At 66.6% G+C, this 225,234-nt stretch carries 211 protein-coding genes, 4 tRNA genes and 2 pseudogenes (1 of these 217 only partly in view); 86 read left to right on the top strand and 131 right to left on the bottom strand.

Annotated elements, in window-relative coordinates:
* From LX81_RS05925 to LX81_RS21860, 3 genes and pseudogenes are all read right to left on the bottom strand, one after another.
* Positions 1 to 248: pseudogene (locus tag LX81_RS05925) on the bottom strand (IS110 family transposase); the annotation flags it as partial.
* Positions 249 to 319: 71 nt separating this feature from the next.
* Entirely contained in the window at positions 320 to 727 is a 408-nt protein-coding gene (locus LX81_RS05930) for a hypothetical protein (RefSeq protein ID WP_111536396.1), read from the bottom strand.
* A 1,023-nt stretch (positions 728 to 1,750) separates the two neighbouring features.
* Complete coding sequence (locus tag LX81_RS21860) at positions 1,751 to 2,374, bottom strand: hypothetical protein (RefSeq protein ID WP_146259395.1); 624 nt, start codon at positions 2,372 to 2,374, stop codon at positions 1,751 to 1,753.
* Between LX81_RS21860 and LX81_RS21865 the strand changes: the two genes are divergently transcribed.
* The 9 genes from LX81_RS21865 (at position 2,361) to LX81_RS05970 (ending at position 15,918) form a co-directional block, all read left to right on the top strand.
* Positions 2,361 to 2,858 (top strand): hypothetical protein, encoded by a 498-nt coding sequence (locus tag LX81_RS21865; protein ID WP_146259396.1) that lies wholly within the window; start codon positions 2,361 to 2,363, stop codon positions 2,856 to 2,858. The two genes, LX81_RS21860 and LX81_RS21865, sit on opposite strands and share 14 nt — an antisense overlap.
* A gap of 352 nt (positions 2,859 to 3,210) precedes the next feature.
* On the top strand, positions 3,211 to 4,062 hold the full coding sequence (locus LX81_RS05940; protein WP_146259397.1) for a helix-turn-helix transcriptional regulator: 852 nt from the start codon (positions 3,211 to 3,213) through the stop codon (positions 4,060 to 4,062).
* A gap of 142 nt (positions 4,063 to 4,204) precedes the next feature.
* Positions 4,205 to 5,335 carry a metallophosphoesterase family protein gene (locus tag LX81_RS05945; protein WP_111536399.1) on the top strand — a complete coding sequence of 377 codons (1,131 nt, stop codon included), beginning with the start codon at positions 4,205 to 4,207 and terminating at the stop codon, positions 5,333 to 5,335.
* Entirely contained in the window at positions 5,332 to 7,947 is a 2,616-nt protein-coding gene (locus LX81_RS05950) for an AAA family ATPase (protein WP_111536400.1), read from the top strand. Before LX81_RS05945 ends, LX81_RS05950 begins: the two co-directional genes overlap by 4 nt.
* Positions 7,944 to 11,267: a TM0106 family RecB-like putative nuclease gene (locus LX81_RS05955; RefSeq protein WP_170133855.1), complete on the top strand. Its 3,324-nt coding sequence runs from the start codon at positions 7,944 to 7,946 to the stop codon at positions 11,265 to 11,267. Before LX81_RS05950 ends, LX81_RS05955 begins: the two co-directional genes overlap by 4 nt.
* Positions 11,264 to 11,437, top strand: coding sequence for a hypothetical protein (locus LX81_RS22480; RefSeq protein ID WP_211322714.1), 174 nt, complete (start codon positions 11,264 to 11,266; stop codon positions 11,435 to 11,437). The genes LX81_RS05955 and LX81_RS22480 overlap by 4 nt, the downstream gene beginning before the upstream one ends.
* A gap of 78 nt (positions 11,438 to 11,515) precedes the next feature.
* Positions 11,516 to 11,932, top strand: a complete 417-nt coding sequence (locus LX81_RS22485) for a hypothetical protein (protein ID WP_211322715.1) — start codon at positions 11,516 to 11,518, stop codon at positions 11,930 to 11,932.
* A gap of 51 nt (positions 11,933 to 11,983) precedes the next feature.
* Positions 11,984 to 14,602 carry a DUF8426 domain-containing protein gene (locus tag LX81_RS05965; protein WP_234822506.1) on the top strand — a complete coding sequence of 873 codons (2,619 nt, stop codon included), beginning with the start codon at positions 11,984 to 11,986 and terminating at the stop codon, positions 14,600 to 14,602.
* The gene (locus LX81_RS05970; RefSeq protein ID WP_211322716.1) at positions 14,551 to 15,918 is read left to right on the top strand and encodes an McrC family protein; all 1,368 of its coding nucleotides are present in this window, start codon (positions 14,551 to 14,553) and stop codon (positions 15,916 to 15,918) included. The genes LX81_RS05965 and LX81_RS05970 overlap by 52 nt, the downstream gene beginning before the upstream one ends.
* 402 nt (positions 15,919 to 16,320) lie before the next feature.
* Here the strand turns inward: LX81_RS05970 and LX81_RS05975 are convergent, their stop codons facing one another.
* Genes LX81_RS05975 through LX81_RS05990 form a run of 4 tightly spaced genes read right to left on the bottom strand, consistent with a single transcriptional unit; the run spans position 16,321 to position 20,593 of the window.
* Positions 16,321 to 17,109, bottom strand: a complete 789-nt coding sequence (locus tag LX81_RS05975) for an FAD binding domain-containing protein (protein ID WP_111536402.1) — start codon at positions 17,107 to 17,109, stop codon at positions 16,321 to 16,323.
* Positions 17,110 to 17,122: 13 nt separating this feature from the next.
* Positions 17,123 to 19,504: a xanthine dehydrogenase family protein molybdopterin-binding subunit gene (locus tag LX81_RS05980; RefSeq protein WP_111536403.1), complete on the bottom strand. Its 2,382-nt coding sequence runs from the start codon at positions 19,502 to 19,504 to the stop codon at positions 17,123 to 17,125.
* A 57-nt stretch (positions 19,505 to 19,561) separates the two neighbouring features.
* Positions 19,562 to 20,053 (bottom strand): (2Fe-2S)-binding protein, encoded by a 492-nt coding sequence (locus tag LX81_RS05985; RefSeq protein ID WP_111536404.1) that lies wholly within the window; start codon positions 20,051 to 20,053, stop codon positions 19,562 to 19,564.
* Between the two features lie 24 nt (positions 20,054 to 20,077).
* Positions 20,078 to 20,593 (bottom strand): SRPBCC family protein, encoded by a 516-nt coding sequence (locus LX81_RS05990; RefSeq protein WP_111536405.1) that lies wholly within the window; start codon positions 20,591 to 20,593, stop codon positions 20,078 to 20,080.
* Between the two features lie 668 nt (positions 20,594 to 21,261).
* Here LX81_RS05990 and LX81_RS06000 point away from each other — a divergent pair.
* Complete coding sequence (locus tag LX81_RS06000; protein ID WP_111536407.1) at positions 21,262 to 21,666, top strand: DUF4112 domain-containing protein; 405 nt, start codon at positions 21,262 to 21,264, stop codon at positions 21,664 to 21,666.
* Between the two features lie 11 nt (positions 21,667 to 21,677).
* On the opposite strand, the gene ndk is transcribed toward LX81_RS06000, so the two are convergent.
* Positions 21,678 to 22,100, bottom strand: coding sequence for a nucleoside-diphosphate kinase (ndk, locus tag LX81_RS06005; RefSeq protein WP_111536408.1), 423 nt, complete (start codon positions 22,098 to 22,100; stop codon positions 21,678 to 21,680).
* Positions 22,101 to 22,347: 247 nt separating this feature from the next.
* On the opposite strand from ndk, the gene LX81_RS06010 reads away from it, so the two are divergent.
* The 4 genes from LX81_RS06010 to LX81_RS06025 are packed head-to-tail and all read left to right on the top strand — an operon-like array spanning position 22,348 to position 26,042.
* A complete protein-coding gene (locus tag LX81_RS06010) occupies positions 22,348 to 22,821 on the top strand; it encodes a BLUF domain-containing protein (protein WP_170133856.1) in 474 nt (157 codons plus the stop codon).
* 60 nt (positions 22,822 to 22,881) lie between these two features.
* Positions 22,882 to 24,729, top strand: coding sequence for an ABC-F family ATP-binding cassette domain-containing protein (locus LX81_RS06015; RefSeq protein ID WP_111536410.1), 1,848 nt, complete (start codon positions 22,882 to 22,884; stop codon positions 24,727 to 24,729).
* 49 nt (positions 24,730 to 24,778) lie between these two features.
* The gene (locus tag LX81_RS06020) at positions 24,779 to 25,411 is read left to right on the top strand and encodes a MarC family protein (RefSeq protein ID WP_111536411.1); all 633 of its coding nucleotides are present in this window, start codon (positions 24,779 to 24,781) and stop codon (positions 25,409 to 25,411) included.
* Positions 25,412 to 25,463: 52 nt separating this feature from the next.
* Positions 25,464 to 26,042 carry a retropepsin-like aspartic protease family protein gene (locus LX81_RS06025; RefSeq protein WP_111536412.1) on the top strand — a complete coding sequence of 193 codons (579 nt, stop codon included), beginning with the start codon at positions 25,464 to 25,466 and terminating at the stop codon, positions 26,040 to 26,042.
* Positions 26,043 to 26,048: 6 nt separating this feature from the next.
* On the opposite strand, the gene LX81_RS06030 is transcribed toward LX81_RS06025, so the two are convergent.
* On the bottom strand, positions 26,049 to 26,507 hold the full coding sequence (locus LX81_RS06030) for a DNA polymerase III subunit chi (RefSeq protein WP_111536413.1): 459 nt from the start codon (positions 26,505 to 26,507) through the stop codon (positions 26,049 to 26,051).
* Complete coding sequence (locus LX81_RS06035) at positions 26,507 to 27,976, bottom strand: leucyl aminopeptidase (protein WP_111536414.1); 1,470 nt, start codon at positions 27,974 to 27,976, stop codon at positions 26,507 to 26,509. The genes LX81_RS06030 and LX81_RS06035 overlap by 1 nt, the downstream gene beginning before the upstream one ends.
* Before the next feature lie 128 nt (positions 27,977 to 28,104).
* Here LX81_RS06035 and lptF point away from each other — a divergent pair, with 128 nt between their 5' ends.
* From lptF to rsmA, 6 genes are read left to right on the top strand one after another with little or no spacing between them, the layout of a single operon-like run.
* Complete coding sequence (gene lptF, locus LX81_RS06040) at positions 28,105 to 29,232, top strand: LPS export ABC transporter permease LptF (protein ID WP_234822507.1); 1,128 nt, start codon at positions 28,105 to 28,107, stop codon at positions 29,230 to 29,232.
* On the top strand, positions 29,229 to 30,323 hold the full coding sequence (lptG, locus tag LX81_RS06045; protein ID WP_111536415.1) for an LPS export ABC transporter permease LptG: 1,095 nt from the start codon (positions 29,229 to 29,231) through the stop codon (positions 30,321 to 30,323). The genes lptF and lptG overlap by 4 nt, the downstream gene beginning before the upstream one ends.
* Entirely contained in the window at positions 30,323 to 32,431 is a 2,109-nt protein-coding gene (locus LX81_RS06050) for an LPS-assembly protein LptD (RefSeq protein ID WP_111536416.1), read from the top strand. Before lptG ends, LX81_RS06050 begins: the two co-directional genes overlap by 1 nt.
* Positions 32,432 to 32,473: 42 nt before the next feature.
* Positions 32,474 to 33,682 carry a peptidylprolyl isomerase gene (locus LX81_RS06055; protein ID WP_111536417.1) on the top strand — a complete coding sequence of 403 codons (1,209 nt, stop codon included), beginning with the start codon at positions 32,474 to 32,476 and terminating at the stop codon, positions 33,680 to 33,682.
* A complete protein-coding gene (gene pdxA, locus LX81_RS06060) occupies positions 33,679 to 34,650 on the top strand; it encodes a 4-hydroxythreonine-4-phosphate dehydrogenase PdxA (protein WP_111536418.1) in 972 nt (323 codons plus the stop codon). The genes LX81_RS06055 and pdxA overlap by 4 nt, the downstream gene beginning before the upstream one ends.
* A gap of 15 nt (positions 34,651 to 34,665) precedes the next feature.
* Entirely contained in the window at positions 34,666 to 35,508 is an 843-nt protein-coding gene (gene rsmA / locus LX81_RS06065; RefSeq protein ID WP_111536419.1) for a 16S rRNA (adenine(1518)-N(6)/adenine(1519)-N(6))-dimethyltransferase RsmA, read from the top strand.
* Positions 35,509 to 35,514: 6 nt separating this feature from the next.
* Here rsmA and LX81_RS06070 read toward each other — a convergent pair whose 3' ends face one another.
* The 5 genes from LX81_RS06070 to LX81_RS06090 all read right to left on the bottom strand — a co-directional run bounded on the left by LX81_RS06070 (position 35,515) and on the right by LX81_RS06090 (position 40,014).
* On the bottom strand, positions 35,515 to 36,264 hold the full coding sequence (locus tag LX81_RS06070; protein ID WP_111536420.1) for a DUF4167 domain-containing protein: 750 nt from the start codon (positions 36,262 to 36,264) through the stop codon (positions 35,515 to 35,517).
* Between the two features lie 203 nt (positions 36,265 to 36,467).
* Entirely contained in the window at positions 36,468 to 37,310 is an 843-nt protein-coding gene (gene prmC / locus LX81_RS06075; protein WP_234822508.1) for a peptide chain release factor N(5)-glutamine methyltransferase, read from the bottom strand.
* On the bottom strand, positions 37,307 to 38,356 hold the full coding sequence (prfA, locus tag LX81_RS22490; protein ID WP_111536421.1) for a peptide chain release factor 1: 1,050 nt from the start codon (positions 38,354 to 38,356) through the stop codon (positions 37,307 to 37,309). The genes prmC and prfA overlap by 4 nt, the downstream gene beginning before the upstream one ends.
* A gap of 49 nt (positions 38,357 to 38,405) precedes the next feature.
* On the bottom strand, positions 38,406 to 38,840 hold the full coding sequence (locus LX81_RS06085) for a DUF1499 domain-containing protein (RefSeq protein ID WP_170133857.1): 435 nt from the start codon (positions 38,838 to 38,840) through the stop codon (positions 38,406 to 38,408).
* Between the two features lie 13 nt (positions 38,841 to 38,853).
* On the bottom strand, positions 38,854 to 40,014 hold the full coding sequence (locus LX81_RS06090; RefSeq protein ID WP_111536423.1) for a M20 aminoacylase family protein: 1,161 nt from the start codon (positions 40,012 to 40,014) through the stop codon (positions 38,854 to 38,856).
* 61 nt (positions 40,015 to 40,075) lie between these two features.
* Here LX81_RS06090 and mazG point away from each other — a divergent pair, with 61 nt between their 5' ends.
* Positions 40,076 to 40,900, top strand: coding sequence for a nucleoside triphosphate pyrophosphohydrolase (gene mazG / locus LX81_RS06095; RefSeq protein WP_111536424.1), 825 nt, complete (start codon positions 40,076 to 40,078; stop codon positions 40,898 to 40,900).
* Between the two features lie 58 nt (positions 40,901 to 40,958).
* Positions 40,959 to 41,960 carry a Fe(3+) ABC transporter substrate-binding protein gene (locus LX81_RS06100; protein ID WP_111536699.1) on the top strand — a complete coding sequence of 334 codons (1,002 nt, stop codon included), beginning with the start codon at positions 40,959 to 40,961 and terminating at the stop codon, positions 41,958 to 41,960.
* 81 nt (positions 41,961 to 42,041) lie between these two features.
* Here the strand turns inward: LX81_RS06100 and LX81_RS06105 are convergent.
* From LX81_RS06105 to LX81_RS06165, 13 genes are all read right to left on the bottom strand, one after another.
* Positions 42,042 to 42,118, bottom strand: a tRNA-Asp gene (locus LX81_RS06105).
* Positions 42,119 to 42,151: 33 nt separating this feature from the next.
* Positions 42,152 to 42,228, bottom strand: a tRNA-Asp gene (locus LX81_RS06110).
* Between the two features lie 55 nt (positions 42,229 to 42,283).
* Positions 42,284 to 42,805, bottom strand: a complete 522-nt coding sequence (locus LX81_RS06115; RefSeq protein WP_111536425.1) for a GNAT family N-acetyltransferase — start codon at positions 42,803 to 42,805, stop codon at positions 42,284 to 42,286.
* A gap of 52 nt (positions 42,806 to 42,857) precedes the next feature.
* The gene (locus LX81_RS06120; protein WP_111536426.1) at positions 42,858 to 43,112 is read right to left on the bottom strand and encodes a hypothetical protein; all 255 of its coding nucleotides are present in this window, start codon (positions 43,110 to 43,112) and stop codon (positions 42,858 to 42,860) included.
* Positions 43,113 to 43,479: 367 nt separating this feature from the next.
* Positions 43,480 to 44,634 carry a CaiB/BaiF CoA transferase family protein gene (locus tag LX81_RS06125; RefSeq protein ID WP_111536427.1) on the bottom strand — a complete coding sequence of 385 codons (1,155 nt, stop codon included), beginning with the start codon at positions 44,632 to 44,634 and terminating at the stop codon, positions 43,480 to 43,482.
* A 5-nt stretch (positions 44,635 to 44,639) separates the two neighbouring features.
* On the bottom strand, positions 44,640 to 45,839 hold the full coding sequence (locus LX81_RS06130; protein WP_111536428.1) for an acyl-CoA dehydrogenase: 1,200 nt from the start codon (positions 45,837 to 45,839) through the stop codon (positions 44,640 to 44,642).
* Between the two features lie 93 nt (positions 45,840 to 45,932).
* The gene (guaB, locus tag LX81_RS06135) at positions 45,933 to 47,381 is read right to left on the bottom strand and encodes an IMP dehydrogenase (protein ID WP_111536429.1); all 1,449 of its coding nucleotides are present in this window, start codon (positions 47,379 to 47,381) and stop codon (positions 45,933 to 45,935) included.
* 35 nt (positions 47,382 to 47,416) lie between these two features.
* Positions 47,417 to 48,364, bottom strand: a complete 948-nt coding sequence (locus tag LX81_RS06140) for a GNAT family N-acetyltransferase (RefSeq protein ID WP_111536430.1) — start codon at positions 48,362 to 48,364, stop codon at positions 47,417 to 47,419.
* A gap of 40 nt (positions 48,365 to 48,404) precedes the next feature.
* The gene (locus LX81_RS06145) at positions 48,405 to 49,517 is read right to left on the bottom strand and encodes an ABC transporter ATP-binding protein (protein ID WP_111536431.1); all 1,113 of its coding nucleotides are present in this window, start codon (positions 49,515 to 49,517) and stop codon (positions 48,405 to 48,407) included.
* Positions 49,518 to 49,529: 12 nt separating this feature from the next.
* Complete coding sequence (locus LX81_RS06150) at positions 49,530 to 51,191, bottom strand: alpha-glucosidase (RefSeq protein ID WP_111536432.1); 1,662 nt, start codon at positions 51,189 to 51,191, stop codon at positions 49,530 to 49,532.
* Between the two features lie 3 nt (positions 51,192 to 51,194).
* On the bottom strand, positions 51,195 to 52,346 hold the full coding sequence (locus tag LX81_RS06155) for a carbohydrate ABC transporter permease (protein ID WP_111536433.1): 1,152 nt from the start codon (positions 52,344 to 52,346) through the stop codon (positions 51,195 to 51,197).
* Position 52,347: 1 nt separating this feature from the next.
* The gene (locus LX81_RS06160) at positions 52,348 to 53,328 is read right to left on the bottom strand and encodes a carbohydrate ABC transporter permease (protein ID WP_111536434.1); all 981 of its coding nucleotides are present in this window, start codon (positions 53,326 to 53,328) and stop codon (positions 52,348 to 52,350) included.
* 101 nt (positions 53,329 to 53,429) lie between these two features.
* Positions 53,430 to 54,779 (bottom strand): ABC transporter substrate-binding protein, encoded by a 1,350-nt coding sequence (locus LX81_RS06165; protein ID WP_111536435.1) that lies wholly within the window; start codon positions 54,777 to 54,779, stop codon positions 53,430 to 53,432.
* A 251-nt stretch (positions 54,780 to 55,030) separates the two neighbouring features.
* Here LX81_RS06165 and LX81_RS06170 point away from each other — a divergent pair, with 251 nt between their 5' ends.
* Genes LX81_RS06170 through LX81_RS06180 form a run of 3 tightly spaced genes read left to right on the top strand, consistent with a single transcriptional unit; the run spans position 55,031 to position 58,410 of the window.
* On the top strand, positions 55,031 to 56,080 hold the full coding sequence (locus LX81_RS06170) for a LacI family DNA-binding transcriptional regulator (RefSeq protein ID WP_111536436.1): 1,050 nt from the start codon (positions 55,031 to 55,033) through the stop codon (positions 56,078 to 56,080).
* A gap of 1 nt (position 56,081) precedes the next feature.
* Positions 56,082 to 57,404 carry a GH1 family beta-glucosidase gene (locus LX81_RS06175; RefSeq protein WP_111536437.1) on the top strand — a complete coding sequence of 441 codons (1,323 nt, stop codon included), beginning with the start codon at positions 56,082 to 56,084 and terminating at the stop codon, positions 57,402 to 57,404.
* A 25-nt stretch (positions 57,405 to 57,429) separates the two neighbouring features.
* Positions 57,430 to 58,410 carry a glucokinase gene (locus LX81_RS06180; RefSeq protein WP_111536438.1) on the top strand — a complete coding sequence of 327 codons (981 nt, stop codon included), beginning with the start codon at positions 57,430 to 57,432 and terminating at the stop codon, positions 58,408 to 58,410.
* 12 nt (positions 58,411 to 58,422) lie between these two features.
* Here LX81_RS06180 and LX81_RS06185 read toward each other — a convergent pair whose 3' ends face one another.
* The 13 genes from LX81_RS06185 to LX81_RS06245 form a co-directional block, all read right to left on the bottom strand.
* Positions 58,423 to 60,078 (bottom strand): FMN-binding glutamate synthase family protein, encoded by a 1,656-nt coding sequence (locus LX81_RS06185; RefSeq protein ID WP_170133858.1) that lies wholly within the window; start codon positions 60,076 to 60,078, stop codon positions 58,423 to 58,425.
* 31 nt (positions 60,079 to 60,109) lie between these two features.
* Positions 60,110 to 62,476, bottom strand: a complete 2,367-nt coding sequence (gghA, locus tag LX81_RS06190) for a glucosylglycerol hydrolase (protein WP_111536440.1) — start codon at positions 62,474 to 62,476, stop codon at positions 60,110 to 60,112.
* A 16-nt stretch (positions 62,477 to 62,492) separates the two neighbouring features.
* On the bottom strand, positions 62,493 to 64,124 hold the full coding sequence (locus LX81_RS06195; protein ID WP_111536441.1) for an alpha-D-glucose phosphate-specific phosphoglucomutase: 1,632 nt from the start codon (positions 64,122 to 64,124) through the stop codon (positions 62,493 to 62,495).
* A 10-nt stretch (positions 64,125 to 64,134) separates the two neighbouring features.
* Complete coding sequence (malQ, locus tag LX81_RS06200; protein ID WP_111536442.1) at positions 64,135 to 66,018, bottom strand: 4-alpha-glucanotransferase; 1,884 nt, start codon at positions 66,016 to 66,018, stop codon at positions 64,135 to 64,137.
* Positions 66,015 to 68,108: a glycogen debranching protein GlgX gene (glgX, locus tag LX81_RS06205; RefSeq protein ID WP_111536443.1), complete on the bottom strand. Its 2,094-nt coding sequence runs from the start codon at positions 68,106 to 68,108 to the stop codon at positions 66,015 to 66,017. Before glgX ends, malQ begins: the two co-directional genes overlap by 4 nt.
* Complete coding sequence (glgA, locus tag LX81_RS06210) at positions 68,105 to 69,532, bottom strand: glycogen synthase GlgA (protein WP_111536444.1); 1,428 nt, start codon at positions 69,530 to 69,532, stop codon at positions 68,105 to 68,107. The genes glgX and glgA overlap by 4 nt, the downstream gene beginning before the upstream one ends.
* The gene (gene glgC / locus LX81_RS06215; RefSeq protein ID WP_111536445.1) at positions 69,529 to 70,794 is read right to left on the bottom strand and encodes a glucose-1-phosphate adenylyltransferase; all 1,266 of its coding nucleotides are present in this window, start codon (positions 70,792 to 70,794) and stop codon (positions 69,529 to 69,531) included. The genes glgA and glgC overlap by 4 nt, the downstream gene beginning before the upstream one ends.
* A 49-nt stretch (positions 70,795 to 70,843) precedes the next feature.
* Positions 70,844 to 73,048, bottom strand: a complete 2,205-nt coding sequence (glgB, locus tag LX81_RS06220) for a 1,4-alpha-glucan branching protein GlgB (RefSeq protein WP_111536446.1) — start codon at positions 73,046 to 73,048, stop codon at positions 70,844 to 70,846.
* 61 nt (positions 73,049 to 73,109) lie between these two features.
* The gene (locus LX81_RS06225; protein ID WP_111536447.1) at positions 73,110 to 75,476 is read right to left on the bottom strand and encodes a glycogen/starch/alpha-glucan phosphorylase; all 2,367 of its coding nucleotides are present in this window, start codon (positions 75,474 to 75,476) and stop codon (positions 73,110 to 73,112) included.
* Between the two features lie 154 nt (positions 75,477 to 75,630).
* Positions 75,631 to 76,299 (bottom strand): alpha/beta hydrolase, encoded by a 669-nt coding sequence (locus LX81_RS06230; protein ID WP_111536448.1) that lies wholly within the window; start codon positions 76,297 to 76,299, stop codon positions 75,631 to 75,633.
* Entirely contained in the window at positions 76,296 to 76,892 is a 597-nt protein-coding gene (locus LX81_RS06235; RefSeq protein ID WP_373280271.1) for a DNA-3-methyladenine glycosylase family protein, read from the bottom strand. Before LX81_RS06235 ends, LX81_RS06230 begins: the two co-directional genes overlap by 4 nt.
* Positions 76,893 to 76,917: 25 nt before the next feature.
* Positions 76,918 to 77,652, bottom strand: coding sequence for a cobalt-precorrin-6A reductase (locus LX81_RS06240; protein ID WP_111536450.1), 735 nt, complete (start codon positions 77,650 to 77,652; stop codon positions 76,918 to 76,920).
* A 5-nt stretch (positions 77,653 to 77,657) separates the two neighbouring features.
* Positions 77,658 to 78,704, bottom strand: coding sequence for a cobalt-precorrin-5B (C(1))-methyltransferase (locus tag LX81_RS06245; RefSeq protein ID WP_111536451.1), 1,047 nt, complete (start codon positions 78,702 to 78,704; stop codon positions 77,658 to 77,660).
* 95 nt (positions 78,705 to 78,799) lie between these two features.
* Here LX81_RS06245 and cobA point away from each other — a divergent pair, with 95 nt between their 5' ends.
* From cobA to LX81_RS06260, 3 genes are read left to right on the top strand one after another with little or no spacing between them, the layout of a single operon-like run.
* Positions 78,800 to 79,651 carry a uroporphyrinogen-III C-methyltransferase gene (gene cobA, locus LX81_RS06250; protein WP_111536700.1) on the top strand — a complete coding sequence of 284 codons (852 nt, stop codon included), beginning with the start codon at positions 78,800 to 78,802 and terminating at the stop codon, positions 79,649 to 79,651.
* A 7-nt stretch (positions 79,652 to 79,658) separates the two neighbouring features.
* Complete coding sequence (locus LX81_RS06255; protein WP_111536452.1) at positions 79,659 to 80,951, top strand: cobyrinic acid a,c-diamide synthase CobB; 1,293 nt, start codon at positions 79,659 to 79,661, stop codon at positions 80,949 to 80,951.
* Positions 80,952 to 80,960: 9 nt separating this feature from the next.
* Positions 80,961 to 82,163: an MFS transporter gene (locus LX81_RS06260; RefSeq protein ID WP_111536453.1), complete on the top strand. Its 1,203-nt coding sequence runs from the start codon at positions 80,961 to 80,963 to the stop codon at positions 82,161 to 82,163.
* A 4-nt stretch (positions 82,164 to 82,167) separates the two neighbouring features.
* On the opposite strand, the gene LX81_RS06265 is transcribed toward LX81_RS06260, so the two are convergent.
* From LX81_RS06265 to LX81_RS06285, 5 genes are all read right to left on the bottom strand, one after another.
* Entirely contained in the window at positions 82,168 to 82,860 is a 693-nt protein-coding gene (locus LX81_RS06265; protein ID WP_111536454.1) for a dimethylsulfonioproprionate lyase family protein, read from the bottom strand.
* Between the two features lie 75 nt (positions 82,861 to 82,935).
* Positions 82,936 to 83,673 carry a squalene/phytoene synthase family protein gene (locus LX81_RS06270; protein WP_111536455.1) on the bottom strand — a complete coding sequence of 246 codons (738 nt, stop codon included), beginning with the start codon at positions 83,671 to 83,673 and terminating at the stop codon, positions 82,936 to 82,938.
* Positions 83,670 to 84,380, bottom strand: coding sequence for a class I SAM-dependent methyltransferase (locus tag LX81_RS06275; protein WP_111536701.1), 711 nt, complete (start codon positions 84,378 to 84,380; stop codon positions 83,670 to 83,672). Before LX81_RS06275 ends, LX81_RS06270 begins: the two co-directional genes overlap by 4 nt.
* Positions 84,381 to 84,708: 328 nt before the next feature.
* Positions 84,709 to 86,544: an ABC-F family ATP-binding cassette domain-containing protein gene (locus LX81_RS06280; protein ID WP_111536456.1), complete on the bottom strand. Its 1,836-nt coding sequence runs from the start codon at positions 86,542 to 86,544 to the stop codon at positions 84,709 to 84,711.
* Between the two features lie 9 nt (positions 86,545 to 86,553).
* Positions 86,554 to 87,339 carry a GNAT family N-acetyltransferase gene (locus LX81_RS06285; RefSeq protein ID WP_111536457.1) on the bottom strand — a complete coding sequence of 262 codons (786 nt, stop codon included), beginning with the start codon at positions 87,337 to 87,339 and terminating at the stop codon, positions 86,554 to 86,556.
* Positions 87,340 to 87,415: 76 nt separating this feature from the next.
* Between LX81_RS06285 and msrB the strand changes: the two genes are divergently transcribed.
* Positions 87,416 to 87,811: a peptide-methionine (R)-S-oxide reductase MsrB gene (msrB, locus tag LX81_RS06290; protein WP_111536458.1), complete on the top strand. Its 396-nt coding sequence runs from the start codon at positions 87,416 to 87,418 to the stop codon at positions 87,809 to 87,811.
* 10 nt (positions 87,812 to 87,821) lie between these two features.
* Here the strand turns inward: msrB and LX81_RS06295 are convergent, their stop codons facing one another.
* On the bottom strand, positions 87,822 to 88,268 hold the full coding sequence (locus LX81_RS06295) for an outer membrane protein assembly factor BamE (RefSeq protein WP_234822509.1): 447 nt from the start codon (positions 88,266 to 88,268) through the stop codon (positions 87,822 to 87,824).
* Positions 88,269 to 88,354: 86 nt separating this feature from the next.
* Between LX81_RS06295 and LX81_RS06300 the strand changes: the two genes are divergently transcribed.
* Positions 88,355 to 88,894 (top strand): YceD family protein, encoded by a 540-nt coding sequence (locus tag LX81_RS06300; RefSeq protein ID WP_111536460.1) that lies wholly within the window; start codon positions 88,355 to 88,357, stop codon positions 88,892 to 88,894.
* Between the two features lie 211 nt (positions 88,895 to 89,105).
* Here LX81_RS06300 and phoB read toward each other — a convergent pair whose 3' ends face one another.
* From phoB to LX81_RS06350, 10 genes are all read right to left on the bottom strand, one after another.
* On the bottom strand, positions 89,106 to 89,792 hold the full coding sequence (phoB, locus tag LX81_RS06305; protein WP_111536461.1) for a phosphate regulon transcriptional regulator PhoB: 687 nt from the start codon (positions 89,790 to 89,792) through the stop codon (positions 89,106 to 89,108).
* 4 nt (positions 89,793 to 89,796) lie between these two features.
* Entirely contained in the window at positions 89,797 to 90,507 is a 711-nt protein-coding gene (gene phoU, locus LX81_RS06310) for a phosphate signaling complex protein PhoU (protein ID WP_111536462.1), read from the bottom strand.
* A gap of 11 nt (positions 90,508 to 90,518) precedes the next feature.
* Positions 90,519 to 91,316, bottom strand: a complete 798-nt coding sequence (gene pstB / locus LX81_RS06315) for a phosphate ABC transporter ATP-binding protein PstB (protein ID WP_111536463.1) — start codon at positions 91,314 to 91,316, stop codon at positions 90,519 to 90,521.
* A gap of 10 nt (positions 91,317 to 91,326) precedes the next feature.
* The gene (gene pstA / locus LX81_RS06320) at positions 91,327 to 92,670 is read right to left on the bottom strand and encodes a phosphate ABC transporter permease PstA (RefSeq protein WP_111536464.1); all 1,344 of its coding nucleotides are present in this window, start codon (positions 92,668 to 92,670) and stop codon (positions 91,327 to 91,329) included.
* On the bottom strand, positions 92,667 to 94,127 hold the full coding sequence (gene pstC, locus LX81_RS06325) for a phosphate ABC transporter permease subunit PstC (RefSeq protein ID WP_111536465.1): 1,461 nt from the start codon (positions 94,125 to 94,127) through the stop codon (positions 92,667 to 92,669). Before pstC ends, pstA begins: the two co-directional genes overlap by 4 nt.
* 83 nt (positions 94,128 to 94,210) lie before the next feature.
* Positions 94,211 to 95,248 (bottom strand): PstS family phosphate ABC transporter substrate-binding protein, encoded by a 1,038-nt coding sequence (locus LX81_RS06330; protein ID WP_111536466.1) that lies wholly within the window; start codon positions 95,246 to 95,248, stop codon positions 94,211 to 94,213.
* A 130-nt stretch (positions 95,249 to 95,378) separates the two neighbouring features.
* Positions 95,379 to 96,407: a sensor histidine kinase gene (locus LX81_RS06335; RefSeq protein WP_111536467.1), complete on the bottom strand. Its 1,029-nt coding sequence runs from the start codon at positions 96,405 to 96,407 to the stop codon at positions 95,379 to 95,381.
* Positions 96,408 to 96,412: 5 nt separating this feature from the next.
* A complete protein-coding gene (locus LX81_RS06340; RefSeq protein WP_111536702.1) occupies positions 96,413 to 97,588 on the bottom strand; it encodes a trans-sulfuration enzyme family protein in 1,176 nt (391 codons plus the stop codon).
* A gap of 28 nt (positions 97,589 to 97,616) precedes the next feature.
* Positions 97,617 to 98,276 (bottom strand): guanylate kinase, encoded by a 660-nt coding sequence (gmk, locus tag LX81_RS06345; RefSeq protein WP_111536468.1) that lies wholly within the window; start codon positions 98,274 to 98,276, stop codon positions 97,617 to 97,619.
* Positions 98,273 to 99,145, bottom strand: coding sequence for a YicC/YloC family endoribonuclease (locus LX81_RS06350; RefSeq protein ID WP_111536703.1), 873 nt, complete (start codon positions 99,143 to 99,145; stop codon positions 98,273 to 98,275). Before LX81_RS06350 ends, gmk begins: the two co-directional genes overlap by 4 nt.
* Before the next feature lie 164 nt (positions 99,146 to 99,309).
* Here LX81_RS06350 and LX81_RS06355 point away from each other — a divergent pair, with 164 nt between their 5' ends.
* Positions 99,310 to 99,990 carry a PAS domain-containing protein gene (locus LX81_RS06355; RefSeq protein ID WP_111536469.1) on the top strand — a complete coding sequence of 227 codons (681 nt, stop codon included), beginning with the start codon at positions 99,310 to 99,312 and terminating at the stop codon, positions 99,988 to 99,990.
* 119 nt (positions 99,991 to 100,109) lie between these two features.
* Here LX81_RS06355 and LX81_RS06360 read toward each other — a convergent pair whose 3' ends face one another.
* Entirely contained in the window at positions 100,110 to 101,480 is a 1,371-nt protein-coding gene (locus tag LX81_RS06360; protein WP_111536470.1) for a class II 3-deoxy-7-phosphoheptulonate synthase, read from the bottom strand.
* A 147-nt stretch (positions 101,481 to 101,627) separates the two neighbouring features.
* Here LX81_RS06360 and LX81_RS06365 point away from each other — a divergent pair, with 147 nt between their 5' ends.
* On the top strand, positions 101,628 to 102,632 hold the full coding sequence (locus LX81_RS06365; RefSeq protein ID WP_111536471.1) for a GlxA family transcriptional regulator: 1,005 nt from the start codon (positions 101,628 to 101,630) through the stop codon (positions 102,630 to 102,632).
* A gap of 6 nt (positions 102,633 to 102,638) precedes the next feature.
* Positions 102,639 to 103,247, top strand: a complete 609-nt coding sequence (locus tag LX81_RS06370; protein ID WP_272939473.1) for a nucleotidyltransferase family protein — start codon at positions 102,639 to 102,641, stop codon at positions 103,245 to 103,247.
* Here the strand turns inward: LX81_RS06370 and LX81_RS06375 are convergent.
* Positions 103,237 to 103,665: a hypothetical protein gene (locus tag LX81_RS06375; protein ID WP_146259398.1), complete on the bottom strand. Its 429-nt coding sequence runs from the start codon at positions 103,663 to 103,665 to the stop codon at positions 103,237 to 103,239. The two genes, LX81_RS06370 and LX81_RS06375, sit on opposite strands and share 11 nt — an antisense overlap.
* A 167-nt stretch (positions 103,666 to 103,832) precedes the next feature.
* Between LX81_RS06375 and LX81_RS06380 the strand changes: the two genes are divergently transcribed.
* The 3 genes from LX81_RS06380 to LX81_RS22110 all read left to right on the top strand — a co-directional run bounded on the left by LX81_RS06380 (position 103,833) and on the right by LX81_RS22110 (position 105,852).
* Positions 103,833 to 104,282, top strand: a complete 450-nt coding sequence (locus LX81_RS06380; protein ID WP_111536473.1) for a globin domain-containing protein — start codon at positions 103,833 to 103,835, stop codon at positions 104,280 to 104,282.
* Positions 104,283 to 104,437: 155 nt separating this feature from the next.
* Positions 104,438 to 105,436, top strand: a complete 999-nt coding sequence (gene gap, locus LX81_RS06385; protein WP_111536474.1) for a type I glyceraldehyde-3-phosphate dehydrogenase — start codon at positions 104,438 to 104,440, stop codon at positions 105,434 to 105,436.
* A gap of 254 nt (positions 105,437 to 105,690) precedes the next feature.
* A complete protein-coding gene (locus tag LX81_RS22110) occupies positions 105,691 to 105,852 on the top strand; it encodes a hypothetical protein (protein ID WP_170133859.1) in 162 nt (53 codons plus the stop codon).
* Positions 105,853 to 105,932: 80 nt separating this feature from the next.
* Here LX81_RS22110 and LX81_RS06390 read toward each other — a convergent pair whose 3' ends face one another.
* Positions 105,933 to 106,538 (bottom strand): biotin transporter BioY, encoded by a 606-nt coding sequence (locus LX81_RS06390; protein WP_111536475.1) that lies wholly within the window; start codon positions 106,536 to 106,538, stop codon positions 105,933 to 105,935.
* Positions 106,539 to 106,605: 67 nt separating this feature from the next.
* Positions 106,606 to 107,040 carry a DUF6314 family protein gene (locus LX81_RS06395; RefSeq protein ID WP_234822510.1) on the bottom strand — a complete coding sequence of 145 codons (435 nt, stop codon included), beginning with the start codon at positions 107,038 to 107,040 and terminating at the stop codon, positions 106,606 to 106,608.
* Between the two features lie 54 nt (positions 107,041 to 107,094).
* On the opposite strand from LX81_RS06395, the gene purB reads away from it, so the two are divergent.
* The 9 genes from purB to LX81_RS06430 all read left to right on the top strand — a co-directional run bounded on the left by purB (position 107,095) and on the right by LX81_RS06430 (position 113,105).
* A complete protein-coding gene (gene purB, locus LX81_RS06400) occupies positions 107,095 to 108,402 on the top strand; it encodes an adenylosuccinate lyase (protein WP_111536476.1) in 1,308 nt (435 codons plus the stop codon).
* Entirely contained in the window at positions 108,399 to 108,551 is a 153-nt protein-coding gene (locus LX81_RS22115) for a hypothetical protein (protein ID WP_170133860.1), read from the top strand. The genes purB and LX81_RS22115 overlap by 4 nt, the downstream gene beginning before the upstream one ends.
* Before the next feature lie 79 nt (positions 108,552 to 108,630).
* Positions 108,631 to 108,789, top strand: coding sequence for a hypothetical protein (locus LX81_RS22120; RefSeq protein WP_170133861.1), 159 nt, complete (start codon positions 108,631 to 108,633; stop codon positions 108,787 to 108,789).
* A gap of 126 nt (positions 108,790 to 108,915) precedes the next feature.
* Complete coding sequence (locus LX81_RS06405; protein ID WP_234822511.1) at positions 108,916 to 110,016, top strand: flagellar motor switch protein FliG; 1,101 nt, start codon at positions 108,916 to 108,918, stop codon at positions 110,014 to 110,016.
* A 72-nt stretch (positions 110,017 to 110,088) separates the two neighbouring features.
* The gene (locus LX81_RS23300) at positions 110,089 to 110,394 is read left to right on the top strand and encodes an SH3-like domain-containing protein (RefSeq protein WP_111536707.1); all 306 of its coding nucleotides are present in this window, start codon (positions 110,089 to 110,091) and stop codon (positions 110,392 to 110,394) included.
* On the top strand, positions 110,378 to 110,674 hold the full coding sequence (locus tag LX81_RS23305; protein ID WP_373280272.1) for an SH3-like domain-containing protein: 297 nt from the start codon (positions 110,378 to 110,380) through the stop codon (positions 110,672 to 110,674). Before LX81_RS23300 ends, LX81_RS23305 begins: the two co-directional genes overlap by 17 nt.
* Positions 110,664 to 111,302 (top strand): nitrile hydratase subunit alpha, encoded by a 639-nt coding sequence (gene nthA / locus LX81_RS06420; protein ID WP_111536477.1) that lies wholly within the window; start codon positions 110,664 to 110,666, stop codon positions 111,300 to 111,302. The genes LX81_RS23305 and nthA overlap by 11 nt, the downstream gene beginning before the upstream one ends.
* On the top strand, positions 111,299 to 112,213 hold the full coding sequence (locus LX81_RS06425; protein ID WP_234822512.1) for a DMT family transporter: 915 nt from the start codon (positions 111,299 to 111,301) through the stop codon (positions 112,211 to 112,213). The genes nthA and LX81_RS06425 overlap by 4 nt, the downstream gene beginning before the upstream one ends.
* Positions 112,197 to 113,105 (top strand): lysophospholipid acyltransferase family protein, encoded by a 909-nt coding sequence (locus tag LX81_RS06430; RefSeq protein ID WP_111536478.1) that lies wholly within the window; start codon positions 112,197 to 112,199, stop codon positions 113,103 to 113,105. Before LX81_RS06425 ends, LX81_RS06430 begins: the two co-directional genes overlap by 17 nt.
* An 8-nt stretch (positions 113,106 to 113,113) precedes the next feature.
* Here LX81_RS06430 and LX81_RS06435 read toward each other — a convergent pair whose 3' ends face one another.
* Complete coding sequence (locus LX81_RS06435; RefSeq protein WP_111536479.1) at positions 113,114 to 113,809, bottom strand: DUF1223 domain-containing protein; 696 nt, start codon at positions 113,807 to 113,809, stop codon at positions 113,114 to 113,116.
* A 197-nt stretch (positions 113,810 to 114,006) separates the two neighbouring features.
* On the opposite strand from LX81_RS06435, the gene acnA reads away from it, so the two are divergent.
* On the top strand, positions 114,007 to 116,808 hold the full coding sequence (gene acnA, locus LX81_RS06440) for an aconitate hydratase AcnA (protein ID WP_111536480.1): 2,802 nt from the start codon (positions 114,007 to 114,009) through the stop codon (positions 116,806 to 116,808).
* 58 nt (positions 116,809 to 116,866) lie between these two features.
* Here acnA and LX81_RS06445 read toward each other — a convergent pair whose 3' ends face one another.
* The 10 genes from LX81_RS06445 to yajC form a co-directional block, all read right to left on the bottom strand.
* Complete coding sequence (locus tag LX81_RS06445) at positions 116,867 to 117,214, bottom strand: NINE protein (protein WP_111536481.1); 348 nt, start codon at positions 117,212 to 117,214, stop codon at positions 116,867 to 116,869.
* Positions 117,215 to 117,323: 109 nt separating this feature from the next.
* Positions 117,324 to 117,863, bottom strand: a complete 540-nt coding sequence (locus tag LX81_RS06450; RefSeq protein WP_111536482.1) for a DsbE family thiol:disulfide interchange protein — start codon at positions 117,861 to 117,863, stop codon at positions 117,324 to 117,326.
* Entirely contained in the window at positions 117,856 to 118,008 is a 153-nt protein-coding gene (ccmD, locus tag LX81_RS06455; protein ID WP_111536483.1) for a heme exporter protein CcmD, read from the bottom strand. The genes LX81_RS06450 and ccmD overlap by 8 nt, the downstream gene beginning before the upstream one ends.
* On the bottom strand, positions 118,005 to 118,733 hold the full coding sequence (locus tag LX81_RS06460; RefSeq protein ID WP_111536484.1) for a heme ABC transporter permease: 729 nt from the start codon (positions 118,731 to 118,733) through the stop codon (positions 118,005 to 118,007). The genes ccmD and LX81_RS06460 overlap by 4 nt, the downstream gene beginning before the upstream one ends.
* A gap of 75 nt (positions 118,734 to 118,808) precedes the next feature.
* The gene (gene ccmB, locus LX81_RS06465) at positions 118,809 to 119,465 is read right to left on the bottom strand and encodes a heme exporter protein CcmB (protein ID WP_111536485.1); all 657 of its coding nucleotides are present in this window, start codon (positions 119,463 to 119,465) and stop codon (positions 118,809 to 118,811) included.
* The gene (gene ccmA, locus LX81_RS06470; protein ID WP_111536486.1) at positions 119,453 to 120,076 is read right to left on the bottom strand and encodes a heme ABC exporter ATP-binding protein CcmA; all 624 of its coding nucleotides are present in this window, start codon (positions 120,074 to 120,076) and stop codon (positions 119,453 to 119,455) included. Before ccmA ends, ccmB begins: the two co-directional genes overlap by 13 nt.
* The gene (locus tag LX81_RS06475) at positions 120,073 to 120,429 is read right to left on the bottom strand and encodes an Mth938-like domain-containing protein (protein WP_111536487.1); all 357 of its coding nucleotides are present in this window, start codon (positions 120,427 to 120,429) and stop codon (positions 120,073 to 120,075) included. Before LX81_RS06475 ends, ccmA begins: the two co-directional genes overlap by 4 nt.
* 72 nt (positions 120,430 to 120,501) lie before the next feature.
* Positions 120,502 to 121,470, bottom strand: a complete 969-nt coding sequence (secF, locus tag LX81_RS06480) for a protein translocase subunit SecF (RefSeq protein WP_111536488.1) — start codon at positions 121,468 to 121,470, stop codon at positions 120,502 to 120,504.
* A gap of 1 nt (position 121,471) precedes the next feature.
* Complete coding sequence (secD, locus tag LX81_RS06485) at positions 121,472 to 123,133, bottom strand: protein translocase subunit SecD (protein WP_111536489.1); 1,662 nt, start codon at positions 123,131 to 123,133, stop codon at positions 121,472 to 121,474.
* Between the two features lie 42 nt (positions 123,134 to 123,175).
* Positions 123,176 to 123,499: a preprotein translocase subunit YajC gene (yajC, locus tag LX81_RS06490; RefSeq protein ID WP_111536490.1), complete on the bottom strand. Its 324-nt coding sequence runs from the start codon at positions 123,497 to 123,499 to the stop codon at positions 123,176 to 123,178.
* A gap of 299 nt (positions 123,500 to 123,798) precedes the next feature.
* Between yajC and LX81_RS06495 the strand changes: the two genes are divergently transcribed.
* The 5 genes from LX81_RS06495 (at position 123,799) to LX81_RS06510 (ending at position 129,121) form a co-directional block, all read left to right on the top strand.
* Positions 123,799 to 124,404, top strand: coding sequence for a trypsin-like serine peptidase (locus tag LX81_RS06495; protein ID WP_146259399.1), 606 nt, complete (start codon positions 123,799 to 123,801; stop codon positions 124,402 to 124,404).
* Between the two features lie 57 nt (positions 124,405 to 124,461).
* Positions 124,462 to 125,733 (top strand): serine--tRNA ligase, encoded by a 1,272-nt coding sequence (gene serS / locus LX81_RS06500; RefSeq protein ID WP_111536492.1) that lies wholly within the window; start codon positions 124,462 to 124,464, stop codon positions 125,731 to 125,733.
* A gap of 308 nt (positions 125,734 to 126,041) precedes the next feature.
* Positions 126,042 to 126,806 carry a hypothetical protein gene (locus LX81_RS21870; protein ID WP_211322717.1) on the top strand — a complete coding sequence of 255 codons (765 nt, stop codon included), beginning with the start codon at positions 126,042 to 126,044 and terminating at the stop codon, positions 126,804 to 126,806.
* 428 nt (positions 126,807 to 127,234) lie between these two features.
* Complete coding sequence (locus tag LX81_RS06505) at positions 127,235 to 128,371, top strand: mechanosensitive ion channel family protein (RefSeq protein ID WP_111536493.1); 1,137 nt, start codon at positions 127,235 to 127,237, stop codon at positions 128,369 to 128,371.
* A 63-nt stretch (positions 128,372 to 128,434) separates the two neighbouring features.
* Positions 128,435 to 129,121 carry a TspO-related membrane protein gene (locus LX81_RS06510; RefSeq protein WP_111536494.1) on the top strand — a complete coding sequence of 229 codons (687 nt, stop codon included), beginning with the start codon at positions 128,435 to 128,437 and terminating at the stop codon, positions 129,119 to 129,121.
* A 7-nt stretch (positions 129,122 to 129,128) separates the two neighbouring features.
* Here the strand turns inward: LX81_RS06510 and der are convergent, their stop codons facing one another.
* Genes der through LX81_RS06525 form a run of 3 tightly spaced genes read right to left on the bottom strand, consistent with a single transcriptional unit; the run spans position 129,129 to position 132,620 of the window.
* On the bottom strand, positions 129,129 to 130,601 hold the full coding sequence (der, locus tag LX81_RS06515) for a ribosome biogenesis GTPase Der (RefSeq protein WP_111536495.1): 1,473 nt from the start codon (positions 130,599 to 130,601) through the stop codon (positions 129,129 to 129,131).
* Positions 130,602 to 130,647: 46 nt separating this feature from the next.
* Positions 130,648 to 131,970, bottom strand: a complete 1,323-nt coding sequence (locus LX81_RS06520) for an outer membrane protein assembly factor BamB family protein (protein WP_111536496.1) — start codon at positions 131,968 to 131,970, stop codon at positions 130,648 to 130,650.
* Entirely contained in the window at positions 131,967 to 132,620 is a 654-nt protein-coding gene (locus LX81_RS06525; protein ID WP_111536497.1) for a tetratricopeptide repeat protein, read from the bottom strand. The genes LX81_RS06520 and LX81_RS06525 overlap by 4 nt, the downstream gene beginning before the upstream one ends.
* A 215-nt stretch (positions 132,621 to 132,835) precedes the next feature.
* Here LX81_RS06525 and LX81_RS06530 point away from each other — a divergent pair, with 215 nt between their 5' ends.
* Together LX81_RS06530 and LX81_RS06535 are read left to right on the top strand one after the other, a co-directional pair.
* Positions 132,836 to 134,062, top strand: a complete 1,227-nt coding sequence (locus LX81_RS06530) for an efflux RND transporter periplasmic adaptor subunit (protein ID WP_111536498.1) — start codon at positions 132,836 to 132,838, stop codon at positions 134,060 to 134,062.
* Positions 134,059 to 137,784, top strand: coding sequence for an efflux RND transporter permease subunit (locus LX81_RS06535; protein ID WP_111536499.1), 3,726 nt, complete (start codon positions 134,059 to 134,061; stop codon positions 137,782 to 137,784). The genes LX81_RS06530 and LX81_RS06535 overlap by 4 nt, the downstream gene beginning before the upstream one ends.
* Positions 137,785 to 137,800: 16 nt before the next feature.
* Here LX81_RS06535 and LX81_RS06540 read toward each other — a convergent pair whose 3' ends face one another.
* From LX81_RS06540 to LX81_RS06550, 3 genes are read right to left on the bottom strand one after another with little or no spacing between them, the layout of a single operon-like run.
* Positions 137,801 to 139,612 carry an ABCB family ABC transporter ATP-binding protein/permease gene (locus LX81_RS06540; RefSeq protein WP_111536500.1) on the bottom strand — a complete coding sequence of 604 codons (1,812 nt, stop codon included), beginning with the start codon at positions 139,610 to 139,612 and terminating at the stop codon, positions 137,801 to 137,803.
* Between the two features lie 31 nt (positions 139,613 to 139,643).
* On the bottom strand, positions 139,644 to 140,681 hold the full coding sequence (rarD, locus tag LX81_RS06545; RefSeq protein WP_234822513.1) for an EamA family transporter RarD: 1,038 nt from the start codon (positions 140,679 to 140,681) through the stop codon (positions 139,644 to 139,646).
* The gene (locus LX81_RS06550) at positions 140,606 to 142,189 is read right to left on the bottom strand and encodes a divergent polysaccharide deacetylase family protein (RefSeq protein WP_111536501.1); all 1,584 of its coding nucleotides are present in this window, start codon (positions 142,187 to 142,189) and stop codon (positions 140,606 to 140,608) included. The genes rarD and LX81_RS06550 overlap by 76 nt, the downstream gene beginning before the upstream one ends.
* Before the next feature lie 126 nt (positions 142,190 to 142,315).
* Between LX81_RS06550 and LX81_RS06555 the strand changes: the two genes are divergently transcribed.
* Complete coding sequence (locus LX81_RS06555; RefSeq protein WP_111536710.1) at positions 142,316 to 142,897, top strand: anthranilate synthase component II; 582 nt, start codon at positions 142,316 to 142,318, stop codon at positions 142,895 to 142,897.
* The gene (gene trpD, locus LX81_RS06560) at positions 142,894 to 143,919 is read left to right on the top strand and encodes an anthranilate phosphoribosyltransferase (RefSeq protein WP_111536502.1); all 1,026 of its coding nucleotides are present in this window, start codon (positions 142,894 to 142,896) and stop codon (positions 143,917 to 143,919) included. Before LX81_RS06555 ends, trpD begins: the two co-directional genes overlap by 4 nt.
* A gap of 6 nt (positions 143,920 to 143,925) precedes the next feature.
* On the opposite strand, the gene LX81_RS06565 is transcribed toward trpD, so the two are convergent.
* Positions 143,926 to 145,545: an NAD(P)H-hydrate dehydratase gene (locus LX81_RS06565; RefSeq protein ID WP_234822514.1), complete on the bottom strand. Its 1,620-nt coding sequence runs from the start codon at positions 145,543 to 145,545 to the stop codon at positions 143,926 to 143,928.
* Positions 145,546 to 145,802: 257 nt separating this feature from the next.
* On the opposite strand from LX81_RS06565, the gene LX81_RS06570 reads away from it, so the two are divergent.
* From LX81_RS06570 to LX81_RS06580, 3 genes are all read left to right on the top strand, one after another.
* A complete protein-coding gene (locus LX81_RS06570) occupies positions 145,803 to 146,141 on the top strand; it encodes a P-II family nitrogen regulator (RefSeq protein WP_111536503.1) in 339 nt (112 codons plus the stop codon).
* A gap of 42 nt (positions 146,142 to 146,183) precedes the next feature.
* Positions 146,184 to 147,590, top strand: coding sequence for a type I glutamate--ammonia ligase (glnA, locus tag LX81_RS06575; RefSeq protein WP_111536504.1), 1,407 nt, complete (start codon positions 146,184 to 146,186; stop codon positions 147,588 to 147,590).
* Between the two features lie 271 nt (positions 147,591 to 147,861).
* Positions 147,862 to 148,296: a hypothetical protein gene (locus LX81_RS06580; protein WP_111536505.1), complete on the top strand. Its 435-nt coding sequence runs from the start codon at positions 147,862 to 147,864 to the stop codon at positions 148,294 to 148,296.
* A 27-nt stretch (positions 148,297 to 148,323) separates the two neighbouring features.
* On the opposite strand, the gene LX81_RS06585 is transcribed toward LX81_RS06580, so the two are convergent.
* The 3 genes from LX81_RS06585 to LX81_RS06595 all read right to left on the bottom strand — a co-directional run bounded on the left by LX81_RS06585 (position 148,324) and on the right by LX81_RS06595 (position 151,061).
* Positions 148,324 to 149,061: a heme-dependent oxidative N-demethylase family protein gene (locus tag LX81_RS06585; protein WP_111536506.1), complete on the bottom strand. Its 738-nt coding sequence runs from the start codon at positions 149,059 to 149,061 to the stop codon at positions 148,324 to 148,326.
* Between the two features lie 75 nt (positions 149,062 to 149,136).
* The gene (locus tag LX81_RS06590) at positions 149,137 to 150,255 is read right to left on the bottom strand and encodes an ABC transporter ATP-binding protein (RefSeq protein WP_111536507.1); all 1,119 of its coding nucleotides are present in this window, start codon (positions 150,253 to 150,255) and stop codon (positions 149,137 to 149,139) included.
* Positions 150,256 to 150,281: 26 nt separating this feature from the next.
* Positions 150,282 to 151,061, bottom strand: a complete 780-nt coding sequence (locus tag LX81_RS06595; RefSeq protein WP_111536508.1) for an SDR family oxidoreductase — start codon at positions 151,059 to 151,061, stop codon at positions 150,282 to 150,284.
* A gap of 111 nt (positions 151,062 to 151,172) precedes the next feature.
* Between LX81_RS06595 and LX81_RS06600 the strand changes: the two genes are divergently transcribed.
* From LX81_RS06600 to LX81_RS06610, 3 genes are all read left to right on the top strand, one after another.
* Positions 151,173 to 152,780 carry a peptide chain release factor 3 gene (locus LX81_RS06600; protein WP_111536509.1) on the top strand — a complete coding sequence of 536 codons (1,608 nt, stop codon included), beginning with the start codon at positions 151,173 to 151,175 and terminating at the stop codon, positions 152,778 to 152,780.
* 267 nt (positions 152,781 to 153,047) lie between these two features.
* Positions 153,048 to 154,505, top strand: a complete 1,458-nt coding sequence (locus LX81_RS06605; RefSeq protein ID WP_111536712.1) for a DEAD/DEAH box helicase — start codon at positions 153,048 to 153,050, stop codon at positions 154,503 to 154,505.
* A gap of 54 nt (positions 154,506 to 154,559) precedes the next feature.
* Positions 154,560 to 155,201, top strand: a complete 642-nt coding sequence (locus LX81_RS06610; RefSeq protein ID WP_146259402.1) for a hypothetical protein — start codon at positions 154,560 to 154,562, stop codon at positions 155,199 to 155,201.
* Between the two features lie 9 nt (positions 155,202 to 155,210).
* On the opposite strand, the gene LX81_RS06615 is transcribed toward LX81_RS06610, so the two are convergent.
* The 28 genes from LX81_RS06615 to LX81_RS06750 form a co-directional block, all read right to left on the bottom strand.
* Entirely contained in the window at positions 155,211 to 156,878 is a 1,668-nt protein-coding gene (locus LX81_RS06615) for a ribonuclease J (protein ID WP_111536511.1), read from the bottom strand.
* A 1-nt stretch (position 156,879) separates the two neighbouring features.
* On the bottom strand, positions 156,880 to 157,659 hold the full coding sequence (locus LX81_RS06620; protein WP_111536512.1) for a type III pantothenate kinase: 780 nt from the start codon (positions 157,657 to 157,659) through the stop codon (positions 156,880 to 156,882).
* A 12-nt stretch (positions 157,660 to 157,671) separates the two neighbouring features.
* Entirely contained in the window at positions 157,672 to 158,409 is a 738-nt protein-coding gene (locus tag LX81_RS06625) for a biotin--[acetyl-CoA-carboxylase] ligase (RefSeq protein WP_111536513.1), read from the bottom strand.
* Positions 158,399 to 159,838: an NADH-quinone oxidoreductase subunit NuoN gene (gene nuoN / locus LX81_RS06630; RefSeq protein ID WP_111536514.1), complete on the bottom strand. Its 1,440-nt coding sequence runs from the start codon at positions 159,836 to 159,838 to the stop codon at positions 158,399 to 158,401. Before nuoN ends, LX81_RS06625 begins: the two co-directional genes overlap by 11 nt.
* 9 nt (positions 159,839 to 159,847) lie before the next feature.
* A complete protein-coding gene (locus tag LX81_RS06635) occupies positions 159,848 to 161,386 on the bottom strand; it encodes an NADH-quinone oxidoreductase subunit M (RefSeq protein WP_111536515.1) in 1,539 nt (512 codons plus the stop codon).
* Between the two features lie 4 nt (positions 161,387 to 161,390).
* The gene (gene nuoL / locus LX81_RS06640) at positions 161,391 to 163,529 is read right to left on the bottom strand and encodes an NADH-quinone oxidoreductase subunit L (protein ID WP_111536516.1); all 2,139 of its coding nucleotides are present in this window, start codon (positions 163,527 to 163,529) and stop codon (positions 161,391 to 161,393) included.
* 6 nt (positions 163,530 to 163,535) lie between these two features.
* Positions 163,536 to 163,841: an NADH-quinone oxidoreductase subunit NuoK gene (gene nuoK / locus LX81_RS06645; protein WP_111536517.1), complete on the bottom strand. Its 306-nt coding sequence runs from the start codon at positions 163,839 to 163,841 to the stop codon at positions 163,536 to 163,538.
* Positions 163,842 to 164,050: 209 nt separating this feature from the next.
* The gene (locus tag LX81_RS06650) at positions 164,051 to 164,665 is read right to left on the bottom strand and encodes an NADH-quinone oxidoreductase subunit J (RefSeq protein ID WP_111536518.1); all 615 of its coding nucleotides are present in this window, start codon (positions 164,663 to 164,665) and stop codon (positions 164,051 to 164,053) included.
* Between the two features lie 28 nt (positions 164,666 to 164,693).
* Positions 164,694 to 165,194, bottom strand: coding sequence for an NADH-quinone oxidoreductase subunit NuoI (nuoI, locus tag LX81_RS06655; protein WP_111536519.1), 501 nt, complete (start codon positions 165,192 to 165,194; stop codon positions 164,694 to 164,696).
* Between the two features lie 3 nt (positions 165,195 to 165,197).
* Positions 165,198 to 166,235, bottom strand: a complete 1,038-nt coding sequence (gene nuoH / locus LX81_RS06660; protein ID WP_111536520.1) for an NADH-quinone oxidoreductase subunit NuoH — start codon at positions 166,233 to 166,235, stop codon at positions 165,198 to 165,200.
* A gap of 201 nt (positions 166,236 to 166,436) precedes the next feature.
* On the bottom strand, positions 166,437 to 168,443 hold the full coding sequence (gene nuoG, locus LX81_RS06665; RefSeq protein ID WP_111536713.1) for an NADH-quinone oxidoreductase subunit NuoG: 2,007 nt from the start codon (positions 168,441 to 168,443) through the stop codon (positions 166,437 to 166,439).
* Between the two features lie 124 nt (positions 168,444 to 168,567).
* Entirely contained in the window at positions 168,568 to 169,020 is a 453-nt protein-coding gene (locus LX81_RS06670; protein ID WP_111536521.1) for a hypothetical protein, read from the bottom strand.
* On the bottom strand, positions 169,020 to 169,424 hold the full coding sequence (locus tag LX81_RS06675; protein ID WP_111536522.1) for a DUF5333 domain-containing protein: 405 nt from the start codon (positions 169,422 to 169,424) through the stop codon (positions 169,020 to 169,022). Before LX81_RS06675 ends, LX81_RS06670 begins: the two co-directional genes overlap by 1 nt.
* 102 nt (positions 169,425 to 169,526) lie before the next feature.
* Positions 169,527 to 169,883, bottom strand: coding sequence for a hypothetical protein (locus tag LX81_RS06680; RefSeq protein ID WP_111536523.1), 357 nt, complete (start codon positions 169,881 to 169,883; stop codon positions 169,527 to 169,529).
* 77 nt (positions 169,884 to 169,960) lie between these two features.
* Entirely contained in the window at positions 169,961 to 171,250 is a 1,290-nt protein-coding gene (gene nuoF / locus LX81_RS06685; protein ID WP_111536524.1) for an NADH-quinone oxidoreductase subunit NuoF, read from the bottom strand.
* A gap of 56 nt (positions 171,251 to 171,306) precedes the next feature.
* Positions 171,307 to 171,522, bottom strand: coding sequence for a DUF5337 family protein (locus LX81_RS06690; RefSeq protein ID WP_111536525.1), 216 nt, complete (start codon positions 171,520 to 171,522; stop codon positions 171,307 to 171,309).
* A gap of 21 nt (positions 171,523 to 171,543) precedes the next feature.
* Positions 171,544 to 172,668: a helix-hairpin-helix domain-containing protein gene (locus LX81_RS22495; protein ID WP_211322718.1), complete on the bottom strand. Its 1,125-nt coding sequence runs from the start codon at positions 172,666 to 172,668 to the stop codon at positions 171,544 to 171,546.
* Between the two features lie 177 nt (positions 172,669 to 172,845).
* On the bottom strand, positions 172,846 to 173,886 hold the full coding sequence (nuoE, locus tag LX81_RS06700; RefSeq protein WP_111536526.1) for an NADH-quinone oxidoreductase subunit NuoE: 1,041 nt from the start codon (positions 173,884 to 173,886) through the stop codon (positions 172,846 to 172,848).
* Between the two features lie 3 nt (positions 173,887 to 173,889).
* Positions 173,890 to 174,216 carry a hypothetical protein gene (locus LX81_RS06705; protein WP_111536527.1) on the bottom strand — a complete coding sequence of 109 codons (327 nt, stop codon included), beginning with the start codon at positions 174,214 to 174,216 and terminating at the stop codon, positions 173,890 to 173,892.
* A 2-nt stretch (positions 174,217 to 174,218) separates the two neighbouring features.
* The gene (locus LX81_RS06710; protein ID WP_111536528.1) at positions 174,219 to 175,430 is read right to left on the bottom strand and encodes an NADH-quinone oxidoreductase subunit D; all 1,212 of its coding nucleotides are present in this window, start codon (positions 175,428 to 175,430) and stop codon (positions 174,219 to 174,221) included.
* Between the two features lie 91 nt (positions 175,431 to 175,521).
* The gene (locus LX81_RS06715; RefSeq protein ID WP_234822515.1) at positions 175,522 to 175,722 is read right to left on the bottom strand and encodes a hypothetical protein; all 201 of its coding nucleotides are present in this window, start codon (positions 175,720 to 175,722) and stop codon (positions 175,522 to 175,524) included.
* The gene (locus LX81_RS06720) at positions 175,719 to 176,333 is read right to left on the bottom strand and encodes an NADH-quinone oxidoreductase subunit C (RefSeq protein ID WP_111536529.1); all 615 of its coding nucleotides are present in this window, start codon (positions 176,331 to 176,333) and stop codon (positions 175,719 to 175,721) included. Before LX81_RS06720 ends, LX81_RS06715 begins: the two co-directional genes overlap by 4 nt.
* A gap of 10 nt (positions 176,334 to 176,343) precedes the next feature.
* Positions 176,344 to 176,877, bottom strand: a complete 534-nt coding sequence (locus LX81_RS06725) for a NuoB/complex I 20 kDa subunit family protein (protein ID WP_111536530.1) — start codon at positions 176,875 to 176,877, stop codon at positions 176,344 to 176,346.
* Positions 176,868 to 177,236: an NADH-quinone oxidoreductase subunit A gene (locus LX81_RS06730; protein ID WP_111536531.1), complete on the bottom strand. Its 369-nt coding sequence runs from the start codon at positions 177,234 to 177,236 to the stop codon at positions 176,868 to 176,870. The genes LX81_RS06725 and LX81_RS06730 overlap by 10 nt, the downstream gene beginning before the upstream one ends.
* A gap of 91 nt (positions 177,237 to 177,327) precedes the next feature.
* Positions 177,328 to 177,996: a glutathione S-transferase family protein gene (locus LX81_RS06735; RefSeq protein ID WP_111536532.1), complete on the bottom strand. Its 669-nt coding sequence runs from the start codon at positions 177,994 to 177,996 to the stop codon at positions 177,328 to 177,330.
* Between the two features lie 96 nt (positions 177,997 to 178,092).
* Positions 178,093 to 178,383, bottom strand: coding sequence for a hypothetical protein (locus LX81_RS06740; RefSeq protein ID WP_146259403.1), 291 nt, complete (start codon positions 178,381 to 178,383; stop codon positions 178,093 to 178,095).
* A 28-nt stretch (positions 178,384 to 178,411) separates the two neighbouring features.
* Positions 178,412 to 178,906 carry a lysozyme inhibitor LprI family protein gene (locus LX81_RS06745; protein WP_111536534.1) on the bottom strand — a complete coding sequence of 165 codons (495 nt, stop codon included), beginning with the start codon at positions 178,904 to 178,906 and terminating at the stop codon, positions 178,412 to 178,414.
* Between the two features lie 84 nt (positions 178,907 to 178,990).
* On the bottom strand, positions 178,991 to 179,653 hold the full coding sequence (locus tag LX81_RS06750; protein ID WP_111536535.1) for an HAD-IA family hydrolase: 663 nt from the start codon (positions 179,651 to 179,653) through the stop codon (positions 178,991 to 178,993).
* A gap of 113 nt (positions 179,654 to 179,766) precedes the next feature.
* Between LX81_RS06750 and glmU the strand changes: the two genes are divergently transcribed.
* The 3 genes from glmU to LX81_RS06765 all read left to right on the top strand — a co-directional run bounded on the left by glmU (position 179,767) and on the right by LX81_RS06765 (position 184,358).
* Positions 179,767 to 181,125 (top strand): bifunctional UDP-N-acetylglucosamine diphosphorylase/glucosamine-1-phosphate N-acetyltransferase GlmU, encoded by a 1,359-nt coding sequence (gene glmU, locus LX81_RS06755; protein WP_111536536.1) that lies wholly within the window; start codon positions 179,767 to 179,769, stop codon positions 181,123 to 181,125.
* Positions 181,125 to 182,927: a glutamine--fructose-6-phosphate transaminase (isomerizing) gene (gene glmS / locus LX81_RS06760; protein WP_111536537.1), complete on the top strand. Its 1,803-nt coding sequence runs from the start codon at positions 181,125 to 181,127 to the stop codon at positions 182,925 to 182,927. The genes glmU and glmS overlap by 1 nt, the downstream gene beginning before the upstream one ends.
* 156 nt (positions 182,928 to 183,083) lie before the next feature.
* Positions 183,084 to 184,358: a multidrug effflux MFS transporter gene (locus LX81_RS06765; protein ID WP_111536538.1), complete on the top strand. Its 1,275-nt coding sequence runs from the start codon at positions 183,084 to 183,086 to the stop codon at positions 184,356 to 184,358.
* Between the two features lie 7 nt (positions 184,359 to 184,365).
* Here the strand turns inward: LX81_RS06765 and LX81_RS22125 are convergent, their stop codons facing one another.
* Positions 184,366 to 184,860, bottom strand: a complete 495-nt coding sequence (locus LX81_RS22125) for a hypothetical protein (protein ID WP_170133864.1) — start codon at positions 184,858 to 184,860, stop codon at positions 184,366 to 184,368.
* 81 nt (positions 184,861 to 184,941) lie between these two features.
* On the opposite strand from LX81_RS22125, the gene moaA reads away from it, so the two are divergent.
* From moaA to LX81_RS22720, 3 genes and pseudogenes are all read left to right on the top strand, one after another.
* On the top strand, positions 184,942 to 185,946 hold the full coding sequence (gene moaA, locus LX81_RS06775) for a GTP 3',8-cyclase MoaA (RefSeq protein ID WP_111536540.1): 1,005 nt from the start codon (positions 184,942 to 184,944) through the stop codon (positions 185,944 to 185,946).
* Positions 185,943 to 186,569: pseudogene (locus tag LX81_RS22715) on the top strand (3-deoxy-D-manno-octulosonic acid transferase); the annotation flags it as partial. The gene moaA and the pseudogene LX81_RS22715, both read left to right, overlap by 4 nt.
* 642 nt (positions 186,570 to 187,211) lie before the next feature.
* Positions 187,212 to 188,240: a glycosyltransferase family 4 protein gene (locus LX81_RS22720; protein WP_373280273.1), complete on the top strand. Its 1,029-nt coding sequence runs from the start codon at positions 187,212 to 187,214 to the stop codon at positions 188,238 to 188,240.
* Between the two features lie 27 nt (positions 188,241 to 188,267).
* Here the strand turns inward: LX81_RS22720 and LX81_RS06785 are convergent, their stop codons facing one another.
* The 3 genes from LX81_RS06785 to argE all read right to left on the bottom strand — a co-directional run bounded on the left by LX81_RS06785 (position 188,268) and on the right by argE (position 191,446).
* Complete coding sequence (locus LX81_RS06785; RefSeq protein WP_111536542.1) at positions 188,268 to 189,008, bottom strand: glutamine amidotransferase; 741 nt, start codon at positions 189,006 to 189,008, stop codon at positions 188,268 to 188,270.
* The gene (locus LX81_RS06790; protein WP_111536543.1) at positions 189,005 to 190,168 is read right to left on the bottom strand and encodes a M20 aminoacylase family protein; all 1,164 of its coding nucleotides are present in this window, start codon (positions 190,166 to 190,168) and stop codon (positions 189,005 to 189,007) included. Before LX81_RS06790 ends, LX81_RS06785 begins: the two co-directional genes overlap by 4 nt.
* A gap of 114 nt (positions 190,169 to 190,282) precedes the next feature.
* The gene (argE, locus tag LX81_RS06795) at positions 190,283 to 191,446 is read right to left on the bottom strand and encodes an acetylornithine deacetylase (protein ID WP_111536544.1); all 1,164 of its coding nucleotides are present in this window, start codon (positions 191,444 to 191,446) and stop codon (positions 190,283 to 190,285) included.
* Positions 191,447 to 191,656: 210 nt separating this feature from the next.
* Between argE and LX81_RS06800 the strand changes: the two genes are divergently transcribed.
* The 5 genes from LX81_RS06800 to LX81_RS06820 all read left to right on the top strand — a co-directional run bounded on the left by LX81_RS06800 (position 191,657) and on the right by LX81_RS06820 (position 197,625).
* Positions 191,657 to 192,688 (top strand): ABC transporter ATP-binding protein, encoded by a 1,032-nt coding sequence (locus LX81_RS06800; protein WP_111536545.1) that lies wholly within the window; start codon positions 191,657 to 191,659, stop codon positions 192,686 to 192,688.
* Positions 192,681 to 193,736, top strand: a complete 1,056-nt coding sequence (locus LX81_RS06805) for an ABC transporter ATP-binding protein (protein WP_111536546.1) — start codon at positions 192,681 to 192,683, stop codon at positions 193,734 to 193,736. The genes LX81_RS06800 and LX81_RS06805 overlap by 8 nt, the downstream gene beginning before the upstream one ends.
* Complete coding sequence (locus tag LX81_RS06810; RefSeq protein WP_111536547.1) at positions 193,733 to 195,454, top strand: peptide ABC transporter substrate-binding protein; 1,722 nt, start codon at positions 193,733 to 193,735, stop codon at positions 195,452 to 195,454. The genes LX81_RS06805 and LX81_RS06810 overlap by 4 nt, the downstream gene beginning before the upstream one ends.
* 193 nt (positions 195,455 to 195,647) lie before the next feature.
* A complete protein-coding gene (locus LX81_RS06815; RefSeq protein ID WP_111536548.1) occupies positions 195,648 to 196,655 on the top strand; it encodes an ABC transporter permease in 1,008 nt (335 codons plus the stop codon).
* Positions 196,648 to 197,625, top strand: coding sequence for an ABC transporter permease (locus LX81_RS06820; RefSeq protein WP_111536549.1), 978 nt, complete (start codon positions 196,648 to 196,650; stop codon positions 197,623 to 197,625). Before LX81_RS06815 ends, LX81_RS06820 begins: the two co-directional genes overlap by 8 nt.
* Positions 197,626 to 197,629: 4 nt before the next feature.
* Here LX81_RS06820 and LX81_RS06825 read toward each other — a convergent pair whose 3' ends face one another.
* From LX81_RS06825 to aceE, 5 genes are all read right to left on the bottom strand, one after another.
* On the bottom strand, positions 197,630 to 198,913 hold the full coding sequence (locus tag LX81_RS06825) for a DUF3422 family protein (protein WP_111536550.1): 1,284 nt from the start codon (positions 198,911 to 198,913) through the stop codon (positions 197,630 to 197,632).
* Between the two features lie 69 nt (positions 198,914 to 198,982).
* A complete protein-coding gene (locus tag LX81_RS06830) occupies positions 198,983 to 199,477 on the bottom strand; it encodes a hypothetical protein (protein ID WP_111536551.1) in 495 nt (164 codons plus the stop codon).
* Positions 199,478 to 199,493: 16 nt separating this feature from the next.
* A complete protein-coding gene (gene lpdA / locus LX81_RS06835) occupies positions 199,494 to 201,254 on the bottom strand; it encodes a dihydrolipoyl dehydrogenase (protein ID WP_111536552.1) in 1,761 nt (586 codons plus the stop codon).
* A gap of 10 nt (positions 201,255 to 201,264) precedes the next feature.
* Positions 201,265 to 202,614, bottom strand: coding sequence for a 2-oxo acid dehydrogenase subunit E2 (locus tag LX81_RS06840; protein WP_111536553.1), 1,350 nt, complete (start codon positions 202,612 to 202,614; stop codon positions 201,265 to 201,267).
* A gap of 31 nt (positions 202,615 to 202,645) precedes the next feature.
* Positions 202,646 to 205,300 (bottom strand): pyruvate dehydrogenase (acetyl-transferring), homodimeric type, encoded by a 2,655-nt coding sequence (gene aceE / locus LX81_RS06845; protein ID WP_111536554.1) that lies wholly within the window; start codon positions 205,298 to 205,300, stop codon positions 202,646 to 202,648.
* Positions 205,301 to 205,696: 396 nt separating this feature from the next.
* On the opposite strand from aceE, the gene hisB reads away from it, so the two are divergent.
* Both hisB and hisH read left to right on the top strand, forming a co-directional pair.
* Positions 205,697 to 206,284 (top strand): imidazoleglycerol-phosphate dehydratase HisB, encoded by a 588-nt coding sequence (gene hisB, locus LX81_RS06850; protein ID WP_111536555.1) that lies wholly within the window; start codon positions 205,697 to 205,699, stop codon positions 206,282 to 206,284.
* Positions 206,285 to 206,465: 181 nt separating this feature from the next.
* Entirely contained in the window at positions 206,466 to 207,107 is a 642-nt protein-coding gene (gene hisH, locus LX81_RS06855) for an imidazole glycerol phosphate synthase subunit HisH (protein ID WP_111536556.1), read from the top strand.
* A 13-nt stretch (positions 207,108 to 207,120) separates the two neighbouring features.
* On the opposite strand, the gene LX81_RS06860 is transcribed toward hisH, so the two are convergent.
* The 3 genes from LX81_RS06860 to LX81_RS06870 all read right to left on the bottom strand — a co-directional run bounded on the left by LX81_RS06860 (position 207,121) and on the right by LX81_RS06870 (position 208,728).
* On the bottom strand, positions 207,121 to 207,393 hold the full coding sequence (locus LX81_RS06860; protein WP_111536557.1) for a hypothetical protein: 273 nt from the start codon (positions 207,391 to 207,393) through the stop codon (positions 207,121 to 207,123).
* A gap of 70 nt (positions 207,394 to 207,463) precedes the next feature.
* Positions 207,464 to 208,285: an alpha/beta fold hydrolase gene (locus LX81_RS06865; RefSeq protein WP_111536558.1), complete on the bottom strand. Its 822-nt coding sequence runs from the start codon at positions 208,283 to 208,285 to the stop codon at positions 207,464 to 207,466.
* Positions 208,286 to 208,341: 56 nt separating this feature from the next.
* The gene (locus LX81_RS06870) at positions 208,342 to 208,728 is read right to left on the bottom strand and encodes a DUF2147 domain-containing protein (RefSeq protein ID WP_111536559.1); all 387 of its coding nucleotides are present in this window, start codon (positions 208,726 to 208,728) and stop codon (positions 208,342 to 208,344) included.
* 133 nt (positions 208,729 to 208,861) lie between these two features.
* Between LX81_RS06870 and hisA the strand changes: the two genes are divergently transcribed.
* Complete coding sequence (gene hisA / locus LX81_RS06875) at positions 208,862 to 209,590, top strand: 1-(5-phosphoribosyl)-5-[(5-phosphoribosylamino)methylideneamino]imidazole-4-carboxamide isomerase (protein ID WP_111536560.1); 729 nt, start codon at positions 208,862 to 208,864, stop codon at positions 209,588 to 209,590.
* Between the two features lie 10 nt (positions 209,591 to 209,600).
* Here the strand turns inward: hisA and LX81_RS06880 are convergent, their stop codons facing one another.
* Positions 209,601 to 210,044, bottom strand: coding sequence for a DUF302 domain-containing protein (locus LX81_RS06880; RefSeq protein ID WP_111536561.1), 444 nt, complete (start codon positions 210,042 to 210,044; stop codon positions 209,601 to 209,603).
* A 90-nt stretch (positions 210,045 to 210,134) separates the two neighbouring features.
* Between LX81_RS06880 and hisF the strand changes: the two genes are divergently transcribed.
* From hisF to LX81_RS06895, 3 genes are read left to right on the top strand one after another with little or no spacing between them, the layout of a single operon-like run.
* Positions 210,135 to 210,896, top strand: a complete 762-nt coding sequence (hisF, locus tag LX81_RS06885; RefSeq protein WP_111536562.1) for an imidazole glycerol phosphate synthase subunit HisF — start codon at positions 210,135 to 210,137, stop codon at positions 210,894 to 210,896.
* Complete coding sequence (locus tag LX81_RS06890) at positions 210,893 to 211,201, top strand: phosphoribosyl-ATP diphosphatase (protein ID WP_111536563.1); 309 nt, start codon at positions 210,893 to 210,895, stop codon at positions 211,199 to 211,201. The genes hisF and LX81_RS06890 overlap by 4 nt, the downstream gene beginning before the upstream one ends.
* Positions 211,198 to 211,554: a DMT family protein gene (locus LX81_RS06895; protein ID WP_111536564.1), complete on the top strand. Its 357-nt coding sequence runs from the start codon at positions 211,198 to 211,200 to the stop codon at positions 211,552 to 211,554. The genes LX81_RS06890 and LX81_RS06895 overlap by 4 nt, the downstream gene beginning before the upstream one ends.
* On the opposite strand, the gene LX81_RS06900 is transcribed toward LX81_RS06895, so the two are convergent.
* Together LX81_RS06900 and rlmB are read right to left on the bottom strand one after the other, a co-directional pair.
* Positions 211,551 to 211,967, bottom strand: coding sequence for a CoA-binding protein (locus tag LX81_RS06900; protein WP_111536565.1), 417 nt, complete (start codon positions 211,965 to 211,967; stop codon positions 211,551 to 211,553). The genes LX81_RS06895 and LX81_RS06900 overlap by 4 nt on opposite strands.
* A gap of 169 nt (positions 211,968 to 212,136) precedes the next feature.
* A complete protein-coding gene (gene rlmB / locus LX81_RS06905; RefSeq protein ID WP_111536566.1) occupies positions 212,137 to 212,922 on the bottom strand; it encodes a 23S rRNA (guanosine(2251)-2'-O)-methyltransferase RlmB in 786 nt (261 codons plus the stop codon).
* Positions 212,923 to 213,029: 107 nt separating this feature from the next.
* Here rlmB and LX81_RS22130 point away from each other — a divergent pair.
* Together LX81_RS22130 and LX81_RS06910 are read left to right on the top strand one after the other, a co-directional pair.
* Positions 213,030 to 213,113, top strand: a tRNA-Tyr gene (locus LX81_RS22130).
* 259 nt (positions 213,114 to 213,372) lie between these two features.
* Positions 213,373 to 214,428 (top strand): dipeptidase, encoded by a 1,056-nt coding sequence (locus tag LX81_RS06910; protein ID WP_111536567.1) that lies wholly within the window; start codon positions 213,373 to 213,375, stop codon positions 214,426 to 214,428.
* Between the two features lie 88 nt (positions 214,429 to 214,516).
* On the opposite strand, the gene LX81_RS06915 is transcribed toward LX81_RS06910, so the two are convergent.
* Positions 214,517 to 214,591, bottom strand: a tRNA-Val gene (locus LX81_RS06915).
* A 130-nt stretch (positions 214,592 to 214,721) separates the two neighbouring features.
* Here LX81_RS06915 and LX81_RS06920 point away from each other — a divergent pair.
* Positions 214,722 to 215,615 carry a 5'-methylthioadenosine/S-adenosylhomocysteine nucleosidase gene (locus tag LX81_RS06920; RefSeq protein ID WP_111536568.1) on the top strand — a complete coding sequence of 298 codons (894 nt, stop codon included), beginning with the start codon at positions 214,722 to 214,724 and terminating at the stop codon, positions 215,613 to 215,615.
* 64 nt (positions 215,616 to 215,679) lie between these two features.
* Here LX81_RS06920 and lon read toward each other — a convergent pair whose 3' ends face one another.
* The 3 genes from lon to tgt form a co-directional block, all read right to left on the bottom strand.
* A complete protein-coding gene (gene lon, locus LX81_RS06925; RefSeq protein WP_111536569.1) occupies positions 215,680 to 218,085 on the bottom strand; it encodes an endopeptidase La in 2,406 nt (801 codons plus the stop codon).
* A 261-nt stretch (positions 218,086 to 218,346) separates the two neighbouring features.
* Positions 218,347 to 218,901 (bottom strand): hypothetical protein, encoded by a 555-nt coding sequence (locus LX81_RS06930; protein WP_111536570.1) that lies wholly within the window; start codon positions 218,899 to 218,901, stop codon positions 218,347 to 218,349.
* The gene (tgt, locus tag LX81_RS06935; RefSeq protein ID WP_111536571.1) at positions 218,898 to 220,025 is read right to left on the bottom strand and encodes a tRNA guanosine(34) transglycosylase Tgt; all 1,128 of its coding nucleotides are present in this window, start codon (positions 220,023 to 220,025) and stop codon (positions 218,898 to 218,900) included. The genes LX81_RS06930 and tgt overlap by 4 nt, the downstream gene beginning before the upstream one ends.
* A 64-nt stretch (positions 220,026 to 220,089) precedes the next feature.
* On the opposite strand from tgt, the gene rimK reads away from it, so the two are divergent.
* The 5 genes from rimK to LX81_RS06960 all read left to right on the top strand — a co-directional run bounded on the left by rimK (position 220,090) and on the right by LX81_RS06960 (position 223,406).
* Complete coding sequence (rimK, locus tag LX81_RS06940; RefSeq protein ID WP_111536572.1) at positions 220,090 to 221,502, top strand: 30S ribosomal protein S6--L-glutamate ligase; 1,413 nt, start codon at positions 220,090 to 220,092, stop codon at positions 221,500 to 221,502.
* Positions 221,503 to 221,552: 50 nt separating this feature from the next.
* A complete protein-coding gene (locus LX81_RS06945) occupies positions 221,553 to 221,750 on the top strand; it encodes a hypothetical protein (RefSeq protein WP_111536573.1) in 198 nt (65 codons plus the stop codon).
* 132 nt (positions 221,751 to 221,882) lie between these two features.
* The gene (locus tag LX81_RS06950; protein WP_111536574.1) at positions 221,883 to 222,251 is read left to right on the top strand and encodes an SUF system Fe-S cluster assembly protein; all 369 of its coding nucleotides are present in this window, start codon (positions 221,883 to 221,885) and stop codon (positions 222,249 to 222,251) included.
* Between the two features lie 44 nt (positions 222,252 to 222,295).
* A complete protein-coding gene (locus tag LX81_RS06955; protein ID WP_111536575.1) occupies positions 222,296 to 222,673 on the top strand; it encodes a HesB/IscA family protein in 378 nt (125 codons plus the stop codon).
* Between the two features lie 409 nt (positions 222,674 to 223,082).
* On the top strand, positions 223,083 to 223,406 hold the full coding sequence (locus LX81_RS06960) for a hypothetical protein (RefSeq protein ID WP_111536576.1): 324 nt from the start codon (positions 223,083 to 223,085) through the stop codon (positions 223,404 to 223,406).
* A gap of 10 nt (positions 223,407 to 223,416) precedes the next feature.
* Here the strand turns inward: LX81_RS06960 and ispG are convergent, their stop codons facing one another.
* Together ispG and LX81_RS06970 are read right to left on the bottom strand one after the other, a co-directional pair.
* Positions 223,417 to 224,553 carry a flavodoxin-dependent (E)-4-hydroxy-3-methylbut-2-enyl-diphosphate synthase gene (gene ispG / locus LX81_RS06965; RefSeq protein ID WP_111536577.1) on the bottom strand — a complete coding sequence of 379 codons (1,137 nt, stop codon included), beginning with the start codon at positions 224,551 to 224,553 and terminating at the stop codon, positions 223,417 to 223,419.
* An 85-nt stretch (positions 224,554 to 224,638) separates the two neighbouring features.
* Positions 224,639 to 225,234 carry the 3' portion of a helix-turn-helix domain-containing protein gene (locus LX81_RS06970; RefSeq protein ID WP_111536578.1) on the bottom strand. Its footprint extends 688 nt past the window's final position, so the window shows 596 of its 1,284 coding nt (coding positions 689-1,284); the start codon falls outside the window, past its right edge; the stop codon is at positions 224,639 to 224,641.

Below are 225,234 nucleotides of genomic sequence, written 5' to 3' on the forward strand. Positions count from 1 at the left end.
AACGGCTTTACGTAGGCGGGCGGGATGAGCCTGACGTCATGGCCGAGCCGTGTCAGCTCCCGCCCCCAGAAATGCGCGCCACCGCAGGCTTCCATCGCCACGAGGCAGGGCGGCAGCTTGCCGAAGAACTCGAGCACCGCGGCCCTTCTGAGCTTCTTGCGAAAGACCACGCCACCTCTGGCGTCAGCGCCATGGACCTGAAACACATTCTTCGCGAGATCCAATCCGACCGTGGTAATCTCCGACATGACCGCCTCCCAAAATGGATTGTTGCGATCCCACCCTGGCACGTCGATGCCGTCGGGGGGCGGTTACAGCATCAAGGCCCATCCGCGGCCCGCGCGCGAATTGCCGCGTCGATCAATGGAATGAAGAAGCAGAGCGACTTGCCTGATCCCGTACCTGTTGTGACGACAAAGCCTTTTCCGGATTGCGCCATGCCGAGCGCCATGTCCTGGTGCACATAGAGCTCGATCGGGGCTCCATCATTGCGGCGGAAGACTTTTGCCGTGTCCGCAAGAATTGTTCCATCGATGGCCCGCTCATCAACCGAGGCTCCGGGTCTGAACCGGGGGTTAAGACTGATAAGCGGTTCGCGGACATATCGGCGCTCATTGTAGGCCCGATCGATTGCGAATTGAAGATCTTCGGAGCGAATGTTGGCGAAGGAGCGAGAGAAATTCTCATATCGCTCGATCGACTTCTGATTCAGGGAAAATACGTCCATTGTTTTTTATCATGCCTCCGCCTCATCGCTTCATAATCCAACCGTTGCAGGCATTTGTAGTCTTTTCGTGACCTTGGCACGCCGTCAACTTTGGCTCAGCCTCAAGCGACAGCTTGGTGCCGCAATCGGGAGGGCTGGGAGACGTTTGAAATGCTACGCCGCCGCCTCGTCGCTGATGGCAACCGAGAGTTTGCCCAGATAGGCCCGGAAGCCTGCAACCGAGGTTAAGCAGCGAAATCCGGCCGCGCTTGCCAGCGAGATGAGCTCTGCGCTCTCGTCCACGTTGCATCGCCGACCACGCTCCCAGATCGAGGATCGTGCACATCACGGAGACCCGGGCGACCAAGCCGAAGTTGCGCGACAGCAAAAAGAATCCCGACAGCGTGCTGCGCAACAAGGAAATCCACACGATCGCGTTGGCGCTCGTCGCGCGCGCCACCCGGTGTGTACCTCTTGATCCCGCGCACAGAGTACGCCACACTTCAGGACCCACCGCCGGAATCCGGCCGGACTCTCAGGGAATTTTCTGTGATTTCAAGGGTGTTTGCGCTGGCGTTTCGGCCCCTACCGCCGGAGCGATTAGAACTAACCAGAACCAGATTGACATCGCTTCACTGACCCACGCTCGTCGAGCAAACGTGTTGATTGTGCTACAAGCGTGCTACACAGCCAACCACACGCCCGCAAGTTACTAAAAATTTAAAGAGGATTTTATTGTCGCCACGATCCACAATCAGAGCCACTTTGAAAGATCGCCGATCGAGGAGTTCCGGGATTGGGTAGACTCCCTTGAGATCGACATCTCGCGCATTCAGTGCCCCTGTAGGGACATCCCCAATGCCAGCGCGAACGTTGTCGCGATGACGCGGCGCGGCTGACCTACCTTGGGCAGCGTATCAAGTGGCGTGTCGTCGGGCAGCAGCAAAAGGGATAATTAACGACACACCGGCGGCCGGTGATCCGGCCGACCGCCCGGGCCTGCCGGCCCTCAAGCGGCGGCGCCCCGGGAGGCGCCGCCTTGGATCACGGCTGAAAGATTTCTTCCGCCAAGCGGAAGCCTTTTGCAAGATCGAGCACCCGCATGATCCCGTCGCGAAACTCGCGCATACGCCCGATCGACGGCGCAAGTCGCGTAATCCCGGCGTCGCGGGAGATGATCTCGTATCCCCCGCGGATGTGATTGCCATCTGCCTGCCAGCCGACACGAGTTTCGTTCGAGACGTGCCGCTCGAGATCGTCGATCAGCGCATCGAGATCGCGGACGAAGGCCTCGTCGAAAATCCTGCCGCCGGCGACCCGCCGCGCCACGTGCTGCGGATACGTCCGTTGGACCGGCGACAATATTGGAATGATGATCTCGCGCAGATCGGTACTCACGGCTCGCGCCTCCGCCAGCGTATTGGCGATAAGGTGGGCCAGGCTGTCAGCCCCGGTTTCTCGACTCCTCATCGTGCACCTCCCGGTTGCCGGACCTGTCGCCGAACACGTCGATGTTCGACGGTGAAGTTGCGCGGAGGGCGCAGTTGTGTGCCGCCTTTTGTGGCGGTCGCGGTCGGTCCGCCGGAGTGCCGGCGCTCGATCTGGATTTTCATGCAGATTTCCTTCATCGATGACGGGGCGGCCCGATGCCGCCATGGAAATCGTCATCGTCAAGCACCGCCGGGCGGGAGAAGCCCGGCGGCGGCGGATACGGCGCAGCACTGAACGGTTACCCATAAAGTGTGTGCGGGTGATCCGGTCCTGCATGGGTCGTGCCTTATCTCTCCTTTCCAATGCTCCCGGGCTGTGCCCGCTGCCCGGTGCCGGCAAGCCATGCGGATGCCAATCGCTCGGCATCCGAACCCGCGCGGTGCGGGATCGGCAAGCGATCGAGCGCCCGGTAAACGCGTTCCACCCCAAAATCGTCAAAACAGGAGGCCACCAGTCGGTCGAAATCGACCAGTGGAACCGCCGAACCCTGGTTGGTTGTCGCCAGAAGCTTGTTAAGTCATCTGCCTCCCGTTCGGGTTTCCGGCTCGATGGCCAGATCAAGACCTCACTCGATCTTCAGTCGTTCCTCCTTCTTTCGCGCCGACCCGTCCGTCTCTGGTTCCGGCTCTCGCCCGAGGAGCCGGAACCAGGAAACGGATGATTAGTGCGACAATCCTGTTCTCAAACACCCTGGCCTGCCTCCATTGCATGGCCTCGATGGTGTGACCGCCCCCCGACTGCATCGGTTGTATTAAGGTGGGTCACCCGGTCATGATATTGTAGAGATTCTGCCTATCACTGGCTGTCGATGTTGCGGCATCTTTCGGCTGGCATTGTTTCGAATCTGTCCGTGTCGGCATTCAAAAAATCGTCTGAAGTGGAGCAAGGCAGAATTTCCTTCCAATGCTATCAAATTGCTGCGCCTCGCGGATCTGGCGGCCTCTCGCTATTCCGGCGTGACTCTCGAAGAAATCTCACAAGCCTTCCATGTCCACGGACGTACCGCGCAGCGGATGGTCCGCGCCCTGATCGAGACCTTTCCCCACGCGGTCGAGGTCCACGACGGTCCGGACCGCAAGCGGCGGTGGCGACTGAAGGAGATGCTGGTCGCGCGGATGCGCCTGAGGGGGGCGGAGGAGCTGGAGGCGCTGGAACCCGGCATCACAGCGCTCGAGGCGCAGGGCGACCAGCGCGAGGCTAATGCGCTCTCCAGCCTGCGCGACGGGCTTCTGGCGGCGCTGCCCCCAACCGCCGCGCGGGCGGCCGAGGCCGATACCGACGCGATGCTTGAGGCGCACGGGGTCGCGGCGCGGCCCGGGCCCTTCGTCCAGATCGACCCAGGAATGGCAGAGGCCGTGGCGCACGCGCTCAAGGGGCCATGGCTGTTGCGGTTCTCGTACTCCGGGAGGGCGCGCGAGGTGGAGCCCTATGGCATCCTAATCGGCGCGCGGCACTACCTGGTGGCGAAGCAGACGGGCGATGACGCGGTGCTGCGCCATTTTCGGCTGGACAGGATGATCGATGTCGAGGCGACGCAGACACCCTTCGCACGCGATCCCAAATTCAGGCTGGCCGCACATGCGGCGCGGGCCTTCGGCTCGTACCAAGCCGAGGAGGAACACGGCGAGGTCGTCCTGTGGTTCTCGGAGCAGGCTGCCGACCGCGCCGCGGATTGGCGGTTTCACCCGACACAGAGCAGCCAGCACTTTGCGGACGGGCGGCTGGAGGTGCGATTCACCGCCTCGGGTTGGCTCGAGATGGCCTGGCACCTGCTATCCTGGGGCGATTCGGTGGAGGTCGTTTCCCCCGACGGTCTGCGCATGCTGCTCGCCGATCCGCAACGGAACGGGGACGTTCTACTCTGAGATGTTCACCATGCGTTCAGCGAAATTACCTCCAAAGCCGGTCAGGCGTGCCTGCTGCACGACAGGATCTGTCGTACTTGTCCCTCATGGCTCGATACATCGAGCCCGCCCGCCGACCCTGCCTGCCGTTCAGGAGTAATCCATGACCTTCCGTTTCATCCACACCTCCGACCTGCATCTCGGCACCAAGTTCGCCAACATCCCCGAGCCGCCTGATGGCAGCATCCGCGGCCGGCTGCGCGAAGCCCGCCACGGTGCCATCGCCCGCATCGCCACCGCCGCGCGCGCCCATGGCGCAAACGACATCCTCGTTGCCGGGGATACCTTCGACACCCCGACGCCCTCGCTGCCCGTCGTGCGCCAGGCGATCGCGGCGATGGCCGAGGATGCCGGCCTGCGCTGGTGGCTGCTGCCCGGCAACCACGACAACCTGCGCGAGGCCGAGCCGCTCTGGGACATGATCGCGCGCGAGGCGCCGGGCAACGTCCGCTGCCTGACCGCGCCCGAGCCGGTAAGCCTGTCGCCCGAGGCAACCCTCCTGCCCTGCCCCGTCGAATGGCGCTCCTCCGGCGCCGACGCGACCGAGGCGCTGGTCACGATGCCCTCGGACGAGGGAACGCTCCGCATCGGGCTGGCGCATGGCGCGGTGACGGACTTCACGGACGAAGCCGCGAACGTCCCGCCGGACCGCGACCGGTCGGCGCGGCTCGACTACCTGGCGCTCGGCGACTGGCACGGCCGGATGCAGATCGGGCCGCGTGTGCAGTACCCGGGCAGCCCGGAACAGGACCGCTTCAAGCATGGTCGGCGCGGCGTCTGCCTGGCGGTCAGCATCGACGGCCTCGGCGCCGCGCCCCTGGTCGAGGAGATCGAGACGGGCGCTTTCCTCTGGCAGGACCTCGACCTGCCCCTCACGCCCGGCCAGGACGCCGCCGCGGCGCTGCTGGACCTGCTGCCGGCAGAGGCCCGCCGCGACCGGCTGGTGCGGGTCAACGCGTCGGGCTGGGCCGGCCTGCCCGAGCAGGTCGAGCTGACGCGGGCGGCGGGCCACATCGGCCCCGAGTTCGCACATTTCGAGTTGCGGACGGGCGCGCTCCAGACACAGTACGAACTGGCCGACCTCGACGAGATCGACCGCGGCGGGGCGCTGCGGCTCGCCGCCGATGCGCTGATGACCGAGGCCGAGGGCGAGACCCATTCGCGCGAGGATCGCGAGGTGGCGGCCGATGCGCTCGCCCGGCTCTACGCCTATGTGAAGGAGGCCCGTCAATGAAGCTCCGCGCCATCACCCTGAACAACGTCCGCCGGTTCACCGCGCTGACGGGCCTCACCGGCATCGGCGATGGGCTGAACGTCCTCTGCGAGCCGAACGAGCACGGCAAGTCGACCCTGTTCGACGCCGTCCAGGCCCTGTTCTTCAAGGCCCACGGCGCCAACGACAAGGAGATCAAGGCGCTGAAGCCCCATGCGGGCGGCGCGCCCGAGGTGACGGTCGAGGTCGAGACCGATGCCGGCACCTTCACCATCGCCAAGCGCTGGACCTCGCGCCCCGCGGCGACGGTCCACCAGGCCGGCCGCCTTGTCGCCCAGGCCGACGAGGCCGAGGCGTGGATCGCCCGGCTGGTCGGCGGCACCTCGGGTGGCCCCTCGGGGCTGGTCTGGGTGCGCCAGGGCATGACCGGCCTCACCGGCGGCTCGAACCGGGAGCAGGCGGCGGCGCTGGAGGCACGGCGCGACCTGATGTCGTCGGTCTCGGAAGAGGTCGAGGCGATGACCGGCGGCCGACGCATGGACATGGCCCTGGCACGCTGCCGCGAAGAGCTGTCGGTGCTCGCAACCGCGACCGGGCGCGAGAAGACGGGCGGACCGTGGAAGGCGGCGTCGGACCGGGTCGAGGCGCTGCGCCTGCGCCGGTCGGAGCTTTCGACCACGGCGGCGGCGCTGCACGACGCCCTGGACCGGCGCAAGCGCAAGCGGCGCGAACTGGCCGAGATCGAGGCACCGGACGCTTTGGCCGCACGGAAGAAGCGTCTCGACGATGCGACCAAGGCCCACACCGTGGCCGAGCGCCATGCCGAGAGCGTCGAGGCCGAAGCGCGCAAGGTGACGACCGCCCGCATGGCCGTCGCCGCGGCGCAGTCCCGACTGGAAGCCCTGCGCGTCGCGCTCGCCGAACGCGACGAGGCCGCCGGGCTCGCGACCGGGGCTGCCGCGGCGAAGGCCGCAGCGCAGGCGGACCATGCCGCGGCGCGCACCGCCCTGACCGCCGCCGAGGCGACGCTGGATCAGGCGAAGACCGCACTGAAGCAAGCCGAGGAAAACCACCGCCGGGCCGGGCGCCAGCAGGCCGCCCGGGATGGCGCGCAGCGCCGCGCCGAGCTTGTCCAGCGCATCGCCGAGGCCGAGGCAACGCGCAAGCTGAGGGAGGAAGCCGAGGCGGCCGCACTCACCGGCCCCGACCAGGCGGCGCTGCGCAAGCTGGAGAGCCTGTCGACGGCCCTCGCCACTGCGCGGGCGACCCGCGACGCGATGGCGACGCAACTGGTCGTCACCTACGCGGCAGGACGCGACGGGGCGGTGACCCTCGACGGCCGGGCGCTGGATGGCGGAACCCCCTACCCCATCCCGCGCGGCGCGAGGCTGGCGGTCGACGGGCTCGGCGAGATCCAGATCCGTCCCGGCGCCGGGGCCCAGGAGGACGACGCCGTCGAGCGGGCCGAAAAGGCGCTGGCGAAAGAGCTGGACGCGCTTGGGCTGCCCGATCTTGCCGCGGCCCGGACAGCCGCCGAGGTTCGCGCGCAGGCGGCGGCGCAGGCGCGTGAGGCGAAGGCCCGGCTCGAGGCGCTGGCGCCCGCGGGCATAGAGAAACTTCGCGAAGTGCTGGCGCGCATCCCGGAGGCCGAGGAGGATGCCGAGGCGCTCGACCCGGCCGCCACCGAGGCAAGGCTCGGCACGGCAGGGTCGGTGATGACCGCGGCGCAGTCCACCCAGGCAATCGCTTCCGAAGCGATGGCGAAAGCGCGGGAGGCATTGGCCGGCACCGACGCAGCCGAGGCCGGCGCCCGCGATCGCCTGAGCCGGGCGGAAACCGCCCTCGCCGCGCTCAGTGATGCCACGGTCGCGGCGTTCGACGCGGCCATGCGGCAGGCCGTTCAGGAACTCGAGGCGGCCGAGGCGATCCACGCGGAGAAGCTGCGCGCCGCGCCCGACCTGGCCGCCGCCGAAGCGGCCCTGAGGCGCGCGCGGTCGGTCGAGGATGCAGCGCGCGCCGACATCGCCCGCCTGCGCCCCGAGATCGCGACGCTGGACGAGCGCATCGCCCGCGGCTCGGGAGAAGCGGTCGAGGAACGGCTGGCGGAGTGCGAGCAGGAACTGCCGGCCGCAGAGGCGGAGCTTGCCCGCCATGCCCACGAGGTCGCCGTCCTGCGCCGTCTCGAAGCCGCCCTGACCCACGCCCGCACCGAGGCGCGCGAACGCTACTTCGCCCCGGTCGCGGCCGAGCTGAAGCCGCTTCTGCAACTCCTATGGCCGGACGCAGAGCTGACTTGGACCCAGGACACCCTCCTGCCCGAGGCGCTGACCCGCAACGGCCAGGCCGAGCCGATCGACATCCTTTCGGGCGGCACGCAGGAGCAGGTCGCCCTTCTGGTCCGCCTCGCCTTCGCGCGGATGCTGGCGAAGGACGGCCGCCACGCCCCGGTGCTGCTCGACGACGCGCTGGTCTTCACCGACGACGACCGAATCGAACGCATGTTCGACGCCCTGCACCGGCAGGCCGGCGATCTCCAGATCATCGTCTTCACCTGCCGCCAGCGCGCCTTCCGCGAGCTCGGCGGACAGACGCTGCGCCTCGCCGCCCGGGACGCGGTCGAGGCGGTTGCATGAAGCGCGAGGGACACGGCGTCCGCCTTTCCGCCTCGGACCTGATGCGCTTTATGTCGTGCGCCCATGCCAGCTTTCTCGACCTCGAGAGGCTGCACGGGCGCGGGCCGAAACCGGCGGAGGACAGCGAGGACGCCGCCCTGCTCCAGAAGCGCGGCGATGCGCATGAGGCCGCCCATCTGGGGAGCCTCAGGGAGGCCGGCGGTGTGGCCGAGATCGACAAGGACCTGCCGTTCGATGTCGCGGTCGGGGCGACGCAGGAAGCGCTGGCAAGCGGCGCTGCGGTGATCGTCCAGGGCGCGCTCGAGGGCGGGACCGGGCGGCTGTCCTGGGGCGGCTGGTCGGACTTCCTCGAACGGGTCGAGGTCCCCTCCGGTCTCGGCCCGTTCTCCTACGAGGTCGCGGACACCAAGCTGAAACGCAAGCCCGACCCGAAGCACCTGCTGCAACTGGTGCTCTACTCCGACCTGCTCGCCCCGCTCCAGGGCCGGGCGCCAGAGCACGCGCATGTCCTGCTCGGCAACGGCACCCGCGCCACCTTCAGGCTGGCCGAATACGCCGACTACGCTCGCGGGGCGCGCGGCAGGCTGGAGGCGTTCGTCACCACCCCGTGGCCAACCCGACCGGTCCCCTGCGCCACCTGCGACCTCTGCCGCTGGCGCGAACATTGCGGCTCCGTCTGGGAGGCCGAGGACAGCCTCTACCGCGTCGCGGGGATCACTCGGACGCAGGTGGGCAAGCTGGAAGCGGCGGGCGTGACGACGATGGCGGCGCTCGCGGGGCGCAACGAACGCGTCCCCCGCCTGGCCGAACCGACGCTCGACCGGCTGCGCCTCCAGGCCCGGCTCCAGACCGACCGGGCCGCGAAGGGGCCCCACCATGTTCTCCGCTCGCCCGTGCCCGGGAAGGGCTACGAGTTGCTGTGGCAGCCTGATCCGGGGGATCTCTTCTACGACATTGAGGGCGACCCGCACTATGCCGAGGCCGGCACGGATGGCCTCGAATACCTGCACGGCATTTGGGACGGCGAGCGCTTCACCGCGCTCTGGGCCCACGACCATGCGGAGGAGCGAAACGCTCTGATTCATCTGTTCGAAATCTTCGACGCCCGGCTCTCGGCCCACCCGGGCGCGCACATCTGCCACTACGCCGCCTACGAGATCACCGCGCTGCGCAAGCTCTGCACCCGGCACGGGTACGGCGAGGCGATGCTGGACCGCTGGCTGCGAGAGCGGCGGTTCTGCGATCTTTACGCGGTCGTGCGTGGCGGCATCGCGGCATCAGAGAAATCGTATTCTATCAAGGACATGGAGGCGCTCTACGACTTCCGGCGCGAGGGTGAGGTCAAGACTGCCGGTGGGTCCGTCGTTGCCTACGAGGCCTGGCGCGAGAGTGCCGACAGTGAGATCCTGGCCGAGATAGAGGAGTACAACCGGCTCGACTGCGCCTCGACGCAGGAGCTGCGCGACTGGCTGGTGACGCACCGTCCTGAAGCGCCTTGGCCCGAGGCTGCCCGGCCGCAGGAAGAGACGTTCGACGAGCGCGACGCCGAGGCGGAGGCGCTGCGGACGGAATTGATGCAGGCGGAGCTGCCGGAGGGTCGCGGGGCACTGCTCTTTGATCTGGCGCAGTTTCACGTGCGCGAGGCAAAGCCCGCCGCCTGGGCGGTGTTCGACGCAGCGGCGAAGCTGTCCGATGAGCTTTGCGACGACATGGACTGTCTTGGCGGGCTGACCGCGACGGGGCCGATCGAGAAGGAGAAGAGTTCAATCAAGCGAAGCTACCGTTATCCGTCGCAGGAAACGAAGCTCCGCCCCGGCAAGGATGCCTGCGTCCAGCTGGGAGAGACCATTGCCACCGTCTCGATCCTGGAGATGGATCGGCGCAAGCGAACCGTCACTATTAAGCTCGGACCTAAATGGGGTGCCGTCCTGCCCGACCGGCTGGATCTGTTGCCCACCTTCGCCATCCGATCAGCCCCGATCCCGAAGGCGATCATGGCGGTAGTGGCCGACCAGCTCGGTCCCCGCCGGAACCGCGCTGCCGAGGATCTGCTGTCGCGCAACCCGCCGCGCTTCGTCGGGACGGCGCCCCTGCCCGTCCGGGACGACGCCGACCCGCTAAGCGCACTTATCGCCGCGACCGAGGCAATGGACGAGACCATTCTGCCCGTCCAGGGCCCGCCGGGAACCGGCAAGACCTACGTCACCGCGCGGGCGATCCTCAACCTCGTCCGGCAGGGCAAGCGCGTCGGCGTGGCCTCGAACTCGCACGAGGCGATCCGCAACGTTCTGATGGGCTGCGTCGATGCGCTGGAGGACCGGGACCTGCCGTTCGAGGTCGCCGACGCCACGCTGGTGCACAAGGGCAAGCGGGAGGATGAGCCCTTCGAGGCCCCCTACGACCGCATTCACCTGGCGACGGACAATAAGGATGCCGAGCTGCTCTCGGCCGATGTCGTCGGTGGCACCGCCTGGCTGTTCTCGCGCGACGAGTTGGCTGGGGCCTTTGACTACCTCTTCGTCGATGAGGCCGGCCAGGTCTCGCTCGCCAACCTCGTGGCGATGTCGAACGCGGCCCGCAACCTCGTGCTGGTCGGCGACCCCAACCAGTTGCCGCAGGTCATCCAGGGCGCGCATCCGCATCCGGCGAACCTCTCCTGCCTCGACTGGATGCTGGACGGCGCCACCACAATAGCGCCTGAGCGCGGCCTGTTCCTGCCCGTCACCCGACGGATGCACCGGGACCTCTGCCGCTACATCTCGGACCAGTTCTACGAGGGCCGCTTGACGTCGCACCAGAGTACCGCGCGCCAGGCGGTCGCCGCCGACGGCCTGCCGGGCGTCGGCGCCTTCGTCGTGCCAGTCGACCACGAGGGGCGCGCGCAGGAGTGCCCCGAAGAGATCGCGGCGATCCGCGCCGCCTTCGAACGGCTGACCTCTGGCACTTGGACCGATCGCGACGGCACGACGCGCCCCTTGCGCAGGTCCGACATCATCGTCGTTGCCCCTTACAACGTGCAGGTGGGCGCGCTCCAGGACGCGTTGCCGGATGTGCGCGTCGGCACCGTGGACAAGTTCCAGGGCCAGGAGGCGCCGGTGGCCCTGATCTCGATGACCGCCTCCTCAGCCGAGGAGACCTCGCGCGGGCTCGATTTCCTGCTCGCCCGCGAACGCCTGAACGTCGCTATCAGCCGCGGCAAGGCCCTGAGCCTCATCTTTACCGCCCCGCGCCTGACCGAGACGCCCTGCGCGACGGTAGAGCAGATGCGGCTCGTGAATGCGCTCTGCGCGCTGCCCCGAAGGAAGATGGAGGAGACATGACCGAGACGAACCTCGCCATTCCCGATTTCGCCACGCTCAAGGTCCGACAGCGCAGTCTGAGGGACGACTGGCCCCAGCCGTTCGCCCTGCGCATTCATCGCGCAATCAGCTGGATCGGCCGAGCCGAGCAGGAACACGAAGACCGCGCAGCAGCCTTCCTGTTCCTGTGAATCGCGTTCAACGCCGCCTATGGCGGAGAGCGGTCAGAGCCCGGCGAGCGCGATGCCTTCGGCCGGTACTTCGAGCGCTTGACCGCACTGGATGCGCCGGGCCGGCTCTATGGTCTCGTGTGGTCCACCTTCCCCGGCCCGATCCGCCTGTTCCTCGAGAACCGCTACGTCTTCGCGCCGTTCTGGCGGTATCACCATGGCGAAGCGGGAGCCGAGGACTGGGAGGCCCGCTTCGACTTCGCCCGCCGACGCTTCCACACCGCGTTGCGACAGAAGGACACCGTGCTGATCCTGTCGATGCTGTTCGACCGGCTCTACGTCCTGCGCAACCAGCTGATCCACGGCGGCTCGACCTGGAACTCGGGGACCAGTCGCGACCAGCTGCGCGATGGGGCGGCGATCCTGCGGAGCTTCCTGCCGGTGATGGTGGACCTGATGATGGAGGCGCCGAACGGCGATTGGGGGTTGCCGATGTATCCGGTGGTGGAGGGATAGTAATTTGTCGAAAGTAATTAGTAGCTTGGACCATTCCGGGAGGTATTGGCCATGATGAGCTTCGCTGAGGCACTTGAATGCCTCCGCTCGGCGTGCATGGAAATCGACGGCAAGCCGCCGTCGACCGGCAGCTCCCGCAAGTCAGGCCCCAATCCAGGGGCGACCGCACCGGGCTGGTACCTCGACGTCGCCGACGAGGATCGTGGCGAGACGACACGGGAGATCGCCTACCTGCTGGCCTATGTCCGCATCTGCGGTAAGCGCTTTCCTTTACACGGCATTCAGCTTCGAGACGGCTGGATGTGGCCAGACCGTGCCGTCATCCGCAAGCTCAGCCGGCATGGTTCCGTGAGCCTTACGTCCGAAGGCATAAGTCTGACGCCGGCCGGACGACGCAAGGTCGAACGTTGGCTCGGTCCAGAACCGCGGACGGACGAGGCAATCCGGATACCGGAGGCCGTCCTCGACCGATGGATCGCCCGCCTCAGGGCAGCCTATCCCGGGTTCGAGACATTCAATGCGCCCTGCAAGGCGTTCGATGACGATGAGCGTGGCTACAAGCTCCGGACTGCGGAGGCGCTTCAGGCCGCCTTGTCCCACCCATCACGTGAGGATCAGGTCGCCGGCATCCTCAAGGCCCTGCAAGGCAGCAACCTTCTCAACTGGCGCGTGACCGCGCCAATAAAGTCCACCGGAAACGCCGGCCGTGCCGCGACGGACCAGGCCCTACTCGACATGGCCAGTTCTGCAATCGGCCCTCCAACGCGACACGGCGAAGCGCTCGCTCTCTTCGTGGAAATCTGGACCAGCAACGTCCCCGGTAGCGGCCAGCGCGACGCCGCTCGTCAGATTGCAGAACTACTGCTGATGCATCTCGCGCCGAGCGATGGCATCTATATCCGGGCGACGGTGCGCGACGACTTCTGGCGCGAGGCAACCGGCGAGCGCTTTCCCACAGTCGAGAGCCCGGCCGAGAACTATCGGCTCGAGTTCGGCTTCATGCAAGCGGTTCGACGAGCCTTCGAGGTCCGCGGCCTCGCACCGCGCGACTTCATCGATGTCCAGAGTGCACTTTGGGTCATCCACAACCATGCCGGCAAGGACGCGCCGGAGTTCCCGAAGCCGGAGGCCGAAATGGAGCCCACGAACCTTATCCTCTACGGCCCTCCCGGCACAGGCAAGACACACGAGACGGCCGCTGAGGCAGTTCGGCTTTGCGGCGAAGCAGTCCCCGATGATCGTGAGGCGCTGATGACCACCTACCGCCGTCTCTGTGCCGAAAAGCGGATCGAGTTCGTGACCTTCCACCAGTCCGTGTCGTACGAGGATTTCGTGGAGGGTCTGCGCCCGGAGACAGGGTCAACCGACGTCGTGGACGAGTCGGGAAATCCCGGCGCCGGCTTCTCACTGGTGCCGCGTCCCGGCATCTTCAGGACGATCGCAACGCGGGCGGGCAGCAGCAGCGGCCGATCTTCGCCTGACAACGCGATCCGATTGGGAGACCGCCGTGTATTCAAGATGTCGATGGGTGAAGCCGCCAATCCCGAGCATGCCGCGATCTTCGACGATGCCATTTCCGGGAATTACGTCGTCGCCGGCTGGGCCGATATCGACTGGAGTGACGCGGCCTATTCAGAACGCAGCGCCATCCTCGAACGCCTGCGGGAAGAAGGCATCGAGGAAGGTAAGCTGACGGCGCTGTCAGGGTGGGTGCAGACACCGAACATCTTCCGCAACGGGATGCGGACCGGAGACATAGTCATCGTGTCGAAAGGCAATTCGCTCTTTCGCGCTATCGGGGAAGTCACGGGCGATTACAAATTCCATCCCCGGGAGGAGGGGGACTATGGTCACCGGCGCGCCGTTCGCTGGCCCTGGGTCGATCGTACCGGCGTGCCGGTCAATGAAGTCTATGCTAAGACCTTTATTATGAAGACGGTCTACCAGCTGACCGAGAGTGACCTGAATGCTCCCGCGCTGGAGCGCTACATGAACAGTCAAGCCACGGCAGAGCCGGGACCGCCGGAATCCTTCGTCCTCATCGTTGACGAGATCAACCGAGCCAACATCTCGAAGGTCTTCGGCGAGCTCATCACGCTGATCGAGCCCGACAAGCGGCTGGGCCGCACGAACGAACTGAAGGTCCGCCTGCCCTATTCCGGCGAAGACTTCGGTGTGCCGGCCAACCTACACATTCTCGGCACAATGAATACTGCGGACCGCTCGATCGCGCTGCTCGATACTGCGCTCCGGCGCCGATTCGAGTTCCGCGAGATGATGCCTCTGCCGGACGAACTCAAGGTCGTCGCCGGCATCGACCTGCCGCGCCTGCTGAAAACATTGAACGAACGCATCGAGTATCTCTACGACCGCGAGCACCAGATCGGGCACGCCTATTTCATCGGATGCACCACCCGCGACGAGATAGACGTAGTCATGCGCCATAAAGTGATCCCGCTGCTCGCCGAATACTTCTTTGAGGACTGGGGCAAGGTGGCGGCTGTCCTGGGTGATGCCGCGCCCGAGGGCAGCGCGCCGATGGGGGGCTTCCTTCGGCGCGAGGCGCTGTCGCCGCCGCCCGGACTGGATGCGGACGGAGACGGGGCGTCAAGGTATCGGTGGACCGTGCGGGAAGACGGGTTCGACTATGCGCGGCTGGCGGGCGCATGATCCGACGCAGCATCCGGGAGTGGGAACGGATCGGCTTCGGCGAGGGCGTGGAAGAAATCCCGGACCGGATCGCCTCGGGACTCGCCGCCACGGCCGCGCGGTCGGTCTTTGCCGGACGTGGCGCCGAGGGCGTGCTGGAGCACGGGCGCCACGCCCTGCGCGCGCGAGGTGTCGTCGGGATCATTTCGACCCCCGATTGCCAGCTCGAAATCCTGCCGAAAATCGAAGCCACCGGCGAAGCGGATACCGACGACGCAACCCTTCGACGACGCCTCGTCCACATGCTGGCCGTGGCCCATGACCTGCGCATCGACACCGGCAGCGCAGCGCAGCTCGGCTGGCAGCGCGACACCCTGCTGGAAATCCTGATCCGCATCTTCTGCGGCAAGCTGATCGACGCGGTCCGGCACGGGATGCCGCGCCGTTACATCGAAGAGGAGGGCGACCTGCCCACGCTGCGCGGCCGGCTCGATGTCACCCGGCAGTTCTCGACCCTCGTCGCCCAGCCGCAGAAACTGGCCTGCCGCTTCGACGCGCTGTCGCCGGACATCGCCCTGAACCAAGTGATGAAGGCCGCGGTGGCGAAACTGTCGCGCCTGTCGCAGGCCACCGACAACCAGCGCTCCCTGCGCGAGCTCGGTTTCGCCTACGCCGACATCGCTTCCGTGCCGGCCTCGGCCCTCCGCTGGGACCGCATCACCCTCGACAGGACGAACGGCCGGTGGCGCGAGCTGGTGGCTTGGGCGCGGCTGCTGCTCGGCAACCGCTTCCAGCAGACAAGCGCGGGTCACGTTGACGGTCACGCGCTGCTCTTCGAGATGAACGCCCTGTTCGAAGCCTATGTCGCGCGCCTGGCCCGCCGAGCCCTTTCCGGAACGCCGCTCACAGTGTCAACACAGGGCGGGTTCGCGCATTGTCTTTACGAGGGGGAGCGCGGCAGGTTCCGCACCCGTCCCGACATCATCCTGCGACACGAGGGCCAGCCAGTCGTCGTCCTCGACACCAAGTGGAAACGGATCGCGCCGCGCATCGACGATCCCAAGCAGGGCGTCAGCCAAGCCGATGTCTATCAGCTCATGGCCTATTCGCAGCTCTACGACTGCGATCGCGTCATCCTCCTCTACCCGCACCACCATGGGCTGTCGGACGACCTGATCCGGGATGCCTTCTCGGTGGCGACTCCTGGATCTCGAAATCAGCTTCATGTCGCGACGATGGACATCGCGTCGGGGGCTGCCGCCGGCGCGATTGCACTTGCGGGATTGATCCGTGACCTGCTCACGGACGGCGATCTTCTGGTCCCCTTCAACCGATAGATGGCAATGCCCTAAGACCGATCCTGCAATGGTGAAGCTCACCGGCTCGGAACTTGCAAGTTGCAATCCGCTACAAAACTGCTACAACCTCCTGCGACCCCTCTTAAATGACTGAAATTGGATGATATTTTCAGAGTCGCTCCGATCCATCATCGGTGCGACCGAAAGACGGGCGGCGATGTCGAGGTTGTGTGCGCTTTCGGAATGCGTCATTTGCCGGGCGGCCACCTTCGCTGCTGTCGCGCTATCAGGTGGTGTAGATCATGGCGTCCGCAACCCACCCTCAGGGCCGGGCATGGATCACGGATGGCGCGGGATGTCCATCCGTTCCGAATGCGCTGCCGCGGGGCGCAACGGGCCGTCCGGCCTGGCGGCGCCCACACGAAGGCGGGCGCGGTGAGGTCAGGACAGAGCGGTCACGGCGCGCGCTGTCATGACCTTGGTCAGATGCGCGCGGTAAGCACCGCTGCCGTGCAGATCGGAGATCATGTCGGCATCGTCGACCTTCAGATCCTTGACCGCGTCGGCGGAGAACGTCTTCGATAGGGCTTCTTCCGCCTCCGTCCAGCGAAAGACGCCGAGTTCGGAAGCTCCGGTCACGGCGACGCGGACGCCCGCGTCGTATTTCGCGACGAAGACCGCGGTAAGCGGGAAGCGCGAGGCGGGCTGGATGAACTTCTCGTATCGCGCGGCCTGCGGGATCGGGAACGTGACGCCCGTGACGATCTCGCCCTCCTCGAGCGCCGTCATGAACATGCCTTCGAAGAAGTCGTCCGCCGCGATCTCTCGCCGGTCGGTCTTGATCGTCGCGCCGGAGCCGAGCGCCGCCGCCGGGTAGCAGGCCGACGGATCGTTGTTCGCAAGCGAACCGCCGATCGTCCCGCGATTCCGCACCGCCGGATCGCCGATCCGCGCCGCGAGCGAGGCAAGGCCCGGATAGGCCTCCTTCGTCTCCCGCGCGACGGTCGCATGGGTGGTGGCACCGCCGACATGGACCTGATCGCCCTCGATCCTTACATATCGCAACTCGTCGATCCCGAGGAGGCTCACGAGCTTCGTCGGCGCGGCGAGACGCGCCTTCATGGTGGGCAGGAGCGTCTGGCCGCCCGAATAGGGCTGCGCTTCCTCTTCCTTCAAGGCCGCAACGGCGTCCTCGATCGATGTCGGCTTGACCAGTTCGAAATTGTGCATGTCCTGTCCCTTCCTACCGCTTGGCCGCGGTAGCATCCTGAATTGCTTGCCAGACCCGCGAAGGTATCAGCGGCATGTCGATATGCCCCACGTCATAACCCCCCCGCTGGAGCGCGTCGATCACCGCGTTGACTACCGCCGGAGGCGACCCGATCGCGCCTGCTTCCCCACACCCCTTCACGCCTAGCGGGTTGTGGGTGCACGGGGTGGCGCAAGAGGCGTCGACGGTAAACATCGGCACGTCACCCGCCCGGGGCATCGCGTAATCCATGTAAGAGGCGGAGATGAGCTGTCCCTCGGCATCGTAGGCGCAATTCTCCATCATCGCTTGCCCGATCCCCTGCGCGACCCCGCCATGGACCTGCCCGTCGACGATCATCGGATTGATGACGTTGCCGAAATCGTCCGCGGCGGTGAAGGCCAGAACCTTCACATGGCCCGTCTCCGGATCGACCTCCACCTCGCAGCCATAGCCGCCAGAGGGATAGGTGAAGTTCGCCGGATCGTAGAATGCCGTCTCCTCGAGCCCCGGCTCGATTTCCTCGAGCGGATAATTGTGGGGGACATACGCCGCCAGCGTGACATCGCCCCAGGCCACCGACTTGTCGGTTCCGGCGATCGTGAACTGCCCGTCCTTCAGCTCGATATCGCCCTCCGATGCCTCCATCAGATGCGCGGCGATGCGTTTGGCCTTGGCGATCACCTTCTCCGCCGCGCGCACCATGGCCGAGCCGCCGACCGCGATGGAGCGCGACCCGTAGGTCCCCATCCCCATCGGCGTCCGGGCGGTGTCGCCGTGGACGATGTCGACCTGAGAGGCGTCGATGCCGATCATCTCGGAGATCACCTGCGCAAAGGTCGTCTCGTGCCCCTGCCCGTGGCTGTGCGATCCCGTCATGACGCTGATCGAACCCGTGGCGTTCACCCTCACCGTGGCGCTCTCGTAAAGTCCCGCCCGCGCGCCGAGTTGACCCACGAGGTTCGACGGCGCGATACCGCAGGCCTCGATGTAATGCGCGATGCCGAAGCCCCGAAGCTTGCCCCGGGACTTGGAGTCCGTGGCACGTGTTTCGAAGCCGGAATAATCGGAAAGCTCCAGAAGTTTGTCCATCGTGGCGTGATAGTTGCCGGTATCGTATTCCACGGCGACCGGCGTCGCATAGGGGAACGCCGTGATGAAGTTCTGCCGTCGCAACTCCACCGGCGAGACGCCGAGTTCCCGCGCCGCCTTATCGACGACCCGTTCGAGCTGGAACGTCGCTTCGGGTCGGCCCGCGCCACGATAGGCGTCGACCGGCACGGTGTTGGTGAAGACCGCCTTCACGTTCACGTAGATGAGCGGCGTCTTGTAGTTCCCGGCCATCAACGTGCCGTGCAACCAGGTCGGCACCGACGGCGCAAAAGTCGAGAGATAGGCGCCCATGTTGGCGAGCGTGGTCGTGCGCAGCGCGGTGAAATTGTTGTCCGCATCGAGCGCGAGCTCGATCTTCGTCACGTGATCGCGGCCGTGCGCGTCCGACATGAAGGCTTCCGACCGGGACGACGTCCACTTGACCGGCCGGCGCAGGGCCTTGGCCGCGAAGGTCACGAAGGCCTCCTCGGCATAGTGGAAGATCTTCGTGCCGAACCCCCCGCCCACGTCGGGCGCCACCACGCGCAGCTTGTGCTCCGGGATGTTGAGGACGAACGCGCCCATTAGGAGACGGATCACGTGCGGGTTCTGCGAGGTCGTGTAGAGCGTGTGCTCGTCGGTCGCGGGGTTGTACTCGCCGATCGCGACGCGCGGCTCCATCGGATTTGCGACGAGGCGGTTGTTGACGAGTTCAAGCGTCGTGACATGCGCCGCCGCCTTGATCGCCTCGTCCACCGCCTCCCGATTATCCTCGACGAAGCCCCAATCGTAGCAGAGGTTCGACGAGAGATCGTCGTGGACGCGCGGCGCACCGTCTTCGAGCGCGGCCTTCATGTCGCAGGCGGCGTCGAGCATCTCGATATCGATCTCGAGGGCATCGGCGGCGTCGCGGGCCTGTGCCTTCGTCTCCGCGACCACGACGGCGATCGGGTCGCCTACGTGCCGGACCTTGCCCTCGGCAAGGATCGGGTGCTTCGGCTCCTGCATGGGCGTGCCATCGCGCGATGTGATGAGCCAGCCGCACGGCACCCCGCCCGCGCCCTCGAAGTCTTTCGATGTGAAGACCTTGAGAACGCCCGGCATCGCCTCCGCCCCTGCGACGTCGATCGACCTTATTCGCCCATGCGCCACGTCCGACCGCACGAAATGCGCGTAGGTCTGGCCGTGAACGTTGATGTCATCCGAATACCGCCCGGCCCCCGTCAGGAACCGAATATCCTCGCGGCGCCGCGTGCTGTCGCCGATCCCGCCGTCCTTGGGCATACGCCTCTCCTCCCCAAACTCGCTCCCGCTCCGGGCGGGTCCGTCTCCCGCAGCCTCCTACTCGGCCGCGAGCGCTGCGCGGTCCACCTCCTGACCGCTCGCCGCCATGATCGCCTTGACGATGTTGTGATACCCCGTGCAGCGGCAGATATTGCCGTCGAGATACTCCCGGATATCGGTCTCGCTCGGCTTGGGATTGTCCCTCAGGAGCGTTGTCGCCGCCATTACCATGCCGGGCGTGCAGAACCCGCATTGCAGGCCGTGATGATCCTGGAACGCCTGCTGGATCGTGTTCAGCGAGCCGTCGGCATTCGCCATGCCCTCGATCGTCGTGACCTCCCGACCGTCGGCCTCGGCCGCGAACATGGAGCACGCCTTCACCACCTCCCCGTCCACATGGACGAGGCAGGCGCCGCATTGCGACGTATCGCAGCCCACATGCGTTCCGGTAAGCCGCAGATCATTGCGCAGGAACTCCACGAGCAACGTGCGTCCCTCGACGGACCCCGTGACCTCGCGGCCGTTCACCTTCATCTTAATGTCGTTCATCGCCTCTCCTCTCGCCGCGCGGCTTCAGCTTGCGGCCTTGCCCCGGCCGAACCAGCCCTTTTTCGCCTCGGGCGCTTCCGCAGGCGCATCGTCCTCCGCGGGGCCCTCGACCACATTCTTGAAGTTCGTGAAGAACTGGTCGGCCATCTTCTTCGCGAACCCGTCGATCACGCGGCCGCCGAGCTGCGCGAGCTTGCCGCCGACCTTGGCCTCCACGTCGTATTCGAGAACGGTGCCGTTCGCGTCCTCGCTCAGCGTCACGTCGGCGCCGCCCTTGGCGAAGCCGGCAGCGCCACCCTTGCCCTCGCCCGTTATGCGGACACGCTCCGGCGCCTGCATCTCGGCGAGCACGATATTGCCCTTGAACGTCGCTTTCACCGGCCCGACCTTCTGCACCACGGTCGCTTCGAACCCGTCGTCGGGGTTACCGGTCATCTCCGTGCAGCCCGGTACGCAGCGCTTCAGCACCGCAGGGTCGAGGATCGCGGCCCAGACCTCCTCGCGAGGCGCCTCGATCGTCCGACGTCCACTCAGTTCCATCTCTCGTCTCCCCTCGCCGCCCGACGCACTCTCCAGAACTGCGGGAGGGCGCACTGACGGCATCTTGCTCTGGCCGGTCGCGCCCGTAGCTGATCGCCCACCGCTCCTGACGTCAAGCCAAATGGACGGAAAACGCCGTTTCCGGATCCGCCGGGTCGCCGATGGAATGAGCGGGGGACCTTTCGCACGTCCCGGTATCTCCCTGCGAGATGGACCCCGAAGGCACGGCAAACGGCATGGCGTGACGAAAACGTCGCACCGTCAGCGTCAACTCCACGAGATACTTCCGAAGTGCCTCAGGCTAACGATTCGCAAAGGATATGTCGGCGAAATGATCTCAGCATAGAGATCGAGGATCGAACGATGACCAACATGCCCGCCCCCGCCCCTGCGCCGAAACCGCCGGTCCAGGAATTCCCGCAGCAGCCCATGCGTTTTACGGACTGGGCCTCGATCTGATCGCGGGACGAAGCCCGTTCGCGACCTGCGAGGAACAGTTCCGGGGCGGCGATGGCCGTCCCGACGAACGGCTCCCTCGACCTGAACCGCGCCATCCCATTGATGCGCTGACGCTCGATCGGGCCTAGCCTTCGAAGGATGTCGAGCGTCTTCCGCCCGCGCGGCAACGATGGAAGGAACTCCATCGGCCGGGGCGCAGTTGGAAGCGGATGACCGCTCATCCGCATATGCATCGTCTGGAACGATTGGAGCGCCTCGCAAGCAGGCTCGACAGCGCATTCCGGATCCCCGGGACGAAGATACGGTTCGGCTACGACCCCATACTCGGTCTCCTGCCGGGTGTCGGCGATGTCGCCGCGCTCGTACCCGGCGTCTACATCATCAACGAGAGCCGCAAGTTGGGCGTGCCCACGCACCTGCTGATCAAGCAAGGCGTCAACATGGGGATCGATACGCTCGTCGGCAGCATTCCCCTGCTCGGCAGCGTGTTCGACGTGGGATTCAGGGCCAATCGCCGCAACGTGGCCCTATTGCGCAAGCATCTCGAGGATCTGCACGGTCCGACCGCGTCGACCGGCGCTTCACCACCTCATGGTGCGCCGATCGACAGGTAGGCGACTTGTCGTCAGCCCACGATCTCGAGTTCGGAGAAGAAGAACGCGATCTCTTCCTTCGCCGTGTCCGGCGCGTCCGAACCGTGGACGGAATTCTCGCCGACGGATTCCGCAAATTCTGCCCGGATCGTCCCCGATTCCGCATCGGCGGGGTTGGTCGCGCCCATGACTTCGCGGTTTTTCGCGATGGCACCCTCGCCCTCGAGGACCTGCGCCACGACCGGCCCCGAGGCCATGAACGTGGTCAGCTCGTCGAAGAAGGGCCGCTCGGCGTGGACCTTGTAGAATTCCCCGGCCTGCGCCTTGGTCAGTTGAAGACGCTTCTGCGCGACGATGCGCAATCCCGCATCCTCGAACTTCGCGTTGATCTTTCCGGTCAGGTTCCGGCCGGTCGCATCGGGCTTGATGATCGACAGGGTGCGTTCGGTGGCCATTCGGATGCCTCATCTTCTGGCAGGGCAGACCCCATGCCCGCCCACAAATTGCGCGCCCTGCTAGCATGTGGCCCTCCGCTTGGAAACCCGGCGTGCGAACGTACGCCGGACGGAAGCCCACGCCATCCTGCTGCGGCGGCGCGACCCGCGTTTCGAGGGGCGATCGACGAATCCGGGGGTTAGCCGTTGAAGATTCCGCTTCTTCCCACATATGGGTCGGACCCGAAACCGATCCGGGAATGGTTTGATGAACAATACGCTGATGCACTGCCTCTATGTGAGCCGGGCCCTCGTTCCGGCTGACGCGGCAGAGGCCGCATCGATCTACGGATCGGCCCGGCAGCGCAATCCGCAGCTGGACGTGACGGGCTACCTGCATCGCGAAGGGCCTTATTTCGCGCAGTACATCGAGGGGCCGGGCTATGCGATCGAGCAACTCGTTCCACTCATCCGCGACGATCCGCGTCACGACCGGTTCCGCATCCTCTCGCATGGCGAAGCGGAGACGCGGGTCTTCGGTTCTTGGCACATGGCGTTCACCGACGAGGGGATGAACCCCTATGCGACGTTCGCCGCCGGCTCCGCGCGGCCGACGAACATCGCGATGGCGCGTGCCGAGGATCTGGAGGCGTTCTTCCGTGCATCCGCCGACATCATCGAGGCGGAAAACTGGGGTGGCCCCGGTCCACGGGATGAAAAGGTCATGTCGGTCCGTCAATAGCCTTCGCGGCATCGCAGCACGGCGCTTTCCCAGCCGGGGCGGCTCTGCTAAGGGGCAGCCATGCTGCAGATCGATGATATCACATTCTCCGTCGAGGGCCGGACCCTCTTCGAAGGCGCCACCGCCGCGATCCCCGAGGGCCACAAGGTCGGCGTGGTCGGGCGCAACGGGACGGGCAAGACAACGCTTTTCCGCCTCATCCGGGGCGAGCTCGCGCTCGAAGGCGGCGCGATCTCCCTGCCGCCGCGCGCCCGGATTGGCGGCGTGGCGCAGGAGGTCCCGTCGTCGGAGACCTCGCTTCTCGACACCGTGCTCGCCGCCGACAGGGAGCGCCACACGCTCATGGCGGAGGCCGAGACCGCAACCGACCCCGCGCGCATCGCCGACATCCAGACGCGTCTTGCCGATATCGATGCGTGGTCGGCGGAAGGCCGGGCCACGTCGATCCTGAGGGGCCTCGGCTTTACCCAGGATGAAATCGACATGCCCTGCTCCGCCTTTTCCGGCGGCTGGCGGATGCGGGTCGCACTCGCGGGCGTGCTCTTCGCGCAGCCCGATGTGCTGCTTCTCGACGAGCCCACGAACTATCTCGACCTCGAAGGCGCGCTCTGGCTCGAGACGTATCTTACGCGCTATCCGCACACGGTGATCATCATCAGTCACGACCGCGGGCTCCTGAACCGCTCGGTCAACGCGATCCTGCATCTCGAGGCGAAGAAGCTCACGCTCTATCAGGGCAATTACGACACCTTCGCCCGGACGAAGGCCGCAAAGGCGGCGGTCGAGGCGGCGCAGGCCAAGAAGACCGACGCCCGCCGCGCGCATCTACAAAGCTTCGTCGACCGCTTCCGCGCGAAGGCCTCCAAGGCCAAGCAGGCGCAGAGCCGCATCAAGATGATCGAGAAGCTCGAACGCGTGCAGACCCCGCAGGAAGCGGCGCTGCGCGCCTTCAGCTTCCCCGAGCCGGAAGAGCTTTCGCCGCCCATCGTCAATCTCGAATCCGCCTCCGTGGGCTACGGGGAGCGGGTAGTTCTGGGCAAGATCACGCTCAGGATCGACCAGGACGACCGCATCGCGCTGCTCGGGCGCAACGGGGAGGGCAAGTCGACCTTCTCGAAGCTACTCGCGGGCAAGCTCGACGCGATGGGTGGCCGGATCACGACGTCGTCGAAGCTACGCGTGGGCTATTTCGCGCAGCATCAGGTCGACGAGCTGCATATCGACGAGACCCCGCTCGACCACATCCGCCGTCTGCGACCCGAGGAGAGCCCTGCCCGCCTGCGCGCCCGGCTCGCGGGATTCGGGCTCGGCGCCGACCAAGCGGAGACGCTGGTGGGCAAGCTTTCCGGCGGGCAGAAGGCGCGTCTGTCGCTCCTCCTGGCCACGCTCGACGCGCCGCACATGCTGATCCTCGACGAGCCGACCAACCACCTCGACATGGAGAGCCGGGAGGCGCTGGTCGATGCGCTCACCGCCTATTCCGGGGCGGTGATCCTCGTCAGCCACGACATGCACCTCCTCTCCCTCGTGGCCGACCGCCTGTGGCTCGTGAAGGACGGTCGCGTGACGCCCTACGACGAGGATCTGGAGGCCTACCGCCGGATGCTCCTTTCGGCCGACCAGCCGAAGAAGGCGGAGAAGCCGAAGCAGGCCGCCCCGAAACCGAGCCGCGATGACATCCTCTCGCTCCGCGGCGACGTGCGCCGCAACGAGCAACGCGTGGCCAAGCTCTCGGAGATGCGCGACAAGCTCGCGAAGAAACTCGCCGATCCGTCCCTCTACGAGCCCGGCAAGGCCGGAGAGGCGGAGGTCTGGCAGCGCAAGTACGCCGAGGTCATGGAAGGGCTCGACCGGGCGGAAGGCCTCTGGATGGCCTCGCTCGAACGTCTGGAGCATGTAGAGACGTGAACGCTAGGCGGCCGGAGGCGGCAAACGCCGGCGGGGATCGAGGCCGCGGATGAGCCTCGATTTCTATGTTACTGCCTTTGTGACGCTTTTCGTGGTCATCGACCCGATCGGAACGACGCCGATTTTCGTCGCCCTGACGCAGGGGATGGATCGCACCCGCCGCCGGGCGGTCGCGATACGCGCGTGCCTCATCGGGCTCGGGCTCCTCTTTCTCTTCGGCCTCTTCGGCGACGCCTTGCTGGGGTTCATCGGCATCTCCATGCCCGCCTTCCGGATCGCGGGCGGCCTCCTTCTCTTCCTCACCGCGCTCGAGATGCTGTTCGGCAGGCGCACGCGGCGGCGCCAGGATCAGACCGAAGCGGCCGAGCCCGAACCAGTCGAGGACCCTTCCGTCTTTCCACTGGCAATCCCGCTTCTCGCAGGTCCCGGCGGCATCGCCTCGATCATCCTGCTGACCGGGCAGACGACCGGCGATCTCTGGGCCTCGGCAGGGATTTTTGGCGTGATGCTCGTGATCTTCGCGATCGTCTTCATCCTGTTCCTGCTCGCAACCCCGATCGAGCGGGCGTTGGGGGAAACCGGCATCCTCGTCGTCACGCGGCTTCTCGGGATGCTGCTCGCCGCCCTTTCGGTCCAGTTCGTGATCGACGGCCTCCGCTCGGTCGTGGCGAGCTTCGGTTGACACCAGCGTCATCGCGCATGGATCTCGGGCCATTCGTCCCTATCTTCGGCCCATGACCGGAGATTCCATTGCATCGCTCCTCTATCTCGCGCTCCTGGGCGCTGTGATCGGCGGCTATTTCATCGCGTCCGGCCGACGGAACATGGGCCGGACTGCACAGCAGGCGGCGATCTGGGGATTGATCTTCGTCGGCGCCGTCGCGATCGCGGGCCTCTGGAGCGACCTACGCGACACCGTGTCGCCGCGGCAGAGCCTGAGCCTAGAAGGTGATGTGACGCTGCCACGCAGTCGCGACGGGCACTACCGCATGACGCTCGGGATCGACGGCACGCCCGTAGAGTTCATCGTCGATACCGGCGCAAGCGACCTCGTCCTCAGCCGCAGCGACGCGGAACGCGTTGGTCTCGATCCCGACAGTCTCGCCTATCTGGGTCAGGCTCAGACGGCGAACGGGACCGTACCGATGGCACGGGTCTATCTGGACGAGGTCGAACTCGCCGGCGCGGTGGAGCGCGACGTTCCGGCCTCCGTCAACGGTGGCGAGATGGACATGTCGCTTCTTGGCATGAGCTATTTGCAGCATTTCGGTCGGATCGAAATCTCGGGCAACACCCTGACCCTGAGCCGCTGATCGCCGTTACGCCTCGGCCTTCTTCTCCCAACGTCCGGCCTCTTCCGACCAGTATTGTGCGGGAACCTGCGCGCGGGTCAGGGAACGCCATTGGGCACGTGCCTTCTCGAGCGCGGCAGGATCGTCCCCGTCGAAGATCACGCAAACCCGATCGAGGCGATGCACCTCGTCCGGCGCGACCTCGGCTCCGTCCACGCACATCAGACAGGCTACGTCCTGCGGCAGGTCGCCCGCCGTCGTCAGCAGGATCGGCTGCGCTTCGTCCGCATCGCCCCCGGAGAGGCCATGCGGCAAGAACGACGCCTCGTCATAGGTCCAGAGCGCGGCGTCGAGTTGCTCCATCCGCCGGGGATTGGCGCCCCGCACCACGATCCGCCACCCCGCGCCCCGCGCCTTCTCGAGGAGCGTCGGCAGCACCGCCTCGAGCGGGCGGCGCGTGAGGTGGTAGAAGTAGGCGGCGCCCATCAGCCCTCGAGCGTGTCGCGCACGAGCCGGTCGAGGGCCCGTACACCCCAGCCGGAGGCTCCCTTCGGGGCGTAGGGGCTGTCGCCATCGGTGCTCGCCACGCCCGCGATGTCGATGTGGCACCAGGGCAGGCCGTCCTTGACGAAGCGGTGCAGGAACTCCGCCGCCGTGATCGAACCCGCGGGCCGCCCGCCCACGTTCTTGACGTCGGCTATGCGGGACTTGAGCTGATCGGCGTAGGCCTTGCCGAGCGGCATCCGCCATGCGCCCTCGCCTTCCGCTTCCGCCGCGCCGAGGAGCTGACCGCAGAGTGAATCGTCGTTGGAGAAGACACCCGCATTCTCGTGGCCGAGCCCGATGATGATCGCGCCCGTGAGCGTCGCGAGGTCGATCATGCCGGTGGGCTGGAACCGATCCTGCGCGTACCACATGATATCGCAGAGAACGAGCCGGCCTTCGGCGTCGGTGTTGATGACCTCGATGGTGTCGCCCTTCATCGAGGTCACCACGTCGCCCGGGCGCGTGGCGCCACCCGACGGCATGTTCTCCACGAGCCCGACGATGCCCACGACGTTCGCCTTCGCCTTCCTGAGCGCGAGCGTCTTCATCACGCCCGCCACGACGGCCGAGCCGCCCATGTCCATCGTCATCCCCTCCATCCCCGCCGCGGGCTTGAGGGAGATGCCGCCCGTGTCGAAGACGACGCCCTTGCCCAGAAGCGCGAAGGGCTGTTCCTCGCCACCACCGGACCAGCGCATGACGACGACCTTCGAGGGGCTGTCGCTGCCCTGCCCCACGGCGAGGAGCGCACCCATCCCGAGTTCGGCGAGCTTGTCCTCCTCGAGAACCTCCACCTCGAGCCCGTACTCGGCGAGCGCCGCAAGCCGTTCCGCGTAGCTCGTCGTGGTCAGGACGTTCGCGGGGGCGTTGACGAGATCGCGCGCGAAGAAGACCCCCTCGATCGCCGCGGAGAGATCGTCCGCGGCGGGGCGCAGCTCGTCGGGTTTCGCGCACATCAGCGTAACCGCCCCGAGATCGGGGGCCGGATCGCCGCTTTTGAGATCGGCGTAGTCGTAGCGACGCAGCAGGACGCCTTCGACAACTCGGAGCAGGCCACGGCGGCTTCCCCCGAGGATCGTGATCGCCTCGCGGCCCGCCGCCTTGGCGATCGCCACGCCGGTCTCGCGCGCTTCCGCAGGCGTCGGCCGGGTCGCGAGGCGCGCGACGATCACGCCCTGTGCGGCGAGCCCGACCGGCCAGGCGAGTTCGCGGACCTGGCCCGCCTCGATCTTGCCCCAGGCCTCGCTCTCCACGAAGCGGGCGAGCGCTCCTTTCGTCTGCCGGTTCACGCGCCGCGCACCGGGATCGAGCTTGCCGTCGGCGTCCACGAGGACGGCAATCCGCCCCTCGGTCGAGGCGACGGTGTCGAGGTCGGTTTCGGCAAGGCTGAACGCGGCGGGACGGGTCATCTGCGGCTCCTGACAGGCTTCTTGGAGCCGATACCTAGTCCCGGCGCAACGTGAAGGCCAGATCGCAGTTTTCCCTTCCCGCGCCCTGGGATAGTCTGCCGCGCGAGGCAGTCGAGGATGAAGACGCGTTGGGGCGACTGGACAGATACCTGCTGGCGCAGTTTCTGACGCTCTTCGGCTTTTTCAGCCTCGTCCTCGTGCTTGTCTACTGGGTGAATCGGGCGGTCGTCCTTTTCGACAGGCTGATCGCCGGGGGGCATTCCGCGCTCGTCTTCCTCGAATTCTCCGTCCTGAGCCTGCCGAACGTGATCCGGCTCGTGCTGCCCATTTCCGCCTTCGCGGCAGCGGTCTACGTGGCCAACCGCATGCGAGGAGAGAACGAGCTCGTCGTCGCGCAGGCCGCCGGCCTCTCGCCGGTGCGGCTCGCGCGGCCGGCGCTGGTCTTCGGCTTGTTCTGCGGCGTCGTCGTGATGACGCTGTCCCACGTTCTCGTGCCTTTGTCGCTCAGCCGGCTCGGCGAGCGCACGGCCGAAATCTCGGAGGACGTGACCGCGGGCCTTCTCACGGACGGGGAGTTCCTGCATCCCGCCGATGGCGTGACATTGTACATTCGCGAGATCACGCCGCAAACCGAGCTTCTGGGCCTGTTCCTCTCCGACACGCGCGTTCCCGGGCGGAGCGTGGTCTATACCGCGGAGAGTGCGGTTCTCGCGCGGACGGAAGTGGGACCCAGGCTCGTCATGTTCGACGGGATGATCCAGCGGCTGACCCAGCCGGGGCGTAACCTCGTCACGACGCGCTTCGATGACTTCGCCTTCGACATCGCCTCCCTGATCGACACGATGCCGCAGCGCTCTCCGGATATCGACGAATTGCCGACGCTCACGCTTCTCGGCGCGACGGACCGCGTCGCGGCCAAGACCGGGGAACCGCGTTCCCGGATCCTCTACGAAGCCAACGAACGCGTCACACAGGGACTCATCGCGATCGTCGCGCCACTGATCGGGTTCGCCTGCATGCAACTTGGCGGGTACACGCGGTTCGGGGCCTGGCGACAGATCATCGGCGGCATCTGCTGCGTGATCGCGATCGACCTCGCGGACAATCTCGTGGCCGATATCGCGCGCGACGACGCGGCACTTTGGCCGGTCACCTATCTCCCCCCGCTTATCGGGCTCGCTCTCGCCTTCGGGATCCTCGTCATCGCGGGAGGTCCGGCGCAGCGTCGTCCCTTCGCCGGATCGGCACCAGGATGATCCTGCACCGCTATTTCGCTCGACGTTTCCTCACGACCTTCCTGATCGTCGCGGCGATCTTTCTCGCGATCCTCGCGCTCATCGATCTTGTGGAACAGGTCCGCCGGTTCTCCGGAGACGACGTATCTTTCCAGGGCCTGATCTGGCTCACCTTCCTCAGCGTGCCGGAAACATTCTACCGCATCCTGCCACTGATCGTGATCTTCGCGACGCTCACGTTGTTCCTGAACCTCGCGCGCACGTCGGAACTCGTCGTGACACGAGCGGCCGGCCGCTCGGCGCTCTCGACCCTGACTGCGCCGGTCCTTGTCGCACTGCTTCTCGGCGCGGCGTCGGTCGCGGTGATGAACCCGATCTCGGCCGCGACCTCGCAACAATACGAACTCGTCGCGAATCGCGCCTCCGGGGGCGATACGCGGGCCCTGTCACTCAGCCGGGAAGGTCTCTGGCTGCGCCAGGGCACGGATGGACGGCAGACCGTGATCCGCGCGACGCGTGCCAATCTCGACGGCACCGTGCTCTATGGCGTTACATTCGTGGGCTTCGGCGCCGGAGGCGGGCCGTCCTTCCGCGTGGAGGCGGAGCAAGCTCGGCTGCGGGACGGCGCCTGGCATCTCACCGGGGCAAAGGAATGGCGCTTCGACAGCCCCAATCCCGAGCTTTCGGCCATGAACTCCGACACGATCACCCTGCCGTCCTCGCTCTCGGCGAACCAGATACTCGACAGCTTCGCGACGCCCGAGGCGATCCCGATTTGGCAATTGCCGCACTTCATCGCGGATCTCGAACAGGCCGGGTTTTCCGCCCGCCGCCACAGGGTCTGGCTGCAGATGGAACTGGCGCTTCCAGTGCTGCTCGTCTCGATGGTACTCGTCGGCGCGGCGTTCACCATGCGGCAGACCCGGGTGGGGCGCACGGGGCTCATGGTCCTGTCCGCACTCGCCCTCGGGTTCGCCCTCTTCTTCATCCGCAATTTCGCGCAGATCCTCGGCGAGAACGGCCAGATCCCGATCCTGCTCGCGGCCTGGGGACCGCCGGCGGCCGCGGTCCTCCTGCCGCTCGGACTTCTGCTTCACTGGGAGGACGGGTGATGCGCATCTTTCTCACCGCCTTGTGGCTCATGGTCATGCCGCTCTCTGCCGGGGCGCAGGATCTGGCGTCGCTGGTCGCCGACCGTGTCCGGGTCGAGGGAAACGCGCGCCTCGTTGCGGAGGGGGATGTCGAGATCCTCTTTCGCGACACGCGCCTGACGGCCCCGCGCATCGTCTACGACCGGGAAATCGACAGGATAGATATCACGGGGCCGATCGTGATCCACGACGGCGGAAGCACGCTTGTGCTCGCCGACGCCGCCTCGCTCGACGCGGATCTGAGGAACGGTGTCCTGCTTTCGGCCCGCCTTGTCCTCGACCGGCAGTTACAGTTGGCCGCGACGCAGGTCGCCCGCCTCGACGGGCGCTACACGGAACTGCTCGATTCCGTGGCCTCGAGTTGCGAGATCTGCGCGGCCAATCCGACGCCCTCATGGGAGATCCGCGCCCGCCGGATCGTGCATGACCAAGAGGAACGGCTTCTCTACTTCCAGGACGCGACCTTCCGGCTCTTCGGCGTTCCGATCGCCTATTTCCCGCGTCTGCGTCTGCCGGACCCCACGCGCGATCGCGTGACCGGACTTCTCATCCCCCGGGTGCGCTCGACGAGCCAGCTCGGGACCGGATTGAAGTTCCCCGTCTTCGTCACGCTTGGCGACCATGCCGATATCACCCTGACCCCCTATCTCAGCTCGAGCACCTCGACGCTCGAGGGCGTGTACCGCCAATCCCTGCGTTTCGGGGACGTCATCGTCGAAGGGGCGGCAAGCAACGACGATCTCGTGACCGACGATCTGCGTTGGTATCTCTTCGCCGAGGGGGTGTTCGACCTGCCGCGCGGGTTCCGGCTGGAATTCGACGTGGAGGAGGTCTCGGACAGAACGTATCTCATCGATTACGACTATTCCGAGCAGGATCGCCTCGCGACGGAAATCGAGATCGTGCGCGCCCGGCGTGACGAGTTCGTCTCCGCGAGCCTCGCGAATTTCGAGACGCTGCGTGACAGCGAGATTCCGATCCGCGACCAGCTTCCCTCGCTTTACGGCCAGTTCGAACTCGAACACCGCGTCCCCGTCGGGCGGGGGGAGATGCGGATCCGGCTCGATGCGGCAATCCTAGACCGCGAGGCCGATGCGGATCAGATCGGGCGCGACGTGACGCGGATCGGGTTCTCCGCGGAATACGGTCGCGGGTTCGTCCTGCCGTCGGGCCTCGTCGGACGCCATACGATCGGCTTCGACGCGGACAGTTACGAAGTGGACAACGACACCCGCTTTGAGGGCACGTCCGGCCGGATCACGCCGTCGATCTCGACGGAGCTGCGATGGCCGCTGGCGCGCTCGGGGCCAGGAGGGACGCGGCAGCTTCTCGAACCCGTGATCCGGGTCGGCTGGGCGGATTCTTCCGGCGATCCGGTCCCGAACGAGGACAGCGTTCTCGTGGAATTCGACGAGGGCAACCTCTTCTCGCTCTCGCGTTTTCCCGGTGACGATCGGATCGAGGAGGGTCTGAGGGCGAATATCGGTCTCGGCTATACCGTGATCGCGTCGTCCGGCTGGTCGTCGAACCTGACGGTGGGCCGGATCCTGCGGCCCGACGACGCGACCGAGTTTCCGCGCGGCACCGGCCTCGATGCCCCGCGATCGGATTGGTTGACCGCCGTGCAGATCGATCTGGGAGAGCGTCTCGACGTGACGAGCCGCGCGCTCTTCGACGACGGGTTCTCGCTGTCGAAGAGCGAGGCACGGATCGCCTATGCCGATTCCAGCCTGTCGCTCGAATCCGGTTATCTCTGGCTTGAGGAAGAGCCGCGCGACAACCGACCCTTCGACACCCACGAGGTTTCGCTCGACGGCGCACTGCGGCTCTCGCGGCATTGGACCGGGACGTTCGGCACGCGCTACGATTTCAACCAGGATCGCTCCGCCCGTGCGGCATTGGGTCTCGAATACCGGTCGGAATGCCTCATCGTCGATCTGTCGCTGTCGCGTCGTTTCACCTCCACCGACACGCTCGAGCCCACGACCAGCGTGGGCTTCGGCCTGCGCCTCGCGGGGATCGGCGACACGCGGTCCGACGAGAGCTATCGCAAGACCTGCAATGGATGATATGGCGGGGCGCGATCCCGACCCGGAAGGCAATTCGACCAAATGATCCGACTTATCTGCCTGATCTTCGTCTCCGCCCTGGGACTGGCCGCCGGGCCCGCACCGGCGCAAGGTCTCTTCTCCCCCGTCGTGACGGTGAACGACCGCGTGATCACCGCCTTCGAGGTGGACCAGAGGGCACAGATGCTCGATCTCTTCCGCACGCCCGGCGACACGCGCGCGCAGGCGATCGACGCACTGATCAACGAACGGCTCCAGATGGCGGAAGCCGACAGGGTCGGCTTGGAGATCTCCGAGGAAGAAGTTCTGGACGGGATGGAGGAATTCGCGGGGCGCGCGAATCTCAGTCGGGAGGACTTCGTGGCGAACCTCGCGCGCGACGGGGTCGACGAGGAGACGTTCCGCGATTTCGTCCGCGCGGGCATCGCCTGGCGCCGGATCGTCCGGGCGCGATTCGGGGGACGCGTCGACATCCCCGAGGACGAGGTGGCCCGCGAAGCCGCGGCGCCGCCATCGTCGGAACTGCGCGTTCTGCTGAGCGAGATCATCCTGCCGGCCAACACGCCCGAGCGCGCGGCGGAGGCCGAGCGGCTCGCTCCCCAGCTTGCCCGGATCAACGGCGCGTCCGATTTCGCGGCGGCCGCGCGCGAGTATTCCGCCTCGCCCTCCCGCGACCAAGGCGGCGCGCTCGAGTGGCTCGAAGTCTCGAACCTGCCCCCCGTCCTGCGCAACCTTGTCGTGTCGCTATCCCCCGGAGAGGTGAGCCCGCCCGTGGGGGTCCCGAACGCGATCGCGATCTTTCAGCTCCGCGCCCTGGAGGAAGTGCCGTCGCGGGCGGCCGTACGCGAGCTCGATTACGCCGCGCTTTATCTTCCCGGCGGGCGCACGCCAGAGACGCTGCAGCGGGCCGCCCGAATCGCGGCGCGGGTCGATACCTGCGACGATCTCTACGCCGTGGCGCGTGAAGAACCCGATGCGCCGCTGCAACGCGATACCAAGGCGCCCGCGGAGATTCCCGCCGATGTCGCGCTTGCACTCGGGCAACTCGATCCCGGGGAGAGTTCGACCTCTCTCACCCGGGCGGACGGACAGACGCTCGTCTTTCTCATGCTCTGCGACCGCCTCTATTCCGATCCGGAGGAGATCGATCTCGATGCCATCCGCAATTCGCTGACGAACCGCCGGATATCACGGCTAGCGGACAATTACCTGGCGGAGATGCGGGCGAACGCCACCATCGTCACGGAATGAACGCCGTCGCACCCCTCGTCGTGACGTGCGGGGAGCCGGCGGGAATCGGCCCCGAACTTGCCGTCGCCGCATGGCGGGCGCTCGGAACCACGCTTCCCTTCGCATGGATCGGCGACCCGCGGCATCTGCCTTCGGGCGCACCTCATGTCGAGATCGATCATCCCGCAGGGGCGGATGCCGCCGCCGAACGCGGTTTGCCGGTCCTGCGGCACGATTTCCCCGCATTGGCCGTCCCGGGAACGCCGGATCCCGCGAACGCGGCCTCCGTCGTCGCGGTCATCGCCCGTGCCGTCGATCTGGTCCAGTCGGGAGAGGCCGCAGCGCTCTGCACGCTGCCCATCCACAAGAAGGCACTGATCGACGGGGCGAATTTCGCGTATCCCGGCCATACCGAGTACCTCGCGGCGCTCGCCGGCGTCGAGAGGGTCGTGATGATGCTTGCCTGCGACGCCCTTCGCGTGGTGCCGGCGACGATCCATATCCCTGTCTCGGATATCCCCCGCGTCTTGTCGCCAGCCCTACTAGAGGAAACGATACGCATCACCCATTCTGCGCTCATCCGCGACTTCGGGATCGAAGTGCCCCGGATCGCGGTGGCCGGTCTCAATCCGCACGCCGGGGAAGGCGGTGCGATCGGACGCGAGGATCTCGAGGTGATCGCGCCGGTGATCGATGCGCTGCGTGCAGAGGGGATGGAGGTACGCGGTCCGGCCTCGGCCGATACGATGTTCCACGCCGAGGCGCGGGCGCGGTATGACGCGGCCGTCGCGATGTATCACGACCAGGCACTGATCCCGATCAAGACGATCGATTTCTCCGGCGGGGTCAACGTGACACTCGGCCTGCCCTTCGTTCGGACCTCGCCCGATCACGGTACCGCCTTCGACATCGCAGGGACCGGCACCGCCGACCCAACCTCGACGCTCGCGGCCCTGCGCCTCGCGGCGCGCATGGCGCGGAACCGGTAAGGCGGTAGCGGGGGCATGGGCACCATCGACGACCTCCCGCCGCTCCGCGCGGTGATCGCGGCGCATGGCCTCGCGGCCCGCAAGTCGCTCGGGCAGAACTTCCTGCTCGATCTGAACCTCACGGCGAAAATCGCGCGGCAGGCGGGCGATCTCGGTCACGCCGACGTCCTCGAGATCGGTCCCGGCCCGGGCGGGCTCACACGCGGGCTTCTTGCCGAAGGAGCGCGCAAGGTCGTTGCGGTGGAGAAAGACGCGCGCTGCATCGCCGCGCTGGAAGAGATCACCCAGGCCTATCCCGGACGGCTCGAGATCGTGTCGGCGGATGCGCTGGCCTTCGACCCGCGCCCGTACCTGACCCCGCCCGTCCGGATCGTGTCGAACCTGCCCTACAATGTCGGGACGGAACTCCTGACGCGCTGGCTTGATCCTGGCACGTGGCCGCCCTTCTGGACGAGCCTCACGCTCATGTTCCAGCGTGAGGTTGCGCAAAGGATCGTGGCCGCGCCCGGATCGAAGGCCTACGGCCGGCTCGCGATCCTGTCGCAATGGCGCAGCGAAGCGCGGATCGTTCTCGACGTGCCGCCGGAAGCCTTCACACCGGCGCCAAAGGTGCGATCCGCCGTCGTCCATCTGACCGCCCGGCCGGAGCCGCTTTTCGAGGCCGACGCTCCGACGCTTTTCAGAATCACCGCGGCCGCTTTCAATCAGCGGCGAAAGATGCTTCGGGCGGCCCTGCGGGGGCTTTCGCCCGACATCGAAGACGTGTTGCTGAGCGCGGGCATAGCACCCACGCGCCGCGCGGAGGAATTGTCGATCGAGGAATTCTGCGCGCTTGCCCGCGCGCTCGCGGCCGCCTGAGCGGCGCTACTCGACCGCTTCGCTCTCGCCAGACCCGGAGGCGGGTGGCTCGTCGCCGGCCTTGGCGCGCGGCTTGCGGGCCCGCCGCGGTTTCGGCTTGCTCTCCGGCGTTTCCACGAGACCGCCATCGTTCTCCGAGCCGGTGTCGATCACGTCGTTCTCGACGGAAGCGGGCTTTTCCTTGGGTGCCGCGGCACGACGGCGGCGCTTCGGAGGCTGCTCTTCCGCGGCCGGGGCAGCCGGGGCAGCCGGGGCCGGAGCGTCGGGCTGCGCGGCAGGCTGGACGTCCTCAACCCGCGGGCTTTCCTCGTCGCGCTGCTCCTCGGCCGCCCTTTCCTCTTGGTGACCACGACGCCGGTCGTCGCCGCGCTGATCGGAGGAATGGATCGACGCATCGTCGTTCTGCGCCGAATTGCCCTGGTTCTGCTGCCGGTCGCGCTGTTGCTGATCCCGCTGCTGCTGGTCACGCTGCTGCTGATCCTGCTGCTCGCGACGCTGGTCCATCTCACGCTGTGCCTCGGCGAGCATGCGGGTGTAATGCTCCGCATGCTGCGCGAAATTCTCCGCAGCGACCCGATCGTTCGAGAGCTGGGCGTCGCGCGTGAGCTGATTGTACTTGTCGATGATCTGCTGCGGCGTGCCGCGCACCTTACCCTCGGGGCCGGAACTGTCGAAGACCCGATTGACGATATTGCCGCCGCCGGAGGGACGGTTACGGTTCGACTTTGACCGCGAGCGTGACTTCGAAGATCTCATATAAAAAGCTTCCAGCCTTGATTATGGCATGCGCCTGATCCTTCCAGTGCGACCGTCTCGGGACGGGTGGCTGGATCGGCGGCGATGTTCTGGCGATGCCAGAGGGGAACGCATCCCGCGTCCCATCCACTGCATCTTCGAAAGAACATGGCAGTGGCGTGATGACAAGGGTTTTTTCCATTCCTGCGCAATTTCCGGCCGTTTCAGCCGATAAGACGCCCGGATACCACGCGATCCCGCCCATCCAGATCGGGGTGGATAGCGACCGAGCCGAAGCCGGCGGTGCGGAAGAGTTGCACTACGTCCGCCCCCTGCTCCGCGCCGATCTCCACGAGGAGCGCACCGTCGGGATCGAGGTGATGCCGCGCGCCCGATAGGATAGCGCGATAGGCGGCGAGCGCATCCTCCCCAGGCGAAAGCGCGCCGAACGGATCGTGGTCGCGGACCTCTTCCGCCAGGCCGGGCAGATCGGCCGCAGCGATATAGGGTGGATTCGACACCACGAGATCGAATCGTCCCGTGACCGCGCCGAACCAGTCCGACAGGCGCCATTCCGTCCGGTCCGCGACGCCAACAGCCGCGGCGTTGCGCCGCGCGACATCGAGCGCGGCATCGGAAATGTCCGTGCCGAGCCCGGTCGCACCGGAGGTTTCCGCGACGATCGTGGCGAGGAGACAACCCGATCCGGTCCCGAGATCGAGGATACGCCGCGGCCGCCGCTCCAGCGCGAGAAGCACGAGGCTCTCCGTCTCCGGTCTCGGATCAAGGACGTCCTCGGTGATCTCGAACTCCCGACCGAAAAAATCGCGCCGTCCCAGGATGCGGGAAACCGGGCATCGCGCCGCACGCCGGGCGATGGCCGCGTCGAACCGGGTGACGATGTCCGGCGTGGCGGGCTCGTCAGCGACGAGCGTCAGGCGGTCGCGCGAGATACCGGCGGCAAAGGCGAGGAGGTGCCGCGCATCCCTCGGCGCCCCCTCGATCCCCGCCCGCGCCAAGGCGGCGGCGCCCTCGCGCAGGAGATCGGCCAGGCGCGGCGGGCTCACGCCTCCAGCTCTGCCAGCCGTGCGGCCTGGTCCTCCGCGATCAGCGCGTCGACGATCTCGCCGAGATCGCCCTGCATCACCTGATCGAGCTTGTAGAGGGTGAGATTGATGCGGTGGTCCGTCATCCGGCCTTGCGGGAAGTTGTAGGTCCGGATCCGCTCCGATCTGTCGCCGCTTCCGACCTGCGCCTTGCGGTCGGAAGCGCGCGCCTCGTCCATCCGCCGTCGCTCCGCATCGTAGAGACGCGCACGCAGCACCTGCATCGCGATCTCACGGTTGCGGTGCTGGGATTTCTCGGACGAGGTGACGACGATACCGGTGGGAACGTGCGTGATGCGCACGGCACTGTCGGTGGTGTTGACGTGTTGCCCGCCGGCGCCGCTCGCCCGCATCGTGTCGATCCTGAGGTCGGCCTGATCGATCTGCAGATCCACCTCCTCGGCTTCAGGCAGAACCGCGACGGTGGCCGCGGAGGTGTGGATACGACCACCCGATTCCGTCGACGGGACGCGCTGGACGCGGTGCACGCCGGATTCGTACTTAAGGCATGCGAAGACGCCCTCTCCGCGGATCGTCGCGACGAGTTCCTTGAGACCGCCGAGCTCCGTCGCCTGCTCCTCCACCACCTCGAACCGCCAGCCGCGCCGGTCGGCGAATCGCTGGTACATCCGCATGAGATCAGCGGCGAAGAGAGCCGCTTCCTCTCCACCGGTACCAGGGCGGATCTCGAGAATCGCGGGCCGCGCATCGGCACTGTCGCGCGGCAGGAGGGCGAGGCGGAGCTTCTGCTCGAGTTCCGGGATCTGCTTGCGCAGTTGCGGAATCTCGTCCTCCGCGAGCACGCGCATTTCCGGATCGGCGAGCATGGCCTCGGCCTCGGCGAGATCCTCGAGGCTCTGGCGGTAGCGCGCGATCTCCTCCACGACGGGGCGGAGCTCCGCGTATTCTCGGCCGAGCTGCGCGATATCGCCACCACCCTCGGCCATCCGCGCCTCGATGTATTCGAAGCGTTCGGTGATCTGGGCAAGCTTTTCCAAGGGGACCATGGCGCTTCGTGGCGCGAACGCCGGGAGGGGTCAAGGCCGCTCGGCGATCCTAGCCGATCCCAGCCGCGTCGAGCCAGCCGCGGATGCGCCGTTCGTTCACGCCCATGTCGGACTTTCCCACGACAAGATGGCCACGAATCTGCAACAGGTCGCCATCGCGCCAGATGTTGGTGATGTCGGGAAAGCCGAAGACCCGGGAGCGCGTGACGAAGCTCACATGCCCCGCACCCGGCGATCCCGCGAGCCGTTCCGTCCGCGGCGCCGCATCCGCCACCTCGACTAGGCGATCGAACGCGCCTGGATCGGCATCGATGTCGCGCACGGCGTGGAAGCCCCCGGTGAACGGGTGATCGCCCGACGGTTTCGACGGGCCGGACACGTGATATCGGTCCACAGGCAGGGCCAGACTGCGCGCCCAGAACGCGACGCTGCCCCCTGCGGCCGCGAAGCCGACAAGGACGGCCAGGGCGATGGAAATGCTCATGCGCATGCTTTCGTCAGAGAGGCTGGCGGCATTCGACGAGCCGGGCGAAGAAGGAGGCCCCGAGCGGCGCGATCTCGTCTCGGAAATCGTAAGCCGGGTGGTGGCAGATCGGCCCGCCGCCCATGCCGAGCGTCAGGTAGGCACCCGGGCGGACCTCGAGCATGTAGGCGAAATCCTCCGCCCCCATCGAAGGGCGCAGCGCCCGATCGACCTTGGCTTCGCCGACGATCTCGGCCGCGACATCCGCGGCGCGCATTGCCTCGGGCCCGTGATTGACGGTGGCGGGATAATCGCGGCGGTAGGTGATGTCGATCTCGACGCCGAAGGCCGCGGCGAGTCCTGCGCAGATCTCGGACATCCGGCGTTCGGCGAGATCGCGCATCTCCGGGGTGAAGGTGCGCACCGTGCCGCCGAGCCGCGCCTGCCCCGGGATCACGTTGAAGGCGGTGCCGGCATGGACCTGCGTCACCGAGACGACGAGACGATCGATCGGATCGGCGTTGCGGGAGACGATCGTGTCGAAGGCGGTGGCAAGGCGGAGCGCGGCCGGGACCGGATCGACACAGGCATGCGGCCAAGCCGCGTGACCGCCCTCGCCGCGGATGGTGATCGCGAATTCATCGACCGCCGCCATGACCGGGCCGGGGGCGGTGTGGAACTCTCCCAAGGGCGATTCGGGCGCGTTGTGGAGGGCGTAGACCTCGGCGATGTCGAACCGGTCGAGCACCCCCTCCTCGACCATCACGCGGGCGCCGCCACCCTGCTCCTCGGCCGGCTGGAAGAGGAGTGCGACGCGGCCCTTGAAGCGACGTGTCTCCGCGAGGTAGCGCGCGGCACCGAGGAGCATCGTCGTATGACCGTCATGCCCGCAGGCATGCATCGCGCCCGGCGTCTCGCTTGCGTAGGGCACGCCCGATTGCTCCTCCATCGGCAGCGCGTCCATGTCCGCGCGCAGGCCGATCGTCGGGCCCGGACCCTCGCCCTCGATCACCGCAACGATGCCGGTCCTGGCGATGCCTTCGTGAATTTCGTCGACACCGAAGTCGCGAAGCCGCTCCGCCACGTAGGCGGCGGTCTTATCGCAGGAGAAACCCAGTTCGGGATGGCGGTGCATCCAGCGCCGCCACTCGATCATGTCTTCGGCATAGGCAGCGATTCGATTGAGGACGGGCAATGGACTCTCCGCGCGGTGGTGAGGAATGATCGCACCGTTTCCGAAAAGAGGAGGGCCCGCAATGGCCGATCCGATCCACGACATGCCTCCGGGCCTGCAGAAGCTCCGGGAAGTGATGGCGCGGCTCCGCGACCCCGAAAACGGCTGCCCCTGGGATCTTGAGCAGGATTTCCGCTCGATCGCGCCCTACACGATCGAGGAGGCCTACGAGGTCGCCGACACGATCGAGCGGGACGCGATGGAGGAACTGCCCGGGGAACTCGGTGACCTCCTGCTCCAGGTGATCTATCATGCCCGCATGGCCGAGGAAGGCGGGCATTTCGACCTCGACGATGTCGTCCACACGGTCACGCAGAAGATGATCGATCGCCATCCGCACGTCTTCGGGTCCGAGACACGAGACAAGAGCGCGGCAGAGCAGAGCGCCGATTGGGAGGCCGCGAAGGCCCGCGAGCGCGGAGCCGCCACGGGAACGCTCGACGGGGTGGCGCGGGGGCTGCCCGCCCTGCTCCGGGCCGTGAAACTGCAGAAACGGGCAGCGCGCGTGGGCTTCGATTGGGACAATACCGAGGCGGTCATCGCAAAGATCGCGGAGGAGGCCGGCGAACTTAACGAGGCGCGTCGGACGATGTCTCCGGAGGCGGTCGCGGACGAGTTCGGCGATCTCCTCTTCGCCGTGTCGAACCTCGCGCGCCATCTGGGCGTGGACCCCGAAGCGGCGCTACGTGGAACCAACGAGAAATTTATCCGCCGGTTCGTCTTCATCGAGGCCGCCCTAGCGGAACGCGGAAAACGACCGGCGGAGAGTGACTTGACCGAAATGGACACGCTTTGGGAGGCGGCGAAAGCGAGAGAGCGTGATGGCAAGGCGGCGAACGCATCTTGACCTGATCAAAACAGTCGGATTTGAGTCCGCCGTGTTTACACCAACCAACGGGATCATCATGCGCCTTCCAGTTCTCCTCGGCCTCGCCGCTGCAACCGCCCTCCCGGCCGCGGCGGAGGTCAACATCTACTCGTATCGGCAGCCTGAGCTGATCCAGCCGCTTCTTGACGCGTTCACGGAAGAGACCGGGATCGAGACGAACGTCGCCTTTCTCAACACCGGTGTTACGGAGCGGCTTCAGGCCGAAGGCGACCGGTCGCCGGCCGACATTATCCTGACGGTCGATATCAGCCGGCTCGCGGGCGCCAAAGAAGCGGGCGTGACCCAGGCGGTGCAGTCGGACGTGCTCGAGGAGAACATTCCACCGAACCTGAGGGATTCGGAGGGCCACTGGTTCGGCGTCACGCTGCGCGGCCGGATCGTCTATGCCAGCAAGGATCGCGTCGCAGAAGGCGAAATCACCACCTACGAGGATCTCGCGGATCCGAAATGGCAGGGGCGGATCTGCACGCGGTCGGGCACCCACGTCTATACGCTCGGGCTCGTCTCCGCGCTCATCGAGCATGACGGGGAAGAGGCCACGCGAGAATGGCTCGAAGCCGTGAAATCCAACCTCGCGCGGGCGCCGCAAGGCAACGACCGGGCGCAGGTTCGCGCAATCTGGGCCGGCGAATGCGACATCTCCCTCGGCAATACCTACTACATGGGTGCAATGCTTGAGGATCCGGAACAGCAGGAATGGGCGAATTCCGTTCGCATCGCGTTTCCTCGTTTCGAGGATGGCAGCGGCACCCATGTGAACATCTCCGGCGTGGCGATGACCAAGTCCGCACCGAACCGCGAGGATGCCCTCGCCTTCATGGAATTTCTTTCATCACCCGAGGCGCAGAAAATCTATGCCGAGGCGGTCTACGAATACCCGGCCGATCCGGAAACGCCCGCGGCCGACCTGGTACAGGGCTGGGGTGATCTCGATCCCGACACGACCGCGCTCGACGCCATCGCGGCGCATCGCGGCGAGGCCTTGCGGCTTGTGGAGAGCGTCGATTTCGACGGCTGACGGAACGACTGACTGGCGCCGCCCCATGACCGGGTGGCGCCGACCTTGCCCATGGGGCGCTTGATCGTTTCCGTATGATGGTGGCGCGGTTGACGGGGCTCGAACCCGCGACCCCCGGCGTGACAGGCCGGTACTCTAACCAACTGAGCTACAACCGCGCATCGGCACGGGAGACATGGCGGGGGCAATGGTGGCGCGGTTGACGGGGCTCGAACCCGCGACCCCCGGCGTGACAGGCCGGTACTCTAACCAACTGAGCTACAACCGCCCATTGCCCGCCCGGACGTGTCGTCCCGAACGTGAGGGGCGTTCTATGGACAGGCCTATCCGGCGTCAAGCGCGTTCGCACGATCATTTGCCGAAGCGAAGCGCCGCAACGAACGCCAGATCACCGGCCGCGTCCGCGTTGGACATCCCAGAACCGGTTCGGTGAGAAGACCACCTTCGAAACCGCCCATTGCCCGGTAGAACCGGCGCGCGGCGGTGTTGGCCGCGATCACGGTAAGCCAGACCCCGCCCTCGCCCGTCGCAGCGAGCCGCTGACCCGCCGCATGGAACAGGGCTTGGCCAATGCCCCTGCCCCGCATGTCCGGATGGACGTGAAGGTTATCGATATAGGCCCATCCATCCCGTTTCTTGGTTCGGACAAAACCCAGCACCTCCCCGTCGGACCGTGCGACTTCTACGTCGGCCGGCAGCACGGTCCAGCGACGCTCCATCTCCGCGTCGAGGCGATCAAGAGCGGCAGAGGGAAGGAAGGGGGCGTAGGCGGTCCGCCAACTCTCGGTATGAAGACGCTTGATGTCGGAGAGATCGGATGAGGTCGCCGCTTCGATGCGCATCATTGAAAGGGTCCCGTCAGGCGTTCCGAGATACCGTGGCGTTACGCCTTCGGCCTTAGTCGAGCTTGCGATCCTTCATGGCGAACCGCTCGACCTGGGCGGAAAGCAGGAGCAGGTCCGCGACGGAAACGGCTTCCCATTCCCCGGCATTGGCAAAGGCGACCTTCTCGCAGAGACGAGAGGCGAGGACCAGCCCGACACGCGACCGGGTCTCCGATGGTAACGAGGCGCTTCGCTTCTCAAAATCTTCGAGGACCTGATCCAGGATATCGTGTTCCCAATCTCCCTCGTGAAACTTGCCGATATGCATGAACGCTCATAACCCTTCCCGAAACACGACCAATTTACTGAACGGCAACAGTGACCGGATCCGAACTGTTACACAACGTCCCCGATTGCTGCCGTGAGTTGCATTTGCCTCCCAGGTTGGGTGGCCTCCCGGCGACAGTCAGAGTCGCTGGCAATCGTCTTATCAAATTTGCGTAAAGTTGCACACGCATGAAGAGAAAAAAGTGACCGTACGGAAAGCACTTCGGCAAGGCCGTGGCCTAGGCCGTCATATCGCTTCAATCCAACACAATTCCGTCTGACATTCCGACACCAAATGAGCGGATTTCCGCTCACTGAGAGGGGTGCGGAGGACCTTTGCCCTGCAACAGCTGCGCAGGACAGCAGTTCTAGGCTTCGCCGAAGCTCCAGGCACCCCCGCCGAGGGTGGGCGCGGCACGGTCCGTGCGAAGCGGGCTGCGCGAAAAGCTGAGCGGTGTCCGCAATCCTGGCACGCCTTCCGGCGCGATTGCGAGCGCGCGAGCTTCGATCTGCGGATCGGCGAGGGCTTCGGGAACCGTGTTGATCGGCCCCCCAGGAATGCCGGCCGCTTCGAGGCGGGCGATGAGGGTGGCGCGGTCGAGCGTGGCGATCCGGTCGGAGAGGATCGGAACGAGTTCGTTCCGTGCGGCGACACGGTCCGGATTCGTCGCATAGGCGGGATCGGTGCCCACGCCGTCGAGATCGAGGGCGGCGCAAAGCGCGCGGAACTGGCGATCGTTGCCGCAGGCAATGACGAGATGGCCGTCGCGCGCGGCAAAGACCTGGTAGGGAACGATGTTCGGATGCGCATTGCCGAGCCGTCGCGGAACGACCCCGCCGAGGAGAAAGTTCGCCGCCTGGTTTGCGAGGACAGCGACCCCGCAATCGAGCAGGGACAGGTCGATCCATTGCCCCCGGCCCGAGCGCGCCCGCTCCGCAAGCGCGGCCTGAACGGCGATCGTTCCGTAGAGGCCGGTGAAAATATCGATCCAGGCGACCCCGACTTTCTGGGGCTCACCGTCGGGTTCGCCCGTGAGCTCCATGATCCCGCACATGCCCTGGATGAGCACGTCGTAGCCGGGCTGCCGCGCGCGTGGACCGGTCTGACCGAAACCCGTGACGGACGCATAGACGAGACCGGGATTGGACCGCGCGAGCGTCTCGTAATCGAGACCGAACTTGGCAAGACCGCCGGCACGGAAGTTCTCGACCAGCACATCGGCATCGTCGATGAGCGCGCGCAGCCGTGCCAAATCCTCCGCATCGGTGAAATCGCAGATGACGGATTGCTTGCCGCGATTGGCCGCGTGGAAATAGGCGGCGACACGTTCGGTCCCCCCATCCGCGCAGGGTCGATCGATGAACGGGGGACCCCAGCGGCGGGTGTCGTCTCCCCCCGGCGATTCGACCTTGATGACCTCGGCACCGAGATCGGCAAGCGTCTGCCCGATCCAGGGGCCCGCGAGAATCCGCGCGAGCTCCACGACTTTCAATCCCGCGAGCGGGTATTCCTGACTGGTCATCGGGCTCAGGCGAAGGCCGCGAGACCGGTGATCGCCCGTCCGAGGATGAGGGCATGCACGTCGTGCGTTCCCTCGTAGGTGTTGACGGTCTCGAGGTTCTGGGAATGGCGCATGACGTGGTATTCCGACATGATCCCGTTGCCGCCATGCATGTCCCGCGCGACCCGCGCGATGTCGAGCGCCTTGCCGCAATTGTTCCGCTTCACGAGGCTGATCATCTCCGGCGAGAAGCGCCCGTCGTCGAGCAGGCGCCCGACGCGGAGGCTCGCCTGCAGGCCGAGGGCGATCTCCGTCTGCATGTCGGCGAGCTTCTTCTGGAACAGCTGCGTCGCGGCAAGCGGGCGCTTGAACTGCTTCCGGTCCAATCCGTAGTCACGTGCGCGGAACCAGCAATCCTCCGCCGCGCCCATCGTCCCCCAGGAGATGCCGTAGCGCGCGCGGTTGAGGCAACCGAAGGGGCCACCCATGCCGACGATACCGGGCAGGAGCGCATCCTCTCCGACTTCCACGTCCTGTAGCGAGATCTCTCCGGTCACAGAAGCGCGAAGCGAGAGTTTCCCCTCGATCTTGGCGGTCTCGAGTCCCTTCGCGCCGCGTTCGATCAGGAAGCCGCAGACCTTGCCGTCGTGCTCTTCCGAGGTTGCCCAGACGACAAAGAGGTCGGCGATGGGCGCGTTCGAGATCCACATCTTCGCGCCGGAAATGCGGTAGCCGCCATCGGTCTTGACCGCCTTCGTCTTCATGCCTGCAGGGTCCGATCCGGCATCGGGCTCCGTCAGGCCGAAGCAGCCGATCATCTCGCCCGCGGCGAGCTTCGGCAGATAGCGCTTCTTCTGCTCTTCCGATCCGAACGCGGCGATCGGGTACATGACGAGGCTCGATTGCACCGACATCATGGAGCGATAACCGCTGTCGATCCGCTCGACCTCCCGCGCGACGAGACCGTAGGCGACATAGGACGCGCCGACCCCGCCATATTCCTCCGGCGTCGTCACACCGAGCAGGCCGGCCTCGCCCATCTCCGCGAAGATCTCGGGCTCGGTCCGCTCTTCGAGATAGGCCTTCTCCACCCGCGGCATCAGCTTGTCGGCGGCAAAGGCAGCCGCCGCATCGCGGATCATGCGCTCGTCTTCGGTCAACTGATCGTCGAGGAGGAACGGGTCCGACCAGGAAAAAGACTGACCCTTGTATGCATCCTTCGGCATTCTCGTTCTCCTCTCTGACTGCCGCGGGGGCGCTGCAGCTATTCGGACAAGTATAGAACGGCGGGCCCCGATGGGAAAGATCGCCCGCCGCGTTCAGGCGCCGCGGTAGTTCGGGCTCTCCCGCGTGATCGTTACGTCGTGGACGTGACTTTCCCTGAGCCCAGCATTGGTGATCCGGACGAAGCTGCACTTCGTGCGCATCTCCTCCACCGTGGCGCATCCGGTATAGCCCATCGCCGCGCGCAAACCGCCCACGAGCTGATGGATTACGGCGCTGGCCGTGCCCTTGTAGGGCACCTGTCCCTCGATCCCCTCGGGGACGAGCTTGTCGGAAGCCGCGTCCTTCTGGAAATAGCGATCGGCCGAGCCGCGCGCCATCGCGGCAAGGCTGCCCATGCCACGGTAGGATTTGAAACTGCGGCCCTGGTAGAGGATCACCTCGCCTGGGCTCTCGTCGGTGCCCGCGATCATGCTGCCCACCATCGCAGAAGAGGCGCCGGCGGCGATCGCCTTGGCGAAGTCGCCGGAGAACTGGATGCCCCCATCGGCGATGACGGGCGCGTCGCCCGCGCCGGAAACCGCGTCCATGATCGCGGTCAGCTGCGGCACGCCCACGCCCGCAACCATCCGCGTCGTGCAGATGGAGCCCGGACCGATCCCGACCTTGATCGCATCCGCACCCGCATCGACGAGCGCCCGCGCGCCGTCCGCGGTCGCGACGTTGCCCGCGATGATCTGGACCTCGTTCGAGAGCGCCTTCGCGCGCCTGACGGCCTCCGCCACGCCCTCCGAATGCCCGTGCGCGGTGTCGATGACGATGATGTCGGCGCCCGCATCGACGAGCGCTTCCGTCCGCTCGAAACCAGCATCGCCCACGGTCGTCGCCGCCGCCACGCGCAGCCGTCCCAGGCCATCCTTGCAGGCTGCGGGGTTCAGCACCGCCTGCTCGCTGTCCTTCAGCGTGAGAAGCCCCGTAAGCTTGCCCTGCCCGTCGGTCACGAGGAGTTTCTCGATCCGGCGCTTCTTCATCAGGAGCCGTGCCTCGTCGAGATCCGCGGGCTCCTCGAGGATGGCGAGATCGCGCGACGTCATCATTTCCGAGACGGGCGTGCGATCGTCGGAGGCAAAGCGCATGTCGCGGTTCGTAACGATCCCGACGACGCGGCCCGTTCCGTCGATCACCGGGAACCCGGTGACGCGGTAGCGATCCTGTAGCACCTTGGCATCCGCGAGCGTCTGCTCCGCGCTCAGCGTGATGGGGTTGTAGACCACGCCGCTCTCGAAGCGCTTGACCCGCCGCACTTCCGCGTTCTGCTCGTCTATCCCGAGATTGCGGTGGATCACGCCGATGCCCCCCGCCTGCGCCATGGCGATCGCCATCCGCGCTTCAGTCACGGTATCCATGGCCGAACTGAGAAGCGGGATGTTCATCGCGATATCGCGCGTCACCTTCGTCCGCGTGTCGGCGGTGGAGGGCAACACACTCGATGCCGCGGGGACGAGGAGGACGTCGTCGAAAGTCAGCGCCTCGCGAATCTCCATGGGATTCTCCTTCGGAGCCTTCGTTTGACGCGGCTCTATTTCACGGAGCCGACCGGAAGGAAAGCCCTGCCCCCATCAGCGTCGCGCGCGCCGGACCGCCCCCTGCCGCTCGGCCCGATCGCGTAGAGGGCCGGCAGCGTCTCGATCTTCGCCCCGGTCCCGAGCTTGAACCGTGCGAGACCCGGCGCGGCACGCCGGTCGATCTGGCCGAGATCGAGCCGAACCACGCCAAGGCCCTGCAAATGCAGGATCGCGCGCCACATCAGGAGATTGTGGGCGTGACAGGCCGGGGACGTCTCCGACCGCCAGCCGAGGAAATACGTGGCCCCCTGCCCGTGCAGGAGGAAACTCATCGCCGCGAACGGTGACGTCTCGGGACCCGCCTCGATCGTGAAACTTCTGCCGGGTGCGAGCTTCTGCCAGGCGGCGATCCATCCCGACGTAAAATTTCCGTATCCCCGGCGCTTCTGCTGCGCGCGCTCGGCGGCGACGAGCCAGACCGGAATCCCTGTATCGAGACGTGTCTCAAGCCCAGAGCGTTCGGCCACATTCAGGCGGTTGCGCCATTTCTTCTGCAAGGCCGCGCGCTGATCGGCTCCGGGATCGAGACGAAGCACCGCCATCTCCCGCGGGGTGGACAGGCGGGGCGCCCATCGCTGAGGCCTTGCCTCGGATGGTGCGACCAGCAAATGCATTCGTTGTGCAGAGAGCGCTTGGCGTAGGCTGGTAAGATCCCCCGGAGCGGATCCGTCGCCCGATATCCAGCGGATACCGAGGGGAAGATAGCCGATGCCGACAGGACCGAGCGAGCGACAGATCACCTGCGCGAGGCCATGCCTTTCCCCGTCACGAAGCTCGAACCGCCGGCAAGTCGCCCCGTGGCGTGCAGCGACGGCGCCGTAGGCCCAGCCATGCTGCAGTGCGGCCCCTCCGACCTTCGTCTCCCATTGCGACCGTCTGAGCGCAGTGTCGGTGATCTCCATCCGCTATCGATCGAGGGACGGGGTTAACGAATTCTAAAGATCACCGGTAGCGTAGCGATTTTCCGTCCAGGAAGAGATGGACTTTCGACGGATCGGCGGTGAGACGCACCTCGTTGCCCCTTAGATCGGAATGAATGCCGGAGAGTTTCGCGATCACCGCGGCATCGCCCTTTTCCATGTCTTCGAGGTCTGCGTTGCCAGTCTCGAAATAGAGCAGCGTCACCTCGCCGAGCGCCTCGGTGATGTCGACCTTGCCCTCGAAAATGTAGTCCTCGCCCTTCGATTCCCTGAGGTCTTCCGGACGGACGCCGACCTTGACCTGGGCGCCCATGTCCTCGTCGCGCGTCGGGTAGGTGGACACCGCGGTTCCTCCGCCATCCATGGCCACCGTCGTCCGCTCACCCGTTGCCGTAATCTTGCCGGGCAACATGTTCATGGCGGGCGATCCGATGAACTGCGCGACGAACTCGTTCTCGGGCTTCTCATAGAGTTCGAGGGGCGTACCGACCTGGCTGATCCCGCCACCTGCGAGCACGACGATCCGGCTCGCCAGCGTCATCGCCTCCACCTGGTCGTGCGTGACGTAGATCATGGTCGAGTCGGGCATCGACTCCTTGAGCTGTGCGATCTCGATCCGGGTCGCGACCCGCAGTGCCGCGTCGAGGTTGGAGAGCGGCTCGTCGAAGAGGTAGACCTTCGGGTCGCGCACAATGGAACGTCCGATGGCGACCCGCTGGCGCTGTCCGCCCGAAAGCGCCTTGGGCAGCCGGTCGAGATACGGTTCGAGCTGCAGGATCCGCGCGGCCTTCTTGATGGCGGCGTCGATCTCGTCCTTCGACTTCTTCGCGATCTTCAGCGCGAACGCCATGTTGTCGCGCACCGTCATGTGCGGGTAAAGCGCGTAGGACTGGAAAACCATCGCGATGCCCCTCTGCGCGGGCGGGACGTTGTTGACCACGCGGCCGTCGATCTGGAGCTCTCCGCCGGTGATCTTCTCCAGGCCCGCAATCATTCGCAGGAGCGTCGACTTCCCGCATCCCGACGGGCCGACGAATACGACGAGCTCGCCCTGCTTGATGTCGAGGTTGATGTCCTTGAGAACCTGAACGTTCCCGTAGGCTTTCGCGACGTCCGTCAATTTCAGATCTGCCATCACCCTTCCTCCCTAAATCCCCTCGTCGGCCGCCGCGAACGCCCCCTGATGGGGTCCCAGCCGAATCTCGCGGCCCGTGAACTCGGCGTCGAACGGAACGCCGTCGAGTGCCGTCCATATGCCCTCCGGCAACACGACATCGATCGGCGCATCGCTCAGGTTGAAGGCTATGAAGATTCGGCGCAATCCATCGTCTCGGATCAGACAGAGCCGTTCGGCATCGGCCGCGACGATCTTGAGCTCACCCTTCGCCAATGCCGGAACGGTTTTCCGGAACGCGATGAAGGCGCGATAGAAGGCCAGCGTCGAGCCGGGATCGCGATCCTGCACCGACACGGCCCGCTCGAGATGCTCGACGGCCATCGGCAGCCAGGGCCGTGCATTCGAGAAGCCGCCGGTCGGGGTGTCCGTCCAGGGCATCGGCGTCCGTGCGCCGTCGCGACCCTTGAATTTCGGCCAGAACCGCTTGCCATACGGATCCTGCAGATCCTCGTAGGGCACATATGCCTCGGTCAGACCGAGTTCCTCTCCCTGATAGAGGCAGATCGTGCCCTTCAGCGTCAGAAGGATCGCGGCATAGAGCTTGCGTTCGGCTTCCGAGAGGCCCCACCGGGAGGCGTAACGCTCCGTATCATGGTTCGAGAAGGCCCAGCACGCCCAGCCTTCGGTGACGATGCGGTCGAACCGCTCGAGCACGTGGCGGATACGGTGTCCCGACGGATAGGCACTGGCCAGGAAATCGAAATCGTAGGCCATGTGCAGACGGCCGTTCGAGGTATAGTCGCGCTGCGTCTGCATCCCGCGCTGGCTCTCGCCGATCTCGCCCACGCTGGTGATCGCAGGGTATTCGTCCATCACCCCGCGCAGCCTTTGCAGGAACGCGAGGTTCTCGGGACGGGTCTTGTCGTAGAGATGATCCTGGAAGTTATAGGGATTGACCGACGGCGCGGTGTTATCGTTGCGGTCTTCAGGCGGCAGGGCAGGATTGTCCCGCAACTCTCTGTCGTGAAAATAGAAATTGACGACGTCGAGCCGGAACCCGTCGACCCCCCGATCAAGCCAGAACCGCGCGACCTGCAACAGTTCCTCCTGAACCTCCTCGTTGTGGAAATTCAGGTCCGGCTGGTCGGTCAGGAAGTTGTGCAGGTAATACTGCATCCGTTCCGCTTCCCACTCCCAGGCAGTGCCGCCGAAGATCGACAGCCAGTTATTGGGGGGGCTGCCGTCGGGTTGCGGATCGGCCCAGACGTACCAGTCCGCCTTCGGATTGTCGCGCGAGGACCGGCTCTCCCGGAACCACCGGTGATCGGAGGAGGTATGGTTCATCACGAGATCGATCAGGACCCGGATGCCGAGCGAATGGGCGCTCTGGATGAGAGCGTCGAAATCTCCCATCGTGCCGAAGAGCGGATCGACGTCACGGAAGCTCGAGATGTCGTAGCCGAAATCGCGCATCGGCGATTTGAAGAAGGGCGAGATCCAGATTGCGTCGATCCCCAGCCGCTTGAGGTAATCGAGCCGGTGGATGATACCCGAGAGGTCCCCCACTCCATCATCGTTCGAATCCTGAAAGGACCGAGGATAGATCTGGTAGATCACCGCACCGCGCCACCAATCGGGTTCGGCCGGTCCGGCCTCGATCGGCCGGTCGGTACGACGGTGCAGGTCTTCCATGATCTACTTGACGGATCCGGCGAGAAGCCCGCGCACGAGGAAGCGCTGCATGGAGAAGAAGACGATAAGCGGCACGGCGATCGAGACGAAGGCCGCGGTCGCGAGGATCCCCCAATCGCCCCCGCGCGAGCCGAGCAGGTCGTCGGCGATCTTCACAGTCATCACCTTGGACGCGTCGTCCGACGGCAGGAACACCTTTGCGACGAGAAGATCGTTCCAAGTCCACAGGAACTGGAAGATCGAGAAGGCCGCGAGTGCGGGAAGGCTCAACGGCAATATGATCTTCACGAAGAGCTGGAAGTCCGTCGCGCCGTCGACCTTAGCGCTTTCGATGATGTCGCGCGGCAATCCGACCATGTAATTTCGCAGGAGATACACCGCGAGCGGCATGCCGAAGGCCGTATGCGCGAACCATATTCCCATGAAGCTCTGCCCGATCCCGATCCGATTGTGCAGATCGAGCATGGGAACGAGCGCAAGTTGCAATGGCACGACGAGGAGGCCTACGACGAGCGCGATGAGAAGACCGCGGCCCGGAAAATCCATCCACGCGAGGGCGTAGGCCGCGAAGGCCGCGACGAGGATCGGAATGATCGTGGCAGGCACGGTAACGGTCAGTGTATTGATGAAGGCCCGGTCCATGTTGTCGGCGGTCAGGACCTGCCGGTAATTGGCAAGCGTGAATTCCGGTGGCGATTCCGCAGCGAAATAGACGCGCTGCCCCCTGTCGCCCGGATCCTCCGGCGTCTCCCAGCGGTAGGTGCCATCCGCGTTGACGGTGAGCGTCTCGCCGTCGCCGAGATCGGCTGTAGTGCCGGCCTCGAATTCAGTCGGATTGACCCCCCGGGTCCCGAACGCGACCACATCGCTCCCGCCGTCCGGGAAGTAGCTCGCCGCCTCCTCGTCGTCGTAGATGTTGCCCGTCACGACGAAGAGGTCACCCTCCTGCTCGGCCGTGCTCGCCGTGCGGCCACGCGCGGTGAGCTCGACCGGAAAGGGCGCCTCCCACCAGCCCGAGGCGGAGATCTGGTCACGTTCCCTGAAGGACGACACGAAGAGGCCGATCGTCGGCACGAGCCAGATCACCACGAGAAAGACGACCGAGATGTGAGTGGCCCAGGTCAGCGAGGATTTCGTTCCGGCGATATTGTCCATGTCACCGCATCTCCCTACGGGCCTGCCGGATGTTCCAGATCATGACCGGCAGGACGGTGATCATGATGACGATGGCGATCGCGGAGGCATAGCCCTTCGACGTGACGAAGTAGTCCATCATGTAGCTCGGCAGGATTTCCGTGCCGAAATTGCCACCCGTCATCGTGTAGACGATGTCGAAGACCTTGAGCACCAGGATCGTGATCGTGGTCCAGACGACGACGATCGTCGACATGATCTGCGGGACCTTGATCTTGAAGAAGAGCTGCCAGGGATTGGCGCCGTCGAGGATGGCCGCCTCGATCGTCTCCTCGGGGATACCGCGCAATGCCGCCGAGAGGATCACCATGGCGAACCCGGTCTGGATCCAGATCAAGATCACCATGAGGAAGAAGTTGTTCCAGAACGGAATTTGCAGGACGTCGATCGGATTCTCGAAACCCAGGGACGCACGGATCGCGTTGATGAGACCGATTTCCGCGTCGTTGGCGTAGACGAACTTCCAGATCAGGGACGCGCCGACGAAGCTGATGGCCATTGGCATGAAGATCAGCGACTTCGCCAGGTTGCCCCAGGAAAGCTTGTCGGTGAGCTGTGCCGCGACGAGCCCGATGAAGGTCGACGCCGCCGGTACGAAGAGAACCCAGAGGAGGTTGTTGAGGAACGCCCTCGTGAAATCGCCGCCCGAGAAAAGCAACGCGTAGTAGGTGAGCCCGACGAATTCCTGCCCGTCCCGTCCGTAGAAGGAACGGATCAGCGATCCCACCACGGGATAGACGAGATAGAGGCCAAGAACGAAGATCGCCGGGAAAAGGAACAGCCACGGCCGGACCTGGTTGGCGCGATTGATGTTGCGCCCGGCATTCTCTCCCTTGGCGGGGAAGATCACCTTGTCGAGGACGAGGTTGGAAAAATAGAAATAGGCGATGCATCCGCCGACACCGATCAGGATCGTCAGGATCCCCTGCAGAACGACTGGCATCTCATCCGTCTCCCGTCCCTCATACCGTCACCGGCATGCTCGTTTCCGGATCCTGCGCGAGGCTCGATTTCCCGCGCAGGCGCTCGTTCCGCCGAACGGGATCAGTTGAGCTGATCCCAACGGTTCTGGATCGCGGCCGCGACGCTTTCGGCATCGGAACCCGACTGGAAGTCGACCATCCCGGTCCAGAACGCCCCGGCGCCGATCTCGCCCGGCATGAGGTCGGACGCGTCGAACCGGAACGTCGTGGCGTCGGTCAGGATCTCGTTCAGGCTACGTTGCGCGTCGGTCGGGAAGACGGCGGCGTTCGCCTCCGTGAAGGGCGTGAGGAAGCCAGATTGCGCCATCCAGAGCTCATGGGCGATGGGGGTCTGCAGGAATTCGATGAAGGCTTGCGCCGCCTCGGAATCCTCGGTGATCGCGAACATCGTGCCCGCGCCCAGAACCGGCTGGCCCAGATCCTCCTCGCTCGACGCGGGGAAATAGAAGAAGTCGGCATCCGTTCCGAGCTCGGTGCCTTCGGGGAAGAAGGTCGGTATGAACGTCGCCTGCTTCAGCATGTAACATTCGGGCGGGAACGAGAACAGGCCGGAGGGCGCATCGCGGAAATCGATGGTCGCCACCGCGGCGGCGCCGCCATTCACGAAGTCGTCGTTCTTCGAGAAGTACCCGTATTCCTCGATCGCGTTGACCACCGCAGGATCGTCGAACGGGATCTCGTTCGACACCCACTGGTCGTAGGTTTCGGGGCTCGCCGTGCGCAGCATCAGGTCCTCGACCCAGTCGGTCGCGGGCCAGCCCGTCGCGGCGCCCGACCCGAGACCGATGCACCAGGGGGTCACGCCGTCGTCGGCCATCTGCTGCGTCAGTTCCTTGAGCTCCTCGTAGCTTTCCGGAATCTCGTAACCGGCTTCCTCGAATTGCTCCGGGACGTACCAGACGAGCGATTTAACGTCGATCTTGTAAGGAAAGGCGAAGAGTTCTTCCCCGTCGGGCCCCGAGAAAGTCGCGAGATCGACCCAGGAATCGCCCGCCGCGTAATTCTCGGCGATCCAGCTCGACGTCTCCTCCCCAAGCGGCGTGATCTCACCCCGCCGCGCCAGGTCGGCGATCAGGCCGGGCTGCGGAAAGACCGCGATGTTGGGCGCGGAATTGGCTTCGGTGGAGATCACGATGTCCTGCTCGAAACTGTCGGAGCCGGAGTAGTTGACCGACGCACCGGTCGCCTCTTCGAAATAGGCGATGACGTTCGAGAAAAGCGCGTCGTCCGCCCCAGTCCACGGTCCAGTGATGTCCATCGATTGACCGCTGAGATCGTGACTGTCAGCGAAGCTCTGATAGCTGTCCCAGTTAAACTCGCCTTCTCCGATCGGAAATTCCAGTGATTGCGCGACGCTCATGCCGGTCGTCAGGGCCAGCACGGCGGCGCCGGAGATCAGTGTCGTCTTCATCGAAATCCTCCCGGGATCGTATCGATCGCACCGAAGGAAAAGCGAGTTCCTCGCCTCCCCCAAAGCGCTTTGAACATGCTTGACCGTGGGACATGCTGCCGACCAAGTCAACGGGCGCGTGGCAATCATCTGTTCGCCCAGTATTTTTCTGCATCTGCTCTGTCGCGGTGCAGCGAGCATGGGCTTTGACGCGGCCGCGGGAGCATCCTACGCTCGGGGAGGAACCAAAGCGCTTTGGGCTTGGGACGATCATGAACCTCAAGCAGCTCGCGGAGCTTCTCGATCTATCGCAGACGACCGTGAGCCGGGCGCTGAACGGCTACCCGGAGGTCGGGGAACACACGCGCCGCCGTGTTCTGGAGGCCGCGCAGACCCATCATTACCGGCCGAACAGCTGGGCCAAACGACTTGCCACGGGACGTTCGAACGCCGTCGCACATATCCTGCCCATGCGATCCGAGCACGAGGTGATGAATCCGGTCTTCGCGGATTTCATCTCCGGCGCGAGCGCGGTCTATGCCGAAGCCGGGTTTGACATGATCCTCTCGATCGTCGACCATTCCGAAGAGCTTTCGGCCTACCGCGACCTCGCATCGCGTCATTCGGTCGAGGGGCTGCTTGTCCACGCGCCGCATGGTGACGACCCGAGGATCGCTTTGCTCAACGAACTCGGTCTTCCTTTCGTCGTCCATGGTCGCGTCTCCGCCTCCACGCAAGCCTACAGCTGGCTCGATCTCGACAATCGCCAGGCCTTCGAACGCGGGACGCGCCACCTCCTCGATCTCGGGCATCGGCGCATCGCGCTTCTGAACGGGCTCGACGTCATGGATTTCGCGCAGCGCCGGCGCAGCGGCTTCGAGGCCGCGCTCGCAAGCCGGGGGATCGACCCGGACCCCGATATCGTCTGCGGATCGGAGATGACGGAAGCGTTCGGTCATTCGAGCGCATCGCGGATGCTTGGGCATCGCGATCCGCCCACGGCATTTCTCGTCTCGTCCCTCATCATCGCCATCGGCGTACGCCGCGCCTGCGAGGAGCACGGTTTCGTACTCGGACGCGACGTTTCGCTCGTCAGTCACGACGACGATCTGGGATATTTTCGCGATCTGTCCGGTGAACCCTATTTCACCGCGATCCGGTCCCCCGTCCGCGACCACGGGCGTCGGGCGGCCCGGATGCTCCTCGACATCATTCGTACCGGTGACCGCCGCCCGCGAACCGAACTCCTGCAGGCGGAGTTGCACCTAGGTCGGTCCACCGGGCCGGCCCCCGTCCGTCCCGTCAATCTCGCCAGAGGATAGCATGCTCGATTACACCCGCGCCGATTTTCCAGAAGGTTTCCTTTTCGGAGCCTCGACCTCTTCCTATCAGATCGAGGGGCATTCGTTCGGCGGCGCCGGCCCGACCCACTGGGACACGTTCGCGGCGACCCCGGGCAACGTGGCGCATGCGCAGAACGGCGCGGTGGCCTGCGACCATTACAATCGCCTCGACGCCGATCTCGACCTTCTGAAGGACGCGAATTTCGACGTGTACCGCTTCTCGACGTCGTGGGCGCGCGTGCTTCCCGAGGGGCGCGGGACCGTCAACGAGGAGGGGCTCGACTTCTACGACCGGCTGGTCGACGGACTTCTCGAACGCGGCATCAAGCCCGCGGCCACGCTCTATCACTGGGAGCTGCCCGTGGCGCTCGCCGATCTCGGCGGCTGGCGCAATCGCGACATCGCCTCCTGGTTCGCCGAATTCACCGAAGTGGTCATGGGACGGATCGGCGACCGACTCTGGTCCGCGGCGCCGATCAACGAACCCTGGTGCGTGAGCTGGATGTCGCATTTCCTGGGCTTGCATGCGCCCGGATTGCGCGACATACGCGCCACCGCGCGCTCCATGCATCACGTTCTTCTGGCGCATGGCCGCGCGATCGAGGTGATGCGGGGTCTCGGCATGTCCAATCTCGGCGCCGTATGCAACTTCGAGTACGCCGCCCCCGCCGACGAGAGTGCGGAGGCGCAGAAGGCCGCCAAGCTTTACGACGGCTATTACAACCGCTTTTTCCTCGGGGCAATCTTCAACCGCCGCTACCCCGAGGATGTACTCGAGGGGCTGGGGCCCCATCTGCCCGACAAATGGCAGGACGACATGGAGCTGATCGGGCAGAAGGTCGATTGGTGCGGGATCAACTACTACACCCGCAAGCTTCTCGCCCCCGATACAGGCCCCTGGCCCCACCACAAGGAGGCCCCGGGTCATCTCCCGAAGACGCAGGTCGGGTGGGAGATCTATCCCGAAGGACTCTACGAGCTCCTCACGCGCATACAGGGTGGCTACACCCGCGATACGCCCCTTTACATCACCGAGAACGGTCTGGCGAATGACGACCGGGTGTCGAACGGCGAAGTGAAGGACACGAAGCGCATCGATTTCCTGAATGCCCATCTGAAGCAGGTGAAGCGCGCCTGCGATGCCGGCATTCCGCTGAAGGGATACTTCACGTGGTCGCTCATGGACAATTACGAATGGTCACTTGGCTATGCCCCGCGGTTCGGTCTGATCCATGTCGATTTCAAGAGCCTCGAGCGAACGCCCAAGGCATCCTACCATGCCTTCGCCAAGGCACTGGCATGAACGTATTGTCACGGGAGGGGCGTCGATGAGTGATGCGCGACTGCCGAATGTCGTCGCGGATGTCGGCGGCACGAATACCCGGGTGGCGATTGCGCATGGCGGCGACGTGGACATTGCCACGATCCGGCGCTTCCGCAACGCCGCCCATTCCGATCTCGGCGCCGTGCTCGCCACCTTCCTCGCCGAAGGGGATCACGGGAAATGCGCGGGCACCTGCGTGGCCGTCGCGGGGCCGGTGATGGACGGGATCGGGCGGCTGACCAATCTCGACTGGGTCATCGACCGCCCGACCCTCGCCGAATGTACCGGCGCCGGAACCGTTGCGATCCTCAACGACCTCCAGGCACAGGGCCACGCGCTCGACCACATCGCCCCCGCCAGTCTGAAGCCCATCGTCGAAGGCCCCGCGGAAGGAACGCATGACGCGAAGCTCGTGATCGGTTGCGGCACCGGCTTCAACGCGGTCCCGGTGTTCCGAACCGAAACCGGACGCTACGTCCCGCCCTGTGAATGCGGCCACGCCACGCTGCCCGTCCTCTCCGACGAGGATGTGAGCCTCGCCCGTTATGTCACCACGGCGCATGGATTTCCTGGGATCGAGGATGTCCTGTCCGGTCGCGGCTTCGAGCGCGTCTACGCCTGGGCGAGCGGTGAGGATCGGCGCCTCGGCTCCGCGGAGATCATGGCCGCGATCGAGGATGGGTCGGACCCGGACGCCCTGCGCGCGGCGAAGGCGTTCTGCCGTACCTTCGGACGGGTGACGGGCGATCTGGCACTGACCCATCTTCCCTTCGGCGGCATCTACCTCATCGGGGGCATGACGCAGGCCCTGGCGCCGCACCTCGTCCGGTTCGGGTTCGCGGAGGCGATGCGGACCAAGGGAAGGTTCTCGACATTCATGGAGCGCTTCGCCGTCTGGACGATCGAGGACGATTACGCGGCGCTGACAGGATGTGCGCACCATCTGTCGGGCCTCATGGACCCCGTTCCGCGCGCCGATCTCTAGACGGGTCCGCGATCAGCTGCCGACGGCTTGGGGCTCTGGCTCGACATGGCCCTTCTTCGTGGCTTTCGCGTCGGGATCGGGCGGGGTGAACGTATTGGCCCGCGCACGCCCCCAGCGTTCGAGATAGCCGTATTCGTCCTTTTCCCCGTCCACGAGAAACTTCACGGGCAGGTACGGCCAGGCCATCTGTCCGGTGATCATGTCGCCGTCCGCCTCGCGCTTCATGAAATGGTGCGGCAGGAAGGCCCGCGGATCGTCAAGGCCAGCGGCCTCCGCCAGTTCCACGAGGGCTCGCATCGTCATCTCGTGGAAATTCCTTACACGCTCGGCCTTGTCGGCGACGACGAGGGCGCGCTGGCGCAGCGGGTCCTGCGTGGTGACGCCGGTGGGGCAGCGATTAGTGTGGCAAGCCTGAGCCTGGATGCAGCCCACGGCGAACATGAAGCCGCGCGCCGAATTGCACCAATCGGCCCCTTGGGCGAAGGCCCGCGCGATGTCGAAGGCGTGGATTAGTTTGCCGGACGCTCCGATGCGGATCTGATCGCGCAAGCCGGCGCCGCGAAGGGTATTGTGAACGAAGGTCAATCCCTCGGTCAGAGGCATTCCCACGTGGTTCGCGAATTCGAGCGGGGCTGCCCCAGTCCCTCCCTCCTTGCCGTCGACGACGATGAAGTCTGGCGCGATCCCGGTTTCCAGCATCGCCTTCACGATGCACATGAACTCGCGCCGGTGGCCGATGCAAAGCTTGAAGCCTACTGGCTTGCCACTGGAGAGATCGCGGAGACGCCCGATGAACTCGCAGAGTTCGACCGGCGTGGAGAACGCGGAATGACCGGCGGGAGAGATGCAATCCCGTCCCATCGGCACGCCGCGCGCCTCCGCAATTTCCTTCGTGATCTTGGCGGCGGGCAACATGCCGCCATGGCCGGGCTTCGCGCCTTGGCTGAGCTTGATCTCGATCATCTTGACCTGATCGCTCCGCGCCTGTTCGGCGAAGAGGTCGGGATCGAATGCGCCATCCTCCGTGCGACAGCCAAAATAGCCCGATCCGATCTCCCAGATCAGATCGCCGCCGCCCGAGCGGTGATAGCGGCTGATCCCGCCTTCGCCCGTGTCATGCGCGAACCCCCCGGCCTTCGCCCCGCGATTGAGGGCGGAGATGGCGTTGCCGGAGAGCGAGCCGAAAGACATGGCGGAAATGTTGTAAAGCGACGCGTCGTAGGGTCGCCGGCAATCCGGCCCCCCGATCGTGACACGGAAATCGTGCCGATCGAGCCGTGTGGGCATGATCGAATGCGTCATCCAGGCGAAGCCGCCGGAATAGACCGATTGCTTCGTTCCGAAGGGCCGTGCGGATTCCGCGTTCTTCGCACGCTGGTAGACGATGGAGCGATCCTCGCGGCTGAACGGCTCCTCGTCCTGGTCGGACTCGAGGAGGTATTGCCGGATCTCAGGCCGGATCTTTTCGAAGAAGAACCGCATATGGCCAAGGATCGGATAGTTCCGGAGGATGGCATGATCCTCCTGCGTGATGTCCCTGATCCCGACGGCGCTCGCGATCCCGAAGATCACGACGCCGCCCCAGAACCAGAAGCCCGCCGTAAAGACGCCGACGATCGAGACGACGAACATCACGATCGCACCCAGAAGCGGTGCATAGCGGTGCATTGGCCCGATCCGGGCTACCCAACTGCGCATATCATCCCCTTTCGAACACCAGGCCCATGGAATCGCGCAGAACGATCTCGCCACCTTCGTAATCGGACCCGATCGGCGGCGTTCTCAGGATGCAGCGCCAGCCATCCCCTTCGAGGCCGGGAATGGGCAGCGAGAGGGGATCGAACGGATCGCTCTCTCCGCCCTCCATATGGGTGATCGTGAAGATCTCCGATGAGGGGCCCTTCCGGTAGCAGGTGAAGATCGTACGCCCATCCACCGGCTGAAGGTAGTCGAAGTGGTCGTCGGGCCCGAGATTATCGCGCAGCCAGGAATTGGCCCTGCGGAAGCGCCGCAGCCGCAGCATGAAGTTCGTCTGCGCGGAATGGAGCGCCGAGACGGAGTTCGACACGTTGCAGTACTCGTGCATGTCGTCCATCCAAGCGCGCGCGATCCGCTTCAGATCACCGATGGTGAAGTATCCCGGCCCGGCCAGCGGCGGCTCCACTCCGTTCAGAAGTTTTGCAATGTGATCGAGATCGTACTCGGTGACATCGACCAGCGCCGGCAGGAACTCGAAGAACCGCGCGAGATCCGAGCGGGTCTCAAATCCGAGCTCCTTGAGGCGCCGGAAATTGCCCGGCACCGAATAGGAATAGCTGTCGACCTGCCACTTGAGACTGATCGCCTCTTCCGCCACAACCTTGACGCCGTAGCGGTCGTCCTGATTGCGGATGAAGCCCCAGTTCGCGCGCGCCGTCGCATTGAGAAAATCCATCGGCACGCCCGGAAACGCGCCATAAGTCAGGACGCTGACCGCAGGGTTGTCGTAGGCCTTCTCGAGGATTTCCTTCTGCGTATCGCCTAGGCGGGTGTTGATGTTGAGCTTCGGGTTGACCTGTGTACCCCGTCGGAGCGTGTCGTGGTTGGCGGTGCCCGAGATCCAGTTCGAGCCGCGCGACAGCATCTCCCTGATCCTCCACCATTTCGACAACCAGTAGCCGTAGATGAAGGGCGTATTATGCGCGAAGGTGAGCGGTCCCCACTGGAACACGTCGTCGTCCGTCTGGGTCTCGATCACCGCACGATAAGTCGAGCTCAGCTCCCAATCCTCCTGCGGCCACGGCCGCCCGTCCTCGAAGACGAACCAGGGGCGGTACTGCACCCCGGCCACTTCCTGCACGATGTCCGACATGCACTGTAGGTAATCGTCGTCGTGCTTCAGCTTCTGCTCGCCCGGATCCCACCATTTAAAATCCTGCGCGCCGTCGACACGGACGCCGTCCGCCCCGAAATCCACTTTACGCCGCTGCATTTCCAGGAGGATCGCCCGCACCGCCGGATTGCGGTAATCGAGGTTCTGGCCATACATGTTCGGCCCGGCGAAGAAGTGGTGGTTCAGCGCCTTAAGACCCTGATTGTCGGCATGGCCGAAGACCACGTCGAGGATCAGCATCTTTGGCTTGCCCGGGAAATTGTGGAGAGCCGCCGCGAAATCGATGAGTTCGTCCGGCCGCCCGCTCTCCAGCAATACGGGATTGACCGTGGCCATTCCCGAGATGACGATGTCGTAGCCCCAATTGGTGGTATCGGGTCGGACAAGGTCGATGACGAGCTGGCCATCATCCGTCACGGGCGCCTCGGACCAGAAATCGAGCCCTTGTTCGTGCACCGTCGTCGGTTCGACCGGCAGGAGCTGCACCGCATCGTAGCCGAGGAAGATCTCGTCCATCGGGTCGATGGGGAGATCCTTCTCCACCCGCTCGGCCAGCCTGCGGTATTGGCGCGTAAGGCTCGCGAGGGATCCACCCGCCGTTGCGGTCGGGACGTGGATCTGGAGAATGTTGACCGGGGGGCCGAACTTGTGCGGCGCGTCACCGGCGAACCGTTCGAAATAGGCGGCGTCGGCACGGTTGGCCTGCATGGCGGCCACGTCGTAGAGTTCGGCGGGCGCGAAGGCGCCGAACGGCAGAGACATCGCCAGCGGATCGAGGATGCGGTGCCATCGATCCTGCGGATCGCGCCACACGAGCGCGTAGAAATCGCCCCCTGCATCGCGGTTGCCGGCCCGCATCCCTGTTGCCGCGGCAAAGGTATGCGCCTCGTAGCGTGCCACGGGCAACAGGATACGCTCGAACGGCACCTCTTGGTGGGATCGCGTCAGATCGAGCGGCCCGAACGGCGACGAGATCTCGAGGAATACGTCGCCATCGGGGATGCGGTGGTCGAGCAGTTCGGGTGTCCAGAATCCGAACGTCGCCAGTTCGCCGTCGTACTGGCCACCCATTGTTCTGGCGATACGCTCATGCGCGTCGAAAGCGGTGGGCGCCGTCGTGAGCGCCAGGCGGCATTTGTTCGCCAGTCCCTCGGCAGCGTTCATGTCCGCGGCGACGCGATCCTTCAATCCCATTCCGTGCGTTCCTTCCTCAGGCACGCACGTCCGGCTCGTCGCGCCCGGTTTTCTCCGTTATGCCGGCGATCTCGTCGGCGGCGGCGATGATGTCCGCGAGCGCGTCCTGCGTATCCTGCCCGAAGCGAGCGGAATCTTCCGTCTCGTCCTCGAGATAGACCCTGAGCGTGGCACCCTGCGTTCCGGTCCCAGATAGGCGGTAGACGATCCGGCCGCCACCCTCGAAGAGAATTCGGATGCCCTGATGTTCGGCGACCGAGCCGTCGACCGGGTCGGTATAGGCGAACTCGTCCGCCGCTTCGACCCGGCGCCCCGCGATCTCGGTCCCCGGCAGATCGGCGAGCTTGGCACGAAGGTCGTCGAACATCGCATCGGCGATCCCGGTTTCGACGCCTTCGTAATCGTGCCGGGTATAGAAATTACGCCCGTAGTCCGCCCAATGCTCGTTCATCAGAACGTCCACGGACTTGTCCGTCGCGGCCAGGATGTTGAGCCACAGGAGCACGGCCCAGAGGCCGTCCTTCTCGCGCACGTGATCGCTGCCCGTGCCCGCGCTCTCTTCTCCGCAGATCGTGATCCGACCGTCATCGAGAAGATTGCCGAAGAATTTCCAGCCCGTCGGCGTCTCGAAGCAGTCGAGCCCTTTCTTGCGCGCCACGGCGTCGAGCGCACGGCTCGTCGGCATGGAGCGTGCGACGCCCTTCAGCCCATTTTCGTAGGCGGGTGCCCGGTGGGCATGGGCCGCGAGGACCGCGACACTGTCGGATGGCGTGACGTAGCGACCCGGCCCCATGATCATGTTGCGGTCGCCGTCGCCGTCGCTTGCCGCGCCGAAATCCGGTGCGTCCTCGGCCGACATCAGCGAGACGAGTTCTTCCGCCCAGATCGGGTTCGGGTCGGGATGACCCCCGCCGAAATCGGGCTTGGGCCGCGCGTTGATCACGCTCCCCGACTTCGCGCCGAGGCGATTCTCGAGGATCTCCCTGGCGTATGGCCCGGTGACCGCGTGCATCGCGTCGAAGGCGATCCGAAAGCCCCCGTCGAGGAGCCGCCGAATGGCCGGGAAGTCGAAGATCTGCTCCATCAGGTCGGCGTAATCCCTGACGGGATCGATGACCTCGATCTTCATTTCCCCAAGCGTCGTCTCGCCGAGCGTCTCGAGATCCACATCCTGCGCTTCCACGATGCGGTACTCGGAGATCTCTTTCGTCGCAGCGAAGATTCGGCCCACGACGGTTTCCGCCGCGGGGCCGCCATTGGGCGTGTTGAACTTCACCCCGAAATCCTCGTCCGGCCCGCCGGGATTGTGGCTTGCCGACAGGATGATGCCGCCATCCGTACCGCGCTTCCGGATCAGGTTCGACGCGGCGGGCGTGGACAGCAGCGCCCCCTGCCCGACGATCACCTTGGCCGCACCGGAGGCTGCCGCCATCCGCAGGATCACCTGCGCGGCGCGGTCGCTGAAGTACCGGCCGTCGCCGCCCAGGACCAGCGTCTTGCCGTCCACCCCGCCGATCCCGTTCCAGATCGACTGGATGAAGTTCTCCAGGTAATGCGTTTCCATGAAGGTGCGGGTCTTCTTCCGCAATCCGCTCGTCCCGGGCTTCTGGCCCTCAATGGGCTTCGTCGGGATCGTCAGGATCTCCATCTCGTTCCTCCTATCTGTCGACCTCGGACATGATCTGCGCCGTCCGTTTAACCGCGTCGAGCCGTCCGAGCGTGCCGGCGTCCTCTCCCACGCGCCTACGCCAATTCGGATGGTCGTCGACCGTGCCGGGGAGGTTCGGCTGCTCCACCTTGCCGAGAATGTCCTCGATCTGGAGCGCGACGAGGCGGGAGGTCGTGCTGCCCACGAAGCGGTGCATCGCATCGACGCCGGCGTTCTGCAGCATCCGGTCGAGCGTCTCGACCTCCTCGCGCCGCTTTTCCATCGATTGCCGATGCGTCTCCACATCCATCGAACCGAGATCACGGCGCCAGTCGATGTCGCGGCCTTCCCGCCAACCGAGCCAGGTCGGAAGGTCATGCGTGCTGAACGAGGTCAATGCCTCGGTGGTGTAGTGTTCGGGGTCGCGGAAGCTCGGGCGGTAATGTTCCCAATGCTGCTCGAACTGCACGACGCGGCAACCGAGGATCCCTGCATCGCGGAGCGCCTGCTGCAAACCGTCGGGGATGTTGCCCAGATCCTCGCCGACGATCACCGCGCCCGCACGCGCTGCCTCGATCCGCGCCACGGCCAGCAACGCGTCGCGCGGCATCCGAACATAGGCCCCGGGGATCCCGTCCTGCACCGGCACCCAGAAGGCGCGGTCGAAGCCGAGGATGTGATCGATGCGCAGGATCTTCGCATGTGCCAATTGCCGCCGCAGGATCGCGGAGAGGGGACGGAACCCTTCGGCGATCAGCGTATCGGGTCGCAACGGCGCGAGCCCCCAGCTCTGTCCATCGGAAGAGAAGGCGTCCGGCGGGGCCCCGAGCGAGACGTCCCGCGCGAAGAGCTCGGCATCACCCCAGGTCTCCGCACCGGCCGGATGCGTACCCACGGCCAGGTCGAGATAGAGGCCGTAGGTCATCCCCGCCTCCTTCGCCGCCTGTTCGACCTCGGCAAGCTGCCGGTCCGCCCGCCGTTGTAGCCAGGCGTGGAAGTCGAGCCGCTCCGCATTCTCTTCCGCGAAGGTTTTCGACGCCTCCGTATCCGGGCTGCGGTACTCTTCGGGCCAGGCGGGCCAGTAGGAGCCGAACCGTTCCGACAGGGCCTGATGCAGACAGAACCTTTGTAGGTCCGCATCGCCGTCACGTCGCCAATCGCGCGCGTCGTCGGACGATGCGCGCCGCCATTCGGCCTCGAGCGCCTTCATCCGGATGGGGATCGCCGTCCCGTAGTCGATGAGCGCCGCGTCGTCGCCATCACCGGCCTCCTCCGCCGCGATGTATATTGTCGAGAGCCGTCCGCGGTGGGAGGGGGAATAGGGACTGATCGCATTCGGATCGGCGGGAAACCCTGCATGGATCGGATTGACGCCCACGAATGCGGCGCCCGCCCGGCCGAGCGACCCGACGGCCTCGGCAAGATCGGCGTAGGTCCCGATCGCGCCATCGCGGCCGATCCCGTAGAGCGGCAGCGTGACGCCCCAGCAGCGTGGCGGCTCTGGCAGACGTGCGGGCGCGCAGAGAATCCAACCCGTCGCGCCCTCGCATCTAATCTCGTGGACCCCGAGGGGCAGCTCGCCGAGTTCGCCGCCCGATCCCCTGCGCGTCGAGCCGTCCTCGAGCAGGATCTCCCATTCCCGCTCGCCGATCGACTCGATCCTGTCGAACGACCCGACATCGACGATCGTGTAGTCCGGGATCGGCCTGCCGGCGTCGCGCTCCTTCAGCATCTCGAGGTGACGCGCGGCACCGACGGGACCCGTCGGAACGCCCATCGCTTCGAGAAGCGCATCCCGCGTGAGCGCAGAAATCTCGTGCACGGTCCCCGTCGCGTCCCGATACTCCGGAACTATTCCAAGGCGACCGGCAAGATCGTCTCGCGGATCAATCATCGGTTCTCGTCGTCCAGGGTGAAGACCGCGACCGCGTTGGCAGGCATCTCGATCGTTCCGCGAGAATGCTCCTCCGTCATGTCAGGGCGCGTCGTGTCAATCCTCCAGACCCAATCCAGACCTTCCGTGGGTTCGGGCAGTTTCGTCTCGACCGCCTCGCCCGCGTTGAAGACGATGAAGATCGCGCTCTCCGTCTCGGCATAGAACGGGGTGCCGCTGGCCATCCGAAGCTCCATCGCGATGCAGTTCAGGCCCGGATCCGTCCAGTCCTCGTCGCGCATCTCCTCCCCATCGGGACGCCACCAGAACAGGTCCTCGCGCCCATCGACCGCACGCTCGCGGGCATGGAGGAACATCTTCTGCCGCAGGACAGGGTGATCCTTGCGGAAACGGATCAACAGGCGGGTAAAGGCGTGGAACTCCGGATCGAAGCTCTCCCAGTCGATCCAGCTGATCTCGTTATCCTGGGAATAGGCATTGTTGTTGCCCGATTGCGAATTACCCGCCTCGTCGCCCGCGAGGAGCATTGGCGTTCCCTGGCTCAACATGAGCGTCGCCATCATGTTGCGCTTGCGCTGCGCACGTTCCTCGAGGATCGCTTTCTTGTCCGTCGGACCCTCGACGCCGAGATTATCGGAATAGTTTTCGCCGTGGCCGTCCTTGCCGTCCTCGCCGTTCTCCTCGTTGTGCTTCTCGTTGTAACTAACGACATCCTCGAGAACGAAGCCATCATGCGCGGTCAGAAGGTTCACAGATGCCGTCGCGGGACGGCCGGAATGGTCGAACTGCATCGCCGAGCCGGTAAGACGGTCGGCAAGCGCCGGAGCCTCCCCTTCGTCGCCGCGCCAAAAGCGGCGCACGGTGTCGCGGTACTTGTCGTTCCACTCCATGAAGGGGGGCGGAAAAGCGCCGAGTTGATACCCGCCGGGCCCGATATCCCAAGGCTCCGCGATAAGCTTCACGCGGCTGAGGACCGGATCCTGCCGGATCGCGTCGAAGAATGCGGCACCGCGATCGAAACCGCCCTCGTTCACCCGTCCTAGAGTAGAACAGAGGTCGAAGCGGAACCCGTCCACATGCATCACCTTGACCCAGTATCGCAGCGAATCCATGATCATTCGCAGCACCATCGGGTTGTCCACGTTCATCGTGTTCCCGGTTCCGGTGTCATTGGTATAGTGGCGCTTGTTTTCCTCGAGACGGTAGTAGCTCGCATTGTCGAGCCCACGGAACGAGAGGGTGGGCCCCATCTCGTTGCCCTCGCAGGTGTGGTTGTAGACCACGTCCATGATGACCTCGAGCCCGGCGCTGTGGAACCGCGCGACCATCTGCTGAAACTCATTGATCTGACCGTTCGCCATGTAGCGCGGCTCGGGCGCGAAGAATCCGAAGGTCTGGTAGCCCCAGTAGTTCGTCAGACCCTTCTCGTGCAGGAAATGGTCGGTCAAGAAAGCCTGCGCCGGCAGAAGTTCGACGGCCGTGACCCCGAGATCGGTGAGGTATTCAAGCATCGGATCGGACGACATGGCGAGGAACGTGCCCGGATCATTCACGTCCTTCCTCAGGGCCGTCAGGCCCTTCACATGCGCCTCATAGATGACGCTTTGGTGGATCGGCGTGCGCGGCGGCGTGTCGAGACCCCAGGAGAAGGCCGGATCCTCCACCACGCTGCGGGGCATGTAGGGGGCGGAATCGCGCGGATCGAGCGACAGGTCGAGCTGCTTGTGCCCGACGGTGTACCCCATCAATGCCTCGTTCCAGACCGGATGGCCCGTGAGCCGTTTGGCGTACGGGTCCATCAAGAGCTTGGCGGGGTTGAACCGATGACCGTTTTCGGGATCGAAGGGTCCGTGGGCCCGAAGGCCGTAATGCTGGCCGGGCCGCAGGCCGGAGATATAGCCGTACCAGACGTCGCCATCCCGTTCGGGAAGGTCGAACTGATCGAATTCCTCGCCGCTTTCGGCGTCGAAGAGGCACAGAACCATCCGCGTGGCGTTTTCCGAGAAGACCGCGAAATTGACGCCGTCTCCGTCGAAGGTCGCGCCGAGCTGGCCCGGACGGCCTTCGCTGATCTGAAACTTGGATTTCATAGGGGTCGCACGACGCTCCGATAAAGGTCTAGGTATTGCTCGGCCGACTCCCCCCAACCGACCGGATGGCGCATCGCGTTGCGCACCATCCGCGACCACGTATCACGATTTCCGCGGAGGACCACCAGTCGTCTCAGCGCATGCGCGAGACTGTCCCTGGATCCGGGCATGAAGGACAATCCCGTGGCGACGCCCGTCTTCAGCGCGGCGTCGTTCGCGTCGATCACCGTGTCGGCAAGCCCGCCGGTATGGGCCACGACCGGGATCGTGCCGTAGCGAAGCCCGTAGAGCTGCGTCAGCCCGCAGGGCTCGAACCGCGACGGCACGATGATCGCCTGCCCCCCGGCGATCATCTTGTGGCTCAGTATCTCGTCATAGCCGATCCTGACCGCAACGCTTTCGTGCGTCGCGGCGGCATCTCTCCACGCCCGTTCAATCCGGGCTTCTCCGGTCCCGAGAAGCGCGATCTGTCCGCCCCGGTCGAGGAAATCCGGAAGCGCCTCGATAAGCAGGTCGAGGCCCTTCTGCTCGGTCAGCCGCGAGATCACGACCGCGAGCGTTCCATCGTTATCCGGCAGCCCCAGCTCCCGACGCAATGCCGTCGTGGCCCGCGCCTTGCCCCGCTCCGTTCGGTAGGAGATCGCGTGATCGTTCTGCGCGGGGTTCCAGGCGGTCTCGTCGATGCCGTTGAGGATCCCGTGAAGATCATCGGCGCGATGCCGCATGAGCCCGTCGAGGCCCATGCCGAATTCGGGCAGCATCAGTTCGTGGGCATAGGTCGGACTGACCGTCGAAATCCCGTCGGCCCAGACAAGCCCGGCCTTGAGGAAACTCACGTGCCCCCAATACTCGAACCCCTCGCTGGTGAAATCCGCCGGATCGAGTTCGAGCGGCTCCATGAGGTCGGCCGCAGCCAACCCCTGGAAGGCGATATTGTGGATCGTCAGGATCGAGGCCACGTCGATCCCGGACTTCTTGAGGTAGTAAGGCACGAGCCCGGCCTGCCAATCATGACAATGGACGAGATCGGGGGCCCATCCGGGCAGTAGCCCCCGCGCGATCTCCGCCCCCGCCCGGGCGAGCGCCGCGAAACGCTGCGGATTGTCCGGCCAGTCCGTTCCGTCAGGACCGAGGTAGATACCGCCATCGCGGTCGAAGAGATGCGGCGCGTGGAGAACGAACACCCGCAGACCCGCGAGTTCCGCGGAGAGTATTTCCGCAGGTCCACCCTGCAACGCATCGAGACGCGCGATCTGACGGTGATCGGTCAGATACGATACGACCTGCGGATAGCCCGGCAGCAACACCCGCATGTCGACATCGAGCGGCGCGAGCGCGGCGGGCAATGCCCCCGCGACATCGGCCAGACCGCCCGTCTTGACGAGCGGCGCACATTCCGAAGCGACCGACAGGACGCGCATCATCTGGCGGCGGACCAGGCAGCCACCATCGGCTTGGTGATGAGGGTCACGCCGCCCGGCGACACCTCGAAGAACTTCGAATCCTCCTCCGGATCCTCGCCGACGACCATTCCCTCCGGAATCTTGACCCCTCGATCGACGATCACGCGGGTGAGCCGTGCGTGGCGTCCGACGGTGACGTGAGGCAACACGACGGCCTGCTCTAGCTGCGCGAAAGAGTTCGTATGGACATGGGTGAACAGGAGGGACTGGCGGATTTCCGTCCCCGACACGATGCACCCGCCCGAGACGAGAGAGGAGATCGCGATACCGCGGCGATCCGCTTCGTCGTGGATGAACTTGGCGGGCGGCGCTGTCTCCTGGTAGGTCCAGATCGGCCAGTTCGTGTCCCAGAGATCGAGTTCCGGGTCGAAATTCGTCAGGTCGATATTGGCGCGCCAGTAGGCATCCAGGGTCCCCACGTCGCGCCAATAGGCCGACGCCCCTTCGGCGTGACGCACGCAGCTTTCGGTGAACCGATGCGCCTGCGCGCGGCCGTTCTCGACGATGTGGGGAATGATGTCGCCGCCGAAATCATGCTTGCTTTGCACCTGGTCGGCATCCTCGCGCAGCATCTCTCGAAGGAACGACCATTTGAAGACGTAGATGCCCATCGATGCAAGGGTCTGCGTGTCGTCGCCGGGCATGCCGGGCGGATCGGCAGGCTTCTCGAGGAAGGACGTGATGCGCAGGTCGTCATCGACAGCCATCACGCCGAAGGCGGAGGCCTCCTCCCGCGGCACGGTCAGGCAACCGACGGTGACGTCTGCGCCGGTCTCTACGTGTTCCGCGATCATCATCTCGTAATCCATCTTGTAGATGTGATCGCCGGCGAGGATCAGGATGTACTCGATCCCGTAGCTGTCGATGATGTCGATGTTCTGCGTGACCGCGTCCGCGGTGCCGACGTACCACTTGTCCTCCGACACCCTCTGGGAGGCCGGCAGGATGTCGAGATACTCGTTGCGCTCCGCCTGGAAGAAGGACCAGCCGCGCTGGCAGTGCCGGATCAGGGAATGAGCCTTGTACTGGGTCGCGATGGCCATCTTGCGAATGCCCGAGTTCAGAGCGTTCGACAGCGCGAAATCCACGATCCGGGTCTTGCCTCCGAAATAGACGGCGGGCTTGGCGCGATTGTCGGTCAGTTGCTTGAGCCGGCTCCCGCGTCCACCAGCGAGAACAAAGGCCATCGACCTCGTGGACAGCCTGTCATTCGGTTTCTCCATCTCGTCCGTCCCCTCCCGGTTTGATTTTTATTTGAGGCGCCGTTGCAGTTCAGGCGTCCCTGATCAAAATCTGCGTGCTCAGCGGCGGAAGGTAAAGCGTGGAGGATGCGGGCTGGCCTTGGTAGCCGTCCCCGGACGCGGTGATGGCGCCCATGTTCCCACGATCTCCCCCGCCGTAGATCCCGGCATCCGTGTTCAACGCCTCCCGCCAGCGCCCTTCCGCGGGCAGTCCCATGCGGTAATCCACACGTTCGACCGGCGTCATGTTGCAGATCACGGCCACGTCCGGATCCGGCCCGCCCGAGCGCCGCACCCACGAGAAGATCGATTGCTGGGCATCGCCGCCCTCGATCCACTGGAACCCCGAGGGATCGCAATCGAGTGCGTGCAGAGCCGGCGTGGCGCGATAGAGCGTGTTGAGATCGCGGACCAGCCGCTGGATCCCCGCATGACGCGGATCGTCGAGAAGGTCCCACCGAAGCTGGGCGTTATGGTTCCATTCCTGCGGCTGTGCGAACTCGCAGCCCATGAAGAGAAGCTTCTTGCCGGGATGACCCCACATGAACCCGTAATAGGCTCGAAGATTGGCGAACTTCTCCGCCTCGTCGCCGGGCATCTTGCCGAGCATGGAGCCTTTGCCGTGGACAACCTCGTCGTGGCTGATCGGCAGGATGAAGTTCTCCGTGAAGGCGTAATGGATCCCGAAGGTCATCTGGTTGTGGTGATACTGTCGGTAGATCGGCTCTTCGCCCATGTACCGCAGGGTGTCGTTCATCCAGCCCATGTTCCACTTGAAGCCGAACCCGAGGCCGCCTGCATCGACAGGGCGCGAGACGCCCGGAAAGGATGTCGATTCCTCGGCGACCGTCATGATGCCAGGCGCATCGCCGTAGGCCGCGATATTCGCCTTCTGAAGCATCGCGATCGCCTCGTAATTCTCGCGCCCGCCATCCTTGTTCGGCACCCACTCGCCTTCCTTGCGGGAGTAGTCGCGATAGAGCATCGAGGCCACGGCGTCGACGCGAAGGCCATCGACGTGGTATTCGTCGAGCCAGTAGAGCGCGTTCGACACGAGGAAGTTCGACACTTCCGTACGGCCGTAATTGTAGATCAGCGTGTTCCAATCCTGATGGAAGCCCTCGCGCGGATCGGCATGTTCGTAAAGATGGGTCCCGTCGAAGAGGCCGAGCCCGTGCGGATCGGCCGGGAAGTGGCCCGGAACCCAGTCGAGCAGGAGGCCGATCCCCTTCTGGTGCGCCGCCTCCACGAGATTGCGAAATTCGTGCGGTTTGCCGTGACGGATCGTCGGCGCGAAAAGCCCGACGGGCTGGTAGCCCCATGACCCGTCGAAGGGGAATTCGCTGATCGGGAGCAATTCGATATGGGTGAAACCCATGTCGTGGACGTAGCTGACCAACTCCTCCGCCGCTTCCTGGTAGGAGAGCGACCGTCCGCCCTCTTCCATCCGCCGCCGCCAGGACGGAAGGTGCACCTCGTAGATGGAGATCGGCGCCGTGCGGCTGTTGCGGCCGTTCCGCTCCGACATCCAAGCATCGTCCTGCCAGCCGTAGCCGGAGATGTCGCGCACGATCGAGGCGTTCTCGGGCGGATGCTGCGAGCCGAAACCGACGGGGTCGGATTTCAGCGGCTGCATCGTCCCATCGGGGCCGAGGATCTCGTACTTGTACGCCTCTCCCTCGCCGATATTCGGCACGAAGATCTCCCATACACCCGTCGCGCCGCGGCGGCGCATCGGGTGGCGGCGCCCGTCCCAGTGATTGAAAGGGCCGACGACGGAGACGCGCTGCGCATTCGGTGCCCAGACGGCGAAGTGAGTGCCGTACTGGCCCTCATGCTGAAGCACATGCGCGCCGAGCACCGTCCAGATGCGCTGATGCGTGCCCTCGCCCAGGAGATACTCGTCAAGTTCGCCGATCACCGTGTCGAAGCGGAAGGCGTCCTCGAACTCCCACTCGCTCCCGTTCGCGATGCCCTTGAGCCAGTAATGCCCGTCACCCGGGACCTCGCCGGAGAAGACCGCCGCGCCCTCGACGACCCGTTCGAGCGGATGGCTTCCGCTCTCCGTCATCGCCATCATCCGCTCCGCCCCCGGATCGAAGCAGGTCACGTACCGGACGCCGTCCGCGTGGTGCGGCCCCAGAACGGCGAAGGGATCGAGATGCCGGCCCTCGTGCAGGGCCCAGGCATCGTCGGAGGATATGGCGGGAGGCGTGGCGGCTTTGTGCTGTGTCATGAAGGCTCAGGCTACTCTCTCTGTCTCCCGACACAAGCGCCGCCTCCCGCGTGTGGTTCCTCTATTCCGCCGCGATCGCGCGTGCGTGCCAAATATCGTCCATGTAACCCCGGATCGTCCGGTCGGAGGAGAACCAACCGGATCGCGCCGTATTCAGGACTGCCATGCGGATCCACGCGTCACGGTCGCGATAGGCGGTCTCGACATCCCGCTGCGCCCGGTAGAAATCCGTGAAGTCGGATGCGACGAGGAAATAGTCGTGACCGCTTACGTTATCCACGATCCCCTCGAAGCCCTCGCCGAACGTGCCCGACCGCACCGCATCGAGCGCGCGCGCCAGCCGCGGGTCTGCTTCGATCGCCTGTGCCGCATGACCCTCTACCGCGCGGCGCGCTACCACTTCGGACGCGTCCATGCCGAAGAGGAAGAAGTTCTCCGCTCCCACGAGGTTGCGGATCTCCACGTTGGCCCCGTCGAGCGTGCCGATGGTCAAGGCGCCGTTCAGCGAGAACTTCATGTTGCCCGTCCCGGACGCCTCCTTCCCGGCGGTCGAGATCTGCTCGGACAGCTCCGCCGCGGGGATGAGGCGCTCGGCCAGTGTCACGTTGTAATTGGCGGGATAGGCCACCTTCAGGAGATGCGACGTATCGGGATCGGCGTTGATCTTGTCCGCGACCGCGTTGATGAGGTGGATGATCTCCTTGGCGAAGAAATAGCCGGGCGCGGCCTTGCCGCCGAAAATCTTCACGCGGGGAACCCAGTCCCCCTGGGGATCGTCGCGGATCGCCTGCCAGAGCGCGATGGTCTCGAGAATATTGAGGTGCTGGCGCTTGTATTCGTGGATGCGCTTGATCTGCACGTCGAACATCGCATCCGGATCCACCGGCATGTCGCGCTCGGAGAAATACTGGGCGAGATCGGCCTTGTTGGCCCGCTTGGCGGCATCGAAGCGCTCGCGGAACGCCGCGTCGTCGGCCAGCGGCACGAGCTTCTCGAGCTGTTCGAGATCCTCGATCCACGCGTCGCCGATCGCCTCCGTGATCAGGCCGGACAGCCGGGGATTGGCAGCCTGTACCCAGCGGCGCGGCGTCACCCCGTTCGTCTGGTTCACGATCCGCTCGGGATGAAGACGGTGCAGTTCCTCGAAGACGGTCTTCTTCATGAGGTCGGTGTGAAGCGCGGAGACGCCGTTGACCTTGTGCGCCATGCCGAAGGCGAGCGGCCCCATGAGGACGTCGCCGTCGCCCCGCATCGCGACCTTCCGGTCGGGATGGGACCTCTGGTGGTCCGCGTCGATGGCCTCGATGAGCTGCATGTGGCGCGGAAGAAGGTCCCACATCAGCCCCTCCGACCACCGCTCGAGCGCCTCGGGCAGAAGCGTGTGGTTGGTGTAACTGAGGCAGTTCCGCGCGATCGCGATCGCGTCCTCGAGCGCAAGGTTCTGCTCGTCGTGGAGCAGCCGGACGAGCTCCGGCCCGGCGATCGCGGGATGCGTGTCGTTGAGCTGGATCGCCACCTTTTTCGGCAGAAGGTTCAGATCGCTGTACTCGCTCTTGAAACGCCGCAGGATGTCGCGCAGGGACGCCGCCGTGAAAAAGAACTCCTGCTTCAGGCGCAGTCGTTTCCCCTCGTCCGTCGTGTCGTCCGGATAGAGCACGCGGCTGATCGTGCGGGCCAGCGCCTCCGCCTCGGCCGCACCGTAGAAATCGCCCGCGTTGAACCGGCCGAGGTCGAACATGTTCTCGGGCTTCGCCGCCCAGAGCCGGAGCGTGTTGGCCCAGCGCCCCTGCCAGCCGATGATCGGCGTGTCGTAGGCTTCAGCGATCACCGCTTCGGACGGGGTCCAGACCGCGCGTCCGTGCTCGTCCCGTACCTCGCCGCCGAAACCGATGCGGAACGCAGATTCGGGGCGTTCGAACTCCCAGGCATGGATCTGGTTCAGCCAGTCCTCCGGCGCCTCCATCTGCCGCCCCTCGTGGAAGCTCTGCTTGAAAAGGCCGTGTTCGTAGCGGATGCCGTAACCGTAGGCCGGGCAACCGATGGTCGACATGGATTCGAGAAAGCACGCCGCGAGCCGGCCAAGGCCGCCATTGCCGAGCGCCGCGTCGGGCTCGTCGGACAGAACGTCCTTAAGATCGAAACCCAGTTCGTCGAAGATCGCGTCGGCCTGATCCATCAGGCCGAGATTGACCGTGGCATCCTCGAGAAGCCGCCCGATCAGGAATTCCATCGACAGGTAGTAGACGCGCTTGGCCTGGCGCGCATAGGCGGTCCGCGTCGAGGCAAACCACGGATCGACGATCCGGTCCCGGACCGCGAAGCTCAGCGCGAGACGCCAATCCGTTCTCTGCGCATGCGCTTCGTCCTTGCCGAGGGAATATTTTAGATGCCGCAGGATATCGTCGCGGAAGCCATTCGTGGCGCTCATGGGTCTACCTTGCTTGGGGCGCCTGTCAGGCGCGTCTGGAGGATGAGCCGTTTCCGACCGCAGGGCACTCCGCGTTTGCAATGGTTCACGATGCCTGACAAGCGAATATGATCAACAAAGCATAATCGCCCTTAGCGGGAAATGATTTCCCGTTTTACACCTCTAAGTCAAGCTTCTCGCGCAGGAACGCCAATGCCACGCTGAGCCCGTCGGGCGCGATCCCGTGCGCGGTTCCCTTCGACACATGCGCGAAGACATCCAGTCCCGCATCCTGCAACGCCTGTGCAGCCTCCGGGAGCGAGGCTGGCGGCACGACCTCGTCCTGATCGCCGTGAATGAGGAGAACGGGCGGCCGCGACACGACCTCCGATGCGAGCGCCTCTGGCCGCAGGAGCCGGCCGGAGAACCCGACGAGCGCACCCACGGGCCGGCTGCGGCGAAGCGCCACGTGCAGCGCGATCATCGTGCCTTGCGAGAACCCGACGAGAACGAGCCGGTCGGCGGCGATCCCCTCCTCCTCCAGGACCGCGTCGAGATAGGCGTCGAGATCGGCCGCCGCCGCATCCATCGCGAGGTCCGCCGCGGCCGGATCCGATCCGTCGAGCCAGGGAATGGGAAACCATTGAAAACCCATCGGGTTCATCGCCGAGCGCTCCGGCGCGTCCGGCGCGAGGAACACGGTGTCCGGCAGATGCGGCGCAAGCGGTTCCGCAAGCCCGAGAAGGTCGGCGCCATCCGCCCCGTACCCGTGGAGGAAGACGAGCACCGATCCGGTCCGGCCCGATGCGGGGCCTCGTCGCTTGCTGTCCAGGATACGCGTCATCTGACCCCCTCACGGTTCTTGGCCTGCGCGTAGTAGGCCCATAGACCCCGCGCCGCAACGCCCCGCCAGGGCCGCCAGGGCTCCGCCATCTTCCGCAGCGCCCCCTCTCCCGGTCGCGCGGGCAGATCGAAGAGGAGCCGCGCGCCTTCCTGCAGGGCGAGATCTCCGGCGGGAAACGCATCGGCCCGGCCGAGCGCGAAGAGGGCATAGATCTCCGCAGTCCAGCGCCCGATTCCCGGCACCGTCACGAGCGTCGCGACGATCTCGTCCGTGGGCGCGGACGCGAGCGCGTCGAAATCGATCCCAGCTTCCGCCAGCGCTCGAAGATAGCGCGCCTTGGGTCGGCTGAGCCCGCAGGCCCGCAGCGCGTCATCATCGGCCTCGAGGATGCGCGCGGGATCGTGGAACCCCGCCGCCTCGACCCGTCCTCCGATCGCGGCGGCCGAGGCGACGCTTACCTGCTGGCTCACGATGGCGTCGACGAGGGCGGCAAAGCCCGCCGGACGGAGCCGCGTGGGCCAGGGCCCCGTGACGGCGCGCGCCCGGGCGAAGCGTGGGTCCAGCCGCGACAGCCATTGTTCCCCTTTGGCCACACAAGGAAGGCCGACGATCACGCGCTCATCCAAGCCGGCGCACCCAGGTCAGCGCGGCCGCGACCGTCTCGAGCCGGATGCCCTGCGGCTGCAGTGGCCGGCGAATCATCGCGACGGGAATGCCGAGATTTCGTGCCGCATCGAGTTTCGCACGGCTCGACGAGCCGCCCGCGTTCTTGACCACCAGCCAGTCGATCCCGAGCCTGTGGAAGAGCGCCTCCTCCGCGCCGACGGAGAAGGGCGGTCGGCCAAGCACCCATCCTCCGTGGGGAAACGGAAACGGCTCACCCGGCGGATCGATCCGCCGGGCGAAAAGCGTCCGGTCGGAGATCGGGGCGAAGAGCGGCAGGCTCTGACGGCCGGTGGCGAGGAACACGGTCGCATGCGGCGGAACGTGGCGTGCCGCGTCCGCCTCGTTATTGAGAAACGTCCAGGTATCGCCTTCGGCGGGGCGCCAGGCGGGCCGCAGGACCTGGGCGTACGGAATGCCTTCTTCGGTGCAGACGTCCAGGGTGCGGTGGCTCATCGCCGCGGCGAAGGGATGGGTCGCGTCGAGCACGGCACCGATCCGCTCGCGCTTGAGATAGGCCGTGAAGCCCTCGCGGCCGCCGAAGCCGCCGATTCGAGTCGGTACGCCCAGAGAGACGGGCGTCCGCGTCGCGCCCGCGAGCGAGGCCACGACCTGCATCCCGCCCTGACCCGAGACGGCGGCCGCGAGTTGCCGCGCCTCGGTCGTTCCCGCAAGGAGGAGAAGTCGCACGGAGATCAGGCCCGCGCCAGGATCGTACCCCGGCGGTCGCAGACGATCACGTCTACCGCGATGGGTGCCGCGCCGATCATGACGCGCAGCTCCTCCAGGGCATGGTCCGCCACGGCGTGGGCGAGCGGCGGGCCCGCGATCTCCAGTGCCTGCAGGACGGTCCCCGCATGCGCCACCTCCGGATTGCCGGCCCAACCGGCCAGGACGTGAAAGTCCACGGTCGAGCGCGAGGAATGCAGATCCCGCGCGCCCTGCCCGAGCTTGGCGAGCTTGGCGATGCCGCCTCCGATGGTCAAGCGATCCACCGGATGGCGCACGAGATACTTGACGAGGCCACCGACGAAATCGCCCATGTCGAGCATCGCATGGTCGGGCAGGTCGAATTCCGACTGGACCGCCTTCTCGCTCTGCGCGCCGGTGCTGCCCGCGACATGGCCGAGACCCGCGGCGCGCGCGACGTCGATGCCGCGGTGGATGGACGCGATCCAGGCGGCGCAGCTGAACGGACGGACGATCCCGGTCGTCCCGAGAATCGAGATCCCCCCCACGATGCCCAGCCGCGGGTTCCAGGTTTTCTCGGCCAGCGCCTCGCCGCCGGGAACCGAAATGGTGATCTCGATATCGGGCTCGTATCCGTGCTCCGCGGCGAGAGCCTCGACCTCAGCGATCATCATGGAGCGCGGCACGGGGTTGATTGCGGCCTCGCCCGGAGGGATCGGCAGGCCCGGCTTCGTCACCCGTCCGACGCCGGGCCCCGCGCGGAACACGATGCCGCCGCCGGGCGAGGCGCCGACGCGTGCCACGATCAGCGCGCCATGCGTCACGTCCGGATCGTCGCCGGCATCCTTCACGATGCCCGCCTCTGCCCAGTCCGGACCCGCCTCGCAATGCGCAAGCGTCCAGACCGGAATTTCACCGCGCGGCAGGCGGATCGAGACCTCGTCGGGAAAGCGTCCGGTCCAGAAGCGCAGGAGCGCCGCCCGCACCGCGGCGGTGGCGCAGGCGCCCGTCGTCCATCCCCGGCGAAGTGGTGTTTGCGGTTGGCGCTCCATCGCCGCGACTATGGCGCCGCGCCGGGCGGGACGGAAGGGACGGGGCGCGGATGTTTCGGCTTTCGCCCCCCACGCTCGTGCGCGATAATGCCGCGATGTCACCGATCCCGCCCTTGCCGCCGCATGACTGGCCCTCATTCGAGCCCGGCTGGGTCTGGCTCTGCGGCGCGGGGCCGGGCGATCCGGGACTCCTGACCCTCCACGCGCTCAATGCGCTTCGCCAGGCTGATGTGGTCGTCTACGACGCGCTCGTGGGAGAGGCGATCCTCGACTGGGCGCCGCAGGCCCGCCACGTCTACGCCGGCAAACGCGGCGGCAAGCCCTCCGCGCAGCAACGCGACATTTCCCTGATGCTGGTCGACCTTGCGCGCGCCGGCCGCCGGGTTCTGCGCCTGAAAGGCGGGGATCCGTTCGTGTTCGGTCGCGGCGGGGAAGAGGCGCAGACGCTGGTGCAGTTCGGCGTGCCGATCCGCATCGTTCCCGGCATCAGCGCCGGGATCGGCGGGCTGGCCTATGCCGGCATCCCGGTGACCCATCGCGACGTGAACCAATCCGTGACCTTCGTGACGGGCCACGACCAGACCGGCACCGCACCCGCTGCACTCGACTGGTCGGCGATCGCGCGCGGCAGCCAGGTGATCGTCATCTACATGGGCATGAAACACCTGGGCCAGATCGCCGACGCCCTGATCGCGGCCGGCCGTCCCGAAGACGAGCCCGTGGCGATCGTATGCTCCGCGACCACCGCGCAGCAGGCCGTGCTCGAGACGACGCTCCATCGCGCCGCGCGGGACGTCGCGGAGGCCGGGATCGAGCCGCCTTCCATCATCTGCGTCGGCCGCGCGGTCCTCATGCGGCAGGCGCTCGACTGGCAGGCGATGCTGGAAGGCCAGGCGCCGCGCAATCTCGACCCCCTGGATCGCGGACGCCCGGCCGAAAGCGCGTGAGCAAACAATGCCCGGCCTGATCCTCGCCGCGCCCGCCTCCGGCAGCGGCAAGACAACGGTGACACTCGGCCTTCTTCGGGCCTTCCGCCGCTCGGGCGTTTCGGTCCGGGGCGCGAAGTCTGGCCCCGACTATATCGATCCGCGCTTCCACGAGGCCGCCTGCGGCCGCCCCTGCCCCAATCTCGACGCCTGGGCGATGTCGCCCGACCGGATTCGCGCGCTCGCGGCGGGTGACGGGCTGCTTCTCGTGGAGGGCGCGATGGGCCTTTTCGACGGCGCGCCGCCGGACGGGCGCGGCGCCGTCGCGGATCTGGCGCGCATCCTGGACCTGCCCGTGATCCTCGTAGTCGATGCCGGGCGCATGGCGCAATCCGTGGCGCCGCTCGTCGCGGGGTTCGCCGCGCACGACCCCGACGTGCGGCTTGCCGGGGTCATCCTCAACAACGTGGGATCGCCCCGGCACGACGCGATGTTGCGCGCAGCACTCGCGTGTGGGCCCGTTCCCGTCTTGGGCAGCGTCGCGCGCCATGCGGGCCTTCGGCATCCGTCGCGGCATCTTGGGCTCGTCCAGGCCGAGGAACGCGGCGATCTCGAATCCTTCCTCGACGGTGCCGCGGAGATCATGGAAGCGGGCATCGATCTTCCGGCACTCTCCGGTCTCGCCGCGCCGCTCGCACCGGCAGAACGCGTACCGGCGGCCCCGCCGCCCGGCCAGCGGATCGCGGTGGCACGCGATCAGGCATTCGCCTTTGCCTATCCCCACATCGTGGACGATTGGCGTGTGGCCGGCGCGGAACTGCACTTCTTCTCGCCGCTCGCCGACGAGAGGGTGCCGGAGGCCGATTTCGTTTATCTGCCCGGCGGCTATCCCGAACTCCATGCCGGTCGCATCGCCGGGAACGACGTCTTTCTCCGCAGCCTCGCCACTTCCGCAGAGAGCGTTCCGGTCTACGGCGAATGCGGCGGCTACATGGTCCTCGGTGCGGGGCTCGTCGATGCGGACGGCGCGCGGCACGCCATGGCCGGTCTCCTTCCGCTCGAGACGAGCTTCGCCGAACGTCGCCTGCATCTCGGATACCGAACGCTCGAGGCGCGGGAGGGACCGCTCACGGGGTGCTGGAGAGGCCACGAGTTCCACTACGCGACGGTACTCCGCGAGGTCGGAACGCCTCTTTTTGCGGCCCGGGACGCCCTCGGCGAAGAGAGGTCGATGGGGCTCGTCGCTGGAAGCGTCTTCGGATCCTTTGCGCATCTCATCGACCGCGCGGAGCCTCTTTCCTTCGGCCCGGACGCGGCGTAGGGCAAGGCCATGACCCAAGCGCCCGCCACCGCCCGCCGCAACGTCGCGATCCTCGTGGCTGCGCAGGCCTTCCTCGGCGCACAGATGCCGATGATCTTCGTCGTGGGCGGGCTCGCCGGGCAGTCTCTGGCCGCCAATCCCTGCTTCGCGACGCTGCCCATCTCGCTCATCGTTCTGGGCTCCATGCTTTCCGCGCAGCCGCTCGCCGCGATCATGCAGCGTTTCGGGCGCCGCACGGGCTTCTTTCTCGGTGCCGCGGGGGGCGCGCTCGGGGCGGCGGTGGGCGCGTGGGGCCTGGTTCTGCAGAGCTTTCCGGTCTTTCTCGCCGGATCGCTACTCACCGGCCTCTACATGAGCGCGCACGGGTTCTACCGCTTCGCCGCCTCCGATACCGCGTCGGATGCGTTCCGCCCCAAGGCGATCTCCTACGTGATGGCGGGCGGGCTCGGCTCCGCGATCATCGGGCCGCAACTCGTCAAGCTGACGGCCGAAGCGATGATCGTTCCCTTCCTCGGCACTTATCTCGCGGTGATCGCGATCAACGCGCTCGGTGCCTTTCTTTTCCTCGGATTGCGCATCCCCGTACCGCCCCCGCCGGAACCCGACGCGCCGAAGGGTCGCTCCCGCGCGGAGCTTCTGCGCACACCGCGGATCGCCGTCGCGATCATCTGCGCGATGGTGAGCTACGCGCTGATGAACCTCGTCATGACCTCCACCCCGCTCGCGGTCGTCGGTTGCGGCTTCGAGAACGCCGCCGCGGCCGATGTCGTCTCCGCCCATGTGCTCGCCATGTACGCGCCGAGCTTCTTCACCGGCCATCTCATCGCCCGGTTCGGCGTGGAGCGGATCCTGGCCACGGGCCTCGTGATCCTCGCCGCTGCGGGCGTCGTCGCGCTTTCGGGCGTCGCGCTTGGCAACTTCTTTGTCGCGCTCATACTCCTCGGCCTCGGCTGGAACTTCGGCTTCATCGGCGCGACGACGATGCTCGCGGGCGCGCACCGCCCCGAAGAGCGAGGTCAGGTTCAGGGCATGAACGACGCCATCGTCTTCGGTTGCGTGACGCTGGCGTCGCTCTCTTCGGGCGGTCTGATGAACTGCGCCGGCGGTAGCGCAGTGCAGGGATGGACGGCCGTGAACGTCGCCATGATCCCGTTCCTGACCCTCGCGGGCGCCGCGCTCCTGTGGCTTCGCCTGCGGCCCGCGCGGGCCTAACACCTCAGCGCGGACGCGGGGGCCGCGACGGGCTCAGCACCATCCCCGGAGCGGACAGGCGTTCCTCCGGTCCGACCCAGGCATAGGCGAGGAGACAGGGGTCGCGTATACCGGTCGTGATCCGGTGTTCCACGCCCGCACGATTGAGGATCAGCGACCCGGGCGCATAGACGGCCGCGTCGTTCTCCGACCACGCGCCCGAGATCGAGATATAGCTCTCCTCGATCTCCTTGTGGCTGTGCTGGGGATAGGTCGTGGCCGGTGCGAACAGCACGAAGCCGAGGACGAGTTTCGTGGACAGGACCGGCCCGCGCGGCCCCACGACGTCGCAGAAGGCGTATTTCCGCGCCAGCGCCTTCGGCACCTTGGCATAACCGTATTCCCAGCAAAGCTGACCACGGACCTCCCGCATCGCGCGCGCCATTCCCTGCATCGCGGCCCGCTCTCCAAGGTCCAGCGCGCGGGCGAGATGCGCGGTGACGGGCTTCGTCTCCGGCGTGCGCTCGACGATCTCCGGATTGGAGGACAGCACGGCGGAGAGGCGGTCTCGGACCTGCTTGTTGTGCGAACGGATGGAGGCACTGCCGCCGGTCGAGCCATACCGGTAAAGCGCCTCGAACTCGCGCAGGAGGTAGAGCCAGTCGGGATGGTCCTGAAGCCGCGATACGGCCCCCGACGCGGTCTCGATATCGTTCATGAGCAACCTCACTCGATTGGAGCCGGTCTGCACATAGGTTCGCCCGCGGCTTGGGTAAATCCCGATATTCGAACGTCAGCCGGAGATCGCGAGCCGTATGAGGCGCAGCCGCCGTCGCGTCTCGCTCCGCGCGAGCGTTCCCGTCTCGACTCGGGCCGGCTCCGCGACGGCGCGCGCGAGGATCGGGGCGGCTTCCGAGGCGGCGAGGGCCGCTGGCCGCGCCGGGCGGCTTACCCGTTCGATGCCGTCGAGCGCGTCGGCAGCGAGCGTCCGGATCGCCTCTTCCGAGGGATCGACGAGAGGCCTCACCCCTCTTGCCTGCAGCGCCGGAACGGCGACGAGCCAGGCCGCGAGCCCGCCCGCATAGCCAAGCGCGCGCACGGCGGCCTCGTCCCGCGCCCCGAGCGCACGGGCAGCAGCCCACATCAGCCCGCCCGCGCTGTCCTCGAGATAGGCGCGCATCTGCGCGTCGCTCGCAAAGGGTTCACGTGCGATGTCCCAGCGCCGCGCGGCCACCGCGCAATCGAGGATGCCGGCGCCTTCGGCATCGAGGACCTGAGCCAGGGGCGTCACGACCTCATGGCGACGCGGGGTCTTGCCCGCCGCGATCTCGTCGAGCGCGTCGCGCCACCATTGCAGGCGCATCTCGGCGATCATCGGCTCCTGCGTCATCCACGGAGCACGGGCGATCTCGAGGTTGAACGCATAAAGCGGAAAGAGCACCCCGCGCGCCGCGGGCGGAGCCGCCATCGCGGAACGGAAGCGATCTGGATCGCCGCGGCGGACGAGTTCGGCGCATTCGTTGACACTCATGAGGGCTGCACCAGAAGAAGGGCGTAGGCGATGTCGTCACGACCGGCGCGCCACGCCGCGATCTCGCGCTCCGCGGCATCGAGCACCTCCGCCATCTCGCCCGTCGCCTCCGGGCGATCCGCCGCGATACGTGCTTCGAGGGGCCGGAAATAGGCCTCCCACGCTTCGCCTCGCACGAAGCGCACGGCCCGGGTTTCGTAGCCGGCCGCCGCGACCCTGGCCTTCAGCCCGTCAATCCCGGTGATGGAGGGGTATTCCTCCGACCAGAAGGCCCGTGCGGCATCAGAAGGTGGATCGGTGAGGTAGCATGGCTCCGAGAACGCGATCGTGCCGCCTTCCGAGAGCGCGCTTCGCCAGCCGCGAAGCCCCTCCGTCACGCCCAGGAAATAGAGCGCGCCGGCACACCAGATAAAGTCGTAGGGACCGTTCGGCGTCGCCATGTCGCCCTCCCGGATCTCGACCTTCGGCATGTCGCGCGTCCTGTCCTTCGCGGCCCGGACGAAAGCGGGGGCCTGCTCGATCCCGACGATCCGCGCCTGCGGGCGCAGCCGCGCGAGCGTGACCGTATCCGCCCCCGTCCCGCATCCGGCATCGCAAATCCGCGCATCCGCCGAGAGATCGACTTCGTCCAGTGCCCAGGCCACGTCCTCAGGAAGGCCCGGCCCCTGCCGGTCGAGGGTGGAATAAAGCTCGAGGAAGGCGTTCATGAACCCGGCTCTTGCGGCGTGCGACCGGCCACAGAGCATGCGGCCGTTCCGAGCCAAGGTGAACCGCGCAAAACACGATCCGGCTGTACATTCGATTGATCGGGCATCCGGCCTGCGATGTGGCAAGATCGGATCGGCGGATCAAGCCCTGCCGTGAAAATGTCGCGGGGGAAGCCCGCAGGCGAAAAGGCAGGCGCACTGCGCCTGCCCCCGCTCCGGCACGCGATGGAACAACGATCCCGAAGCGCCCTCATCACTCTTGACGGACATGGTTCACGCTGGGGCAAGTTGGTTAAAAAAGTACAAACGTGTTTCGGATCGCGGGGATCTACCCGGTCTGACGCGAGGCGTTCTCCGACTTCTCCTCAAGCGCCAGCCATTCCGCTTCCGCCTCCGCGAGCCGCGTCTGCCGCGTCGTCAGGGCGTCCGTCGCCTTGGTGAACTTCTCGGGCTCCCGCGTGTAGAGTTGCGGGTCAGACATAAGCTGCTCGAGCTTGCCGATCTCCGACTCGAGTCGCGCGATCTCGTCCGGGAGGGCCGCAAGGCGGTGGCTTTCGGTGAAACTGAGCCCAGCCGGGGCTTGCCCAGCGCCGCGGGCGTGCGCGGGCTCGGATTGGGCGGCCTGTGGCGCCGGATCACGCGCCTGACGCTCCATCTCGGGCCGCTGGCGGCGGTAATCCGACCACCCGCCCGGATACGCATCGATTCGCCCCTGCCCTTCGAAGGCGAGCGTCCGCGTCGCCACGCGGTCGAGAAAGTCGCGATCATGACTGACGAGAAGGACCGTGCCGTCGTAATCGCCGATCAGATCCTGCAGCAGATCGAGCGTCTCTATATCGAGATCGTTGGTCGGTTCGTCGAGCACGAGGAGGTTCGATTGCCGCGCCATGATCCTGGCCAGGAGCAGCCGGGCCTTCTCGCCCCCCGAGAGCGAACGGACGGGCGCACGGGCCTGCGCTTCGGCGAAGAGGAAATCCTTAAGATAGCCCATGACGTGACGCGGTTGTCCCCGCACCATCACCTGATCGGCCGCGCCCGAAACGCGCATCTCCGGCGATCCCGTCAGACTGTCCCAGAGGCTCATCTCGGGGTCGAGCTGGGCGCGCGCCTGATCGAAGACGGCGACCTCGAGATTGGTGCCGTGGACGATCTCCCCGGTATCGCTCTCGATCTCCCCGGTCAGAAGCTTTAGGAGGGTCGTCTTGCCGATCCCGTTGGGACCCACGAAGGCGATCCGGTCGCCACGCTCAATCCGGATCGAGAACGGTGCGACCAGCGTCCGTCCGTCATACGCCTTGGAGATCCCCTTGGCCTCGATCACCCGCTTCCCGCTCTTCTGGCCCCCGTCGAGCGCCATGGCGGCCACGCCCTCGCGCCGGACCATCGCCGAACGCTCGTCGCGCAAGGCGTGCAGCGCGCGGACCCGGCCCTGGTTGCGCTTGCGACGCGCGCTGATGCCCTCGACGGCCCAACGGGCCTCCGCCTTGATCTTGCGGTCGAGCTTGTGACGTTCGACGTCTTCCGCGTCCCAGACGGCGTCGCGCCAATCCTCGAAAGCCTCGAATCCCTTCTCCTGACGGCGCACGGCGCCGCGGTCGATCCAGAGCGTCGCGCGCGTGAGGGCCCGCAGGAAGGCGCGGTCGTGGCTGATGAGGACGTAGCCCGCCCGTGTCGTGCGCAACTCCTCCTCGAGCCAGGCGATGGCCTCGATGTCGAGATGGTTGGTGGGCTCGTCGAGAAGCATGAGTTCCGGCCCCTCGGCGAGGAGCTTCGCGAGCGCCGCGCGCCGTCGCTCCCCTCCCGAGGCCGTGGCGGGATCGCCGGCCGGGTCGAACTTCAGACCCTCGGCCACCATCTCGACCTTGTAGCTCTCCGCCGGATCGAGGCCGGACGCGGCGAAATCACCGAGCGTCGCGTACCCTTCCATCACAGGGTCCTGCTCCATGTAGCCGACGGTGACGCCGGGCGCGAGCGAGCGCGCCCCGTGATCGGGCTCGACGAGCCCCGCCATCACCTTCATCAGCGTCGACTTGCCCGAACCGTTGCGGCCGACGAGCGCCACGCGGTCGCCCTGCTGCACCACGAGGTCGAGCCCGTCGAAGACCGGATCGCCGCCGAAGGTGAGGGAGATGCCCGAAAGCTGAAGGAGGGGTGCGCGCGCCATGCCGCCGACCTAGGCGTGCGGGGCCGCCGCGTCAACGCGTGCCATCATGTCGGCAAGGCTCAGCAAGGCGCGACGTCGGGTCTTCGGGATCGCGGCGACGTCGAGCGCCGTGAAGACATGGATCGTGTCCATCGCGTCGTCGATCACCGCGTGGCCACCGACCCAACCGCCCATCGCAAGGTAACTGCGTAGAAGCGGCGGCAGCGCGGCGAGACCTTGCCGTGCCGCGACGGGCGCATCGGTCGCGAACCGGATCGACCGGGCAGAGCCTTGCGGACGGATTTCGTCCGGTCCGAGGTGGTGCCGTCCCAGCAGGTCGAAGGCCGCACGATGACGGTCCGGATCGGTTCCAGCAAAGGAGGCGCAGCCAATGAGAAGCCCCGCCCGTTCGCGTTCCACGATCCGCGCGAGCGCGGCCCAGACCACGCGCAGGATGTCGGCCGCCGCGCCCGACGGCGCGACGCAGAGGCGCCCGACCTCGATCACGGCGCCCCGCCTGCCGAGGAGCGGATCGAGATCGTAATATTCGGCGCAATACGTCTCCTGCAGGGTGCTGCCATCCGCGATCGGACGCAGCCTGCAGGTTCCCAGCGGAACGCCGCTCGCCGGGTCTTCGATGATGAGGTGCCGGGAGACCGCGTCGAACCGGTCCGGACCACCGCGATCGGCGCGAAACGCTGCCCGGCGCAGGGCGAAAGCCTGCGCGAGATCCGCATCTCCACGGAGGAGAGATGCCCGGAACGGTGCATGGAACAGAAGTTCCCGCGCATCCCCATGCCCTTGGAGGATCGCCATTCCTGTCCTACGTCTCTGCACGGAAGACAGCGCGGGGCCGCCTCGAGGGGCTCCGCATCAAAAGGGAAGAAACGAGATGGAAAAGATCACCAAGACCGACGCGGAATGGCGCGCCGAACTGGACGACCTGGCCTACAAGGTAACGCGCAAGCACGGCACCGAGCGTGCGGGCACGCACGAGGATTTCCCGAAGGATCCGGGTACCTACAACTGCGTCTGCTGCGGATTGCCGGTCTTCGACCAGGAGCACAAGTTCGACAGCGGCACCGGCTGGCCGTCGTTCTGGCAACCTGCCGAGGACGAGAACGTCGGTATCTCCGAGGACCGCAAGTTCTTCATGAAGCGCACGGAGGTGCATTGCGCGCGCTGCGAGGCGCATCTCGGTCACGTTTTCCCCGACGGTCCGGAGCCCACCGGCCTGCGGTACTGCATCAATGGCGTGGCGCTCGACTTCGCGCCGAAGGCGGAGTGACGGGCAGGCGTCAATCGACGAAATCGGCAGCGTTGAGATTGCCGACATTGCCGAAGAGCTGACGCAGGAACCCGATTTCCTGCGTCCCGCCATCGGTCGTACGCCGCGACAGGCGGACGACGCGTCCGTCCTCGAGACCGAATCGCTCGATGTTGCGCAGCACCCCCCCGTCGGTGAAGGAAATGGCCACGACCTCCCGGTCGATCTCTTCCGGCGCAGCATAGCCTCTGTGCCGGAAGCGGCTCTCTACGTAGTACCAGCCGCCGGTGTCGAGAATGCCCGTCGAGGTGGGACGCCCCACCGCCTGGGCGACCTCTTCGCGCGTATCGCGGCCGACCTGCAGCGTCGCCATCGACTGGTCGGACGGCACGTACCCGTGATTTCGGTAGACTGCCGCACAGGCAGTGAGTGTAAGGACGAGGAGGATCGCGCCCACGCCGCGCATCGCTGCTGCCATGACCTTCGCGCCCCTTGTCTCATGCTGCTCGCACTCGTATCCGGGACTTACGCAAACCGCGGCCACGACACAAGAATGGAACCGCCATGACCGACGCACAGCACCGGACGCGGCTCCGCCTTGGGTCCGGCCCCCGACGGGACGCGATCGAGTTCGCGCTCGGTCCGGCGGAGATCGACCTCGCCGCCCTCGCGGAGCTTCTCGATGTCATCTCGATCCGCAAGCTGCGCTTCACGGGACTCCTGCGGCCCCAGGGCCAGTCGGGCTGGGAACTCGACGCCGAACTCGGTGCGACGATCGTGCAATCCTGTGTCGCCACGCTTGAGCCGGTCACCACGCGGATCGACGAGACTGTCCGTCGCCGTTACGTCGCGGGCAGCGTGCCGCACGATCTGCCGCTGGAACAGGAAATCCCGGAGGATGTCGATGAGGAGCCCCTGCCCGCGAGCCTCGATCTCGCGGCGCTCGCGACCGAGGCGCTCGCGCTCGCCGTTCCCCCTTTTCCCCGCGCGGACGGCGCACCGCCCGCCGATCTCGATACGGCCCCCCCAGGGGCGGAGCCGATCCGCGACGAGGAATTGAAGCCCTTCGCGGGCCTGAAAGACGCCCTGAAGCGCGGAAACTGACGGCTCAGCCGGTCTCCACCTCGATCTCGACTTAGCATTGGCATGATTCCGAAATCTCGTCGGAGATCCCCGTGACCCAGGGCGGGTGCGGAATGGCGCTGATCGCACCTCACGGACCCCAGAGCCGCGAAAAAAGTCGCTGTTTGACCGACGGCATCCGCCCGATCGCAGTCGGCATACGGCCTGACGTCACCTCTACTTAAGGGGTCTTCTAGCCGAGCGCGTAGCCGGTTCCGCGCACCGTGCGGATGAGGTCGGCGTCCCCGTGGATCCCGAGAGATTTTCTGAGCCGTCCGACATGAACGTCGACGGTGCGGCTGTCGACATAGATCTCGCGGCCCCAGACCCTGTCGAGAAGATGCTCGCGGCTCCAGACCCGTCCGGGTTTCTCGATGAGGGTCGACAGGAGGCGGAACTCCGTGGGTCCGAGCTTCACGGGCTTGCCGCCGCGCGTGACGCGGTAGGTCTCGGGATCGAGGGTGATGTCCTCGAAGCTCAAGGCCTGTCCCACGGCCGCGGGACGGGTCCGGCGCAGCATCGCCCGGACACGCGCGACGAGTTCCGCCACCGAATAGGGCTTCGAGACGTAATCGTCCGCGCCGGTCTCGAGGCCGCGGACGCGATCCGTTTCCTCGCTACGGGCAGAAAGCATGATCACCGGAACGGACCGCGTGTCCCCGCGACGCTTGAGCTGGCGACAGATCTCGATCCCGGAAATGCCGGGCAGCATCCAGTCGAGCACGACGAGATCGGGCTGCGCCTCGTCGAACACGGTCATCGCCTCGTCGCCGCTCGCGGCCTGAGCGACGGTGAAGCCGCCCGCTTCGAGGTTGTAGGCGAGGATCTCGCGCTGCGAGGCCTCATCCTCGACGATGAGGACGGTCGGTTGATGCGACATGGGATCAGGTATCCACCCGCGCGACGGATGTGATGTCGCTCTTCGGGCGCGCCTGTTCGGGCAGTTCACCCGTCACCGAATAGATCACCTGGTCAGCGATCGAGGTGACGTGATCGCCCATCCGCTCGATGTTCTTGGCGATGAAATGGAGATGCATGCACGCCGTGATGTTGCGCGGATCCTCCATCATGAAGGTCAGGAACTCGCGGAAGAGGGCATTGTACATCTGATCGATATCGGCGTCGCGGTTGCGCACGTCGAGAGCGGCCGCCGCATCGCGCTGGATATAGGCGTCGAGCGCGTCGTGCAGCATCCGTTCCACCTCGCGCGCCATCCGCTTGATCGATTGCGGCGCCCCCTCCACGGGCGGAAGATCGAGCAGAACGCCCGTGCGCTTGGCGAGGTTCTTGGCGTAATCGCCGATCCGCTCGAGGTTCGCGCTGATCTTGATGACGCTGAGCACGGTCCGCATGTCCGATGCGATGGGCGCGCGGAGCGCGACGAGACGGGCGGCTTCCTCGTTTACCCTGTCCTCGAGCATGTCGATCTGCTTGTCCGCCTCGCGGACGCGCAGTGCAAGTTCCTCGTCGCGCGTGGCGAGCGACGTCGCGGCGTCGAGGATCGCGGCCTCGACCTGCCCGCCCATCTTCATCACGAGCGCCTGGATCGCCTCGAGATCGCGGTCGAAGGCGGAGGAGATGTGTGTCTGGTTCATGGGTTCCGTTCCTAGCCGATCCGGCCGGTGATGTAGCTCTCGGTCCGGCGGTCCTGGGGATTGGTGAAGATCTGTCCCGTCTCTCCGTATTCGACCAGATCGCCGAGATGGAAGAAGGCGGTCTTCTGGCTGACGCGGGCGGCCTGCTGCATCGAATGGGTGACGATCACGACGGAGTAGTTCTCCTTCAGCTCGTCGATCAACTCCTCGACCTGTCCCGTGGCGATCGGGTCGAGAGCCGAGCAGGGCTCGTCCATCAGGAGAACCTCGGGCTCGGTCGCGACGGCACGCGCGATGCAGAGGCGCTGCTGCTGGCCGCCCGAAAGCCCCGTCCCCGCAGCGGAGAGGCGGTCCTTCACCTCCTCCCAGAGCGCGGCGCGGCGCAGCGCACGCTCGACGATCCCGTCGAGATCGGCCCGGTCCTTTGCGAGACCGTGGATCTTCGGCCCGTAGGCCACGTTGTCGTAGATAGACTTCGGAAACGGGTTCGGCTTCTGGAACACCATGCCGACCTTGGCGCGAAGCTGCACCGGATCGACCTTGCGGTCGTAGATGTCCTCCCCGTCGATGCGGATATCGCCTTCCACGCGGGCCACGTCGATCGTGTCGTTCATGCGGTTGAGGCAGCGCAGGAAGGTGGACTTGCCGCATCCCGACGGACCGATGAAGGCCGTCACCGTCTTGTCGGCGATCTCCACGCTGACATCCTTGATGGCATGCGTGTCGCCGTACCAGACCTGCACCCCCCGGGCCGAGATCTTGGTGTCTTTCATCGTGCTGTCTCTCTCGATCAATCGCATGTCGTTCATGGTATCACTCCTACCAGCGGCGTTCGAACCGGCGGCGCAGGACGATCGCCAGCGTGTTCATGATGGCCAGGAAGACGAGCAGCACGATGATCGCGCCGCTCGCGCGCTCCACGAAGGCCGGGTCGGCACGTTGCGTCCAGTTGTAGATCTGCACCGGCAGGGCGGAGGCGGGATCGAAGAACCCGTCGGGCGGCGCATCGGGGAATTCCCGCACGAAGGCCACCATGCCGATCAGGAGGAGCGGCGCGGTCTCGCCCAGGGCCTGCGCGAGGCCGATGATCGTGCCGGTTAGGATGCCCGGCGCCGCGAGGGGCAGGACGTGGTGGAACACCGATTGCATCTTCGAGGCCCCTACGCCCAGTGCCGCCGCACGGATCGAGGGGGGCACCGACTTGAGCGAGGCCCGCGTGGAGATGATGATCGTGGGCAGCGTCATCAGCGTCAGAACGAGCCCGCCGACGATCGGTGCGGATTGCGGCAGCCCCGCCCAGTTGATGAAGATCGCGAGGCCGAGGATGCCGAACACGATCGACGGCACGGCCGCGAGGTTCGAGATGTTCACCTCGATGATGTCGGTGAAGCGGTTCTTCGGCGCAAATTCCTCGAGATAGATGCTGGCCGCGACCCCGATCGGCAGCGCGAGGACGAGCACGATCAGCATCATGTAGGCCGAGCCGAGGATGGCCACGCCGAGCCCGGCGGCCTCAGGGCGTTGATCCGACGCGTCGGGATTGGTGATGAAGTTCCAGTTGAAGCGCTGAACGAGCGCGCCGTCCTCCTTGAGCGCCTCCGCGAGGCGAAGTTGCTCGGGCGAGACGTTGCTGTCGCGCTCCGCGCTCGCCATCGTAACGCGGCCCTTGAAGAACGCGTCGATCCGCCCGTTGGCCAGGAGGTCGAACTCCCTGACCGTGCCGACCTCCTCGGGATTGGCGAGGACGAAGTAGCGAACCTGCGCGGAGGCCTCGGAGGAGACGATGTCGGCGGCGTCGCCCGCGTCGAGCCCGTCGATCGAGATACCCGCCTCGGCCATCTTCGCCTCCATCGCGTCCTCGATCAGCGCGTCGTATCCGAAGCTGATGACACGGGCGATGTCGGCCGGATTGCGATTGCCTTCCGGGTCGAGCACTTCGGCGCTCAGAGGAACGTCGAGCGTGATGTAGGTCTGCCGGAACGCGCCCGCGCCGTTGATGGCGATGGAGACGAGGAGGACGACCAGCGCGAGGAGGCCCAGGCAGACGGCCGTGAGGCCGTAATACTTGAACCGTGCCTCCGCCGCGTTGCGCTTCCGCGTCCGGGCGTCGGGCGTCAGGATCGAGCTGCGCGGCGGCGATCCGGAATGGGCTGCATCGGTCATTCGTATTGTTCCCGGTAGCGGCGCACGATGTAGAGCGCGAGGACATTGAGCGCGAGGGTGATGACGAAGAGGGTCAGGCCGAGCGCGAAGGCCACCAGCGTCTCCGGGCTGGCGAAGTTCGTGTCGCCGGTGAGCTGGCTCACGATCTTCACGGTCACGGTCGTCATCGCCTCGAACGGATTGAGGTCGAGCCGGGCGGCGGCGCCTGCGCCGAGGACCACGATCATCGTCTCCCCGATCGCGCGCGAGGCCGCGAGCAGCACGGCGCCGACGATGCCCGGAAGCGCCGCGGGCACGATGACCTGGCGGATCGTCTCAGATTTCGTGGCGCCGAGCCCGAGGGAGCCGTCGCGCATGCTTTGCGGCACCGCGTTGATGATGTCGTCGGACAGCGAACTGACGAAGGGGATCAGCATCACCCCCATGACGAGGCCCGCGGTCATAACCGAAGAGCTCGAATTGCCGAGCCCCAGCGGCTGGGCGAAGTAGTCGCGCAGGAGCGGCCCCACTGTCAAAAGGGCGAAGAGGCCGTAGACGATCGTGGGAATGCCGGCGAGCACCTCGATCATCGGCTTGGCCACCGCCCGCATCCGGCGCCCGGCATATTCGGAGAGATAGATCGCGGACATGAGCCCGATCGGCACCGCGACGAGAAGTGCGATGAACGAGATGTAGAGCGTGCCCCAAAGGAGCGGCAGGATCCCGAGATCGGAATTGCCGCGGAAGTTCGGCGACCAGTTGGTCCCGAAGAAGAACTGCACGGCGGGGTATTGGCGGAAGAAGTTGATCGATTCGAAGAGCATCGACAGCACGATGCCGAGCGTCGTGAGGATCGCGATGCTCGCCGCGGCCACGAGGAGAACGAGGATGCCCCGCTCCACGATATTGCGCGCCCGCAAATTGCGATCCGTCCTGAGATAGGCCAGCACGAATCCCGCGGCGGCGACGAGCAAGACGCAGACGGTCATCGCCATCGTGCCGCGGTTCGACCATTCCCGGTAGCTCTGCGCGGCCTCGAGAACTTCGGGGCGCACATCGGCGCCGAGCGCCACGCCGATCTCGGCTAGGCTCTGACGGATGTCGTTGTCGGAGGCGGAAAGCTCGCTCATCTCCTCTTCGCTGATCACCCCGAGATTCACGAGACCCTCGAGCCCGCCCGCGACGCGGCGCACGTCGCTCATCACGAGACCGCGGGTGCTCGTCTCGGGAATGGCGTCGTCGGGGATGATCGACGTGATCCGCTGGTCGATCACCATGGGCTGCAGGAGCGTCCAGAGGATCAGGAGCAGGAGGGCCGGGACGAGGGCGGAGAGCCCGACGTTCAGCCCGTAGAAATTCGGCAGGGAGTGCAGCCTGCGACGGTCGCCATCCGCGGAGGCGAGCGCCCGCGCCCGGCCGGAGACGTAGCCCCCGGCGGCGAGCAGGCCGATGATCACGATGAGCCAGAAGACCGGCATCGGAGATGTCCTTTCGCGGGCCGCCGCAGCGGCAAGGCGATGCGATCGCGGCGACCCGGATTGGGGCCGCCGCGATCAGGCGTTCACATGATCTCTTCGGAAGAGAGTTTCTGCTGCGTCTCGGCTAGTTCCGGATCAGGAACGAGACCGTAATCGGAGAGCGGACCGCCGGGACCGGCGACCTGGTCGTTCACGAAGAACTCGGCATATTCCTTGAGGCCCGGAATCACGCCGATATGCGCCTTCTTGACGTAGAAGTAGAGCGGCCGGGAGACGGGATACTCGCCGCTCGCGATGGTCTCGGTCGACGGCTCGACGCCGCCCATCGTGGCGACCTTCAGCGCGTTCATGTTGTTCTCGTAGAAGGACAACCCGAACACGCCGACACCGTCGGGGTTCGATTCGATCCGCGCGAGCGTCTCGGTGTAATCGCCGTCGATATCGACCGCGAGACCGTCGGTGCGGACCGCCATGCAGGCATCCTCGGCGGCGTCCTCGTCGCCCCCGTTGATCTCCATGATCTGCTCCATGGCGCCCGAATCCTCGCAGCCCTGGAGGATCACCTTTTCCTCGAACACCTCGCGGGTGCCGTGCTTGGTGCCGGGGATGAAGGCCATGATGCCCACGTCGGGCAGAGTGTCGTCGATCTCAGCCCATGTCTGGTTGGGGTTCGATACCATTTCGCCGTCCTGGGGCAGTTCGGCGGCCATGGCATTGTACCACTGGGCGGGCTCGAAGGCGGTGAAGTCGGGGCCGTCCTGGCGGCTTGCGAAGACGATGCCGTCATAGCCGATGCGCACCTCGATGATGTCGTTCACGCCGTTGGCGGCACAGGCCTCGATCTCTTCCTCGCGGATCTGGCGGCTCGCATTCGCGATATCGATCGTGTTCTCACCCACGCCCTCGCAGAAAAGCTTGAGCCCGGCGGAGGAGCCGCCCGATTGGACGACGGGGGTCGGGAAATCGTAGCTTTCGCCGAAATATTCCGCGACGATGTTTGCATAGGGCAGAACCGTCGAGGATCCGGCGATCTGAACCTGGTCGCGGCTCTGCGCCGAGACGGCGACCGTCGAGGCCGCCAGGATCGCAAGCGACGACGAGAGGATTCTGGACTGGAACATGGATACTCCTTTGGCGGTCGATCACCTCAACCGTGATCTCGAGCGCTTCCCTAGGCGCCTTCGGAGTCGCTTTTGTAACGGCTTTGTAACAGTTTCATGACGATTAACGTTTTGTCGCGATTACCCCGTCTCAAGGAGGCGACATCGGCAACAGGATGCTGAAACAGCTTCCGCGGCCGGGCGCGGAGGCCATGCGCAACCGTCCGCGATGACGATTGATGATGTGCTTGACGATCGCCAGCCCGAGACCGGTCCCGCCGACGGCGCGAGAGCGATGCGTGTCCACGCGGTAGAACCGCTCGGTGAGGCGCGGCAGATGCAGCTCGTCGATGCCCGGCCCGTCGTCGCTGACGTCGATCTGCATGCCGGGGCCGCGGAATTCCGGGAGATCGTCATGCGGGGTCATCGTCACGGTGATCGTCTCGCCACCATACTTGATCGCGTTCTCGATCAGATTGCCGAAGACCTGCCGAAGCTGATCCGCATCGCCGGGAACGGACCGCACATTCTCGGGCGGCGTGAAGAGGATGACCGCGCCCGCCTCGTCGGCGACCGGCGTCAGCATGCCGATGACGGAGGTGACGAGCCCTCCGAGATCGATCGGCTCCGTCGGCCGGATACGGGCCTGCGCCTCGACCCGGCTGAGCGACAGGAGATCGCTCACGAGCCTGTTCATCCGCTGCGCCTCGCGCTCCATCGTCTCAAGGAACCTGTCGCGCGCCGCGGCATCGTCGCGCGCGGCGCCGCGGAGCGTCTCGATAAAACCGAGGAAGGCCGTCAGCGGCGTGCGCAGCTCGTGGCTTAGATTGGCCACGAAGTCGCGGCGCATCTGCCCCGCCTCCTCCGCCGCGGTCCGATCCTCGAAACTCACGAGCAGGCTCTGCCCGCTCGGGGCGACATGCGCGCGCCAGGTCGTGTCGCGGCTACCCTCCCGGTCGAGATAGGCGACGCCGCGCGCCTTTCCGTCCCGCCGGACCGCCTCGATCGCATCGAGGATCGCCGGCTGGCGGAGACCGGTGACGTAGTGCCGCCCGGCGAGGTTCGGGCCGAGGAGCCGTGCGGCCCCGCCATTCGCGGCCTCGATTCGCTCGTCCCGCCCGATGAGGAGAGCCGGGAACGGCAGCGCGTCGAGGATCTCGGCCCGGACGGTATCGGGCACGGCCCTCAGCCTCCGGCGGCAGCCCGGACCGCGGCCTCGAATTCGGCGCAGAGAAGCTCGGCGGGCTCCACCCCAACCGAGACGCGGAACGAGCCTTCCGACAGGCCCAGCGCGGCCCGGCCTTCGGGTGTCAGTGCACGGTGCGACGAGGTCGCGGGATGGCTGAGCGTCGTGCCGATATCGCCGAGCGTGGGTGCGAAGGCGATGTTCTGCGCGGCACGGACGAGCCGGTTCGCGGCCTCCCGGCCACCCGCGATCTCGAACGTGACCATGTTGCCGGTCCGCGTGCCCAGAAGCGCGTCGATACGGTTGTGGTCGGGATGGTCGGTCCGGCCCGGATAGACCACGCGCTCCATCCCCGGCAGTCCGTGGAGATGATCGGCGAGCGCGCGCGCATTCTCCTCTGCCCGGTCGTAGCGCAGTTCGAACGAGTAGACGCCGCGCTCCGCGAGCCAGCAATCGAACGGGCTGGCCGTGAGCCCGAGCGTGACGGCGAAGCCCAGCATCCGCGCGTTGAGTTCCGGATCGCGCGCGACAACATAGCCGAGCGTCGCGTCCGAATGGCCCGCGAGAAGCTTGGTCACCGAATGGATCACGATATCCGCGCCGTGCTCGAACGGACGGATCGCGCGCGGCGTCGTGAAGGTGTTGTCGACGGCGAGCAGGATCCCGTGCCGCTTGCAAAGCGCCGCGATGCCGTCGAGATCGGCGACCCGGAGCGTCGGGTTCGACACGACCTCGATCAGGATCATCTTCGTTTCGGGCCGGATCGCGGCCTCCATCGCCGCCACGTCGGTCGGATCGGCGAGGCTCGTCGCGATCCCCAGCCGCGGCAACTCCGTTCCCAGCATCCGAAGCGAACGCCCGTAGAGCTGGTCGGCCCCGATGAGATGGTCGCCATCCTCGAGGAGCCCCATGAGCGCGGCCGTCACGGCGGCCATGCCGGAGCCCACGACGAACCCGCCCGACGCACCCTCTAGCGCGTCGATCTTGGTCGCCAGCACCTCCGCGTTCGGATGCGCCTCGCGCGCGTAGGAATAGCCGCGGTCGCGTCCCTCGTAGAGATCGTCGAGCCGGTCTGGGCTCTCGGCCGCATAGACGACCGAGGGCTGAAGCGGGGTGCCCACGGGGCGGCTCGAACTCGCGGGCCATGCCGTGCGGCGGACTGGGGTGGTCGGCATCATGTCTCCATGCTCATGGCGCGCCAAGTCAGGCACGCTCCTCGAATTCGCTGTTGAGTGCCCGGACGGCCTCGACGAGATGCGGCTGCTGCGAGATGCGGAGACGCTCGGCGCTCACGATCGTCCTGAGGCGATCCTCCGTCCGCTCCAGATCGTCGTTGATGAGCACGTAATCGTATTCCGGCCAATGGCTTATCTCGTCCCGGCTCTTCTTCATCCGCGCGGCGATGACCTCCGCACTGTCCTGCCCGCGCTGTCGCAAACGCCGTTCGAGTTCCCGCATCGATGGCGGCAGGATGAAGATCGAGAGCGTGTGCTTTCCCAGTGCGGAGGCGCGGATCTGCTGACCGCCCTGCCAATCGACGTCGAAGAGCACGTCGCGCCCCGCCCCGATCGCGGCTTCGACCGGCGCAGCGGGAGAGCCGTAGAGATGCTGGAACACTTCCGCGTGCTCGAGCATCTGCCCGCGTTCCACCATGGCCATGAAACCTTCGCGGTCCCGGAAGTAGTATTCGCGCCCCTCGACCTCTCCCGGACGCGGCGGGCGGGTGGTCGCGGAGACGGAGAAGCGCAGCGTGGGATCCCAGGCCATCAGGCGCCGCGCCAGCGTCGTCTTCCCCGCGCCGGAGGGCGAGCTCAGGATGATGAGGAGACCGCGGCGGTGAGCGGGATCGGGCACGGGCGTCATTCCACGTTCTGGACTTGCTCGCGCATCTGTTCGATCGCCGCCTTCAGGTCAAGCCCGCTCCGCGTGAGCTCCGTGTCCTGGGACTTGGCGCAAAGCGTGTTGGCCTCCCGGTTGAATTCCTGCAGCAGGAAGACGAGTTTCCGCCCGGCCGGCGCCTTCCCTTCGAGAAGGGCGCGGGCGGCCGCGACATGGGCGGCGAGACGGTTCAGCTCCTCGGTCACATCCGAGCGCGTCGCAAGGATCGCCACTTCCTGAGCAAGGCGGTCTGCATCGACCTCCACCAGATCGAGCATGCGCGTTACTTGTCCGCGCAACGTTTCCGCCGCCACATCGCGACGCGCGGCGACCCGCTCGGCCGCTCCATCGAGAAGCCGCTCGATCTCGTCGAGATGGTCCGTAAGCACTCGGCCGAGCAGTCGGCCCTCCGCGGCGCGCATGGCGACGAAATCGGGCAGAACCGTGTCACGCAGATGCACGAGGAGCGCGTCACGCAATCGAGGCGGCATGGCCTCGGCCTCGCCACTCCTCTGTGCGAGGGCAATTATGTCGGTGGCGCGGCAAGGCGCGGTAACGATTCCGCGGGTGGTCGCGAGCTCTTCGACCGCCCGCACCCGGTCGAGGATCTCCGTGAGCCGGTCTATGTCTGCAGCCTCGTGCCCCGCTTCATTCTCGCGCTTCAAACGCAATCCGACATTGATCGAACCGCGGGACGCAACCCTTTCTACGGACGCGATTATTTCCCGTTCCAGCCCCTCCACCCAATCCGGTGTCCGGACCCGCACCGAAAGGTCGCGACCGTTGACCCCGCGGACCTCCCAGGACCACGACCAGGGGCCTTCGGATCGTCCGGCTGCGGCGTAGCCGGTCATGGAGACGATCATACGCGTTAACCCTTCAGATAAAATGCGACAGATTTTGGGCAGCGGGCATAGTATGACCTCATTCGGGGGCGACGGAACGTGAGCCGCGTATCACCCGCCAGAGTGTGGGACAACGAAGACCGATACGCGGTCGAAAGCCAAAGGGGCCGACGATGGAAGACGAGAGCAAGATTGGAACGCCGAAAGTGGTATCGATCGCGAAGTTCCGCACGGACCCCGCGACGGAGTGCCAGAACGCGCTGCGCACGTATTGGGAAGCGCTCTGCAACGGCCGCATCATGCCCGATCGTCACGACGTCGATCCGCGCGGACTGAGCGACATCCTCGACAAGGTCTTCCTCATCGAACGGATCGCACCGCGTCAGGCGCAGTTCCGCGTCGCGGGCCAGCATCTCGCCCAGACCCACGGCTTCGATCTTCGCGGAATGCCCGTCTCCACGATCTTCACTGCTGCCGCCCGCGCCCGGCTCGAAGATGCGCTTCAGGCGCTCTTCGATGAGCCTGCGGAGATCACGCTGGAGCTCATGGGGCCCCGCACCGGATTCTTCACCCGGATCACCGCCCATCTCACCCTCCTGCCGCTCCGCGGTCCGGACGGCGAGGTGACGCGCGCGATCGGTTGTTTCCAAGCGACCGGGAGCGGCCGGGAATCCTCGGCACCCCGCTTCGATATCGCGAACGAGGAACGCCGGACGCTGATCGGCTATGCCGATCCCGAGCGTCAGCCCATCGGCGGTGCGCCGGGCGTCTTCAGTGGTGCCGACGCGATGCGCGCTTCGCAGCATCGGAAGGCAGGCGATCGCCCGGCCCTGCGGCTCGTGACCTCGAACTGAAGTCGACGCCGCGCACCGAATGCGCGGCGCCGGGGCGCAGAACTAGAAGGACGTATCTCGTCGTATGACCCGGTCGCGGACCTCCGGACGCAGCTCACGCATCCGGAGCGGAACCGGGATCAGACGACCGCGGCGCGGGCGTGTGCCTTGCCGTGGCTGCGCAGCTCCTCCGCGACGAGGAAGGCAAGCTCGAGTGCCTGGCTCGCGTTGAGCCGCGGATCGCAGGCGGTGTGATACCGGCTCGAGAGGTCGCCATCGGTCACGGCCCGCACGCCACCGGTGCATTCGGTGACGTCGAGACCCGTCATCTCGAAATGCACGCCGCCGGGAATCGTGCCCTCCGCCTTATGGATGGCGAAGAACTCCTGAACTTCCTTCAGCACCGAGTCGAAGGGACGGGTCTTGTAGCCCGAAGCCGACTTGATCGTGTTGCCGTGCATGGGATCGCAGGTCCAGACGACCTTGGCACCCTCCTCCTCGACCGCGCGAATGAGCTTCGGGAGGTGATCGGCGACTTTGCCGGCGCCGAACCGCGCAATGAGCGTCAGCCTTCCGGCCTCGTTCGCGGGATTGAGGGCTTCGATCAGGCGCTTCAGATCGTCGGTGGTCAACGTCGGTCCGCATTTCAGGCCGATCGGATTCGACACGCCGCGGCAGAAGGCGACATGCGCTCCGTCGGGCTGCCGCGTCCTGTCCCCGATCCAGAGGAAATGGCCCGACCCCGCGATCGTCTGGCCGGTGGTCGAATCGACGCGCGTCAGCGCCTCCTCGTATTCGAGGAGAAGCGCCTCGTGGCTGGTGTAGAAGTCGACCGTCGAAAGCTCCGCGTTGCTGTCCGACGTGATCCCCGCCGCGGTCATGAAGTCGAGCGAATCCTGGATGCGGCTGGCGATGTCGCGGTACTTCCCGGCCTCGTCGTCGTCGGTGAAGCCGAGCGTCCAGGAATGCACGCGATGCACGTCCGCGTAACCGCCGGTCGAGAATGCGCGCAGCAGGTTCAGCGTACCGGCCGCTTGCGTGTAGGCATCGAGCATCCGCTGCGGATCGGGGATCCGGGCCTCCGGCGTGAAGGCAAACCCGTTGATGATGTCCCCGCGATAGCTCGGAAGCTCCGTGTCGCCCTGCGTTTCGGTGGGGGCGCTCCGCGGCTTGGCGAACTGACCCGCAATGCGTCCGACCTTCACCGTCGGCACCTTCGCACCGTAGGTCAGCACCATCGCCATCTGCAGGAGCACGCGGAACGTGTCGCGGATCGTGTCGCCGGAGAAAGAGGCGAAACTTTCCGCGCAATCGCCGCCCTGAAGCAGGAACGCCTCGCCCCGGCTGACGGCGGCGAGCTCGGCCCGAAGCCGCCGCGCTTCGCCCGCGAAGACGAGCGGTGGATAGCCCGCGAGCTTGCGTTCGACCGCGTTCAGCGCGTCCGTATCGGTATACTCGGGCATCTGCACCCGCGGCTTGGCGCGCCAGTCCGTTTTATGCCAATCACCCATCGTCCTGCTCCCTGTTCCGGCGGAGTGAGGGTATAGGCAGCAGAGCGCATCTTGGGAACCGTCAATATCCCGGGCGGTCGTCTTCGCGGGCTTGATAAGGCCCCGCAAAGCTGGTTCTGTCGGCCGCGGCACGAGCAAGAGAGACAGATGGGCCCCGAGGACGACGAGATCACGCTCCTGTCGGAACCGGGCAAACCCCGCCGATTCGTCTTCGTGCTCCTCAACAATTTCACGCTCCTCTCCTTCGCCTGCGCCCTCGAGAGCCTGCGCATCGCCAACCGGCTTGTCGGCCGTCCGCTCTACGACTGGACGCTCGTGAGCGAGACGGGGGAGGCGGTCTGCTGCTCGGCCGGAACCGCCTTCGCGATCGACGGCATTCTGCCGGAAGTGGCGCACGATTCGACGATCCTCGTCTGCGGCGGGACCGACATCGCCGCCTCGACCTCCCGGCGCGTCCTGAACTGGCTGCGACGGGAAGCGCGGCGCGGGCCCGTGGTGGGCGGGCTCTGCACCGCGGGCTACACGCTCGCGCGGGCGGGACTGCTCGACGGCCGTCGCGCCACGATCCACTGGGAGAACCACGACAGCTTCGCGGAGGAGTTCGACGAGGTCACGCTGACGAAATCCGTCTTCACGATCGACGGCAACCGGCTGACGACGGCGGGCGGCACCTCCTCGATCGACCTGATGCTGAAGCTCATCGCCGACGATCACGGCGAGGATCTCGCCAATGCCGTTGCCGACCAACTGATCTACAACTCGATCCGCACTGACCAGGACACGCAGCGCCTCAGCGTTCCCACGCGGATCGGCGTGCGCCATCCGAAGCTCGGGCAGGTGATCCACATGATGGAAGCCAACATCGAGGAGCCGATCAGCCCCGCGGCACTCGCCCGCGACGTCGGCATGTCGACGCGCCAGCTCGAGCGGCTGTTCCGCCGCTACCTCGCCCGTTCGCCCAAGCGCTACTACATGGAAATGCGGCTGCAGAAAGCGCGCAATCTCCTGATGCAGACGGACATGAGTGTCATCAACGTCGCGCTCGCCTGCGGCTTCACCTCACCGTCGCATTTCTCCAAGTGCTACCGGTCGCATTACGAGACGACGCCTTACCGCGAACGCGGCACGCACGGTACGCGGGCCCAGGCCTAGCCGCCCGTGGGAAGTCCATCGGCCGATCTCGTCATAGCGATCCTTGCCGCCGGCGCGTCCTCGCGGATGCGTGGCGGCGACAAGCTGCTCGAGCCCGTCGAGGGCCGCCCGCTTCTCCGCCTCCTCGCCGAACGCGCCGTCACGCTCGGCCTTCCCGTGATCGTCACCCTGCCCCCCGACGCTCCAGCGCGTCATGCGGCGCTAGGCGGCATACAGGCGCGGCCGCTCGTGGTGCCCGATGCGGCGACCGGCATGGCCGCGTCGTTCCGGGCGCTGGCGCGGGAAGTGCCCGAGGAGACCGCGCTGATGATCGTGCTGGGCGACATGCCGGAGATCACGTCGGACGACATGGGCCGCATCGTCGACGCATGGCGCGCGGATGGAGGTCTCCGGGTCGCACGGGCCACGACGCGGGACGGATCGGAGGGCCAGCCGCTGATCCTGCCCGCCCGGCTCGTCCCGGCCCTCCGCGGGCTCGAGGGAGATCGCGGCGCGCGAGCGGTCGTGGCCGGGGAGGACAATGTGAAGGTTCCCCTGCCCGGAAGCCGCGCCACCGTCGATCTCGACACGCCGGAAGCCTGGGCCGCCTGGCGCGCCGACGGGCCTAGCCGATGACGCCGATGCGGTTCATCGCGCGGGCGTAGAGCCACAGAAGCAGGCCGAGTACCGCGGCACCCACGAGGATCCAGAGGGCTTCGGGACCGGCGACGTCCTCCACGTCGGGCGTGGCGAAAACATAGGCCCAGATCGCCAGGACAGTCAGCGCAATGAAGCTGATGAAGAGCATGAGCGGCGCAAAGCGCGCACGGACCGCCATCAGAAGCGCGCCGAGAAGCCCGGCCCAGACGGATACCGCCCAGGTCCCGTCGATCCAGTCGGGCATCCGCTGGACGTATAGTTCCTGCCGCGCGCTGAGATTCTGCATCCAAAACGGCCAATCCATCTGCGTCGCGGTGTAGTCGAGGCAGCCGAAGAGGTGCCAGAAGAAGGCGAGCGTGACGATCAGCCAGAAATGCCACGGTGTCGGATGCATCGATGTCCCCTCGATCGTTTTGTCCAATCTGCCCCGACCCGGCGGCCGGGTCCAGTCCTTCGCGGGGGGTGAGCGCCGACAGAGTCTTTGCGACGAAATGCCGCTTTCTTAATCATCTATGAACTTTTCTAGCAAAGGTTGTATTGTGTCATGCGGAGAGTGTCGTCATGCCGATTACCATCGAAGAAACACTCGCGCTGAGCTTTACCCGCCTTCTTCCGGTCAAGCGCCGCCTCGGGCAGACCTTCTACGACCGGCTCTTCGAGCAGGCGCCGTCCCTGCGACGTCTCTTTCCCGAATCGATGGCGTTGCAGCAGGAAGCGTTCTTTTCGACCCTTTGCGCGATCGTGCGGGAAGCCGGTCACCCCGAAGGCCTGCGACCCCGACTGCTTGCGCTGGGAGAACGGCACGCGGCCTACGGGGCCGAGGCGGAGCATTTCGGCCTCGTGGGCGATACGCTGCTTGAGGCCCTGCGCGAGACGATGCCCGGCGGTCTCTCGGCGGTGGAGAATGCGGCCTGGAGCGAAGCGATCGCGTCGGTTTCGGAGACCATGATCGAGGGGCTCGAGGCGGAGAGGATGCGGAGCAGCGGTCCCGTTCGCGCCGCTCGGCCTTGACGCCACGGCCTCATTCCGACGCCCATCCAAGGCCCCAAGCGATCGGCTCCGAAGACCTCCGCACCTGCCCGTACAGTTGACGCGGCGGTCGAATTGTCCTTCAAGCAAGGCCGAAAGGCTCCTTTCGGGGCAATGATGCAAACGGAGGTCACACCATGACAGTCAAGGTCGCCATCAACGGGTTCGGCCGGATCGGCCGCAACGTCCTGCGCGCCATCATCGAGGCGGGCCGCGACGACATCGAGGTCGTGGCGATCAACGATCTCGGCCCCGTCGAGACCAATGCCCACCTGCTGCGCTACGACAGCGTCCACGGCCGTTTCCCGGGCAAAGTGACGACGGGCGACGACAGCATCGACGTGGGCCGCGGCCCGATCAAGGTGACCTCCATCCGCGATCCGAAGGAGTTGCCCTGGGAGGGCGTCGACGTGGCGCTCGAATGCACCGGCATCTTCACCTCTGCGGAGAAGGCCGGGATGCACCTGGAGAACGGATCGACCCGCGTCCTCGTCTCCGCCCCCTGCTCGGACGCCAACAAGACGATCGTCTACGGCGTGAACGAAGGCAGCCTGACGGCGGAGGACAAGGTCATCTCCAACGCGTCCTGCACCACGAACTGCCTCTCGCCGGTGGCAAAGGTGCTGAACGACGCGATCGGGATCGAGCGCGGGTTCATGACGACGATCCACTCCTACACGGGCGACCAGCCGACGCTCGACACGATGCACAAGGATCTCTACCGCGCCCGCGCCGCGGCGCTCAACATGATCCCGACCTCGACGGGCGCCGCGAAGGCCGTCGGCCTCGTCCTGCCGGAGCTTGCAGGCAAGCTCGACGGCGTGGCGATCCGGGTGCCGACGCCGAACGTCTCGGTCGTCGATCTCACCTTCACCGCGTCGCGCGACACGAGCGCGGAGGAGATCAACGAGGCCATCCGGAGCGCCGCCGACGGACCGATGAAGGGCATCCTCGGCTATACCGACGCGAAGCTTGTCAGCATGGACTTCAACCACGACGCCCATTCCTCGATCTTCCACATGGACCAGACGAAGGTGCTCGAAGGCACGATGTGCCGGATCCTCAGCTGGTACGACAACGAATGGGGCTTCTCGAACCGCATGGTCGACACCGCCGTGGCGATGGGCAAGCTCTGATCTCGAGACATTTTCTCGCCGCGTGTTGCACCTGCAGCACGCGGCTTGATCCTGAAAATCGGCACTCGGCACACCGTCCGCAGGAAAACCGAGCAGTTTCAGGGGGATGTTCGCGGTAACATCCAGTTTACCCGCTCTGCAATTGCTGCATGGCAGCATAGCCGTTTGCGCGCGTTGTTCACGATCCTCGCCACATCCATCTTCGTCTCAAGGCACAAGACGTGCCGCAGATTCATACCGACGAGGATAAGACCATGAACTTCCTGAAGACCCTCGGCGAGGCCGCCCGCAAGCGCAACGCCTATCTCCGCACCCGCCATGCGCTGCGGACCCTGCCGCTCGATACCGCGCTCGATCTCGACATCTATCCCGGCGACGCCGACCGCATCGCGCGCCGCTCCGTCTACGGGGCCTGATGCACCATCCGCGCCGTCGCGCGCAGTTCAGCCACAAATGACCGGGCAGGCATCGCGCCTGCCCGTTCGCGTTCCGGGGTTCAGCTCCGGGCCCCGCCCACGAGTTTCCAGAGGGCGGGCAGGAGCAGCGCCGCGAGAGCGAGCTTCAGCGCGTCGCCCAGGAGGAAGGGTGTGAGGCCCCATGCGAGGATCGGCGCGTCCCAGCCGTAGAGCTGTCCGAGCCACGCGAGACCCGGCAGGTAGATCAGGGCATTGCCGATCAGCATGGCAAGCGCCATCCAACCCGCGCTCCGATCCCAGCCGCGCCGCGCCAGCGCACCGAGCGCCAGCGTCGCGAGGACGTAACCCACGAGATAGCCTCCGGTGCTGCCCGTCATGTAGGCGATCCCGTTCAGCTCCGCGGTGGAGCTCTGGAACACGTCGAAGCCCAGCGCGCCTACGAGCATGTAGCCCAGGATCGTGGCGAGGCCGAGCCGCGGACCGTAGGCCGCGCCGATCGACAGCACCGCGAAGGTCCCCATGTTGATCGCCACAGGCGAGCCCGGCACCGGCACCTTGATCTGCGCCATGAGCGTCAGCAGCGCGATCCCCGCCACGACGAGTGCCCCTTGCCGGACGCGTCGTCCCGCTTCCGACCGGCCCCCGATCGCCTCGACCAGCACCTGTCCCGTTGCCGCATGAGCCATTCTGTCCATCCTTGAAGTACCGACTTCGGGGGATTTGACACGGGCCCGGCATTCGTCGCAAGCGCGATCAGTCGCGATCGTACCGGCCGATCAGGGTATATTCCTTCCGCGGGCCCGACACGCGCCACTCCGCGGTCCAGCGCGGCCAGTCCGATAGATCGTAGCGCACGTGGTAGCGATCGGGCGGGCAATCGTGATGTGCCTCGGGCGCGCTCAGGTCCGGATCGAACGTATGGAAGGCGCGCCCGTCCGAAAAACGAACGGCGATCCGGGCGCCGGCCTCCTCCCAGCGATAGGCTTGCCGCGCCTCGAAGGCGGCTTCCGCGGAGAACCGCAGGAGGCCCGCTTCCGAATAGTCGAGCCCGCCTTCCACCGGGGCGAAGGTCGCCCGGCCGTGGAACTGCCCCTCTCGGCCCCCGCGCGCATCGAGGATTCGCCGGTCGAGCCGCCATTCTCCCGTGAAATCGAAGAGGTCCGGCAGCACCGCCTCCCTTGTCGGCATGGTTGGCGCAGTCTAAGAGGCGCGCGCCCGTCCCTCAACCGAAAGGCCCGCGCCATGATCCCCCGCTATTCCCGCCCCGACATGGCCGCCATCTGGGAGCCCGCGACGAAGTTCCGCATCTGGTACGAGATCGAGGCCCATGCCTGTGACGCGATGGCCGATCTGGGCGTGATCCCGCGCGAGAACGCCGACGCCGTCTGGAAGGCGAAGGACGTGGAATTCGACGTGGACCGCATCGACGCCATCGAGGCGGAAACGCGCCATGACGTGATCGCCTTCCTCACCCATCTCTCGGAGATCGTGGGGGCGGACGCCGCGCGTTTCGTCCATCAGGGCATGACGTCGTCGGACGTGCTCGACACGACGTTCAACGTGCAGCTCGTGCGTGCCTCCGACATTCTCATCGCCGATCTCGAGGCGCTGCTCGTCGTCCTCAAGCGTCGCGCCCTCGAGCACAAGGACACGGTCCGCATCGGCCGGTCGCACGGCATCCACGCGGAGCCCACCACGATGGGCCTCGTCTTCGCGCGCTTCTACGCGGAGATGGACCGCAATCTCAGCCGCATGCGCGACGCGCGGGCGGAGATCGCCACGGGCGCGCTGTCGGGCGCCGTGGGGACCTTCGCCAATATCGACCCGGCCGTGGAGGAGCATGTCTGCGACAGGATGGGCCTCGTCCCCGAACCCATCTCCACGCAGGTGATCCCGCGCGACCGCCACGCCGCCTTCTTCGCCACGCTGGGCGTGATTGCGTCGTCGATCGAGAGCATCGCGACGGAGATCCGCCATGGCCAGCGCACCGAGGTGCTCGAGCTCGAGGAGTTCTTCTCCAAGGGGCAGAAGGGCTCCTCGGCGATGCCGCACAAGCGCAACCCGGTCCTGTCGGAGAACCTCACTGGCCTCGCGCGGCTCGTGCGGATGGCCGTGGTCCCCGCGATGGAGAACGTGGCCCTCTGGCACGAGCGCGACATCTCCCACTCCTCGGTTGAGCGCAACATCGGGCCCGATGCGACGGTGACGCTCGATTTCGCCCTCGCCCGCCTCACGGGTCTCGTCGACAAGCTCGTCGTCTATCCCGCGCGGATGGAGGAGAACCTGCACAAGTTCCGCGGCCTCGTCATGTCGCAGCGCGTGCTCCTCGCCCTGACGCAGGCGGGCGTGAGCCGGGAGGACGCCTACCGCCTCGTGCAGCGCAACGCGATGAAGGTCTGGGAGGAGGGACGCGACTTCAAGACGGAGCTCCTGGCCGATCCGGAAGTGACCGCCGCGCTTTCGGAGGCCGAGATCGAAGAGAAGTTCGACCTCGCCTATCACACGAAGCACGTGGACACGATCTTCGCGCGGGTGTTCGGCGAGCCGTGAGAGAACGTCTTCTCTCTCTCGTCGAAGCGCTGCTGGACTACGGGCCCGACCCCGTGTCGCAGCGCTACTACGAGTGGAAGACCCGCCTATATCAAAAACTCGCGCGCGAGCAGGTGGCGCAGACCTACATCCCGCGCCGCCGCCGCTGAACCGCGACAGGCCGTCGCTTCCTTTTCTCCGCCATCATGCTACGCTCGGTTCATTGGACAGCCATGAAGGAGTGTTCCGATGACGATCAAGACCGCCCTGACCGCCTTCGCCCTCGTTCTCGCGCCCGGCCTCGCGCTAGCCGAGTGCGACTGGTCGAAACAGACCGCCTCGATGTCCTGCGCAGACGGCATGACCTACGATTCCGCGACACAGGCCTGCGTTCCGACGACGAGCTGACGAGACTCGATCCGCGGCGGAACAATCCGGCATTTTCCGCCGCGGATCAAAGGTTGCTTAACCGGCCCCCGTTAAGCGTTTCCGTGATCGCGCGCGATCATGAGGAAATCTGGGGGTACGAACGGCATGGCGACAGATGTTGCGCTGAGATCGATGTCGCAGGAGCCGGTCGAAGCCGCCGGCCAGACGCGTCGCATCGCCGGATTCCCGACCGCCAACGAACTGACCCGTCGCCAGAAGGCGGCCATCGTGGTGCGCCTGCTTCTGGCCGAAGGCGCCAAGCTGCCGCTCTCCGAATTGCCCGAGCCGCTCCAGGCCGAACTCACCACCCAGATGAGCCAGATGCGTTTCGTGGACCGCACGACGCTCCGCGAGGTGATCGAGGAATTCGCCTCCGAACTCGATTCGATTGGCCTGAGCTTTCCGGACGGCCTCGAGGGCGTGCTGAAACTTCTCGACGGAGCGATCTCGCCGGAGATGGCCGCGCGGCTGCGGATGCAATCGGGCGTTATCTGGGGCGACGATCCATGGGACACGATCGCCCTGATCGAACCCGAACGCCTGCTGCCGGTTCTCGAGCGCGAGAGTGCCGAGGTGGGCGCGATCATCCTGTCGAAGCTCAAGGTGATGACCGCCGCGCAACTCCTGGGTCAGCTGCCCGGCCCGCGCGCGCGGCGTCTCTCCCTCGCCGTGTCGGAGACCGCGAACGTCTCGCCCGATACCGTGCGACGCATCGGCCTCGCGCTCGCGGCCGACCTGCAGGCCGAGCCGCCGCGCGAATTCCCCGCGGCCGCCGTGGAACGGCTGGGCGCGATCCTCAACTTCTCGCAATCCGTGACGAGGGAAGACGTGCTCGCGGGCCTCGACGAGGAGGATTCGGAACTGGCCGAACAGGTCCGCCGCACGATCTTCACGTTCGAGGACGTGCCCGCGCGGATCGCCGAGCGCGACGTGCCGTTCATCGTGAAGGCCGTCGATCAGGATCAACTCGTCATCGCCATCGCAGGCGCCACGCCGCGCACGCAGGCCGCCGTGGACTTCCTGCTCGCGAACATGTCGAAACGGATGGCCGACATGATGCGCGAAGGCGCCGCGGATCTCGGCAAGGTCGCCCCGAAGGAGGCGGAGGCCTCGCAGACAGCGATCGTTGGCGCGATCCGCGACGCGATCGAGCGCGGCGAGATACAGATGATCGATCCGGATGCGGACAAGGATGACGCCGCCTGAGGCGTGGACAGGACCGGGACCGCGGCCTAGGGTGCGGTCATGCAACCCGACGTTCCCTCGCATTGGCACGACATGGGCGGCGGCCCCGCCGGGTCCGTACCCCGGGCCGAGCACGATTTCGCCCTCTGGGAGAAACGCGTCGACGCCCTCATGGTCCTGATGTCGAACAAGGGCCATTTCACCGTCGACGGCCTGCGACGCGCGCTCGAGGAGATGGGCGAGACGGCGTTCGAGACGATGAGCTACTACGAACGCTGGATCGCGGCCATCAACCGCAACCTCGTCGCGGCGGGCGCCTACGACACGGCGGAGCTCGCGGCCCGGATGGAGGAGGTCGCCCGGCGCGGCGCGACCTACGGCGATGCCCAATCGCGTTGAGCCGGGCGCGCGCGTGCGCGTCCGCGACTGGTCGCCGCCCGGCCATGTCCGCGCGCCCGCCTATCTGCGCGGCCGGACCGGCATCGTGGAGCGCGCGCTCGGCGCCTTTCCCAATCCCGAGCGGCTGGCCTACGGACTTCCGGCAGAGGAGCGCGGGCTCTGGCGCGTGCGCTTCACCATGGCCGAGCTCTGGGGCGCGGCGGCGGAAACCCCCGAGGATACGCTCGACGCGGAGATCTACGAGCACTGGCTCGAAACGGGAGAGCCCCATGCCGCATGACCACGCGGAACACCTGTCGCCCTCCGGCCACCCCTACCGCCCCGACGACGACGGGCCCCTGTCCTACTGGCAGGTGATGGAGATCGCCGTGCGCGAGCTTCTCGTCGAGAAGGGCCACGTCACCCCCGAAGAGATCGCAGCGCAGATCGAGGCGATGGACGCGCGCAGTCCCGCGCAGGGCGCGGCGCTCGTCGCGCGTGCCTGGTGCGATCCGGCCTTCCGCGACCGTCTGATGGCGGATGCCTCCGCGGCGAGCCGGGAGATGGGCTTCGACATCGGCGCGCTTCACCTCGTGGCGGTCGCCAACGACGCCGTGACGCACAACGTCGTCACCTGCACGCTCTGCTCGTGCTATCCGCGAAACCTGCTGGGCCTGCCGCCCGACTGGTACAAGTCGCGCGCCTATCGCAGCCGCGTGGTGCGCGAGCCACGTGCCGTGCTGGCGGAATTCGGCCTAGACCTGCCTCCCTCGGTGCGCGTCCGCGTCCACGACAGCACCGCCGACATGCGCTACGTCGTGATCCCTGACCGGCCCGCGGGCACGGACGGGATGTCGGAAGAGGCGCTCGCGGCCCTCGTGACGCGCGACAGCATGATCGGCACCGGCCTGCCCCGAACGCCCGCGTGAAGGCCGGCGGCTCGGATCCGGGCCGTGGCATCGCGCTCATGCTGTCGGCCGTGCTCTGCTTCACGGTGCTCGACGCGACCGCCAAGTCGATCGCCGAGGATGCGGGCCTCGTCATGGCGCTCTGGTCGCGCTTCCTCGGGCAGGCGGTGGTGGTCGCGCTGATCGTGGCACCGCGCGGGACGGCGCTTCTGAAGACGCGCTATCCGAAGCTCCAGGTCCTGCGCTCCGCCTTCCTCCTGATGGCCACGACCTTCTTCTTCGCGGGTCTCGTCCGGATTGGGCTTGCGGAGGCCACGGCGATCTTCGATGTGAGCCCGGTCCTCATCACGCTCGGCGCGGCGCTCTTTCTCGGCGAGCGCTTCGGCGTGAGACGGGCGGCGGGCGTCACGGTATCGCTTGCGGGCGCGCTCGTCATCATCCGCCCGGGCACCGACGTGTTCACCGCCGGGGCGTTCCTGCCGCTCTGCGCGGCGGTCTGCTATTCGGGATACGCGCTCGCCACGCGCTTCGTCGGCCGCGACGAGAACGCATGGACCTCGCTCTTCTACACCGCACTCATCGGCGCGGCGGCCCTCTGCGTGATCGTCCCGTTCCACTGGCAGACGCCCGCCCCGCCCACGATCGTCAAGATGCTCGCCATCGGGTTCTTCGGGGCGGCGGCGCAGTTCCTCTTGATCCGCGCGCTGCAGGTGGCCGAAGCGAGCGCCATCGCGCCCTTTTCCTACACCGCCATCGCCTTCGCCTCCCTCTGGGGGTTCCTCTTCTTCGGCGAGGTGCCGGACGGGATGACGTTCCTCGGCATGGCCATCATCGCGGCAGCCGGACTTTACGTCTGGCATCGCGAGGTCCGCTCGGCTACCCCCGGGCCCGAGACGCGCCCGGAGGCCCAAGCCCGTGGAACATACCCCTAGACGCTTCGACCGTGTTCAGGACATCGCGATCCGCGCCCTGCTCGGCCTCGTCCTGGCCGTGCCCTACCGCTACCGCATCCCGCTCATGGGGCGCCTTTGCAGCAGCGTCATCGCGCCCATCGCGGGGTGGCGGCGGCGCATCCGCTCCAACCTCGCCCATGCCTGCCCCGACCTGCCCCCTGCGGAGGTCCGCCGCCTGCAGCGCGCCGTGCCCGACAATGTCGGCCGGACGCTGATCGAGATCTATTCGGGCGCCGAATTCAAGGCGCATGTCGCGGGAACGCCGCTTTCGGGCCCGGGTCTGGAGCCCCTTCGCGACGCGCGGGAGGCGGGCCGGCCCGTCGTGCTCGTGACCGCCCATCTGGGCAATTTCGACGCGTTGCGCGCGGCGCTCTTCCATCAGGGCGTGCCGCTCGCGGCTCTCTATCGCGAGATGAACAATCCCCATTTCAACGTGCATTACGTGGCCGCCCTCTCCGCCATCGGCACGCCGCTCTTTCCCAACAAGCGGCGCGGTGTGACGCAGTTCGTCCGCCACATCGCCGACGGCGGCGCGGTTGGGATCCTCACCGACGTCTATTCCCGCAAGGGGGCGGACGTGACGTTCTTCGGGCAATCCGCGCCCACATCCGTGGCGGCCTGCGACTGGGCGCTGAAGTACAACGCGCTGGTGATCCCCTGCTACGGCATCCGCAAGCCCGACGGGCTCAGCTTCGACATCCGGCTCGAGGCCCCGGTCGAGCACAGCGATCCGGTGACGATGACGCAGGCCATCAACGACAATCTCGAGCTGCAGGTGCGCCAGCACATGGAGCAGTGGTTCTGGGTCCATCGCCGCTGGAAACCGGAACGCCGCCGGAAGGGCGCCACGCGCGACCGCAGATCCGCCTGACGCGCCGCCTATTCCAGCGACGCCGCCGCCACGATCTGCCCGAAGCCCTCGTATTGCACGATGACCGCGACGGGCCCCTCGGCCGCGACCTCGAGATGAAGCGGCGCCTGACCGTCCCAGGCGCCGAGCGTCCGCCATTCCCGCACGACGTTGGCGTAGTCGATCGTCAGGCCCGCATTCTCACCGCGCGTGATCTCGACCCGCTCCGCGGGGCTGTAGCGGACGAGCTGCACGACCGTCTCCTTCTCGAGCGGATCGGTCGCGACCGCGTCGATCACGAGCGAACCGCCCTTCCGCGCGAGGTCGATCGAGACGGGATCGGGGCGTTCCGCGTGCTTCTGGATCAAATCCATCAGCTGGACCGGCTTCGCGCCGACGACGTGGTCGGTTCCCGACACGATCATCTGGGGCGTAAAGATCGTCCGCGACCCGGCCACCCGCGCATAGGCCTTCTGCCGTTTCGTGAAGTCGGGATCGGCGAAGATGTCGACCCAGCCGATGTAGTCCCAGTAATCGATGTGGAGCGCCAGGGGCAGCACGCCCTCGTGGTCCGCGAGATCGGCGATCATCGCGTCCGCCTCCGGACAGGCGGAGCAGCCCTGCGAGGTGTAGAGTTCCACCACGACGGGCTGTTCGGTGGTTCCGGCGAACGCGCCCGCGAAGGGCACGAGGCCCAGAAAGACCGCGATCACGGCTGCGCGCATGTTGAACTCCGATCCGCGGCTGGTCCGGCGCAAGCTAGGAGCCGTGCCGGGTTGAAGCCAATCAAGGTTTTGCGAGAGACGCGCGACCCGTTCGTGTTGCATACTGTCGCATACAATGCTAATTGGACCCGTGCTCGCCCCCGTGCGTTGGGGCAACGGAATGCCATTCTCTCAGCCCATTGCCAAGGAGACCCGAAATGCCAATCGAGGTTGGACACGATCAGACCAAGACCCGCACGGATCTGACCGTCGGGGACAAGAGCTACGTCTATTATTCCATCGACGCCGCCTCGAAGGCAGGCTTGGGCGATTTTGCGAAGCTGCCGGTGTCGCTGAAGGTCGTGCTCGAGAACCTACTGAGATTCGAGGACGGTGACACGGTCACGCAGGACGACATCCGCGCCTTCTCCGACTGGGTGTCGAACGGCGGCAAGACCGACCGCGAGATCGCCTACCGCCCTGCCCGGGTGCTCATGCAGGACTTCACCGGCGTGCCGGCCGTGGTCGACCTCGCCGCGATGCGCGACGGGATCGTGGCCTTGGGCGGCGACGCGCAGAAGATCAATCCGCTCAACCCCGTCGACCTCGTCATCGACCACTCGGTGATGATCGACGAGTTCGGCAACCCCCGCGCCTTCCAGCACAACGTGGAGCGCGAATACGAGCGCAACATCGAGCGCTACACCTTCCTCAAGTGGGGCCAGAAGGCGTTCGACAATTTCCGCGTGGTCCCGCCCGGAACCGGCATCTGCCACCAGGTGAACCTCGAATACCTCGCCAAGACCGTCTGGTCGGACACCGACCAGGACGGCAAGCTCGTGGCCTATCCCGACACGCTCGTGGGTACCGACAGCCACACGACGATGGTCAACGGCGCCGCGGTCCTCGGCTGGGGCGTCGGCGGGATCGAGGCGGAGGCCGCGATGCTGGGCCAGCCCGTCTCCATGCTCATTCCCGAAGTGGTCGGCTTCAAGCTCACCGGCGCGATGCCGGAGGGGACGACCGCGACCGACCTCGTGCTGCGCGTCTGCGAGATGCTCCGCGAGAAGGGCGTCGTGCAGAAGTTCGTCGAGTTCTACGGCGACGGTCTCGACAACGTGCCGCTGGCCGACCGCGCCACGATCGGCAACATGAGCCCCGAATTCGGCGGCACCTGCGCGTTCTTCCCGATCGACGCGGAAACCATCCGCTACCTCACGCAGACGGGCCGCGAGCGCGACACGATCGACCTCGTCGAGGCCTATGCGAAGGCCCAGGGCATGTGGCGCGAGACGGGCGCGGAGCCGGTCTTCACCGACACGCTCGAGCTCGACATGTCGACCGTGAAGCCCGCCATCTCCGGGCCGAAGCGGCCGCAGGACCATATCGACCTCGACGCCGCGGCCAAGACGTTCCACGCCTATATCGAGGGTCAGCGCAAGGAGCCCGATGGCGGCGAGAAGTCGGAAGTTCGCTGGGAGGCCGAAGGCGGCCAGCCGGAGCCGAAGGAGATCCCCGGCGATACGGGCCGCCACCAGCGCGCCCATGTCACGATGACCGACATCGACGGCGAGGAGAAATCGTTCGAACTGCATGACGGCTCGATCGTCATCGCCTCGATCACCTCCTGCACCAACACCTCGAACCCCTACGTCATGATCGGCGCGGGCCTCGTGGCGAAGAAGGCGCGGGAGCTGGGCCTCGACCGCAAGCCCTGGGTCAAGACCTCCCTCGCGCCGGGCTCGCAGGTCGTCTCCGCCTATCTGGAGGAGACCGGGCTGCAGGAAGATCTCGACGCGATCGGCTTCAACCTCGTGGGCTACGGCTGCACGACCTGCATCGGCAATTCCGGGCCGCTTCAGGAGGAGATCTCCAAGGCGATCACCGACAACGACCTGATCGCCGTCTCGGTCCTGTCGGGCAACCGCAACTTCGAGGGCCGGATTTCGCCCGATTGCCGCGCGAACTACCTCGCCTCCCCGCCGCTCGTCGTGGCCTATTCCCTCGTGGGCGACATGAACGTCGACATCACGACGGAACCGCTCGGGCAGGACAAGGACGGCAACGACGTCTTCCTCAAGGACCTCTGGCCCTCGCAGTCGGAGATCGCGGAGCTCGTGGAGAAGACCGTGACCCGCGAGAGCTTCCAGGAGAAGTACGCCGACGTCTTCAAGGGCGACGAGAAGTGGCGCGAGGTGGAGACCACGGACCAGGAGACCTACGACTGGCCGGCCGGTTCGACCTACGTGCAGAACCCGCCCTACTTCCAGGATATGGGTCACGAACCCGGCAAGATCGAGAATGTCGAGAATGCCCGCATCCTCGCGCTCTTGGGCGACATGGTGACGACCGACCACATCTCCCCGGCGGGCTCGTTCAAGGAGACGACGCCGGCGGGCTCCTACCTCACGGAGCGGCAGGTGCAGCCGCGGGAGTTCAACTCCTACGGTTCGCGGCGCGGCAATCACGAGGTGATGATGCGCGGCACCTTCGCCAACATCCGCATCCGCAACGAGATGCTCGACGGGGTCGAGGGCGGCTATACCAAGGGCCCCGACGGGGAGCAGATGCCGATCTTCGACGCGGCGATGAAGTACATGGAGGGCGACACGCCCCTCGTCATCATCGCGGGCGAACAATACGGCGCGGGCTCCTCGCGCGACTGGGCGGCCAAGGGCACCGCGCTCCTGGGCGTCAAGGCGGTGATCGCGGAGAGCTACGAGCGCATCCACCGCTCGAACCTCGTCGGCATGGGGGTGATCCCGTTCGAGTTCTCCGATGGCGACACCCGCAAGTCGCTCAAGCTTACGGGCGACGAGCAGATCTCGATCCACGGGCTGGAAGAGGAGTTCCGCCCGAAGGCCACGGTGCCCTGCACGATCACCTATGCCGACGGCACGACGAAGGAGATCGAGCTCCGCTCGCGGATCGATACCGGGATCGAGATCGACTACGTCAAGAACGGCGGCGTGCTGCACTACGTCCTGCGCCGCCTCGCCGACACCGCCTCGGCCGCCTGAGACCGCGGCCCAGGCCTGCTCATGAAGGGGGATCGGCGTCTGTCGCCGGTCCCCTACGTCATTCTGCCGCTAAGGGCATGGAGCCGGTCTCCTCGGCGGTCCCATGCCCGTCGGCGCGGTTTTTTAAAACCGCCTCCTCCCGGATCATCTCGGGCAGGAGAAACAGATCGATGATCCACCACGTGAAATGCGCGCCGAGCAGGATATGGACGCCGAGAAAGAGGGCGGCGGACCAACCCACTGCTGTCAGGAGTATCATGGCGACGCCGCTCTCGATCCGCCCGAGGTAGAAGCGATGGGCGCCGAGACCTCCGGCGAGGATCAGCAGCAGGTAGCCGAGCGCCATCGATTTCCGCGCCGTCCCAACTCCGCCTGCCGCAGTATTTCCGCCCGATGTTCGTCCCATCCACACATCCCCTTTGCAAATCGGGTAGGGTGTAGGCTCGATCGGGTTTTGATCGCATTAAGACGCACGGAGCCCGGCAGCAGTTTTCGCGTCGAGCCAGTGGCGGCTTCTATTCCCCGCGCGCTTCCGCGATCGCGGGACGGATCTTTCCCTCGAGCGAGCGCTCGGTGATCGGCCCCGCGAAACGCAGAAGGACCCGTCCCTCGCCGTCGATCACGAAGGTCTCGGGCACGCCGTAGACGCCCCAGTCCCGCGCCGTGCGGCCCTCCGCGTCTTCGCCTACCGACGTGTAGGGATCGCCGAGTTCGGAGAGGAACGCCTCCGCGTTCTCCGGTACGTCCTTGTAGTTTATCCCGTGGATCGCGATCCCCTCCGCAGCCAGCCCCTCGAGCGCCGGATGCTCCACCCGGCAGGGCGCGCACCAGCTAGCCCAGAAGTTCACCAGCTTCACCCCGTCCGCCTCGAGCGCGGCGCGATCCACCTTCGGGCGGTCGCCGAGCGAGGTCAGGCTGAAGGCCGGCGCGTCCCGCCCGACGAAGGTCGAGGGCAGCGCATCCGGATCCTCCCGCTGCATGCCGGTGTAGAAGAGCGCCGCCAGCCCCACGAAGGCCACGGGCGGGATCAGCGCGAGAATGGGGAGCCTAGGCATCGTGCCGTCCCTCCGCCCGGTCGAGCGCCCGCTTGACCCGCGCCGCGCGCCAGAGCGTGAGCCCGACGAGACCGAGCAGCAGCACCGCGGACGCGGCATAGGCGGTCAGGACCTCGGCCGCGTATTTTCCCAGATCGGGCATCATGCCATCCTCTCGCGCAGTCGCAGCGCATGGAGCCTGCGCGCGCGTATCTCGGTCCGCGTCCGCATCAGGACGAGCGCCACGAACAGGAGCACGAAGCCCGCCATCGAGACGAGCAGCGGAAAATAGAACACATCGGCCACGTTCTCCTCCGCGTCGAGGCTGAGCGAGGCGCCTTGGTGCAACCCCTGGTTCCAGAAATTCACCGCATAGCGCGACAGGAGCGCGAAGACCGATCCGACGAGACAGAGGACGGAGGTGAGGTCCGCGGCCGTGTCGGGATCCTCGATCGCCTCCCAAAGCGCGATGTAGCCGAGGTAGAACAGGAACAGGATGAGGAATGAGGTGAGCCGCGGGTCCCAGGCCCACCAGGTCCCCCACATCGGCTGTCCCCAGACGGCGCCCGTGACGAGCGCGATCAGCGTCATCGTGATGCCCACGGGCGCCGCGGCCCGCGCGGCGAGCGCACTCACGTGATGGCGGCGGACGAGCCAGACGAGCGAGGCCACCAGCATCATCAGCCAGCCGTTGATCGCCATCAGCGCCGACGGGACGTGGAGATAGATGATCTTCACCGTCGCGCCCTGCCGGTAATCGTCGGGCGTGAAGAAGAACCCCCAGACGAGCCCCACGACGAGGCAGAGCGCGGCGAGCGCGCCCAAGGCCGGGGTCAGGCGGCGCGTGGTCGCCATGAATTTCGCGGGATTGGCGTAGGACCAGATCGACATGTGGAAATCCCTAACCTCGCCCCGCCGCCGCCTCAAGGCGCGAGAACGCCGCGGCCGCGTCTCGCGCGCCCCCGCTCACCTGAGATTGATCCGGAGCGCGCCCGCCGCGGCGAACGGCAGGAGCGCGAGACAGCCCGCACTCACCGCGGCCAGAAGAGCCAGCGGCGCACCGAGCGCCATCCCCTCCGCACCGCGCCGCGCGACGTCCGCCCCGAAGATCAGCGTCGGCACATAGAGCGGCAGGACGAGGAGCGAGAGGAGAAGCCCGCCCCGCTTCAGCCCCACGGTCAGCGCCGCGCCGAACGCCCCGATGAGGCTCAGGGCCGGCGTGCCAAGGAGCAGCGACAGCCCGAGCCAGAGATGGCCGGGCCAGGGCAGGTTCAGAAGGACGCCCAGGCCCGGCGCCGCGAGGCTGAGCGGCAGGCCCGTCGTCAGCCAGTGCGCCACCGCCTTGCCGAGCGCCACGCCCTCGAGCGGCACAGGCGCGGTGGCGAGCAGGTCGAGCGCCCCGTCCTCGCGGTCGAGCGCGAAGAGCCGGTCGAGCGACAGAAGGCAGGCGAGGAGCGCACCCACCCAGAGGATACCCGGCGCGATCCGGGCGAGCTCCGCGCCCGCCGGCCCGACCCCGAAGGGCACCAGCACCGTGAGGATGAGGTAGAAGGCGAGGCCGAGCCCGAAGCCGCCCCCGGCGCGGAACGCGAGCCGCAGGTCGCGCGCGATCACACGTCCCATGCGAGCGCCCCCTCCGCCGGCACGCTGCGCGCCCGGAACCCGGCGAGATCGAGCGGCACCCCCGCGATCCCGAGATCGACATGCGTGGCGATCGCCGCGATCCCGCCCCGGCCGAGATGCGCACGCACGACCTGCCCGAAGAGCCCGACCCCCTCCGCGTCGAGCGAGACGGTGGGCTCGTCGAGAAGCCAGACGGGCCGCCCGGTCAGAAGAAGCCGCGCGAGGCCCAGCCGCCGCGCCTGCCCCGCCGAGAGATGCTGCGCCGCGCGCTCCGACAGCCGTGCGAGCCCGAAGGCGTCGAGGGCCTCGCCGATCCCGCCCGTCCCGTGGATCCCGGCCCAGAAGGCGAGGTTCTCCGCGACCGTCAGCCCGCCCTTCATGCCGTCCGCATGGGCGCCGTAGGCGACCTGGTCGGGGCCCGGCGCGATCTCGCCCGCGATGGGCGCCTGCAGGCCCGCGATGGTCCTGAGGAGGGTCGTCTTGCCCGCCCCGTTCGGACCTCTCAGGATCAGCGCGGTCCCGGGGTCGGCCCGCACGGTGACGCCTTCGAGCACCGGCACACCGCCCCGCGCCACGGCCACGCCGTCGAGCACCAGGGGCGGCGCGTTCATCCCGCGGGCAGCATCGCGGCCGCGATCCGCCGCCCTTCGCCCAGGAGCACGTTGTAGGTCCGGCAGGCCGCGGCGGAGCCCATCACCTCGACCCCGAGACCGGCCTCCTCGAGCGCCTCGCGAAACGCGCGCGGCACCTGCGCGATCTCGCGCCCGGTGCCGACGAGGACCACGTCGACATCGCCCTTCGCGCGGATGAGCGTCGCGGTATCGCCGTAGCCGCCCCATTCGCTCACGCCGCCGGGCAGGACGACCACCGCGCCTTCGTGGACGGCGCCCCCGATGCGGAAGAAGCCCGGACCGTAGCCCTCGATCGGCTTGAGCCCGTCGAAGGGCACCTCGTTCAGTTCCATGCCTCGCTCCCTTGCCCGCTGATAGGTCCGTCGCAGGGTAGGCCGTCCGCCCGTCCCGTCAAAGCCCCCGGCTCAGGCGTCGATCTTCGCGAACTGGTTGCCGTCGTTCTTGTCGGGCTTCGTCCAGTCGCGCTTGACGCCGAGGAAGAGGACGATGTTCTTCGCCACGAAGACCGAGGAATAGGTCCCGACGACCACGCCCCAGGTGATCGCGAAGACGAAGCCCCGGATCACGTCGCCGCCCAGGACGAGGAGCGCGATCAGCGCGATCAGCGTCGTGCCAGACGTCATCACCGTGCGGCTCAGCGTCTCGTTCACCGAGAGGTTCATCACGTCGCGGAGCGGGCGCTGCTTGTACTTGATGAGGTTCTCGCGCAGCCGGTCGAAGATCACGACCGTGTCGTTGATCGAATAGCCGATGATCGTCAGGATCGCCGCGATGGTGGCGAGATCGAACCTGATCTGCAAAAGCGAGAAGAGGCCGATCGTCAGGATCACGTCGTGGAAGAGCGCGGCCACCGCGCCCACGGAGAACTGCCACTCGAAGCGCAGCCAGATATAGACGAGAATTGCGCCGAGCGAGGCCGCCACGGCGAGGAACGCCGTCTGGATAAGCTCGCCGGAGACTTTCGGCCCGACCGATTCCACCGACGGGAAGGTGATCGAGGGATCGACTTCCTGCAGCGCGCCCTCGACCGCCGCGATCGTCTGCTGCGTGACGCTCTCCTCGCCGTCCTGTGCCTGGATGCGGATCATCGCGACGTTCTCGTCGTTCCCGAAGGACGGATCGAAGACCTCGCTGATCGCCACGTCGCCGAGGTTCAGGGGCGCGATCGCGTCGCGGTACTCCCCGACATCGACGGCCTCGACGGATTGGGTGCGGATCGTCGTGCCGCCCTGGAAGTCGATGCCGAAATTGAGCCCCATTACCGCCCAGATGACGATCGAGGCCACCATCGCGACGCAGGACGCGCCGAACGTGACCGTCGCGGCCTTGAAGAAGTCGATGTTCGTCTCGTCGGGGACCAGCTTCAGGCGCATCTCAGACCTCGATCGTCTTCGGCCGGCGGCGGCCGTACCAGGTGGCGATCATCGCCCGCGTCACGAAGATGGCGGTGAAGACCGATGTGAGGATCCCGATCCCGAGCGTCACGGCGAAGCCGCGCACCGGGCCCGAGCCCAGCGTGAAGAGGATCGTGGCGATGATGAAGGTCGTGATGTTGGCGTCGATGATGGCCGACAGCGCCCGTTCGTAGCCGAGCTCGATGGCGCGCGAGGGGCCCCGCGCGGTTTTCAGCTCCTCCCGGATCCGCTCGAAGACCAGGACGTTCGCATCGACCGCCATGCCGATCGTCAGCACGATCCCCGCGATGCCCGGCAGCGTGAGCGTGGCGCCGATGAGGCTGAGAAGCCCGAAGATCAGACCCACGTTGATGAGGAGCGCGATGTTGGCGAAGAGCCCGAAGAGACCGTAGGACGCGCCCATCAGCACCATCACCGCGACGAAGGCCACGATGCAGGCGATCCGCCCGGCCTCGATCGAATCCTGCCCGAGTTCCGGGCCGATCGTCCGCTCCTCGAGGAAGGTGAGCTCGGCCGGCAAGGCGCCCGCGCGCAGGAGCACGGCGAGCTCGGTCGATTCCTCCACCGTGAAATTGCCGGTGATGATCCCCGACCCGCCGCCGATATAGCTCTGGATCACCGGCGCGGAGATCACCTCCTCGTCGAGCACGATCGCGAAGGGCGAGCCGATGTTATCGGCCGTGTAATCGCCGAACGCCCGCGCCCCCGACGGGTTGAAGCGGAAGGTGACGGCGGGCCGCCCGTTCTGGTCGAATTCGGGCTGGGAATCGGTCAGCTCCTCGCCGGTGACGACGGGGGTCCGCTCCAGGATCATGAACTGGTTCGGGTCGTCCATCATCGGCAGGATCATGTTGCCGGTGCCGGGATTGGCGTTGCCGTCCGTCGTGCGGCTCACCACCGCGTTGAAGGTGAGCTGCGCCGTGGTGCCGATCAGCGATTTCAGCTCCTCGGCGGAGCCGATGCCGGGCACCTGGATGAGGATCCGGTCCGCGCCCTGCCTCTGAATCGTGGGCTCGCGGGTGCCGACCTCGTCGACACGCCGGCGGATGATCTCGAGGCTCTGGCGGATCGTGCGGTCGTCGACCGCCTCGCGCTCCGCCTCGCTCAACTGTATCGTCAGCTCGGCGCCCGATCCCGCCACGTCGATGTCGTTCGACCCCGCGCTCGTCAGCGAGGAGACGGGCTCGGCGAAGCCCCGCGCGATCTCGAGCGCGCGCGCCATGCCCGAGGGATCGGAGAGGCGGATGCGCAGCACGTCGCCGCCCTCGTCCACCCGGCGGAACGTGCCCACCTCGTCGCGCGCGCCGCGCAGCGCGTCGCGCAGCTCCGGCCAGAGCGCGTCCATCCGCGAGGCATAGACGTCCGCGACCTGCACTTCGGCCAGCAGGTGCGCACCGCCCCTGAGATCGAGCCCCAGGTTGACGAGCCCGTGCGGCAGCCAGTCCGGCCAGCCTGCGGCCTCCGCCTCCCGCTCGGGCGTGGCGCCCGCCTGCACGATCGCCGCGCGCGCGTCGTTGGCCTGCTCCACCCGGCCGTAAAAGAGGTTCGGCAGGGCCAGGATAAGTCCCAGCGCCACCAGTCCCCAGATCACGATCCGGTTCCAGAGGGGAATGTTGAGCATGTCGCGCGCCTCTCGTGCGGGCAGGTCCTAATTCGGGAGGCGTCAGCTCTCGGCGGGTTCGGTCTTGGAACGGACCTGCGCGAGCGTCGACTTGATCACACGAACGCGCATCCCCTCGCCGAGCTCGACCTCGACCTCGCCGTCGTCGCGCACCTTGGAGACCTTGCCGACGAGACCGCCCGCGGTCACCACCTGGTCGCCGCGGCGCACCGCCTCGACCATCTTCTGATGTTCCTTCACCTTCTTCTGCTGCGGCCGGATGAGCAGGAAGTACATGATGGCGAAGATCAGGATCAGGGGGACGAAGCTGGCGAAAGCGCTGCCTGCGCCCCCGGCCGCTTGCGCATAGGCAGGCGTTGCGAACATGGTCGGTTCCTCGGGTCAGTGGGCGGGCCCGGTCGGCCCTGCGAAACTGCGCGGAACCTCTATCTGCGGCCGCGGGGCTTGTCCAGCAACCGCCCCGCACCCGCAAACGACGCCGCCTGACATCGATGTGAACGGAGCGGAGCCGCCCCCGGACGGGCCCCGTCACGCCACGAGGACCCTTCCCGCAAAGCTCGAGCACCAGACGAAACCACCGCCGCCCGCCTCGCCGCGTTCCGCGCACCCACCGGGGGCGGAGGTTCCCTTTGCAAAGCCCCGTGCCGCCGCGCAAGGTAGCCCGCATGCGCGCCCTCCTCGCCCTCCTCCTCCTGGCCCTGCCCGCCGCTGCCGATCCCGCGCGGGAGGCCACGGGCCGGCTCGCCGTCACCGTGACGGAGGCGCGGCCCAATTGCACCGCCGTGCTCGTGGCGCCGCACCGCGCCCTCTCGGCCGGACATTGCGTGGGCCGCGCCCCCAATCCGCAGCAGAAGTTCTTCGCCGACTGGCAACCCGACGGCAGCTTCGACGCGGCGCTCCCCGTCGCGGGGTTCGAGCGGGTGGAGGCGACGCCGCTCCTCACCCCCGAGACCCGCGACGTCGTCGTGATCGACCTCGCCCCCCGCGCGGACGCGCCCGCGCCGCTGCCCTTCGGCCCCGCCCCCGCGCCGGGAGAGACGGTCCGCGTCATCTCCTATCCCCGTAACCAGGCGCCCCGCGACACGCGCTGCACCGTCACCGCCCGGTCGGACGCGATCCTCTCGCTCGATTGCCCGGCCACCTCCGGCATGTCGGGCGCGCCCGTCCTCGTGGAGACGCGGGACGGCTGGGCGGTGGCCGCGATCCTGACCGCGCGGAGCGGGCAAGGCTCCCTCGCCCTCCTCGTCGACGACGCCCTCGCGGGGGATTAGGCTTCATTCGCGCCGCGCGATGGCCTATCGGGGGCCAAAAGCCAACCGGAGCCCGCCATGCACGACATCCGCCTCATTCGCGACGATCCCGAAGGCTTCGACGCCGCCATGGCCCGGCGCGGCATCGAGGGTGCCTCCGCCCCCCTGCTCGAGCTCGACGCACGCAGGCGCGCCGCCATCCACGCGGCGGAGACCGCGAAGGCCGCGCAGAACGCCGCCTCGAAGGAGGTGGGCCGGGCCAAGGCCAAGGGCGACGAGGCCCGGTTCGAGCAGCTCCGCGCGGAGATCGCCGCCACCAAGTCGGAGCTCGCCACGCAGGAGGCCGCCGCCCGCGACCTCGACGCGGAGCTCACCGACCTCCTGATGCAGCTCCCGAACGTGCTCGCCCCCGACGTGCCCGACGGCGCGGACGAGAGCGGCAACGTGGAGATCAAGCGCCATCTCGACCCGCCGAAGCTCGATTTCGCCCCGAAGGAGCATTACGAGCTCCCCGCCGCCGCGGGCCTCGATTTCGAGACGGCGGCCAAGCTCTCGGGCTCCCGCTTCGCGCTCCTTTCCGGCCCCATCGCCCGCCTCCACCGCGCACTGGCGCAGTTCATGCTCGACATCCACACGACCGAGAACGGCCTGACGGAGACGATCACCCCCGTCCTCGTGCGCGACGAGGCGATGCTCGGCACCGGGCAGCTGCCGAAATTCGCGGAGGACAGCTACCGCACCACGAACGGCTGGTGGCTCATCCCCACGGCGGAGGTCACGCTCACCAACATCGTCGCGGGTGAGACGCTTGACGCGGATTATCTCCCCCGCCGCTACGTCGCCCACACGCTCTGCTTCCGCTCGGAGGCGGGATCCGCGGGCAAGGACACCGCCGGGATGCTGCGCCAGCACCAGTTCGAGAAGGTGGAGATGGTCTCCGTCACCCACCCCGACGCCTCCGACGACGAGCAGCTCCGGATGCTCGCCTGCGCCGAGGGCATCCTGGAGCGGCTGGAGCTGCCCTACCGAACGATCAAGCTCTGCTCCGGCGACACGGGCTTCGGCGCCCGCCGCACCTTCGACATCGAGGTCTGGCTACCCGGGCAGGACACCTACCGCGAGATCTCCTCCGTCTCCACCTGCGGCGCCTTCCAGTCCCGCCGCATGACCGCCCGCTTCCGCCCGACAGGCGGCGGCAAGCCCGACTTCGTCCATACGCTGAACGGATCGGGGCTGGCGGTCGGACGGGCGCTCATCGCGGTTCTGGAGAACGGACAGCAGGCGGACGGGTCCGTGGTGCTGCCGGAGGCGTTGCGGGGGTATATGGGAGGCGCAGCCAAATTGCCGTGATATTTACCTGCAAAGTCTGCAATTTGTTCCTTATCTTCTCGAAAGGTCCTAGAACCTGAAGGTTACTTCTACTGAAAGTAACCCAATATTGAACTTGGTTGAATACTGTACCCGCCAACACGGTTTCGTGGAACGTCCAATGGTTGGTGGGACTCGGCATGTTTTTCAGTGTATTGGGCGGATCGCTCAGGAAGTCACCGAAAACTTTCTCACAGGTTCCATATCGTTTCTTAAAAGCTCTGGCGTTCTTGAGCGCTCGCCTCACGATGAGGTTCTCTACTCTTATCGTAGTCGTGATAATGATGCTCATGCTGAACGTCGCTACTCTTACCGCAACCGGGATAGCCGCGGCGGCTGGGTCGATTCTCGCACGGGCGGGTCTATCAACTGTCGCGGATGCAAATGCCACCAAGCTGAAAAAAGCCCAAGCCAAACTGGTCGAACAAGATAAAAAATTAAAATCGGTTAAAAAGCAGTATCAACAGCAAACCAGCCGCTTGGAGGCCTCAAAACGACAGGTTGCGTCGCAATCTGGAGAACTGGCGCAGGCGAGACAGGAGATGGATCGGCAGAGGCGCTCCATATCGGATTTAAGCGGACAAAATGATCGCCTTACACGAAAAATATCAGACCTTGAGACAGTTCGATATCGCGGCTCGATACGGACGACCAAGGATGCCGTCTCGGATTTTGCCCGTCGTATGTCGCGACGCACGACCGTAGCAGCGGGCCGCAACCTTGCAACAATTCCGGCGGAGGCCATTCCTATATTCGGAATAGCCGTCATTATTGGTGCAACCACGTGGGAGCTGAACGATTCCTGCGGGATGATGCAAGACATCCATGAACTCAATGTCGCATTCGACCCTTCGCTCGAAAACGATACTGAACATCTCGAAGTTTGTGGAATGAAAGTTCCCACGCGCGCCGAGGTATGGGACCGTGTGAAAAGCGCACCGGCAGAGACTCTAAGCGAGCATTATGAGCATTTGAACCTTCCTAGCCTTGAACTACCGAAATGGTGGAATTGGTTGATCTCGCGCGCCGAGCGCTTCGCCGCAATAATGGACTGATACGCCACACCGTAATTCGATTTGATGGCCTGCAAAAGTTTTAGAAATTCCGGCTACGTCCATGTTATTAACGCATAGAATTCTTAGGATCTGACCTCTCGTTTGACATCCGTTATTAGTGCGGTTCACCGACCTCCCCGTTCACCTCTTCACCCCCCCCTGTGCACACCCCGTGTACGTCGTATGCACAGCCGATGCACATGGGATGCACACCTGCGGGACACTGGCTGCACGCCCGGTGTACGTGCCGTGCACGTTAACCATACGCCTCCCCCGTCCACGTTAAGCTCGTTGCGCGGGCAGTCGGCGGAGGGGCGCACGAATTCCGCGCAGTCATGCCGCACCGCGGCATCGTGAACGGGTGGGTCACTTGAAGGGCGCGGGGCCATGCCTAACTCGCGCCCGACCGAAGCCGCCCGGAGACCCGCATGGACCCCCTCGAACAGGTCGAGACCGCGATCGCCCCCGTCGCCGCACAGGTGCCCGAACCCGTCTGGCCATGGCTCATCGTCAGTGTCGGAGCGCTGGCCGCCATCGCCGTCCACCGCTTCCTCTGGCGGGCGGTCCTGCGGATCGTGCGCGGCCGGTCGGGCCTCCTGCCCTCCCTCGTCCGGCGTCTCAAGCGCCCGTCACGCCTATTTTTCCTGGTCCTCGCGATCGGATTGCTCGTCAACGTCGCGGGGCTCCCCTCCGAATGGCGGGCGGGGCTCAGCCATGCCGCCGTCGCACTTCTCATCGTCATCGCGGGCTGGATCGTCAGCCTTGCCATCGACGTGTCCTGCGATCGCTTCCTCGCCCGGCTGAACTTCGAGGCCGACGAGATCAATTCCGGCGCCCGCTCCCAGGCCACGCAGATCCGCATGATCCAGCGTCTCGGACGGATCATCGTCGGCGTCCTGACCGCCGGGCTGGTTCTCTCGACCTTCGATTCCGTGCGGCAATTCGGCGTCTCCCTCTTCGCCTCCGCCGGCGCCGCGGGCCTCGTCCTGGGCTTCGCCGCCCGCCCCGTCCTCGCCAACCTCATCGCCGGAATCCAGATCGCCCTGACCCAGCCCATCCGCCTCGACGACGTGGTGATCGTCGAAGGCGAATGGGGATGGATCGAAGAGATTGCAGCGACTTACGTGGTGGTCCGCATCTGGGATCTGAGGCGGATGATCGTGCCGCTGTCGTATTTCATCGAGCAACCCTTCGAGAACTGGACCCGTGACAGCGGCCAGATCATCGGCGCCGTCACACTCCATCTCGACTATACCGCGCCGATGGGCGCGATCCGCGAGAAGGTGATGGAGACGGTGAAGACCTCGCGGTTCTGGGACGGCGACGTCGTGAACCTCCAGGTGATCGAGGCCGACCGCGAAAGCGTCCAGATCCGCGCGCTGATGAGCGCCCGGAACTCGCCCACCGCCTGGGAGCTTCGCTGCGACGTGCGCGAGCGGCTACTGGGCTGGCTGCAGGAAACCCATCCCGAGGCGCTGCCCCGCATCCGCGCGGAGCTCCAGCCCGACCGCAGCGCGCCCTCCATGCGGGAAGGCACACCGCTCAAATCCGTGCTGCAGGGGTAACGGAGACGCCGCTGCGCGCCGAGCGGATTGCCAAGCGCGCCGCCTTGGGTCACACCGGCGCGGATGGCTTACCTTCCCCTCCTGGCCGCGCTGGCCTTCGTCCTCTCCCCGATCGTCTCCGGCAGTTTCGGCGGCTTCGATCCGCAGGCTTTCCCCGTGCCGCAGGACGACCCGCCGGTCCAGCCCGCGGGATGGGCCTTCGCGATCTGGGGGGTGATCTATCTCGCCCTTCTCGCTCATACCGCGATCGGCGCCACGATCCGCCGGAACGCTCCGGAGTGGCGGGCGGCACGATTGCCCCTGACGGTGAGCCTTGCCGTGGGCGCGGCCTGGATCCCCGTGGCCAACGCCTCGCCCGTCTGGGCGACGGTCCTGATCCTCGTGATGCTGGGAACGGCGGTGCTCGCCTATATCCGCGCGCCCTCCGAACGGCTCGTCGCCCTATGGCCGCTCGGCCTCTACGCGGGCTGGCTTCTCGCCGCCTCCGCCGTCTCGCTCGGGCTTCTCGCGGCAGGATACGGCCTGACGGGAGAGGTGGTCGCCGCGGCCCTTGCGCTCGTTCTCGCCGTGATCCTCGGCTTCCAGCTGATGCGGGCCCGCCGCTCGGCCGCGCTCCCCGTGGCACTCGGCTGGGCCTTCGCGGGCATCGCAGCGCAGAACTGGGACGAATCCCTCTACGTTCTTTGCCTCGCCGCGGCTGCCAGCACGATCATGGCGGTCCGCGCCGTCCGGGCTTTCCTGCGTCCCTGAACGGTGCTCACCGCTCGTCGGCGCGCCCCTTGCCGAGATGTTTCCTCAGCCGCGAGGGCGTGGATTTCGTCCGGTTGCGATAGGGGTTCTGCTCGGCCTGAGACCGCATCCACAGGCGGATCGGCGTCCCCGGCATGTCAAACGTCTCCCGCAGGCCGTTGACGAGATAGCGTGTGTAGCTGTCGCTCATCTTCTCCGGATTGGAGCACATGACGACGAATCCCGGCGGACGCGTCTTGGCCTGCGTCATGTAACGCAGCTTGATCCGGCGGCCACCCGGCGCGGGCGGCGGATGCGCCTCGACCATGCCCGAGAGCCACTGGTTGAGCTTCGCGGTCGTCACCCGGCGGTTCCAGACGTCGTGCGCCCCGATCACCGTCTCGCGGAGCCGGTCGAGCCCCTTGCCGGTCAGCGCGGACACCGTCACGAGGCGCAAACCGCGTAGCTGCGGGAGCAATCTCTCGCACGCCTCGCGCAGCTCGATGATCTTGCGGGACTTGTCCTCTTCGGCGTCCCACTTGTTGACGGCGATGACGACGGCCCGACCTTCCCGCTCCGCGAGATCGGCGATCCTGAGATCCTGGCTCTCGAAAGGGATCGCGGCATCGAGGAGGACGATCACCACCTCCGCGAACTTCACCGCGCGCAGCCCGTCCGACACGCTGAGCTTCTCGAGCTTCTCCTGCACCTTCGCCTTCTTGCGCATCCCCGCGGTATCGAAGATCCGCACGGGCACGCCGCCCCATTCCATCGTGACGGAGATGGCGTCGCGGGTGATCCCGGCCTCCGGCCCCGTGAGGAGACGGTCCTCGCCCAGAAGAGCGTTGACGAGTGTCGACTTGCCCGCATTGGGCCGGCCCACCACGGCGATCTGGAGCGGCCGCTCGCGGGTCGGGATGCGCGGCGCGTCGGGCTCCGCATCCGCATCGACGTCGATGTCGGTCTCCGGCGCCTCGCTGCGATCGCTCCGTTCCCGCTCGGCATATGCATCGGCGATCGGCATGAGCTGGGACAGCAGGTCGTTCAGCCCCTCGCCGTGTTCGGCCGACATCCGCACCGGCTCTCCGAAGCCCAGCGAATAGGCCTCGATGACACCCGCATCCGCGGCACGGCCCTCGGACTTGTTGGCGGCGAGGATCACCTGCCCGCCGCGACGGCGCAGGATGTCGGCCACGGTTTCGTCGACGGGCGTCACGCCCGCCCGCGCGTCGATGAGGAAGAGGCAGATATCGGCCATCTCCACGGCCCGCTCGGTGAGCCGCCGCATGCGACCCTGCAGCGAGGCGTCCGTCGCGTCCTCGAGCCCGGCCGTGTCGATCACCGTGAAGCGCAGGTCGCCCAGCCGCGCCGCGCCCTCGCGCAGGTCGCGCGTGACGCCCGGCTGGTCGTCGACGAGCGCGAGGCGCTTGCCGACGAGCCGGTTGAAGAGCGTCGACTTGCCGACATTCGGCCGTCCGACGATGGCGAGTGTAAAGCTCATGACGCCCCCGATCCGCGTGAGATGAGCGCCCTATACGATTTGCGGCCTAGCGGAAAGCCAGAAGCTGACCGTCTTGCGACACGACATAAAGGGCTCCGCCCGCCACGACCGGGTTCGTCGCCGCGCCACCCGGCAATTCGATCTCCGCCAGCAACGCGCCCGATTGCGGGGAGAACGCGCGCAGACGGCCATCGCCCGACGCGACCCAGAGGCGGCCGCCCGCGAGGATCGGGCCGTAATGGGTGACGACGCCGCGGCGCCGGCTCAGACGCGACGGAACGAGATAGGGCAGTTCCGTGCCCCAGATGCGCTCGCCCGTCGCCGCGTCGAGCCGCAGGAGTTCCGCCTGATCGCTGACCGAGAAGACGGAGCCGCCCGCGACGAGGACGGGCGACATCGCGCCATCTCGCGCGGACCAGATCTGCTCCCCCGACCGCAGGTCGAAGGCGGCCGTCCGGCCCGAGGGGTTGCCCGCATAGACGCGGCCGCCCTCAATCACCGGATCCCCGGAAATGTCGCCGATCGTGGCATAAACCTCCCCAAGTCGCGTCCCCGCGACATTGGCGGTCCAGAGCCGGGTTCCCCCCTGCCGGAGGACGCCCGCGAGTTCGCGGCTCGCGAAGGGCAGGACGATCATCTCGCCCGAAATCGCGGGCGCCGCGCCGCCGACGACGCCGTTGAGGCTGGGCGTGCCCTGCTCGGTCCAGCGCACGCGGCCGTTCGCCACGTCGATGGCCCAGGCGGTCGCATCGCGCGCGACGACGTAGACGATGCCGCCCGAGACGGTGGGCGCGCCCGCCGCGGCGGCGCCGAGATCCTGGGCCCAGAAGCGCCGGCCCGTCGCCGGGTCGAGCGCCACGAGATCGCCGAACGCCGTCGAGACGAAGAGCCGCCCCCCCTCGACCGCGAGACCGGCGCCCGAGGCGTCGCCGGGATCGCCCGGCGGCGTGAGATCGACCGACCAGAGCGTCCGACCGTCCGTTCCGTGCGCCGTGACGCGCGCGCGGCTGTCGACGGTGAAGACGCGCCCGTCGGCGACGACGGGATCAGCGCTAATGCGATGGCGGCGGTTCTCACCCTGTCCGATCGGCACGGAGAAGATGGGCCGGGGCAAGGGCGACAGTGCCGCATGGGGGATGTCGTGGGCCGCATCGCTCGCCCGGTGGGTCCAGGCATCCCGCATAAGCGCCGCGGGCAGCGAAATCGGCAATGCCCGATCCACCTGCGCCTGGGCCGTCACCCGGTCCTCGCGCAGGTCGAGCCGTTCGCCGGGCAGGATCACGTCCTCTCCGCCGCAGGCGGCAAGAAGGGCGAGCGGCAGCAGTGCCCCGAACAGTCGCCCCGCGAACCGACGGGCGCGGATCGTCACGCCGCCTCCAGCGTGCCGCCGAGCGCCACGACGAGTTGCCGCGTCCGCGTGGCGAGATCACGCGTCAGTTCCGGGTCGCCCAGGATGTCCTGCAGGATGGCAAGCGACGCCTCGCGGTCGCCTGCGGCGAGCTCCGCCAGTGCGGTCTGCTCCAGCGCGAGAAGCCGGTAGGGCGCGCCGGGGATCGTCAGCGGCTCGAGCCGGTCGATGAGGTCCTGCGGCGCCGCCTCGCCCTGCGCGAGCATCACCGATTTGAGGACCGCCAGATCGCGGTAGAGCGGCGGCATGTCGGCATCCGCGGCGAGCGTGTCAAGAAGCTCCGCCGTCTGCGCCTCCGCCTCCGGGGTCTCGAGCGTGTCGGCCGCGAGCATCGCGAGGAGCGCGCGCCGCGTGCCCTCCGCGTCGATATCGAGAAGCGCCGCGCGCCGCGCCTCCGGCGAGGGCAGATCGAGCGCCGCAACGATCGCGTCCCCGAACTCCTCCGCGGAAGCCTGCTGCTGCGCCCGGCGGTATTCCCACAAGGCCGCCGCGCCGACCAGGATCACGACGATCGCGATCGCGATCCAGCCATAGCGCCGGATGACGTAGAAGAGGCGATCGCGGCGCAGCTCGTCGGAGACCTCGCTGATGAAACTATCGGTGTCGCTCACGAAATACCTCCGTCCTCGCGCCCTCTTATCCTGCGCGGGGGCGCGATGCCAAGGGCGAGATCCCCGCGATCCGGGCTCACCCCTGATGACGTGGCTTGCCAATCGCGTGACTGAACCAGTTCGTTCAGTTTCGGGGCTTACACGACGCGCACCATATGATTAGATGCCGCTCGCACCAGCGGCCCAGCGATGCTCAGAACCAGCGGGATCCCAAGATGCGTATCGTCTCCCTCCTCACGGCCCTGATCGTGGCCGCAAGCCTGTATCTCCTGGTCTTCGAGCGCGGCCGGGTGCAGGACTTCGCGGGCATGGACGCGGCGGCGGCTCCGGAAGCAGCAGAGGCGCAAGCTCAGGCGACGGAGGATCGGCGCTCCGTATCGGTGGTCGCGATCGTTTCGGAGGCGCGCGAGATCGACAACATGATCACACTGCGGGGCCGCACGGAATCGCGCCGCCAGGTCGACGTCATGGCCGAGACGAGCGGCCGGATCGTCTCGTCTCCCCTGTCGAAGGGCAGTTTCGTCGAGGCGGGCGATCTGCTCTGCGAACTCGATCCCGGCACGCGCGAGGTGGCGCTCGCAGAAGCACGCGCCCGTCTGAGCGAGGCGCGCGCCCAGCGCCCGGAGGCCGAAGCGCGCGTCGTCGAGGCGGAGGCGCGTCTCAAGGAGGCGCGGATCGAGCAGAATGCCGCCTCACGGCTCAGCGAGGGCGGATTCGCGTCCCAGACCCGCGTCGTCTCCTCCGACGCGGCGGTCGAATCGGCGCTTGCCGGTATCGCATCGGCAAAATCCGGCGTGGAATCCGTCGGTGCGGGTGTCCAGGCGGCGGAGGCGGCCGTCGCGGGGGCGGAAGCGGAACTCGAACGGCTGCGCATCCACGCACCCTTCGCGGGACTTCTCGAATCCGACACGGCCGAGCTCGGAGCGCTGATGCAGCCCGGCACGCATTGCGCCACCGTGATCCAGCTCGACCCGATTAAGCTCGTGGGCTTCGTGCCCGAGACGGCGGTCGACCGGGTCGAGGTCGGCGCGCCCGCCGGTGCACGTCTCGCCAGCGGACAGGAGGTCGCGGGCACGGTCACGTTCCTCTCCCGCGCGGCCGATCCGGAGACCCGGACCTTCCGCACCGAGATCGAGGTGCCGAACCCGGATCAGCGCATCCGCGACGGCCAGACCGCGGAGATCGCCATTTCGGGACAGGGGATCGCCGGCCATCTCCTGCCGCAATCGGCTCTGACGCTCGACGATGCGGGCGATCTGGGGGTCCGGCTTGCGCTGCCCGACGACACGGCTCGTTTCGCGCCCGTTCGTCTGCTGCGCGATGCGCCGGAAGGCGTCTACGTCGCCGGGCTCGACGACAGGGTGCGGGTGATCGTCGTGGGCCAGGAATACGTCAATGACGGAACGCCCGTCGACGTCACGCTCCGGGAGGCCGCTCCGTGACCGGGATCGTCGACTGGGCCGGCCGCCATGCCCGCATGGTACTGGCCTTCATCGTCCTCTCGCTCGCCGTGGGCTGGCTCAGCTACACCGGCCTTCCCAAGGAGGGCGAGCCCGATATCGAGATCCCGGCGCTCTTCGTCTCCGTGCCATTCCCGGGCATTTCGGCCGAGGATAGCGAGACGCTCCTTGTCCGGCCGATGGAGACGGAGCTCAGCGATCTGGACGGGCTGAGCTCGATGATCGCGACGGCGGCGGAGGGCTATGCCGGGATCGCGCTCGAATTCGAGTTCGGCTGGGACAAGACAAAGATCCTCGCCGATGTCCGCGACGCCATGAGCAATGCGGAGGCGAGCTTTCCTGACGGGGCGGAGCAATACTCGATCAACGAAATCAACTTCTCCGAATTCCCGATCATCATCGTCAACCTGACCGGTGACATCCCCGAGCGCACGCTCCTGCGCGTGGCGACCGATCTGCAGGACCGGCTCGAGGCGCTCGAGCCCGTGCTCGAGGCGGGGCTCGCCGGGCATCGCGACGAGATGGTGGAGGTCGTCATCGATCCGCTGCGGCTCGAGGCCTACAACGTCACCGCGGCCGAACTCATCCAGACGGTCCAGAACAACAACCAGCTCATCGCGGCCGGAGAGGTCGAGACCGCGCAGGGCGCCTTCGCGGTCAAGATCCCCTCCTCTTTCGACGATCAACGGGACATCTACGACCTGCCCGTCAAGGTGAACGGGGACCGCGTGGTGACGCTCGGGGAGCTTGCCGATATCCGCCTGACCTTCGAGGACCGGCAGGGGACCGCGCGCTTCAACGGGGAGTCGACGGTCGCGCTGCAGGTCGTCAAGCGCAAGGGCTACAACCTCATCGACACGGCCGCCCTCGTCCGCGAGGAGATTGCCGCTGCTGAAGCCGAATGGCCGCCGGAGCTTCAGGACGCGATCGAGGTCGGCACGTCGAACGACCAGTCCCGCACCGTCGACAGCATGGTCCGACAGCTCGAGGGCTCCGTCCTGACGGCGATCGCGCTTGTGATGATCGTGGTACTCGCCGCCCTCGGCATCCGCTCCGCGCTCCTCGTGGGTTTCGCGATCCCGACTTCGTTCCTGCTCTGCTTCATCCTTCTCGGCGCGATGGGGATCACCATCTCAAACATCGTGATGTTCGGCCTGATCCTCGCCGTCGGCATGCTCGTGGACGGCGCCATCGTGGTGGTCGAATACGCCGATCGCCGGATCTCCGAGGGGGCGGGACCGATGTCCGCCTTCACCGAGGCCGCGAAGCGGATGTTCTGGCCGATCGTGAGTTCCACGGCGACCACCCTCTGCGCGTTCCTGCCGATGCTCTTCTGGCCCGGCGTGCCGGGCGAGTTCATGGGAATGCTCCCCGTCACGCTGATCTTCGTGCTCTCGGCGAGCCTCGTCGTGGCCCTCATCTACCTGCCGGTGATGGGCGGCGTGGCCGGACGGATGAGCCGCTCCTTCGAGCGGGCGTCGGCATTCCTCCGGGCCACCTGCCCGTGGATCCTCCGCGCGGTCCTCGTCCCGGTCTCGGCCTATCTCGTCTTCCTGGGCGCGATGCAGTCGCTCAACGGCGGCTACCTCCTGCCCGATGGCGCACCGCAATCGCTTGGGCCGGCGCTCGGGGCGGCACTCTTCATCGGCGGCGCGTTCCTCACGGCCATCGCGATGGGATCGATCTCGAGGCATGGCGGAGAGAGCGTCGTGACGTCGGGGCGCCGGACGACCCTCTTCGGGCGAGTGATCCGTCTCATCGCCGGCAATCCGGTGATGCCCGTCGTCTCTATCCTGGCTGTCGCGGGCTTCGTCGTGGGCACGTTCGTCTATTACGGTCAGAACAACAACGGCGTGGAATTCTTCGTCGAGAGCGAACCGGAACAGGCGCTGATATACGTCCGCGCCCGCGGCAATCTCTCGCTCGACGAGAAGGACGCCCTCCTGCGCGACGCGGAGGAGATCGCGCTTGATACCGACGGCGTCGCCTCGGCCTTCGCCTTCGCGGGAGAGGGAGGTCTCGATTCCAATATCGGCGGCAGCGACGCGCCGCTCGACACGGTCGGGCAGGTCCAGATCGAACTCGTCGCCTGGGAGGACCGACCGGGTTACGCCCGGCGCAACGGCCTCGATCCCTCGACGCTCGACGGCAACGTGGTGCTCGACCGCATCGAGCGGAAGCTTGCCCGCCTCCCGGGGATCCAGACGGAGATCCTGAACCTCGCCATGGGCCCCTCGAGCGGCAAGGATCTGCATTTGCGCCTGACGGGCCGGGATTGGGTCGGTCTGCAGGAGGCGGCCGGCATCGCCCGTGCGAAGTTCGAGGCGACGCCCGGCCTCGTCGATATCGACGACACGACGCCCCTGCCCGGCATCGACTGGGAGCTCGATGTCGACGTCCAGAAGGCCGGTCAGTTCGGGGCCGACGTGGCGACCGTGGGCGGCATGGTGCAACTCGTCACCCGCGGCCTCCTTCTCGACACGATGCGGGTCGACAGTTCCGACGAGGAGATCGACATCCGCGTGCGGCTGCCCGAGGCGGACCGCGTCCTCTCCACACTCGATACGCTGAAGGTGCGGACCGCAGAAGGCCTCGTTCCGCTCTCGAACTTCGTCACCCGGAGGCCCGTCCCGTCGCTCGGCCAGATCGATCGCGCCGATCAGGAGCGCTTCTTCGACGTGCGGGCCGACGTCGCCCCGAACCTGCAGAAGCTCGTCGACGGCGACGGGACAACCGCCGCCGTTCTGCGGGCGGTACCCGATGGCGCCCCGCCGCCCGAGGGACCACGCATCACGCGGGACGACACGACGTTCTCGCTCGTGGATATCACGGGAGACGAGGACCCGGCCGCCTTGCAGCAGGGGCTCGACGCGGGCACGCTCTCCCTGCAGCCCGTCAATCCCAATGAGAGGATCGCGCTTCTCACCGACTGGCTCGAGACGGAAAACCCTCTCCCGGCCGGGATCGCCTTCACCTGGACCGGCGATCAGGAAGAACAGGCCGAGAGCCAGGCCTTCCTGCAGAAGGCGTTCCTGGGCGCGCTGGGGCTCATGTTCATCATCCTCCTCGCGCAGTTCAATTCGCTCTACAATTCCGTGCTGGTCCTCGTCGCCGTGGTGCTGAGCACGGCGGGGTGCCTGATCGGAATGCTGGTGATGGCCCAACCGTTCTCAATCATCATGACCGGTACGGGCATCGTCGCGCTCGCGGGCATCGTCGTGAACAACAACATCGTGCTCATCGACACCTACCAGGAATATTCCGCCTACATGCCCCGGATCGAAGCGATCGTCCGGACGGCGGAGGACCGGATCCGTCCCGTGCTCCTGACCACGATCACCACCATGGCGGGCCTCGCGCCGATGATGTTCGGCCTCTCGCTCGATTTCATCGCGGGCGGCTATTCCATCGACAGCCCCACCGCGCTCTGGTGGAAGCAGCTCGCCACCGCCGTCGTCTTCGGCCTCGGCATCGCCACGGTCCTCACCCTGATCTTCACGCCGTCGGCGCTGGCGTTGCGGGTCTGGATCGCGGAAGGCGCCTATCGCGGAATGCGCGGTCTTTCCGGGCTCGCGAACCGCTCGATCCGCGAGGATCGCGCACTGGGTCGGAAGGCCCGGCGAGCGGGTGCGCCGGAGATCATCTGGGACACCGACGAGGGGCAGAACCCCGTCACGGCCAAACCCCTGCGCGCCGCCGAATGACCTCTAGCCAGGCCAATCAGGCGGCCTCCTCCGCCTCCGTCTTCTGGCGATACCACAGCATGGCATAGCGCCCGCCCCGCTCGAGAAGCCGGTCGTGCCCGCCCCGCTCAACGATGCGCCCGTCCTCGAGCACCACGATCTCGTCGGCATCGGCGATGGTGGAGAGGCGATGCGCGATGACGAGCGTGGTGCGTCCGCGCCCCAGCGCGCGGAGCTGTTCCTGGATCGCCGATTCCGTCTCGCTGTCGAGCGCGCTCGTGGCCTCGTCGAGAAGCAGGATCGGCGGATCCTTGAGAAGCGTGCGCGCGATTCCGACCCGCTGCTTTTCCCCGCCCGAGAGCTTCAGGCCCCGCTCGCCCACCTGCGTCTCGTACCCCTCGGGAAGACCCGCGACGAAATCATGGATCCGCGCGGCCCGCGCCGCGGCTTCGATCTCCGCCCGGCTGGCCTCCGGGCGTCCATAGGCGATGTTGTAGAGGATCGTGTCGTTGAAGAGGACCGTGTCCTGCGGCACCACGCCGATCTGCGCATGCAGGCTCTCCTGCGTCACGTCGCGAACGTCCTGCCCGTCGATCCGGATCGCGCCCCCCGTCACGTCGTAGAACCGGAAGAGCAGCCGGCCGAGCGTCGATTTGCCAGCGCCGGACGACCCCACGATGGCGGTCGTGCCACCCGCCGGAACGGTGAGGGAAACGCCCTTCAGGATCGGACGGTCGGGGGCGTAGTCGAAATGGACGTCGTCGAATTCCACGCGCCCACCGGTAATCGCGATGGGCTTCGCCCCCTCGCGGTCGCGCACCTCCGCCGGCTGTTCCAGAAGGCCGAACATCTGCGCCATGTCGATCAGGGATTGCCGGATCTCGCGGTAGACGGTGCCGAGGAAATTGAGCGGCATGGTGATCTGGATCATGTAGGCGTTGACCATGACGAAATCGCCCGTCGTCAGCGCCCCCGATTGCACGCCCATCGCCGCCATCACCATGACGCCCACGAGCCCCCCTGTGATGAGGAGCGCCTGGCCGAAATTGAGAAAGGCCAGCGAATATGAGGTCTTGAGCGACGCGGCGACGTAGCGCTCCATCGCCTGGTCGTAGCGCGCGGCCTCCCGCTTCTCCGCTCCGAAATACTTGACCGTCTCGAAGTTCAGCAGGCTGTCGATCGCCTTCTGCGTCGCGTCTGTATCCTGCGCGTTCATCTCCCTGCGGATCTTCACCCGCCATTCGGTCACGACGAAGGTGAAGGCGACGTAGCCGGCGATCGTCGCGAAGACCACGACGAGGTACCAGACGTCGAAGAGCCAGGCGAGCACGCCGGCGATCAGGAGAAGCTCGAGAACCAGCGGGCCGATGGAGAAGAGCAGGAATCGCAGGAGGAACTCCACCCCCCTGATCCCGCGCTCCACGATCCGGCTGAGCCCGCCGGTGCGCCGCTGAATGTGGTAGCGCAGGCTGAGCTGGTGGATATGGGTGAAGGTCTCGAGCGCGATCGCGCGGAGCGCCCGCTGCCCCACGGCGGCGAAGACCACGTCGCGAAGCTGCTGGAACCCCACGTTCAGGAGCCGCGACAATCCATAGGCGACGGTCAGCCCGACCGCCCCCACCGCGAGCACCCAGCCTTCGCCGCTCGTCTCGCCCGTGAGCGCGTCGACCGCCGCCTTGTAGAAGAACGGCGTGACGACGGCGACGAGCTTTGCCGTGACGAGCGCGAGGACCGCGCCGACGACGCGGCGCTTCACCCAGGGCTCGTCCGCGGGCCAGAGATAGGGCGCGACGCGCAGCACGACGGAGAGGCCCCGTGCCTCGTTCTGGTCGGGTTCGGTTCGGGCCATCGTGGCTCCCTTGTGGCGGATGGAGTGTATCCTAGGGCGGCGGTGGGTCCGTCGCCACTTTCTCGCGCGCGGCGATGTCCCCGCCGGTGCGGCGCTCCCGCCGGAACGCCGCCGCGGAATAGAGCGCGAGCGCCGTCCAGATGAGACCGAAGGCCAGGAGATGGACCGCCGTCACCGGCTCGCCCAGGATCGTGACCGCGCCCACGAACTGGAGCGTCGGGTTGAGATAGCCAACCACTCCGAGGGTTGCGAGCGTCATGCGGCGCGACGCGTAGGAGAAAAGGATGAGCGGCAGCGCCGTGAGTGGGCCGCTCAGGAGAAGAAGCCCCGCATCGACCGGATCGACCATCGCTCCTTTTCCCGGCACCATCACCGCGATCCAGAAGAGCGCGATGGGCGCGAGGAGCAGCACTTCGGCCAGGACCGAGATCAGGGCGGGCGCATCGAGGCCCCGCTTCGCCACACCGTAGAGCGTGAAGGTCAACGCGATCGCGAGGCTGACCCAAGGCGGGGCGCCAAGCCACGCGGCCAGGATCATTACGCCAAGCGCCGCGAGCGCCGTGGCCGTCCAGCGCAGGGAAGATAGCCGCTCGCCGAAATAGACCCGTCCGACGATCACGGCCATCAGCGGCGCGATGTAATATCCCAGGCTCGATTCCACCGTCCGCCCGGACTGCACCGCCCAGATGAAGAGGAACCAGTTGCTCGACACGAAGACCGTCGATGCCACGAGGCGGACCCGCAGCGCCCGCGCCCCGAGAAGTGCGAGGACGGAACCGATCCGACCTTGCAGCGCGACGATCGCTCCGAAGAAGACCGCGGACCAGAGGATGCGGTGGGCCATCACTTCCGCGGCCGGGACATGCGAGAGCGCGGCGTAGTAAAGCGGCGACAGGCCCCAGATCGTGCAAGCCCCGATCAGCGCGGTGAGACCGCGAAGCGCCGTGCCGCGCGGCGACGTGTCGCCCCTCCCCCCGATGGACGGGGCGACGCTCAGGATGCCCCGCCGTCGAGCGCGGCCGAGAGGGGCGCGATCGCGATGCCCGCGGCCCCCGCCCCTTCGCGCCACGCCGTGACTGCCGCGAGCGTTTCGGGCCGGCCGCGCAGGACGAGGATGACGGGAGAGGATTGGCGCGCGCGCAGGGCCGCCTGTTCGATCGCGCGGGTGATCGCGATGTCATCCTCGCCCGGCCCCCCGATCACGCGATAGGCGGTGCCGCTCGCGACCCCGAGACTTTCGGCCAGCCGTCGGGCGCGATCGAGGCCGCGCGGGAGGGTCACGAGGCCGTGCCCCGTCTCCTCGATCCGGGCGACCACCTGTGCGGAGGCGGCGCGGTTGTCCTGGAGGCGACCGTCTGGATCGGACATCACAGCGACAGCCTCCGGCACCCGGCGCAGGCTCGCCATCAATCCTACCTCCGCGTCGCCCGGTGTAGCGCCGGGCGCGATGGCGGGAACGAGGACGATCTCGTGGCCCGCCTGCCGGTAGGCCTCCGACCGGGCTTCGGCATCGGGCGCCGCGGCGTCGATGCCGATCGTCACGTCAGGCGGCAGGTCCATCGGCATCGCCTCGGAATCGAGGACGATAAGCGAGAGCTGCGGCATGTCGGCATCCGCGTCGAACGGCACCGCGAAGCGCTTAAGCGCCGGGGCATCCGACGCCATCCCCGCGGCGCGGATCGCGGCGGGACGGCTCTCCCGGTCGAGGTCCGGCAAGCCGCCTTGCTGGGCCTCCGATCCAGTCCCGGACGGGGGAACGGGGCGCGGATCGCCCGTCTCCTCGCTGCGCCGTGCGCGCAAACGCTCCGCACCATCGAGCAGCGGATCGCCGGGTTCGCCGCGTCCGAGCTGCGCGAGGAGCACCGCCGCGGCCTCCGTTTCTCCCGGCAAGGGCGGGATCGCCGCGCGTGGCGAAAGTTCGGCCACGACAGGCAGCGGGACCGGTCGCGTCGCGTCCCGGCGAGAGGCCGCCGCCTCCCTCGGCGGGATCGGTCCCGGCAGCGCGGGCACCGCGCCACCCCGATCCGAGGCCGGACGCGACAGGCGCGACGGTGCGCCAAGCGTCCCCGACCCGGTCGCGTCCGTGGCGGACCGGTCCGCAAACCCCCTGGGCGCGATATCCGGACCGGAAAGAGAGGCCGCGACAGGCGGGCTCGAAGGCGGCGCGGCGGGCGAAGCGATGGCGGGAGGTACGGCCACGGTGATTGCGCGGTCCTCCGGTGTGGTGGGCGCCGCAGCCCGGGCGGCAGGATCCGGGCCCTCGAACGCCACCTCGTCGCCGTCTTCGATCTCGGGGCGATCGGTGGGCGGAGGGAGTGCCGTCTCCTCCTCCGCTTCCACGACGGCCTCGAGATGGACGGCGTTCGACATCCCCGGGCCCGCGCGCTCCGCGGCGGGGAAGTCGCCGCCCTCCTGCCGGGTCTCTCCCGCGGCTTGCGGCGCGGCCGCGATCTCGACATCGCCCACCACGGGGGCCGGAAGCGTCTCCTTCGGCGGGCCCGCGATCTGCAGGGCAACGAGCAGACCCACCGCCGACATGCCGCCGCCCCAGGCCAGACCTGCCCCGAATCCTCGCATCACACCTGCTCTCCTCGATGGCGCGACTTGGTCGCGCTTGACGCTTTACCGCGCCTTTGCGCATGTATAGCGCGTCCGCGACACGGGATCACCCCCGATCAGCGGCCAATGAAGGGACTGCCGGACGTGCTTCTGCTCATCGACAATTACGACAGCTTCACCTGGAACCTTGTTCATTACGTCGGCGAGCTCGGGGCGGAAGTGGAGGTGCGCCGCAACGACGCGCTGAGCGTCGCGGAGGCGATGGCGCTCCGGCCCTCGGCCATTCTGCTCTCGCCCGGGCCCTGCGATCCCGACCGCGCGGGGATATGTCTCGGTCTCGTCGCGGCGGCGGCGGAGGCCCGCGTGCCCCTGCTCGGCGTCTGTCTCGGCCATCAGGCGATCGGGCAGGCCTTCGGCGGCCGGGTCCTGCGTCACACGGAGATCGTTCACGGCAAGGCGGGCGCGATCCGGCACCAGGGCCAAGGCGTCTTCGCGGGGCTTCCCTCACCGCTCTCGGCGACCCGCTACCATAGCCTCGTGGTGGAGCGCGCGACCCTGCCCGACGCGCTGGAGGTGACGGCGGAACTCGAGGATGGGACGATCATGGGGCTCGCCCATCGTGACTTGCCCATCGAGGGGGTGCAGTTTCATCCCGAATCGATCCGCTCCGAACACGGCCGCGAGATGCTCAAGACCTTCCTCGACCGCGCGGCGGTTCCGGCATGAGCGGCGATCTGAAGCCGCTCATCGCCGCCGCGATCGACCGTCCGCTCACCCGCGACGAGGCGGAACGGGCATTCGGCATCCTCTTCGACGGGGAAGCCACGCCGAGCCAGATCGGCGGCCTCCTGATGACGCTCCGAACCCGTGGGGAGGCGGTTTCGGAATATGCCGCCGCCGCGGCGGCGATGCGGGCGCGCTGCCGTCCCGTCCGGGCGCCCGAGGGCGCGATGGATATCGTCGGCACCGGCGGCGACGGAAAGGGCACGCTCAACATCTCCACGGCCACCGCCTTCGTGGTGGCGGGCGCGGGCGTGGTCGTGGCCAAGCACGGCAACCGCAACCTGTCGTCGAAATCCGGCGCGGCGGACGCGTTGGGACAGATGGGGATCGACGTGATGGTCGGGCCCGATGTCGTCGAACGCGCGCTCGCGGAGGTCGGGATCGGCTTCATGATGGCGCCCATGCACCATCCCGTCATGGCGCATGTGATGCCCGCGCGGACCGAACTCGGCACGCGGACGATCTTCAACATCCTCGGACCGCTCACCAATCCCGCAGGGGTCCGCTACCAGCTCACCGGCGCGTTCTCCGCCGAGGTGCTGCGCCCGATGGCGGAGACGCTGGGCCAGCTCGGGACGGAACGGGCCTGGCTCGTCCACGGGTCGGACGGGACCGACGAGATCTCCATCGCCGGGCCCACCCGCGTCGTCCGTCTCGCCGGTGGCGAGGTCACGGAGACGGAGATCGCCCCGGAAGACGCCGGCCTGCCCGAGCATCCCTTCGAGGCGATCATGGGCGGCACACCGGAGGAGAACGGCCGCGCCTTCCGCGCCCTGCTCGACGGCGCCACCGGCGCCTTCCGCGACGCGGTGCTCCTCAACGCCGCCGCCGCGCTGGTCGTGTCGGGCCGCGCGGAGACGCTTCCCGCGGGTGTCGAAATGGCGCGCGAGAGCCTCGATTCAGGGGCCGCGCGCGGGAAGGTCGAAGCGCTTGCGCGGATCAGCCCGTCGCAGGGTCAATCGTAACCCGGATCATTCGACGTTGCCGGCAAGGCGCGCGAAGACCGACGGGAGCTGCTCCGGCAGATCCTCCGCGACGAGACCGGGCCCGAATGCCAGCGCGCATTCGATGTGCAGCCAGGCCCCCTTCGCCGCGGCGTCCATTGGCGGGAAGCCGCGCGCCAGCAGCCCCGCGACGAAGCCCGCCAGCACGTCGCCCGACCCCGCCGTCGCCAGCCACGGCGCGTAACGCTCGTAGGCGGCGGCGTTCACGACCGCATTGCCCGCCGCATCGGCGATGACGGTATCGGGGCCCTTGAGAAGAACGACGCATCTCGCCCGCGCGGCGGCCTCGCGGACGGCATCCACCTTCGAATAGGCCGGACCGTTCCTCGGCGTCTCGCCCAAGCGCCCGGCAATGTCGGGAAAGAGGCGCGCGAACTCGCCGGCATGGGGCGTGAGGACGCAACGCTCCGTCAGCAGCGCAAAGGGAGCCTCGCACTTCGAGAGCAGCGTTAGCGCGTCGCCGTCGAGGACGACCGAGCGCGCGCCGCGACCGCCTGGCGAAAGGGTTCCGAGGACCGCGTCGACGAGGTGCGCTTCCCTCTCCGCGGTGCCCAATCCGGGGCCGATCGCGACCGCGTTGATCCGCGCATCGCTCAGCAGATCGAGCAGCGCCTCCGCGTCACGGACGGGACGCAGCATGATCGCGTCGAGCCGCGCCGCGTTCTCGATCAGCGCGGCGGGCGGGCAGCCCACCGTCACCAGCCCGGCCCCGACACGGAGCGCGCCCCGCGCAGCCATCCGCGCCGCACCCCCGCGCCCCACGCCCCCGGAGAGGACGAGCGCGTGTCCGTAATCGTACTTGTGCGCGCGCGGCATCGCGTCCCGACGGTTGCCTTTCAGGAGGCGGAACGCAAAGTCCGTGCCGGCGAGGCCGATGGTCCCTTCCGGGCGGTGGAGGTTCAGGCCCAGTCCGATATCGACGACGCGAATCTTGCCGCACCAATCAGGCCCTTCGCTCAGGTAGTGCCCCGGCTTCGCGGCGTGGAAAGCCACCGTCAGGTTATGCCGCGACCTGAGGTGATCCGTGTCGGTATCGGCGTCCTCGCTCAGCGGTCGGCCCGAATCTGCGCAGAGTCCCGACACGATGTCGAGCGCGACGCGGGGGATGACCCCTTCGGAATGCTGGGTATCAAGCTTATTCAGCGCCGATTGGAGATCGTCTTCCAGGGGACGCGATAAGCCAATCCCGAAGAGAGCGTCCACGATGAGGTCGCAGTCCGACGTAGCTGCCGTTCCCAGGTCGGGGAGGCCCAGTGTCGGATGACGACGGACCTTCTCCCACCTGTCGAAAGCCGTGCGGGCATCGGGCGGCAGGGTGTCGGGATTGCCGTAGAAGCAGGTCCGCACCATCCAGTGACGCTCCGCGAGAAGCCGCGCCACGACGAATCCGTCGCCGCCGTTGTTGCCGGGTCCGCAGAGGATCAGGGCATGTCGCCCCCCGCGCTCCAGCTCCGGCCATTCCGCGAAGATCGCGTCCACCGCTGCACGTCCCGCGCGCTCCATCAATTCGAGCCCCGTCACGGCGCCACGGTCGATCGCGTCGCGCTCGACGGCGCGCATCTGCTCGGAGGTCAGTAGGTCCGCCACGATCTCTCCTTTTCTCCTTGTGCGCGATCAGCCCTCAGAGGATGCGATCGCAGCCTGCGCTGCACAAGGGCGGTGCAGGTTCGGAACGATCGCAAAAAAGCGTTTGCAGTTCGCCTGCGCGGACAGCACGTTGATGAAGAAATGAGCGTTATTAAGAACTCTCCCCGACCGCCCGTGAACCGAGGCCCCTGTCGCGTTGCAGGCCCCGGCATGGCATGGTCTCACGCAACATAACCGGACCCGGAGGAATCGGCCCAATGAAGAAGATCGAGGCGATCATCAAGCCTTTCAAACTCGACGAGGTGAAGGAGGCCCTTCAGGAGATCGGCGTTCAGGGACTGAGCGTGCTCGAGGTAAAGGGGTTCGGTCGCCAGAAGGGGCACACGGAACTCTATCGCGGCGCCGAATACGTCGTCGACTTCCTGCCGAAGGTGAAGATCGAGGTGGTGATCGACGACGCTCAGGTCGACGGCGCGATCGAGGCGATCGTCCGCGCGGCGAAGACCGACAAGATCGGCGACGGCAAGATTTTCGTCTCTCCCGTCGAGCAGGCTATCCGTATCCGGACCGGAGAGACCGGGCCCGACGCGATCTGAGCGCGGCCCGTCACGTCACATCACACGAAGAGAGAGGAATCCATGAGCAACTCGGACATGCTGAAGACCATCAAGGACGAGGAGGTCGAATACGTCGACATCCGCTTCACCGACCCCCGCGGCAAGCTGCAGCACGTGACGGTGATGTCCGACCAGGTCGACGAAGACTTCCTCGAGGAGGGCTTCATGTTCGACGGCTCCTCCATCGCCGGCTGGAAATCGATCGACCAGTCCGACATGAAGCTGATGCCCGACGCCGGCTCCGCCTACATGGACCCGTTCTACGCCGAGAAGACGCTCGCCGTACACTGCACCGTGTTCGAGCCCGACACGATGGAACGCTATGACCGCGATCCTCGCGGCACGGCCCGCAACGCCGAGGAATACCTGAAATCCTCCGGCATCGGCGATCAGGCGTTCATGGGTCCCGAGGCGGAATTCTTCCTCTTCGACGACGTGCGCTACCAGGTCAGCATGAACAAGGTCGCCTACGAGGTCGATGCGCAGGACGGCGCCTGGAACTCCGATCGCGCCTTCGAGATGGGCAACATGGGCCACCGCCCCGGCATCAAGGGCGGCTACTTCCCGGTGAACCCCGTTGACGACGCGCAGGACCTCCGCTCTGAGATGCTGTCGACGATGAAGCGCATCGGCATGAAGGTCGACAAGCACCACCACGAGGTCGCGTCCTGCCAGCACGAGCTGGGCCTCATCTTCGATACGCTGACGAAGCAGGCCGACGAGATCCAGAAGTACAAGTACATCATCCAGAACGTGGCGCACGCCTACGGCAAGTCGGCGACCTTCATGCCGAAGCCGATCTCGGGTGACAACGGCACCGGCATGCACGTCAACATGTCGATCTGGAAGGACGGCAAGCCGCTCTTCGCGGGTGACAAGTACGCCGATCTCTCCGACGAGGCGCTCTTCTACATCGGCGGGATCCTGAAGCACGCCAAGGCGCTGAACGCCTTCACGAACCCCACGACGAACTCCTACAAGCGCCTGATCCCGGGCTTCGAGGCGCCGGTGCTGCGCGCCTATTCCGCGCGCAACCGCTCGGGCTGCGTCCGGATCCCGTGGGCGGAAAGCCCGAAGGCCAAGCGCGTCGAGGCCCGCTTCCCCGACCCGGCGGCCAACCCCTATCTCTGCTTCTCCGCCCTGCTGATGGCCGGCCTCGACGGGATCAAGAACAAGACCCACCCGGGCGAGGCGATGGACAAGGACCTCTACGATCTCCCGCCCGAGGAGCTCGCGGACATTCCGACCGTGTGCCACTCGCTGCGCGAGGCGCTGACCGAGCTCGAGGCCGACATGGACTTCCTGACCGCGGGCGACGTGTTCACACGCGACCAGATCGAGGGCTACATGGATCTCAAGTGGGAAGAGATCTATGCCTACGAGCACTGCCCGCACCCGATGGAGTTCAAGATGTACTACAGCTGCTGACGGGCAGTTCGAGCTTTCGGATCAGGGCGCCAACGGCGCCCTTTTCTTTTGCGGCTCGTTCGGCGAACATAATGATCGCTGGAATCGACGAATCTTGTGATAGTAGTCGTGACGGTGTTTCTGTTTATCTTAAGCGATAAGAAAAAATTTACGACGTTTAGCCGGATTGGTGACCGGCACCGCCATATTGTTTGCAAAGTTTTCGGTAATTTGCCCTCGCGAGGCTCGGTCGATTTCAGGCACCTGACCATTCGAGAGGAAGGATCCCAACATGAGTTCACCACGTTCGATTTCCGTATCGTGGCAATTCACCGTCGGAGCGGCCCCGGATTTCTGGGCGCTTTCGACCATCGTCACGACGTGCCTGGGACAGGCCGATGTGAAGATACTGCGCCAGGACATCGCGATGCGCGGCGACCGCGTCGAGTTCGAGACCGACCACGGGAAACTGACGATCCTGTCGGAAGGCGACGGATACGTCACCGCGACCATGGATATCGATGCGATCTGCCCGCACGAAACGGCCCGCCAGATCTGTTTCCTGCTGAGCCGCCGCGTCGCGGGACGCTTCGCTCTCGCGAATATCCACTGGCATCCGACGATGCAGACCCTGCCCCCGGTCGATTTCACCTGGGGCGCGCTGCGGGACATGCCGTACCGGTTCGTCGCTCCCGCGAGCGAAGTCAGGCCCTCCTACCTCGCCTGAACGTTTCCGCGGCGGCTGCAGGACCGCTCAGGCCGCCGAACGCGCAAGATAGGTATGGATGGAAAAGACGACTGCCCGCGTCGTGGGCAGCCGGAGGAGGACCTGCCGTTCGGATCTGAGGAACGGCAAGGACGGGTGATGATCGCGCCGGGGAAGCCTGTCGCTCTTCGGCTGGTAGAGTGCGCCGCGCGCCTGGGGGAGGCGGTTGAACCGGACCAGGGGATGCCCGACCTTCACGCCGTCGAAAAGCCGCTGGACCCGGCGCGCCATGGCCCCGTCGTAATCGGCAACCGGCCCGTGAATGCTGGTCAGATCGCGCCCCATCTTCTCCGAAAGCATCCAGCTCGACGGGAAGCAGAGCACGGCGCCGCAAAGGACATGCCCTGTCTCGCCCGGCAGCAGCAGGCAGAAATCCTCCTGACACAGATGACCGATGCTTCCCAGTGGATCATCCGGGTCGAGGCGAAGGACGACGCCGTCCGGACGCCAGATCTCGTCACCCTTCCGCCGGTATCCATGCCGGAGGACGAGTTCGGCCACCACGAGGTCGAGAAGCTCCGACGCCGCCGGAATTGCCCTCGGATCGAGGGCGATCACGTCCTCGCGACGCAATGCGATGAGCTGCGTTCGCAGTACCATCTGCGCGTGGAACGCCTCGTCGATCCGCAGCCAATCGCCCTCCGGCATCGGACGCGTGCCGGGAAGGGCAAAGGCGACGGCATCCGCGGGAAGCCGATCATGGAGGATCTCGGGCCCCGCCGTCATCCCCGCCCCTCCGACGGGGTCAGTCGTGTCCTCGGCTACGCGGTGTGAGCCCGGCCTTGATCGAACGCGGACCATCTAGCTTCTCGGGAAAACGAAACAGCGATCACGCCGGATCATGAGCCATAGCGGCGTTCCGGGCTTCGGCAGGAAGACCGAGGGGACGATCGCGCTCATCGCGGAACCGTCGAGATCGAGGCGGAACTCCACGAGGCTTTCCTTCCCGATGAACCGGGACCGCACCACGATCGCCCGCGCCGGCGAGCCGTCGAGCGCCGTGGGATTGGGACCGCGGCCCGCGCGATCGAAGTCGATGCGGACATGTTGTGGGCGGATCACGATATCGACGCGCGTGCCGTCGGGTTGCCCCGGCGCGAGGAACTGGCCGAACGGCGTCTCGGTCAATGCCCCGTGAACCTCGCCGGGAATGACGTTGATATCGCTGAAGAACGCCGCGGCTTCCTTGTCGTGGGGCGAATTGTAGAGGTTGTAGGGCGCGCCGCGCTGCACGATGCGGCCACCCCGCATCAGCGCGATCTCGTCGGCCATGCGCATCGCCTCTTCCGGCTCGTGCGTGACGAGAAGGACCGCCGTCCCCTCTTCCCGCAGAACGTCGAGCGTGTCGTCGCGGATCCCGTCCCTCAGGCGGTTGTCGAGGCCGGAAAAGGGTTCGTCCATCAGCATCACGCGCGGCTTCGGCGCGATCGCCCGGGCGAGCGCGACACGCTGCTGCTCCCCGCCCGAAAGCTCGTGCGGGAACGCGTCGCGATGCGCGGCGAGGCCTACCCGTTCGAGGAGGCGATGGGCCCGCCGGTGCGTCTCCGCCCGCCGCCCCTTCAGCCCGAACGCCACGTTGTCGGTGACGCTGAGATGCGGAAAGAGGGCGAAATCCTGGAACATCAGCCCGATCGACCGACCTTCGGGCGGCACGCTCGTCACCCCGTCCGAGAGGACCCGGCCGTCGAGACGGATCGTCCCCCGATCCTGTGTCTCCACCCCCGCGATCATCCGCAGCGTCGTCGATTTGCCGCAGCCCGACGGCCCGAGCAGGCACAGCACCTCTCCCGCCGCGACCGAGAGCGTGACGTCGTCGACGACGGTGCGGCCCGCGAAAGCCTTGCTGAGCGACTGGATGTCGAGGCGCAACGGCTTCGCGGATCTCTCCGCCGCCGCCGCCGCCGCCCCCCTCGAGGCCATTGTTTCGGAAGGCACCACCCGCAAGCTCAGAGCGTGCTGTTCACGGCTCCACCATCGAGAAGCAGGTTCTGCCCGACGATGAACCCCGCATGGACGGAGCAGAGGAACGCACAGGCCGCGCCGAATTCCTCGGGCGTGCCGTAACGGCCCGCGGGGATCCCGGCCTGCCGCCGCGCGCGCGCCTCCTCCCGCGTGATGCCTTCCGCGTCCATGACGCCCTGATCGAGAGAGGTCGCGCGATCGGTGTCGTGGATGCCGGGCAGCAGGTTGTTGATCGTCACGCCCGATCCCGCGACCTGCCGCGACGTGCCCGCGACATAGCCGGTAAGTCCCGCCCGCGCGGAATTCGAGAGGCCGAGGACGGGAATGGGCGACTTCACCGATTGCGAGGTGATGTTGACCACCCGCCCCCATCCGCGGTCGATCATCGACGGCAGACAGGCCTTCATCAGGGCGATGGGGGTCAGCATGTTCGCTCCGAGCGCGGCGATAAAGTCGTCGCGGTCCCATTCCATCCAGGCGCCGGGCGGCGGGCCGCCCGCATTGGTGACGAGGATGTCGGGCTCGCCCGCCGCGCGCAGTACCTGTTCACGCGTGTCCTCGTTGGTGATGTCGGCGGCGACGATCGTGACCTTGACGTCGAATTCATCCCGGATCGCCTCGGCGGCCTCCTCCAGCGCGTCGATGCCGCGCGCGTTCATCACCAGATCGACCCCCGCCGCGGCGAGCGACCGCGCACAGCCGAGGCCGAGACCCTTCGACGACGCAGTGACGAGCGCCTTCTTGCCCTTGATGCCCAGATCCATCGCCAATCCCCTCTATGTGACATTCGGCGCATCCTCTCCCGAAGTGCCGCCGATGCCAAGCAGATCGCCGGCGAGATTGCGCCGCACGACAGCGGCGTCTATATCCCCGCCATGCTAGATCGCGCCCATAACCGTCCCGCCCTGCCGCCGGAAATCGCGCGGCGCCGGACATTCGCCATCATCTCTCATCCCGATGCCGGCAAGACCACGCTAACGGAGAAGTTCCTGCTCTATGGCGGCGCGATCCAGATGGCCGGCCAGGTCCGCGCCAAAGGCGAGGCGAGGCGCACGCGCTCGGACTTCATGCAGATGGAGAAGGACCGCGGCATCTCCGTCTCCGCCTCCGCGATGTCGTTTGATTTCGAGACCTTCCGATTCAACCTCGTCGACACGCCCGGCCATAGCGACTTCTCCGAGGATACCTACCGCACGCTCACCGCGGTCGATGCCGCGATCATGGTGATCGACGGCGCGAAGGGGGTGGAGAGCCAGACGCAGAAGCTCTTTGAGGTCTGCCGGTTGCGCGACCTGCCGATCCTGACCTTCTGCAACAAGATGGATCGCGAGGCGCGGGACACGTTCGAGATCATCGACGAGATCCAGGAGAACCTCGCCATCGACGTCACGCCCGCCTCCTGGCCGATCGGACAGGGGCGCGACTTCCTCGGCTGCTACGACATCCTGCGCGACCGTCTGGAACTGATGGACCGGGCCGACCGCAACAAGGTCGCGGAGACCGTGCGGCTCGACGGGCTCGACGATCCTAAGATGGCCGACCATATTCCCCCCGCGATGCTCGCCCAGCTTCGCGAGGAAGTGGAGATGGCGCGCGAGTTGATGCCGGCCTTCGACCGCCAGGCACTGCTCGACGGCACGCTGACCCCGATCTGGTTCGGCTCCGCGATCAACTCCTTCGGCGTGCGCGAGCTCATGGACGGCATCGGCCGCTACGGCCCGGAGCCGCAACCGCAGAAGGCCGAGCCGCGCCAGATCGCGCCCGAGGAAGAGAAGGTCACGGGCTTCGTCTTCAAGGTCCAAGCCAACATGGATCCGAAGCATCGCGACCGCGTGGCCTTCGTCCGAATGGCGTCGGGCCATTTCAAGCGCGGCATGAAGCTCACCCATGTGCGGTCGAAGAAGCCGATGGCAATTTCGAACCCCGTGCTGTTCCTCGCCTCCGACCGGGAGCTGGCGGAGGAAGCCTGGGCCGGCGACATCATGGGCATCCCGAACCACGGGCAGCTCCGCATCGGCGACACCCTGACCGAGGGCGAAGCGCTGCGCGTCGCGGGCATCCCGTCCTTCGCCCCCGAGCTTCTGCAGAATTGCCGCGCGGGCGATCCGATGAAGGCCAAGCATCTCGACAAGGCACTGATGCAGTTCGCCGAAGAAGGTGCCGCAAAAGTCTTCCGCCCGATGCTCGGATCGGGCTTCATCGTGGGCGTCGTCGGCGCGCTGCAATTCGAGGTGCTCGCGAGCCGGATCGAGTTGGAATACGGCCTCCCGGTGCGGTTCGAGCCATCGCAATTCACCTCCGCACGCTGGGTCTCCGGCCCTGCCGATGCGACCGACCGCTTCGTACAGGCCAACAAGGGCCATATCGCGCGGGATAACGACGACGACATCGTGTATCTCACGCGGCTGCAATGGGACATCGACCGCGTCGCACGTGATCATCCCGACGTCCGCCTGACCGCGACGAAGGAGATGATGGGCTAGAGACTGGGACGGGTCATTGACCGCCGAACGGATGCCGTCTCGCTCGAGCCGCGATCTCCAGCGGGTCTCGAACGCGGCGGGTCCGCGCGGGGTGGGCGATCGTCTTCTTCCAGCACCCCGCTTCGGCGCCCTAACGCGTTGACGTGAACGCGCATTTGCTGTACTGACCCGAAATCGGGAAATTCCGAGGCTCCGCCGCGAAGTCGGACGAGCCGTTTCCCACAGACGCGCGGGCAAAGAATGGTCCGCATTTACCTGCGGAACCGTATGACCAAATTCTCTGATCTGAAGCTGGGCCCCAAGGTCCAGAAAGCCATCGACGAAGCCGGGTACACCACACCCACGCCGATCCAGGCGGAAGCGATTCCCGCCGCGCTCGAAGGGCGCGACGTTCTGGGGATCGCCCAGACCGGTACCGGCAAGACGGCCTCCTTCACGCTGCCGATGATCACGCAACTCGCGCGCGGACGGGCCAAGGCGCGGATGCCGCGCTCCCTCGTCCTCGCCCCGACCCGTGAACTCGCGGCGCAGGTGGCGGAGAACTTCGATACTTACGCCAAGCACGTGAAGCTCACCAAAGCGCTTCTCATTGGCGGGGTCTCGTTCAAGGAGCAGGATCAACTCATCGACCGCGGCGTCGACGTGCTGATCGCGACGCCCGGCCGTCTTCTCGATCACTTCGAACGTGGCAAGCTGCTTCTGTCGGACGTGAAGATCATGGTCGTGGACGAGGCCGACCGGATGCTCGACATGGGGTTCATCCCCGATATCGAGCGGATCTTCTCCCTCGTCCCGTTCACGCGGCAGACCCTCTTCTTCTCCGCCACGATGGCGGCGGAGATCGAGCGGATCACCAACACCTTCCTGTCGAACCCGAAACGGGTCGAAGTGGCGCGCCAGGCCACCGCGTCGGAGACGATCGAACAGGGTGTCGTTCTCTTCCGGGGCAGCCGGAAGGACCGGCAGGCGAGCGAGAAGCGCAAGCTCCTGCGTGCCCTCGTCGATGCTGAAGGCGATCGGCTGACGAACGCGATCATCTTCTGCAATCGCAAGTCCGACGTCGATATCGTCGCCAAGTCGCTGAAGAAATACGGCTACGACGCCGCCCCGATCCATGGCGATCTCGATCAATCGCAGCGGACGCGGACGCTCGACGGGTTTCGTGCCGGCGATCTGCGCTTCCTCGTCGCCTCCGACGTGGCCGCGCGGGGTCTCGACGTTCCTGCGGTGAGCCACGTGTTCAATTTCGACGTGCCCTCCCATTCGGAGGATTACGTGCACCGCATCGGCCGGACGGGCCGTGCCGGTCGCGACGGCAAGGCAATCATGATCTGCGTTCCTTCCGACGAAGCCAATCTTCAGGACGTCGAGAAGCTCCTTGAAAAGGAAGTGCCCCGTTTGGAAAATCCTTTGGCCTCGGGAGTTTCCGAGACGTCCGTGGACGACGGCGGCGCAGCGGAAGAAGGTCGCAAACCGCGACGGTCCCGGCGCAAGCCCGAAACGGTCGATGCGGCACCGGCGACCAAGCCCCAGGCCGAAGTCGAGGTTGCAGCCGAGGACACCCCTGCCGAAGAGGCGCCTGTCGCGGAGCGTGTCGACGATACACCCAGGGCTTCCGATCGCGGACCGCGGCGTGGCTCCCGTCGGGACTCCTCCGTTGTCGGCATGGGCGATCACATGCCCTCCTTCATCGAGAAGAGCTTCGAGGAGCGCCTCGCGGGCTGATCGGCCCGATCCGCGTTAGGGCATTCTTTACCAGCTTCGGGCCACGTTTGCGGCATGGCACCGAAGTTACTACCTCTCGCAGCGTTCCTTTGCCTCGCGGCTCTGCCGGCCCCGGCACAGGACGTCTGCGCCGCGCGCGTGAATTCCAGTGTGATCGAGATTGACCGCGAAAGCCTCGATGCCCCTCGGGAGCGTCCAGGCCTTCGCGAACGGGTGACCGGCTGGCCTGCCCTGGGATTGCGCCGGGTTACGGGCAGCCGCCCGTCCTGCGGTACCGAAACCCTGATCGCCTACCTCTCCGACACCGTCCCCGCGGACGAGATCGCGGCCTACTGCCTCTTCGAGGATGATACCGAAGGCTATCTTCTCGTTCCCGGCACGCGGGATCGACGCGGGCGCTGTGCCGCGACGACTTGCGATCGGGTGAATGCCGCTGCGGGCGGGGTGAAATCCGTTGCCGGCACCGCCGTGGACATCGCGACCGGCCGGGATGCCGACCGCGGAGAGAGCCGGACGTCGGCCGTACTCCATGCCTCCGGCGCGGCGATCGTCACCGGATCCGCGACATCGCTTCTCTCGAGCCTCGGCACGGGGATCGGCACCGCGACGACCGCCGCGCTCACCGCGCCCGTTCTTGCCGGCGCGGCGGCGGTGAGCGCGGTCGCCGTGGGCGGCGCGCTCTATATCTGCCACTGACGCACCGCGTTAGGACAGGCGGCTGACTACCACCGTCACTTCCGGTTTCCGTCCGATCTCGTCGAGCGCCGTCTGGCGTGCGACACGGCGTAGACCCTCGTCGAGCTTCGCGTCGTCTAGAAGCGTCTTGTCGTTGGCGCGCTGCAGGAACTGGCCAAGATCGGCTTCCATGACATCGGTCAGCGAGGAACCCGATCGTCCCGTCTCCGGCAGGCCTACCAGTTCGACCCACGGATCGCCAAGCGGCGCGTCTTCCTCGTCGAGGATCATCGTCACGACGACGTGCCCGTTGAGTGCCATGCGGATTCGGTCCCGCACCACGCCATCGAGCGCCCCGATCTGCACCGCGCCGTCGAGATAGGTTCGGCCCGTCTCAACGAACTCGACGATTTCGGGCTTGTTGCCGGACAGCGAAACGCAGGTGCCGTTCGGCGCCAGCACGCCGGTACGTCCGGAGGCGCTGGCGAGCTTCACGTGCTCGCGCAGGTGCCGGTGTTCCCCGTGCATCGGAATGACGATCTGCGGTGCGACCAGCTCGTGCATCGTTGCGAGGTCCGGACGGTTAGCGTGACCGGAAACGTGATAACGGCCATTGTCGTCATCGATTATATCGACCCCCATCTCGGAGAAGGCGTTCATGATCCGGATCACGCCCTTCTCGTTGCCGGGAATGGTCTTGGAGCTGAAGAGGAACGTGTCGCCCTCGTCCATCGAAAGACCGAGATACTTGCCGCGCGAAAGCTGCGCGCTCGCCGCCCGTCTTTCGCCCTGGCTGCCGGTGACGATGAGCATGAGGTGGTCGCGCGGGATATCGCGTGCTTCTTCCGGGCTGACCGTGGTGGGAAAATCCGACAGGACGTTCGTCTCCACCGACGCCTCGATCATCCGCCGCATCGCCCGTCCCAGAAGACAGACCGACCGACCGCTCGCCACGCCAGCCTCCGCCAGCGTGCGCACGCGCGCGACATTCGACGCGAAGGTCGTGGCCACGACCATGCCGGTCTGCTCCGCGACCAATCGCTGGATCTCGGGGCCCACGGTGGATTCCGAGCGGCCCTCGTGCCGGCTGAAGACGTTCGTCGAATCGCAGACCAGCGCCTTGACGCCGGGCTTCGCCGCCTCCGTCCAAAGTGCACGGTCGAAAGGCTCGCCCACGCCGGGCGCCACGTCGATCTTGAAGTCCCCGGTATGGATGATGCGACCGGCCTTGGTCTCGATCACAAGGGACGAGCTTTCGGGGATCGAGTGGGACACGGGCAGGAAGCCCACGGTGAACGGACCCGCCTCCACCGTCTCGGGCCAGATGCCGGCAATGCGGACGTTCTCGGGATCCTGACCCTGCTCTTCCATCTTGCGCCGGGCATGATGGGCCGTGAAACGCCGCGCATAGACCGGGGCGCGCAGCCGGGACCAGAGATGGCCGACCGCGCCCACATGGTCCTCATGCGCATGGGTGATGAAGATCCCGTCGATCCGATCCGCGCGTTCCGCGAGCCAGGCGATATCGGCGAAGATGAGGTCGACGCCCGGGCTCGTCTCCATGTCGGGAAAGGCCACGCCGAGATCGACGACGATGAGCCGTTCGGCGTCCGGCGCGCCATATCCGTAGACATAGCAATTCATGCCGATCTCGCCCGCCCCGCCGAGGGGCAGGTAGATCAATCTGTCTTCCGCCATTTTATTTATGCAAATCCCTGTTGAAACGATGGATCACGGTCAGGCCGTGCATCGTCAGATTATCCTCGAACACGTCGAAGAGCGTGTCACCTTGCTGGAAGAGCGGCGCCAGCCCGCCTGTGGAAATGACCTTCATGGGGCGTCCGCACTCATCCTTGATGCGCCGGACGATCTCGCTCACGAGGCCGATATATCCCCAGAAAACGCCCGATTGCATGGCGTTGACAGTATTCGTTCCCACCACTTGGGGCGGCATCGTCACGTCGACAAGTGGCAAGGCCGCGGTCGCCTCGTGGAGCGCCTGCAGTGACAGGTTCACACCCGGTGCGAGCACGCCGCCGATATAGGCACCGTCGCGGTCGACGATATCGAAATTCGTGGCGGTCCCGTAATCGACGACGATCAGGTCGCCGCCATAGAGGTCGTGCGCCGCGACCGAATTGGCAAGGCGGTCCGGCCCGACCTGGGTGCCGGGATCGATCCGGACCGGGATCGGCAACGCGCAGTCGGAGCGGCCGACGACCAACGGGCGGCAATCGAAGTAGCGATTGCAGAGAACGCGGAGGTTGAAGACGACCCGTGGAACGACGGACGAGACGACGACCTCGTCGATCTTCACTTCATCGAGTCCACGCAGTTGCATTAGTGACGTGAGCCAGACGTAGTACTCGTCCGCCGTCCGCTGCACATCGGTCGCGCAACGCCAGGTCTGCAGGAAGGCCTTGCCGTCCCAGAGGGCGAAGACGGTGTTCGTATTACCGCAATCAATTGTCAGGAGCATCGACGACCGCCCTCAGAAATATACGTCTGCGGCCGCGATCCGGCGCTCGCCGTGATCCGTCGCGAGGACCAGACGTCCCGCCTCGTCGACGGTCTCGAAGATGCCCGTCACCTCCTCCGATCCCGTCCTGGCGGTGATGACCTCGCCGAGCCGCGCGGCGTTGCGGAGCCACTTCTCCCGGATGGGGGCGAAGCCGAGCTGCTCCAGGATCGACTCCTCCGTCGCGTAATGCCCGGCAAGCCGCAGGAGGAAATCCTCCGGATCGATGTCCCCGCCAAGCGCGATCGGCGGGAACGCGTCATCCTCCAAGCCCTCGGGCGCGGCGGCGAGGTTCACGCCGATGCCGATGACGAGCCAATCGATCCCGTCCGGCGCACTGGCCGATTCCAGCAAGATCCCCGCGACCTTGCCGCCGTCGAGCAACACGTCGTTGGGCCATTTGAGCGACAGGCGGGTGCGTTGCGTGTAGAGGGCCAGCGTTTCGAAGACCGCCAGCGCCGCCATGAAGCTCCGCAGGGCCGCCCATCCGGCCGTTCCCGTTGGCCGCATGGCGAGGGTGGCCGCGAAGTTTCCGTCCGGCATCTGCCAGTCGCGCCCCCGCCGCCCGCGTCCGGCCTCCTGCCTGCAGGCCATGAACCAGGTCGGACGCTCGATTTCAGGCGCGGCACGCAATGCCTCCGCGTTCGTGCTGTCGACGCTGTCGAAAACGACCTTTTCGTAGCCCTCCGGCCAGACGGGCTCAGTTGACAAGGGTCGCTGCCGCCGCTGCCGCCGCGCCCTCGATGCCGAAGAGGTTCACGACACCCAGAACCATCGCCGCCGCGGACGCCATCAGGAACCCCCAGAGGACCGGAGACCGACCGCCGTCGAGCGCGTCGGATTCCACACCGAAATACATGTAGTAAACGATCCTGAGGTAGTAATAGGCCGCGATCGCGGAGGCGATGACGCCGAGGATGGCGAGCCAGACCATGCCACCCTGCACCGCCGCCGTCAGCACGTAGAACTTCCCGAAGAAGCCCACGAGCGGCGGAACGCCGGCCATCGAGAACATCAGGATGAGGACCGCCAGCGCTTTCGTCGGGGCCTGCCGCGCATAGGAGTTCAGCGCGTCGATCCGCACGACGGGCGTACCGTCCTTCTCCATCGACAGGATGAAGGCGAAGGTGCCGATGTTCATCGTGACGTAGATCGCCATGTAGACGAGCATCGCCTGGACGCCGAAGGCGGTACCCGAGGCGAGGCCCATGAGCGCGAAGCCCATGTGGTTGATCGAGGAATAGGCCATCAGCCGCTTGATGTCCGTCTGCCCGATCGCGGCCACGGCGCCGAGGAACATCGACGCCACCGAGAGAAGCGCCACGACCTGCCGCCAATCCGCCGTGACCCCGCCGAACGCGTCGTGGAGAACACGCGCGAAGAGCGCCATCGCCGCGACCTTCGGGGCGGTGGCGAAGAAGGCCGTCACCGGCGTCGGCGAACCCTCGTAGACGTCCGGAGTCCACATGTGGAAGGGCGCGGCCGAAACCTTGAAGGCGAGACCGGCGGCGATGAAGACGAGCCCGAAGAGAAGGCCAAGGGGTGCGGTGCCCTCGCCCGCCGCCGCGATGATCCCGCTGAAGAGCGTCGTTCCAGCAAAGCCGTAGGTCAGAGACGCGCCATAGAGGAGGAGCCCGGAGCTCAACGCGCCGAGGACGAAATACTTGAGCCCGGCCTCCGTCGACTTCACGCTGTCGCGCCGGAGGGCGGCCACGACATAGAGGGCGAGCGATTGCAGTTCGAGCCCCATGTAGAGCGCCATCAGATCGCCCGCGCTCACCATCACCATCATGCCGATCGTGGCGAGGATCACGAGCACGGGATATTCAAACCGCAAGAGCCCCCGCCGCTCCATGTAGGCCTGGCTCATGATCAGGATCGAGGCGGCGCTCAGCAGGATCGTCACCTTGGCAAAACGCGCGAAGGCGTCGTCGATGAACATGCCGCCGAAAGCCGACCTGTCGCCGTTCCCGGAGAACCCCACGAAGGCCGCGACGATCACGAAGAGAGCGGCCGTCGCCCAGACGAGCATGGGCGCGAGGCGATCCTTCCCGGTGTAGACGGCCCCGAGAAGCGCCAGCATCGCGGACAGCGCCAGAATGATTTCCGGCAGGAGGAGCGAGAAGTCGGAGGAGGTCATCGATGCCCCTTAATTCGACGCCACGGCGGTCGAGGCTTCAGCCTCGTCCAGCGCGGTCTGGTAATCGGAGAGCAGATCGCCCACGGCAGGGCCGATCCGGTCGGTCACGAGCGAGGGATAGACGCCGAGGAGAAGCGTCATCGCGACGAGCGGCGCAAAGATCCACTTCTCCCGCGGCGTCAGGTCGGTGATCGAGCGCAGGCTCTCCTTGATGAGATCGCCCATCACGACCCGCCGGTAGAGCCAGAGCCCGTAGGCGGCGGAAAGAATGACGCCCGTCGTTGCGACCACGGCGACCCAGGTATTGGCCTGAAACATCCCCATCAGCGTGAGGAACTCGCCCACGAAGCCGCTCGTCCCCGGCAGGCCGATATTGGCCATCGTGAAGAGCAGGAAGATCAGCGCATAGGCCGGCATCCGGTTCACAAGCCCGCCATAGGCATCGATCTCCCGCGTATGCATCCGGTCGTAGATCACGCCCACGCAGAGGAAGAGCGCGCCGGAGATGAACCCGTGGGAGATCATCTGGAAGATGGCCCCGTCGATCCCCTGCTGGTTGGCGGAGAAGATGCCGGCAGTGACGTAGCCCATGTGCGCGACCGACGAATAGGCGATGAGCTTCTTCATGTCGGTCTGCGCCAGCGCCACGAGCGATGTGTAGACGATGGCGATGGCCGAAAGCCAGAGGATCAGCGGTGCGAGAAGGTCGGATGCAACGGGAAACATCGGCAGCGAGAAGCGCAGGAACCCGTAGCCGCCGAGCTTCAGCAGGATCGCGGCAAGCACGACCGACCCGCCCGTGGGCGCCTGCACGTGGGCGTCGGGAAGCCAGGTATGCACCGGCCACATCGGCATCTTGACCGCGAATGAGGCAAGGAAGGCGAGCCACATCAACGTCTGCAGACCGCCGATGACCGGGAAGCCGAGGACGTCCAGCGTCTCCGAGGAGAAGGTATGGCCGAGCAGCGCCGGAATGTCCGTCGTGCCGGCATCCACGTACATCGCGACCATCGCGACCAGCATCAACACGGAGCCGAGGAACGTGTAGAGGAAGAACTTGAACGCCGCATAGATCCGGTTTGCACCGCCCCAGATGCCGATGATGAGGAACATCGGGATCAGCCCCGCCTCGAAGAAGAGGTAGAAGAGAATGAGGTCGAGCGCGATGAAGACGCCGAGCATCAGCGTCTCGAGCACGAGGAAGGCGATCATGTATTCCTTCACCCGCGTCTCCACCTCCCAGCAGGAGAGGATGACAAGCGGCATCAGGAACGTCGTCAGCAGGACGAAGAGCACGCTGATCCCGTCGACCCCGACCTTGTAGGTGAAGCCGAGGACCCATTCGCCCTCCTCCACAAACTGGAAGCCCGCGCCGGGCTCGAACCCCGCGAGGACGAAGAGCGACAGCAGGAAGCTCGCCGTGGTCGCGATGAGGGCCAGCCATTTGGCGTTGGCGCGCGCGTCCGCGTCGTCGCCGCGGAGGAAGAGCGCGAGGATACCCGCCGCGACCAGCGGAATGAACGTGATGATGGAGAGCAGATTATCCAAGGTCTCAGCTTCCCAGAAGCGTCATCAAGGTGATGAAGAGCGCGATCCCGAGGACCATCGCAAAGGCGTAGTGGAAGAGGTAGCCGCTCTGTGCCCGCCCCGCGAGGCGGGTGAAGAACGGGATGATCCCCATCGCGATGCCGTTGATACCCCCGTCGATCACGTTACCGTCGCCGCGCTTCCAGAGGAAGGCACCGAGTGCCTTCGACGGGCGGGTGAAGATCGCGTTGTAGATCTCGTCGAAGTACCACTTGTTCAGCAGGAACCGGTAGAGCGCCGGCTGGCTATCCGCGAACTTGCGCGGCAGGTCTGTCCGCCGAACGTACATCATGTAGGCCGCTCCTAATCCCAGAAGCATCGCGACAAAGGGCGACACGGCAACCCAGACCGGCGAATGGTGCGCCTCGTCGAGGACATGGTTGTCGGGAGCGATGTAGATCGCGCCGACGCCGGGCGCGTTGCCCGCGAAATCCGAGTGCTCGCTCGGCCCTGCTTCCGGTTCCGTCACCGCCTCGGCGGCCTCGCCGGCATCGCCCTCCGCAAGATCCTCGACCGCGGACGACGCGCCCTCGCCTTCGCCCGCAGCGGCTTCTTCGGTCTGCTCGACATGCGGGAGACCGAAGAAGTTCGCCACCGCCTCTTCGTCGCCGAAGAAGCTGTTGAACCACAGCATCCCGGAGAACACGGCGCCGAGCGCCAGGGCGCCGAGCGGCGCGAGCATGATCTTCGGCGATTCGTGCGCATGGTCATGCGTATGACGGTCGCCGCGCGCATCCCCGAAGAAGGTGAGGAACATGAGGCGCCATGAATAGAAGCTCGTGAAGGCCGCCGCCACGACGAGAAGCCAGAAGGCATAGACGCCCGGCCCGCTATGCGCGCCCCAGGTGCTCTCGATGATCGCGTCCTTCGACAGGAACCCGGCGAAACCGATATGGGTAAGCGGGATGCCGACGCCCGTGATCGCGAGCGTGCCAATCATCATGGCCCAGAACGTGTAGGGCATCTTGTGCCGCAACCCGCCGTAATTCCGCATGTCCTGCTCGTGGTGCATGCCGTGGATGACGGAGCCGGCACCGAGGAACAGCATCGCCTTGAAGAAGGCATGCGTGAAGAGGTGGAACATCGCCGCCGAATAGACGCCGACGCCCGCCGCCGCGAACATGTAGCCCAGCTGCGAGCAAGTCGAATACGCGATCACGCGCTTGATGTCGTTCTGCACGAGCCCGATCGTCGCGGCGAAGAACGCCGTCGTGGCGCCTATCACGGTCACGAAGGCGGTGGCCGTGGGGGCGAATTCCATCAGGGGCGACATCCGGCAGACGAGGAAGACGCCCGCCGTGACCATCGTCGCCGCGTGGATAAGCGCCGAAACCGGCGTCGGTCCCTCCATGGCGTCGGGCAGCCATGTATGGAGGAAGAGCTGGGCCGACTTGCCCATAGCGCCGACGAAGAGGAGGACGCAGATCACCTCCATCGCGTTCCATTCGCGCCAAAGGAAGCTCATCTGTGTCTGCGCAAGCTCTGGCGCGGCCGCGAAGATGTCTTCGAAGTTGATGGAATCGACGAGGAAAAAGATCGCGAAGATGCCGAGCGCGAACCCGAAATCGCCCACGCGGTTGACGACGAAGGCCTTGATCGCCGCGGCATTGGCCGAGGGCTTGCGGTAGTAGAACCCGATGAGGAGGTAGGAGGCGACGCCGACCCCTTCCCAGCCGAAGAACATCTGCACGAGATTGTCGGCCGTCACGAGCATGAGCATCGCGAAGGTGAAGAACGAGAGATAGGCGAAGAAGCGGGGCCGGTAGCTCTCGTCGTCGCGGAAGTTCTCGTCATGCGCCATGTAGCCGAAGCTGTAGAGGTGCACGAGGCTCGACACGGTGGTGATGACGACGAGCATGATCGCCGTCAGCCGGTCCATCCGGATCGCCCAGTCCGTCGAAAGGCTTCCCGATTCGATCCAGCGCAAGATCTGGATCCGCTGCGTCTCTCCGTCGAAACCGAAAAACACGATCCAGCTCAGGAGCGCCGTGAGGAAGAGGAGTCCGGTCGCGGTCCATTGCGCGGGAACCTCGCCCATGAACCGCCAGCCGAACCCGCAGATCAGCGCACCGACAAGGGGCGCAAAGAGAATGATCGTCTCCATTCCGGGTCAGCCCTTCATCACGTTGACGTTTTCGACGTCGATGGTGCCGCGGTTGCGGAAGAAGCAGACAAGGATCGCGAGCCCGATCGCCGCCTCCGCCGCCGCGACGGTCAGCACGAAGAGCGTGAAGACCTGCCCCACGAGATCGCCGAGATAGGCCGAGAAGGCCACGAGGTTGATGTTCACCGCCAGGAGCATGAGTTCGATGCTCATCAGGATGATGATCACGTTCTTGCGGTTCAGAAAGAGGCCGAAGATGCCGATGACGAAAAGCGCAGCAGCGACGGTCAGGTAGTGCTCAATGCCGATCATGCCGGACCTTTCGGATCAGAGGAACGCGTAGCCGCCACCGAAGAGGATGATCAGCACGGCGATGACGACGACGATTGTGGTGTTCGACATGTCCCGGGTTCCTTTCTGGTCTCTCGACCCGGGTTTCCCGGGGCGTCTTCGTTACCGCCGTTCCTAGAAACGTCGTCCGGCCGGTTCAAGCAGGTTCGTCATCCGAATCCCGAACGATCTCACAGGCCCTGGCCCGACTTGACGTCCCGGAGCTCCATCGCGGCCTTCGGATCGCGCATCATTTGGGCCACGACGTTCTGCCGCTTGACGTCCGTCCGGTGGCGCAGCGTCAGGACGATCGCGCCGACCATGGCGACGAGCAGGATCAGGCCGGCAAGCTGGAAGAGCAGGATATACTGGTCATAGACCAGACGCCCGATCATCTGCGTGTTGCTCGCGTTCGTGAAGACGAGCGGATCGGCCGCGCGGTTCTCTTGCGCGAGGGGCGAGGTCTGCCAGACGCCGAAGGCGATGCCGAGCTGCATCAGGATGACTACCCCGATGAGGAGCGCGAGCGGCATGTATTTCGCCATCTCCGCCTTCAGCTCCGCGAAATCGACGTCGAGCATCATCACCACGAAGAGGAAGAGCACCGCGACCGCGCCCACGTAGACGATGATGAGGAGCATCGCGACGAATTCCGCGCCGAGGAGCACGAAAAGACCTGCAGAACTCAGGAAGGCAAGGATCAGCCACAGGACCGAATGGACCGGATTGCGGGCGATCACCGTGAAGAGACCCGCGGCCACGACCGCGATGGCGAAAAGATAGAAGGCGAAATCGGCGGGGGTCATGGGAACATTCCTCGGTCGCGGGCGCAGGTCAGCGGTAGGGCGCCTCGATCTCCAGATTGCGGGCGATCTCCGCTTCCCAGCGCTCGCCGTTCTCGAGAAGCTTCGCCTTGTCGTAGAAGAGCTCTTCCCGCGTCTCGGTCGAGAACTCGAAATTCGGTCCTTCCACGATGGCGTCGACCGGGCAGGCCTCCTGGCAGAAGCCGCAATAGATGCACTTCGTCATGTCGATGTCGTAGCGCGTCGTCCGGCGCGACCCGTCGGCGCGCGGCTCGGCGTCGATGGTGATGGCCTGCGCGGGGCAGATGGCCTCGCAAAGCTTGCACGCGATGCAGCGTTCCTCCCCGTTGGCGTAGCGACGCAGCGCGTGTTCGCCGCGGAAGCGCGCGCTGAGCGGCCCCTTTTCGTGCGGGTAGTTCAGCGTGGCCTTGGGGGCGAAGAAGTATTTCAGCCCCAGGCCAAGCCCCTTGAACATGTCGAAAAGCAGGAAGTACCGCCCGGCGCGGGCATAGTCGAACGTGGACGTGGACATGGATCAGACCCCCGTGGCCCAGCGGGCATAGGCCCCGCCGAAGAGTTCGAAATGAGCGAAGAACGAGACGAGCACCACCCAGAAGAGCGAGAACGGAAGAAACACTTTCCACCCGAGCCGCATCAGCTGGTCATAGCGGTAGCGCGGCACGACCGCCTTCACCATCGCGAAGAGAAAGAAGAAGAAGCCCATCTTCAGGATCATCCAGAACGCCCCGTCCGGCAGGAACGGCACGGGCGACAGCCAGCCGCCGAAGAAGAGCAGCGACGTGACGGCACAGAGCAGGAAGATCGCGATGTACTCGCCCGCCATGAAGAGCAGGAACGGCGTCGAGGAATATTCGACCTGGTAGCCTGCGACCAGTTCCGACTCGGCCTCAGGCAGGTCGAAAGGCGGGCGGTTCGTCTCCGCGAGGCAGGAGATGAAGAACAGGAACACCATCGGGAAATGCGGCAGCCAGTACCACGAGAAGAGACCGAAATCCCCGTCCTGCGCCCGCACGATGTCACCGAAGTTGAGCGAACCGGTCGTGATGATTACGCCGACGATGATGAGGCCGAGCGACACTTCGTAGGAGATCATCTGCGCCGCCGACCGGAGCGATCCGAGGAACGGGTATTTCGAGTTCGACGCCCAACCGCCCATGATCACCCCGTAGACCTCGAGCGATGAGATCGCGAAGATGAAGAGGATCGCGACGTTGATGTCGGCGAGCACCCAGGTGTCGTTGAACGGAATCACCGACCACGCCAGCATCGCCAGGACGAAGGAGACGAGCGGCGCCATCAGGAAGACGGTGCGGTCCGCGCCCGCGGGCACCACGACCTCTTTCAGGACGTATTTCAAAGCGTCCGCGACGGATTGCAGGATGCCGAAAATGCCCACGACGTTCGGGCCCCGCCGCATCTGGACCGCCGCCCAGATCTTGCGGTCGCCATAGACGAGGGCCAGGAGCGAGATCATGACGAAGGCCACGACCAGCAGGCATTGGGCGGCGATCGTCAGTAGGATACCGCCCGGTGTCGTCAGAAAATCAGCCATGTGTTCCTATTTCCAACCTTGCGCCCGAACGCGGATACGGGACCGTGAAACGGTCCGCGCGCCGGGGCCTGTGGCCGGCCGGCGCATCGCGCCTTGGCCCGTGTTAAACGTATTTCCGGTACGAACGCCAGCAGCTTCGGTGAGAAAACCCACTCATCCGATGCGAGGAGCATCGCCGCGGAAGGCACCGGGGCGGGCAACTCATTCAGCCGCAAGTGCCGTTTCGCTCCGCGCCTTCGACATCGACGAGAGTTCCCCCATCAGGGTACTGGCCCGCATGATCGGGTTGACGAGATAATGATCGGAGACCGCCGGCGCGAAGTCCGACGCGTCGATCTCGCCACGATCGAGCGTGCCGATCTCGTTGACGGGGACGTCGTCGAGGGCGCCGAGGACGGGATGCGCCTTCACCATAGCGCGCCGCAGCTCGCCGATCGTGTCGAAGGGCAGCGTCGCGTCGAGCGCGGCCGAAAGCGCCCGCAGGATTGCCCAGTTCTCCTTGGCCTCGCCCGGCGGGAAGCCCGCGCGAAGCGCCATTTGCGGGCGGCCCTCGGTATTGACGAATACACCCTGCTCCTCGGTGTACGCCGCGGCGGGCAGGATGATGTCGGCCCGGTGCGCGCCACGATCGCCATGGCTGCCCTGATAGATGACGAATGGCCCGTCGGGGACATCGATCTCGTCCGCCCCGAGCGCATAGACGACCTCGGCCCCGTCGAGCGCGGCACCGACGCCGCCATCGGTGACGGCGCCCACATCCATTGCGCCGACACGGCTCGCCGCACCGTGGAGCAGCAGGAGCCCTGCCCCGGCATCGCCCGCGATCCGCACAGCCTCCGCCAGGATCGCGGCGCCGTCGTCACGGCGGAGCGCCGCCTGGCCGACGATCACGATCGCGTCGCCGTCGATTTCAGGCATGGAGAGATCGGCGAGCGCGTCCGGCCCCGTCGCGTGATGGGCGTAATTGTAGGTCAGATCCGCCGCCTCGCCCACGACGATGATCTCCGCACCGTGGAGCCAGGCCTTGCGGATCCGGGAATTGAGCACCGGTGCCTCCAGCCGTGGATTGGTACCCACGAGAAGGATCTGCTTGGCGTGGTCGATATCCTCGATCGCGACCGTCCCGGCATAGCCGCCGCGATTGCCAGCAGGCAGCTTCGCACCGTCGAGGCGGCATTCGACCCGGCCGCCCTGGCCTTCCACGAGCGCTTTCAGGGCATAGATCGCCTCGACCGGGGCCAGATCGCCGACGAGACCCGCGACGGTCTTGCCCTTCATCGCGGCGGCGGCCGCCGACAGCGCTTCCGGCCACGATGCGGGACGCAGGCGGCCGTTCTCACGGATATAGGGCTTGTCGAGGCGCTGGCGCCGGAGCCCGTCCCAGACATAGCGGGAGCGGTCGGCGAGCCATTCCTCATTGATGCCGTCGTGGTTGCGCGGCAGGATCCGCATCACTTCGCGGCCCTTCGTATCCACACGGATATTAGAGCCGAGCGCGTCCATCACGTCGATCGTCTCCGTCTTCGTGAGCTCCCACGGCCGCGCGGTGAAGGCGTAGGGTTTCGAGGTCAGCGCGCCGACCGGGCAGAGATCGACGATGTTGCCCTGCATCTCCGAATCGAGCGTCTGACCGAGATAGGAGGTGATCTCCGCATCCTCGCCGCGGCCCGTCTGGCCGAGTTCGGGCATCCCCGCGACCTCGGTGATGAAGCGCACGCAGCGGGTGCAGGAGATGCAGCGCGTCATGTGCGTGCCGACGAGCGGGCCCAGATCCATGTTGGCATTGGCGCGCTTCGGCTCGCGGTAGCGGGAGAAGTCGACGCCGTAGGCCATCGCCTGGTCCTGCAAATCGCATTCGCCGCCCTGGTCGCAGATCGGGCAATCGAGCGGGTGGTTAATGAGCAGGAACTCCATCACCCCTTCGCGCGCCTTCTTCACCATAGGTGAGTTGGTCTTCACCTCCGGCGGTGCGCCGTCCTTGCCGGGGCGAAGGTCACGCACCTGCATGGCGCAGGACGCGGCGGGCTTCGGCGGGCCGCCGACCACCTCGACGAGGCACATGCGGCAGTTGCCGGCGATCGACAGCCGCTCGTGATAGCAGAAGCGCGGGATCTCGATCCCCGCCTGCTCGCAGGCCTGGATCAGGGTCATGGCGGGATCGACCTCGATCTCCCGGCCGTCGATGATGATGTTGCGCAGATCGCTCATGGCGTTCGCTCCATGGTCGGGGACGGCAGGGGCCATCCGTCTTCTCCGCTACCATGTAGCGCAGCGCCGCAGCCGCGAAAACCGGTGATCGGTGGAAGCCGCGGATTTGTCGCGGCCGTATGCCCTATCGGCAGTGTCCGCCGAACCCCCAGCTCGCGAGGTCGGGCGCCGAATGGCGGTAGGCCGCGTCGATCTGCGCCACCGCCTCTCCGGCCTGCCCGCCGCAATGAAGGGCCGCGGCCTGCCCGGCCGAACCCAGGGCCACGCGGTAGGGCACGACGTTGGGCGTGACGTAGACGTTGAACGAGCCGTCGCGCAGAATCACGAGTTGCGTGCGCCAGGGTACGGTATCGGGAAGATATCCCGGCGCGTGGATGTCGGCTCCGGACGTGCCGTAATAATCGGGCAGACGATCGCCGGGCGTGTAGACCGGTGCGCCGCGCGGAACCGGAACGCCCGGGCCGAGGCGGTAGACGGTCGCGTCGCCCGAGGGCAAGAGGGTTTCGGTCCTGTTGTCGTCCGCCGCCGCGGCGCCCGCCGCGAGGAGGGACGCGATCGTCAATGCCCTGATCACCATCAATTGTCCTTCAAGAGTTGTCCGGCCTGCGTGCCGCGCGCGATTTCTTCACGCCCAACGGCGCAATAGCCCGCCGGGTTTCCCGGCGCGGCACCGCGGGCGGCAAGATCGGCCCGGACCTCCGCGCGAAGCGCGTCCTTGGCCGTATCGTTGTCTTCGAGCGCCTTCACGTCCGCCTCCGAATATCCAGCGTCCCGCGCATAGCGTTCAAGCGATTTCAGGAAGCTGTAGGCGCGCACGAGCCGTGGCGAGATATCGGGGCAGTTCCGCCGGACCTCGTCGGCGAGCCCGATCGCGTAGAAGCCCTGCCGGACGGTTCTGTCCTGCGCCAGCGGCGTCTGTGCCGCGACCGGGCCCGCGAAAAGGCCAAGGGCGAGAGCGGCGGTGAGGAACGTCTTCAGCATGCTGTATCTCCACGGAAACGGGCTCGAGGACTCCGCACAACCTAGAAGTCCGTGGATAATAAAGACTTTAAGTTTGATGGGACAAGGCCCGTCGCGGCCCGATCAACGGAAGTTGCACCGGCCCCGGAACGCGAGTCGCCCGGAGCCCGCCGGCACGCCCACCCAGTTCTCGGGGCTCCCAACAGCCTGCCACGTGATCTCGGAGGTCCCGAAGGTCCGAAGGCAATAAACCGTTCCGGGATACCGAACGGATTCGCGGATCTGCGCGAGCCCGGCGCCTCCGGCATTTACGAGTACCGTGAAATTCGGATCGCGGCGTCCGTCGCGGCGCAGCGTCGCACGGTAAGGCAGAGCCTCCTGCGGCAGCGCCGCGCCAAAGGCGGATCGCAAGCCCGTGGGCAGACGATCGCATCCCGAGATGGCCACGATCAGGACAAGTAACAGCAGCCGCGCGGGCATGGGTTCGCCTCCGCCTATCTCTCCGGACGCTAGATGGCGGAGGGCGCCGGGGGGTGCAAGCCTTCCCGGCCCCGTGCCTATTCCGCTGCGACCCGCGCGCCGCGCTTGTGGGCGATCCGATCCTCGATCTCGCCCCGGAAATGCCGGATCAGGCCCTGGATTGGCCAGGCCGCCGCGTCGCCGAGGGCGCAGATCGTATGCCCCTCCACCTGCTTCGTCACGTCGAGGAGCATGTCGATCTCCGCGACTTCCGCCTCGCCGCGAACGAGGCGCTCCATCACCCGCATCATCCAGCCCGCGCCTTCCCGGCAGGGCGTGCACTGTCCGCAGCTTTCGTGCTTGTAGAAGGCCGCGAGGCGCCAGATCGCCTTGATGATGTCTGTCGACTGATCCATGACGATCACCGCCGCGGTGCCGAGGCCGGATTTCTGTTCCTTCAGCCAGTCGAAATCCATGATCGCGCCCTCGCGCATGGACGAGGCCGGCAGGCACGGGACAGAGGAACCGCCGGGAATCACGGCCTTGAGGTTGTCCCAGCCACCGCGGATGCCGCCGCAATGCTTCTCGATAAGCTCGTCGAACGGGATCGACATCGCCTCTTCGACAACACAGGGCCGGTTCACATGGCCGGAGATCGCGAAAAGCTTCGTCCCCGCATTGTTCGGACGGCCGAAGCCCGAGAACCAGGACGCGCCACGACGCAGGATGGTGGGCACGACCGCGATGCTTTCGACGTTGTTGACCGTGGATGGGCAGCCGTAGAGCCCCGCGCCCGCCGGGAAGGGCGGCTTCATGCGCGGCATCCCCTTCTTGCCCTCGAGGCTCTCGAGAAGCGCCGTCTCCTCCCCGCAGATATAGGCGCCCGCGCCATGCGTGAGATAAAGATCGAAATCCCAGCCCGACCCGGCGGCGTTCTTTCCCAGAAGCCCGTCGTCATAGGCCGCGTCGATCGCCGCCTGCAGCGCCTCGCGCTCCCGGATGTATTCGCCGCGGATGTAGATGTAGCAGGCATGCGCGTTCATCGCGAAGGAGGCGATGAGGCACCCCTCGATCAGCGTATGCGGATCGTGGCGCATGATCTCCCGGTCCTTGCAGGTCCCGGGCTCCGATTCGTCGGCATTGACGATGAGATAGGCCGGACGACCGTCGCTCTCCTTCGGCATGAAGGACCATTTCAGGCCGGTGGGAAAGCCCGCGCCGCCGCGGCCCCGGAGACCCGAATCCTTCATTTCCTGAACGATCCAGTCGCGCCCCTTCTTGATCAGGTCGCCCGTACCGTCCCAATGCCCGCGCGCCTTGGCGCCGGCGAGGCTGCGGTCGAACATCCCGTAGAGGTTGGTGAAGATGCGGTCCTTGTCGTCCAGCATGGCGTCTCCTCGCGGGTCGTCCACCCGTCTCGATCCATGGGCCCGAGGGCCCGTTGTCATTGCTTGCGGCGTATTTGCCAGATCGACCAGGTTTCGACCAGTGCCCAAAAGAACGCAGCAAGCGCGATGAGATAGGCGAGAATCTCATAGCGCTGCGCGACACCGAGCCAGACCGGCAGAACCGGTGCCACGAGCGCGAGGAGGCCCCCCAGCACGATCACGAGCGCGGCGATACGCCCCCGCCGCGCAAGCTCGGCGTCACGATCGGACATTCCGGAGAGCCTCTTTCTCTATCAATAGACATCGCCCTCGTTTACGCGGCGGGAGAACTCGGTCTCGCCGCCCTCGGCAAGGACTTTCGCCTGAGCGACCCAGTTGTCGCGGCTCACACGCCCCTTGAACCCCTCGAGGTTCTCGTCGACCCAGGCGACCTCCCGCTCGGTCCAGGACGCGATCTGGTCGTAGTGGAAGACGCCCATGTGATGGAGCATCTGCTCGATCTTCGGGCCGACGCCCTTCACGCGCTTCAAATCGTCCGCCCCGCCTTCTCGCGGCTCGGACAGCCGGCGCGGTTCGGTGCCGATCAGGACCGTCCCATCATCGGAGTCGCCCTGCATCGGCGGCACATCGGAGGATGCGGACCCGGCGCCCTCGGCCGGCGCGGGCTCGTGCTCGGAGGGCGCGACGCTCGCCTCGGCCATCTTCTCCTCGGCGGCCGCCATCCGCGCCTTCTCGGGGTCTTCGAACGCAGCGCCCGTCCCGGCGTTTCCGGTGTCGTCGGAATCTTGCTCGGACGTTTCCGTCGGAACCTCGCCCGCGAGCGCATCACGCTCCGTCGAGGTGACCGTGTCGGCCTCATGATGCTCCGTCACCGGTGCTGCCGTCGCGGTCTCCGCCGTTTCGCTTTCGTGTCCCGCTGCGGATGTGCGGTCCTCTTCCGTATGGTCGAGAGGCCCGTCGACGCTGCCCGGCCGCGCCTGCACGCTTCCCGTCTCGACAGGCGTCCGCTCGGTGGAGGCATCAAAGGCCGTCGCGGGCGATTCCGCGTGCTCCGCGTCATTCGCGATTCCCTTGCCGGGTGCGCCGGCGGAACCGGCGGCCAGTCCCGCGTCGAGGGGCACACCTGCCGTCCCGGGCTCCACCCCGGCGGTGCCGGGCGCGACGGTGCGATCGCCCATCCGTCCGTCCTTGGACGCCGTGGGGACAGGACGCCGCGCGTCGCGGCGCGCGTCGTCGCCCCGATTGTGCAGTCCGAAAAACAGGAAGATCGCCGCCGCTGCCGCCACGACAAGCGCCAGGAACAAGGCCGGGGAGAACGCGAAATCCCCCACTACCATGAGTGCGACGAAGGCGACGAAGCCGATCCCCCCGGCAATCATGCCGACGGCCATCATCGATCCCTGCGTTTGCTTGGTCATTTCAGTCAATCCCTCTGCCCCGGGCAGTTTCGGTGCCCTCCGCAGAATAATTAGCGCGATTGCGACGGTCTGTCTCCCCGTCTCGCATGATCGGTAAGACGTAGCGCGTCCGGCAGCTCTCAGAACTTGCGGGTGCCGCCCGATCTCGTGGGAAAAGACGGCCGCACGGCGCCCGCGTCACGACTTGTCGGAGTCTGACTTCGCCTTGTCCTGCAGCGGAGAGCCGCTTTTCTTGGCATTCTCGCGGCCTTCGCCCGGAGGCGGCGTGCTGGTTTCGGGCGCCTCGCCCGCTTCCGCATCGTCGCTCGGAGCAGCGTCCCCGCCCTCCGGGGCTACATCCGCCTCGTCGGGCCGCGCCTTGTTGTCGACGGCGGCTTCCTGCTTGGCGATGCCCGTCTCGTCGATGGGCCGATCGTCCGCGGGCTTCGGGCCCGGCGTCGGCTCGTCGATTCCGCCCTTGGGGCCGAGCAGGTCGTCGGTCACGGGCTCGGGCACCGCCGCGCCCTTCGAATGCCCGGTCTCGTTCCAGGGCGTGACGAGCGGCACCTCCGTTCCGTCGATCCGCTTGATCGTATCGCCCAGATCATTCGCGAGCGTGACGCTCGCGTTGAAATCGTTGTCCTCGTCGCCCGCGAGCGCGGTTCGCCCCTCGCGTGGCTCCGACGCGAACCGACCGATCTGCGATCCGGGGCGCGGGACTTCTCCGGCCGCAAACTTGTCGAGCAGCCCCGAAAAGCTCTCCGCCGTCAGGTCCTCGTAGTAATCCTTGCCGATCTGGACCATCGGCGCGTTGGAGCAGGCGCCGAGACACTCGACCTCTTCCCAGGAGAATTGGCCGTCCTCGCTGATCTGATAGGGGCGTGGCGCGATCTTTTCCTTGCAGATCGCGACGAGGTCCTCCGCGCCGCAGATCATGCACGACGTCGTGCCACAGACCTGCACATGGGCGCGCTTGCCGACCGGCTGGAGCTGGAACATGAAGTAGAAGGTCGCGACCTCGAGCACCCGGATCACGGCCATGTCGAGCATCCGCGCGACCTCTTCGATCGCGGGACGCGACAGCCAGCCTTCCTGTTCCTGCGCGCGCCACAGGATCGCGATAACCGCGGAGGCCTGTCGGCCCTCGGGATACTTTGTCATCTGCGCTTCCGCCCAGGCGCGGTTCTCGGACGTGAAGGCAAAGCTTTCGGGCTGGTCGGGATGAAGTCGTCGAAGCATATTCTATTCGCAATCGGTAAGGGTGATCGAGTTCGGGCCGCCGACAGGGAGACCCGAATTGGATCTTTCTTCGAAGATCGGCTCGAGACCGCTCGGGAGGGTCTCACGGGTGTTCGCTTCAGATTCGGCATCGACAGACCTTACGGATGCCGATGCGGAGTCGATCTGGCCATCCACGTTCTCGCCGTCGCAGATTCGACCCTGGCTCTGGAAAAGCGCGGTGTAAACCGAGGCCCGTTTATCCTGCGGAACGCAACGTAAGAAATCGCGCGCCGCCTCGGCGGCCGCGACGCTGGCCGTGAAACCGGCCGCCGGTGCCAGGGCAGCCATATTCACCGATCGATCTCGCCGAACACGACGTCGAGGGTACCGATCAGCGCAGAGACATCGGCGAGCTGGTGTCCCTTGGAGATATGGTCCATCGCCTGCAGGTGCAGATAGCCCGGGGCGCGGAGCTTGGCGCGGTAGGGACGGTTCGTCCCGTCCGCGACGAGATAGACCCCAAACTCCCCCTTCGGAGCCTCGACGGCGGCGTAGATCTCGCCTTCGGGCACGTGGAACCCTTCGGTGTAGAGCTTGAAATGATGGATGAGGGCTTCCATCGACGTCTTCATCTTGCCGCGCGTCGGCGGCGCCATCTTGCCGCGCGCCATGATTTCGCCCGGCTCGTTGCGAAGCTTTTCGCAGGCCTGGCGGATGATCTTTACCGATTCCCGCATCTCCGCCATCCGCACGAGGTAGCGGTCGAAGCAATCGCCGTTCTTGCCGACGGGGATCTGGAAATCGAACTCGTCGTAGCACTCGTAGGGCTGCGCACGCCGCAGGTCCCAGGCGAGCCCGGACCCCCGCACCATGACGCCGGAGAAGCCCCAGGTCTGGATCTCCTCCTCCGACACGATGCCGATATCGACATTGCGCTGCTTGAAGATGCGGTTCTCCGACAGAAGCCCGTCGATATCGTCGAGCACGCCGAGGAACGGGTCGCACCAGGCGTCGATGTCCTCGATGAGGTCAGGCGGCAGGTCTTGGTGTACGCCACCGGGCCGGAAATAGGCCGCGTGGAGCCGCGCGCCGCAGGCCCGCTCGTAGAAGACCATGAGCTTCTCGCGTTCCTCGAAACCCCAGAGCGGCGGCGTGAGCGCGCCGACATCCATCGCCTGCGTGGTAACGTTCAGAAGGTGGCTGAGGATCCGGCCGATCTCGCAGTAGAGCACGCGGATGAGCTGCGCCCGGCGCGGTACCTCCGTCCCCGTCAGCCGCTCGATGGCGAGGCACCAAGCATGCTCCTGGTTCATCGGCGCCACATAGTCGAGCCGGTCGAGATAGGGCAGGTTCTGCAGGTACGTCCGGCTCTCCATCAGCTTCTCGGTCCCGCGGTGGAGCAGGCCGATATGCGGGTCGCAGCGCTCCACGATCTCCCCGTCGAGCTCGAGCACGAGGCGCAGAACGCCATGCGCCGCAGGGTGTTGCGGGCCGAAATTCAGATTGAAGTTGCGGATCTTCTGTTCGCCCGTCTGGGCATCGTCGAATTGCGTGCCGTCCATCGTCGGGACCTCGTTCGTCCTGGGAACGGCCCTGGCCGCTCCGGTTGTCACGCGGGCCGGATCGTACCGGATCCGGAGCCCGCCTCCCAAATCACTTCCGTGGCGCCTCGAAACTGTCGCGGAACGCCACCACCCAGAGCAGGATCAACGCGCCGACGGGCAGGATCGCGAGAAGCGCGAACGGCGCCGGGATCGCGTAGCGCGGCAGGATCCGCCAGAACGGCACGACGAGCAGCACGGCAAGAAACAGGAACCCGGTGACGAGGTTGCCCGTGCCGAGCGATCCCATCATCCCTTCGCGGCCCCCTCGCCCTTTTCGTCCCCCGGCAGGATGTAGTTCGCGCCTTCCCAGGGCGACATAAAATCGAACTGCCGGTATTCCTGCACCAGGCTCACGGGCTCGTAGACCACCCGCTTCGCCGTCTCGTCGTAGCGCACCTCGGTATAGCCCGTGGTCGGAAAGTCCTTCCGCAGCGGATGGCCGCGGAACCCGTAATCCGTCAGGATCCGGCGCAGGTCCGGATGGCCGGTGAAGAGGATCCCGAACATGTCGAACACTTCGCGCTCGAACCAGTTCGCCGCCGGAAAGGGCCCGGTGATCGACGGCACCATCTCGTCCTCACGGACCGCGACCTTCACCCGGATCCGGTGGTTCTGGTACATCGACAGGAAGTGATAGACGAGGTCGAACCGCGCGTCCCGCTCGGGATGGTCGACGGCGGTGATGTCGATGAGCGTGGTGAACCGGCAGGTCGAGTCGCTCCTCAGGAATTCGATGAACGGGACGAGGGATCCGAGCGCCACCGTCACGGTGAGCTCGCCGTGACTGATCTTGTCCTCGAGCACGCAATCGGGACGCGCCGACTTCGTGTGCTCGCCCAGTTCGATCATCGCTTCCGACATCTCAAGTCTCCTAGCGCGTGATGGTGCCGGTGCGGCGGATCTTGCGCTGCAATTGCAGAATTCCGTAGAGCAGCGCTTCCGCCGTCGGCGGGCAGCCCGGCACGTAGATATCGATCGGCACGACCCGGTCGCAGCCGCGCACCACGGAATAGCTGTAATGGTAGTACCCGCCCCCATTGGCGCAGGACCCCATCGAGATCACGTAACGCGGCTCCGGCATCTGGTCGTAGACCTTGCGAAGCGCCGGCGCCATCTTGTTCGTGAGCGTGCCCGCGACGATCATCACATCCGATTGGCGCGGGGACGCGCGCGGCGCAATGCCGAACCGCTCGGCGTCGTAGCGCGGCATGGAGGTGTGCATCATCTCGACCGCGCAGCAGGCGAGCCCGAAGGTCATCCAGTGCAGCGAGCCGGTGCGGGCCCAATTGATCAGATCCTCGGACGCGGTCACGAGGAAACCCTTGTCGGTGAGCTCCCGGTTCAGCGTTTGCGTCGCGTGATCGCGATCGGCGCCCGCGGTATTCGCTCCGGTCATCACTCCCATTCGAGTGCTCCCTTCTTCCATTCATAGGCGAACCCCACGGTGAGGACGCCCAAAAACACCATCATCGACCAGAACGCCAAGTCGGTCATCGCGTTGAAGCTGACCGCCCAGGGGAACAGGAACGCGATCTCCAGATCGAAGATGATGAACAGGATCGACACGAGGTAGAACCGCACGTCGAACTTCATCCGCGCATCGTCGAACGCGTTGAACCCGCATTCGTAGGCGCTGACCTTCTCCGCGTCGGGATTGCGGACCGCGAGGATCACGGCCGCGAGGATGAGGATCAGCCCCAGCGCCACCGCCATGGACAACAAAATCATGATCGGCAGGTAGTCGCGTGAGAGGATCACGTCCATCGCATCTCGTCCCTCGGCTTTGACTGTGATGTCCGTGATCTAGACGCGGCGGGATGAACGGTCAACGGGAAGTGCCGTTTCGTCGCGGACGTCATGCCTCGGGCGGAGGGTAGAAATCGCGGGGGTAGAGCAGTTCCGCCCCCCTGGGCGGCAGCGAATCGATGAAGGCCTGCCGCTCCGTGATCTCCGCGTACCAGCGCGAGAGCTGCGGAAACTCATCGATCGGCGCGAAATGTCGCGCCATGTAGACGGCCTGGCCGACCGAGACGTCCGCAGCGGAGAAACCACTCGTCAGCAGATGGTCGCGGTTCTCCACCGGAGTCGAGAGCCGCGCCTCGATCGCAGCGTAGCATTTCTGGAGCCGCCGCGCCTCGAGTCGCATCACCGTGGGCGATTGCATTGACGGATCGTAGAGGAAGAGATGCTGCTGCGTGAGGTTCGCGGTGTGCTGGCTGATGGTCTCGGCGAAATGCACCCAGATGAGGAAATCTGGCCGGTCGATATCGCCCGGGGGACGGCCGAGCCCGATTTCCGGATAGCGCTCGCAAAGCACCTCGGTGATCGCGCCGGTCTCCCAGATCACCTCGCCGTCGAGTTCGAGGGCGGGCACGCGGCCCGCCGGATTGAGCGAGAGGTATTCCGGATCGCGCAGCGTGCGGTCGAAGGGACGCACGCGCAGCGAGAATTCCACGCCAAGCTCGTGCAGAAGCCAGAGCGTCCGCATCGATCGTGTCTGGTGGCAATGGTGCAGGACGATCATGGGGGCTCCTTCCCGCTGGGGCGCGGTCTTATTGACCGCCCTCCGGGAGATGGCAACCCACGCGATTACCTCGTGGTGACCGGACGCGTCCGACGGTCAGATCTCGCCCGGCGCGAGCGCCCCGCTGTCGATCTCGTTCCCCCAGCGCGATATCGCGTAGGCCCGCGGCTCGGGCCCCGTGCACCTTATCGTGAGCCAGACCCGCCCCGTGCCCGGACGCCCGACGCAATCGCCGGCCCGTCCGCCCGTTTCCCGCGCATACCGCTCCGCGTAGGCTGCGATCACGGTTCCTTCGTCGAGCGCGGCATAGCGCGAGCCGAGGCTGATCCCGAGACCGAGCGCCGTGACGCCCAGCGCGCAGGCGACGAGGAGGACGGACCGGCTCAAACCGACCTCCATCCCGCTTGCCGTGGTATCAGTCGGAACTTTCGCGCATGTCCCTGAGCGCCAGGGCCCGCTCCGCCGTCAGATCGAGCATGCAGGAGGCGAAGATCACGCTGCGGATCGTCCCGTCCTGCCAGCGCAGGTAGCGCAACCCGCATTCCGCATCGCGGAAGGCGAGCCAGGTCCGCTGCGCCGAACCCAGCGCGTCCGCGCGCGCGCCCGCCGGCGCCCCGTCCTGGTCGAGATCCCCGAGGAAGCTCCGCGTGCTGCGGTATTCCTCGTTCATGAGCGCTTCCCAGACGCCGGTCTCGGCCGCGACACAATTGGCCGAGCCCGCTGTGGTCTCGCCGTCCGAACTCGCCTCCATGCAGGCATTGGCCGCGTTTCCAAGGCAGGCCGGAAGGCCGCTTTCCGGTGGGGCGGCGTCGAAGCAGGCCTCGATCCGCCCGAGATCGAGCACCGGCAACGATTCCTGCGCCGAGGCGGGACCGGCAAGAATGGCCAGGATGGGCAAAACGGCTTTCATGGCAGAGCATCCCTTTTCCTCCAGAAGAGAGGCGCGGGGTTGACGGAGAATTAGCGCGGCGCGCGCTCCTCGCAAGCCGTTCGCTCAGGCCAGAAGCCGCGCGGCGAGGCCGGAAAGCTCCCGGTAGTGCCCGAGGAAGGCGTCCGGCGCGAGCGCCCGCAACTTGCGAGTCTCCGGTCCGAAGGACACGAGCACGGACGGCACGCCCGCCGCGCGCGCGGTGTCGTGATCGGTCCGCGTGTCGCCCACCAGAAGCGCCCGGGCCGGATTCCCGCCCGCCCGCCGGACCGCCTCGAAGAAATGTTCGGGATCGGGCTTGCGCACCGGCAGCGTGTCCGCGCCGACGAGGCTCGCGAACCAGTCGCGGGCTCCGAGCGCGGTCATCAGCGCCTCGGCCAGCGCCTCGGGCTTGTTGGTGCAGATCCCCACCGCATAGCCCGCTGCGCGCAGCTCGGCGATCGCCTCGGCCGCGCCGGGATAGAGTGCCGAATGGACCGCGACGGCGCGACCGTAATGCGCGAGGAGCGGCTGGTACTGCGCCTCGACGATCGTTTCGTCCTTGAGACCGAGGCGCGTGAGGCCCAGCCGCAGCATCGGCCGCCCGCCCCTGAGCGCCGTCGCCCGGTCGCGCGCAGGATGGAGCATGTCGCCATGGCCCATGTCGCGGAAACACGCATTTGCCGCCGCGATGAGGTCCGCCGCCGTATCCACCAGCGTCCCGTCGAGATCGAAGATCACCGTTCTCACCGTGCGACCGTCCCTCTACGTTGCAATCCTGAAACCACGGGTGACCCGGCATCGCCTTGCACCGCGATACCGCTCGGGTAGAACACGGTCGAGCGCGCGAGGAAAGGCTGCCGATGTCCATCTCTCTCATCGTGTTGGCCGCTGGCCGGGGAACCCGGATGCAGTCCGACCGACCGAAGGTCTTGCACGAAATCGCGCATGCGCCGCTTTTCCAGCATGCGCTCGCCGCCGGCATGACGCTCGCGCCCGATCGGATCGTCCTCGTGGCGGGCCACGGCGCGGCGGAGGTCCAGCGGGCGGCCGAAAGGCTCGATCCCCGCATCGAGGTCGTGTTGCAGGAAGAGCAGCGCGGCACCGCGCACGCCGTCGCGCAGGCGGGCCCGGCGCTCGAGGGGGTCGAAGGCGACGCCTTCGTCCTTTACGGCGACACCCCCTTCATCCGTCCCGAGACGCTGCAGGCGATGTCGGCGGCGCGCGCCGACGGCGCGGCGCTCGTGGTGCTCGGGTTCGAGGCTGCCGATCCCGGCCGCTACGGACGCATTGTGGCGGAGAATGGCGATGTCGCGCGCATCGTCGAGTGGAAGGACGCGACCGAGGCCGAACGCGCCATCAGGCTCTGCAATTCCGGCGTGATCTGCGCCGATGCGTCCCTGCTCTTCGAACTCGTGGCCGAGGTCCGGGACGACAACGCGGCGGGAGAGTTCTACCTCACCGACATCGTGGGCCTCGCCCGCGGACGCGGACTTTCGGTGCGCGCCGTCACCTGTCCGGAGGCGGAGACCCTCGGGATCAACACCCGTGCGGAGCTCGCCGCGGCGGAGGCCGCCTTCCAGACGGCGGCACGCGCCCGTGCCATGGCCGCGGGCGTGACGCTCATGGCGCCCGAGACCGCCTTCTTCGCCCACGACACGGAGATCGGCGCGGACACGATCGTCGAGCCCAACGTCGTCTTCGGCCCCGGCGTGCGCATCGCCCCCGGCGCGCATATCCGTGCCTTCTCCCATCTCGAGGGCGCGCAGGTGGCGCCGGGTGCGGTCGTCGGCCCCTACGCGCGGCTTCGCCCGGGCGCGGAGATCTCGAAAGACGCGCGGATCGGCAATTTCGTCGAGATCAAATCGGCCGAGATCGGCGCGGGCGCGAAGGTGAACCACCTGAGCTACGTTGGTGACGCCGTGGTGGGCGCCGGGGCCAATCTCGGCGCGGGCACGGTCACCTGCAATTACGACGGCGTCTTCAAGCACCGCACGGAGATCGGGGCGAACGCATTCATCGGCTCGTCGACCATGCTCGTGGCCCCCGTCCGCGTGGGCGCGGAGGCGATGACCGCATCGGGCTCGGTCGTCACCGGGGACGTGCCGGAGGGCGCGCTCGCGCTCGCCCGGGCGCGGCAGGTGAACAAGCCTGGCCTCGCCCGGCGGCTGATGGAACGGTTGCGGGCGCTCAAGGCCGCGAGAAGCAAGGGAACGTCCTGATGTGCGGAATCGTCGGTGTGCTCGGGACCCACGAGGTCTCCCCGCTCATCCTCGAGGCGCTGAAGCGGCTCGAATACCGCGGCTACGACAGTGCCGGGATCGCGACGGTCGATGCGGGCCATCTCGACCGGCGCCGCGCCGTGGGCAAGCTCATCAACCTCAGCGACCGCCTCGTCCGCGACCCGCTGCCCGGCCGCTCCGGCATCGGCCATACCCGCTGGGCCACCCATGGCGGCCCGACGGAGGCCAACGCCCATCCGCATCGCGCGGGGCCCGTCGCGGTCGTCCATAACGGCATCATCGAGAACCATTCGGCCATCCGCGCGGAATTGCGGGACCGCAATCGCGGCCCGGAATCCGAGACCGACACCGAGACGATCGCCCTTCTCGTTGAGACGCTGATGGCGGACGGGCTCTCTCCGCGCGACGCGGTGCAGGCCGCGCTCGCCCGGCTCGAGGGCGCCTTCGCACTGGCGTTCCTTTTCGACGGCGAGGACGACCTGATGATCGTCGCGCGTCGCGGCTCTCCCCTCGCCATCAGCCACGGCGACGGGGAGGCCTATGTGGGCTCGGACGCGATCGCGCTCGCGCCGCTCACCGACCGCATCACCTATCTCGAGGAAGGCGACTGGGCGATCCTGACCCGCACGGATGCGCAGATATTCGACGCCGAGAACCGCCCAGTAGAGCGGTCGAGCGCCCCGATCACGCCGGAAGCGGGACGGATCGAGAAGGGCGGCCATCGCCACTGGATGGCCAAGGAGATCGCGGAGCAGCCAGCCGTCCTCGCCGCCTGCCTCGATCATTACCTCGCGGCGGAGGGCGGGATCGTCCTGCCGGAGGGCGAAGTCGATTTCAGCGCGGTGACCCGCATCGTCATGGTGGCCTGCGGCACCGCCTCCTATGCCTGCCTGACGGCAAAGTACTGGATCGAGCGGCTTGCGGGCATCCCCGTCGAGGTCGACGTCGCCTCTGAGTTCCGCTACCGCGAACCGCCGCTCACACCGGGCACGCTCGCGATCTTCGTCAGCCAGTCCGGCGAGACGGCCGACACGCTCGCCGCCCTGCGCTACTGCCGCGGTCGCATCCCGACCGTGGCGGTCGTCAACGTCGCCTCGAGCTCGATCGCGCGGGAGGCCGACATCGCCCTGCCGATCCATGCGGGGCGGGAGATCGGCGTGGCCTCCACCAAGGCCTTCACCTGCCAGCTCGCCGTTCTCGCGGTACTTGCCCTGCACGCCGCCGCGTCGAAGGGATCGGAGATCGCGCGCGACGTGGCGGAGCTCGGTCGGATGCCCGCGCTACTGTCGCAGGCGCTCGGCACCGAGGACGAGCTCGAGGCCATCGCCCGTGACCTCGCGGAGGCGCGCGACGTCCTCTTCCTCGGGCGCGGCGCGATGTATCCCCTGGCGCTCGAAGGGGCGCTGAAACTGAAGGAAATCAGCTACATCCACGCCGAGGCCTATGCGGCGGGAGAACTCAAGCACGGCCCGATCGCGCTGGTCGACGACAGCGTGCCCGTCATCGTCTTCGCCCCCACGGACGCGCTCTTCGCGAAGACCGCCTCGAACGTGCAGGAGGTGATGGCCCGCGGCGGCCGCGTCGTCCTCGTCACCGATGCGGGCGGCGCGGAACGGATCGAGGGCGCCTGGCGCGTGGCCGTGATGCCCACCATCGCGCCGCTCTGGGCACCGTTGCTCTATGCCATTCCGGCGCAGCTTCTGGCCTATCACACCGCGATCGCGAAGGGCACCGATGTGGACCAGCCGCGCAACCTCGCCAAGTCCGTCACCGTCGAGTGACCCCACCGCCATGAGCGGGGCGCCGTACGAGCCATGCAGCAGGCGCATAGCGGGATGACCTGATTACGGCTCGACGCGGCCCGATCCGGGCCCATATCGACCTTCAGTATTCTTCTTATCGGCCATTTGGCCCGATCCAGTTCTCGAGGGCACCTCATGGCCTTTCTATCCGCAGCGCGGGATCCTGCCGCGGCTCCGCACGTTTCCTACGCCGAATTCGTGGCGATGATCGCTCTCCTGATGGCGCTCAATGCCGCCGCGATCGACGTCTACATCCCCGCCCTCAGCGATATCGGCTCCGCGCTCGGTGTCACCGGCTCGAACCGGATGCAGTTCGTCATCACCACCTACGTGATAGGGTTCGGCGGGGCGCAGATCCTCTATGGGCCGCTTTCTGACCGGTTCGGACGGCGCAAGATCCTCTTCGCCGGGCTCGGCATCTATCTCGCCGGCGCGGTCGCGGCCGTGTTCGCCCCGAACTTCGAGACGCTCCTGGCGCTGCGGTTCGTCCAGGGCGTCGGCGCGGCGGCCACGCGGGTCGTCGCGACATCGGTCGTGCGCGACCGCTTCCATGGCCCGCGCATGGCGAGCGTGATGTCGCTCGTGATGATGGTCTTCATGGTGATGCCGGTTTTCGCGCCGAATATCGGCTCGCTCGTCCTGGCCTTCGGATCCTGGCGGGAGCTCTCGGGGTTCATGGTCCTTTTCGGGCTCGTCGCCCTCGTCTGGGCCTGGGCGCGTCTGCCCGAGACGCTCGCGCCGGAAAACCGCCGCCCCCTGACCGGGCGGCGCGTGGCGGAGGCGTTCCGCATCGTCCTGACCAACCGCATCGCCTTCGGCTACACGCTCGCGATGGCCTCTTTCTTCGGCGTCCTCTTCGCCTTCATCGCGCAGGCCGAGCAGATCTACACCGGGATCTACGGGCTCGGCTCGTCCTTCACGCTCTATTTCTCGCTCGTCGCGCTCTTCATGTCGGCCTCCTCCTTCGCCAATTCCCGTCTCGTGGGACGGATCGGCACGCGGCGGCTGTCGCATATGGCGCTGGTGGGATTCATCACCATCTCCGCGGTGCATCTTGCATGCGCGCTCTATTTCGGCGGCGCGACGCCGTTCTGGCTGTTCCTGACGCTGCTCATCTGCATGATGTGCTTCTTCGGCTTCGTGCCCACGAACTTCAACGCGCTCGCCATGGAGCCGCTCGGTCATGTCGCGGGCGTCGCCTCCTCCGTGCTCGGCTGTGCACAGACGCTGGGCGGGGGGCTTCTCGGTGGCCTCGTCGGCTACTTCTACGACGGCACCCTGATCCCGATCCTCTCGGGCTTCCTGGGGCTAGCGAGCCTGTCGCTGATCCTCGTGGCCATCGCGGAGAAGGGACGCCTTTTCGCCGCGCCGGAGGAAGAGGACGAGCCCGACTACGTCCCGGCCGAATAGGGCCCGGTCACTCGGCGTAGACGACGAGCGTGGGAAGATCCGTCAGGGGCGCGCCCAGGAGGCGCATTGCGGCAAGCGAGACCTGGCTGCCCCCACCCGTCGCCTCGAGCGGACGCAACTCGACCACCGCGCTCTCGCCGGTCGCCGGATACTCGATCCGGCCCGGCCGCTGCGTATCGACGAGCGGCGTCTTCATCCACAGACCGGATTCCGTCGGATCGCCGAGCGACGCGACCGTCTCGCCCAGCCGCGCCTCGGTGGCGCTCGGGCCCGCCCGGGCCGCCTGCCGCTGTTCGTCGGTCACCGTGTCGAACTGATCGGCCGTGCGCGCGGCGGCGGGCGGCGGCGGGGCGGCGACGATTGCCGCGATCTCCTCCGGCGGCGCGGGGCGGTCGCTGGCAGGTGCACCGGCGGGTCCGCCGCGCATCCCGCCCGTCATCTCCGCACAACCGCCGAGAAGGGCGAGGAGTGCGACGGCTTTGAAGAATGGCGTCTCGATCATGGCCCGAATCTAGGTCACCCGCGCCCCGCCCACAACGGCAAACCCCTTGCCGGCCCCTGCCCGCCTGCCTAGGTTCAGCCCATGACCGCACCCCTCGTCGATCCCTTCCAGCGCGCGATCTCCTATCTGCGCGTCTCCGTCACGGACCGCTGCGACTTCCGCTGCGTCTATTGCATGGCGGAGAACATGCAGTTCCTGCCCAAGAAGGAGCTTCTGACGCTGGAGGAGCTCGACCGCATGTGCTCCACCTTCGTGGGCCTCGGCGTCCGCAAGCTCAGGATCACCGGGGGCGAGCCGCTCGTGCGCCGCGACATCATGACCTTCTTCCGCGCAATGTCGCGCCATCTCGAGAGCGGCGCGCTGCACGAGCTGACGCTGACCACGAACGGATCGCAGCTCTTCCGCTTCGCCGACGACCTCTATGCCGCGGGCGTGCGGCGGGTGAACATCTCCCTCGACACGCTCGACGAGGCGAAGTTCGCCCGCGTCACGCGCTGGGGCCGGCTGCCGCAGGTCCTCAAGGGCATCGACGCGGCGCAGCGCGCGGGGCTGCGGGTGAAGATCAACACCGTCGCGCTCAAGGGCTTCAACGAGGACGAGCTCTTCACGCTTCAGGACTGGTGCGCGGAACGCGGCATGGATCTCACCTTCATCGAGGTCATGCCGATGGGCGATCTCGGCGGCGAGGACCGGGTCGGACAGTTCTGGTCGCTGAAGGATCTGCGCGCGCAGCTCGCGCAGCGCTTCACGCTCGAGGACATCCCGAAGCGCACCGGCGGCCCCGCCCGCTACGCGCGGATGGCCGAAACCGGGCAGGAGATCGGCTTCATCACGCCGCTGACCCATAATTTCTGCGAAAGCTGCAACCGCGTGCGCCTCACCTGCACGGGCGAACTCTACATGTGCCTCGGGCAGGAGGACATGGCCGACCTCAGGACGCCGCTCAGGGCCTCGCCGGACGACGCGGTGCTGGAGAACGCGATCCGCGCCGCGATCTCGCTGAAGCCCAAGGGGCACGATTTCGACTATTCCCGGCAGATCGCCGACGGGCAGATGACGCGGCACATGAGCCATACGGGCGGATGAGCCTCGCCGCCTCGGTGGCCTTCCGCCTCTATCGCGGCGCGGTCACGGCCTTGGGTCCGATCGTCACGCGGCGTGACGCGGCGAAGCTCGCCACCGCGGGCGTATCGACGGAGCGACTGGCAGAGCGTGAAGGACATGCGAGCCTGCCGCGTCCCGACGGCCCCCTTGTCTGGCTTCATGCCGTGAGCGTCGGAGAGGCGCAGTCGATCCTCGGCCTCGCCGCGGCGCTCGGCGCAAGCCACGAAATCCTCATCACGACCACGTCCGCGAGCTCGGCCGAGATCGTCGCGTCCCGGCTGCCGCCCCGCGCGCGCCACCAGTTCGCCCCGCTCGACACCGTTCCGGCGGTCGAACGCTTCCTCGAACACTGGCGCCCCGACCTCTTCGTGCTGACCGAATCGGAGCTTTGGCCGAACCAGATCGCCGCCGCCGCCGCACGCGGCATCCCCGTGGCGCTGGTCAATGCCCGTCTCTCCGACCGCTCCCTCGCGCGCTGGCGGCGCCTGCGCCCGCTCGCCTCCCACATGATGGACCGCCTCGGAAGCGTCCTCGCGCAAGACAGGCGCACCGCGGAGGGGCTCGTCGCCCTGGGCCTGCCGCCCGAGCGCGTGGAGGTGACCGGCACGCTCAAATCCGCGGCCCCCGCCCCCGAAGCCGATCCGACCAAGCTCGCGGATCTGCGCGAGGTGCTCGGGTCCCGCCCCCTCTGGCTCGCCGCCTCCACCCATCCGGGCGAGGAGGAGATTGCCACGGCGGCCCATCACCGCCTGCGCGACGACCGGCCGGACCTCCTCCTTCTCCTCGTCCCCCGCCACCCCGATCGCGGCCCCGCGATCGCGGAGACGCTCCGCGCGGAGGGATGGGCCGTCGCGCGTCGCGGCGCCGGGGAGCGGCCGGGGGCGGAGACCGAAATCTACCTCGCCGATACGCTGGGCGAAATGGGGCTCTGGTACCGCCTCGCGCGCGCGGTCTTTCTCGGCGGCTCCTTCGCCCCCCTGGGCGGACACAACCCGCTCGAGCCCGTGGCGCTCGGCGCGCGGGTGGTCACGGGGCCGCACATCACAAATTTCGCCGACATCTTCAACGCGCTCTTCGCCGAAGGCTCCGCGGAACGGATCGAGGATCCCGCCGCGCTGGCGCGCTCCATCGGCCCACTCATCGACGCGCCGCCCGCTCCGAAGCCGCAGGCCATCGGCCCGCGCCCGGACGAGATCGCGGCGCGGCTCACGGCCCTCGACTCCGATCCCGCCTTCACCGATCCGGTCGTGATCGCGCCGAACCTCAAGCGCCGCCTCTCGGGCGTTACCGCCACCATCGTCCGGCTCGTGCCGCTGCAGGCGCGCGACATCGCGATCCGCGCGACCGGCCCCGCCCTGCCCGCCCATGTGCCGCAGATCCCGCTGGCGCTCCTGCCGCTCCTGCCGCGCCGCACGCGCCGTGTCTGGCACGCGCGCCGCAATACGGAGATGGTCGCGGGCCTCGTGCTCAAACATGTGCTGCGCAAGCGGCTCCGCCTTGTCTTTACCTCCGCCTCGCAGCGGCGGCATACCGGCTTTACGAAAGGGCTCATCGCGCGGATGGACGCGGTCATCGCCACGTCGGAGAAGAGCGCGGCCTATCTCGACCGGCCCGCGACCGTGATCCGCCACGGCATCGACACGGAGGGATTCGCCCCCGCCGCCGACCGCGCGGTCCTGCGCGACCTGCTCGGCCTGCCCCGCGACGCCATTCTCGTCGGCTGCTATGGCCGGATCCGCGGCTCCAAGGGCACCGACCTCTTCGTCGAAGCGATGCTGCCTCTCCTCGCGGACCATCCGCGGGCCGTGGCGCTCGTCATGGGCCGCGCGGTGGAGAAGGACCGCCGGTTCGAGGCGGATCTCCATGCCCGCGCCGCCGCCTCGGGCGAGCGTTTCCGGTTCCTGCCGGAGGTCCCGGTGGAGGCGATGGCGGACTGGTACGCGGCGCTCGACCTTTTCGTGGCCCCGCAACGCTGGGAAGGGTTCGGCCTGACGCCGCTCGAGGCGATGGCGTCGGGCGTCCCGGTCGTGGCGACCCGTGTCGGCGCCTTCGAGGAACTGGTCGCGGACGGCAGGACCGGCACGCTTGTTCCCCCGGACGATGCGGAGGCCCTGAGCCGCGCGATCGCGCCCTATCTCGCGGACCCGGATCTGCGCACTCGCCACGGCGCGGCGGCGCGCGATCACGTGGCGCGACACTTCACGCTTCAGGGCGAGGCCGACGCCCTCGTTACGCTCTACCGCGACCTCCTGAAGCCGCCGGCGCCCCGGACCTGATCCGGGGCCTCGCGGGGCGAAGGCACCTCACCCGCAATAGCGCGCCACGAAATTGGCGAGGATCACCTTCGGCCAGACCACCTCCGCCGCCGCGCAGAGCGCGATCAGCCGCTCCGCCTCGCCGGGCGCGAAATAGCCCCGCTCGCGGTAGAGCCGGATCCGGAGCGCGAAGCTCTCGGCATCGGCCTCCGGGTGGAACTGCGTGGCGTAGACGTTCTGCCCGAACCGGATCATCTGGTAGGGGCAGGTGGGGCTCTCGACGAGATGGCGGCAGCCCGAAGGCAGCGCCTCCACCGCCTCCTTGTGCCCGACGAAGGCGGGAAAGCGGTCGGGAAGCCCCTCGAGCACCGGATCGGCGCGCCCCGCCTCGGTCAGCCCGCAATCGGCGAGGCCCACGGGCTCGCCGAACCGCCCCTTCCCGACCGGCGCGCCGAGGACATGGCCCATCACCCCGATCCCGTAGCAGCAGCCGAGAAACGGCAGGTCGCGGGCGACGATCTCCGCGGCGATCGGCAGGATGGCCGCGTTGATCCGCGCCTCGGCGGGCGATTGGCCCTGGACGGGATCGGAGATGCAGGCGGGCCCGCCCCCGAGGATCACCGCGGCGAAATCCCCCGGATCGAGCCCCGCCGGATCGTCACGCTCAAGCCGGACCCGGCGGCAGCGCGCCGGGTCGAGCCCCCCACGCGTCACGATCGAGGCGTATTCCTCGTCCGCCGCCGCCGTCTCGGGCCGCGCCTGGAGGACGAGGACGGGCCGGTCCGTCACGCGGCCGGCAGGCGGCGCTCCACCAGTTCGGCCCAGTAGGAGCAGCCGGCCGGGATCGCCTCGTCGTTGAAATCGTAGGCCGGATTGTGGACTGGCGCGGTCTCCCCGTTGCCCACGAGGATGTAGGCCCCCGGCCGCGCCTCCAGCATGAAGGCGAAATCCTCGCCGCCCATGACGAGGTCGGCCGCGGCGCAATCGCCCGCGACGCGCGTCGCCACTTCCGCCGCGAATTCCGTCTCCCGCTCCGAATTGACCATCACGGGATAGTTGCGCTCGTAGACCACCTCGGCCGTGGCCCCGTAGGCCTCCGCCGTCGCCTCCGCGATCTTCTTGAGGCGCTCTTCCGCGAGGTCGCGGATCTCGGGCGAGAGCGTCCGCACCGTCCCCTTCATCTCCACGCGCGGCGGGATGACGTTGTAGGCCTTCGACGCGGTTTCGAAGGAGGTGACGGAGACCACGACCTGCTCCACCGGGTTGGCGTTGCGCGACGCGATCGATTGCAGCGCGACGACGACGTGGCTCGCCACGAGCGTGCTGTCGATCGTTTCATGCGGTTTCGCGGCGTGGCCACCCTTGCCCTCGATCACGATCTCGAAGAGGTCCGCCGCCGCGAAGAACGCGCCCGGCCGGATGGAGAAACTGCCCGTCGGAAGGCCGGGCCAGTTGTGCATCCCGTAGACCTCCTCGATGCCCCAGCGCTCCATCAGGCCGTCGTCGCACATGACCTTGCCGCCGCCGCCGCCCTCCTCGGCGGGCTGGAAGATCACCACGGCGGTCCCGTCGAAGTTCCGCGTCTCCGCGAGATAGCGCGCGGCGCCCAGAAGCATGGCGGTATGCCCGTCATGCCCGCAGGCATGCATCGCACCCGGCGTCTCGCTCTCATAGGGCACGCCCGATTTCTCCGTCATCGGCAGCGCGTCCATATCCGCGCGAAGCCCGATGACCTTGCCCGACTTGCTCTCCTTGCCGCGGATCACGCCTACGACACCGGTGCGGCCGATCCCCTCGACGACTTCGTCGCAGCCGAATTCCCTGAGCTTCTCGGCGACGATGCCGGAGGTCCGATGCGTGTCGAAGAGCACCTCGGGATGGCGGTGCAGGTCGCGGCGCCATTCCGTGATCTCGGGCAGCAGCTCGGCGAAGCGGTTCTTGATGGGCATGATCCCTCCAATGGTCTCAAGGATGCGGTTCCGGGTGAGGCGCGCGAGACGCCCGCCCGGCCCGGATACGGCGCGAATAATGGCGCTGTCCGCGCCGGATGGCCAGTGCGCCCCTCAGGCGGCGAGCCGGTCGATCAGCCGGCGCAGGAACGCCTCGCCCGCCTTGAACTGACGCGTCTCGATGTATTCGTCGCCCTGGTGGGCCTGCGCGATGTCGCCAGGGCCGCAGACCACGGCCGAATGGCCGCGTTCCTGGAACTGCCCCGCCTCCGTGCCGTAGCTCACCACATGGGTGCCGTTGTCGCCAGTCAACGCCCGGACGAGCTCCTCGGCCGGATCGCCATTCCGTGGCACGAGCGCGGGCACGATGGAGCGGCGCACGACTTCGATCCCCGCCTCGGGGCGGACCGCCTGCATCCCCGCCTCGATCTCGGCCACCTTGTCGAGGAACTCCGCCTCGAAATCGGCGATGTCGTCGCCCGGCACGACGCGGATGTCGACGGAGAAGGTGCAGCGCCCGGCGGTGATGTTGGGCGCGGTCCCGCCCGAGATCACGCCGACATGCACGGTGGAGAAGGGCGGATCGAAGGACGCGGCGAGCCCCTCCGGCGTCCTTGCGCGGATGCGGTCGTTCATGCCGTTGCACCAGTCGATGAGCCGCGCCCCCTCCATGATCGCGCTCACGCCGCGATCCATGAGGGAGGAATGGACCTCGAAACCCTTCATCGTGACGAACCAGCCGCAGGTGCCCTTGTGGCTCGTGACGGGGCGCAGCATCGTCGGCTCGCCGATGATGGCGCAGCCGGCCATCGGCAGGTGATGCGCCATGTCCTCGATCATCGGCGGCGCGCCGAGGCAGCCCACCTCCTCGTCGTAGGAGAGCGCGATCTGCAGCGGCCGCTTCACGCCCGCCTCGAGCGCCCAGGGAACGGCGGCGAGCGCCAGCGCGTCGAACCCCTTCATGTCCGCCGTGCCGCGGCCGTAGAGCCGCCCGTCGCGCTCCGTCACCGTGAAGGGATCGGAGGCCCAGCTCTGCCCGTCGACGGGAACGACGTCCGTGTGGCCCGACAGGACCACCCCGCCCTCGACCTCCGGGCCCACATTGGCATAGAGCGCGGCCTTCGTCCCGGTCTCGTCGTAGACCCTGTGCGCCGCGACGCCGTGACCGGCGAGATACTCCTCGACCCAGTCGATGAGCGCGAGGTTGCTGTCGCGGCTGACGGTGGGGAAGGACACCAGGCGATCGAGGATTGCGCGGGCGCCGAGCGGATCGGTCATGTCTCGTCCTTTCGCATGCCGCGCAACGATCAGGCCGCGACCCGGGAAGGTCAAGCCATCTGCCTGATCTTTCGGCACGTGCCGTCCGCTTGATCGAATGCGCGTGAAAGGCGGTTGCTCATGATCGATTTCTGCGCGTAAGGTGCCTGCCAACCGCGGCATGCCGAAGGATCGCGGGAGCCAGGGACGATCCCAGACATGGAGAGGCGAATGCCCGACAGGCCCGAGCCTGTGCTCGACGTGAGGGACCTGAAAACCGTGTTCAAGACCCGCACGGGAGAGGTCCACGCGGTCAATTCGATCTCCTTCGACCTGAGACCCGGCGAGCTTCTGGGCGTGGTCGGAGAATCGGGATCGGGCAAGTCGGTGACGATGATGTCGCTCATCGGCCTTCTGCCCTCGCCGCCCGCGCAGATCCGCGGCGGCACCGTCACCTTCGAGGGGCGCAACCTGCTGACGGTCCCGGAAGCCGACCTGCGCAAGATCCGCGGCCGCCGCATCGGCTTCGTGTTCCAGGACCCGATGACCTCCCTCAATCCCGTCTTCACCGTCGGCGACCAGATCATCGAGCCGATCCGCAAGCACATGCGGCTCGACCGAAAGGCCGCCCGCGCCAGAGCGCTCGAACTGATGCAGCTCGTGGGCATCCCCGATGCGGCGCGCCGGCTTACGGATTATCCGCACCAGTTCTCTGGCGGGATGCGGCAGCGCGTGATGATCGCCATCGCGCTCGCCTGCGATCCCGATATCCTCATCGCCGACGAGCCCACCACCGCGCTCGACGTGACGATCCAGGCACAGATCCTCGACCTCGTCCACGACCTGCGCGAGAAGCTCGGCATGGCGATCGTCTGGATCACCCACGATCTTGGCGTGATCGCCGGCATCGCCGACCGGGTCATGGTCATGTATGGCGGGCAGGTCGTGGAGCAGGCCCCGGTCAAGGAACTCTTCGCCCGGCCGCGCCACCCCTATACCCGCGCGCTTCTCAAGACGATCCCGTCGGTCCGGGGCGCCCGCGCGCCGAAGCTCACGGTGATCGAGGGGCAGCCGCCGATCCTCGGCGCCGCGCCCGAGGCCTGCTCGTTCCGCGACCGCTGCCCGTACCGCTTCGCGGCCTGCGACGCGGCCAATCCGCCGCGCTTCGAGGTCGGCCCCCGCCACGACGCCGCGTGTTTCTGGAATTTCGACCGCGACGCGCCGCGCGACGCGGCGCCCGCCGGAGAAGCCCTGAATGCTTGACGCACAGCCTCGGCCCGATGGCCGAAGCCTCGTGGAGATCCGCGACCTGCGGATGTGGTTCCCGATCCGAACCGGCCTGCTGAAGCGCCATACCGGCAACGTGAAGGCCGTGGACGGCGTGAGCTTCGACATCCGGGAGGGCGAGACGCTGGGTCTCGTCGGCGAATCGGGCTGCGGCAAATCGACCTGCGGGCGCGCGATCCTGCGCCTCTACGAGATCACCGGCGGGTCGGTGAAGATCGACGGGCAGGAGATCGGCGATGCCGGTCCGAACACGCTGCGCCGGATGCGCCCGACCATGCAGATGGTGTTCCAAGACCCGCAGGCGAGCCTCAATCCCCGCATGACCGTCGCCCGCATCATCGGCGAGCCGCTCGACGAGCACACGAAGATGTCCCGGCGCGAGAAAACGGCGAAGGTCCACGATCTGATGGACCAGGTCGGGCTCAACCGCGCCTTCGCCGACCGCTACCCGCACGAATTCTCCGGCGGCCAGCGGCAGCGCATCGGCATCGCCCGCGCGCTTGCGCTCAACCCGAAATTCATCGTCTGCGACGAGCCCATCGCCGCGCTCGATGTCTCGATCCAGGCCCAGGTCGTGAACCTCCTCGAGGAGCTGCAGGCCGAGCTCGGCCTCACCTACCTCTTCATCAGCCACGACCTCTCGATGGTGCGCCACATCGCGACCCGCGTGGCGGTGATGTATCTCGGCAAGGTGGCCGAGCTCGCGCCCCGCGAGGAGCTCTACGGAGAACCGCTTCACCCCTATACGCGCGCCCTCCTCTCCGCGGTGCCGGAGCCCGACCCGGAAGCCATGGGCGGGTCGAACCGCACGATCCTGAAGGGCGACGTGCCCTCGCCCTCGAACCCGCCGGAGGGCTGCAACTTCTGCACCCGCTGTCCCGACGTGATGGAGGTCTGCCACCGCGTCGATCCCGAATTCCGCCAGGTGCGCCCCGGACGCTGGGTCGCCTGCCACCTCTTCGAGGAGGGCGCGTCGTCGCCCTCGAACCGAGCCGATACCGAAAGCATGGGAGATACCGCATGAAGTTGAGAACAATCCTCCTGGGGGCCGTGGCCACCCTGGCGATGACCCCCGCCCTCGCGCAGGAAACCGGCGAGCGCGGCCGCAACGGCCAGCTCAACATCATCTACTGGCAGGCGCCCTCGACGCTGAACCCGTTCCTGTCGGGCGGCACCAAGGAGGTCGAGAGCGCCTCGCTGATCCTCGAGCCGCTCGTGCGCTTCAACGAGACGGGCGAGATGGTGCCGTTCCTCGCCACCGAAATCCCGACGGTCGAGAATGGCGGCGTGGCGGAGGACTACACCTCGATCACGTGGAACCTGAAGGAAGGCGTGACCTGGTCCGACGGCTCGCCGCTCACCGCCGAGGACGTGGTCTTCACCTGGGAATACTGCACCCATCCCGAGGGCGGCTGCGCGCAGAGCTCCTATTTCGACGGGGTCGAGAGCGTCGAGGCCGTGGACGACACCACCGTCCGCGTCAACTTCACCGAGCCGAAACCCTTCCCCTACACCGCCTTCGTCGGCTCCGAGAGCCCGATCCTGCAGAAGGCGCAGTTCCAGGATTGCCTCGGCTCCGCCGCGCCCGGATGCACCGACGCGAATTTCGGGCCGATCGGCACCGGCCCCTTCGTCGTCACCGATTTCCGCCCCAACGACGTGATCCGGCTCGAGGCCAACGAGAATTACCGCGAGGAGGGCAAGCCCGCCTTCGCGACCGTCAACTTCAAGGGCGGCGGTGACGCCGCGGCCGCCGCGCGCTCGGTGCTCGAGACGGGCGAGTACGACTACGCCTGGAACCTGCAGCTCGCCCCCGAAGTGCTCGACGAGATGGAAGCCGCGGGCAACGGCGTGGTCGTGGCGGCCTTCGCCACCTCCGTCGAGCGTCTGCACATGAACCAGACCAACGCCGACCCGTCGCTGGGCGACATGCGGTCCGTCTACGACGACGGCAACAACCCGCACCCGTTCCTCACCGATCCGCGGGTGGGCCAGGCCATGTCGATGGCGATCGACCGCCAGCTCCTCGTCGATATCGGCTACGGCGAGGGCGGCCGGGTCACGTGCAACGTCCTGCCCGCGCCGGAGGCCTATGCCTCGACCGCCAACGACGATTGCGTGAACTTCGACATGGAGGGCGCGATGGCGCTCCTCGACGAGGCCGGCTGGACCGACGAGGACGGCGACGGCGTGCGCGAGAAGGACGGGCAGCGCCTGTCGGTCCTGTTCCAGACCTCCACCAACGCCGTGCGCCAGGACGCCCAGGCGATCATCAAGCAGTTCTGGAACGAGCTCGGCATCGAGGTGGAGCTGCGCAACGTCGACGCCTCGGTCTTCTTCGGCGGCGATCCCGGCAGCCCCGACACGTTCCAGAAGTTCTACGCCGACGTGGAGATGTACACCAACAACTTCGCCGGCGTGGACCCCGAGGCCTACATGGCCAACTGGGCCTGCTCGCGCATCCCGACGCCGGAGCGTCAGTGGCAGGGCGAGAACATCCAGCGCTTCTGCTCGGAGGAATACGACGCCCTCGTGCGCAAGATGTCGAACACCGCCGATCTCGAGGAGCGCGGCAACCTCGCCAAGCAGATGAACGACATGCTCATGCAGAGCTACTCGCTCATCCCGCTCGTCTGGCGCGGCAACCCCGCGGCGCACGTGAACTCGCTCGGCGGCGTCCGGATGAACGACTGGGACAGCGAACTCTGGAACATCGCCGACTGGTACCGCATCCAGGAATGAGGCGGTCGCGGTGCCGGTCGGGTCGGGTGCGCTTCGCCGCCCCGGCCATCCGGCCGGCACCTTCCCCCGGCCCGGGGCGGCGATCCGCATCGCCCCTCCCCCGGAGCCGGGGCCCCGCGGAACGGGGTGACGACCCACGCGCCCGCGCGGACCGATCCCGCACCGGCATCCCGCTTTTTTCGAGGACCAGCCCATGCTGACCTTCACGCTCCGGCGCGTCCTGATCTCGATCCCGACGCTCCTCGTCATCGCCTTCGCGATCTTCATGCTGCTCGAGCTCGCCCCCGGCGATCCGACCGCGCAGCTCCCGCTCACGATCCCGCCCGAAGTGCGCGAACAGATCCGCCAGTCCCTGGGCCTCGGAGAGCCGCTGCCCGTCCGCTTCGGCAAATGGCTGATACAGTTCTTCTGGGTGGAGCCGCTGCACATCATCAACGGCATCTTCGGCACCGATTTCGCCGAAGGCGCGCAGCGGGTGCTGTCGTGGCAGACGCGCTCCCCGGTCATGGACATCGTCTGGCAACGGATGCCGCAGACGCTCTGGGTCGTCGGCATGTCCTACATCGTGGGCGTGGCCATCGCGCTGCCCATCGGCATCTATTCCGCCTACAAGCAGTATTCCGTCTTCGACCAGGCCGGCACGTTCGTGTCGATGATCGGCTATTCGGTCCCGCCCTTCTTCTCGGGCGTGCTCGTGATCGTCATCTTCTCCGTCAAGCTCGGCTGGTTTCCCTCGATCTACGACACGACCCACGTCGTGAACGACTGGGACAGCTTCGTGGTGCAGCTGCGGCAGATGATCATGCCGGTCATGGTGCTCGCCCTCCAGACCACGGCGCAGATCTCGCGCTTCATGCGCGCCTCAATGCTCGACAATCTCGGGCAGGACTACGTGCGCACGGCCCGCGCCAAGGGCATGTCGGAACGCTCCGTCGTGCTGCGCCACACGCTCAGGAACTCCATGATCCCCGTCGTCACCGTCATCGCTCTGGGCGTGCCCGGCATCTTCGGCGGTGCCATCATCACCGAGCAGGTGTTCAAGGTGAACGGGATCGGACAGCTTCTCATCACCGCGATCCAGGCCAACGACCTGCCGATGGTGCAGACGCTGACCTTCATCTTCGCGATCCTGATCGTCCTCTTCAACCTCATCGCCGACGTGCTCTACGGCGTGCTCGACCCGAGGATCCGCTATGACTGACCGCGCCGAGGACGCCCCCGTCGCGGGCCACGAGGAGACGCCCGTCGCGGCCAACCCCGTTCAGGCCGCGCAACCCCAGAACGTCTCGCACGGATCGCGCAGCCAGTGGCTCGACGTCTGGGACCAGTTCCGCACCCACAAGGGCGCGCTGGCGGGGGCGGGCTTCTTCGTCTTCATCCTGCTCGCCGTGACGCTGGGCCCGTATCTCTGGATCTACGACCCGACCTATATCGACATCCGGGCCCGCAATACCGGCATCTCCCTCGCCCACCCGCTCGGCGCCGACCAGCTCGGCCGCGACATGCTCGCGCGGATGATCGCGGGCGGCCGCACCTCCGTCTCCGTCGGCGTCACCGCGATGGCGCTGGCGCTGTTCCTCGGCACCCTCATCGGCGTTCTTGCGGGCTATTTCCGCAAGCTCGACGGCCCGCTCATGCGGTTCACCGACCTCTTCCTCGCCCTGCCGCTCCTGCCGCTCCTGCTCGTCATGGTGTTGCTCTTCCGCGAGACGCTGTCGGCGAATTTCGGGCCGGAGACGGGGATCTTCCTGCTTATCGTCGTGGGGATCGGCGTCACGTCCTGGATGCCGACCGCGCGGATCGTGCGCGGCGACGTGCTCGCGCTGAAGGAACGCGAATTCGTCCTCGCCGCGCGCTCCATCGGCACCCCCGACCGGCGGATGATCACCCGGCACATCCTGCCGAACGTGCTGTCTCCGATCATGGTCTCGGCCACGCTCGGCATCGCCAACGCCATCATTACCGAAAGCGCGCTGTCGTTCTTGGGCCTCGGCTTTCCGCCCGATTACCCGACCTGGGGCCGTCTTCTCTACGACGCGACCGATTACCTGCAGCAATATCCCGAGCGGGTGATCTGGCCCGGCGCCGCGATCTCGCTCACCGTGCTAAGCGTGAACTACATCGGGGACGGGCTGCGCGACGCGCTCGATCCGCGGATCCGGGGGCGCTGAGGGTTCAGTCGATGGCCTCGCGGATGCGGCGCACCGCGAACCAGACCACGGCGATCACGATGGGGGTCAGGATCGCCGTGCCCATCGGCTTCGACAGGCCGATGGCTTCCATGACCGGATAGGCCATGTAGGACGCGAGGTTGAGGGCGTAGTAGCTGATCGCCACGACCGACAGCCCCTCGACCGTGCGCTGCAGCCTGAGCTGCAGATCCGCGCGCCGGTCCATGCTCTCGAGTAGCGCCTGGTTCTGCGCGGAGCGCTCGACATCGACGCGCGTGCGCAGCAGGTCACCCGCCCGGAGCGCGCGCTCCGACATCTGCGTCAGCCGTTCGCGCGTGGCCACCACGGTCCGCATCGACGGGTCGAACCGGCGCATCATGAATTCCCCGAAGGTCTGGCGCCCCTCGAACCGCGTTTCCCTCAGCACCGCGATACGCTGGTTGACGAGCGCCTCGTAGGCGCGCGTGGCCCCGAACCGGAACGAGGTCTGGGCGAGGATCGTCTCGAGTTCCGCCGATACGCCGAGCAACGCCTTGAGCGTCGCTTCCGGCCGCGTCACGTCGCCGGTCATGTCGTCCATCAGCCGGGTGAGGTCGCGGTCGAGCCGTCCGAGCGTGCCCGACATCTCCCGGACCCGCCAGAGGCCCAGCATCGACATGGCCTTGTAAATCTCGATCTCGCAGAGCCGCTGCACGATGCGCCCGACCCGCCGCTCCCCGATCCCGGGGTCGGTGAAGACGCTCATCCGCATGTGACCCGCCGTGTCGATGCGGAAATCGCTCGCGATGAGCGCCGAGCCGTCGAAGACCTCGCTCATCGCGAGGCTCTCCGGCACGAACCACGCGTCGAGGCGTCGCCGCACCACGTCGTCGTCGGCGGGCCTCTCCTCCACGCGGATGAGGACGGAGGTGATGCGCGCGCCCGGCGCCTCCCGCAGCCAGGCATCCGGAAAGACCTCGAAGATCTCGGGATCGAAGGCACGCTCCGTCGCGCCGTCGGCGAAGACCGTATAGGTGACGAACTCGGTATGCTGCTCCCACTTGAGCTGGTGGCGCCCGATCGCTCCGAACCAGTGGGTCGCATCCTCCTTCGGATGCTGCGCGCCATACCTGTCGAGGAGCGAGATCAGGTGCGCCCGGTCCCGGCTCCGGTCGCGCCCCGCCGCGTTGCGCGGCTCCTTGATGGCGAGGCAGGCCGCGACGCAAGGCGCGTCGAGCGCCGGAAAGGGCCGCGCGTGAAGCTCGTTCGACAGCTTGTAGCGAAGCGGATGGTCTTCCACGGGCGGCATCGGCGCAATCTCCCGACGCGCGGGGCGGGGTGCCGCGCGACCTCCCAAGGGGCCGCGCGGCGCGTCCTTCTACTTCTTCGCCGCCGCGGAGGCCTTCTTCGCGGCATCCTCGACCTGCTTGACCGCGTCCTTGACCTGCGACTGCATGTCCTCGGCCGCCTGCGCATTGGCCGCGCGCGCGTTCTCGGCCATCTTGCGCATCATGCCGAGGGCTTCTTCCACGGCCTCGTTCATCGCCGCGGTCTTGGCCTTCATGGTCTCCGGCCCGGCCGTGTCCTCCACCCATTCGTATTGCTGCCGGGCGGAGAGCGTCAGCTTCTCGAAGATCTCCATCTGCTTGTCGAGGAGGTCCTTGTAGGCTTCCGCGGCGGAGCGGTTGGCCTCCGCCATCGCCTCGAAGTTCCGCTGGTTGGCCTTGATGATGCCTTCCATGTCGAACATCTGGGCCTGCGGTTGCTGGAACATCTGCATCATCGCCTGCGGGTTCCACATCCGCTGCATCGCCTCCGGATCGAAGGCCGTAAACATCGACCTCATGTCGTAGGGGTTGTTCTGCTGGGCCATTCTTGTCCTCCCTCTTTTATTTCTTCTTCGGCGGCATCAGGTCCGTGATCGTTCCCTCGAACATCTCGGCCGCGAAGTTCACCGTCTCCGACAGCGTCGGGTGCGGGTGGATCGTGTGGCCGAGATCGACCGCATCCGCCCCCATCTCGATGGCGAGCGCCACTTCCGAGATGAGATCGCCCGCACTCGTCCCCACGATCGCCGCGCCGATCACGCGGTCGTCCTCGGGATCGAAGAGCAGCTTGGTGATCCCCTCGTTGCGTCCGTTCGACAACGACCGGCCGGACGCGGCCCAGGGGAAGACGCCCTTCTTGTACTTCGTCCCGTCCTTCTTGGCCTGCTCCTCCGTCACGCCGCACCAGGCGACCTCCGGATCGGTATAGGCGACCGACGGGATGACCCGCGCGTCGAAGGCACGCTTCTCGCCCGCACAGACTTCCGCGGCGACCTTGCCCTCGTGCACGGCCTTGTGCGCCAGCATCGGCTGGCCCACCGTGTCGCCGATGGCGAAGATGTGGCTCACGTTCGTGCGCTGCTGGTGATCGACGTTGATGAAGCCCCGGTCGGAGACCTTCACCCCCGCCTTCTCGGCATCGATCCGGCCCCCGTTGGGCGTCCGGCCCACGGCCACGAGCATCTTGTCGAACGTCTCGGAGGAGGTCTCGCCCTTCTCGTCCTCGAACGTGACCTTGAGGCCCGATTTCTGTGCCGTCACCTCCGTGACCTTGGTCTTGAGACGGATCGCCTTCAGCCGCTTCTCCATCCGCTTGTGGAGCGGCTTCACGATGTCCTTGTCGGCGCCGGGCAGGATCTGGTCCATCATTTCCACGACCGTCACCTCGGAGCCGAGCCCTTCGTAGACCGTGGCCATCTCGAAGCCGATGATCCCGCCGCCCAGGACGAGCATCTTCTTCGGGATCGGGTCGAGTTCGAGCGCGCCCGTGGAGGTCACCACGCGCGGATCGTCATGCGGCACGAAAGGCAGCTTCACCGCTTCCGATCCGGCCGCGATGATGCACTGGTCGAAGGTGACGGTCTGCTTGCCGTTCTCGCCCTCCACCTCGATGGAGTTCTTGCCGCTGAACCGGCCGAACCCCTCGACGATCGTGACCTTGCGCTGCTTGGCAAGGCCCGCGAGACCGCCGGTAAGCTGCTTGACGACCGAATCCTTCCAGCCCCTGAGCTCACCCGCATCGACCTTGGGCTTGCCGAAGCTGATCCCGTGGGCGCCCATCTCCTCGGCCTCCGCCACGACCTTCGCGGCATGGAGAAGCGCCTTCGACGGGATGCAGCCCACGTTGAGGCAGACGCCGCCGAGCGAGGAATAGCGCTCGATCAGCACGACCTTCTTGCCGAGATCGGCGGCGCGGAACGCGGCGGTGTAGCCGCCCGGGCCGGAGCCCAGCACGACGACCTCGCCATGCACGTCGCCCGAACCGGCCTTGGTGCCGTCGGAGGCCACGGGCGCGGGCGTGTCGTTCTCCTTCTTCGCGTCGGGCTTGACCGACCCGCCCTCGGGCGCGCCCTTCTCGGGCGTGTCGCCGTCCTCGGCCACGTCGAAGACCATGATGACGTCGCCCTCGGTGACGGTGTCGCCTTCCTTGACCTTGATCTCCTTGACCGTCCCCTCGTTCGGGGACGGCACCTCCATCGTCGCCTTGTCGCTCTCGAGCTCGATCAGCGGGTCTTCCTTGGAGACCTTGTCGCCCACCGAGACGAGCACGGCCACGACCGGCACGTCCTTGAAATCGCCGATATCGGGAACCTTGATGTCCATGAGGGGCCCCTTACAGCATCAGCCGCCGGGCATCGCCCAGCAGGTATTTCAGGTGTGCCGCGAACCGCGCGGCGAGCGCCCCGTCGATCGCGCGGTGATCGTAGCTGAGCGACATCGGCAGCATGTTGCGCGGTTCGAACTCCGACCCGTTCCAGACGGGCTTCATCGAGGACCGCGTGAGGCCGAGGATCGCCACCTCCGGCGCGTTGACGATCGGGGTGAACGACGTGCCGCCGATCCCGCCGAGCGACGAGATGGTGAAGGTCGCGCCCTTCATGTCGTCGCCCTTGAGCTTGCCGTCGCGCGCGGCGGAGGAGAGCGCCATCAGGTCCTTGGAGATCTCCACGATCCCCTTGCGGTCGGCGTCCTTGATCACCGGCACCATCAGCCCGTTCGGCGTGTCCGCGGCGAAGCCGATATTGTAGAAGTCCTTCTTGATCAGCTTGTCGCCATCGGGATGGATCGACGAGTTGAACTGCCAGTGCTTCCGGAGCGCCGAGACGCTCGCCTTGATGACGAACGACAGGAGCGTGACGCGGTAGCCGTCGGCCTTGGCCTCCGTGTCGAGCTCCTTGCGGTACTTGTCGAGCTCGGTGATGTCCGCATCCTCGTTATGCGTGACATGCGGAATGTTGAGCCAGGAGCGGTGCAGCGCGGGGCCGGAGATCTTCTGGATCCGCGACATCTCCACCTCTTCGACCTTCCCGAACTTGGAAAAGTCCACGGCAGGGATCGGCGGAATGCCGGAGCCACCCTGGGCGGGCGCGGATTGCGCGGCGGCGGGCGCGGCCTGGCCCTTCAGGGCCTTCTCCACGTCCTCGCGCAGGATGCGGCCCTTGCGGCCCGACCCGTTGATCTCGCGCAGATCGACATCCACGCGCCGCGCGAAGGCCCGCACCGACGGGGAGGCATGGAACTTCGACGACCCGGTATCGACCACCGCGTTCGAGGCGGGCGCGTCGCCGCCGCGATTGCCGTAGCCCTCCGACGAGGAGTCGCCGCTCGATGTCTCGCCGCCGGACTCGTTGCTGCCGGCCTCCTCGGCGGCCTTCGCGTCGGCCTTCTCCTGCGCCGCGTCGTCGCCGCCGTCGTCCTCGGCGCCGCCCGCGTCGTCGCCGCCTTCATCCTCGGCCTCGACGAGCAGGATCACGGTTCCCTCCGACGCGCTGTCGCCTTCGCTGAGCTTGATCTCGGTCACCTTGCCCGCATGCGAGCTCGGCACCTCCATCGTCGCCTTGTCGCTCTCGAGCTCGATGAGCGGGTCTTCCTTGGCGATCGTGTCGCCCACGGAAACCAGGACGGCCACCACCGGGACGTCGTCGAAATCACCGATATCGGGGACCTTGACCTCTGTTGCCATGCTCTCTGTCTCTCTCCTGATTCCGTGTAACTCAGACCAGCCGCGGGTTCGGCTTGTCCCCGTCGATCTCGTATTTCTTCACGGCCTTCTGCATGTCCGATTTGCTCACGCTGCCGGCCTTGTAGAGTTCCGCCATCGCCGCGGCGGCGATGTGGTTCGCGTCCACCTCGAAGAACCGGCGCAGGTTCTCGCGGCTGTCCGAACGCCCGAACCCGTCGGTGCCGAGCACCGTGAACGGCTGCTCGACGAAGCCGCGGATCTGCTCGGCGAGGTTCTTCACGTAATCGGTCGCGACGATGATCGGCCCCTTCGCCTCCTTGAGCGTCTGGGTGACGTAGGGCACGCGCGGCTCATCGAGCGGGTTGAGCCGGTTCCACCGCGCGCAATCCTGCCCCTCGCGGGCGAGCTCGTTGAAGGACGTTGCCGACCAGATGTCGGACGTCACGCCGAAATCCTCCTTCAGCATCTCCGCTGCGCGGATCGCCTGCATGAGGATCGTGCCCGATCCCATGAGGTTGACGTGCTTCTTGCCGGGCTTCGCGGTCTTCGAGAAGCGGTAGAGCCCCTTGACGATCCCCTCCTCGGCGCCCTCCGGCATGTCGGGATGGACGTAGTTCTCGTTCATCAGGGTGATGTAGTAGTAGACATCCTCCTCGTTGCCGAACATCCGCTGCATCCCCGACTGCACGATCACCGCCACCTCGTAGCCGAAGGTCGGGTCGTAGGAGATGCAGTTCGGGACCGTGCCCGCGAGGATGTGGGAATGCCCGTCCTCGTGCTGCAGCCCCTCGCCGTTCAGCGTCGTGCGCCCCGCGGTGCCGCCCAGCAGGAACCCGCGCGCGCGTGAATCGCCCGCGGCCCAGCAGAGATCGCCCACCCGCTGGAAGCCGAACATCGAGTAGAAGATGTAGAACGGCACCATCGGCACGCCGTGGTTGGAATAGGACGTCGCCGCCGCGATCCAGTCGGCCATCGCGCCGGCCTCGTTGATCCCCTCCTGGAGCACCTGGCCGTCCTGGCTCTCCTTGTAGTAGGACATCTGGTCCCGGTCCTGCGGCGTGTAGTTCTGCCCCAGCGGGTTGTAGATGCCCACCGACCGGAACAGGCCCTCCATGCCGAAGGTGCGGCTCTCGTCGGGCACGATCGGCACCACGCGCTCGCCGATCTTCTTGTCGCGGAGCAGCGTCGTCAGGATCCGCACGAAGGCCATCGTGGTGGAGACCTCGCGCTCGCCCGTCGATTTCAGCTCGCGTTCGAACTTGTCGAGGCCCGGCACCTCGAGCTTCTCCTCGCCGCGGAACCGGCTCGGGAACGGCCCGCCCAGCGCGTCGCGCCGGTCGGCGAGATAGGCCTTCTGCGCGTTGTTCAGCGTCACGAAGGGCGCCTTGGCGATGTCCTCGTCCTTGACCGGGATCTGGAACCGGTCGCGCATCGCCTTGAGCTGATCCTCGTCCATCTTCTTGGACTGGTGCGCGGTGTTGGCGCCCTCGCCCGCCTTGCCCATGCCGTAGCCCTTGACGGTCTTGATGAGCAGGCAGGACGGACGGCCCTCGGTCTCGACGGCGCGCTTGTAGGCGGTATAGACCTTCTGCGCGTCATGACCCCCGCGGCGCAGCGCGAAGACCTCCTCGTCGGTCCAGTCCTCGACCAAAGCGGCGGTCTCGGGATACTTGCCGAAGAAATGCTCGCGGATATAGGCGCCGTCGCGCGACTTGAACGTCTGGTAGTCGCCGTCGAGCGTTTCGTCCATGAGCTGGCGCAGCTTGCCGGACGTGTCGCGCTCCAGCAGATCGTCCCAGCCACGGCCCCAGAGAACCTTGATGACCTCCCAGCCGGAGCCCCGGAACGAGCCCTCGAGCTCCTGCACGATCTTGGAATTGCCGCGCACCGGCCCGTCGAGCCGCTGGAGGTTGCAGTTGATGACGAAGATGAGGTTGTCGAGCCCCTCGCGCGCCGCGATGTTGATCGCGCCGAGGCTTTCTGGCTCGTCCATTTCCCCGTCGCCGAGGAAGGCCCAGACCTTGCGGTCGGACTTCGGGATCAGGCCCCGGTTCTCCATGTATTTCATGAACCGCGCCTGATAGACCGCCATCAGCGGGCCGAGACCCATGGAGACGGTCGGGAACTGCCAGTAATCCGGCATCAGCCAGGGATGCGGATAGGACGATAGGCCCTTGCCGCCGGTCTCCATCCGGAACTGCGACAGGTCCTCTTCGCTGATACGCCCCTCCATGAAGGATCGCGCGTAAATCCCCGGAATCACGTGTCCCTGGAAATAGACGAGGTCGCCGCCGTGCTTCTCGGACCGGGCCCGCCAGAAATGGTTCAGGCCGAGGTCGTACATCACCGCCGAGGAGGCGAAGGAGGAGATGTGCCCGCCGATCCCGTCCGACGACTTGTTGGCGCGCACGACCGTAGCCATCGCGTTCCAGCGATTGATCGACCGGATCCGCTTCTCCATCTCCGCATCGCCCGGGATCTCCACGAGATCGTCGGCGGGGATCGTGTTCTGGTAGGGCGTGGTGGAGGAGAACGGAAGCTGCGCGCCCGCCGCGCGGGCCTGCGAGACCGCCTTGTCGAGCAGGTAATGCGCGCGATCCGGGCCGTCGCGGGCGATCACGTCCTCGATCGCCTCCTTCCATTCGTTGGATTCGACGGGATCGATATCTGCCGAATTGTCCTTCATCGCGCATCTCCTTCGCGGCGTGCCGTTGCGAAGGGGGCGCGTGCACCGGTCGAAACCGGCTCCGCATCGAGACCGCTCCCCCCGCTCCGGCTCTCTCTTACCGAAACGTCCTGCCCCTCCATCACGTTCCCCTGCACGCTGCGGTTGACAGCACGCGGAAAGGGTCGCGAGATCGGGTCCGAATATCTTCTCATCGACCCTCTAGTCACACCAATTCCGGACGGATGACCAGACACTTCCGTCGCTGCTCCTGCGAAGGAGAGGGCTTTTCTCATGCGGCAGCGCGGCATCGACGGCCCCCGTCCGGTTTCCCCGCAGCATGGGTCGCGCGGTCCTTCCCATCGTCCGGCCGCCCCCCTATAGGGGGCGCGTCCCCTATGCAGCGGAGGCCGTCCCATGCGCAGCGCGAGCGTCACCCGAAAGACCGCCGAGACCGATATCACCGTGATGGTCGATCTCGACGGGACCGGCAGCATGGACATGGCCACCGGCATCGGCTTCTTCGACCACATGCTCGACCAGCTCGCGCGCCATTCGCTGATCGACATGAAGGTGAAATGCGCGGGCGACCGCCATATCGACGACCACCACAGCGTGGAGGATTGCGGCATCGCGCTCGGGCAGGCGTTGAGGGAGGCGTTGGGCGACAAGCGCGGCATCCTGCGCTACGGGCAATGCGCGCTGCCGATGGACGACGCCCTCGTCACCTGCGCGCTCGACCTCTCGGGGCGTCCGTTCCTCGCCTGGAACGTCCCCTTCCCGACGCAGAAGATCGGCAGCTTCGACACCGAACTCGTGCGGGAATTCTTCCAGGCGTTCTCGACCCATGCCGGGATCACCCTCCACCTCGACCTCGTCCGGGGCGTCAACAGCCACCACATCGCGGAGGCCGCGTTCAAGGCGGTGGCGCGCGCGCTCAGGCAGGCGGTGGAATCCGATCCGCGCCGCGCCCACCACGTCCCCTCGACGAAGGGTGCGCTCTGATGGCGCACCGCGCAACGTCCGGTGCCTGTCACGACGCGCGGTGTACGATGTACATCCGTTCGGTGCACGATGTCGGCACGGGCGGTGTACGTCCGCCGCACCCGGGATGCACGGGGGCTGCACGCTCGCTGCACGTGCCGTGTACGCCCGGTGTACGTCCCGTGTACGCCTCGGGCCGCCGATGCTGACCGTCCTCATCGATACCGACAGCGGCAATCTCCATTCCGCCGAGAAGGCGTTCCAGCGCATGGCGCGGGAAACGGATGCCGGCACGGTCCTCGTTTCGGCAAACCCCGAGGACGTGGCCCGCGCCGACCGCGTGGTCCTGCCCGGCGACGGTGCCTTTCCCGCCTGCCGCGCCGCCCTCGTGCGCGACCGCGAAGCCCTCTTCGAGGCGCTGAACGAGACCGTGGAGATACGCGGCCGCCCGTTCCTTGGCATCTGCGTCGGCATGCAGCTCATGGCCCGCAAGGGCTTGGAATACCGCGAAACTCCGGGCTTCGGCTGGATCGACGCGGAAGTGGTCCCGATCGCGCCCGCCGACCCCGCGCTGAAGGTCCCGCACATGGGCTGGAACGACCTGGTGATCGACCGGGACCACCCGGTCCTCGCGGGCCTCGCGACCGGCGATCACGCCTATTTCGTCCATTCCTACCACATGGAGATGACGTCGCCCGACCAGCGCCTCGCCCATGTCGAATACGGCGCGCCGCTGACCGCGATCGTGGCGGACGGCCTTAAAATCGGCACCCAGTTCCACCCGGAAAAGAGCCAGGCGACTGGCCTGCGCCTGATCTCTAATTTCCTCGACTGGCGCCCCTAAGTCCCTGATTCCGCTAGCGGATCGGCAGCCCTTCGTAACATTCGTAGACATGCTGGAACCGGCCGCTGCGCAGCTTGACGGTCGCGAGATAGACCGCCGTGGTGCCCCGCGTGAGGCACCGCTTCTGCGCCCGGTCGAGCGTGATGTCGTTGGGCTCCGGCGTCGCGAGATAGGTCTCCACGCTCACGCGGTTCGAGGTGGGCCGCGCCACGCGCTCGTCCACCTCGGCGCCACCGCAAGCCGCGACGGCCACCAAGGCGATTCCAGACATCAATGCGCGCGACATGAACGATCTCCCATCCCGCGCGCATCCTGACCCGATAGGATTAAGCAGGTCTTTACGACGACGCGGTCGCTCAGCCCTTGAGGAACAACACGAGATCCGCGTTCAGCTTCTCGGCATGCGTGGCCGTCAGGCCATGCGGCGCACCCTCGTATTCCTTCAGTTCCGCGCCGTCGATCATCTTGGCGGCCTGCCGTCCCGCAACGTCGATGGGCACCACCTCGTCCCCGGTCCCGTGGATGACCAGCGTCGGCACCTCGAAGGCCGCCATGTCGGGCCGGAGGTCGGTCTTTCCGAACGCGTCCACGCAGTCGAGCGTGGCCTTCGGGCTGGCCATCATCGCCATCGACCATGTCCAGTGCAGCATCCCGTCGCTGACCCCGCCGCCCTCGGTCCCGTTGCCATAGAAGCCGGTGAAGAAGTCCTGGAAGAATTGCGGACGGTCGGCGCGGATCCCGTCCTTCATGCCCTGGAACACGCTCGCATCGACGCCATCGGGATTGTCGTCGGCCTTGCCCATGAAGGGTGCGATGCTCGAGACGAGAACGGCCTGGCGCAGCCGCGCATTGCCGTGGCGGCTCATGTAGCGCGAGACTTCGCCGCCTCCCATGGAGAAGCCTACGACGGACACGTCCCGCAGGTCGAGCGCGCTGATGACCGAACTCAGATCGTCGGACATCGTGTCGTAATCGTATCCCCGGAACGGCTGCCCGGACCGTCCGAAGCCCCGCCGGTCGTAGCTGATGACGCGGAAGCCCGCCTCCGTCAGCGCCATCGCCTGATGCTCCCAGCTGTCGGCATTGAGCGGCCAGCCGTGGATCAGCACCACGGGCCGTCCCTCGCCCCAGTCCTTGACGTAGAGCTCCGTGCTGTCGGCGGTCTTCACGATTGGCATGGCGTGTCCTCTCCCACTGTGTTGCAGGGGTAACGAAACAGGCCGCGCCGCGTTCCTTACTGCACCCGGACCCATGTCTGCGACGAACAGATGAGCCCGCCCGCGACGCAACCGCGCAGCTTCAGCCGGTCGCCCTGGAGGTTCATCTTGCCCAGGTAGATCTTGCCGTTCGACGGCCGCCAGACCCGCCCCTCATAGGCGCCGCCGCCCACCGGTTTCATGTCGCGCACCAGCACCTTGCCGCGCTCGTCGGACGCGAATTCCCCCCGCGAGTCGAAGGTTCGCGCGATGACCCCGCAGATCAGTGCCCCGCACGGCGCCATGCGGATATGGGCGTAGGCCCCGTCGTCGACCTCCGTCTGCCAGACCCCCTCCACTGGATCGGCCACGGCAATTCCCGCGGAAACCATCATCAGACAGATCGCCAATAAGATGTGTCGCATCACGCGCTATCCCGTTCCACATGTGCGATCGTGGCGCCACGACCGTTCGCTCGGCAAGTCTGACGTCGGGTCGGGTTGAGCTTCTCCCCGTGCCGATGCAAAAGGCCGGCGCCACGGCTTGAGGAGAGCCCCGATGATCCTTTATCCCGCCATCGATCTGAAGGACGGTCAATGCGTCCGCCTTCTGCGCGGCGACATGGCGCAGGCCACGGTCTTCGGTGACGACCCGGCCGCACAGGCGAAATCGTTCCGCGAGGCGGGATGCGCCTGGCTCCATCTCGTCGACCTGAACGGCGCGTTCGAGGGGCATCCGGTCAACGCCGCGGCGGTCGAGGAAATCCTCGACGCCGTTGACATCCCGGTGCAGCTCGGCGGCGGCATCCGCGACATGGAGACGATCGAGATGTGGCTCTCCAAGGGATTGGCGCGGGTGATCCTCGGGACAGCCGCCGTGGAGAATCCGGGCCTTGTGCGGGAGGCCGCCAGCGCGTTCCCGGGCCAGGTCGCGATCGGGCTCGACGCGCGGGCGGGCAAGGTCGCGACACGCGGCTGGGCGGAAGCCACCGTGCTCAATGTTACCGATCTCGCTGAAAGCTTCGAGGATGCGGGGGTGGCCGCGATCATCTACACCGACATCGACCGCGACGGCGCGATGGAGGGCCCGAACGTGGCCGCCACCGCGGCACTTGCCCGCGCGACGCAGATACCCGTCATCGCCTCTGGCGGCGTGTCGAGCCTCGACGATCTCGTGGCGTTGAGCGAGACCGGCGTGATCGCTGGCGCGATCTCCGGCCGCGCGCTCTACGACGGGGCGATCGAGCTTGGCACGGCGCTCTCGACGCTCAATTGCCGCGCCACCTGACCGGCCCGGATCAGCCCGATCCGGACGCCGCGTCCGCGAAGTTCCGCATCGCGTCCTCCATCCGTCCGAGCGCCTCGAGGTCGTCGCCCATGTCGAGATCGTCGAACGTGTCCCCGATCTCCTCGTAGGCCACGCGGGTCTGCCCGTCCCCGTCGCTGTAGACCAGCATCTTCAGCGGCAGGAAGAGCCCCGCCTCGATATCCTCCTGCATCACCGGCGTGCCGAGCTTCGGATTGCCGAAGATCAGAAGCTCGCTCTCCGGCAGGTCCAACCCCGCATCGGACGCGCCGGCGCCGTGATCGATCCGCGCGAAGATCGTCGCGCCGGCCTCTTCCACCGCCGTTTCCAAGCGGTCCATCACCTCGACGACGCTTCCTTCGGCATTTCGCGTTTCGATATCCGACAATGCCGGGGTCGCGGCCAGGGCCAGGGTGGCGATCAAGATATGTCTCATGCTCGTCTCCTCCGTTTGCCCGGACCAACAGGGCGGGGGAATGGCGGTTCCGACTGGCGCCGGCCACGCCCGCGCGATAACCATCGCCTCATGCTGAAGACCCGCATCATCCCCTGTCTCGACGTCGCTGAAGGCCGCGTGGTCAAGGGCGTCAACTTCGTGGATCTCCGCGATGCGGGCGATCCCGTGGAGGCCGCGCGGGCCTACGACGCCGCCGGCGCGGACGAGCTCTGCTTTCTCGACATCAACGCCACGCACGAGAATCGCGGCACGATGTACGATCTCGCCACGCGCACGGCGGAGAGCTGCTTCATGCCGCTGACGATCGGCGGCGGGGTGCGCTCGCATCACGACGTTCGCGCGCTACTCCTCGCCGGGGCCGACAAGGTGAGCTTCAATTCCGCCGCCGTCGCCAATCCGGATGTCGTGGCGGAGGCCGCGGAGAAGTTCGGTTCGCAATGCATCGTCGTGGCGATCGACGCGAAGACCGTCGCGCCGGGGCGGTGGGAAATCTTCACTCATGGCGGCCGCCGGGCGACCGGCATCGACGCGGTCGAGTTCGCCCTGACCGTCGCGGCGAAGGGCGCGGGAGAGATCCTTCTCACCTCCATGGATCGCGACGGGACGCGGTCGGGGTTCAACCTGCCGCTCACCCGCGCCATCTCCGACGCCGTCTCCGTCCCCGTCATCGCATCGGGCGGCGTCGGCACACTCGATCATCTCGTGGAAGGCGTGACGGAGGGGGGCGCGAGCGCTGTTCTCGCCGCGTCGATCTTTCATTTCGGCGATTTCACGATCGGCGAAGCCAAGGCGCACATGCAGGCGGCCGGTATTCCGATGAGGATGACATGAGCGCCCTCGAAAGGCTCGCGGCCACGATCGAGGCGCGCAAGGGGGCCGATCCGGGATCGAGTTGGACCGCGACCCTCCTGTCCCGCGGGCCCGAGAAATGCGCGGAGAAGTTCGGCGAGGAATCGATCGAGGCGGTGATCGAAGCAGTGCGCGGGGATCCGGAGCGGCTCAGAGCGGAGGCGGCGGACGTGCTCTACCATCTCCTCGTCATGTGCGCCGCGCGTGGTGTGACGCTTGCGGAGATCGAGGCGGAACTTTCGCGTCGGGAGGGCGAATCCGGCCACGCCGAAAAGGCGCGGCGATGAGCCTCAGCCCCGCGATCGCGCCGATCCTTCTGCTCTTTCTCTCGAACGTCTTCATGACGTTCGCCTGGTATGGACACCTGAAGTTTCCGCACGCGCCGCTCGGGCTCGTCATCCTCGCAAGCTGGGCGATCGCGCTCGTGGAATATTGCCTGGCCGTGCCCGCGAACCGGATCGGGCATCGCGCCTGGTCGGCGGCGGAGCTGAAGACGATGCAGGAGGTGATCACCCTCATCGTCTTCTCGGGCTTCGCGGTGCTCTATCTGGGTGAGCGGCTGACCTGGAACCACGCGCTCGGCTTCGCTCTCATCGGGTGCGGCGCCGCGGTGATCTTCCTCAAGCCGCTCGGGAGCTAGCCGAGGCCGAGGCGGCGGTATTCGATTTTCGGGCAGCGATCCATCACGACCGCGACTCCGGCAGCGCGGGCGCGTTCGGCCGCCGCCTCGTGGACCACGCCGATCTGCATCCAGATCACCCTTGGGAGCGGATCGAGGTCCAGCGCCGCATCGACGATCTCGGGGACGTGTTCGGAGCGGCGGAAGATATCGACGATCTCGATCGGCCCGGGAAATGCGGAGAGGTCGGCAACGAGCGGATGGCCGAGGAAATCCTCGCCGACATGGACGGGATTGATACCGCGGACGTCGTGCCCCCGCGCCGTGAGGAAGGCGGAGACGTCGTGGCTCGGCCGCCGCGGATTGGTCGAGGCGCCGACACAGGCGATCCGTCGGGGCACGGACAGAAGGGCGTGAATTTCGTCATCGGTCATCAGGCGCTCCTCTCAAAAAAAATGCGCCCGGACAAGGCCGGGCGCAGTGCGGAACGAGGGACAGTATCAAATACACCGGTGTTCCGATCCGGCGCCATGCACGGAAGATGGGGCGCCACACCGGATGGGCAAAGTCAAGTCGCGAAACTGTGATACCGGCGAGTGTGTCTCAGCCGCCCATCCGCATTGCGTAGAGCGCGACCGCCGCGGCGTTCGACACGTTGAGCGATCCGAACCCACCGGGCGACCCGATCCGCACGAGCGTGTCGCAGGTCTCGCGCGTGCGGGACCGCAGCCCCGGGCCTTCCGCGCCAAGAACGAGCCCCAGGGCATGCGTTCCGCTCTGTGCCACGGCCGCGCCGAGCGTTGTCTCCGCCGCGCCGTCGAGTCCGAGATGGAGATAGCCCATCCGCCGCAGCTCCTCCATCGTATCGGCGAGATTGCCGACCCGCAGATAGGGCTGCCGCTCGAGCGCGCCCGAGGCGGACTTGGCAAGCGCCCCGGTCTCGGGCGGGGAATGGCGCTGCGGCGCGATCACCGCCTGCGCCCCGAACACCTCCGCCGAGCGCAGGATCGCGCCGACATTGTGCGGGTCGGTCACCCGGTCGAGAAGGACGAGGCAGGCGCGCTGCCCCTCCGGCGCCATCGCCAGATCGGCAAGCGGCCCCCAATCGAGCGGTCGCACCTCCAGCGCGGCGCCCTGATGCACCGATCCGGGATCGAGATCGACGGGGAAGCGGCGTGGATCGGCGGTCTCGGGCGTAAGACCGGAGGTCGCGATGGCCTCCGACAGCTTGGCCTCCGCGTTGCGGGTGACGACGAGCCGCAGCTTCTCCCGCCGTGGATTGAGCAGCGCATCGCGCACCGCGTGCAGGCCGAAGAGCCAGAGCGTCGCCCGCGCGGCGGCACGCTTCTGCTGTTCCTTCTCCACCACCCAGTCCGGTTTCCTGGCCATCCGCGTCTCCGTCGCTCCGTCCGCGCCGTATGGGAGGCGGGGACGGTGCCTTCAAGCGGATTGTGCCTTGACGACCCGGGACGGCAACGGTACCTCCGCGGCGCAGTGGGCGACAGGCCGCAAGGTGTGGCAGGGGACTGTAACTCCCTCGCGGAGACGCACGCCTGGTTCGATTCCAGGGTCGCCCACCACTTCACCGCATTCCGGACATCGAGGCTTCCTCCCGATCGGCCTGTCGTGTCCGTCCGACGAAAGCGCGAGGGGCCGCCCTCTGCCCGGAACCGTCACGATCTGCTCCTCCGCCCCATACTACCCGGCACCTGCATTTTCGAACCGGGCCCCGTGCGGAAGAGCTAAGTTCCGATCGGAAATTCCCTCCTTTGCTGGGTCGGCGCTTTTCTTGTGCCGAAGCTCTCGCTAGCGTCCCCGCATGACAGGGATCGGCCTCAGATGACGGTAACGACGCCGCTCGTTTTCGACGGGCACAACGACCTTCTCTATGCGCTGGGTCGGGAGGGACGCGGGACCGTCGGGCGCGTTCTTACCGGACGACGCGGCGCCATCGATCTGCCCAAGGCACGGGCGGGCGGCTTCGCGGGCGGGTTCTTCGCCGTCTATGTCCCCTCGCCAGAGGGCCTCGCCGACCGGTTCGAGGAGATGGAGAAGCCCGCCTACGACCTCCCCCTGCCCGAGGCGATCGACTGGCACGATGCATGGCCCGTCGCCCTGAGCCAGATGGCGATCCTCTTCGATCTCGAACGTCGCGGCGCGCTCCGCGTCTGCCGCAGCGTCGCGGAGATCCGCGAGGCGATGGCGCAAGGACAGATGGCGGCGGTCCTGCACATGGAAGGCGCGGAGGCGATCGATCCCGACCTCGACACGCTCGAGATCCTCTATCAGGCCGGGCTGCGGTCGCTCGGCCCCGTATGGAGCCGGCCCACGATCTTCGGTCACGGCGTGCCGTTCCGATATCCGTCCGACGGCGATACCGGCGAGGGGCTTACCGATCTCGGCGTGCGTCTCGTCCGGCGCTGCGACGCGCTCGGCATCCTCGTCGATCTGTCGCACATGAACATGGCCGGGTTCCGCGACGTGGCGCGTCATTCCTCCAAGCCGCTCATCGCCTCCCATTCGAACGCCCACGCGCTGAGCCCGCATGCCCGCAACCTCACCGACGGGCAGCTCGAGGCGATCCGCGACAGCGACGGCCTTGTCGGCCTCAACTTCGCGGTGGCCTTCCTCAGGAGCGACGGCCGGATGCTCCCGAACGTGCCGGTGGAGACGTTGCTGCGTCATCTCGACCATCTCATCGGCATCGTCGGCGAGGATCGCGTCGGGCTCGGCTCCGATTTCGATGGCGCGACGGTCCCCGATTGCCTGAAGGACATCGGTGCCCTGCCCGTCCTGCGCCGCGCAATGGCGGATCACGGTTTCGGCGCGGAGCTCATCGAGAAGATATGCCATCGCAACTGGCTCGCGGTTCTGGAGCGAAGCTGGGGCGGCTGATCCCGGGACGATCGGGACGAGGGCGAAACCACATCCACGATCGCGCCGAAACGGCGAGTCGGATGGTCGTACTGCGCAAGAGGAATGATGGTGGGTGATAAGGGATTTGAACCCCTGACATCTTCGATGTGAACGAAGCGCTCTACCACTGAGCTAATCACCCATCGAGCGGCTCTTTATCGCCTCGGACCGGACCTCGCAAGCCCCGTGAGGGCGGAATAGGTCGCCCGGCGCTGGTCTTCCGTCGGGGCGGGTGGCAAAGCCTAGCCGACCCTCATCAGTGGAGTTTACCCATGCGCGCCCTCGTCACTGCCCTCCTCCTCGCTCCCGTGCCGCTCGCGGCGCAGGTGATCGATGACACGCCCCGGATCGCGGTGATGTCCGCCTTCGCCCCGGAATGGAACGTCCTGCAGCAAGGCATCGAGAAGGCCGAAACGCACACGATCAACGGCAACGACTTCATCGCCGGCACGCTCGAGGGCAAGGACGTGCTGCTCGTCCTTTCGGGCGTCAGCATGGTCAACGCCGCGATGAACACCCAGATCGCGCTCGACCGGTTCACGGTGGATCGTATCGTCTTCTCCGGCATCGCGGGCGGGGTCGATCCGGCCTACGATATCGGCGACGTGATCGTCCCGGCACGGTGGGGCGAATACCTCGACGCAATCATGGCGCGGGAAACGGCCGACGGGTTCGAGATCCCGCCTTGGATGAGTTCCGCCTACCCCAATCTCGGTATGCGCTTCGTGCGTAACCAGACGGTACTGCGCGAGGGTCTGTCGGAACCGGAGTCGCGATTCTGGTTCCCCGTCGACCCCGACATGCTCGGCACCGCGCAAGAGGTCGCAGCGCGCGTCGTCCTGCCCGATTGCGCGGAGGACGGGAGCTGCCTCGAGGCGACGCCCGAGATCGTGGTGGGCGGCAACGGCGTCTCCGGCGCGGCCTTCGTCGATAACGCGGAACTCAGGACCTGGGCACTCGAGGCGTTCGAGGCACGGGTGCTCGACATGGAGAGCGCGGCGGTCGCGCACGTGGCCTATGCCAACGACGTGCCCTTCATTGCCTTCCGCTCGCTGTCGGATCTCGCGGGGGGCGGGGAAGGCGCGAACGAGATGGAGACGTTCATGGATCTCGCCGCGACCAACAGCGCCACGGTGATGCGCGCGTTCCTCGCCGCGCTCGACTGACCTGCGGAAACGAAAGGGGGCGCGGACTTCCCAGCCCGCGCCCCCTTCCTCGATCGCTTTGGCGTCAGTGCGGCAGGCGTGCCGCCTCTTCGCTCGCCGCGGCCCGTGCCGCGCGTTCGGCATCGGCCGCTTCCTGCGCGGCCTCGTCCCACTCGATGGGCTCGGGCTTGCGGATCAGCGCCTGCTCCAGAACCTCGGAGACGTGCTTGACCGGGACGATCTGGAGACCCTCCTTCACGTTGTCGGGAATCTCCGCCAGGTCCTTCTCGTTCTCCTGCGGGATCAGCACCGTCTTGATGCCGCCCCTAAGGGCCGCGAGGAGCTTCTCCTTCAGCCCGCCGATGGGCATCGCATTGCCGCGCAGGCTCACTTCGCCCGTCATCGCGATATCCTTGCGGATCGGGATCTGCGTGAGCACCGACACGATCGAGGTCACCATGGCAAGGCCCGCCGACGGACCGTCCTTTGGGGTGGCCCCGTCCGGCACGTGGACGTGGATGTCCATCGTGTCGAATTTCGGCGGCTTGACCCCGATCTTCGGTGCGATGGAGCGGACATAGCTCGACGCGGCGTCGATCGATTCCTTCATCACGTCGCCGAGCTTGCCCGTCGTCTTCATCCGGCCCTTGCCCGGTAGCCGCAACGCCTCGATCGACAGAAGCTCGCCGCCCACGGAGGTATAGGCGAGGCCGGTAACGACCCCGATCTGGTCCTCCTCCTCGGCGAGGCCGTAGCGGTGCTTCTTCACGCCGAGATAATCGCCCAAGTTCTCCGGCGTGACGACGACCTTCTCGACTTCCTTCTTGACGATCTGCGTCGTGGCCTTCCGCGCGAGCTTCGCGATCTCCCGCTCGAGGTTCCGCACGCCCGCCTCGCGGGTATAGGTCCGCACGATCTCGAGAAGCGCCTCGTCGGTGATCTCGAACTCGCCCTTCTTCAGGCCGTGGTTCTTGATCTGCTTGCCGATCAGGTGGCGCTTGGCGATCTCCGCCTTCTCGTCCTCGGTATAGCCCGCGAGCGGGATGATCTCCATCCGGTCGAGAAGCGGCCCCGGCATGTTGTAGGAGTTCGCCGTGGTCAGGAACATGACGTTCGAGAGGTCGTACTCCACCTCGAGATAGTGGTCGGAGAACGTTGCGTTCTGCTCCGGATCGAGCACCTCGAGCATGGCGGAAGCCGGGTCGCCGCGGAAGTCCTGCCCCATCTTGTCGATCTCGTCCAAGAGGATGAGCGGATTCGTGGTCTTCGCCTTCTTCAGCGCCTGGATGATCTTGCCGGGCATGGAGCCGATATAGGTCCGGCGGTGGCCGCGGATCTCGCTCTCGTCACGCACGCCGCCGAGCGAGATGCGGATGAACTCGCGTCCGGTGGCCTTCGCGACCGACTTGCCGAGGCTCGTCTTGCCCACGCCCGGAGGGCCGACGAGGCACATGATCGGCCCCTTCAGCTTCTTCGAACGCTGCTGCACGGCGAGGTACTCGACGATCCGCTCCTTCACCTTCTCGAGGGAGTAGTGATCGTCGTCGAGGATCCGCTGCGCGCGGCTGAGGTCCTTCTTCACCCGGCTCGTCGTGCCCCACGGAATGCCGAGCATCCAGTCGAGGTAGTTGCGCACCACCGTCGCCTCCGCCGACATCGGCGACATGTTCTTGAGCTTCTTGACCTCGGCCTCGGCCTTCTCGCGCGCCTCCTTCGAGAGCTTCGTGGCCTCGATCCGCGCTTCGAGTTCGGCCACCTCCCCGGCGCCGTCCTCGCCGTCGCCGAGCTCCTTCTGGATCGCCTTCATCTGCTCGTTGAGGTAGTACTCGCGCTGCGTCCGCTCCATCTGGGACTTCACGCGGGTCTTGATCTTCTTCTCGACCTGCAGGACGGACATCTCGCCCTGCATCATGCCGTAGACCTTCTCGAGCCGCTCGGCGATCGTCAGGGTCTCGAGCAGATCCTGCTTCTGATTCACCTCTACGCCCAGATGTCCCGCGACGAGGTCGGCAAGTTTCGCGGGCTCCCGCGTCTCGCCGACGGCGGCCAAGGCCTCCTCGGGGATGTTCTTCTTCACCTTGGCGTAGCGCTCGAATTCCTCGCCCACGGAGCGGACGAGCGCGCCGACGGTTTCCTCGTCGCCAAGCTTCTCGGACAGTTCCTCGGCCCGGGCCTCGAAGAAGCGCGGGTTCTCTACATAGTCGACGATCTTGACGCGCGCGCGGCCCTCGACGAGCACCTTCACGGTTCCGTCGGGCAGCTTGAGAAGCTGGAGGACATTGGCGAGCACACCGGTGCGGTAGATCCCGTCGGCATCTGGATCGTCCATCGACGGGTCGATCTGGCTGGCGAGAAGGATCTGCTTGTCGTCGGCCATCACCTCTTCCAGGGCACGCACCGATTTCTCGCGGCCGACGAAGAGCGGCACGATCATGTGGGGAAACACAACGATGTCGCGCAATGGCAAGACGGGATAGCTGTTCTGGATCATGGGATCATCCTTATCGGCGAAGACACCGGGCCCCGTATTACGGCAGCCGCCTGGCCTTCCGGTCACGCTACCAATCTGGGTCCGAGCCCCCCGCGCTTCAAGCGTCAGCTCCGGCCGGAACCCAAACGAAACTGCCGCCCCGGAGAGGAACGATCAAGCGCGTATCCCCTCGATCGCCGGTCCTCCGTGTCTTTCCGGCAGCACGGACCGACACGTCGCAGGCGGATCACCGGATCGCGTCGGCCAGCCCACGTTCGAGGCTCATTCGGCGGGCACGAGCAGTGTGGTCGCCGTGAAATAGAGGATGGTTTCCCCGCTGCCAAGAGTGAGTTCGGTCACCTCCAGAAGACGATCCTCGAAATACGCGACGATCGTGACCGTTCCCGCAACGGTCATTTCCTCTCCCTCGTCGATGATCGCGACGAATTGCGGCAGTTCCTCGGGCTCGCACCTTGTGTCGGAGAGCCGGTCGGCAAGGTCCGCACTGCCTGTCGTTTCGAGCAGGTCGTCGATCGCATCCACGTCGTAGCGCGGTCCGTCCGCGCCGGCGATCTCGTAGGAATGCGCCGCGATTCCATCGAGCAGCTCGTCGCGAAGCGTGCCCCGCCGGAGGACGACGTTCTTCTCCCCAGGGGTGCGGTCCAGCGATGTCGTCTCGTTCACGATCGACACGCGCGGTGCCCCGCGCCAGACCCCTTCGAGGCGCGCGAGCAACTCTGCATCGGCGTCCTGGCCGCAAAGGTTGCGCGCCTCCATCGGCAACGCCGTTGCGGCGACGAGCACGCCCGCGATGGCGAGGATCGCCCGACCGTTCACGCCGGCTCGATATCGCCCGCGGCGCGGGTCGCGTGAAAATCGGCCTCCCACTCGGCGAACGCTCCCTCGGCGATCGCCTTCCGCATACCCGCCATGATTTCCTGGAAGTAATGCAGGTTGTGCCAAGTCAGCAGCATGCCGGAAATCATCTCGCCCGCGCGGAAGACGTGGTGGAGATAGGCACGGGAATAGCTGCGACAGGCCGGGCAGGTGCATTCGGCATCGAGCGGCCGGGGATCGTCGGCATGGCGGGCGTTCTTGAGGTTGACCACGCCGCGCCGGGTGAAGGCCTGCCCCGTCCGCCCCGATCGCGACGGCAGGACGCAGTCCATCATGTCGATCCCGCGCTTCACCGCTCCCACGATGTCGTCGGGCTTGCCCACGCCCATGAGATAGCGCGGACGGTCGTCGGGAAGCATGTCGCAGGCATAGTCGAGCACGCCGAACATCGCCTCCTGCCCCTCGCCCACCGCGAGCCCGCCCACCGCGTAGCCGTCGAAGCCGATGGCTCGAAGCGCTTCGGCGCTCTCCTCCCTCAGCTCCCGCGTCACGCCGCCCTGCTGGATGCCGAAGAGCGCGTGGCCGGGGCGGTCGCCGAACGCGGCCTTCGAGCGCTCCGCCCACCGCATCGAGAGCCGCATGCTCTCCGCGACGCGAGACCCCTCCGCGGGCAGGGCGGGGCATTCGTCGAAGGCCATGACGATGTCCGACCCTAGGAGACGCTGGATCTCCATCGATCGCTCCGGCGTCAACTCGTGCTTCGATCCGTCGATATGGGAGCGGAAGGTCACGCCCGTCTCGGTCAGTTTCCTCAGGTCGGCGAGGCTCATCACCTGGAACCCGCCCGAATCGGTGAGGATCGGCCGGTCCCAGTTCATGAAGCGGTGGAGCCCGCCCAGGCCGGCGATTCGCTCCGCTCCGGGGCGCAGCATCAGGTGATAGGTATTGCCGAGCAAAATGTCCGCCCCGGTCTCCCGCACGCTGCCGGGAAGCATCGCCTTGACCGTTCCGGCCGTGCCCACGGGCATGAAGGCGGGGGTGCGAATCTCGCCCCTGGACGTCGTGATCGTACCGCAGCGAGCGGCCCCGTCACGGCTGTGTAAATTAAAGGCGAAGCGCTGCATCTGATCCCTTCCGTCGGCCCGCGTTGTGAGCCATATGCGCCCTCGCATGCAAGGAGCTTGACAAATGGACGACGGAGCCCGGTTCCGCCTTGGTTGGGAGGAATGGATCGCCCTGCCCGAGCTCGGGCTGCCGGCGCTCAAGGTCAAGGTCGATACCGGCGCCAAGACCTCCGCGCTCCATGCCTACGATATCGAACCCTTCGGCTCGTCCGCCGCGCCCAAGGTGCGCTTCATGATGCACCCGATCCCGTCGCGCCCCGACCTCGCCATCGCCTGCTCCGCCCCCGTCACCGACCGCCGCGAGGTGACGAGCTCGAACGGCGAGACGGAGCTGCGCTACGTGATCGAGACGCCGATGCAGGTGGGCGACCGGTCCTGGCCGGTGGAACTCACCCTCACCGATCGCGGCACGATGCAGTACCGCATGCTCCTCGGGCGCCAAGCTTTCCCCGAGGATGTGGTCGTCGTGCCCGGCGAGAGCTTCTGCCAGCCGCCGCTGAGCTACGACGACTACCATTCGGCCAAGGTGCGCGAGGTCGCGCCCGACCGCGCGCTCAGGATCGCCGTCCTGAGCCGCGAGATGGAGAGCTACTCGACACGCCGCATCGTCGAGGTCGGCCAGGCCCGTGGACATACCGTCGAGGTGATCGACACGCAGCGCTGCTACATGACGCTCGATGCGCTCTCGCCAGAGGTCCATTACGACGGCAAGCGGCTGCCGCATTACGACGCCGTGATCCCGCGGATCGGCGCGTCGATCACGCCCTACGGCACGGCCCTCATCCGCCAGTTCGAGACGATCGGGACATTGTGCGTGAACCCCGCCGCGGGCATCACGGCGAGCCGCGACAAGCTCCACGCCCACCAGGTGCTCGCCCGCGCCAAGATCGGGATGCCGAAGACCGCCTTCGCAGCCTCGCCCAAGGATACCGACAACCTCATCGGGCTCGTCGGTCGGGCGCCCCTGATCGTGAAGCTCCTCGACCCGGCGCAGGGCAAGGGCGTCGTGCTGGCCGAGACGAAGAAGGCCGCGGAATCAGTGATCGACGCGTTCCGCGGTCTCCATGCCAACTTCCTCGTTCAGGATTTCGTGCGCGAGGCGGCGGGCGAGGACATCCGCTGCCTCGTCATGGACGGCCGCGTCGTGGCCGCGATCCGGCGCACCGCGCCCAACGGCGAGTTCCGCTCCACGCCCGGCCCAGGTGGCAAGATCACGGCCGCGAAGCTCACCCGGGCGGAGCGGGAGACCGCGACGCGGGCGGCGCGCGCCTTCGGCCTCGGCCTCGCCGGGGTCGACCTCGTGCGGTCCGCGGACGGGCCGAAAGTGCTGGAAGTCAACGCGACGCCGGGCCTCCAGTCGCTGGAACGGGGTGCAAAGGGCGATCTGTGTTCCCATCTCTTCGAAATGATCGAGAAGCGGGTGCGTCCCGTCCCCGTACGTCGCCCCAGAAAATCGGGGGCGCGAAACCGGACATGAACCAGGTGCGAGTTAAGCGTGTTCGAAGGCCAATTGTTGGAGCGAGTGTCATGCGCCGTGGAATAATCGATCTTGCGATCCTCGTTGTCGCGCTGGCGCTTCTGGCGTTGCCGCTCATCGCGGACGAGGAAGGCACGAGACGGACGTCCCTTCCGCCCGGCGTGATCATGCTCGAGCGCGATCTCGGCGGGGCGTCGCTGGCGCCGATCGGCTCCGGTCGGGCCACCGATATCGGCCGGATGAGCTGAGCGAGCACCGGGTATCGGACCCCGGACCGGACGATCCGATCGCCCGGTCGCCCGCAACGCCTCGGCCCTCCGGTCTGGACGCAGACGGCCCGCCTTCTTATATCGTTGGATGAATTTCGCGAAAGGGACGCCATGCCAAGCGAAGCGCAGACCGAACCGATGGAGGGTCAGCCGCTCATTCGGCCGTCAAGCACCGACCATCCGCTGCACGAACAGATCGTGGAGGCGTGCCGGAGCGTCTATGATCCCGAAATACCGGTCAACATCTACGATCTCGGGCTCGTCTACACGATCGACATATCAGCCGAGAACGACGTGCTGATCCTCATGACCCTGACCGCGCCGGGCTGCCCGGTCGCGGGCGAGATGCCGGGCTGGGTCGCCGAAGCGGTTGAGCCGCTTGCGGGCGTCAAGACCGTCGACGTGCAGCTTACCTGGGAGCCACCCTGGGGAATGGACATGATGTCCGACGAGGCCCGCCTCGAACTGGGCTTCATGTAACGCCCCGCAAGGCACTCGAACAACCCGAAGGAAGGGACGATCCGATGTTCTCCATCCCCGGAAAGCAAGCCGTCACCATCACCGAGAAGGCCGAGCGCCAGATCTCGAAGCTCATGTCCCGCGAAGGGCATCAGGGTCTTAGGATCGGCGTGAAGAAGGGCGGCTGCGCCGGCATGGAATACACGATGGATTACGTGACCGAGATCGACCCCCACGACGAGGTGGTCGAACAGAACGGCGCGCGGGTGATGATCGCGCCGATGGCGCAGATGTTCCTCTTCGGCACGGAGATCGACTACGAGACGAGCCTGCTCGAATCGGGATTCAAGTTCCGCAACCCCAACGTCGTCGATGCCTGCGGCTGCGGGGAATCGATCAAGTTCAAGGACGTGGAAGAGCTCTCGGTCGAACGGCAGGGCTGAACGCGGCGCGCAAGTCTTGCCTTTGATAAGCGTACGGTAGATTCTAGGGGCCAGTTGCGCGTTGACTGGTGTCCGTATGGTCGATGCCCATCCCTCCGCTCTCCGCAGCTTGTTCCGCGATTTTCGAGACCGAGCTCTTTATTTCCCGCGACGAAGCGTACTTATCGGATGGTCTCGATACCATCGTGATCGTCAAGATCATTGCGGCTTATGGGGTACAGACGGCGCACATCGCCGAGCTGACCCGATGCGCCACGACCGCGGGCGCATCATTTCCCTGCCGCTTCTCGCCGCCATCTTCTCCACATCCGCGATCAAGATGGACATGATCGAGAATCTGCTTAAGACGTTCCTCTGAGGGATCACGGTCCTGCCCGGGGCAATCTCGCACCCGGATGATGGCTTCGAAATGGAGAGAGGGCTCTATCAGGCCTGCCACAACGCGCTCTACCGGCTTTCGCCCGAAGGGTACGGCGACGTTCCCCCTACCGGCGTCGACCCGATCGACATCGAGCGGTGGAAAACGAGTGGTTATTACAGCACGCCGCAAGTCCCGGAAGGCCATCTTCTTCTGAAGATGGGCTCCATGACCGAGGAACATTGCAGCCTCACCCAGGCCTTGGGCGACAACGTGAAGATTTCCCACTTCGTCAACGGCGAATTGCAGGGATCGACGATCGTTCCGCCCGTCTATCTTCTCGCGCCGGATACGCGGCTGGCCGACCTTCAATGAACGCGCGGGCTCACTCCGCCGGTTCGACCTCTCCTTCGGCCGGCTGCGCCTCGATCTCGGCGGCGCGCTTCTCCACCTGCTCGACGATGTGGTCGACCATCTGTGCGTTCGACATCTTGTGGCTTTGCTTGCCGGCGAGATAGATCATCCCCGACCCGGCCCCGCCGCCGGTGAAGCCCACATCGGTCATCAGCGCCTCGCCCGGGCCGTTCACCACGCAGCCGATGATCGAGAGCGACATCGGCGTCTTGATATGGGCGAGCCGCTCCTCGAGCACCTCGACCGTCTTGATGACGTCGAAGCCCTGCCGCGCGCAGGACGGGCAGGAGATGATGTTGACCCCACGGTGGCGGAGCCCAAGCGACTTGAGGATCTCGTAGCCCACGCGCACCTCTTCGACCGGATCGGCGGAGAGCGAGACACGGAGCGTGTCGCCGATCCCCATCCAGAGAAGGTTGCCGAGGCCGATCGCGGATTTCACGGTGCCCGCGTTGAGCGATCCGGCCTCCGTGATGCCGAGATGGATCGGCGCGTCCGTCGCCTCCGCGATCCCCTGGTAGGCGGCCGCCGACAGGAACACGTCCGATGCCTTCACGGAGATCTTGAATTCGTGGAAGTCGTTGTCCTGCAGGATCTTGATGTGGTCGAGACCGCTTTCGACCATCGCGTCGGGACAGGGCTCGCCGTATTTCTCAAGCAGATCCCGCTCGAGGCTGCCCGCGTTCACGCCGATGCGGATGGAGCAGCCGTGATCCTTCGCGGCGCGGATCACTTCCTTTACGCGGGTATCGTCACCGATATTGCCGGGGTTGATCCGCAGGCAGCCAGCGCCCGCCTCCGCCGCCTCGATGGCGCGCTTGTAGTGGAAGTGGATGTCAGCGACGATCGGCACCGGGCTCTCCCGGACGATCTCGCGTAGCGCGGTGGTCGCGGCGGTGTCGGGACAAGAGACGCGCACGATGTCGGCACCCGCCTCCGCGCATTCGATGACCTGACGGATCGTCGCGGCGGCGTCGCCGCTGTCGGTATTGGTCATCGTCTGGACGGCGATGGGGGCGTCGCCGCCCACGGGCACGTTGCCCACCATGATCTGGCGGGACTTGCGGCGATAGATGTTCTTCCACGGGCGGACGGCGTTCAGCGACATGTCGACTCCGGTCTGATCAGGGTGTCGGGTCCTCTGCGCGGAACCTAAGCGTCCCGGGCGACGAAACCAACAGCCGATCGCCGGTTCACTCCGTCGCGGCGGGTGCAGATTGTCCGGGCAGCGGGGGTTCCGGGCGGAGATCGGCCACGACCCGGGCGAGCGCGCTTTCGGCCTCGAGATCGGCGACGTCGTAGGCAGCGGCCAGCGTCTCGCCATCGAGATCGAGATTGCCCGTCACCTGCCCTGCCGGACCCGCGGGCCCGTAGGCCGTGCCGTTGACCGCGAAGAAGATCGCACCGGATTCACCGGTACGGAGCGTCGCGGGAACCTCGCTCGGCGGCAGGACGAAGCGGTCGCCCTCCTGCATGATCCGCTCGTAGAGAGTCGTGCCCTCCGCGGAGCGGACCCGCACCCAGGAGGGGCGCACGGCGATCACGACGACCTCGGGCGGCCCGTCCTCGACAACCTGCACGCCGGGCGCACCCTCGGGGGCCTCGATGGTTCCGGGCGGGAGGAGAGACGCGATGTCCACCGCGTCGAAGCCGCCGATCTGGCGGGATGTCGAACCGGCCGGCATGGGCCCGATCAGCTCCGCAATCACCGGCTCCGCCGATACGGCCGACACAAGCGGCTCGCCCAGCCGCGGATCGATGGCGGAAATCGGGCCGTCGCGGGCAACGA

Source organism: Palleronia aestuarii (assembly GCF_003253995.1).
GTDB classification, from domain to species: Bacteria; Pseudomonadota; Alphaproteobacteria; order Rhodobacterales; family Rhodobacteraceae; genus Palleronia; species Palleronia aestuarii.

Excerpts from the sequence above, each read along its gene's own strand:
- LX81_RS06460 (WP_111536484.1), bottom strand. The coding sequence starts at position 118,733 with ATGTCGATCTGGTCCTACGCCAATCCCGCGAAATTCATGGCGACCACG.
- LX81_RS06115 (WP_111536425.1), bottom strand. The coding sequence starts at position 42,805 with ATGATGCGCATCGAAGCGGCGACCTCATCCGATCTCTCCGACATCAAG.
- nthA (WP_111536477.1), top strand. The coding sequence starts at position 110,664 with ATGCCGCATGACCACGCGGAACACCTGTCGCCCTCCGGCCACCCCTAC.
- pstC (WP_111536465.1), bottom strand. The coding sequence starts at position 94,127 with ATGCCGGTCTTCTGGCTCATCGTGATCATCGGCCTGCTCGCCGCCGGG.
- trpD (WP_111536502.1), top strand. The coding sequence starts at position 142,894 with ATGAGCGGCGATCTGAAGCCGCTCATCGCCGCCGCGATCGACCGTCCG.
- LX81_RS06830 (WP_111536551.1), bottom strand. The coding sequence starts at position 199,477 with ATGGCCCAGCAGAACAACCCCTACGACATGAGGTCGATGTTTACGGCC.
- malQ (WP_111536442.1), bottom strand. The coding sequence starts at position 66,018 with ATGATTGATCCGCGAGACGATCTTGCCGGTCGCCTTGGAATAGTTCCG.
- LX81_RS06375 (WP_146259398.1), bottom strand. The coding sequence starts at position 103,665 with ATGCATCCGACACCGTGGCATTTCTGGCTGATCGTCACGCTCGCCTTC.
- ispG (WP_111536577.1), bottom strand. The coding sequence starts at position 224,553 with ATGTCGCTGAACGCCGTCCGCCCGTGGAAGAACATCTATCGCCGCAAG.
- pdxA (WP_111536418.1), top strand. The coding sequence starts at position 33,679 with ATGAACGCCGTCGCACCCCTCGTCGTGACGTGCGGGGAGCCGGCGGGA.
- mazG (WP_111536424.1), top strand. The coding sequence starts at position 40,076 with ATGGCCGATCCGATCCACGACATGCCTCCGGGCCTGCAGAAGCTCCGG.
- LX81_RS06605 (WP_111536712.1), top strand. The coding sequence starts at position 153,048 with ATGACCAAATTCTCTGATCTGAAGCTGGGCCCCAAGGTCCAGAAAGCC.
- LX81_RS05980 (WP_111536403.1), bottom strand. The coding sequence starts at position 19,504 with ATGCCCAAGGACGGCGGGATCGGCGACAGCACGCGGCGCCGCGAGGAT.
- ccmD (WP_111536483.1), bottom strand. The coding sequence starts at position 118,008 with ATGATGCCCGATCTGGGAAAATACGCGGCCGAGGTCCTGACCGCCTAT.
- LX81_RS06280 (WP_111536456.1), bottom strand. The coding sequence starts at position 86,544 with ATGGCGCGCGCACCCCTCCTTCAGCTTTCGGGCATCTCCCTCACCTTC.
- LX81_RS06945 (WP_111536573.1), top strand. The coding sequence starts at position 221,553 with ATGCGCCGTGGAATAATCGATCTTGCGATCCTCGTTGTCGCGCTGGCG.
- rlmB (WP_111536566.1), bottom strand. The coding sequence starts at position 212,922 with ATGGCCAGGAAACCGGACTGGGTGGTGGAGAAGGAACAGCAGAAGCGT.
- tgt (WP_111536571.1), bottom strand. The coding sequence starts at position 220,025 with ATGCAGCGCTTCGCCTTTAATTTACACAGCCGTGACGGGGCCGCTCGC.
- glgX (WP_111536443.1), bottom strand. The coding sequence starts at position 68,108 with ATGAAATCCAAGTTTCAGATCAGCGAAGGCCGTCCGGGCCAGCTCGGC.
- LX81_RS21860 (WP_146259395.1), bottom strand. The coding sequence starts at position 2,374 with ATGACGATTTCCATGGCGGCATCGGGCCGCCCCGTCATCGATGAAGGA.
- LX81_RS06920 (WP_111536568.1), top strand. The coding sequence starts at position 214,722 with ATGCGCGCCCTCGTCACTGCCCTCCTCCTCGCTCCCGTGCCGCTCGCG.
- LX81_RS06265 (WP_111536454.1), bottom strand. The coding sequence starts at position 82,860 with ATGAACGATATCGAGACCGCGTCGGGGGCCGTATCGCGGCTTCAGGAC.
- nuoG (WP_111536713.1), bottom strand. The coding sequence starts at position 168,443 with ATGAGCGATCTGCGCAACATCATCATCGACGGCCGGGAGATCGAGGTC.
- ccmB (WP_111536485.1), bottom strand. The coding sequence starts at position 119,465 with ATGGGACGTGTGATCGCGCGCGACCTGCGGCTCGCGTTCCGCGCCGGG.
- LX81_RS06595 (WP_111536508.1), bottom strand. The coding sequence starts at position 151,061 with ATGGATCTGGGCATCAAGGGCAAGAAGGCGCTCGTCACTGCGTCGTCG.
- LX81_RS06170 (WP_111536436.1), top strand. The coding sequence starts at position 55,031 with ATGAACCTCAAGCAGCTCGCGGAGCTTCTCGATCTATCGCAGACGACC.
- LX81_RS05990 (WP_111536405.1), bottom strand. The coding sequence starts at position 20,593 with ATGGAACTGAGTGGACGTCGGACGATCGAGGCGCCTCGCGAGGAGGTC.
- LX81_RS06165 (WP_111536435.1), bottom strand. The coding sequence starts at position 54,779 with ATGAAGACGACACTGATCTCCGGCGCCGCCGTGCTGGCCCTGACGACC.
- LX81_RS22495 (WP_211322718.1), bottom strand. The coding sequence starts at position 172,668 with ATGACCAAGCAAACGCAGGGATCGATGATGGCCGTCGGCATGATTGCC.
- LX81_RS05975 (WP_111536402.1), bottom strand. The coding sequence starts at position 17,109 with ATGCACAATTTCGAACTGGTCAAGCCGACATCGATCGAGGACGCCGTT.
- nuoN (WP_111536514.1), bottom strand. The coding sequence starts at position 159,838 with ATGACCTCCTCCGACTTCTCGCTCCTCCTGCCGGAAATCATTCTGGCG.
- LX81_RS06450 (WP_111536482.1), bottom strand. The coding sequence starts at position 117,863 with ATGCCTAGGCTCCCCATTCTCGCGCTGATCCCGCCCGTGGCCTTCGTG.
- nuoL (WP_111536516.1), bottom strand. The coding sequence starts at position 163,529 with ATGGAGACGATCATTCTCTTTGCGCCCCTTGTCGGTGCGCTGATCTGC.
- lptG (WP_111536415.1), top strand. The coding sequence starts at position 29,229 with ATGATCCTGCACCGCTATTTCGCTCGACGTTTCCTCACGACCTTCCTG.
- LX81_RS06745 (WP_111536534.1), bottom strand. The coding sequence starts at position 178,906 with ATGAAAGCCGTTTTGCCCATCCTGGCCATTCTTGCCGGTCCCGCCTCG.
- glmU (WP_111536536.1), top strand. The coding sequence starts at position 179,767 with ATGTCCATCTCTCTCATCGTGTTGGCCGCTGGCCGGGGAACCCGGATG.
- LX81_RS06895 (WP_111536564.1), top strand. The coding sequence starts at position 211,198 with ATGAGCCTCAGCCCCGCGATCGCGCCGATCCTTCTGCTCTTTCTCTCG.
- purB (WP_111536476.1), top strand. The coding sequence starts at position 107,095 with ATGATCCCCCGCTATTCCCGCCCCGACATGGCCGCCATCTGGGAGCCC.
- aceE (WP_111536554.1), bottom strand. The coding sequence starts at position 205,300 with ATGAAGGACAATTCGGCAGATATCGATCCCGTCGAATCCAACGAATGG.
- LX81_RS06195 (WP_111536441.1), bottom strand. The coding sequence starts at position 64,124 with ATGGAGATCCTGACGATCCCGACGAAGCCCATTGAGGGCCAGAAGCCC.
- lon (WP_111536569.1), bottom strand. The coding sequence starts at position 218,085 with ATGATCCAGAACAGCTATCCCGTCTTGCCATTGCGCGACATCGTTGTG.
- pstB (WP_111536463.1), bottom strand. The coding sequence starts at position 91,316 with ATGAACGACATGCGATTGATCGAGAGAGACAGCACGATGAAAGACACC.
- LX81_RS06245 (WP_111536451.1), bottom strand. The coding sequence starts at position 78,704 with ATGGAGCGCCAACCGCAAACACCACTTCGCCGGGGATGGACGACGGGC.
- glnA (WP_111536504.1), top strand. The coding sequence starts at position 146,184 with ATGAGCAACTCGGACATGCTGAAGACCATCAAGGACGAGGAGGTCGAA.
- glmS (WP_111536537.1), top strand. The coding sequence starts at position 181,125 with ATGTGCGGAATCGTCGGTGTGCTCGGGACCCACGAGGTCTCCCCGCTC.
- phoU (WP_111536462.1), bottom strand. The coding sequence starts at position 90,507 with ATGAACCAGACACACATCTCCTCCGCCTTCGACCGCGATCTCGAGGCG.
- LX81_RS06030 (WP_111536413.1), bottom strand. The coding sequence starts at position 26,507 with ATGGGCGCCGCCTACTTCTACCACCTCACGCGCCGCCCGCTCGAGGCG.
- LX81_RS06130 (WP_111536428.1), bottom strand. The coding sequence starts at position 45,839 with ATGCCGAAGGATGCATACAAGGGTCAGTCTTTTTCCTGGTCGGACCCG.
- LX81_RS06000 (WP_111536407.1), top strand. The coding sequence starts at position 21,262 with ATGACCGCTCATCCGCATATGCATCGTCTGGAACGATTGGAGCGCCTC.
- LX81_RS06015 (WP_111536410.1), top strand. The coding sequence starts at position 22,882 with ATGCTGCAGATCGATGATATCACATTCTCCGTCGAGGGCCGGACCCTC.
- LX81_RS06475 (WP_111536487.1), bottom strand. The coding sequence starts at position 120,429 with ATGGAACTGAACGAGGTGCCCTTCGACGGGCTCAAGCCGATCGAGGGC.
- LX81_RS06870 (WP_111536559.1), bottom strand. The coding sequence starts at position 208,728 with ATGCGACACATCTTATTGGCGATCTGTCTGATGATGGTTTCCGCGGGA.
- nuoF (WP_111536524.1), bottom strand. The coding sequence starts at position 171,250 with ATGCTGGACGACAAGGACCGCATCTTCACCAACCTCTACGGGATGTTC.
- secD (WP_111536489.1), bottom strand. The coding sequence starts at position 123,133 with ATGCTCAACATTCCCCTCTGGAACCGGATCGTGATCTGGGGACTGGTG.
- hisA (WP_111536560.1), top strand. The coding sequence starts at position 208,862 with ATGATCCTTTATCCCGCCATCGATCTGAAGGACGGTCAATGCGTCCGC.
- LX81_RS06505 (WP_111536493.1), top strand. The coding sequence starts at position 127,235 with ATGGACCCCCTCGAACAGGTCGAGACCGCGATCGCCCCCGTCGCCGCA.
- LX81_RS05940 (WP_146259397.1), top strand. The coding sequence starts at position 3,211 with ATGGTCCGCGCCCTGATCGAGACCTTTCCCCACGCGGTCGAGGTCCAC.
- LX81_RS06900 (WP_111536565.1), bottom strand. The coding sequence starts at position 211,967 with ATGACCGATGACGAAATTCACGCCCTTCTGTCCGTGCCCCGACGGATC.
- msrB (WP_111536458.1), top strand. The coding sequence starts at position 87,416 with ATGGAAAAGATCACCAAGACCGACGCGGAATGGCGCGCCGAACTGGAC.
- LX81_RS05945 (WP_111536399.1), top strand. The coding sequence starts at position 4,205 with ATGACCTTCCGTTTCATCCACACCTCCGACCTGCATCTCGGCACCAAG.
- LX81_RS06720 (WP_111536529.1), bottom strand. The coding sequence starts at position 176,333 with ATGTCGGAAGCGATGATCGAACTGGGCGAGCACACGAAGTCGGCGCGT.
- LX81_RS06340 (WP_111536702.1), bottom strand. The coding sequence starts at position 97,588 with ATGCCGACCACCCCAGTCCGCCGCACGGCATGGCCCGCGAGTTCGAGC.
- LX81_RS06840 (WP_111536553.1), bottom strand. The coding sequence starts at position 202,614 with ATGGCAACAGAGGTCAAGGTCCCCGATATCGGTGATTTCGACGACGTC.
- LX81_RS06145 (WP_111536431.1), bottom strand. The coding sequence starts at position 49,517 with ATGGCAGATCTGAAATTGACGGACGTCGCGAAAGCCTACGGGAACGTT.
- LX81_RS06070 (WP_111536420.1), bottom strand. The coding sequence starts at position 36,264 with ATGAGATCTTCGAAGTCACGCTCGCGGTCAAAGTCGAACCGTAACCGT.
- LX81_RS06735 (WP_111536532.1), bottom strand. The coding sequence starts at position 177,996 with ATGATCGTCCTGCACCATTGCCACCAGACACGATCGATGCGGACGCTC.
- LX81_RS06960 (WP_111536576.1), top strand. The coding sequence starts at position 223,083 with ATGGAGAGAGGGCTCTATCAGGCCTGCCACAACGCGCTCTACCGGCTT.
- LX81_RS06590 (WP_111536507.1), bottom strand. The coding sequence starts at position 150,255 with ATGGCCTCGAGGGGGGCGGCGGCGGCGGCGGCGGAGAGATCCGCGAAG.
- glgC (WP_111536445.1), bottom strand. The coding sequence starts at position 70,794 with ATGGAGAAACCGAATGACAGGCTGTCCACGAGGTCGATGGCCTTTGTT.
- LX81_RS06865 (WP_111536558.1), bottom strand. The coding sequence starts at position 208,285 with ATGCCAATCGTGAAGACCGCCGACAGCACGGAGCTCTACGTCAAGGAC.
- LX81_RS06725 (WP_111536530.1), bottom strand. The coding sequence starts at position 176,877 with ATGGGAGTGATGACCGGAGCGAATACCGCGGGCGCCGATCGCGATCAC.
- LX81_RS06330 (WP_111536466.1), bottom strand. The coding sequence starts at position 95,248 with ATGTTCCAGTCCAGAATCCTCTCGTCGTCGCTTGCGATCCTGGCGGCC.
- LX81_RS06270 (WP_111536455.1), bottom strand. The coding sequence starts at position 83,673 with ATGAGTGTCAACGAATGCGCCGAACTCGTCCGCCGCGGCGATCCAGAT.
- LX81_RS06495 (WP_146259399.1), top strand. The coding sequence starts at position 123,799 with ATGCGCGCCCTCCTCGCCCTCCTCCTCCTGGCCCTGCCCGCCGCTGCC.
- yajC (WP_111536490.1), bottom strand. The coding sequence starts at position 123,499 with ATGTTCGCAACGCCTGCCTATGCGCAAGCGGCCGGGGGCGCAGGCAGC.
- LX81_RS06020 (WP_111536411.1), top strand. The coding sequence starts at position 24,779 with ATGAGCCTCGATTTCTATGTTACTGCCTTTGTGACGCTTTTCGTGGTC.
- LX81_RS06180 (WP_111536438.1), top strand. The coding sequence starts at position 57,430 with ATGAGTGATGCGCGACTGCCGAATGTCGTCGCGGATGTCGGCGGCACG.
- LX81_RS06445 (WP_111536481.1), bottom strand. The coding sequence starts at position 117,214 with ATGGGACGAACATCGGGCGGAAATACTGCGGCAGGCGGAGTTGGGACG.
- rsmA (WP_111536419.1), top strand. The coding sequence starts at position 34,666 with ATGGGCACCATCGACGACCTCCCGCCGCTCCGCGCGGTGATCGCGGCG.
- LX81_RS06100 (WP_111536699.1), top strand. The coding sequence starts at position 40,959 with ATGCGCCTTCCAGTTCTCCTCGGCCTCGCCGCTGCAACCGCCCTCCCG.
- LX81_RS06035 (WP_111536414.1), bottom strand. The coding sequence starts at position 27,976 with ATGACCCGTCCCGCCGCGTTCAGCCTTGCCGAAACCGACCTCGACACC.
- LX81_RS06810 (WP_111536547.1), top strand. The coding sequence starts at position 193,733 with ATGAAGTTGAGAACAATCCTCCTGGGGGCCGTGGCCACCCTGGCGATG.
- LX81_RS06155 (WP_111536433.1), bottom strand. The coding sequence starts at position 52,346 with ATGGACAATATCGCCGGAACGAAATCCTCGCTGACCTGGGCCACTCAC.
- secF (WP_111536488.1), bottom strand. The coding sequence starts at position 121,470 with ATGCGCCTGAAGCTGGTCCCCGACGAGACGAACATCGACTTCTTCAAG.
- LX81_RS06540 (WP_111536500.1), bottom strand. The coding sequence starts at position 139,612 with ATGGCCCGAACCGAACCCGACCAGAACGAGGCACGGGGCCTCTCCGTC.
- LX81_RS06530 (WP_111536498.1), top strand. The coding sequence starts at position 132,836 with ATGCGTATCGTCTCCCTCCTCACGGCCCTGATCGTGGCCGCAAGCCTG.
- LX81_RS06365 (WP_111536471.1), top strand. The coding sequence starts at position 101,628 with ATGGGCCCCGAGGACGACGAGATCACGCTCCTGTCGGAACCGGGCAAA.
- LX81_RS06805 (WP_111536546.1), top strand. The coding sequence starts at position 192,681 with ATGCTTGACGCACAGCCTCGGCCCGATGGCCGAAGCCTCGTGGAGATC.
- LX81_RS06085 (WP_170133857.1), bottom strand. The coding sequence starts at position 38,840 with ATGAGCATTTCCATCGCCCTGGCCGTCCTTGTCGGCTTCGCGGCCGCA.
- LX81_RS06955 (WP_111536575.1), top strand. The coding sequence starts at position 222,296 with ATGTTCTCCATCCCCGGAAAGCAAGCCGTCACCATCACCGAGAAGGCC.
- LX81_RS06890 (WP_111536563.1), top strand. The coding sequence starts at position 210,893 with ATGAGCGCCCTCGAAAGGCTCGCGGCCACGATCGAGGCGCGCAAGGGG.
- LX81_RS05985 (WP_111536404.1), bottom strand. The coding sequence starts at position 20,053 with ATGAACGACATTAAGATGAAGGTGAACGGCCGCGAGGTCACGGGGTCC.
- rimK (WP_111536572.1), top strand. The coding sequence starts at position 220,090 with ATGGACGACGGAGCCCGGTTCCGCCTTGGTTGGGAGGAATGGATCGCC.
- LX81_RS06405 (WP_234822511.1), top strand. The coding sequence starts at position 108,916 with ATGGCGACAGATGTTGCGCTGAGATCGATGTCGCAGGAGCCGGTCGAA.
- LX81_RS06160 (WP_111536434.1), bottom strand. The coding sequence starts at position 53,328 with ATGCCAGTCGTTCTGCAGGGGATCCTGACGATCCTGATCGGTGTCGGC.
- acnA (WP_111536480.1), top strand. The coding sequence starts at position 114,007 with ATGCCAATCGAGGTTGGACACGATCAGACCAAGACCCGCACGGATCTG.
- LX81_RS06600 (WP_111536509.1), top strand. The coding sequence starts at position 151,173 with ATGCTAGATCGCGCCCATAACCGTCCCGCCCTGCCGCCGGAAATCGCG.
- LX81_RS22125 (WP_170133864.1), bottom strand. The coding sequence starts at position 184,860 with ATGATCGAGACGCCATTCTTCAAAGCCGTCGCACTCCTCGCCCTTCTC.
- hisF (WP_111536562.1), top strand. The coding sequence starts at position 210,135 with ATGCTGAAGACCCGCATCATCCCCTGTCTCGACGTCGCTGAAGGCCGC.
- LX81_RS06025 (WP_111536412.1), top strand. The coding sequence starts at position 25,464 with ATGACCGGAGATTCCATTGCATCGCTCCTCTATCTCGCGCTCCTGGGC.
- LX81_RS06790 (WP_111536543.1), bottom strand. The coding sequence starts at position 190,168 with ATGCCCATCAAGAACCGCTTCGCCGAGCTGCTGCCCGAGATCACGGAA.
- LX81_RS06825 (WP_111536550.1), bottom strand. The coding sequence starts at position 198,913 with ATGCCGCCCGTGGAAGACCATCCGCTTCGCTACAAGCTGTCGAACGAG.
- glgA (WP_111536444.1), bottom strand. The coding sequence starts at position 69,532 with ATGATGCGCGTCCTGTCGGTCGCTTCGGAATGTGCGCCGCTCGTCAAG.
- LX81_RS06860 (WP_111536557.1), bottom strand. The coding sequence starts at position 207,393 with ATGTCGCGCGCATTGATGTCTGGAATCGCCTTGGTGGCCGTCGCGGCT.
- phoB (WP_111536461.1), bottom strand. The coding sequence starts at position 89,792 with ATGTCGCATCAACCGACCGTCCTCATCGTCGAGGATGAGGCCTCGCAG.
- moaA (WP_111536540.1), top strand. The coding sequence starts at position 184,942 with ATGACCGCACCCCTCGTCGATCCCTTCCAGCGCGCGATCTCCTATCTG.
- LX81_RS06010 (WP_170133856.1), top strand. The coding sequence starts at position 22,348 with ATGAACAATACGCTGATGCACTGCCTCTATGTGAGCCGGGCCCTCGTT.
- glgB (WP_111536446.1), bottom strand. The coding sequence starts at position 73,048 with ATGACACAGCACAAAGCCGCCACGCCTCCCGCCATATCCTCCGACGAT.
- gghA (WP_111536440.1), bottom strand. The coding sequence starts at position 62,476 with ATGGGATTGAAGGATCGCGTCGCCGCGGACATGAACGCTGCCGAGGGA.
- LX81_RS06675 (WP_111536522.1), bottom strand. The coding sequence starts at position 169,424 with ATGCTGAAGACGTTCCTCACCGCCGCTCTCGCCCTTGGCCTTTTCGCG.
- LX81_RS06360 (WP_111536470.1), bottom strand. The coding sequence starts at position 101,480 with ATGGGTGATTGGCATAAAACGGACTGGCGCGCCAAGCCGCGGGTGCAG.
- prfA (WP_111536421.1), bottom strand. The coding sequence starts at position 38,356 with ATGGTCCCCTTGGAAAAGCTTGCCCAGATCACCGAACGCTTCGAATAC.
- LX81_RS06185 (WP_170133858.1), bottom strand. The coding sequence starts at position 60,078 with ATGCACCGCTATGCACCGCTTCTGGGTGCGATCGTGATGTTCGTCGTC.
- ndk (WP_111536408.1), bottom strand. The coding sequence starts at position 22,100 with ATGGCCACCGAACGCACCCTGTCGATCATCAAGCCCGATGCGACCGGC.
- LX81_RS05955 (WP_170133855.1), top strand. The coding sequence starts at position 7,944 with ATGAAGCGCGAGGGACACGGCGTCCGCCTTTCCGCCTCGGACCTGATG.
- LX81_RS05965 (WP_234822506.1), top strand. The coding sequence starts at position 11,984 with ATGATGAGCTTCGCTGAGGCACTTGAATGCCTCCGCTCGGCGTGCATG.
- LX81_RS06055 (WP_111536417.1), top strand. The coding sequence starts at position 32,474 with ATGATCCGACTTATCTGCCTGATCTTCGTCTCCGCCCTGGGACTGGCC.
- LX81_RS06620 (WP_111536512.1), bottom strand. The coding sequence starts at position 157,659 with ATGCTCCTGACAATTGATTGCGGTAATACGAACACCGTCTTCGCCCTC.
- LX81_RS06585 (WP_111536506.1), bottom strand. The coding sequence starts at position 149,061 with ATGACGGCGGGGCCCGAGATCCTCCATGATCGGCTTCCCGCGGATGCC.
- hisH (WP_111536556.1), top strand. The coding sequence starts at position 206,466 with ATGCTGACCGTCCTCATCGATACCGACAGCGGCAATCTCCATTCCGCC.
- LX81_RS06615 (WP_111536511.1), bottom strand. The coding sequence starts at position 156,878 with ATGGCGGAAGACAGATTGATCTACCTGCCCCTCGGCGGGGCGGGCGAG.
- LX81_RS06175 (WP_111536437.1), top strand. The coding sequence starts at position 56,082 with ATGCTCGATTACACCCGCGCCGATTTTCCAGAAGGTTTCCTTTTCGGA.
- argE (WP_111536544.1), bottom strand. The coding sequence starts at position 191,446 with ATGACCGATCCGCTCGGCGCCCGCGCAATCCTCGATCGCCTGGTGTCC.
- LX81_RS06570 (WP_111536503.1), top strand. The coding sequence starts at position 145,803 with ATGAAGAAGATCGAGGCGATCATCAAGCCTTTCAAACTCGACGAGGTG.
- LX81_RS05930 (WP_111536396.1), bottom strand. The coding sequence starts at position 727 with ATGGACGTATTTTCCCTGAATCAGAAGTCGATCGAGCGATATGAGAAT.
- LX81_RS06285 (WP_111536457.1), bottom strand. The coding sequence starts at position 87,339 with ATGGCGATCCTCCAAGGGCATGGGGATGCGCGGGAACTTCTGTTCCAT.
- ccmA (WP_111536486.1), bottom strand. The coding sequence starts at position 120,076 with ATGAACGCGCCGCCCCTGGTGCTCGACGGCGTGGCCGTGGCGCGGGGC.
- LX81_RS06510 (WP_111536494.1), top strand. The coding sequence starts at position 128,435 with ATGGCTTACCTTCCCCTCCTGGCCGCGCTGGCCTTCGTCCTCTCCCCG.
- LX81_RS06435 (WP_111536479.1), bottom strand. The coding sequence starts at position 113,809 with ATGCGCGCAGCCGTGATCGCGGTCTTTCTGGGCCTCGTGCCCTTCGCG.
- LX81_RS06380 (WP_111536473.1), top strand. The coding sequence starts at position 103,833 with ATGCCGATTACCATCGAAGAAACACTCGCGCTGAGCTTTACCCGCCTT.
- LX81_RS06150 (WP_111536432.1), bottom strand. The coding sequence starts at position 51,191 with ATGGAAGACCTGCACCGTCGTACCGACCGGCCGATCGAGGCCGGACCG.
- LX81_RS06390 (WP_111536475.1), bottom strand. The coding sequence starts at position 106,538 with ATGGCTCATGCGGCAACGGGACAGGTGCTGGTCGAGGCGATCGGGGGC.
- LX81_RS21870 (WP_211322717.1), top strand. The coding sequence starts at position 126,042 with ATGCTGAACGTCGCTACTCTTACCGCAACCGGGATAGCCGCGGCGGCT.
- LX81_RS06910 (WP_111536567.1), top strand. The coding sequence starts at position 213,373 with ATGACGGTAACGACGCCGCTCGTTTTCGACGGGCACAACGACCTTCTC.
- LX81_RS06815 (WP_111536548.1), top strand. The coding sequence starts at position 195,648 with ATGCTGACCTTCACGCTCCGGCGCGTCCTGATCTCGATCCCGACGCTC.
- LX81_RS06260 (WP_111536453.1), top strand. The coding sequence starts at position 80,961 with ATGACCCAAGCGCCCGCCACCGCCCGCCGCAACGTCGCGATCCTCGTG.
- LX81_RS21865 (WP_146259396.1), top strand. The coding sequence starts at position 2,361 with ATGGAAATCGTCATCGTCAAGCACCGCCGGGCGGGAGAAGCCCGGCGG.
- LX81_RS06765 (WP_111536538.1), top strand. The coding sequence starts at position 183,084 with ATGGCCTTTCTATCCGCAGCGCGGGATCCTGCCGCGGCTCCGCACGTT.
- LX81_RS06395 (WP_234822510.1), bottom strand. The coding sequence starts at position 107,040 with ATGCCGACAAGGGAGGCGGTGCTGCCGGACCTCTTCGATTTCACGGGA.
- LX81_RS06550 (WP_111536501.1), bottom strand. The coding sequence starts at position 142,189 with ATGCGAGGATTCGGGGCAGGTCTGGCCTGGGGCGGCGGCATGTCGGCG.
- LX81_RS06050 (WP_111536416.1), top strand. The coding sequence starts at position 30,323 with ATGCGCATCTTTCTCACCGCCTTGTGGCTCATGGTCATGCCGCTCTCT.
- LX81_RS22480 (WP_211322714.1), top strand. The coding sequence starts at position 11,264 with ATGACCGAGACGAACCTCGCCATTCCCGATTTCGCCACGCTCAAGGTC.
- LX81_RS22110 (WP_170133859.1), top strand. The coding sequence starts at position 105,691 with ATGAACTTCCTGAAGACCCTCGGCGAGGCCGCCCGCAAGCGCAACGCC.
- LX81_RS23305 (WP_373280272.1), top strand. The coding sequence starts at position 110,378 with ATGCCCAATCGCGTTGAGCCGGGCGCGCGCGTGCGCGTCCGCGACTGG.
- der (WP_111536495.1), bottom strand. The coding sequence starts at position 130,601 with ATGAGCTTTACACTCGCCATCGTCGGACGGCCGAATGTCGGCAAGTCG.
- LX81_RS06300 (WP_111536460.1), top strand. The coding sequence starts at position 88,355 with ATGACCGACGCACAGCACCGGACGCGGCTCCGCCTTGGGTCCGGCCCC.
- LX81_RS22120 (WP_170133861.1), top strand. The coding sequence starts at position 108,631 with ATGACGATCAAGACCGCCCTGACCGCCTTCGCCCTCGTTCTCGCGCCC.
- LX81_RS06950 (WP_111536574.1), top strand. The coding sequence starts at position 221,883 with ATGCCAAGCGAAGCGCAGACCGAACCGATGGAGGGTCAGCCGCTCATT.
- LX81_RS06295 (WP_234822509.1), bottom strand. The coding sequence starts at position 88,268 with ATGGCAGCAGCGATGCGCGGCGTGGGCGCGATCCTCCTCGTCCTTACA.
- LX81_RS06230 (WP_111536448.1), bottom strand. The coding sequence starts at position 76,299 with ATGACGCGTATCCTGGACAGCAAGCGACGAGGCCCCGCATCGGGCCGG.
- guaB (WP_111536429.1), bottom strand. The coding sequence starts at position 47,381 with ATGGAGATTCGCGAGGCGCTGACTTTCGACGACGTCCTCCTCGTCCCC.
- nuoH (WP_111536520.1), bottom strand. The coding sequence starts at position 166,235 with ATGGCTGATTTTCTGACGACACCGGGCGGTATCCTACTGACGATCGCC.
- LX81_RS23300 (WP_111536707.1), top strand. The coding sequence starts at position 110,089 with ATGGGCGGCGGCCCCGCCGGGTCCGTACCCCGGGCCGAGCACGATTTC.
- pstA (WP_111536464.1), bottom strand. The coding sequence starts at position 92,670 with ATGACCGATGCAGCCCATTCCGGATCGCCGCCGCGCAGCTCGATCCTG.
- LX81_RS06820 (WP_111536549.1), top strand. The coding sequence starts at position 196,648 with ATGACTGACCGCGCCGAGGACGCCCCCGTCGCGGGCCACGAGGAGACG.
- nuoI (WP_111536519.1), bottom strand. The coding sequence starts at position 165,194 with ATGTCCACGTCCACGTTCGACTATGCCCGCGCCGGGCGGTACTTCCTG.
- LX81_RS06610 (WP_146259402.1), top strand. The coding sequence starts at position 154,560 with ATGGCACCGAAGTTACTACCTCTCGCAGCGTTCCTTTGCCTCGCGGCT.
- LX81_RS06140 (WP_111536430.1), bottom strand. The coding sequence starts at position 48,364 with ATGGAGATCACCGACACTGCGCTCAGACGGTCGCAATGGGAGACGAAG.
- LX81_RS06120 (WP_111536426.1), bottom strand. The coding sequence starts at position 43,112 with ATGCATATCGGCAAGTTTCACGAGGGAGATTGGGAACACGATATCCTG.
- LX81_RS06650 (WP_111536518.1), bottom strand. The coding sequence starts at position 164,665 with ATGACCCCCGCCGATTTCGCCTTCTATCTTTTCGCCATCGCGGTCGTG.
- LX81_RS06670 (WP_111536521.1), bottom strand. The coding sequence starts at position 169,020 with ATGGTGATCAGGGCATTGACGATCGCGTCCCTCCTCGCGGCGGGCGCC.
- gmk (WP_111536468.1), bottom strand. The coding sequence starts at position 98,276 with ATGACGCCCGTGCCCGATCCCGCTCACCGCCGCGGTCTCCTCATCATC.
- lpdA (WP_111536552.1), bottom strand. The coding sequence starts at position 201,254 with ATGGACATCAAGGTTCCCGATATCGGCGATTTCAAGGACGTGCCGGTC.
- LX81_RS06355 (WP_111536469.1), top strand. The coding sequence starts at position 99,310 with ATGGAAGACGAGAGCAAGATTGGAACGCCGAAAGTGGTATCGATCGCG.
- LX81_RS06680 (WP_111536523.1), bottom strand. The coding sequence starts at position 169,883 with ATGCCCGCGCGGCTGCTGTTACTTGTCCTGATCGTGGCCATCTCGGGA.
- LX81_RS06710 (WP_111536528.1), bottom strand. The coding sequence starts at position 175,430 with ATGGACGGCACGCAATTCGACGATGCCCAGACGGGCGAACAGAAGATC.
- LX81_RS06800 (WP_111536545.1), top strand. The coding sequence starts at position 191,657 with ATGCCCGACAGGCCCGAGCCTGTGCTCGACGTGAGGGACCTGAAAACC.
- nuoK (WP_111536517.1), bottom strand. The coding sequence starts at position 163,841 with ATGATCGGCATTGAGCACTACCTGACCGTCGCTGCTGCGCTTTTCGTC.
- LX81_RS06715 (WP_234822515.1), bottom strand. The coding sequence starts at position 175,722 with ATGATGGGATCGCTCGGCACGGGCAACCTCGTCACCGGGTTCCTGTTT.
- LX81_RS06705 (WP_111536527.1), bottom strand. The coding sequence starts at position 174,216 with ATGGCTGCCCTGGCACCGGCGGCCGGTTTCACGGCCAGCGTCGCGGCC.
- LX81_RS06255 (WP_111536452.1), top strand. The coding sequence starts at position 79,659 with ATGCCCGGCCTGATCCTCGCCGCGCCCGCCTCCGGCAGCGGCAAGACA.
- gap (WP_111536474.1), top strand. The coding sequence starts at position 104,438 with ATGACAGTCAAGGTCGCCATCAACGGGTTCGGCCGGATCGGCCGCAAC.
- LX81_RS06730 (WP_111536531.1), bottom strand. The coding sequence starts at position 177,236 with ATGGACGTGATCCTCTCACGCGACTACCTGCCGATCATGATTTTGTTG.
- LX81_RS05950 (WP_111536400.1), top strand. The coding sequence starts at position 5,332 with ATGAAGCTCCGCGCCATCACCCTGAACAACGTCCGCCGGTTCACCGCG.
- LX81_RS06690 (WP_111536525.1), bottom strand. The coding sequence starts at position 171,522 with ATGTCCGATCGTGACGCCGAGCTTGCGCGGCGGGGGCGTATCGCCGCG.
- LX81_RS06225 (WP_111536447.1), bottom strand. The coding sequence starts at position 75,476 with ATGAGCGCCACGAATGGCTTCCGCGACGATATCCTGCGGCATCTAAAA.
- hisB (WP_111536555.1), top strand. The coding sequence starts at position 205,697 with ATGCGCAGCGCGAGCGTCACCCGAAAGACCGCCGAGACCGATATCACC.
- LX81_RS06880 (WP_111536561.1), bottom strand. The coding sequence starts at position 210,044 with ATGAGACATATCTTGATCGCCACCCTGGCCCTGGCCGCGACCCCGGCA.
- LX81_RS06580 (WP_111536505.1), top strand. The coding sequence starts at position 147,862 with ATGAGTTCACCACGTTCGATTTCCGTATCGTGGCAATTCACCGTCGGA.
- serS (WP_111536492.1), top strand. The coding sequence starts at position 124,462 with ATGCACGACATCCGCCTCATTCGCGACGATCCCGAAGGCTTCGACGCC.
- cobA (WP_111536700.1), top strand. The coding sequence starts at position 78,800 with ATGTCACCGATCCCGCCCTTGCCGCCGCATGACTGGCCCTCATTCGAG.
- nuoE (WP_111536526.1), bottom strand. The coding sequence starts at position 173,886 with ATGCTTCGACGACTTCATCCCGACCAGCCCGAAAGCTTTGCCTTCACG.
- LX81_RS06350 (WP_111536703.1), bottom strand. The coding sequence starts at position 99,145 with ATGACCGGCTACGCCGCAGCCGGACGATCCGAAGGCCCCTGGTCGTGG.
- LX81_RS06275 (WP_111536701.1), bottom strand. The coding sequence starts at position 84,380 with ATGAACGCCTTCCTCGAGCTTTATTCCACCCTCGACCGGCAGGGGCCG.
- LX81_RS06125 (WP_111536427.1), bottom strand. The coding sequence starts at position 44,634 with ATGACCAGTCAGGAATACCCGCTCGCGGGATTGAAAGTCGTGGAGCTC.